Raw genomic sequence first — 226,329 nt, forward strand, 5'->3', positions numbered from 1 at the left:
TGTTCGGCATCGGCGCCGACCGCAGCGAACAGGAATGGCGCGCCATCCTGCGCCAGGTCATCGCTCTGGGCCTGGTCACCGTCGACCACGAGCAATTCAGTTCGCTCAAGCTGACCGACGCCGCGCGCCCGGTGTTGAAAGGCGGCCAGAAAGTGCAGCTGCGCCAGTACCAGAAGCCGGTCAAGCAGAAACGCAGCTCGGCCCCCAAGGGCTACGAGGAAACCAGCCTCGATGGCGACGAGCAGCGCCTCTTCGACCGCCTGCGTTCGTGGCGCATGGGCGCGGCACGCGAACATGGCGTGCCGGCTTATGTGATCTTCAACGACGCCACCCTGCGCGAGATCGCCAAGGTCCGTCCTGCCACGCTGGGCGAGATGCGCGGCATCTCCGGCGTGGGCGAGAAGAAGCTGGTTTCCTACGGCGACGAGATCGTCAGGCTGCTCGCCGACCTGGCTTGAGGCGCAGGCTTCCCAGCAGCGCCAGCCCTGCCAGCAGCAACGCCCCTTGCGTCGGTTCCGGCACCGGCGACAGCAGGAACGTCCCTCGCGTATCCCACTCATTGACGCCCCTGGCAAGGATCTGGCCGCTGGCATTGATGTCCCAAGCGCCTTGCAGGAACCATCCCGCGTACTCTGTCTCGTTCCAAAGATGGTCCAGCACGTAGGGCCGGTCCCGGTACCAAAGCATGGCGCGCCTGTAATCGGTTTCGCCTACCACGCTGCCCGCGTCGTTGATGTCGTACGCATAATCGGACCACAGTTCCTGATAATCCCATTTGCTGCCATGTTCGAGCATGGTGAATGCGCTGGCGTTTTCCTGGTAGCCGGCGACCCGTCCTTCGCTGTTGACGGCAAGGAGGTAAAAGTCATAAGCCAGGTGATGATCGCCGAAGTTGCCGTTGTACCAGCTCCTGGCGCCAAACTCGCCGGTGTGGCCTCCAATAACGTAGCCGAGATCGTTGATCAAATAGGGGGCGTAGTCGTCAAACACTTGCGGTGCGCTGCCATCGCCCCATTGGATAAAGCCGATCGGTCCGGAAGTTCCCGGCAGGCGGTAGCCGACAACATCGCCGCGGTTGTTGATGCCGGCCGCATAACCGCCCATTCCCGCGAATTGCAGCAGTTCCATTTCGCCGCCATTGCGCCACCTGACCGGCTGCGACTGCGTGAAGCCCGGGATTGTAATGTTCCCGATAACCGTTCCCTGGTTATTGAAGCCGGTGAGTGTCAATTCTCCGGCGACACTAGGCAAATGCACCAGCGAACCGTCGCGGTTCCAGATCAGCGGTTTGCCGTCCGGGCCGAGGCCCGCGACCTGCCCGGCATCGTTCAGGAACTTCGGCGCAAACTGGCCGTCAAACCTGAATGCCCGATAGGCCGGCGCTTCCTGCGCATACGCGCTGCATGCAAGCAGCGCCAGCAAGGAAGAAGACGCCAGGCGCGCCGCCAGCTTTCTTTGCGCCAGCCAGCGCCGTGCCAGCAGCGCGAGCCCGGCCAGCAGCAGCGTAGCGATTTGCGGCTCCGGCACCGGCGACAGCAGGAATGTGGCGGTGCCACCCTGGGGGCCGAGGGCACTGGCAAGTATCGCCCCGTCGTTGTTGATGTCCCACGCGTTGAGCAAGGTCCAGCCCGAATACGCGGCTTCGTTCCACAAATGATCCAGGTTATACGCCCGGTCTTCAAACCACAGCATGGCATGCAAGCTGAGCTCGGTTTCGCCGACGACGCTGCCGGTATCGTTGAGGGCATGGGCAAAACCGGACCACAGGTCACGGATGTCGCGCTGCCCCTCCCTGTCGATCAGCGAGAAGGCGTGGTAATTGTCGTGCATGCCCGCCAGGCGCCCTTCGTTGTTGAGCGCACGGACAAACAGGCCGCTATAGGGCTCTTGCGCGAACACCCCATCTTGCCAGCCCCGAAGCCCCCAATCGCCGCCAAGCTGGCCAATAACCAGGCCGTGGTCGTTGATCATCTGCGGCAGGTAGTTGTCGAACAGTTGAGGCATACTGCCGTCGCCCCACTGGACGAAGCCGACCTGCCCCGAGCCCGTACCGGATGCGCCGGCCATGTAGCCGATAATGTCGCCGCGATTATTGACGCCCGCCGTGAAACCGCCCAAACCCTGGAATGGCAGGCGCTCCACTGCCCCGCCGTCGCGCCATGCGACCGGTTGCGGCAGGCTGTAGCCCGGAATGACCGCATTGCCGACAACCGTGCCCCGGTTATTGAAGCCGGTGATGGTGAGCTGGCTGACACTGCCAGCCAGTTGCTGCACCGAGCCATCGGGATTCCAGATGACCGGCCTGCCGTCCTGGCCGACGCCGGCGACCTGGCCCAGGTCGTTCAGTATCTGCGGCGTGAACTGGCCATCGAACTTGAAGGCACTATAGGCGGGTGCACCCTGCACGTGTGCGGACCATGCCAGCAATGCCAGCACGGAAAAGAACAAACGAAGGAACCTTGGCATGGCAATCTCCTGTGGGTAAGCAGGAGCCCATGCTGCGCCAACGCGGCAGGCTGCGCGCGCGCCGGCTCAAATCGTGCGCGACGGCGCGATAGCGTTGCGCGCCATAGCGCGATGCAAGCTGCCAAGCAGCAGCAGGCCGGCCAGCAGCATCAGGACCGGCGCCAACTCCGGCACCGGCGACAGCAGCGCCGCTTGCTGCGCGAAGGTTGCCGCATTGCTGGCAATCGCCACGATCTCGCCCGCATCGTTGATATCTTCCGTATAACGAAAGCTCCAGCCGTCCCAGCCGCTTCTGTCCCACAGCGTGTTCAGGTCGTATGTCTGCCCACCGGAAAACAGCATGCCGTGCTGCGTGCCTTCCCAATAGCCGACGGCCACGCCTGCGTTGTTGATGGCGGTGGCGTAGCCGGGGCCGTAGGTCTCCAGCACTTCGCCTTTCCAGATTGTGCCATGGGCCTCGGTAATATCGCTACCGCTGCCGCCGGCCGCCCAGCCCTTGTCGTTGATGTCGCGCGCCCACGAATAGCCCGCATCGGGCAGATCGTGATAAGCGCCGTCCTGCCAGACTCCGGCATGATCCCCTGCGCGCGAGAGGCCGACAACCTGCTCCTGGTCACCATTTTCACCATCCACTGCACGTGCCATCGCGACAATCGTGCCCTTGTTATTGATGGAAACCGCCGTTCCGCCATGAACGCCCGCGTCGAATGTGATGGGCTGCCGTCCCGATTGCCAGATCATCGGTTGGGCGCCGGATGATCCCACCAGCTGGCCAGCGTCATTCATATCGGTGAGGATCGCTTCTTCGCTGCTGTCCGTCAGGCATTCCAGTCCGCTGCCGCGGCGCCTGGGCAGCAGCGAGTAATGGCTAGGCAAGGACAAGACCGCACAATCGGGCAACCGGTTTCATGGCATCCTCCAGCCAAGGCACAGGAGCCAATGGTGGACTTGCCCCGTCAGCGGCGCGCGCTGAGCTTCTAATCGTGCGCGGCACAGCGATAGGGTCAGGACTTGAGTCCGCTCACAAGCTGGCGGTAGCGGCCGGGCGGCGCCCCGACGGCTTCGCTGAAACGGTGGCTGAAATGGCTAAGGTCGGCGTAGCCGCACGCTTCGGCGACTTGCTGCAGCGGCAGGCGCCCTGCGCGCAACAGGCCGCGCGCACGCTCGATGCGGCGTGCTGCAATCCAGGCCGACGGCGGCATGCCGAAGCTGATGCGGAACATGCGGGCCAGATGGAATTCCGACATGCACGCCAGTTGCGCCAGCATGCCGAGGGTGATGTTCTGGTCGAAGTGGGTTTCGATGTATTCGTGCAAGCGGCGGCGCACCAGCGGCGCCAGCCCTCCGCGCAAGCGCAGGCCAGGCCTGGTCATCGATTGCGATTGCAGCAGCTCGCTCAAGGCCTCGTGCGTGATTTCATTGGCGCGCAGCAGCTGGTCGGCGTCGTCCCACGGCTGCTGCAGCAACTCGCCGCATAGTTGCACCAGGCGCTGGTTCTCGAAATAGGTCTTGTCCTGCAAGGTGAGTTCGCGCGGCTCGCGATCCAGCTCCGCCACGGCGCGCTGCGTGAAATGCTCCGGCATGAAGTACACGTGCAGCATGCGCAACTGGCCGCGCACCACCCACTCCGATTCGTGCCAGTCCGGCAGGGAGCACAGGCGCTGTGGCGCGCCATACTGCCCCGGCAAGCCTTCGCGCTCGACTTCGTAGCCGCCGCCCAGGTAGCAGGACAAGGTGTGGTGGCCCGGCTGGCGATACTCGGTGAACGCCTCCGGCGTGCTGCGATGCCAGACCGCAGCCGCCAGCCCGTCGCCCAGCCACGCAAAACGCTCCAGCGTGGCATCGGTGCCGGACATGGTGCGGAACACGGCGTGCGACATCGCATCGCCCGGCTTGCCCGCCAGCGCCGCGCGCGCCGCCGCCCCCACGCGCTTGCGCGGAGCGGCATCCTCAAGTTGTCCAGTCAGTGGCTTCACGCCGAAAAGTCTAGCACGGCCATTCCCATCCGGCCGGCCGCCCCTCCGATTTGCGCAAGATCAGACAAGGGGACCTGGGCTCGCCGCCGCTAGTGTCGGGAAAATTTACAGCGTCGACCAGCCGTGAAACCACTTATCGATAAGAATCAGTTATTTGCTGGCGCAGGGTATAAAAATTGCTTATTGCATTTGAAGCAATGCTGTCAACTTTCCTACTGTTTTGAAAGGAATTATCGATGAAGAAGTTCGCTTGCCTGGCAGCCCTGTCACTCGCTATCTCCGCAGCACAAGCAGCGCCGATCCAGCTTGACCTGACCAGCGGCGCCTTCGCCAACAACAATGGCTCGGCTGTTGTCGACACTTATACGGAAGACGGCTTTCGCCTCCGCACGGTGCGTGCCGGCGACCATTTCGATCCCTTGTTTATCGGCGATATCGGCATCCACAACGGCTTCCAGAACGCCGACGACGTGAGTTGGGTCATCGACTTCTTCGGGGCCAGCTTCAACCTGGTCAACATCAATATCGCCGCCTATGCCGATGGCGCCTCGTCGATCACGGTGAGCGGTTCCAACGGCGCGACGCAAACCTTGTCCGGCACCGGCACCCTGGCCATCGCCGGCATGGGCAACGTGACCTCGGTCGTTTTCAATATCGACCAGGACGGCGGGACGCAAGGCTTTGGCTTTTCCGAGATCAACGTCGACACCACGCCTGTGCAACAAGTGCCCGTGCCGGGCACGCTGATGCTGCTTGGCCTCGGCTTGTCCGCACTGGGCGTTTCGCGCCGCCGCACTTCGAAGTAGGCAGGAACAAGCAGCCAGCGTGCGGCATTCCGCGCGCTGGTTCATAATACCTGGCACCAGAACTGTTACCGCCTAGTGAAAGTGCCGGCCCATGAATACACCTCCAGACGACCTGCCAATTTACCGAGTCCTGACTGGCCCCGACGATTCGAAGTTTTGCCGGCGAGTCAGCGAAGCGCTCGCACTGGGCTATCAACTTTACGGTTCGCCTTCCTTGACCTTTAACGGCGAGACGGTCATCGTGGCCCAGGCCGTCCTTTGGCCCACGGCCAAGTCTTAGACGGAACAAACAGCAAGTTCAGACAACTGCCGGTGCGCGGCAAGCGGCACACTGGCAGGACGATGAATACTGCCCTCTACCTCACCACGGTGCTCATCTGGGGCACCACCTGGATCGCGATCAAATTCCAGCTCGGCGTCGTCGCAGCGCCGGTGTCGATCGCCTATCGTTTCTGGATCGCGGCGCTGGTGCTGATGCTGATCCTGCTCGCGCGCAGGCAGCAAGTCCTGCCGCCGCGTTCCGCCTGGCGCTACCTGCTCGCGCAGGGGCTTGCGCTGTTCTGCTGTAACTTCCTGTGCTTTTACTACGCCACGATGTGGGTGCCGAGCGGCCTGGTGGCGGTGGTGTTTTCGACCGCGCCGATCTGGAATGCGATCAATGGCCGTCTCTTCATGAAGCGGCCGATCCGGCCGCAAGTCATGGGCGGCGCGGTGCTGGGACTGGCAGGCATCGTGCTGCTGTTCCTGCCTTCCATGCAGGGGCACTGGAACGATGCCGGCATGCTGGCCGGCCTGGGACTGGCCCTGCTTGGCACGCTGTGCTTCTCGACCGGCAACCTGCTCTCGAGCCGCATGCAGGCGCTGGGCATGCAGCCCTGGCTGACCAATACCTGGGCCATGCTGTGCGGCGCCGCCATCCTGACGCTTGGCGCGCTGGCGCTCGGCATGCCGTTCAACTTCGACCCAAGCCCGCGCTATGTCGGCGCATTGCTCTACCTGGCCGTGCCGGGATCGGTGATTGCCTTCACGGCTTACCTGCTGCTGGTGGGGAGAATCGGTCCGGACCGCGCGGCTTACTGCACGGTGCTGTTCCCCGTGGTGGCGCTGACGGTGTCCACCGTCTTCGAGGGATACCAGTGGAGCAGCATGGCCCTGGCCGGGCTGCTGCTGGTCATCGGGGGGAATTTGCTGGCCTTTATGCCGGCGCGTGCCAAAGCACAGGCGCCGGCGGCAGCCTAGATCATTTCTTGGTGAATACCAGGTCCCAGACGCCGTGGCCCAGTTTCAGGCCGCGGTTTTCGAACTTGGTCAGCGGGCGGTAGGCCGGCTGCGGCGCGTAGCCTTCAGCGGTGTTCTGCAGCGCCGGCTCGGCGCTCAGCACTTCCAGCATCTGCACCGCGTAATCTTCCCAGTCGGTCGCCAGGTGGATATAGCCGCCCGGCGCCAGGTGCTCGCACAGGGTTTTCACGAATGGGGCCTGGATCAGGCGGCGCTTGTTGTGGCGCGCCTTGTGCCATGGGTCAGGGAAGTAGATATGCACGCCCGCCAGCGAACCGGCCGGGATCATGTCGCGCAATACTTCCACCGCATCGTGCTGGATCACGCGCAGGTTGGTCAGGCCTTCCTCGCCGATCAGCTTGAGCAGGCTGCCCACGCCCGGGGTGTGCACTTCCACGCCGATGAAATCCTTCTCCGGCATCAGCTTGGCGATGTGGGCGGTGGTGCCGCCCATGCCGAAGCCGATCTCCAGGATCAGCGGCGCCTTGCGGCCGAAAGTCTTCTCGAAGTCCAGCGCTTCTTTCTTGTGCTCGACCATGAATTGCGGACCGAGATCGCTCAGCGCACGCTCTTGTGCCGTAGACAGGCGTCCCGCGCGCGTGACGAAGCTGCGGATGCGGTGTTCGGTCGGGTCGTAGAGCATTTTGCCCTTTGGCGTGGATTCGGAAGACATGGCTAAACGTGCAAGGAAAAGGGGCGATTATACCATTCCGGTTTTGCCGCCCGGCCTGCGATAATAGCGGGTCTTGTCCCTAAGGAAGCCCAAGTAATGGCCCTCGCACTGAACATCCTGATCATCGTCCTGGCACTGGTAACGCTGTACTTCCTGCTGAAAGGCGGCCCGAAAGCCGCGCCTGCGCCAACGGGCAAGCCGGCCGGCGGTTCCTACACACCGCTGCCGCAGGGCGAACCGGTGCACCACTGGAGCGACGAAGGCCGCTTCCAGCTTGAAGTGCTGGGCGAATCGCGCTATTCCGACGCCATCCGCGCCCTGGCCGGCGAGCATGGCGAGGCCGCGGCCGACGCCCGCCACAAGGCGCTGCTGCTGGCGGACGACAACAACCCCTACGAAGACAAGGCGGTCGCCGTCTTCCTCAACAGCGAGATGGTCGGCTACCTGGCGCCGAAAGACGCGGTGGCCTTCCGCGCCATGCTGGCGCGCCAGGAGATCGGCGGCCAGCTCACCTCGACCGACGCCGTGATCCGCGGCGGCCAGATGTACGAAGGCAAGCGCCTGGCCTATACCGTGCTGCTCGACGTGAATGTTGCGTAAATATCACTTAGTAACTTACTAAACCCCGCGCACGATTGAATGCAGCGCGGGTTTGTGACATCATCGGCGGCTTGCTGTTTTGATAATCAATAGGGGAGCCGTCATGAAGACAAAATACGCCTTGCTGTTACCCGCCCTGCTGCTCGCAGCCTGCGCCAAGAAGGCGCCTGCGCCGGCACCGACCTCTGAAGCGACCCCAGCGCCCGCCGCTGCACCAGCCGCGCCGGCTCCAGCCCCTGCGGCGCCTGCCGCCCCTGCCGCCAGCACCGCGGCCACCGGCAATGCCCCCCTGGCAACTCCGCAGATGGACATGGAGAACATGAGCACCGAGCAGAAGGAAATGGCCAAGCGCCAGGCCAAGCTCGATTACTCCAATATGGAAGACGGCTACATCAACGACACCAACGCGCAGTGGGCCAGCACCGCCAGCGCGACGTCCGAATACGGCGGCAGCAGCTACGAGCCGGCCAACGCAACCGGCAAGGTCGACGGCAAGAATTTTGCAACCAAGGGCAGCGATGTTGGTTTCGATTCGCTCGAAGTCGGCTTCCAGAATCCGGTCAATGCCACCCAACTGCGCGTAGCGATCAGCGATGGCTACGGCCTGGAAGGCATCACCAAGGTTGAGCTGCAGGACACCGACGGCAAATGGAATACTGTTTGGAGCGGCATCAACACCGTGAAGGTCGACCGGCGCGGCACCCGCACCTGGTTTGTGCAGCCGATCGAAAAGACGCCCTACAAGGCCAAGGCGGCGCGCATCACCAAATCCAATAACCTGAGTACCGACCGCCTGTATGTGGATGCGGTACAACTGGTAGGTTCCTGACCGGGCGCCCCGCCTTGCCCGACAGGCGTATCATGGCTGCAGCAGCTTGCAGGAGGCAGCCATGGAACGCGAACGGGCAAAGGCGGGAGATGCGGTGAGGCCGATCGGCTGGCACCATAAGATGCTGGTGATTCGCACCACGCCGGGCCGCACGGGCCGGAACGATGACGAGGATGTGCTGTGCCGCTGGCACGATGCCGACGGCGAGCACCAGCAAACCTTCAAGTCAGGACAGCTTGAAATCCTGAACTCAGCCGCGCAAGCGCGCAACCCGCGCGGCCGGACGCTTATTTGAGCAGGCCGAAGACTTTGGAAATCGCCTTGCTGCCGTAGGAGATCGGGTTCTCGCGGATCTTCTTCTCTTCTTCCCCGATCATCAGGAACAGGCCATCGAGCGCGCGCTGGGTGACGTAGCTTTCCACCGTCGCCTGCTCTTCAGTGGCCAGGCCGAACTTGGTCGCCTGCGCCATCGCGCTGTTGAACTGGCCGGACAGCTTGGACCGGTCAGTCACGCCCTTCACGATCGGCTTGAATTTCACCGCCAGCGGCGCTGCGGTTTTCTCCTTGAAGAAATCGGTGACCGAGGTGTCGCCGCCGGTCAGGATCGCCTTGGCGTCGCTCAGCGTCATCGACTTGACCGCATTCACCAGCAGCGGCTTGGCCAGCGGCACGGCTTGCTCGGCAGCGCGGTTCATCGCGGTTTCCAGCTCATCGAGCTGTTCGCCGCGGCCGGTCATTTCCAGGATAGGACGGGCTTTTTCCAGCACGCGCGGCAGCTTGATGCGCACCGCATCGTTGTTCATGAACCCGCCCTCGACGCCAAGCTTGCCCACGGCGGCCACCGAACCGGCTTCCAGCGCGGCTTTCAGGCCGCCGCCAGCCTCCTTCTCGGTCAAGGCGTCCAAGGGATTGGCCAGTGCGCCGGCGGCCAGCACCAGGCCGGCCAGCGTGGCGGCGATACGATTCATCGTTGTCATGGTTATTTCTCCAGAAGTTACAGACTGACCGTAGTGTACGCCTTCAGGTTGACACTGTTGGGTACTTCCGCCATCGACAGCACCCGCAGGTGCGGCAGCACGCGCTCGCTCAGGGCGCGCACATGGCGCCGCAAGTCCGGCGCGCACAGCAGCACCGGCAGCATATTCGCCTTCATCATGCGGTCGGCCTGGCTGGCCAGGCGGGCCAGCAGCTGGTCGGCGAACTTGGGCTCGACCACGATGCCGCCGCCGTCGGCCTGGCGCACGCTTTGCATCAGCACCTGTTCGATGGCCGGGTCCAGGGTCAGCACGTGCAGGGCGCTGTGATCGCCCAGCAGGTCCTGGCAGATGGCCGTGCCCAGCTTCTGGCGCACCACTTCGGTCAGGTAGCCCAGGTCCTTGCTGTTGCGGCCGGCGTCGGCCAGGGTTTCCAGGATCGCTTCCAGGTGGCGCACCGAGACTTTTTCGCGCAGCAGGTTCTGCAGGATCTTCTGGATGTCGCTGACCGACACCACGGTCGGCACCAGTTCTTCCACCAGCCCGGGCTGGCTGTCGCGGATGCGCTGCAGCAGCTTGTCGGTCTCGCCGCGCGTCAGCAGCATGGCCGACTGCTGCTTCAGCACTTCCGACAGGTGGGTGATGAACACCGTGCCCGGGTCGACCAGGGTGTAGCGCGCCGAGCGCGCCAGTTCCTTTTCGCTGTCGGCGATCCAGATCGCCGGCAAGCCGTAGGTCGGCTCGCGCGTCTCGATCCCTTTCAGCGCCCGCTGCTCGCCGCCGCTGTGGATGGCCAGCGTGTGGTCGAGCATGATGTCGCCCTTGCCGGCCAGCGCGCCGAACACGCGCAGCTCGTAGGCGGTGGCGGCCAGCTGCGGCGCGTCGCGGAAGCGCACGCGCGGCAGCACCATGCCGGATTCCAGCGCGAACTGCTTGCGCAGCGCGGCAATCCGTTCGGTCAGCAGGCTTTGCTCGCCGTTCACCAGCGGCAGCAGGGTCGCCCCCATCAGCACTTCGATCGGTTCCACTTTCAGCAGGTCGTAGGTGTCTTCCTCGCCATCCTTGGCGTCGGCGTCCTGGTCGTCTTCCGGCTTGCCGCCGACCTTGCGGCGCAGCAGCAGGCCGACGCCGAACAGCGTGCCGCCCACCACCAGTACCGGCAGCGGCGGAATGCCCGGCAGGAAGAACAGCGCCGCCATGGCGCCGGCCACGATGAACAGGGTCTTGGGGAAGGAGGTCAGCTGGCGCAGCACCTGGCTGCTCAGGTTGCCGTCCGAGGCGGAGCGCGTCACGATGATGCCGGTGCCCACCGAAATCACCAGCGCCGGCACCTGGGTCACGATGCCGTCGCCCACGGTCAGCAGGGTAAAGGTGTGCAGCGCCTGGTCCCAGCGCATGCCCATCTGCATGATGCCGATCACCAGGCCGCCGACGATGTTGATCAGCATGATCAGGATGCCGGCAATGGCATCGCCCTTGACGAATTTGCTGGCGCCGTCCATCGCGCCGTAGAAACCCGATTCCTTTTCCAGCAGCTTGCGGCGGCGCTTGGCTTCTTCCTGGTCGATGAAGCCCATGTTCAGGTCGGCGTCAATGCTCATCTGCTGGCCCGGCATGCTGTCCAGCGTGAAGCGGGCCGCCACTTCGGACACGCGCTGCGCGCCGCTGGTCACCACCACGTACTGCACCACCACCAGGATCAGGAACACGATCATGCCGATCACGTAGTTGCCGCCCACCACATAGGAGCCGATGGCGCCGATCACGCGGCCGGCGTCGGCATCGCTCAGGATCAGGCGGGTGGCCGCCACGTTGAGCGACAGCCGGAACAGGGTGGCGATCAGCAGCAGCGAGGGAAAGGTGGAAAACTCCACCGGCCGCGGGATATAGAAGGTCAGCAGCAGGATGGTCAGGGCGAAGCTGATATTGCACAGGATCAGGAAATCCAGCATGGCCGACGGGATCGGCACGAACAGCACGCACAGGATGCCGACCACCAGCAGCACCATGACCAGGTCGGCGTTCTCGCCAAAATAACGACGTAACATCAATTCTTCCTTCCAGACTGACGGCGGGCCTCGCGCATGGCGTAGACCCAGACCATGATTTTTGCAAGCTGCGGATACAGCTTTTCCGGCACGTAGCCGTCGTAATCGACTTCGCGGAACAAGGTGCGCGCCAGCGGCTTGTTCTGCACGATCGGGATATTCTTGCGCCCGGCCAGTGCGCGCATGCGCGCCGCCAGGTCGCCGGCGCCCTTGGCCACCACCTTGGGCGCGGCCGCGCTGCCATGCTCGTAGCGCAGCGCCACGGCCAGGCGGGTCGGGTTGGTGACCAGCACGTCGGCGCTGGCCATGCGCCGCATCGACTGGCTGCGCTTGAGCATGTCCTTGCGCAGTTCGCGGATGCGGGCGCGGATGCGCGGATCGCCTTCGCGGTTCTTGTGCTCGTCCTTGATGTCGCGCTTGCTCATGCGCATGCGCTTGGCGTAATCCCAGCGCACAAAGCCCATGTCGGCCAGCGCAATCAACAGCAGCGCCAACGCCAGCTTGCCCAGCAGGCCGCCCACCAGCTCGAGCAGGATGCGCGGATAGGCGGCCGGCGCCGCCGTCGGCAAGGCCATCAGGCCCGGCAGCGCCGCGCTCACGGCGGCCCACGCCACCCCGGCCAGCACCACCAGCTTGACGATGCTCTTGCCGGCCTCGAACAGGGTGCGCATCGAAAAGATGCGCTTGAAGCCATCGACCGGGTTGAGGCGCTTGAAGTCCGGCTTGACCGGGTGCACGCTGAATATCGGGCCGGTCTGCGCCAGGTTGGCCAGCAGCGCGGCAATCACCAGCGCCATCAGCAGGGGCGCCAGCAACAGCAGCACCGCCAGCAGCAGCTGGCCGCACCAGGCCGCCAGGTTGGCCACGCTCCACTCCAGCCCCGGCGCCCGCGCCAGGGTGCGCTGCGCCATGCTGAGCAGCTTGCCCAGGCCGTCCCAGCCGCTGGCCTGCACCACCACCGTCAGCACGGCAATGGCCGCGCACGACAGGAAGTCCACGCTCTTCGCCACCTGGCCCTTTTTACGCGCATCCTCCAGCCGGTGCGGCGTGGCCTGTTCCGAACGGTCGCTATCCTGTTCCGCCATCAGCGCAGCACGCTTTCCCAGTAAGTGAAGATGGAGCGGTAGACGCGCTGCATGGCCGGCCCCAGCGTCGGTGCGCTGACGGCAAAGATGGTCAGCGCCGCCACCAGCTTGAGCGGGATGCTGACCACGAACACGTTCATCTGCGGCAGCGTGCGCGAGGCCACGGCCAGCGCCAGCTCCAGCAACAGCAGGCACAGGATGACCGGAATCACCAGCGCGATGCCGTAGGAGAACACCAGCCCGAACTGCGCCACGGCCGCATCGGCCGACAGTTCCAGCCCGGCGCCCGGCGCCGCCCGCTGCAGCGAGAAGGCCAGGCCGCGCAGCAGCGCGTGGTGGCCGTCCAGGGCGAAGAACAGCGCCACCCCGGTCATGTTGAGGATGGTGGCAAACATCGGCGCGCCCGAGCGCGTCACCGGGTCATACACCACGCCCAGGCCGAAACCGCTCTGCACGTCGAGGATCTTGCCGGCCATGGCAAACGCGCCGAAGGCGGCAAACACGCCGAAGGCCAGCGTGATGCCGACCACCACTTCGCCGATCGCTCCCAACAGCACCTGGCCCGGGCCGAAGCTGGCCAGCGCCGGCCGCACGCCGCCGCCGGACACCAGCAGCGCCGCCAGCGCCAGCGTAAACAGCACGCGCACCACCACCGGCGTGCCCTGCACCATGGGTACCGGCGCCAGCAGGAACACGCAGCCCAGGCGCAGCCACACGTAAAACACTGCCAGGGCCCATGCCGCATCGACGTTGATCTGCATCGCTCGCCTTAGAATTGCTGCGGTATCGACGCGATCAGGCCGGCGCCGAAGGCCACCAGGCGCTTCAGCATCCACGGCCCGCACACCACCAGCACCACCACGGCCGCCACCAGCTTGGGCACGAAACTGAGCGAGGCTTCCTGGATCTGCGTCACCACCTGCAGCACGCTGACCAGCAAGCCCACCAGCAAGGTCACGGCCAGCAGCGGCGCCGCGATCAGCAAGCCGGTCCACAGCAGCTCGGACAGCATGCGCAGGGCCATGTCACTGCCCATCCTGACCTCCCGTCGCCAGCAGCTGCGCCATCGCCTGTTCCAGCAGGGGCTGGCAGGAGTCATCCTGCTCCAGCGCTTCCTGCACCTCGTCGACCATGCGGAAAAACCGCGGATCGGCCAGCAGGTGCTGGCCCAGCTCGTCCAGCAGCACCGCTTCCAGGAACACGCGCAAGGCCTTGCGCCCGCGCTGCGGGTCGTCGCGGCCGATGGCGCGCACCCGCTGTTCCACCAGGCGCGCCAGCGTGCCGTCCGGCGTTGCCGCCGCGCGCCCGTCCGCACTGGGGGCGCGCCGGCCGGCGGCCGCGCCATGCGGCGCCAGCTGGCTGCGGATCATCCGCACCAGGGCCGTCACGCCGCTTACCGATGTCACCATTCCATGCTCTCCCTACAGGCTGACGTCCAGCCCGCGTCCGCGCAATTGACGGCGCAGCGCCGTCATTGCCTCTTTGTGTAATTGGGTCACCCGCCCGGCCGACAGCTCGCAGGCCTGCGCAATCTCGCCGAACGGCTGCTGCTGCAGATAGTGCGCATGCACGATGCGGCGCTGCAGCGGCGGCAGCTGCTCCAGCGCCGCCATCAGGGTATTGCGCAGCTGGCGCAGCTCGACGCCATGATAACTGTTGTCGGCATACTCCCTTTCGCCGGCGGCATACAGGCCGGTTTCCTCCAGCAGGAAGCCGACCGCGAGCCCGATGGCCAGTTCGGCCAGCTGGCCGAAGACATCGGCGTCCTGCCGGTCCGCCAGCGCGCCCACCCGCTGCGACACGATGCGCTTGCGCGCGGCCACCTGCTCGCGCAGGTCGCTGGCCGAATCGATGCCGTTCAGGATGGCGCCGCTGACCCGCGACGAGGCGAACGTCTCGAACTTGGCGCCGCGGCTGTCCTGGTAGCGGTCGATCGCTTCCAGCAGGCCGACCCGGGCGTACTGCAGGTAATCGTCGAACTCCAGGTCGTCCTGCACGCGGCGCGCGTACATGCGCGCCGCGTGCATGCGTGCATACGCATCGTAGGCTTGCGCCAGCGCGGCGCGCGCCTCGGCCTCGCCCCCGTGAAAGCGCTGCCATACCGTTTCCAGGACGTCCTCCGACACCGGCATTGCCCTCAGACGAAAGTACCCAGCAGGGCGCGCACCACCAGGTTCCAGCCGTCCATCAGCACGAACAGCAGGATCTTCACCGGCAGCGAGATCGAGGCCGGCGGCACCATCATCATGCCCAGCGCCATCAGCGCCGACGACACCACCAGGTCCACCAGCAGGAACGGCAGGAAGATCACGAAGCCGATCTGGAAGGCAGCGCGCAGCTCGGACAGCATGAAGGCAGGAATCAGCTGCAGCATGCTGATGTCTTCCATGCTGGCCGGGCGTTCGGCGTGCGCCAATTCCACCATCAGCGCCAGGTCCGCTTCGCGCGTCTGGCGCACCATGAACTCGCGCAGCGGCGCCAGCGCCTTGGGGATGGCCTTTTCAGCAGTGAGCTTGCCCGCCACATAGGGCTGCAGGGCCTGGGTATTGGCCTGCTGCAGCGCCGGCGCCATGGTGAACATGGTCAGGAACAGCGACAGGCTGATGATGACGGCATTGGGCGGCGTCTCCTGCATGCCCAGCGCATGGCGCAGCATCGACAGCACGATCACGATGCGGATGAAGGAAGTCATCGACATCAGGATGGCCGGCGCCAGCGACAGCACGGTCAGGCCGAGCAGGATGCGCACCGCCGCCGAAGTGTCGGCGCGGCTGGCCCCGCCCAGGTTGAGCTGGATGGCCGGTGCGCTGTCCGGCGCGGCCCAGGCCACGCCCACACACAGCAGCAGCGCCAGTACGGCGCCGGCCTGGCACAGGCGGCGCATCATGGCGCCTCCGGCGCTACGGCTGCCGGCGCGGCAGCCGCTGCCACCTGCGCCACGCCGTGTTCGGTATGCGCCAGCAGCAGGCGCTGGCCCTCGAATTCCACCACCACCAGCTGGGCGCGCGGGCCCAGCGGCTGGCGTTCCAGCACGCGCAGCAGGCGGCCGCCGCTGCCGCCGCCCGCCTGCGGCAGGCGGCGCCGCAGGAACAGCACGGCAACGATCACCAGCAGCGACAGCAGCAGCACCGCCACGGCGCCGCCGCCGAGCGGCGCGGCGCCCAGCGGCGTGTCCTGCTTGAAGGGGATGGCCGGCGCGCTGACGACGGCGCTGGCCGTTGCGGCAACTGCTTCAGCCATGGCTGCGCGGCGCCACTTCCGTTACCCGCACGCCGAACTGGTCGCCCACCACCACCAGTTCGCCGCGCCCCACCACCTGGCCGTTGACCACCAGGTCGAGCGGCGCATCGACCGCGCGGTCCAGCGTGAACACGGCGCCGGCCTGCAGCTCCATCAGCTGCGCCAGGCTGGCCTGGGCCTGCCCGACCTGCACTGTCAGGCCGACCTGCACCCCTTGCAGCAAAGCGCCCTGGCCCAGGGCCAGCGGGGCGCCGCCGCCATGGCCGCGCAGTTCGGCCAGCTCGACGCGCTCGGCCAGTTCAACGGATGCGGCCTGGCCGCTTGCATGACTGCTCATTACGATCTTCCTTACAAAATTAAACAGGGGCCGGCGCGGCTTGCACCGCGAGGGCCTGGCCCACCTTGCCGAGGTGGGCGTGGAACAGGGTGCTGGCGCCATCCGGGGCCAGCACGGGCAGCGGCTGCTCGGCGCTGCGGCCAAGGCGGATCACGTCGCCCACGCGCACCGCCATCAGGTCGGCCAGGTCGAGCTCAATGCTGCCCAGCTGCACCGGCAGCGCCAGCGTGGCCGCGCCGGCTGCCGCCTGCAGCTCGCAGGGCGCCAGCGGCGCCAGGGCTGCCGGAGCGGCCGGGGCCAGGGCAGCCACGGCGGCATGGTCGAGCAGGATGGCCAGCGTCTGGCGGCCGAAGTGCAGCTGCACCAGGGCCGCGCCGGAGCCGGCCGCATACAGTTCGCGCGCGGGCGCCAGCGCGCCGACGCGCTGGCCTGTGGGCAGCGCCGTCCCCAGCGCCTGCAGCAGCGCTTCCTGTGCGCGCCCGGCCAGCGCCTGCGCCAGGCCGGTGCCCGGCGCCGCGCCGCACAGCGCGCGCTCCAGCGCGCCGCCCAGTTCATCCGGCCAGGCCAGCCAGGCCCTGGCGCCGCCAGCGCCTTCGAAGGCGGCGCGCGGCGTCCACAGCGCGGCAGCGCCGGCCCGCAACGCCACGCACTCGATGCGCTCGGGCGCCAGGCCCCAGGCCTGCTGCCATGGACGCAGCGCCGCTTCCAGCGCTGCGCGCAACGCCGCCAGGCGGCTGTCGCTCAATAAGATGTAAGGCCTGGTGTGCATCAGCGCTTCATTTCAAACAGTTGCTGGATCATTTCGTTGGCCGTGCTGACCACGTGCGAGGCGGCCTGGTAGCCGCGCTGCATCAGGATCAGGTTGGAAAATTCCTCGGCCAGGTCGACGTTGGAACCTTCGCGGTGGCCGGCCTGCAGCTTGCCGAAGGTGGCGCTGCCGGCATAGCCATAGCTGGCCACCACGTCGGCGTTGCGGCGGAAGGCGCTGCCGCCCGCTTCGCTCAGGTCGCGCACGCTGTCGAAGTCGGCCAGCGCCAGGCGCGGCCCGGTGCTGGTCTGGCCATTGCTGTACTTGATGGTCACCAGCCCGTCGCTGCCGATGGTCTGGTCCGACTTGGAACCGGCCGCGTAGCCGTCCTGGCTGGCGAAGGCGATGGTGGAAGCGCCGGGCTGCGCCATCACGTCGCTGGCGAAGTCGAACTTCAGGCTGGTGGCCGTCAGGCCGGCCGGGGTCCAGTCCACCGTCACCGCATTAAAGCCCGGCACCGGGTAGGCGCCGGCAAACTTCAGCGTGCCGGTGCCCACCGTGGTGGCGCCTTCGCTGATGGTCAGCGCATACTCGCTGTTGCCGTTGTGGTGGATTTTCATGCTCAGGCTATGGCTGGTGCCGTTGGCGTCCACCGCGGTGATGCTGGGCACGGTGACATCGGCCAGCGCCGCCGTGCTGCCGGCTGCCGGCGACGGGATCGCGCCGGCGAACTTGAGGGTGGTGGTGGCCTTGGCCGGGCTGCGCAGCTGCTTGTCCAGCACCAGGTCGGACAGCGTCCCGCCCTCGCCCATGGCCTGCACCGCGTCGCCGGCCGAGTTGACCAGCGCGCCTTTGTCGTTGAACGAGAAGTCGCCGGCGCGGGTGTACAGGTATTCGTTGTCGCGCTTGATGACGAAGAAGCCGTTGCCGTTGATGCGCAGGTCGGTCGGGTTGCCGGTCGACTGGTCCTGGCCGGCCTGGAAATTGACCACCGTGCCGCCGACCGCCATGCCGCTGCCGCTGCCGCCGCTGCCGGCGTTGCTGCCGGCAGCGCCCTGGCCGCCGCCGGCCTGCTGGTCGAACAGGGCCGTGAAGCCCAGCTGCGAGGACTTGAAGCCGGCCGTGTTGACGTTGGCCAGGTTGTTGCCGACCGTGCGCAAGCCTTTTTCGTGGCCCAGCAAGGCGGAAGTGCCGATAGTGATCGATTCGAACATGCTGCCCCCTTAGCGGATATTGATGATCTGCGACAGGTTGATATTGGACTGCGAGCGGGCGCCGGCAGTGACGGTCATCAGCGGCTGGCCGCTGGCCAGCGACAGCGCCGACACGGTGCCGGTAAATGGCGCGCCGTTGACGTTGATGTCGACCGTCTTGCCCAGCAGGCCCAGGGCCTGGGTCGAAGCCTGGTTGGACAGCATGCCGTCCAGCTTTTCGTTGAGCTGGCGGGTCTGTTCCAGGTTGGCGAACTGGGCGATCTGCGCCACGAATTCCTGGTTGTCGACCGGCTTCAGCGGGTCCTGGTTGTTCAGCTGGGCGGTCAGGATCTTCAGGAAGTCCTCGATGCTGACGTTGGCCGAATTGGAGGTGCCGCGCGCGCTGCTGCTGACGGCCGATGCGCTACTGATGGTCATGTCCTATCCTTTCCCGTTGTGGACCGGCGGCAGCTGCGCCGCGGCGGTATATGCGTTGAATGCGTTGCGGCGCGCGTGGTCGCTGGCGGCGCGCAGGGCGCCGTCCGGCAGGCGCTTGCCGTTGATGCTGAGGGCGGCCAGGGGCTGGCCCTGGGCTGCCAGTTCGCCGGCCAGGGCTGCCGCCACGGCCGCTACCTGGCCCGGCTGCAGGCTGGCATCGCGCAGCCAGGCTTGCATGCCCTGGCCCTGCGCCGCCAGGCGCAGCAGGCGCGGCGCGTAATCTTCCTGCGGCGCGGCGGCCGGCTGTCCCGGCTCCGGCTGCGCTTCGGCCGCGCCCTGCGGCTGTTCCGCTGCGCCGTTGCCGTCCTGCGCCAGCGCGCCGGCTGCGAAGCCGAACCCGGCGCGCGCGGCGGCCAGGCCCGGCAGCGCTGCGGCAGCCACGCCAGCCGCCGGGGCCGCAGCGCCCGCGCTGCCTGGCCTGGCGCCCACTGCCGCCATGCCGGCAACGGCTGCATGCCCGACGGGCGCGGCGCCGGCTGGCCCGCCGTCCATCGGCACGCCAGCCGCCGGCGCCGCGCTGCCGCCCGCCTGGCGCATAGCGGCCTGCCCTGCCTTGCGGCCGGATGCCGGATTTTCAGCTTGCTCTGCCGGTTCGCCGCGCTGTGCCTGGTGCTGGCCCTGCGTGCTCTCTTGCGGCGCATTGCCGCCATGCTGGCCCGGCGCATGCGCGCCGCCGCCTGCAAACAGCGCATCCTGCAATTGCGCCAGCCAGCGTTCCTGGCGCGCCTGCGCGTTTTGCCGGTTCATGCGCTGCGGCACGCCGCCAGCCGCCGCCGTTTCCAGCTCAATTGCCATCGCCGTCCCTCCCCGCCTGCAATACGCCCCACAAATCGTCGGTCTCGCGCGCCTGCGCCTGCAGCCGTGCGCGCACGAATTCGCGCCGCAGTTCGCTGCGGTGCTTTTCCAGGCCGTCCAGCGCGCGCCGCGCGCCCGCCAGCTGCGCCACCTGTTCGGCATGCGCATCCTGCCGCTCGGCCAGCGCACGGCTGGCCGCTTGCGCCGACTGCGCCAGCGACGCCAGGTAGCGCCCGTGTTGCAGGCATTGCTGCGCCGCCAGCAACTGGCCCGAGCCGCTGATGGCCGCCCATTGCGCACAGCCGTCGGCCAGGCGCGCCTGGGCGCCGCCGGCCACCGCCTCGGCTTCGGCCAGCAGCGCATTCTGTTCCGCCAGCGCCTGGCGCGCCTCGTCCAGCGCCCATTCGTGCAGCAGGCGCGCCGGCTCCAGCGGATAACGGAAGCGTCCGCGCCCGCTCATGGCGCCGCTCCGATGGCGCGCCGCAGCCGCGCCAGCGCATCGGCGCGCGGGCTCGATTCGTGCACGCTCTGGCACAGCACCGTGCGCAGCGCCGGGTAGGCGTGCAGCGCGCGGTCGATGGCGGCATTGCTGCCGGCGCGGTAGGCACCCATGTCCACCATCTGGCGGTTGCGCTGGTAGGTGGCCAGCTGTTCGACCACGCTGCCCATCAGGGCCAGCTCCTCGCGCGTGGCCAGGTCGCCGGCCAGGCGGCTGGTGCTCTGCAGCACGTCGATGGCCGGGAAATGGCCTTCGTGCGCCAGCTCGCGCGACAGCATCACGTGGCCGTCCAGCGTGGCGCGCACGATGTCGGAGATCGGCTCGTTGAAATCGTCGCCCTCCACCAGCACGGTGTACAGCGCGGTGATCGAACCGCCGCTGGCAGCGGTGCCGCAGCGCTCGCACAGCGCCGGGATGTCGGCAAACACCGACGGCGTGTAGCCGCGCGCGGTGGGCGGCTCGCCCGCCGCCAGGCCGATCTCGCGCCGCGCCATGGCAAAGCGCGTGATCGAATCCATCATCAGGAGCACCTGCTTGCCCTGGTCGCGGAAGTACTCGGCCACCACCGTTGCGGCCTGGGCGGCACGGGTGCGCGCCAGCGCCGGCTGGTCGGAGGTAGCCACCAGCACCACGCTCTTTTTCAGGCCTTCGGGGCCAAGGTGCTTTTCCACGAATTCGCGCACTTCGCGCCCGCGTTCGCCGATCAGGGCAATCACGTTGATGTCGGCCTGCACGTCGCGCGCCAGCATGCCCAGCAAGGTGCTCTTGCCGACGCCGCTGCCGGCAAAGATGCCGATGCGCTGGCCGCGTCCCAGCGGCAGCAGGCCGTCGATGGCGCGCACCCCGGTTTCCAGCACCTTGTCGATGCGCGGCCGGCTCAGGGGATTCATGGGCGGGGCCTGCAGCGGACGCTGCTCCGTGGCCTGCGGCACGGCGCCGCCGTCCAGCGGCTGGCCGAAGGCATCGATCACGCGCCCCAAGAGCGCCGGGCCGACCGGCATGCCGGCCTGCACGCCGGTGGCGCGCACGGTGTCGCCGATGCCCACGCCGCGCAGCGCGCCGTAGGGCATCAGCACCACGCGGCCGCGCTGCAGGCCGACCGCTTCGGCCGCCAGCGGCGGCGCATCCTGCGGCGTGATCTCGCACACTTCGCCGATGGTGACGTCGGGGCCGAGCGCTTCCAGGCTGTAGCCGGCAATGGCAGCCACCGTGCCGAGACGCGCTGTCAGCGGCACATTGCGGGCGGCGTCCAGGTACTGGCGCATCAGGCTTCTCCTGCGCGTGCCGCTGCCAGCGCCTGGCGCAACTGGCCAAGCTGGTATTCAAGGCGCGCGTCGAGCGTGCCGGCCGGGCTGTCGATCAGGCAGCCGCCCAGCTCGATGCCGGCGTCCGGCACGTAGCGCAGCGCGGCGCCGCCGTCCACTTCAGCGGCCGCCATCAGGGCGCAGTCGGCCGGATGCAGGCGCACCGTCAGGTCGCGCCGTTCGCGCAGCGCGGCCAGTTGCACCTGCAGCATGGCGTGGATGCCGGCGCGCGTGGCAGCCTGCTCGCCCAGCAAGCGGCAGACGATGGTGAAGGCCAGTTCCACGGCGTCTTCCTGCAGCGAAGGCGCCAGCGTGCCCTGGGCTTGCAGCAGTGCGCCGGCGGCGGCCTGCAGGCGCGCCACCTGGGCTTGCACCAGGTCTTCGGCCACGCGCTGCGCCTGGGCGGCGCCGTCTTCCAGGCCGCGCCGTTCGGCTTCGCCATAGGCGGCGCGCAATTCCTGTTCGGCCTGTTCGCGCCAGGCGCTGCGCTGGGCTTCGGCCTGCGCCAGCCAGTCGCGCTGGGCCTGTTCGGCGGCGGCGATCCAGGCTTGCTGCTCGGCCTGCAATGCGGCGCGCAGGCGTGCGCTTTCCGCGGCGATGGCTTGCGCCAGCACGGCGTCCGGCTGCACGGCAGCAGCCGGGCTGGCCGCTGGCGCCGGCGAGCTGGCGGGACGCTGTTCTTGCGGCGCGGCGGCTGCCGGCGATGCGGCCGGGCTGCGCTCTTGCGCGACGGGCGCAGCGTGGCCGCCGGCTGCGGCGCCGTGCGGGTCGGCGCCGTGCGGGTCGGCGGCAGGCGCCACCAGGTGCGGCGCGCCGGGCGCGCGCAGGCGGCGCGGGCGGGCGGCAACGGCGGCGGCGCGGATTATCGGGTCCATCGGAATACCTTTGCCAGGGCCGCGCGCCAGCCCGGCGCCGCCGCGGCGGCCGGCAGGCGGCCGGCCACCAGCTCCACCAGGGTACGGGCAACGGCAGGCGCCACCGGCCCCTGCGCCGCCTGCGCGGCAGAGATGCGCTCGCGCTGCGGCCCCGGGAACAGCGCCAGCAGGGCTGCGCCGGCGGGCCAGGCTTCCAGCGCCAGGAATTGCGCCACCAGGCCGGCCGGCTCCTGCGCCAGCACGGCAAACAGCGCTTCGGCGCTGGCGTTGCGCAGCACGCTGGCGGCCGGCCGCGCGGCAGCGGCAACAGCCGGGGCGCGCGCGAAACCGAGCGCGCTCAATTCGGCCAGGTAGCCGCGCAGGATGTCCTGGTCGGCTGGCGGCAGTTCAGCCAGCACCTTGTCCTGGTCGGCCGTGCTCAGGCCATGCAGCGCGGCGGCGGCCTGCTTGTGACCGTTCATGGCTGCTCCGTCGGCAAGCGCTCGCCGGCGGCAGGCGCCGCGATCCAGCTGCGGATATCCAGCACCAGGCGCTCGCGCGCGGCATCATCCAGCGGCGCGGCATCGGCATCGCGGCGGCGGGCCAGCAGCAGGACGGAGGCCGGCACGGCCGCGCCCAGCAGCAGGGCTGCCAGCATCCACACCAGGTTGCGGCCGGCCGGCGCCGCTGCCTTGCCGGCGGCTGCTGCCGGCGTAGCGTCGGCCGGGCTGGCATCGGCATGGCCGGCGATCGGGGTCGGCAAGCTGTCCGGCAGGCTGCCGAACTGCTGCATCGAATACAGCACCAGGGCATCGCCCCGTTCCTGGTTCAGGCCGACGGCCGATGCCACCACTTCCTTGAGTTTTTCGATCTGGTCTTCGTTCAGCGACTGGCGCACCAGTACCGCCACCGTCATGCGCTTGACCGCGCCGCTGGCCACGTTCAGCTGCTCGGTGCGGCGGCCCACCTGGTAGTCGGCTTCGGTGGTGCTGCTGCCCGGATTGCGCGCCACGGCGTCGTTCTGGCCGCCGCTGGCGTCGCTGACCACCTTGCGCTCGCGCACCACGGCCTGCGCCGGCAGCACCTGCTCCAGCGTGACGCGGCTCTGGTCCATGTTCAGCGAGAGGTCGATGCTCGCGACAGCCGTGCCGGCGCCAAAGGTCTGGTCCAGCACGCGGTTGACCTTCTTCAGCAGGTAGTCTTCGCCGCCGCGCTTGGCGTCCAGCTGGCCGCTGGCCGCCGCTTCCGCCGCGTCGCTGCCGCCGGCGCGCGTCAGCGCCACGCCATGCTGGTCCAGCACCGTCACGTCGGCCGCGGTCAGTTCCGGCACCGAGGCTGCCACCAGGCGCTGGATGCCCAGCACCTGCTCGGCGCCCAGGGTATGGCCCTGCTTCATGGTGACCGTGACCGAAGCCTTGGCCTTGGCCGCCTGGCGCTTGAACAGGCCCTGCTCCGGCACCGCCAGGTGCACGCGCGCCGTCTGCACCTCGTCGATGGCCAGGATGGTGCGCTGCAGTTCGCCTTGGATGGCGCGCTGGTAGTTCACCTTCTGCACGAAGTCGGTCATGCCGAAATCGGCATTGTTGAACACTTCGAAGCCGACCGCGCCGTGCAGCGGCACTTCCTTGCCCATCAGCTTGAGGCGGGTCTTGTACACCATGTCCTGCGGCACCAGGATGGTGCGGCCCTCCCCGCCCAGCTGGTACGGGGTTTTCGACTTGTCCAGTTCCGCCGTCATTGCCGCCGCATCGGCCGGCGACAGGTCGGCAAACAGCACCTGGTAATCGGCGCGGTAGATCCACCACGCCAGGCCGCCCATGACCGCCACGATCAGCAGCAGGCCCACCGCGATGCCGTTACGCGCGCCGCGGCCCAGGCCGCGCCAGCTTTCCATCATTCCATTCACTTACGACTCCTAGACTTGCATCCGCATCACTTCCTGGTATGCATCCAGCAAGCGGTTACGTACTTGTGCCAGCAACTGGAAGGACAGCTTGGCTTCTTCCATGTGGATCATCACTTCGTGCAGGTTCTGCACCTGGCCGGTGGCCAGCCGGCGCAGGTCGTTTTCCGACGTCGCCAGCGTGGCGTCGACCTGGCCCACTTCACGCGCAATCCAGTCGGCGAAACCGGGCGCCGCCACCGGCGCGGCAGGCACGCCCAGGGCCGCAGGTTCGACCGCATCCACGGCGCCGATCGCGCCGATCGCTTCGATGCTCATTGGTTGCCCCCGATTTCCAGCGTGCGCGCGGCCATGGTGCGGGCGGCGGTGAAGGCCGCCAGGTTGGCTTCGTAGCTGCGCAGCGCCAGGTTGACGTTCAACATTTCCGCCGTATGGTCGACGCCCGGATAGGCCACCATGCCCTTGGCATCGGCATAGGGATGGCCCGGTTCGTACACCAGGCGCGGCGCCACGGCCTGCGGCACCACGGCCTTGACTTCGGCGCCGCCGCCGGCCAGGGCGAACTGCTGGGCAAAGGCCAGCGGGCGCGCCTGGCTCACCAGGCGCAGCGGCTGGTAGGCTGCCGCCGCCGACGGCGCGGCCTGGTTCATGTTGGCCAGGTTGGCCGCGGTCAGGTCCAGCCGCAGCTTTTCCACTGCCATGCCGGTGGCGCTGATTTGAAATGCCGCCTGGTAGCTCATTAGCGTTTCCCTTCGTTGATGGCCGTGCCCAGCACGGACAGGTGTTTGTTCAAGGCCTTCAGCAAGGCCTGGTGCTGCAGCGTGGTCTGCGACAGCTGCGCCAGTTCCATGTCCAGCGCCACTTCCTGGTTGGCATTGCTGGGCGCCAGCGTTTCCAAGCGCGGACGGTAGGCGGCCAGTTCGGACAGCGACGGCGCGCGCACCTGGCCGGCAGCGTCCATCAGGCCGGCCACGCGGCTTTCGAAGCTGACGCCGATGCGCTGGTAGCCCGGCGTGTTGGCGTTGGCGATGTTCTGCGCGATCGCCTGCTGGCGCATCACGGCCGCGTCCAGGGCCATGCCGAGCAGGCGGGTGGTGCTTTCTTCAATCATCGGTACCATGGGCTTCCTCGGGTTTATTGCACGACCAGGTCGGCGTGCAGCGCGCCGGCGGCCTTCACCGCGCGCAGGATGGAAATGATGTCGCGGGTATTGGTGTGCATGCGCGCCAGCGCGTCCACCAGCTCGGCCACCGTGGTGGCGCGCGGCGCCAGGTAGCCGGTGCCGCCCTGCTCCTTCACGTCGACGCGGCTGTTGCTGACGGCCACCGTCTGCACGTCCGGCCCGGTGCGGCTCACCAGCAGCGGCTGCGACACCGTGTTGTCGGTCACGATCGACACCTTCAGCTCGCCCTGCGAGACGGCCACCTTGTCGATGCGCACGTCGCCGCCGGCCACCAGGGTGCCGGTGCGTTCGTTGATCACCACGCGCGCGCGGCGGTCCGGTTCCACCGTCACGTTTTCCAGCGCCGCCAGGAAATCGGCCAGGCGCGTACGGCGGCTGGGCGGCACGTTGACTTCGACGCCGGCGGCATCCTGGGCCTGCGCCAGGCCGGCGCCCAGGCGCGCATTGATGGCGTCGGCCACGCGGGTGGCGGTGGTGTAGTCCGATTCGGCCAGCACGAAGGTCACCGTATTGCGCTCGCTCAGCATGGTGCTGCGCACGCCGGCCTCGATGGTGGCGCCGCCGGGAATGGAAGCGACCGTCGGATGGTTCTTCTGGATCACATTGCCGTTCATGTCGTACTTGTAGCCGCCCACCGACAGCGCGCCCTGCGCCAGCGCATACAGCTGGCCGTCGGCGCCTTTCAGCGGCGCCAGCATCAGGGTGCCGCCCACCAGGCTGCGCGCATCGCCCAGCGAGGTGACGGTGACGTCCAGCGCGTCGCCGGGACGGCCGAACGGCGACAGCGAGGCCGTCACCATCACGGCCGCCACGTTGCGGCTCTGCACGTCGTCGGCCGCCACTTGCAGGTCGAAGCGCGCCAGCATATTGGCGATCGACTGGCGGGTGGCCTTGTTGCGCGGCGAGTCGCCGGTGCCGGCCAGGCCGGTCACCAGGCCGTAGCCGGACAGCGGGTTCTCGCGCCAGCCTTCCATCTTGCCCAGGTCCTTGATACGCACCTGTTGCGCGCCGGCCGGCAGGCTCAGCGCCAGTGCTGCCAGCGGCAGCAGGATCCAGCTCCACTTCTTCACGTCACACTCCGAACAGGGTCAACAGGCGCTGCCACCAGGCCGGGCGCTGGCGCTCGGAGATATCGCCCTGGCCGGCGTAGCTGATGCGCGCTTCCGCCACGCGGGTCGACAGCACCACATTGGTGTCGGACACGTCCTGCTGGCGCACCCGGCCCTCCAGCGTGATGGTCTGGCGCTCGTTATTGATGTCGACCTGCTGCGTGCCCTGCACCAGCAAGTCGCCGTTGGCGGCGATCTCGCGGATGCCGACCGTGATCTGGGCCAGCACGCGCCCGGCGCGCTGGGTGGTGCCATGGCCGTCGCTGTCGTTCTGGCTGCGGATGGCGGCGCCGTGCGTCAGGCCGTTCGGCGTGCGCACGTCCAGCCCGACCTGGGCGCTGCGGCCGGCATTGGTGCCGGCGCTGCTGGTGGCGCTGGAATTTTCATAGACCATGACCGTGATCAGGTCGCCCACCTTGCGCGGACGCAGGTCCGAGGTCAAGGGCTGGTAGTTTTGCGGGCGATACAGGCTGTCGGCCATGGCCGGCAGGCTGGCGGCCATGGCCAGCCAGATCAACCCTTTTAAGACTGCACGCAACATGTTCTCCTTCACTGCAGGTCCGCCTGGACCGTTCCATCCTGTTGCAGGCGGCCGGCCAACACGGCCCCGCCCGACATCCTCAATTGCACCGGCTCGCCCGGCGCCGCATCGCCCAGGGCGATGCCTTCGCGCTCCAGCTGCAGCGCGCCGCTCTGCCAGCGCAGCACGGCCCGTTCGCCGCGGCGCATGAAACCGGCCGGCGCCAGCTGGCTCGCCGCCAGCGCCTGCCCCGCGCGCAGCGGCTGGCGCAGACGGGCGCCGTTGGGCAAGCTGTCCGCCGCCAGGCCGCCCGCCAGTGCCGCGTTGCCGGGGCGGGCTTCAAAATCGGCGGCCACTAGCACCTCGCCGGCAGCCAGGTCGCGCCGCGCGACATACAGCTGGCGCGGCAGCTCCAGGGCCAGTTCCACCCGCAGCGAGCGGTACACCGCGTCCTGCCACAGCACGTCCAGCCACACTTCAAAGCGCGGCGCCAGCGTGCGTCCCGCCAGCGGCCGCACGGCCAGGCGCGCGTCCTGCGGTGCTTCCACTTCAGCCGGCACGCGCAGCGGCGTCGCCTGCAAGCTGCCGTTGGCGCCGAACGCGGCCTGCACCGCCTGCGTCGCCAGCGCCAGCTGTTCGGCCGAAGCCACCAGCCGCGACGCCATGCGCACCTGCACCTGCTGCGCTCCTGTCACTTCCACGCTGCGCCCGGTCCGGCGCAGCACCAGTTCCTGCAATTGCGCGCGCGTCCAGCGCGCCACATAGCCGATGCGCGGTGCGCTGCCCAGGTCCAGGCTAGCCAGCGCCGCGGCGCCTTCGCCGCTGACTTCGGCCACATCGGCCAGGTGCAGGCGCGGCTGCATGGCCATCACCGTTTCCCGCAGCGCCAATTCGGCGCCTTGCGCCGCCGGCAGCCACGCGAGGGCGGCCGCACACAGCAGCGCACGCATGGCTTATTTGCGCAGGTTGTTGCTCATGGCCAGCATCTCGTCCGACGCCTGGATCACCTTGACGCTGCTTTCGTAGGCGCGCTGCGCCACCATCAGGCTGACCATTTCATCCACCAGGTTGACGTTGGAGCCTTCCAGCCAGCCCTGCGCCACCGTGCCCATGCCGCCTTCCCCGGCCGCGCCGTAGATGGCGTCGCCGGAAGCCGCGCTGGGCCGGTACATATTGCCGCCCATGGCCTGCAGGCCGCTGGTGTCGGCAAAGCGCGCCAGTTCAATGCGGCCCAGTTCGCTGGGCGAACTCTGGCCGGCCAGCTTGGCCGTCACCACGCCGGCGGCCGACACCGACAGCTCGCTGGCGTCGTTGCCGACCTGGATGGCCGGGCGCAGCTGGTAACCGTCGCTGGTGGCCAGGTAGCCTTCCTTGTCGACCACCAGGCTGCCGCCGCGGGTAAAGGCCGGCGTGCCGTCGGCTGCCGTCACTTCGAAGAAGCCGTCGCCGCGCACGGCGAAATCGAGGGCCTGGCCGGTCTGTTTCAGCTCGCCGCCGGCAAAGGCCTTGACGATGCCGGCCATGCCGACCCCGCTGCCCTGCCACAGCGAAGGCGCAGCGCCCTGGGTGGCCTGGCTGGCGGCGGCGCGGGCACCGCCCATGTCGCGGTAGACCAGGTCCTGGAAGCTCACGCGCGAGCGCTTGAAGCCGGGCGTGCCGACGTTGGCCAGGTTGTTGGCAATGGTGTCCACGCTGGCCTGCTGCATCTGCATGCCGGTGGCGGCGATGTACATCGAATCGTTCATGGCTTAAAAATCTCCCAGCTTGCGGATGGTCTTTTCCAGGTTGTCGTCATAGCCCTGCACTACGCGCGCCAGGGCTTCGAAATGGCGCACCGTCATGCTCATGCGCACCATCTCGGTGGTGGTGTCGACGTTGGACGCTTCCTGGAAGCCCTGCTTGACCGGCGCGCTGCTGTTCGGGTCGGCCACCGTGGCGCCGCCCAGCGCATACATGCCGCCGCCCAGCGGCTGCAGGCGGCCAGCCTGCTCGAAGCGCACCCGCTTCAGGCGGCCGACCACGCGGCCGTCCTGTTGCACGTCGCCGTTGCCGTCGATGGTGAAGGGGGCGTTGCTGAGGGTGAGCGGACCGGCGCTGCTGACCACCGGGTGGCCCTGGTCGCCGACCAGGCGGCCATCGACGTCGACGCGCAGCTTGCCCTGGCGGGTGTAGGCCGCGCCGTCCGGCGTGGCCAGCTCCAGGAAATCGGTGCCCTCGACCGCGACGTCATGGGCGTCGCCGGTGGCGCGCAGGCGCCCGGCGCCGGCATCAATGACACTGCTTTGCAGGGACGGCAGGGTCAGCGGCAATGGCTGCGCCAGTGCTGCCTGGCTCAGTTGAGCCTGGAAGGTGGTGCCCAGCGCCAGCTGCTTCTTGTAACCAGGCGTCACGGCGTTGGCCAGGTTCTGGCTGATGCTCTCCATTTGCCGGACATCGTTCTGCAGGCCCAGGCCGGCAATTGCATTTACGTCCACTGTTACCTCGGCAACTAACAATATAACAATTGAAAGTCGGCAATACTATCATGATGCAAATGCTAATTGCAGAAAATGGTAGAGTTTTTATTTATGGAAACTTATAAAGTGTCACTAATTTGAGGGGTTTTGTAGCAGTGCCGAGAGACGATCGGCCAGCGCCGGCGCTGCCATCGCTGTGTGGCTGCCACGCCACGCTTTGGCCGCCGCGCGCATGCCGGCATCGGCCAGGGCGTCCTCTACCTGGGCCAGCGGCGCCGCATCGTCCTGGTAGACGCGGGCCACGCCCAGTTCAGCCACGCGGCGCGCCAGCATGGCTTGCTCCGGCTGCTGCGGCAGCAGCAGCATCGGCACCCCGGCCGCCAGGCAGGCGCAGATCGTGGCATGGCTGGCATACAGGATGGCCAGGTCGCACTGCCCGGCCAGGCTGCGCAACTGCGTCAGCTCTTGCGTGAAGCGCATATTGCTGTTGGCAAAGCGCGCCGCCTGCTGCGCTGTCAGCCCCGGCGCGTAGATCAGCGCCTCGCAAGGCGCCATGCGCAACTGGCTGAGCAGGCGGTCCACGCCGCGCTGCCCCGGGCGCAGGTAGGCGAACACGCGCGGCCGCCCGGTGTCGGGCCAGCTGGCCGGCACCCCGGCCTCATCGAGATAGAAGCCGCCGCAGTATTCCTCTTCCGGCCGGGCGCCGAAATGGTCCAGCTCGGGATAAGTATCGAGCAAGCGCAAGTCGGCGTCGAACAGTTCAGGAAGCGTCGCCAGCGGCGCCATGCCGATGCGCTCCTGTGCCGCCTGGATCGCCGCCAGTGCCGCCGTGTCGCACGCCAGCAAATTTTCCTGCGCCACCGCCTGCGGCAGGATGGGCGGGAACGGCGTCTGCCGCGGCGGCAGGAAAAAGCCGGGCGACAGCAGCACGCGCCGCATGGCGCGCCCGCGGCTGGCCAGCAGCGCCGTCGGGCTGTGGTCGAACACCGTCAGCGCCGGCTGCACCAATTCGAAGATCTGTTGCCAGGCGCGCAGCATGCCCGCCAGGCGCACCGGGCTGGCGTAGCCGCAGCGCAGCAGGATGTCGGCATAGTTCAGGGCCGGCCCGGCGGCGGCGCCCTGGCCGATTGCCACCGGCGCCTGCAGCCAAGGCATGCCGTGCGGCCCCAGCACCACTTCAGCCGAATGGGTGTCGCGCACCGCAAACACGGGACGGTAACCGCGTTCGCGCAAGGCCAGCGCCAGCGGCAGGAATTTCGAGACATGGCCCAGGTGTTCGCCCAATTCCCACGCGAACAGGATGTTTGCATTCATCTTTGAAAGAAATATTGCGTTGTTTACACGTTCATCATATTGTAGGATGATCTTGCATTGCTAAATTTGCCAAGCTTTACCATGTCGACCGCAACAGACCTCACCGCCAAGATCCAGCGCTTCACCACGTTCCTGCAAGCCGATCCGGACAACACCAGCCTGCTGCTCGACCTGGGCGACCTGCAGCACCAGGCAGGCCAGTTCGATGCCGCCCTGGCCAGCTATGGCCGTGCCGCCGCCCTGCTGCCGGATGCCTCGGCCGCCACCGCGCGCACCGCCGCCGTCTACCTGTCGCAGCACCGCTTCAGCGAAGCGGGCGTCCTGTTCGAAGGCTTGCTGGCAGAGGGCGAACAAGCGCCGGCGCTGCAGCACAACCTGGGTATCGCCCTGTTCTACCAGGATCGCTTCGAGGAAGCGGCGCAGCAGTTCAGCGCCGCCGCAGCGGGCGGCCTGGATGTGCCGGCCAATGCGCGCTACCTCGCCAATTGCCTGCACCACACCGGCCAGATGGATGAAGCGCTGCAAGCGGCCCGGCAATGGCATGCCCAGACCGAATCGCCCGACAGCCAGGCCTATCTTTCCCTGCTCTATTTCGACCAGGGCGACCGCGAACAGGCGCGCGCCGCCGCCGAGGCGGCCCTGGCCGTCCAGCCCGACAGCGTGGAAGCCAACGCCGTGCGCGGTTCGCTGGCGCTGGAAGACCAGGACATCGCCACCGCGCGCACCAGCTTCGACACCGTGCTGGCGCAGCGCCCGGACAACGGGCGCGCCTGGCTGGGCAAGGGCCTGAGCCAGCTCTACACCGAAGAGCAGGACGATGCGCTGGCCTCGCTGGCCAGGGCCGAAGCCTGCATGCCCGAGCATTCCGGCACCATCGTCGCGCTGGGCTGGGCCCAGCTGACCACCGGCCGCCACGCCGAAGCGGAACAGAGTTTCCGCCGCGCCGTGGAAGCCGACCGTGGTTTCGCCGAAGCCCACGGCGGCCTGGCTGCCGCGCTGGTGCACCTGAACCGCCTGGATGAGGCGCGCCAGGCCGTGACCGTGGCCAACCGCCTGGACCCGGCCAACTTCGGCGCCGTCTACGCCAAGGCCGCCCTGCTCAAGCTGGACGGCCACGGCCAGCTGGCCGACCGCCTGATCTCGCGCGCACTGCAACAGCGCCCGACGGCGGATGCCCCGAGCCTGCAGGAATACCTGACCACTTTTGTGGCGCAACGCGCGCCGAAACACTGAGAACGGATTACGAAAATGAGCAACCCCACCCTCGCCATGCTTGACCAGGCCGAGCTGCTCCAGCTGTCGCTGGAAGCCGACCGTAACGGCGATTCCGCCACCTCGCTGGCTTACCTGAAAGAAGCGGGCAGCCGCCCCGATGCCAGCGCCGAAGCGCTGCTGATGCTGGGCGCCAGCTACGCCTCGCTGCGCATGTATGACCGCGCCGCAACCGCGATGGAAGCGGCCATTGCCGCCAATCCGGAACTGGCCATCGCGCGCTTCCAGCTGGGCCTGCTGTACCTGTCGTCAGGCGACGGCCCGCGCGCCAACGACGTGCTGGTGGCGCTGGACGACCTGGACGAAGGCAAATGCCTGTTCCACTTTGGCCGCGGCCTGCGCCACCTGCTGGCGGATGAATTTGCCGATGCGCTGCGCTACCTGCAACGCGGCATTGAACTGAACCTGGACAACCCGGCCCTGAACGCCGACATGCAGCGCATCATCGACGACGTCAACAAGCTGCCGGAAGAACAGCGCCAGCAAAGCGCCGGCACCGACAGCAGCCAGCACGTGATGCTGTCGGCCTATACCGGCCGCAGCACGCACTGATCAGGAACGCCGGCGGCGTGCCAGGGCCAGCAGGCCGAGACCGCCGGCCATCAGCGGCAACGTCGCCGGCTCCGGCACATCGCCAGGCGGGTCGACCTGGTCGACGCTCCACTGGATCTGGTCAAGCACCAGTTGCGGGCCGGCGCCGTCCTGCGAGCCGGCATCGATACCACCGGTGCCCAGGAAGCTCACCGCGTCCACGCCCTTGAAGCCGAAATCGAAGTAGTAAGGTCCGTTGAAGGAGGTCTGCAGGGTCTTGGTGTACAGCAGCTGGCCATTGCGCCAGCCTTGCACCAGGACATCCTCATCCATGCTCCAGGCGGCCGTGATGGCAGCGCGGTCGAAATTGAACTTGGTCGCACGCGAGAACGAAATAATGCCGTCCCAGCCGATCAAGCCAACATTGCCCACCGTGCCCAATTGGTAGCCGCGGGACTGGATGTAGTCCTTGAAAACAACGGCGGGGTCATTGCCCCATTCAAAGCCGCCATAGCCCGCCTCCAGCGGCGCCACCCAGTCGCCAGGGTCCTGGTCTTCGAACGTCAACAAGCCCGCTTGCGCAGACGCCGACATCAATAAAGCCACGGCCAGCAAGCCGCAGCGCTTCCAGCTGCTGAACATACTTTTTCCTTTTTAGAAATAGATGCTGCAATACATTAAACATTGTATGGTAGCATGTTGACATTCAAATTACTTAACTTTTCTTTCGCCACTATGACGTCCAGCAACAATTTGTCCGTATTTGCGCCCGATGAACTGGTCGCCCTGGCCCGCCATCACATCGACAGCAACCGGCTCGACCTCGCACTGGAAAAGTTGAAGCTGGTCCTGGCCGGCAACGCCCCCGAACCGGAAGCGATTGCCATGACGGCCCGCCTATACGCCCAGCTGGGCCTGCCGCGCCGCGCCCAGGAGCTGTTCCAGCACTACCTGGCACTGCACCCGGACGCGCCGACCGAGCAGTTCCAGCTGGCGATGGCCTACTTCAACGACGGCCAGGCCGAACAGGCGCAAGTGCTGTGGGATGCCATCCTGGAACGCGACCCGGTGCACCCGCCGGCCCTGTACTTCAGCGCCTTGCACCAGGCGCGCCAGGGCAAGGCGCAAGACGCGCGCCGCCACCTGGACGTGTTGCTGCAGTCGGCCGCCTCCAGCAACCTGTACGCCGAGCGCGGCAGGGAATTGCTGCAATCGCTGGACGCCACGGCCCAGCAATGATGGATGTGCAAGTCGAAGTCAGCACACGCTGCAACTTCGACTGCTTTTACTGCGCAGGACGCGACATGGCGCAAGGCGACATGCCGCTGGAACGTTTCCGCGCCATCGTCGACAGGCACGTCGCGCGCTACGGCGTGCCACGCCGCCTGTCGCTGCAGGGCGAAGGCGAACCAACGCTGAACCGCGACTTCTTCGCCATGGCCGCCTACGCGCGCACCATCGGCGCCGAGCCGTTCACCATCACCAACGGCACGTACAAATATCCCGAACACTTCCTGGCCGACTTCCGCCAGATCGGCGTCAGCATAGACACGCTGGATGCCTGCGAAGCGGCCAGCATCGGCCGCCACAACCTGGAACGCGTCATCGAGTTTGTCGAGAACCTGCGCGGCAGACTCGACATCACGATCTTCTCCGTCGCCGTTTCCGCCTCGGTTCAGCCAGTGCGCGAATGGTGCCGCAAGCGCGGCTTGCGCCACATGATTCAGCCGCTGCAGGGCAAGGACGACTACAGCCGCCGTTACCCACAGCGCATCCAGCTGCACCGCCAACCGACCGAGTACCGTTGCCACCTTCTGGAGAATGACGGCATGCGCTACTACGACCTGAGCGGCGGCGAGATGCCATGCTGCTTCATCAAGGACGCCAGCCGCTTCGAGTCAATCGCCGCGCTGCGCAGCATCCTCGAAGAGCGCAAGGTGCCGCTCCCCTGCGCTGGCTGTGCTCACTTGCGCTAACGCCTATGCGGTGGCCTTCACGCCATACTGCTCCACCAGGATCCTCAGGTAGCTCAGGGCACTCTTTTGCGCATAATCGGGCGCATCATTGCCGCTCAGGTTCAATTTCTTGAGGTCTTCCACCAAAGCGAAATAGCGCGCCGTCAAATACTGCGGCAAATCCGCCCGGTTCAACCGAATATTGCTTAAGCCGTCTTCCTCGTTCACCACTTGCATGTAGTAGCACTGGATGGCGCAGAAAACGCCCAGCGCATCACTTGCGGCGACGCGCAAGGCCAAGTCAAGTTCGCGCTCTGCAAACTTGACGTTGTACTTCTCGGCGATCGGATAAATCGCCTTGACCAGCAACTCGTTGTGATCGGTCGGCAGCAAGTCGGCATTAATGTAGGACGGCGTGCGAAACACGCCTTCCTCGCCACGGATTACCTTGAACAGATGATGAGATTTGATCTGCTGGTAAATTTCGTCGACTGTTGGAGTCATTTCTGGATTCACAATTCGTCCGATGTCAGGCTTGCATAATTCGTTCAAGCCTTCGGACATAATCTGCAGCACCGTTTCACGGTCGCCGCCCAGAAGAGGTGTTTGACCATAAAAGAAGCGGAACCTGAAGCGCCCGTTCCACAGGACTGTCAAGCGTACGCCCGTCCATTTCTCGCCATGCTGGACAGCCTCTTGATATAGGGCCTTGACCGTATCGTATGTCTGAATCGTGTTGCCGAGGTCGTAGCTATCCAGGTGGATATCGAAATTTTCGCCGCCCAACGCCCTCGCAGTGCACTTATTTCTCAGCCCGAGTTGCTCATCCTCTAAGAACTCAAAATAGAAAGTAATCACTCTCCAATCCGGCGGCGCGCTATCGGCGAGCGCCTGCACCGTCTGGTTCAACAGTTCCGGGTCAGCCTGAAATGCCACAATTTTCCTCCTGTACTCTCAATCGTCACGAGCTTCCAAGTACCATTTTTGTCCACTACTAATAGCCAACGCCATATTGTTCGTGCGGCAAGGACAGCCATGCCTCGACCATTGCGTGAAAATTGTCGACTTCCGAGTGGTGCGCCAATTTCGTCAATGCGGCCCGAGCAGCGGCAAAGTTCCAGCCGCTTGAATTTAACGTGAACCACGCCGATGTCAGGTCTCCCGCACTCAAATAGGTCTGGAATAAGTGCTGTTTGTCCGTAGTCTTCAACCATGGGGGACAATCAGGACTGGCCAGAAACGCACGCGCGGTGGTTTCATTTAACTCAAAAGAGGACGCCTGTTTATTAGCAGAACCATTGGCGTTGCTAACGGTTGGAAAACCACCGTCATAACCTTTCGACCCAGAACAGCTTTCCAGTGGCGTGCGTACTGCAAATTCTGGCAGCAAATATAACTGTGTTGGGTCGTCGCCATGAGTTTCGGCAAATTGTTCAATCTGGCCTAAATCAACCCCTAGTTTGGCTGCAAAGTCGGCAACTTCCGGGGTGGATTCATCCGCGAATACAAGCTCATTCAAGACTTCGTATGCTTTGAACTGTTCGCAGGTCCGCGCTATTTCAGATACCACGTAGCCCAACTTGACGTACATCTTGACAAAGCTGGCGTCACGATCAGCGAACCAGTGACTCCAGTAGCCCGTGTAAATCATCGCATCTGGCGCACTCCAAAACGGAATGAGTGCCGGCGGAAAGCCGTAGCACCGTGCAGGCTGTTCGTTTATTCCATTAGGCAGTTGGAGCCTGCCCGTTGCTAGCGCAATCAATTCCTCCGGCATGCCAAGCCCGCCCAATACCTTTTCATACTGTTTCATCTTCCATTCCTTCATCTGCTCGCTGCTAGAATTTTCGGAAGTTCAATGGTCGCAGTCAGGCGCAGGGGATAAAAGCTCGGCATGTGCACACGTTCTGAACCAAGCGGATTTTGCTCAAGCTATCCTCCTGCATGTAATAGCACTTGATGGCACAGAAACATCGTGCGCATCGCTGGCCGCAAGGCGAAGGGCCGCTCGCCCTCGGCAAACCTGGAGTTGTACGACTGGGCAGTGGGATAGATACCGTTGACCAGCAGATGATTATGAGGTCGACAGCAGGCCCGCGCTGATAGGCAGAGGTGCGGAAGACGGCTGACTCGCCGCCATCACATTGAACAGATTGAGCCTCAATATCCGCAAATGGTGCAGCAAGCACGACTTGCGCCGCATGAGCAACCGCTATTGTGAAGTCGCCGTTGAAAGTTGAGCTTGCTGCGCCGATTGCTCCCTGGCGCAGACGCAGGTACTTGTCTGCGATCGTGGACAGCAGACAGCACAACTCAGCGTCCGCAGACCCGGTGTTCGGAACAAAGGACTTCGCGCTTTACACTTCTTCCAACTGTCAAATCCGTTTGCATCCTATTCGAGATTCTCAACTCTCCTTAGCTTAGTCCGTCATCAATTGTACGCCTGCAAACTGTTTGATAATGTCAATATGAACTCCAAGCTTCAACTTCTGCAAGTTCGCAACATTTGCTTCGCCGCCCAGAGGAAGTACCGGCACAAAGCCGTATACCTCGTCTGGTCCCAGTACTCCAAGCGCGCCCCGAGCAGCTTCAAACATTGGATTATCGTCGTCGTCATCGAAATCAAAGTCTTCCAGACGCATCCCACCGAAAAACATGTCAATTGCATCCTCCATGTTGCCTGAGGCAAGTGCCGAGCTACGGGCCATCACGGCGGCAATTGGGCAACATATCGTGATTACTCGCGGACCATTCTCCCGCGCGCAAAAGAACTCGCCGAAAGCCGAACGCGCAATTATGAAATAGCGGTCCTCAGGCAGCTCGTTCAGCGGCTTTATCCAGCCATCGACTAACCACCCATATTCTTCTGGATTGACAGTCCAGAACATACCTCCGCCATACGAGCACCAGCCTTGGCTTTGCCAAATTTCAAGCAACGAATCTGGCAATATCCCACGGTACTTCTCCAATATCTGGTCAGGAACAGTCGCATATTGCGCTCCGCGGCCGGAGGCCGCCAAGAAAGCGGAATATTCTCTTTTCATTTGCATCCTTTAAATTCGGCCATTATTAATCAGCCCTGTTTCTAGGAACAGGCGTACGTTCATTTGGTGACCGCCATAGCCGGCCTCTTTTGCCTTGGCAGCCCAAGAATCCAAAGCTTCAACGCGGCTGTTCCAAGAAGGACCGATCGACGAGTTGACATTAGCATTTCCCATACGAGTTGGGTCGGCCGAAGTATAACCTCCTGCGACGTTATCCGGCTCATGTAATGCTGCGAGGCCTTTACGAGCTGCCGTTGCCTGTTGCGCCGCCATTTTGTCTATCGCATCATCGCTGAGTTGCGGATTTTCGCGCCTCATACGCTCAGCAATACTTTGCTTAACCTCCCGCTCAAAATCTTTCGTGAACTGTTTCTGCGCCCGTTTCGCATTCGGATTGCGTCCCAGCTTATCGAAGGAATCTCGTGCTTTCATGAATTGATCAACTGTCAAGCTATTCAAAGCATCTTCCTGACCTCGGATCTGCCGTGCGTACTCTGTCAAGAACTCTCGACGTTCCGCGGCAGTCTGCAATGCGCGGAATTTGTCGCCGCCCATTGGATCGAAGACTACTCGCGCTGCATCCCCAGGCACAACCGGACGTGTCGGACCTTCCGCGGCTACACGGCGTCGTGTGTTCTGCACAATTTCCACTTCACCGCAGTCGGCATTGTGAACGAAGATGCGCAACTCACCAACGAAGTAGGTGTGGAACTCGTCAACTTCAATGTTGTGGACGGTTTCCAGCCCTTCTTCTTCCACCAGCGACACCACCACGCGATGTTCGCCGGACGGCGTCAGCAATGGATCGCCTTCACGCAGATCGGCTGCACGTACCCAGCCATGGCCTGCGATCCAGAACGGGTGTTCATCGGTGGTGCGGATCGTTTCGCGGTTGCCTGCCTCGTCCGCTACGACCAGACGATAAATCTGCTTGTCCTCGATGACGATCGTACGGACCACGGTACGATAGGCAATCTCACCCGTCTCCTCGTGACGCGACAGAACTTGGTCGCCAATGGCCAGGCGGTCGATCGCGCGCAACCCGTCGCGGGTTTCCACAGGCGTACCGGCCACGAAGCAGGCACGGCGCAGGTTACGCACGTCCACGCCATTGACCATCACCGGCCGGCCGGTTTTCGAGACTCCCAAGTTCGGCGGCGGAAGCTTCACCGTTCATGACAGCTCGGCGTTCTGCCCGATTCAGGCCGGCATCCTGCAGTGCGCGGTTGTGCTCCTTCATGGACAGCTCGAACTTCTGCGGCGCATTGCCTGCCGTCGGAGTTGAACGTGGAGCCTGCGGCGCTTGTGGCGCATGCACCTCAGCACCGCGCGGTGCCGGCGTGCTTGGCGCAGATGCCGGCGTCGGCTCCTGCACTGGCGGACGATACGGCTCTGGTGCGCGTGGAGCGGGGCCTTGCTCGGCGCGCGGCACCTCACGCTCTACCTTTGCCGCATTGGAGCCTGCACGAACTTCACCCAGGGCATTGCGCACTACAGCAGGCGCATCCGCCGCCACGCCACTGCCATTGGCTACCTTTGGCATCTCCGACGCGGCGCGTCCCGGTACAGCCTCGGCGACCTTCCCTCCTGTCACCTCAGTCTGCTCCCACGGATTGCGTGGTGCTGCGCGGTCCGCAATGTTTGCGCGGCTTGCGGCGCTGGCATCGCCAGTGATCGCGGTTGCCGGATTCGGCTCGCCGTTGAGGCGCCCACGGGTTGTGGCGGCCTCACCTACGGCGCCCGACCTGGCTTCCGATGCAGCTGTGCGTACAGCCCCGGTCTCACCTGCGACTTCGCCCGCAGCGGCGCGCGCACCGTTGGCATTGCCAACCGCGCCACGTCCTGCAACAACAGCATCAGCCGCGCCAGCCTCCCCAACCGCCGAGCGCAGGGCGTTTGCCGCTGCGGCGGCTTCCGCACCTTCGCCGGCAATCAAGCCCATCCGGCCGGCCAACGATACCGCCGTTTTTCTGCCCAAGAGCGTGCTATACCGCGTGCTCCTGCAGCGCAACCTGTTCACGCGCTCGCAGCTGGCGCCCACCACCTTTTACCGCATGCTGCGCAAAAACCAGCTGCTCGATGAACCAACCATGCACAAGCAGCGCCTCTCCTTCGCCATGCAGTTCGCCAATGAGTTGTGGCAAGCCGACACGCTGCACGGCCCCAGCATCAAACAGGCCGACGGCCAGTGGAAAAAAACCTTCCTGATCGCCTTCCTCGACGACGCCTCGCGCGTCATTACGCACGCCGAGTTCTTTTACCGCGACAATACGGAGAATATGGTGCAGGCCTTCCGTTCTGCCTTGTACAAGCGCGGCAAGCCGCAGCGCCTCTACTTCGATTACGGCAGCAACTACAGCGCCCGCGAAATCGCCCAAGCCTGCCTGCGGCTCGACATCCACCTGTCGCACGCGCCCATCCGCGACGGCGCCGCCAAGGGCAAGATCGAACGTTTCTTCCGGGGTTTTCGCGACCGCTTCCTGACTTTGCATACCCACTTCGCTTCGCTGGAAGAACTTAACCGCCTGACTCACCAGTGGGTGGAGCAGGAATACAACGCGCAATTCCACAGCGGCATCCAGATGGCGCCCGTCGACCGTTTCAACCTGGACCGCAACCGCATCACCTTCCTGGCCGACGACGCCTTTTCGGCCGAGGTGTTTTATGTCGAAGAGGAACGCAAGGTCAGCAAGACCAATGTCTTCTCGATCAATTCGCAACGCTACGAATGCCCGGTCGACCTGCGTGGCAAGGCGGTGCAAGTGCGTTATGACCGCCAGCGGCGCGACAGCTTCATCGTCTACTTCGCCGGCCAGCGCATGGGCCAAGCCAATGCGCTCGACCTGCACGCCAATGCACGCCTTCGCATGCCGGCGGCAACGGGAGAGCGCACATGATCAAGTCCACATTCGGCCTGACGCAGGAACCCTTCTACCGCAAGGATCCGCCCCTGCTGCCGCAACAAAGCGAAGCGCTGGAGATGGTGCAGATCCATGCCCAGCATGGCGGCTTCTGCGTCGTAGTCGGCGATCCCGGCGTCGGCAAATCCGTTATCCGCCAGCACCTGGAACAACTAGGCAAGGCACGTGATTGCGTGGTGGCCAGCTTCACCCAAACCATGCATACCTATCTTCCGATCCTCAAGCAGTTGGGTGAATCGCTGCAGATCAAAGCCGCGCCCAAGGACATTGAAAAGGAGCTGGTGCAGGCGGCCTGGCGCCATGTACAATCGCAGAAGAACCTGTACCTCGTGATCGACGATGCGCACTTGCTCGATGTGCTTATTTTGCGCAAGCTGCGCCTGTTGTTCGAGCGATTCCCGAGCAAGCATAACCTGGTGTTGCTTGGCCAGCCGGAGCTGCTGCATCGTCTCTCGCTGATGTGCAACGAAGACATCAAGAGCCGCATCAGTTATTCAAAGCAGCTGCTGCCGCTCAATGACGAACAGCTGGCCGCGTTCATCGTGGCCGAACTGGCGGCGGTCGGACTGGGCGCCAACACCTTCGACGAGGCGGCGCTGAACGTCGTATTGCGCGCAGTACAAGGCAACCTGAGGTTGGCACGCAATCTGTGCTACGCCAGCCTGGTGGCCGCTTGCATGGATCGACAGCGTATTTGCACAGTCACCCACGTCAACGCAGCGCTGCAGCAACCGCACTGGCGCTCGCACGAAGCGTTACTCAAGCAGCAGCAAGCGCGCAGCGGGGAGAAAGTGTAGCGCATCCTGCCGGCGCCATCACGCAGCGGGAATCCATTGAAGATGATGGGGGCCAGCCGCGCATATCGTAGCGCGGGGAACTTCGGGTCCCCTTTTTTTTCAGCGCAGCTACGACACCAAAACGGCAGACGATACGATCTAAGCGTGGCCAGGCAGGGAAAATTCTACGACGTCAAAGTGGAAAAACGCCGCCAATCTCGCCGAAATCGCTCGACGATAATTTGGCTCGCGATACGATGAAAGCGCGGCGCGCAACACTGGCCGCGATGCAGGCGGCGCACGCACATCCACACGCCATTGCCGTCCCAGCACACGACCTTCAGGCGAGTGTGGCGCCGGTTGCTGAACACGTAGGCTGTGCCATCGCATGGTGGGCGGCCCAGCGCTTGCTGCACATGCAGTGACAGGCGATCGCCCCCAGCGCGAATGTCTACTGGCTGGGTTGCAAGCCAAACTGTCGTTGCCTGCAGCTGCATTACAGACCGCGCAGCAGATCGGCCACCCAAGCTGCCGAGGCGCCTGCTGGAACTCGACGGACCAGCTATGCGGTCCGCGCAAGATCAATGCCGGTGCGCTAACTTCCGCCTTAATCACAACAGGCACCAAGGCCGCTACCGCTGGCTCGCTACGACTCAAACGCCGAACCCAGTAGCCGACTTGGCGGATAGGGTAGCCATGCTTCTGCGCAAAGGCCCGCTGCGACATGCCGCTCTCACGCCATAACGCGATACGCTCCAACCACCGCTGCTCTCGTTCTTGATTTGCCATCCGGTTCTCCAAAGTGAAAACCGAAGTTTGACCAGGCCTTGCCAACTTTCATATGTGGTCGCGTTGAGCGCTTACAGGCAATCTGCGATTGGCGCGCAACCTGTGTTATGCCAGTCTGGTGGAGGCTTGCCGGAATAGTCAGCGTATCTGCACCGTCACCCATGTCAACATGGCGCTGCAGCAACCGCATTGGCGTTCGCACGAAGCACTGCTCAAGCAGCAGCAAGCGCGCGGCGGGGGCAAGGCGTAGGGCATCTTCCCGACTTCATCACGCAGCGGGAACACATCGAAGATGAGGGCGGCCAGCCGCGTACGTCGTAGCGCCAGAGGGACTTCGCGTCCCCATACTTTTTCACTGACGCTACGACGCCAAAGCGGCAGGCGATACGATCCAAGCGTGGCCGGCCAGGGAAAATGCTACGACGTCAACGTGGTAAAACGCCGCCAATCTTGCCAAAATCGCTCGACGATAATTTGGTTCACGATACGATGAAAGCGCGGCGCGCAACAACTGGTCAATTCATATCAGCGCCTTTCGATTACACATATCGCTGACCAAGCATCAACGTAGTTCTCGCACCACTTTGACCGCTCCGCTATTTATCTCTAGCTCAAGCAGGAACTGCTGATCAGCCGTCTCAAACACAACTCCGAATCGATGTTCCGGATCCGTATCAGAGGGTTCAAACCAAAGGAAGCTGCCGTACCTCATAACGCCAGCGATTTCCTGAGCGCTTCCCAAAACATAACATTCCCGTCCTTGCGCATCCATGACAGTCAGTTTTGGAGAACCAGCGGCACCACCAATCTGTGGAATTACCGCGACATGCCCCCTGCCTGGCAAAACTTTGGCCAATACGCCATCTGGGTAATCCAGCGCTAACTGCCTTTGGCCAGCCAGCCAAGACACCCTAACAATTTTGCTCGGTGCCCAGCCGAGTTGGCTGAGCGTCTGGAAGGTCATTCCTGGAACGATCTCTTTGCCGTCCTGGCGGAGTTCGATAAATGCGTCAATCAGATCCACGCTCACACTACCTCACTTGGAAACGCCGGCTGCAATGGGAGCCGGCAAAATCTCAATCGCTTGATTGTGTTCATTGGCGACATCCATGATCTGGTTGCCTTCAATAAAAACCATGAAGCCAGCAGGAAGTGCCAGCACCTCCAACAAAGCCGGACGAAGTTGAATTAGCTGGAACGCGTAAATCGCCTCCAATTCAAATTCAGCATTGCTATTACGAATGCCTATAAACCATCCAGAATCATGCTTTTCCGGATTCGGAGCACTTCTTTCCAAATAAATGGATGGCGCCTGAAGCGCTCCGCGAGCCAGCACGATCTTGTCCTGGAACGAAATCTCTGCCGAAGCACAATTGGCGCGCCGTATAAATCCGGTTTGCTGAGACAACAATGCCAAAGTCACGTCCACACCTTCACGCAAATCCACGAAAGGGTTGCGCTCAAAATCAGGTTCCCATAACGTTAGCGTGCCGTCCGGAGACTGGCCAACCGTAAGCATGGAGAATCCCAACTGAATGCGTTGACCCGCCACTATCGGTCGACCTTGCGCGTGCATGTCTTGAAACAACGAGATTAACCAGGCGACCTGCCCCTTTAACGAAGGCGCCGCCTTCACAGCAAAGGGCTGCTGGCCGATGTAAGCCTGCGTGATTTCTGCTGCTGTTCGCGATTCAAATTGCTGGCGTGCGCCGGCATCAGTAGTTTCAATTGATTCAACACCACCCAGCCTTACGATTCGCACGCCCAGGCCCTTCAGTCGTGTCAACACCGCTGCGGCGAGTTGCGCATCATTAATCTGCAGATCGAAATCACGTCCGTTTGCGTCTCGATAACAAAGCATTTCAGACACGGGGGTCTGTTCAATGTAATAGTCCGCGAGCGTAAGTCCACGTCCGAAAAGATAATCATCGACGTTAGGTAACGGCGTCTGATGTTCCATAGTTAGCCTCCTTTGCCAGAATGCGGATCTTTGCCGTAACCTGGGTAGAAAATCGTGTTGTCCGTATCGCCCGGTCCCCAGAAAATGCGCGACGGTGTTGGTCGCGCAGTAGGTTCGACCTCAACTTCCCTGAAATAACGAGCATTAACAGTATTCATGTCTTGCGTTGACGGCCATTGCTGGGTCGGTGTTTCATTCGGGTGGACATGGCCAATTAAACGCGAATCACGCGGCACGGCGCTAGTCCAAGCATCACCGCTATACAGTTTCTTAACTAGCTTTCCGTCTACGCGCTCCGTCGTCAGGGAGAATTCTACCTTGCGGCCACCTAACGTGCCCAGTTCATAAATATCGCCAAAGCGAACCGTGCGATCGGTAACAATTACGCCTTCTGTTCCCGGCAGGGCACCAGAGGCGCGCAGATCTGCGATCGAAGCATGGCTCCCGAGGCCTTCCGTGCGTTCAAAGTGCGTACCAGGCCGGCCTCCAGCTTGTGCTGTCAGATCGGGGCCGACAGTTCCCCGGTATGCCGCAAGGCGAGACGAGATAGCGTCGTCAATTGCTGTGCTAGCCGCGGCTTCCCGCGCCAACATCGCACTTCGGACGTCGTCAGGAACCGGCCCCAGCCTCGAATGCCCTGGCCACTCACCCCAAGTCTTATCCTGCTTCGACGTATTGGTCGACGCTCCAAGTCCCATCAAGTTCTCTTTAAGGTTAATAACCTCAAGAACCTGTGCAGGCGGCAGTTCTGACAATCCCGGCCTACGAATAATACTGTCGAATGCAATGATATGGTCGGCCTGGAAGCGAGTTACTGGGTAACCATAAACCGGATCAACTTTCGGCCCGGTTCCTGTATTTACATAATCGCGTCCCGCATCGTTGGGTGACTTTTTGCGGTAATACGCTATCTCGTCCTCCGTAAATGCAGTCTTGCGAGGACCAACGAAAGTATCGTCGCCATGTCCTTGCGCCAATAGATCCATTTCCCTGTTGCCAGCACCGGACCGCGGAGGTTCCACTGGCGAGTGCACTGGCAACTCACGCGAACTAAGTACTTTGAAATTCTTCTCTCCCAAGAACTGAACCTGTCCAGCACCACCAGGCGCTCTTTCGAGTGGCCCCACTACACCGTCGCGGACGTGATGGGGCTGTGTCGACTCGTAGGTCATTTCAATAGACACATCGTCCTTGAACTGTTTAAGAATAGCCAAGTCGTTACGCGCAAATTCTTGACTTGGAATTGGATCGCGGGTGGCCCACTTGCCCGCAGCCGGCACGCCACGTTGCAATGCATCGGCTTGACCCTGGCTTACAACCTGGCGGTACTGGGTACCGGCCGGATCGATTCGCTCGACTACTTCTGTGCCCTTCATCCACGCCGGCTGCATGCCCGCCGCTTCCATCTCGGCATTCACCGTTTCGGCGGTCGTGCGGCGTACAATTTCTGCTTCGTGCTTAGCCATGTTGTTCACTGAAGCACCATGCTCCGCTACACGTGGCAACGACTCACTGCTCGAACCAGACAATTTCACCGACTCCTGAACAGCGACTGCCTCACGACGTCCTGCGATACCGGCCTGACGTTCGATCAATTGACGCTGAGGCAACGCCGACAACAAATCGTCGGACGAAACGCGGGATGGCATCGTCGGCTCTATACGTGGCGCAGAGCCGACAGGAATATCTGCCTCCGCCGATTGCGAACGTCCTACATAGACATCCGGCGCAGCATCCGCATGCGCGGTCCGTGGTGCAGGACCTTCCGGTACATGCAGCCCGCGGCGACCAGCCAAGATGGTTCCCAGGGCATTGAAGCCCGCACTGGCCGCCACGTCGTTTGCCGTCAGTTCATCCTTCGCTCCCATAGCGGCTACATCCACCCCCAGTCCTGCCAGGGCCTGGACTTTATCCCCGGAGAGAGCATTCAGCGAGCTGGCAAGTCGGCCTTCGCCCTCCATCAGGCGGCCAATGGCCTGTTCTGCGCGGCCAATGGCGCCGCCGAGCGGAGCACCTTGCCGCGCCATCCTGCCGGCAGCCGTGGCGTTCAAGCCACCACCAATAGCGATGGCAGCCAGATCGATACCGACGCTAGCCAGGGCGCTTTCAGTCGACGCGCCATGCTCGATCTTGGTGCTGGCGGAATTGACTGACTGCAGGGCACCAAAGCCGATGCCTCCAATACCTGTCGGAATCGTCGCCACGGTGACCGCAATACTGCCGGCCATATGAACTCCTTTTGCGTAACTATCCTGGCGGATCGGCTGGAACCGCTCGTCATTGCGCAAATCGGTGGCTGCGCCGAAGATGTTGTCGGCCATCTCCGTATTGCCGGTTGCGGCAACGACGCCGCCGGCCAGGACCATCGCGCCGCTGGCTGCATTGTTCACCGCAGTACGCACGCCCTGAACAAACAGGTGCGTCGTGGACTGCACCGCTTCCAGCTTCTCGAACTGCTCCACTTTCTCATGGCGGTAATCGCCATCGACGGCCAGGCGTGCACTGCCGATCGTGGCGTCGCTTGCCACGTCAGTCACCTTGGCTAACGTGTAGATCGCAGTACCCAGCAAAGGCGACTTGTCGCCCGCCTGATCAGCCCATGTGTACAACTGTTTGACGCCTGCATCCCTCGCATCGCTGAGGTTTTGCATCAGGTCGGCCACTGGGCTCTTCGATTTTTCCGCATAATCAGCCACCTGCTTCATGCTGCTCGAGAGGTCGCTGCCGGTCACCGCATCGATCGCCCGCGTGACATCCAGAGCGGCGCGGGTGCTGCTCTTGATCGAGTAGTCCAGGCCTTCCTGCACCTTGGTCAAGCCGGCCTCAAGTATTTGCGGTGCGGCATTCGTCAACAGGACGCTACGATCGTTGCCAGATTTCACCAGCAACGTATCGACAAACTGGTCCAGCATGGCGCTGCCGCGACGTTCGGCTTTCTCGCCGTTCCATGCTGCGACTGCGGTTTCACCTGCATGTACCACTTTGGAAGCGACGTCGACATAGTTGGCGGCGGCCAGCGTGGCCGTATCGCCGACATATCGTTTCGCCACCTCCACTTTCTGCGCGCCGTCGGCATACGCCGTCTGCGCGGTGCCTTTGACGGTGTAGGCCGCATCGACTACCTTCGCTTTCAGGCCGTAATACAGGTAGGAGCCGAAGTTAGTGGCATTGTCCTGCTCGCGCAGCGCGCCGTTCACGGCCGCGTTATGCTCGACAGCCGTGGCATCGGCAGCGCTGTAGTCTGCCCGGATTTCGGCGCGCGGCTGTGCGACCGGAGCCTGAGACTGCGCTTGCTGAGCAGGGGCTGCCTGCTGCACTTGCTGGGTTTTCGTTGCGTTCAGGTCACGCTGTCGCTTCTCCTCGGCCAGGATCTGGGCTTGAATGCGAATTGCACTTTCGCCGGCGATCATCTGGCCGGCATAGCGGCTAAATTGCTTGCGAGTGTCTTCATCGCTAAACAGCGATTTCGCAACATCACGCGCCATCATCAGCGTGTCCTTGCCTTCCTTCAGCTCCCAGGCCTGCTTGCCGCGGGCACCGTTCAGCACGGTATCGAGGGCGTAACCGGCACGGGTATTTTCCTTGCCATAAGCTTCGCCAGCCAAGCCGAGCGCCGTGTCGCCGCGCTCAACCTTGTGCACCGTGAACAGGTCGTCTTCTCGTTTGAGGACCTCCCTGCCCCATGCATTTGCTGCTTCGGCAACTTGTGCAGGTGTCCAGTTCGGATGCTCTTTTCGAAGCGAGAGCGCTTTTTTCAAAGCATCATCGCCCATCTTGCTCTTGTCGACTTCTTGCGCTGCCGCTTGTGGCGTGCCTTCCGCGTCTGGGCCCTGTGGCGCCTGCTGATCCACGCCAGGTGTTACCACGTCCGCAGCCGGGACGCCATTGAGACCGGCGCCGGGCTTCATATAGCCAGGCAGCCCAGCCAAGCCCAACTGACCGAGCTCCAACTCTTCCTGGGTAGGACCGTACAGGGCCGCCTGATTGTTATAGACCGTCGGTTTGGCAGGTTTCGCCGCTTGCGTCGCCGCATCTTTCTTCGCTTTGTCAGCCGCGACTAGCTTATCAAACGCAGCTGCAGTCCCCTCCTTGATGTCCGTCTGGTAGGCGCGCGATGCCGCACCACCACCTGCGGAGGCTGCTGCGCGGGTATCGCGACCCGCCCATTGCGCGAACGCGCTGCCCAGGCCGGAACCGACTGCTGTAACAATGTTCTCCAGGATGTTGCTGCTGCTGAAGCCCTGGCCGGTGAAAATGCTGTTGTGGAGGTTGTTGCTGTCCAGGCGTTGGCCGTCTGGGCCGGCGACCTCCCAAGGCAACTTGATGTCGGTGCCTGCGATCTTGCCGTCTGCATTGACCACGCCGCGCGAGCTGGCGAATTGTCCCTCGGCCGTAACCTCTTCGGCGTTGATGCCCACCGCAGCAAATGCGCTGCGCGACATCTGGCCGACGATGCTGCCCACCGCGCCGCCGATGGCGCCAGCCAGCGGATCCTGATGGCGCAGCCTTGCCAGGCCGGCGCCCACTACGGACTCGGCCAGCACATTCGACAGGCCGGTACGCCATTTCTCGTTGACCTTCGAATTGATGTAGTTGCCCACCTCGGTGATTGCCACCGAACGCCAGTCAACCTTGCCGGTTTCGACCAGTTGGGTGGTCACGCTGGATGTCACAGACTTGGCAGTCTTACGCAGGAACTCGTTGGCGGCATCGCTGCCGGCGATATCAACGTTCTTCAGCAGGTCGCCGACCGCCGAGCTGGCGGCCGCTGCGACGCCGGATGCAGCCACCGAGCGCCAGTTGAAGTTCTTCTGCTGGCCGAAGGCGATGCTGATGCCCTGCGTTGCCACGTTCGATGCCATTGCCGTCAGGCCGGTATTGATCGCGGTGGACGGGGTCAGGTTGAACACGCCTGTGCCGCCGATGCCGGCTGCCACGCCGGAGCCGATAGCGCTCATGGCCACGCTCTTCCAGCTGAAGTGTTCCTGAATGCCGACCGCCATGCCAACGCCCTGGCTGACGATAGAGCCGATGGCGCCACCGATCATGGCCGCGCCCAGGCCGGCCATGCCGCCAGCACCGCCCAGCACGGCCAGGCCGGCGCTGAAGGTGGTTGCGCTGGCAGTCGCCGACAGCGACGCGCCCATCAGGCCAGCTGCCGCACCCGCGGTGTAGATCGTCACCACGATGGCAACGATGATCACCAGGATCTGCAGGAAGCCGCCGCACTTCTTGCCTTTCGGCGGTGGCGACTTCAGGTTCGGCAGCTTGCTGCCGACGATCTCGTTCTCGTTGTAGGTCTTGTGGGTCTGCGAGGTGATCGGCTCGGACTTGCCGTTGGACGGCACCACCAGCACTTGGCCAGCCTTCAGCTCCTCGGTGCCGGACAGGCCGTTGGCCTCGGCCAGCACGTACCACTGGCCTGGGTTGCCCCACAAGGTGTTGGCAATGCCCTGCAGCGTTTCGCCGCCCTTGACGGTGTAGCTGGAGGTCGCGCCGCCCGGGAAGTCCTTGCCGTAGTTCTCGAACAGGGCGTAGTTCTTGGTATCGATCGCGGTGTACGCGCCGCCCTGGATCGCGGTGCCGGTTTCGGCCACCGGATTGCCCTGGGCGTAGACATAGTCGATGCGGTCGCGCGCGCCGTCCTTGCCGTTGTCGTGCCACTTGGCGACGATGTGGTCGTCGTTGTCGTAGACGTAACGGGAGATCTCGTCACGGTCCTGGCCATCGCCGCGGCCCTGGTTCATCATCACCAGCTTGTCGTTGGCGTTGTAGGTGAAGGTCGCGTTGCCGCTGGCATCGCCGAAGGCGCGGATCGACCGCTCGCGGCCATCGCCGTAGTAGTCGTAGGTGTACTGGTAAGTCTTGGTCGACTTCGGCGTCACCGTGCGCATGGTGGTCTTGCTGACCTTTCCCGCCGCGTTGTACTGCTGCGAGAGTTCCTGGCTTTCGCTCTCGGTCTTGACCCATCCGGCCGGGCTGTAGCCCTTGTGGATGGCTTCCGCTGCGCTCATGCGGCGCAGGTCGAACAGGTGGCCGGTGATCGGCAGCGCGTTCGGATCAAAGTCGAGCTTCTTGAGCGTGTTGGTGTTGCTGGTCAGGTTGCCGTTCGACTGGTCGTAGGTCTTGGTCGCAGTGGACCAGGTCACGCCATCGCGCTTCTCGATGAACAGCGTGTTGTTGCCTGCAACGTCGTATTGCCAGATCAGCTCTTCGTCGCGCGACAGCTGCAGGGTACGGCCGCTCAGGGTCGCAAAGGCATCGGCATCGAAATCGACAATGCCGTTGTCCTGCGCGATCTTGGCCCAGCGGTTCGCATCGCGGTACTGGACGATGGCAATCGCCTGCAGCGCCTCGCGTACCGTCACGCTGGTGTAGACCGGATTGCCCATGTCGTCTTCGTGATCGGTGAAGCGCAGGTCGCTTTCGCTCACGGCGTAGGCATCGGGCTGCTTGACGCTGAGCGCCGTGGCAGGACGGTTATGGTCGTCGTAGGTGTAGGTGGTCACCACACCGCCGGCCGTGTAGGTGCTGCGGCGGCCTGCGGCGTCGTAGGTGTAATGGCCCACCACGGCATTGCTGTTGCGCAGCGCGATGACGCGGCCTGCACCATCGAAGTCGGTGCCATGGTCGACGCTGGTGCCGCCGCCATTGCCTTGCACCCGCACCTGGTTGCCCACTTCGTCGTAGCTGATGGTTTCTTCCAGGCCGGTGACGCTGTCCTTCCAGTACGTCATGCGGCCCAGTTCATCGAAGCGGTAGGCCAGCATGCGGTTATGGGTGGCGCTTTCGAAGTCGACCACGCCGGTGGTCTCCTCTTTCACGCGCTGGCCCATGATGTCGTAGCCGTAAGTGGTGCGCACGCCGGTGGCCAGGTCGAGGATCTCGACCAGGTGGCCGGCCTCGTCGTAGGCGCGGCGGATATTCTTGCCGCTGACGCTGGTCTGCGAAGTTTCGCGGCCGAAGTCGTCGTAGGTGTAGCTGGTGACGCGGCCGTCTTCGTCGATCGCGCGGCGCAGCTGGGCAAAGCCGCCGAACTGGCTTTGCTTGGTCTTGCCGTTGCCGTCGGTTTCCGCGATCAGGTTGCCGAATACGTCGTAGCTGCGGTAGCTGGTGGTGGCGATGTCCACCGAGCTGCCGTTGACACGGCGCCATTGGGTCACGGACTGCACGCGGCCCAGGCCGTCGTAACGCATCTCGATGCGGTGGCCGGACGGGTTGTTCAAGTCGTACGAGGCGGTGCGGTTGCCGCGGCCGTCGTAGCCGAACTGGTTGAAGCCCTGGCGCACCACGCGGCCCTGCGCGTCGTAGACGATAGGCGTGGTCTGGCCCACGCCGTCGGTCAGGGACGTGATGCGGCCCAGTGCATCGTAGCCGTACCTGGTCACCACGCCGCCGCCGTCGGTCTGCTCGACACGGTTGCCATGGCTGTCATAGCGCGACGTGCTGGTGAAGCCGCGTTCATCGGTGACCGCAATTTCGCGGCCCAGGTTGTCGTAGCTGAAGGACTTGCTGTGGCCCAGCGCGTCGGTCTGGCGCAGCAGGGTGCCCTGCACGTCGTATTCGCGGGTGCTGGTATTGCCTGCAGCATCGGTGCGCGACACCAGGTTGTTCAGGAAATCGTAGCTGGAACGGGTGACCGGACGGCGTGCGCTGCCCTCGCCGGATACCACGAAGGCGACATCCCACTTGGTCAGCTCGTTGCCGCGCAGGTCGTACTGCGAGTACGACACGGTCCCGTTGACGTTGCCCTTCTTGCCCAGGGTATGGGTGGCAACCGCATGGCCGGCGGCATCGACGTCGTACTCGCGCCAGATGCCATCGTTCTCGGTCGAGGCGATCTTGGCATTGAGCGCGTTGTAGCGCGTTTCGCTGAAGTAGCCGCTGTCGCTGGCCACCGCATCGAGCGCGCCGCCGGCCAGGCCGGTTTCCTCGCTGGCCAGCTGCATGCCCTGCAGGAAGTCGGCATTGCTCAATGGGCCGACGTAGGTGCCGGCGCTCATGGTGGCGCCGCTGATGCTGCCGCCGTCTTCGCCCGCCAGGACGATGTAGGACTCGCCGCTATGCAGGGTGTTGGCGTCGTCCGCCGCACGGTTCCAGTCGACGATCACTTCGCGGCCTTGCGCGTCCAGGTACCAGACCTTGTAGTCCAGCGACTTGGCCGGCAGCGGAATCTTCGCCACGGTGTGGTTGTACTGGCCGTTGCCCAGGTCCTGCATCAACTCGTCGTTGTCGAAGGCCACGCCGTTGCCGCTGCCGGTGCTGCGCCACGACAGGTGCAGGCCGCCCGTCACCAGCGCTGCTTCGCTCGGATGCAGCGTGGTGTTGAAGGCCAGGTTGTAGCCGCGTTGTTCCCAATGGCTGGTGTCCTTGCCTTGCGCGTCGGCCGAGACCACCCATTCCTTCCATTCGCTGGAAGTGGTGGAGGTGGTGTGGCTGGCCAGCACGCGGTTGGCGTAGTAGACCGCGGTGGCGCCGCTTGGGCTGCCGCTGGTGTGCACCAGCATGCGGCCTGCGTAGCGCTCCGCCACGACCGGCTGGCCCTGCACGATGACCAGCTGGTCGGTGCCGGCCGCCGGCGCCTCCCAGGTGGAGGCGTTGTACTGGCTGGACTTGCCCGCTTCGCCGGTCGGGGTGTAGACCAGGTGCTCGAGCACGACCTCGCGGCCGTCGGCGGTAATGCCGGTGATCTCGATCTCGTAAGCCTGGCCCACGGCCAGCGGCGCATCGGCGCCAATGGCCATCGCGCCGTTGGTGGAACCGTTCTGCGAGAACGGACGGTCGCTGCCCTGCACGCGCCACTTGGCCACGTACAGGTTGAACGCCAGGCCGCCGCCGTTGACTGACAGGCCCATGTTCAGCATCACGCCGCCCGGCTGCACGGATTCGTTCAGCGAAGTGCTGGTGCCCACGCGCTGGCCCGGCGCCTGGAAGGATTTCTCGCCGGTGCTGAACTGCACGCCGGCGGCATCCTGCCATTGCAGGCGGAAGCCCAGCTGGCCAGGGTCGCCGTTGACCGGCAGGGTGGTTTCGTAATAGCCGTCGCCAGCCAGCACCATCGGGCTGGCCGTGTTGGCGCCGCCATGCGGGCCGTAGAACAGGGTCGGCGACTGGCTGCCGGCGCCGAACTTGACGCGCACGCGCATGGTATTGGCATCAGGACGGCTGACCTGCACGTCGTCCACGGCAGGCGGCATCACCACCTTGCTCTCGCCGGTGTACACGCAGTTGCCCGCCACGTCCTGCGTGACGACGCGGTAGTACAGCGTGGTGCCCGCTGCCGGGCGTGGCAGCGCGGCGTGGCCGGAGCCCGCTTGCAGGTTGGTGCTGGTCTCGGTGCGGTTGGCGTAGCTGGCCGCATCGGCGTGCGAGACGGTGTCCCACACCACGTAGGACGCCATGCCGCTGGCGCCGGTGTTGTAGTCCAGCGCCAGGTCGTTGCCATCGACGCTGAGCTTGATGTCGCTGGCCGGAATCGCCTGGTTCTTCATTTCGCCGGTGTAGCGGAACACCACATTGCCGGCGGCATCGTAGAACTGGCGGCTGCCGCTGCCGTCCGGCTGCTGCACCTGCACGGTGCGGCCCATGCCGTCGAAGGCGCTCTTGACGGCGAAGCCGTCCTGGTCCTGCACCCAGCTGCGGTTGCCCACTGCATCGTACTGGTAGCTGCGGCGGGTATAGCCGTTGTAGCCCACGTTCAGCGTGTCGCCGGTGGCGCTGACCGAGACGCCGCCCAGGGCGTCGTCCTGGGTCGCCAGGCGGCCGCGCGCATCGTAGGAATACAGCGAAGCCTGGTCGGCCGGGTCGCTGGAGACCACGCCCAGCAGGGCGCCGTAGTTGTTGGCCAGGGCGCTGGCGTTGACGCCGTCCGCCACAGGGCGCGCGAAGTGCACGCTGCGCGTCATGCGGCCCTGGGCGTCGTAGTTGAACAGCGACAGGCCGCGATGGCTGTCGATGCTGCCGATCATGCGGTTGCGGCTGTCGTAGTAGTAGTACTCGACCGCTTGCTGCGCCGTGCCGGCTGCCATGGTCTTGGCCAGCACATTGCCGGCCTTGTCATAGGTGTAGCTGGTCACGCGCGCCTGCAGCGACACGGTGTTGGTGGCCGGGTCGGTCACTTCCACGGCCGGATCGCGCTGTTCGAGCAGGCGGTTGGCCAGGTCGTATTTGTAGCTGGTCACGGCCACCTTGCCGGCCGGCGCCGCCGGGACGCTGGCGGCGCTCAGGCCCGCCGTCGCCAGCGGGGTGGCGTAGACGCGCTTCTGCAGCACGTTGCCGCTCTTGTCGTAGTCGAACTGGGTCAGGTAGCCCATGGAGTCGACTTGCGCCGTCAGGCGGCCCAGCGCGTCGCGGTAGCTGAAGGTGTGGCCGCCGTCGATGCCGTCGTTCTGCACCAGGTTGCCCCAGGCGTCATAGGCGTTATGTTCTTCCGGCGTCACCATGGCCGTATTCACGGTCGGGTCGTTGCCGGCCGTGTTGGACAGGCTGCCCAGGCTGACCTGCGGGTAGACGGTGCGCAGTACGCGGCCGTTGATGTCGTGCTCGTACTTGTAGAGGCGCACTTCGCCTGCCGGCGCGGCCGGACGCTGCGCCGGGTTGTGGGCGGCGGCCAGGCGCGTCATGTACAGGCGCTCGGCAACCTGGTTGCCGAAGCCGTCGTACTCGAATTCATGCAGCACGTTGTCGCCGTCGATCTGGGCCACCATGCGGCCCTTGGCGTCGTAATAGCTGGTGGTCGGCAGGCCGTTGGCATCCGTCACCTGTACCACGTTGCCCAGCGAGTCGTAGCGCACGGTGGACTGTGCGGTGCCGAAGCTGCTGCCGTTGGCGATGGAGAACTGCTGGGTCGCCGCCACGGTTGCAGTGATGCGGCGGTTGTTGCGGTCATAGGTGTAGGTCTTGAGGCCTTCCTTGCCCGATTCGGTGGCCACGTTGCCGGCCGCGTCGTAGGTATAGGACTGCACGACTCCGCCCATGCCGTCGCGCACGAAGGCCAGGCGGCCATTGCCGTTGTACTCGTAGCTGCTGCGGCGGCCTTCGCCGTCGGTGGTTTCGATCACGTTGCCCAGGTCGTCGTACTTGCTGGACTGGGCCACGCGCAGGCCGTTCGGGTCGAACACGGTGCTGGTGCGGCGGTTGTCCAGGTCGTAGCCGTAATTGGTCACGCGCACCGGCTCGCCGGCATAGGCCAGCGACTGCTGCACCTGGTTGCCCACGATGTCGTAGGCATAGGTGGTCACGCCGCCGTCGAAGCCGGCCTGGCGCAGCAGGCGGTTGCCCTTGTCGTAGGCGTAGTCGGTGGTGCGCGCCGAAGCAGTGCCGGCATGCTCCACCTGCTGCAGGCGGTTGCCCGCGGCATCCAGCACGTAGCTGGTGCGGAAACCGTCCGGCGTGGCCAGCAGGGTCTGGCGGTTCGCCAGGTCGTACTCGGCCAGCTGCACGCGGTCCATGGCGCTGGCCGCCACGGCCGGCGGCTGGGCCGGATCGAGGGCGCCGTGCCAGGCGTTGGCGAACTGGGTCACCGCCAGGCGGTTGCCCGCGAGGTCGTAGGTGATCTTGCTCAGGTAGCCCATGGCGTCGACCGTGGCCACCAGGCGGTTGCCCTGGTCGTACCAGTTGGTGGTGACGTTGCCCAGGCCATCCTTGGCGCTGATGCGGTTGCCCACCTTGTCATAGGTGTACTCGGTGCGGTTGCCTTCGCCGTCAATGAGGGCCGTTTCGCGGCCGTCCAGGTCGAACTCATGGCGCACGCCGGCGCCGCCGGCGCTGGTGGCGGCTTCGTTGCCCGCTGCATCGTAGGTATGGCTGGTGGTGACGCCGCCTTCCGTTTCGCTGATGACGCGGCCGTTGCCGTCGTAGGCATACAGCTTGGTGGTCGCGGCGCCGAAGCGGTTTTCGTGGGTTTCCTGGGTTGGCTTGTCCAGCTGGGCGCTGCCATACTCGTAGGTCACCACGGCGCCTTCCGGCGATTCGGTGCGGCGCAGGCGGCCTTCGGAATCGTAGCTGTAAAGCGTGGTGCGCGCGGCAGCAGTGCCGGCGCCCGCCGTGACAGCGCGGCGGTTGCCGAAATGGTCGTAGGCCGTGGTGGTCACCATGCCCATGGCATCGGTCGCCGCCACCACGCGGTTCAGCGCGTCGTAGGCCAGCTTGACTTCGGCCGGACGGGCATGTGCCGCCAGCGCTGCGTCGTAGCCGGCATCGCCAGGCTGCAGCAGGTATTGGCCGCTGACGGCGGCAATGCGGTTGCCGAACAGGTCGTAGCTGGCCGTGGCGGTATAGCCCAACTGGTCGGTGCTGGACACCAGGCGGCCCATGATGTCGTACTGGCTGCGGGTGCTGCGCGCGTCGCTGCCATCGGCACGCGACAGCGTGCTGGAGGTCAGCTTGCCGTCGATGTTCCAGGCCTGGGTGGTCAGCGCGCCGGCCGCGTCGAGCGCGGTCAGCAGGCGATCCTTGACGTCGAAGGTCTGCACGGTGCTGCGGCCTTCGGCGTCGGTGATGCGCACGCGGTTGCCGTAGCCGTCCAGCTGGTAGCTGGTGGTGAAGCCCATCGGGTCGGTGACGCTGGTCAGGCGGCCGTCCAGGTCGTAGGCGTAGCGGGTATGGCGTTCGCTGCCGGCGACACCGGCCGCTTCCACCGTCTCCACCAGGTTGCCGGCGCCGTCGTAGCGGAACTGCGTGACGTTGCCGCTGCCGTCGGTGCTGCTGTCGACGCGCTTGTCCGCATCGTAGTGGTACTGCGTGCTGTGCGACTGGCCGGCGTTGCTGGTAGTGATCCTGTTACGGTTGCCGAAGGCATCGTACTCCATGGTCGTCGACTCATCGCGGAAGCCGTCGTTGGAGGTCCTGATCAGCTGGCGGTTGCCGTCGTACTGGAAGTGCCTGGTCCGCGCCTGCGTCAGGTCGTCCGACACGGTGCTTTCCACCACCAGGTTGCCGACCGCATCATAGCCGCGCTGCGTGCGCTGGCCCAAAGGATTGACCTCCAGCGCCAGGCGGTGCATGAAGTCGTACTCGTAGCGCGTGACGCGCACCTCCGGCGTGCCGGCGCCTTCGCTGGCGCTCAGCAGGTTGCCCATGCTGTCGTAGGTGAACTCGGTGCGCTTGCCGATCGCGTCGGTTTCGGAGGTCTTGCGGCCCAGCAGGTCGTAGCTGTAGCTGGTGGCGCGCTCGTTCGCCGTTCCGGCGAATTCCGCCACCTGGACGCGGTGGCCCAGCAGGTCATAGGCGAAACTGGTCACGCTGCCATCGACGCCAGTGCTGGACAGCATGCGGCCCATGATGTCGAACGAAGCGGACGTGGTGCGGCCCGCGTCGCCCGCCGCCGCTTGCGGCAGCGCGCCGTTGGCCGGCAGCGCTACGGCCTGGCTGTAGCGCGTCGAGGACACCACGTTGCCGGCCGCGTCGTAACGCTGCGTGCTCAGTTGGCCGGCAGCGCTGCGCTCGGCCACTTGCCGGTTCAGCGCATCGTAGTAATAGCTGGTCTTGGCCGTGGTGCCGGCCAGGTCGATCTGCTGGTGCTGCTCCAGCACGTTGCCGACCGCGTCGTTGACGAAATCGGTGCGCCAGCCGTTGCCGTCCACCGTCGACACCACGCGGTTGGCCGCGTCGTAGGCGCTGGTGGTGGTGAAGCCGCCGCGCGCCACGCTGATCTGGTTGCCGACCGCGTCGTAGCCGTAGCTGGTGGCAAAGCCGTTGGCGTCGGTGTGTTCCACCAGGCGGCCGTCGGCATCGTAGCGGTACTGGTTGTGCTTGCCGAGTTCATCCGACTTGTCGGTCAGGTTGCCCGCGGCGTCATAAGTGTAATTGACGGACTGGGTCCAGATCACGTACTCGCGCTTCAGGCGGTTGGCGTAATCGTATTCGTAGTTGCGTTCCAGGCCGAGCGCATCGGTCTTCTTGCTGACATTGCCGACCTCGTCGAACTCATAGCGCGTGGTGCCGCCGAGCGCGTCGGTCTCGCTGGTACGGCGGTTGTTTTCGTCGTAGGTCCAGCTGGTCTTCACAGCCAGCGCGGTGCCGGCGCCGAGCACGCGCTCGGTCTCGTTGCCCACCGCATCGTAGGCATGGGTGGTGCGCACGCCGTCGGCGTCCTTCTGCAGCACCAGGCGGCGGTTGCCGTCGTATTCGAAGACGGTGGTGGCGCCGGCGGTGCTGGTGGCGGTCAGGCGGTTGCCCACTGCATCGTAGCTGAAGCTGGTCTTTTGGCCCAGCGCGTCGGTCTGCTGCAGCAGGTCGCCGCGCGCATTGTAGGCGTAGCCGGTACGGCGGCCCAGCGCGTCGACCGTGGCGGTGCGGCGGCCCAGCACGTCGTACTCGTAGCTGGTGGCCTGGCCCAGGGCGTTGGTGCTGGACAGCTGGCGGCGCAGGCCGTCAAAGGTGGCGGTGCTGGTATGGCCGTTGGCGTCGGTGACCGAAGTCTGGTTGCCGACTGCGTCGTAGCCGTAGCTGGTGACGTTGGACAGCGGATCGGTGCTGGTGGCCAGGCGGTTCAGCGCGTCGTAGCTGTAGTTCCAGGTACCGATGCCGTCCGCGTGCGTCAGCGTGTTGCCGACCTTGTCGTAGGTCCAGCGCTGGGAGTAGCCGCTGCTGTCCTGCTGGGTGAGACGGCCGAGGCCGTCGTAGTAGTAATAGGTGGTGAAGCCGCGCGCATTCCTCATGGAAGCACGGTTGCCCAGCTTGTCGTACGTGAACCAGGTGGTGTGGCCCAGGGCATCGGTGACGCTGGCCACGCGGTTGTCGGCGTCGTAGGCGTAGCTGGTGGTGTGGCCGTTGGCATCGGTCACGCCGACGCGGTTGCCCACGCCGTCGTAGCTGAAGCGGGTTACATTGCCCAAGGCGTCGGTGCTGCTGTCCTGGCGGTTCAGCGCATCGTAGCTGGCCAGCGTTGCGAAGCCGGCCGCGTCGACCGTGCGCAGGCGGTTGCCGTTCTGGTCGTACTCGTAGCGGGTCACGCCGCCCATCACGTCGGTCGTGCTCAGCAGGCGGTTGTCGGCGTCATAGGTATGGCTGGTGGCGTTGCCGGCAGCATCGGTTTCCTTGACCAGGTTGCCCAGCGCATCGTATGCGTAGCTGCGCTTGCCGCCCAGTGCATCGGTCTCGCCCACGACACGGCCCAGGCCGTCGTAGCTGTAGCGCGTGACGTTGCCGTTGGCGTCGGTCTGGCTGGTCACGTGGCCCAGGGCATCGTACGCGAAGCGGGTCACGCCGCCCAGCGCGTCGGTGACGCTGGTCTGGCGGCGCAGCGCGTCGTAGCTGTAGCTGGTCGTGTTGCCGTTGGCGTCGGTGCGGCTGAGGCGGTTGCCCACCGCGTCCACCGTATAGCTTTCCTCGTTGCCGAGAACGTCCTTGGTGCGCACCAGCGCGCCGGCCTGGTTGTAGTAGTAGCTCGTGTACTTCTGGTTGGCATCGCGGACCTGGCTCAGGTTGCCCACACCGTCGTAACTCGTTTCGGTGTAGTTGCCCAGCGCGTCGATGACACTGACGCGGCGGTTCAACTTGTCGTAGCCATACTTCGTCGTGTTGCCGCGGGCATCCTGGACGCTGGTGCAACTGCCGTTGGCGTCGTAGCCGTACCTGGTCACATTGCCCAGGGCGTCGGTCTTGGTGCTGACGCGGTTGTCGGCATCGTAGGCCAGCGTCGTCACGTTGCCGCGGGCATCGGTGATGGCGACACGGTTGCCGGCCACATCGTACGCGTACGACACAGCAGCGCCCATGGCGTCGGTCTGCTTGACCAGGCGGTTGTCGCCGTCGTAGGCGAACAAGGTGCGGCCGCCGGCGGCATCCTGCGCCGCCAGGCGGTTGCCGACCGCATCGTACTCGTAGCTGGTCTCGCCGCCCAGGGCATTGGTTTCCTTCAGCAGGCGGCCCAGCAGGTCGTAGCTCCAGCGCGTGCTGAAGCCCAGCGCGTCGGTGCTGCTGGTTTCGTGGCCGGCGGCATCGTAGACGTGGGTGGTCACGCCGCCCATGGCGTCGGTCTCCTTCAGCAGGCGGCCGGCGGCATCGTAGCTGTACTCGGTGCGCGCGCCGTTGGCGTCGACCATGGCGGTGCGGTTGCCCAGGATGTCGTACTCGTAAGTGGTGACATTGCCCAGCGCGTCGGTCTTGCTGATGACGCGATTGCCTTTGTCGTAGGCATAGGTGCAAGGGTTGCCATTGCCGTCGCGGACGACGATCCGGTTGCCGAAGGCATCGAGCTCATAGGACTGCTGGCGCTCGTTGCCTTCGCGGAAGTCGGTCTCGACCAGGCGGCGGTCGGCGTCGACGCTCTGGCCGAAGTAGGAGCCGGTGCCGTCATAGGTATAGCGGCGGTCGCCATTCTTGTCGTAGGCGTGCTGGATCTTGTTGCCCAGCGCGTCGGTGACCATCAGCAGGCGGTGTTCGCCGTCGTACTGGTAGGTCGTGGCATTGCCCAGGGCATCGGTGACCTTGACCAGGTTGCCGACCGCGTCGTATTCGCTGCGCTGGACATTGCCTTCCGCGCTGCGGCTGAGCACCTGGCGGTTGTTGGCATCATACTCATAGCTGGTGGTATGGCCGTTGGCGTCGGTAACGCTCAGGCGGTTGCCCACTGCGTCGTAGGTGTTGCCGCTGATGCCGCCCAGGGCATCGGTGGTGGACGTCACACGACCCAGGGCGTCGTAGGCGCTCCTGGTGACGCCGCCCAGCACGTCGGTCACGGCAACGCGCTGACCCAGCACGTCATAGCTGTAGCTGCTGGTCTGGCCCAGCACGTCGGTTGAGGACAGCAGCAGGTGGCCTTCGTCGTAGGTGTAGCTGACGGCATTGCCCTGTGCATTGACTTCGCGCACCAGGTTGCCGACCGCGTCGTACTCGCGGGTCGAAATGCCGCCCAGGCTGTCGACGCTGCGCACCAGGCGGTTCAGCGCGTCGTATTCGTAGGCCGTGACCTGGTCGTGCGCATCGTCGGCCAGCGGCAGGTCGATGCGGAAGCTGTCGCGGTCGCCCCACCATGGGTCCGGCAGCTGGCCGTCGACCTTGTTGGCATAGCGGGTCTGGCGCACCATGTTGCCGTTTTCGTCGTATTCGTAGTGGGTCAGGTAGCCCAGCGCCGACACGCTGTCCGTCAGGCGGTTGTTGTCGTCGTAGAAGTAGCGCGTGGCGTTCTGCAGCGCGTCCGTGCGCATCAGCACGTTGCCGTTACTGTCGCGCGTGAGATTGTCGCTCAGGCCATCGGTGCTGTCGTGCCCGCTCACCCGGCCGACCTGGTCATACCAGGTGCTCTTCCAGTTGCCGAGGGCATCCGTGACGCGCGACACCTGGTGGTGTTCGCGCACGTCGAACCTGGTGACATTGCCCAGCGCGTCGGTATGGCTGATGCGGTCATCGGCCGCATCGTAAGCATTGGTCGAGGTATGGCCGTTGGCGTCGGTCGTGCTGGTCAGGTTGCCGACCTTGTCGTAGCCGTAGGTGGTGGCGGCGCCCAGGGCATCGGTGGTCTTGACCAGGCGGTCCAGTACATCGTAGGCATAGGCGGTGCTGTTGCCGGCGCCGTCGGTGGTGCTGGTACGGTTGCCGTTGACGTCGTAGGCGTAGCGGGTCACCGTGCCGCGTGCATCGGTTTGCTCCACCAGGCGGTTGTCGGCGTCGTACACGCTGGCCGTGGTGCGGCCCAGCGCATCGGTGGTGCCGATGCGGTTGCCCTTGGCGTCATAGCGGTACTGTGTCACGCCGCCCAGGGCGTCGGTGCTGCTGACCAGGCGGTTCAACAGGTCGTAGGTGTAGCGCGTGGTATTGCCGCGCGCGTCGGTCGAGGCGACCATGTTGCCGTTTGCATCGTATTCGCTGCTGGTGGCAAAGCCCATCGGGTCGGTGCTGCCGATGCGGCGGTTCTCCTTGTCGTAGCTGTACGACGTCATGCGGCCGCGCGCATCCGTGACCATGGTGCGGTTGCCGGCGTCGTCGTAACGGTATTCGACCCGCCTCCAGTCTTCGTTGCGGTAGCCGACCAGGCGGCCTGCCGCGTCATGGGCGTAGCCGCCGTCCTTGTTCTCGGCTTCGTCGTAGTTGCGATAGAGATTGGCCTGGTGGATTGCGTTATAGGTATAACGCTCGCGTTCCTCCCAGTAGTCCCAGTTGCCGTTGTCGCGCAGCAGCGTCGAGCGGGTCATGCGGTGCAGCGGATCGTATTCGTACTCGCGGACATGGCCGTTCGCATCTTCGACCCGGGTGCGGTTGCCGCCGGCGTCGTACTCGTAGCGCGTCTCGCCGCCCAGGGCATCGGTGGCCAGCAGCAGCTGGTTGATCGCATCGTAGGCATAGGTGGTCACCGCGCCGTTCGGTCGCGTGCGGCTCAGCTGGTTGCCGACGGCGTCATAGGTGAAGGTGGTGGCGGCACCCAGCGCGTCGGTGCTCGCTACCATGCGATACAGCTTGTCGTAGGCGTACTGGGTGATGCCGCCGGCTGCGTCGGTCTGGCTCAGCACATTGCCAACCGCGTCATAGGTGGACGAGGTGACACCGCCCAGGGCGTCGGTGGTGCCGACCAGGCGGTTCAGTGCGTCCCAGCGCTGCAGCGTGGTCGCGCCGCGCGGATCGGTGGTGCTGACCAGGTTGGCATTGGCGTCGTAGGCATAGGTCGTGACATTGCCCAGCGCCGAAGTCTGGCTGATGCGGCGGTTCGCAGCATCATAGGCGAAGCTGGTCTCATTGCCGTTCGGGTCGATGGAAGCGGTCATGTTGCCGTTCGCATCGTATTCGTATTCGGTCGGCGCCAGGCCGCCATGCGATTCGCTCGCCAGGCGGTCGCACTCGTCGAACGTGCGGTTGATGGTGAAGTGCAGCTCCATGTCGTCGACGCCGCCACCCTCTTCGCCGCCCCAGATCTGCTCGTAGTAGCGGTCTTCGAAGATGATGTTGCCCACGCCGTCGTAGCCGTAGTCGGTCACATGGCGCGGCCCGTAGTGCGGCTCTTCCCAATCACCGCCGTAGGACAGTGCGCCAGGAACCAGCATCGCCTCGCCGCCGGCCCTGGTCAGCGTCAGGGATTCGCCCCAGCCGGGGGTATGCATCATGTGCTCTTCGCGTACCAGGCGGTCGTTGGCGTCGTAGTGATAGAACGTCTCGTAGCCGAGCGGATCGTCCTTCTCGATGCGGTTGCCGACTGCGTCGTAATAGTAGTAAGTCGTATTACGGTTGGCATCGTATTCCCGGATCATCCGGTGCAGCGCATCGTAATGGAACTCCGATACGTTGCCGTTCTTGTCCTCCACGCTAATGCGGTTGCCCACTTCGTCGTAGGCGTAGCTCTCCTTGTTGCCCAGCGCGTCGACCAGCGTTGCGACGCGGTTCAGCGCATCGAAGTGGTATTCGGTGGCGTTGCCGTTCTTGTCGGTGATGCTGGTGCGGTTGCCGTTGGCGTCGTAGGTGTAGCTCTCGGTATGGCCCATGGCGTCGGTGGTCGACAGCAGCTGGCTCAGGGCGTCGTAGCTGAACCTGGTCACATTGCCGTTGCGGTCCACCGTTTGCAGCATGTTGCCGGCAGCATCGTAGCTGCTGGACACCGTGTGGCCCAGCGGGTCGGTGGACAGCAGCAGGCGGTCGCTGGCATCGTATTCGAAGGTGGTGACGCCCCCGTTGCGGTCGGTGTAGCGCGTGCGGTTGCCGGCGGCGTCGTACTCCACCTTGTCCGCATAGCCTTTCGGATCGGTGGTTTTCACCACGCGGTTGACGGCGTCGTACTCGTAGGTCGTGGTGTGGCCGTTGCCGTCGGTGCGCGCAATGCGGTTGCCTTCGGCGTCGAACTCGAGTTTGGTGGAGTAGCCCATCGGGTCTACCTTCTCCACCTGGCGGTTGACGGCGTCGTACAGGAACTGGGTGCGGTGGCCGTTGGCGTCGATGCGCGCGGTCAGGTTGTAGACCGCGTCGTATTCCTGGCGGGTGTGACCGTCCAGCGCGTCGATCGTGTCGACCAGGTTGTACACCGCATCGTAGACGTACCTGGTGGTGAACCCGAGCGCATCGGTGGTGCTGACGCGGTTGCCCACGGTGTCGTAGGCGTGGGTGGTCGCGTTGCCCAGCGCATCGACCTGCTTGACCATGCGGTTCAGCACATCGTAGTCGAAGCTGGTCTTGTTGCCGTTGCGGTCCGTGGTGCTGGTGCGGTTGCCCAGCACGTCGTAGGTGTAGCTCTCCTTGTTGCCCAGCGCATCGGTCTGCTCAACCAGGCGGTTGTTCAGGTCATAGGCGAAGCGGGTCACGCTGCCAAGCTGGTTGGTGGCCGACGTCTTGTTGCCGACGGCATCCCAGGTGAAGGACTGGGTGGCGCCCATCGGATCGGTCTGGAGCAGCAGCTGGCCCAGTGCATCGTACTCGTACTTGGTCACATGGCCGTTGCGGTCCGTGTTGCTCAGGCGGTTGCCGACCGCGTCATAGCTGCTGCTCGACACATTGCCCAGCGCATCGATGGTGCGCAGCTGGCGGCCGGCATCGTCGAACTCGTAGCGCGTGGTGTGGCCGTTGCGGTCGGTGTAGGCGATGCGGTTGCCGGCGGCGTCGTAGGTCGTGCTGTCGGCATTGCCATTGCCGTCCACGGTGCCAACCAGCTGGTTGACGGCGTCGTAGCTGAAGCGGGTTTCGTTGCCGTTGCCGTCGACCAGCGAGGTGCGGTTGCCCACTGCGTCATACTGGTAGCTGGTGCTGTTGCCCAGCGCATCGGTGACCGTGGTCAGTCGGTACACCTTGTCGTACTCGTAGTTGGTGCTGTTCTGTTCCGCATCGACCATGGTGATGCGGTTGCCGACGCCGTCATACACGTAGCGGGTCGATACCACGCGCTGGTAGGTCTGCTCGTAGCCCTGGTTCCAGTAGTGCTCGTCGAAACGGTCGAAGATGGTCTTGACCAGGCGGTTCAGCTGGTCGAATTCGTATTCGGTGGCATGGCCCTTGGCATTGGTGCTGCGCACCAGGTTGCCGTTGGCGTCGTACGCGTTGGCGGTGACGTTGCCCAGCGCGTCGGTGACGGTCACGACGCGGTTTTCCTCGTCGTAGGCGTAGGCGGTAACGCCGCCATTGCGGTCGGTCACGGACAGGCGGTTGCCCACAGCGTCGTAGGCATAGCTTTCGGTCTTGCCCAGTGCATTGGTGACGGCGACCAACTGGTCGTTGGCGTCGTAGGCGTAGGTGGTGGCCTTGCCGTTGCGGTCGACCAGGGCAATGCGGTTGCCGACGGCGTCGTACTGGTATTGCTCCATGTCGCCCAGCGCATTGGTGACGGACAGCAGGCGGCCGTCCGCATCGTAAGCGAAACTGGTGGTGTGGCCGTTGCGGTCGGTCACGGAGGTGCGGTTGCCGGCGTCGTCGTAGGCGTACTGCTCCGCCTTGCCCAGCGCGTCGGTCGCTGCAATCATGCGGCCGGCCGCGTCGTAGCTGTAGCTGGTCTGGTTGCCGTTGGCGTCGGTGACCGAAGTGCGGTTCACGCCGTCGTAGGCGTTGACGGTCTCCCCGCCCAGCGCGTCCTTGGTGACGGTCAGGCGGTTGATCTGGTCGTAGCTGTATTCCGTGCGGTTTTCGTTCCGGTCGATCATTGCGACGCGGTTGCCCACGCCGTCATATTCAAAGCGGGTCACCAGTTCTACCGTGTAAGGGTCCTGGTAGCCGGTGAAATGGCCGCTGCCGTAACCGTAGCCATAGCCGTAGCCATAGCCGGAATCGTCGCCGCTGGAGACAGCGAGGCTGTTCATGCGGAGCATTGGAGGCCAGCCGCCAGGAGGCGGCTCTTCCGGTTCGCCCGGTTCTTCCGGGAACTCCGGCTCTTCCGGTTCGGTCGGCGGTTCGATATCGGGATCGACCACCCACTTGATGTCGCCGGCGGCGCTGGTCACGCTGTTGCGGATCGCGATCAGGCGGTCGTCGGCGTCGTATTCGAAGTAAGTGCTGTTGCCGCGGCGGTCGGTCAGCTGGATGCGGTTGCCCACGCCGTCGTAGGAATACACTTCGAGATGGCCCAGTGCATCGCGGCTGCCGATCAGGCGGTTGCCGGCGTCATAGCTGAACTGGCGGGTGTGGCCGTTGCGGTCGGTGGCCGAGAGGCGGTTGCCGACTGCGTCGTAGGCGTAGCTTTCCTGCTTGCCCAGCGCGTCGGTACGGCTGGCCACGCGGTTCAGCTTGTCGTAGGCCTGCTGCGTGGTGTGCCCGTTGCGGTCGACCGTGCTCAGCAAGTTGCCCATCGCATCGTAGGCATAGCTTTCCTGCTTGCCCAGCGCATCGGCCATCGTGACCTTGCGGTTGGCGGCGTCGTAGCCGAAGGTGGTGCGGGCGCCGTTCTTGTCGCTCCGGGCCAGCATATTGCCAACCGCGTCGTACTCGAACTGCTCGCGGTGGCCCAGCGCGTCTTTTGCTTCCAGCAGGCGGTCGGCAGCGTCGTAGCTGAAGGTGCTACGGGCGCCGTTCTTGTCGGTAAAGGCCAGGCGGTTGCCGGCGCCATCGTACTCGAACAGTTCGGTGTAGCCGAGGGCATCCTTGCTTTGCACCAAGCGGTCGGCGGCGTCGTAGCTGTAGCTGGTGGCGTGGCCGTTCTTGTCGGTGAAGCCGGTGCGGTTGCCGACGCCGTCGTAGACGTAGGCTTCGGTGTAGCCCAGCGGATCGGTCAGCCCGGTCAGGCGGTTGTCCTTGTCGTAGACGTAGCTGGTGGTGTGGCCGTTGGCATCGGTGGAGGAAACGCGGTTGTCCACCTTGTCGTATTGCCAGCTGTTGCTGAAGCCCAGCGCATTCAGGCTGGACGTCATGCGGTTCTTGGCGTCGAAACTGTAACGGGTCGTGTTGCCGTTGGCGTCCTCGAGCGCGATGCGGTTGCCGACCTTGTCGTATTCGTATGCGGTCACGCCGTCCAGGGCGTCGATCACTTGCAGCAGGCGGTTGTTGGCGTCGTAGGCGCGGCGCGTGACGTTGCCGTTGGCGTCGGTCTGCGCCAGCAGGTTGCCCACTGCGTCATAGGCGTAATCAAAGCCGTTGTCCAGCGCATCCTGCTGGCGCACCAGGCGATGTTCGGCATCGTACTTGCTGCGCTTGGTGTGGCCATTGGCGTCGGTCACGGCAACCTGGTTGCCGACCGCGTCGTAGCTCATGGTGGTGGTGTTGCCCAGCGCGTCGGTGCTGCTCACCATGCGGCCAGCCAGGTCATAGGCGTAGCGGCGGGTATGGTCGTTGCCGTCGGTCTGTTCCAGCAGGCGGCCCACGGCGTCGTAGGCGTAGCGGCTGGCATTGCCCATGGCGTCGGTCTTGACGACCAGGCGGTTGCCGGCGTCGTACTGCGACAGGGTGGCATGGCCATTGGCGTCGGTCAGGTTCACCACGTTGCCCACGGCGTCGTAGAAGCGGCGGGTTTCGTAGCCCAGCGGGTCGGTCACCAGGGAGACGCGGTTCAGCGCGTCGTATGCGAAGGCGGTTACGCCGCCGTTGGCGTCGACCACCGAGGTGCGATTGCCGACCTGGTCGTAGCCGTAGGCGGTGACGCCGTCCAGCGGATCGGTCACCGAGACCAGCTGGTTCAGCGCGTTGAACGCGCGCCTGGTGGCGTTGCCGTTGCGGTCGCGCTCGAGCAACTGGTTGCCGACATTGTCGTACTCGAAGATGTTGGCGTTGCCCAAGGCGTCGGCATGCGCCACCAGGCGATTCAGCTCGTCGTATTCGAAGGTGTTGTCGTTGCCGTTGCGGTCCACGACCGACAGGCGGTTGCCGACGGCATCGTAGGTGTAGCTCTCGATCGCGCCCAGCGCGTCGGTGTGCTCCTGCAGGCGGTTGTTGGCGTCATAGGCGAACTTGTTCTCGGCGCCGATGGCGTCGATGACCGAGACGCGGTTGCCCACGGCATCGTAGGCGAAGCGCGTTTCCGCGCCCAGCGCGTCGACCTGCACTACCAGGCGGTTGGCGGCATCGTACTGCGCCGAGGTGCTGGCGCCGTTGGCGTCGATGCTGCCGACCAGGTTGCCGGCTCCGTCGTAGCTGTGGCGGGTCACGCCACCCAACGCGTCGGTCGCGCGCACCACGCGGTTGGCTGCGTCATACTCGCTGGCGGTGACGTTGCCGCGCGCATCGGTCACGCTCAGGCGATTGCCGGCGCGGTCGTAGGCATGGCGGGTCTTGCCGCCCAGGGCGTCGGTCACCTGCACCAGGCGGCCGTTGGCGTCATACTCGAAGGCGGTGGTGTTTCCGCGTGCGTCGGTGACGCCGGTGCGGTTGCCCACATGGTCGTAGGCGAACCCGGTCTGGTTGCCCAGCGCATCGGTGGTGACGGCCAGGCGGTTCAGCGCATCGTAGGCGAAGCTGGTGGTGTTGCCGTTGGCGTCGGTTGCGCTCAGGCGGTTGCCGACGGCGTCGTAGCTGACACTGCTGTCGTGGCCCAGGGCATCGGTCTGCTTGACCATGCGGCTCAATGCGTCGTAATGGAAGCTCGTGACGCGGCCCAGCGCGTCGACCACCGAGGTGCGGTTGCCCAGCACGTCGTAGGCGAAGGATGTGGCATTGCCCAGCGCGTCGGTCTGTTTCAACAGGCGGCGATTGGCGTCGTAGCTGAAGGCATTGGCATTGCCGTTGGCGTCGACCACGCGCACCTGGTTGCCGACGGCATCGTATTCGTGCTGCGTCGCGTTGCCAAGCGCGTCGGCCTGGCGCACCAGGCGATTGTTGGCGTCGTAAGCGGCGGTGCTGGTGTGGCCGTTGCCGTCCGTGACGGCGACGCGGTTGCCGACCTTGTCGTAGCCGTAACTGTTCATCTCGCCCAGCGCATTCTTCACCTGGACCAGGCGGTTGGCGGCGTCGAAGATGGACTCGACCATGTGGCCATTGCCATCGGTGACGCTCACCTGGTTGCCGGCCGCATCGTAGGCATAGGCGGTTTCCACGCCCAGCGCGTCCTGCAGCGACACCAGGCGGTTGGCCTGGTCGTAGGTAAAGCGGGTGGTATTGCCGTTGGCGTCGGTGCGCGCGATGCGGTTGCCGGCAGCGTCGAAGGCGACCGCCGTCACGCCGCCCAGCGCATCGGTGATGCCGACCTGGCGCTGCAGCTTGTCATAGGCGAAGCGGGTCACGCGGCCCAGGGCGTCGGTAGTGCTGGTGCGGTTGCCGACCGCGTCGTACGTGGCGCGCGTCATGCCGCCCAGGGCGTCGATGGCCGCTACCTGGCGGTGCAGGGCGTCGTATTCGAAGCGGGTCGGGTTGCCGGCGGCGTCGACGGTCTCCAGCAGGTTGCCGACCGCGTCGTAGCGCAGCTTGTCGGTCCCGCCCAGGGCGTCGATCGTCTCGATCACGCGGTGCAGCGCGTCGTATGCCGCGCGCACAGTGAAGCCGTTGGCGTCGGTGGTGGCGACGCGGTTGCCCACGGCGTCGTAGGCATAGCCGGTACGGTTGCCCAGCGGGTCGGTCTGGCCCACCATGCGATCGGCCGCGTCGAATTCGTAGCGGGTGGCGTGGCCGTTGGCATCGATGCTGGCGATGCGGTTGCCCACCTTGTCGTACTCGAAGCTGCTGGTATTGTTCAGCGCGTCGGTCACGCTTGCCACGCGGTTCAGCGCATCGTAACCGAAGCGGGTGTCGTGGCCATTGCCGTCGATCATGACGATGCGGTTGCCGGCGCCATCGTACATGAAGCGCACGGTATGTCCCAGGGCGTCACGCTGCTCATTGAGGCGGTTGGCGGCATCATAGGCAAAGCTGGTGCTGTTGCCATTCTCGTCGACGACCTGGATGCGGTTGCCGGCGGCGTCGTAGGCGAACGCTTTCTTGCCGCCCATGGCATCGGTCTGCGCTACCAGGCGGCCTGCTGCATCGTAGCTGAAGGACGTGGTGCTGCCGGCGGCATCGGTGGTCGATACACGCTGGCCGGCGGCATCATAGCTGTGGCGGGTGACGCCGCCCAGGGCGTCGGTGATGCTTTGCAGGCGGTCGGCCGCGTCGTAATCGAAGGCCGTGGCATTGCCCAGCGCGTCGGTGCTGTGGATACGGTTGCCGACTGCATCGTAGCTGTGCGTGGTGACCGCACCCAGCGCGTCGGTCTCGCTGACCAGGCGGTAAGCGGCGTCATACGCGGCGCGGCTGGTGGCGCCGTTGGCATCGGTGGTGGCCAGGCGGTTGCCGACCTTGTCGTACTCGTAGCTGGTGGCGTTCCCCAGCGCGTCGATCTGTTTCACCAGGCGGTTTGCGAGGTCGTACACGTAGCTGGTGGCATGGTCGTTGGCGTCGATGCTGGCGATGCGGTTGCCCACCGCATCGTAGGCGAAGCGAGTCATGCCGCCCAGCGCATCGGTACGTACGGACAGGCGGCCGTTGGCGTCGTAGCTGAAGCGGGTGGCATTGCCGTTGCCGTCCGTGCTTTCCACCATGGAGCCGACGGCATCATAGGCGAAGCTGGTCGAGCGTCCGGTGCCGTCCGTCTGGCGCACCAGGCGGTTGTTGGCGTCGAACTCGAAGCCGGTCGCATGGCCGTTGGCATCGATTGCCCCCACGCGGTTGCCGGCGTTGTCGTAATGGTACTCGGCCCGGTTGCCCAGCGCATCGGTCTCGGAAACCAGGCGATCGGCCGCGTCGTAGCCATAGCTGGTGACATGGCCGTTGGCGTTGACGGTGGCAACACGATTGCCGGCCTGGTCGTAACGGTGCTCCACACGGTTGCCCAAGGCGTCCGCGGTGGCGGCCAGGCGGCCGACGGCGTCGTAGCTGAAGGAGACAGTATGGCCGTTGGCATCGGTGGTGGACAGGCGCTGGCCGACGGCGTCGTAGGCGTGCGTGGTCCGGTGGCCCAGGGCATCGGTGCTGGACACCAGGCGGTTGACGGCGTCGTATGCAAACACTGTCTGGTTGCCGTTGGCGTCGGTCGTTGCCGTGCGGTTGCCAGCCGCATCGTAGCTGAAGACGGTCACCTCGTTGCCGGGGGCGGTGACGGAAAGCAGGCGACTGTTGGCGTCATAGGCGAACAGGGTGCCGCGGCCCAGCGCGTCGGTGGTGGCCACCCGGTTGCCCAGGCGGTCGTAATCGTGGCGGGTGATGTTGCCGAGCGCGTCAGTCTGGTTGACCAGTCGGCCGTTGGCGTCGTAGGCAAAGCGCGTTGCGTTGCCCAGCGCGTCGGTGACGACGGTGCGGTTGCCCACGGCGTCGTAATCGAAGCGGGTAATGGCGCCCAGCGCATCGCCTGCTGCAGTCAGGCGGTTCAGTGCATCGTAATGGTTGAAGCGCTGGTGGCCGTTGCCATCGCGGGTCATGATCAGGTTGCCCACGGCGTCATAGACATGCTGGACCGAGTCGCCCGCGGCGTTGGTCTCTTCGACCTTGCGGTTCAACGCGTCATAGCGGTAGCTGGTGGCATGGCCATTGGCATCGACGCTGGCCAGGCTGTTGCCCACCGCGTCGTAGCTGTAGCGCGTGCTCTGGCCCATCGCGTTGGTGTGCACCACCAGGCGATTGCTGCTGTCGTACTCAAAGCGGGTAGCGTTGCCCAGCGCATCGAAAGCTGCCGTGCGATTGCCCACAGCGTCGTATTCGTAGGAGGTACGGGCGCCCAAGGCGTCGATGGTCGCGGTCAGGCGGCCGTTTGCGTCGTATTCGAACTTGCTGTCGTGGCCGGCCGGATCGATGCTGCGTACCCGGCGGTTCAGTTGGTCGTACTCGTGGCTGGTGACCAGGCCGAGCGCGTCCACGCTGCGGGTCAGGCGGTTGCCGGCGTCGTATTCGAAGCGGCTGGTGTTGCCAGCGGCATCGGTCAGCGCGGTGCGGTTGCCGACCGCGTCGTACTGGTAGGCGGTGACAAAGCCCATGGCATCGGTGCGGCTTACCACGCGGTCCAATGCGTCGAGCACGTAGGTGGTGGCATTGCCGGCGGCGTCGGTGCTGCGCAGCAGGTTGCCCACTGCGTCGTATTCTTTGCGGGTGACTTGTCCCAGAGCGTCGGTGGTCTGCACCAGGCGGTTGGCCGCGTCGTAGCTGAAGCGCGTGGCGTGGCCGTTGGCGTCTACCACGGACGTGCGGTTGCCCGCCGCGTCGTAGGCGTAGACGGTAGTACCGCCTTGCGCGTCGGTCACGCGCACCAGGCGGTCCGCGCCGTCGTAGGCGAAGGTGGTGGTGTTGCCATTGGCATCGGTCAGGCCGGTGCGGTTGCCGCGCGCATCATAGCTGAAGCGCGTGGTGCCGGCCGCGTCGACCTGCTGGTCCATGCGGTTGGCGCCATCGTAGTGGAAGACTACGATGTGGCCGTTGGCATCCGTGGTGGCGATGCGGTTGCCGTTGGCATCGTACGCATAGCTGGTGCGGTTGCCCAGCGCATCGATGCTGGCGGCAAGGCGGCCAGCCGCGTCGTATTCGGCGCGGCTCACGCCGCCCTTGGCATCGGTCACGCTGAGGCGCTGGCCGTTCGCGTCGTAGGCGTAGGTGGTTTGCTGGCCCAGCGCGTCGATCTGGCTGGCCAGGCGGTTCAGCTTGTCGTATTCGAAGCGGCTGGTGCGGCCCAGTGCATCGGTGCTGGAAAGGCGGTTGCCGTTGGCGTCGTACGTGTAGGCAGTCACGCCGCCCATGGCGTCGGTCTGCGACAGCAGGCGGTTGCCGGCGTCGTAGACGAAGCTGGTGGCATGGCCGTTGGCGTCGACGGTGCGGGTACGGTTGCCGTCAGCGTCATACTCGAATTTCTGCACATGGCCCAGCGCATCCACCGATTCCAGCAGGCGGTCGTCGGCGTCGTAATGGAACTGGGTGACGTGGCCGTCCGGGTCGGTCATGCTGACACGGTTGCCTTCAGCGTCGTAGGCAAAGCGGGTGGTGACGGCCAGGCCGGCCGGGTCGACCACTTCGGCCACGCGGCGGCCCAGCTTGTCGTAGTCGTAGCGTACGCTGGCGCTGTCGACGCCGTTGGCGCCGCGGCTGACGGTCAGGGTGTGGCCCTGCGCGTCGTAGGTATAGCTGGTGTGCAGGTTCAGGCCGGCCGGATCGACCACCACGCGGGTAGCCTGGCCTTTCTGGTCGTAGCTGGTGACGGTCAGCACGCCGTTCGGGTCGCGCTGCGACACCACTTCGCCCTTGGCGTCGTAGGTCCAGGTGGTGGTCAGCGCCAGGCCGCCCGCATCGACCACCTGGCTCAGGCGGCGGTCGGCGGCATCGTAGGTGTAGCGCGTGGCGACGCCGTTGCGGTCGACGGTGGCGACCAGATGGCCGGCGGCGTCGTATTCATTATGCTCGGCCTTGCCGTTGGCATCGGTGGTGGCCAGCAGGCGGCCGTCGGCGTCGTAGCTGTAGCTGGTGGTGTTGCCATTGCCGTCGGCAAGGGCGATCACTTGCCCTTGCGCGTTGCGCGTGATGGTGGTCACGATGCCAAGCGGCGAAGTGACGGTGGTCTTGTGCAGCGCCGTGTCGTAGGCATAGCGGGTCACATTGCCGCGCGCATCGGTCTGGGTCAGCACGCGGTCGAAAGCGTCGTAGCTTGTGGAACGCACCTGGCCCATGGCGTCATAGCTGGCCACCACGCGGCCGTTGCGGTCAAACGTGCTGCGGGTGACCTGGCCGTTGGCGTCGGTCTGCGCCACGGCGCGGCCAAAGGCGTCGTATTCAGTGCTGCGCAGGGCGGCAATGCCGTCGGCGTCGCGCAGGATGGACGTCTGCAGGCCGCGCTTGTCGTAGGTATAGCGCACCAGTTCCTGCACAGCCGCGCTGATCGGGCGCATTTCCTTGCTCAACTGGCCGAAGGCGTCGTAGCTGCGCACGGTGGCATTGCCCAGCGCGTCGACCAGGCGGGTGGCCTGGCCGCGCACATCGTAATCGGTGTGCAGCAGGCTGTCGCGCAGCGGGTCGGCCGCCACCGCCAGCGCGGCCAGGACCGGGGCGTTGCTGCCGCCGGCCAGGCCGGCGGTATCGATGCGGTTGGCGTAGCTGATGGTGTCGGTGGCCTGGCCGAAGGCGTCGTAGCGGATGCCGCTTACCTCGCCCAGCGCGTTGACGCTATGGGTGCGGCGGCCGGCGCCGTCGTAGAAGTACAGCGTGGACGCACCAAGGGCGTCGGTGCTGCTGACCATGCGGCCGACGGCGTCATAGCCGTAGCGCTTGGCGTAGCCGGCCCAGATGCCGGTGTCGTGCACGGCGTCGCCGTTGAGCAGGCTGGCGCCCTGGCCGGACAGTTCGGCCACCAGGCGGCCCTGCACGTCGTAGCGCACCAGGGCCGTGCGCTGGTCGGCACTGCCGGCCGCCTGCACGGTCGATACCAGCTTGCCCACCTTGTCGTAGGCGAAATCGCTGCGCACGCCGGCGGCGTCGGTGCTCGATACGAGCTGGTTCAGCTTGTTGTAGCTGAAAGTCGCCTGCTGGTCGGCCGCGCTGGCTTGCGGCAGCATCTGCGCCAAGCGCGCGCCCGGCATGTAGTTGACCGGGTTGGCGAAGCGCTTGACGGCGCTGCGGTTGCCGGCAGCGTCATAGCTGAAGGTGCTCAGGTAGCCTTCGCCGTCGATGGCGCCGGTCTGCTGGCCGCGCGCATTGAAGAACTGGTGCACGCTGATGTCGGCGGCGGAAGCCTGTGGACGCAATTGTTCCAGCGAGCCGTTGCTGCGCAGGGCGGCATCGGTCAGGGTGGCATAGCGCACGGTCTCCACCAGCTGGCCGATGGCGTCGTATTTCTGCTCGGTCAGGATGCCCTGGGCATCGAGCTGGCCCACCAGGCGGCTGTCGGCATCGAAGAAGTTGCGGCTGTGGCGGTCCTCGGTGGACGACACCACCTGGATATCGGCCAGCTGCGGATTGGCCGGCAGCGCGGCGCGGCTGATGGCGTTGTTGTAGCGCACCAGGTCGGTGACGCGGTTGGCGGCGTCGAAGAACTGCTGGGTGACGAAGCCCGCTTCATCCACCGTGTAGACCAGGCGGTTGTCCTTGTCGTAGACCTGGTCGACGCGGCGGTCGGCGGCGCTGGCCAGCGGACGCAGCGCCGCCAGGGTCGCGGCTTGCGGCGCGCCGGCGGCATCCACCAGCTTGCTGCTGTCCACCAGGTTGGCGTAGCGGATGGTGCGCACCAGGTTGCCGGCGCCGTCGTACACGCTTTCGGTCAAGGCGCCGAAGCCGTCGATCATGCCGTTGCGGCGGCCCATCTCGTCGTACAGGAACGTGGTGCGCACGCCGGTCGCGTCCTGGGTGCAGAACAGGCGGCCGTCGGCATCGTAGAAGTTGCGCACGGTGCCCAGCTCGGCGCCGTTGGCGCTGTCGCTCTGGATCACGCTCACCAGTTCACCGGCGGCGTCGTAGGTGGAGGTGGTGGCCAGGCCGTTGGCCAGGGTCGACACGGTGCGGTTGTGCGCGTCGTCGTACTGCACCAGCGATTGCTGGCCCAGCGCGTCGGTGCTGGCCAGCAGGCGGTTCAGGCCATCGTAGGCGTAGCTGGTGGTGGCGCCGGCATTGATGGTCTTGAGCAGCAGGCCGGAGGCATCGTATACATAGTTGATGGTGTTGGCGCCATCGGCCACGCCGTTGCCGGCGCCATCCACTTCGGCATAGGTGGTGCTGGCGCTCACCAGGCCGCGGAAGTCGTAGGCGAAATCGCTGCGCGCACTGAGGGTCTTGTCCTGCGCCGCAGCCCAGGCAGTCATCTGGGCTTCGCCTGGCGCCGCCCCTTCCGCCAGGGCGGAGGTGTTGTAGGTGCCGCCGTTGTAGGCGATCTGCGCCACGCGCTGGCCCTTGGCGTCGTAGCGGTATTCCACCACGTCGCCGGCCGGGTTGATGCGGAAGCGCAGGTGGTTCTTGCTGTCGTAGACGTAGCGGGTGACCAGGGCGCCGCCATTGCCCATGCGCACCGACTCGCTCACCACGTGGTTGGCGCTGTTGTAGCTGCGTGCCACCACGTTGCCCAGCGCATCCTGCTGGGTGAGCTGGTTGCCGTTGCCATCGTAGGTCATGGTCACGGCATTGCCGTTGCCGTCGGTGACGCTGGTGACGTTGCCGCTGGCGTCATAGGCGTAGCTGGTGCGCACGCGAATGCCGTTGACCGCAGGGCTGAGCACCTGGGTCAGCTGGTTCTTGGCGTCGTAGAAGAAGCTGGTGACAAAGCCCAGCGGATCGGTCATGTCGGTGCGGCCGTTGGCAACGTCGTAGCTCAGGCGGGTGACGCGGCCCAGGCCGTCGGTCATGCTGGCGACGCGGAAGTCCGTGCCCACCTGCACGTAGGTGAACGATTGCACCGTGCCGTCGCTCTGGGTCAGGGTGGCAATGCGGCGGCTGGTGCCGTCGTAGGTGTAACGGGTGGTGTAGGTGTTGCCGTCGGTCTTGCTGTTATCGTCCGGCGACAGGTCCACCTCCACGCTGGTCAGGCGCTTGCTGCTGTCATAGGTGTAACGGGTACGGCTGCGGGTGACGCCGCCGCTGACGGTGCGCAGGCCGACCAGGTTGTTGTCGCTGTAATCGAGGTAGAGCACATCGCCCGAAGCCATGGTCACGCTCTGCATCAGGCGGCCGGCATAGGTGAAGGTGGTGGTGTTGCCGTCCACGTCGGTGGCCGAGGTGATCAGCCCCGAGGTGTTGTAGGTCTCGCTGGCCTGGCTATCGCCGTCGCGCCAGGTCCAGCTCGACGGCACGCTGCCGTTGGCCGGGGTATAGGTCAGCGTGTCGTGGGCGCCGGCGCCGTCGGTGGTGACATAGCAGCCGCGCGCCGCGTCATAGGTATAGGTGGCGGTGCTGCCGTCTTCCTCGGTGCGGCTGGCGATACTGCCGGCCGTGTTCACCTTGCCGCTGACGAAGGCGACGCGCTTGTAGACGCCCAGGCGGAAGTTGTCGCCGTTATCGCCGTCGCCGAAGACGCCCAGGCGGTCGGTATAGATGCCCTGGCTGTTATATGTGCGCAGGAGCGCGGTGTCGATGCCATTGGCGGCCAGGAACTCGTCGCGCGACTGGATGACCAGGTTGCCGTTGGCGGCGTTCAGATAGGCCTGGTCGCCATTACGCCCCAAGGCCGCATTACCGACCGTTCCCCGGTCTCCACCCAACACGAAACGGGAACCGCTTTGCAGGCCCAGTGCACCACCGCTGACAATCGCTACCATGAATTTCTCGTCCGAATAAATTGTTTGTTGGTAAAAGCGGGCATGGAGTCCTCCTCAACATGCCCTTCAAACAATATATCCAGCGTTTCCGGCAAGAATTTAGCGTTTTCTGCAATATTTTTTTTCTAATACACATTTATGCAGATGAATGTTGCTATTACGGCAATAAAAATGGCGCCTCGAGGGCGCCATTGCGTATTCTGGAGCGGGTGAAGGGAATCGAACCCTCGTATGAAGCTTGGGAAGCTGCCGTTCTACCATTGAACTACACCCGCGTGCCCCGCATTCTATGTGGCTTTGGCTGCGGTTGGCAAGACTGTAACGGTGGCCCTACTGGATGAACGGCCAGCCGTCGGCGGTAAAGCCAAGCGTATTGATGCCCAGCGTCGCCCGCCCGCCATTGTTGCCGTCGTAGTAATGGTAAACGTAGGTGGGCTTGTTATTGTTGCCAGGATCGGTGAACACGCTGCCGCCGCCCGGGCCGATGATATTGCCGTGGGTGCTGAGCAGGATGGTGCCGCCGCCTGCGGTCAGCGCCACGCCGCCGCGGTCCACATAGGGCCCGGTCACGCTGGTGGAGCGGCCGACGATGGTGCGGTAGGTGCTGGTCGAGCCTTTGCAGCATTCGTTGATCGGCGCGAAGTAATAGTAATAGCCGTTGTAGTAGTAGATGAACGGGCCTTCTTCGCCGGCCGACGGGTTGCCGCGCCTGGCCACTGTGTACACCGGGGCGTTGGCCTTGATCAAGCCGTTGGCCGGGTCGAGCTGCACCAGGTGCGTGCCGTCGGTCCAGGAGCCCCAGGCCATCCACCAGTTGCCGCTGGCGTCGCGGAACGGCGCCGGATCGATCGCATTGTCGGTGGTCGCCCAGAAGCCTGGCGGCGGCGAGGTGGTAGTGCTGTTCCAGGACTTGGTGACGAAACCCTTGTCGGTCCATGGCCCCTGCGGCGACGAGCTGGTGGCGACGCCGATCACCGCTTCCGCGCCGGTACTTGGCAGGTAGGGGATCGAGTAGTACTGGTAATAGGTGCCGTTCGCCACCATCAGGCTAGGCGCCCAGACGTCGGTATTGGCGCCATTGTTCCATCCCGTCGGCGTCTGCAGGCCGCTCCAGGAACTGAAGTCCGGCCCGATGGCAGGGCAGTTCGGCGCATAGCCGCCCATCTGGGCCGTCGTGCAGCTGGTGTAATTGGTGAAGTTCACGCCGTCGGTCGATGTGGCCAGCGTCTGGTGCGAACCATACAGCCAGTACTTTCCGCTGCCGTCGCGCAGCATGTAGGGGTCGTGCACGAAGATGCCGTTGCCGGTGACGGCGCGCGGCGCAGGGTACGGGCTGGCCCCGGTGTTCACCAGCTGCCATTCCTGGCAGGTGCAGCCGGTCAGGCCCCACTGGTCGATGGTGGCGGTGTTGGCGGTACTCGCCATATACACCTCCAGGTACTTGCCGCTGTTGACGTTCTGGATCAGGAAGTTGCCGCTGGCCGCTTGCGTGACCACCCACAAGTGGTCCGAAGTGCCGTTGTCGGCCCACTGGACGACCTGCGCGCCGTCGGCGGTCGAAGCGTTGGTGACGCCCAGCACCTGGTGCGTCAACATGTTCTCGATGTTGTAGCGCCCATTCCCCATCGGCATGAAGTGCCACAGGTGGTCGGCGGTGCCGTTGTCGGACCACTGGATCGCCTTGGAGCCGGCGGCCTGGCTGGCGCCGTCAATGCCCAATACCAGGCCGCTGTTGACGTTCTTGATCTTGTACTGCACGCTGGTATTGATCGTGATCGGCGTGGCTGCGTGCGCGGAAAGCACCATGCCGATCAGCATGGCGAAACATGACAGAATTCTCTTCATAGATGGTCTCCTTGGAGTTTTTTTAACTGCCAGACCATCGTAGTCATTGGTTCGCGCGACCACCAATCGTATCTTTTGCATCCGCAATACCCCTTTCGGTATCACGGTTATGGCTTCGCGCCATGAGACTCCTGCCCGGAAGAAGGGCTCTGTGTCCGAATGTAACGTTGTATATCCCATTGAAAATTCACGCAGCGGCCGGCGCGGACGGTGCAAAATGCCTGGACCACATCACCGGATAGCTCCCAATGAAAGCAACCGTCGCCCTCAGCATCGCACTGGCCTTCGCGGCAAATGCCGCCCATGCACAAACGGCCGCCGCAGCCGATCCGATCTCCACGCTGGTGAACCAGCTCGAACTCGAAAAGTACAAGGCCACCATCAAAAGCCTGACCAGGTTCGGCGACCGGCGCCAGGGCACGGAACGCAACCGACAGGCGCTGGACTGGATCGAGGTGCAGTTGAAAGCGTATGGCTGCTCCAACGTGGAGCGCCTGCAGTACCAGTTCACCGAACCGGCCGCGCGCGGCAAGCCGGCGGTGGCGGCGGGTGGCGGCGCGGGCGGACCTCCCGGCCAGGGCGGCAGCACGCTGTTCGGCAACCGCGCGCCCACCGGCGTGAACACCGATCCGATGAAGCAGCCCGATGAACGGCTGCGCGCACTCAACGCCGAACAGACGCCGCAAGGCACCTCGCTGCGCGAGAACGTCTACTGCACCAAGATCGGCAAGACCCGCCCCGACGAAATGATGATCGTCAGCGCGCACATGGACGGCATCGGCTTTGGCGAGGCTGCCAACGACGATGGTTCCGGCACAGCGCTGGTGATGGAGCTGGCGCGCATCTTCAATGCGCCGGGCGTGGAAACCGAGCGCTCGATCCGCTTCGCCCTGTGGAACAACGAGGAAACCGGCTTGAACGGCGCAGCCGCCTACGTCGAGCAGCGCAAGAACCTGCAAGGCATCGAGTCGCCGAAAGGCTCGGGCAAATACCCTGAACCGCGCTGGCTGGGCATGATCCAGCACGACATGATGCTGTTCGACCACGGCATGCCGGTCCCCAAGCTCGATGACGCCGGCAGGCCGGTGCTGGACGCGAAAGGCCATCCGATCTACGTGCTGCCGAAAGAGCAGCGCGCGGAGGCGGACGTGAATATCGAGTTCCAGTCCAACTCGAAACAGGCCGAAGCTTCGGCCAGGCTGGCATGGGACTTCCGCGCGGCGAACGACAAGTACGCGACCAACTATCCGGCTGCGGTCGGCTTCCACATGACCAACACCGACTCCACGCCCTTCATGGACCTGGTGCCCTCTATCTCGCTGCGCGAGAACGAGCGCGGGCAGCAGATCGGCGCCGGCTGGAACCCGCACTGGCACCAAGCGACCGACCTGTATTCGAACTATTCGGACAAGGACTTCCTGCTTGGCCTGAACGCTGCGCAGACCACGCTGGCCGGCGTCGCGAAGCTGGTTGGCGCCAGGGTCGCCAAGCCTTAGCGCCACAAAGGGTCGCTCGCCATCAAGGCGGTGGCCCAGTCGGTAAAGGCGCGCACGCGCGATGACAGCCTGCGTGCATACGGGTAGACAAGACTGATCGGCATGCTGCCCAGGTGCCAGTCCGCCAGCACTTCCATCAGCGCGCCGCTGCGCAAATGCAGCGCCGCTTCCGCACGCGGGATATTGAGGATGCCGAGACCCGCCACGCCCGCCGCGACGTATGCAGCGGCGCTATTGAAGCGCATGGCAGGCAGCTGCTCGATCACGTAGCGCTGGTCGCCGCGCTGCAGCGACTGGACGTGCTGGCGGCCTGTCGCTGCAAACACGAAGCCAAGGTAGCGGTGCGCTGGCAGGTCCTCCACTGCCGCCAGCCTCGGGGCCGACGCCAGGTAGGACGGCGCAGCGCACAGGCAGAAGCGCATATTCCCCACCGGCCTTGCCACCAGGTCCTGGTCCGCCACCGGCCCGCCGCGCAAGGCGCAATCGATTCCCTCCTGCACCAGGTCCACCACGCGCTCGCCGCAGCCGATATCGAGCCGCACATCCGGATAGCGCGCCGCGAAGTCCGGCAAGGCGGGAATGATCAGGCCAGTGCCGACCGGCGACGGCATCTCAACCCGCACCCGGCCGCGCGCATCGTTGCGCGAGGACTCCAGTTCATCCAGGTCGTCGAGCAGCGCGCGGGCGCCTTCGTAATAGGCCGCGCCGTCGGTGGTGGGCGACACGCGGCGGGTGGTCCGGTGCAGCAGCTTCATGCCCAGGTGCGCCTCCAGGCCCTGGATCTGGCCGGAGATGGTGGTCTTCGGCACGCCCAGTGCTTCGGCCGCGCCGACGAAACTCCCTACCTCGACGATGCGGCAGAAGGCGCGCATGGCCTCAAGACGGTCAAAAGCCATGATTGTTCGACTTTCCGTATATTCAAAACGATAAAGACCAGTTTATCCGCAATCTCGTCCGGACTAAAGTGGATTCATCGCAACCACTTGGAGGAATTCACCATGAAACGCATCAACTACACCGCCGCCGCCCCGACCGCCATGAAGGCCATGATGGGCCTCGAGCGCGCCATCGCCGAATCGCTGCTGCCGCTCTCGCTGCGCGAGCTGGTCAAGATCCGCGCCTCGCAGATCAATGGCTGCGCTTATTGCATCGACATGCACAGCAAGGACGCGCTCAAGCACGGCGAAGACGTGCGCCGCCTGCTGGCGCTGCCGGCCTGGCGCGAAACGCCGTTCTTCGACGAGCGCGAACGCGCCGCGCTGCTGTGGACCGAAACGCTGACCGAACTCTCCAAAAACGGCGCGCCGGACGAGGTGTACAGCGAGGTCGCTGCCCAGTTCAGCGAACAGGAGCTGTCGGAACTGACCTTCGTCATCGGCGCCATCAACGCCTGGAACCGCTTTGGCGTCGGCTTTGCGATGGAATTGCCAGCTTAACTGCGCGACAACTATTTTGGCGGAAAAACCACGAAATGGCCACGCTTTCGGCGCGGCCATTCGTCGATCTGCTAGTATGCTCTGCGATCTTTCCCAACTGAAACAAAGTGTCAAAAATGCGCAGCACACTCACCGCAGCCGAACACGAAACCCTGCTTGAAGACGGCAAGCCCATCGTCATCACCACCGACCTGCAGGGCCGCCTGACCTACACCAATTCGACGTTCATCGCTGTCGGCGACTACGCCGGCGAGGACCTGATCGGACGCCCGCAAAAGGCCTTCTATCACCCGGACATGCCGGCGCAAATCGACGAGGATATGCTGCGCACCACCATGTCGGGCGAACCATGGCGCGGCCTGGTCAAATACCGCTGCAGGAATGGCGGCTACTTCTGGTGCATCGCCAACGTTACCCCCGTGATCGAGAAGAACCGCACGACCGGCTTCATGTCGGTCTGCACCAAGCCGAAGCCGCAGCAGGTCAAGGATGCCGAGGCTTTGTACCGCACCGTCAAGAGCCCGAATCCGGATGGCGTGCGCATCGCGCGCGGCGCCGCTGCACCGCGCGGCCGCAGGAAGATCGCCAATGCGCTGCGCGACATCTCCCTGTCGCAGCGCATGGCGCTGTGCTTCGGCAGCATGGCGCTGCTGGCGCTGGCGATGGCGCTGCATGCCGTGCTGCCCTACTCCGACTCCGCGCTGCACGTGCAGGCGTTGCTGCTGGCGGCGCTGGCGCTGTACGGCTGGTACAACCTGCACCGCGCCATCGTGGCGCCGGTCCAGGCCTGCATCAACGCCACCCGCATCCTGGCCGGCGGCGACCTGACCACGCGCATGGCGGTCGACCGCCACGATGAACTGGGCCAACTGCAGGCCTTCGTGCGCCAGCTGAACCTGAACCTGGCGTCGATACTGGGCGACATCCGCGGCAATTTCGCACTGACCCGCAGCACCACGACGCAGGTGCGCAGCGCCAACGTCGACCTGGCAGCGCGCACCGAAGCGCAGGCGGCCAACCTGGAACAGACCACGGCGCATATTGGGCTGATTACCGGCACCGTGAGCCAGACAGCCGACAACGTGAATACCGCCAATGGCGTGGCGACCGAAGCGACTGCGCTGGCCGAACGCACCGGCGTCGCCGTGGCGCAGGTGGTGACGGCAATGGACGAGATCCGCCAGTCCTCGCACAAGATCGTCGACATCATCGGCCTGATCGACGGCATCGCTTTCCAGACCAATATCCTGGCCCTCAATGCAGCGGTGGAAGCGGCGCGCGCCGGCGAAAGCGGCCGCGGTTTCGCGGTGGTAGCAAGCGAAGTGCGCAACCTGGCGCAGCGCAGCGCGGCGGCGGCCAAGGACATCAAAGTCCTGATCGATGCCTCTGCCGGCAAGATCGAAGGCGGCGCCAACGTGGCCACCGCGGCCGGCAAGGACATGGATGCGGTGATTTCCGCGATCGGCCGCGTGGCCTCCATCATGGGCGATATCCGCGGCGCGACGCGCGAACAGAGCGACGGCGTCAACCAGGTGAAAGACGCCATCGTGCAGCTTGACGAAGTGACGCGCCAGAACAGCCAGATGGTGGAGGAAGCTTCCGCCGCCACCGGCGTGCTGGACCTGCAGGCGCAGGCCGTCGCCAAGGCGCTGGAAGTGTTCAAGCTGCCGCAGCAAGCCGGCGCCGGCGCAATGCGCGCCAGGCCTGCGTGATGCGGGGGCGCTTACTCGGGCGCCTCCACCTTGTAGCCCTTGGCCTGCAGCTCGGCCAAGGGGCCTTTCGGATCGAGCAGGCGCACCAGCGGCAGCACGGCGAAGGTCGAATCATTGGCCGCCAGTGCGCGCTCGGCGTTGGCCAGCCAGTTCTTCTGCATCGTTTCCTTCACCTGCTTCAGCTTCTCGTTCGACTTGAACGCGTCGTTGTTCAGCACTGCGTCGGTGCATGCGGCTTCGCGGTCGGCAAAGCTCAGGGAAGAGATCTTCGACATGTCGCCGACCGCCCATGCATTGGCGCGCGCGCGCATCGCATCGAGATCGGACTCGAGGCGCTCCACGGTCCTGGCAAAGCAAAGCACGTCCGTTCCCGGTGAATTCTTGAATGCGCGCAGGGCCTCGGTCGGGCTTTCGAGTTCGGTCTGGACGTTACTGGACGTGACCTTCACCTTGTACTGCTTCACCAGCTTGTCGAGCTTCGAATAGACGTCGGTGCGCATGGTCAGGCCGTTCTTTTCCAGCCCTTGCTGGTACAGCGTGTCGGCAACGAACATCGGGCGTTCCCGCTCGATGCTGTCGTTCTTGCCGATGTATTTTGTCTTGAGCGCTTGCCAGCGGTCGTAAGTATCGGCTGGCAGCACGTCGATCAGCTTGCCGCCGTCCGGGTTATTCTTGATTCCGATGGCAAATGGCAGCATCTTGATGCCGCCCCACCAGCCGACGGAAATGCCAAACGACGGCTTGGGCAGGTATTCCTGGGACTTGGCGATGATGGCTTCCACTTCGTGGGAGCGCCAGTCCATCTTGATCGGCAGCGGTGCATAATCGCCGAAAACGTACATCACGTGTTCGCCTTTACTGACCTTCCACAGGCCCGGGCCGGGGCGCTGGCCCGTGATCACAATCGTATCGCCTTCTGGCGCCGGGGCCTCTTCCTGCGCCCAGGCGCTTGCCGCCAGCAGGCTCAATGCCACAGCGGTGAGTACTTTCCTTGTCATCCTCTTACGCTTTCTAAAATGGTTAAGAGAACGGCAATATTACCTCAGCGATGTCAGTAGCGATCGTCGAAAGCGAAGATCGGCTTGCGCTTGCTCCACTGGCCTCGTGTGAAGTCAGGGAAGTCCAGCGTCTGGAAGTTCTGCGCAATCGATTGCTCGGACAGTGGCGTGATGGCGCTCCACGTCACCGCGTCGTAGATATCGATCGGCATCGGCGCACGCGCCTTCAGCGCTGCCACGAAAGCGTGGATCACGAAGTAGTCCATGCCGCCGTGCCCCGCGCCCGCTGCGTCGCCTGCGTATTTGCGCCACAACGGGTGGTCGTACTGGTCCTGGTAGGCCTGGAAGTCGTCCCACTGGTGCGGCTTGCTCTTGCCTTCGATGTGGATGGAATGGTTCACGTCCATCCACAAGCCATTGGTGCCCTGCACGCGGAAGCCCAGCGAGTAAGGACGCGGCAGCGAAGTGTCGTGCTGCAGGATGATGGTCTCGCCGTTCTCGCAGGACAGCGTGGTGGTCACCACGTCGCCCAGGCTGAACTTCACCTTGCCGCTCGGATGATCGGCGCCGCCCTGCTTGACGATGTAGTCGTGCAGGCCGCGCGCCTTGGTGGCGAAGGTGTTGATGCGGGTGAAGCGGTTGCCGCGGTTGATATTGGTGTACATCGCGCACGGCCCGATGCCATGGCTTGGATACAGCTCGCCATTGCGCTGCACGGAGTGCTCGGTGCGCCACTTCGCTTCCGACCAGCCCTTGGCGCCGAACTCGATGCCGCTGCCGTATGGCTTGGCCGGGTCGCCGTTGTTGAACTTCACGGCGCGCAGGTCGTGCTGGTAGCCGCCCTGCAGGTGCACCAGTTCGCCGAACAGGCCGGAGCGCACCATCTGCAGCACCGCCATCACGTCGCGGCGGTAGCACACGTTTTCCAGCAGCATATACGGCGTGCCGGTCTTGAGCTGGGTGTCCAGCACGTCCCAGTGATCCTTCAGCGTCACGCCTGCTACTACCTCGCAGCCGACAGGCACTCTGGCTTGCATGGCGTCGATCGCCATTTGCGCATGCCATTCCCAAGGCGTGGCAATGATGACGCCATCGAGCTGTTTCGCGTCCAGCATGCGGCGGTAGGCGTGCTTGTCGCCATCCTCGCCGAAGGTGCGCGGCTTGGCCTTGCCGGCCTTCTCGAACTTCGCCATGGCCTTGCCCAGCATGATCGGCTCGATATCGCACAGCGCAGCGACTTCCACGTCGTCGCGGCGTATCAGTTCGCGCAGCAGCACCTGGCCGCGCATGCCGGTGCCGATCATGCCGAGCCGGAGCTTTTCGCGGCTGCCCGCCGCAAAGGCGGAAGGCAGCAGCAGGCTGCCCGCCAGCGCGGCGCCAGCGGTGAGGAAGTGTCGTCGATTGAATTGCTTGTCCATCTAGTCGTTACCTCTTTGGTTGGGTCGCAGGTTACCAGAACTTGTAGTTGGCCGAGAGCGAGAAGACGCGGCCGAACAGGTTTTGCTGGTGGTTGTATCCTTCCCATCCGTTCGGGTCGTAGTACGGCCTCTTGTTGGTGACGTTCTTGATGTTCAGGCCCAGGTCCAGGTTCTTGACCGGCTTCCAGTTGAAGCCAAGGTTGACGGTGTAGTACGAAGGCTGGCCGCCGCACAGGTCATCCGGCAATGCGACGCCGCCGGCGGTGCAATTCTCCGGTGCGTTGTCGGTGTCGTATGCGCCAAATGCCCATTTGGCCTTGCCGGTGTAGTTCACGAACAGGCTGGTGACCAGGTTCTGGTAGGTCCAGTCGGCGTTGAAGGTGGCGCGCAGGCGCGGCGAATCGTAGTAACCGACGTAGTTGCCGGAGAAGCCGCTGCCGTCTTCGTAGTTGTAGGTTTCGCGCTTGCGGATGGTGAATGCGGCGCCGGTACCCAGCTTGCCGTATTCGCCCAGCGAGAAGCGGGCACGCGCATCGATGTCTAAGCCGTCCAGCAGGGTGCGGCCGCGGTTCGAGTAGGAATTGATCAGGCCACCCAGGTTGCCCACCGAGTACTTCGGCAGCGGGCCGGTGCAGGCAGCGGCATTGGCGGGATTGGCGCACATGGCGGCCACGGCTGCCATATTGGCGCGGTCGGCATCGGAAAGCTCGTTGCGGATTGCCTTGTCGGTGCCGGCCAGGCTTGGGCCGTACTGGTCGACCAGCGCGGTGAACAGCTGGTTGAAGTCCTGGCGCACGATTTCGTTGCGGCGGTAGACGAACCAGTAGTCCAGCGAAATGCTGACGTCCTTGGCCGGCTGGAGCACCAGGCCAAGGGTCGAGATCTTGGCTTTCTCCGGCGTCAGGTTCGGGTTCGGCGGGGTCAGGCCGCCCACGGTGGTCGAGCAGTTGGAATTGAGCAGGGTCTTGCCCAGGTCGCGGTCGGTCGCGGTGACAGACATCTGCAGCAGCTTGGCGATGGCGTTGGTTTCGTCGCAGCGCACGGTGTCGCGGATGCCGCCCACCTGCGCGAACACGCCGCCGCTGCCCGATTCTGCCAGGTTGGGGGCACGGAAGCCTTCCGAGTAGGTGCCGCGCACCATGATTTCAGGACGCGCGCGCCATTGCACGCCGACCTTCGGCGCAAGGTTGGCGGAGAAGTGCGGGTATTTGTCCAGGCGCGCCGCGGCGTTGACTTCCAGCGTGTCGGTGACCGGAACCACCACTTCGCCGAACAGCGCGCTGACGGTGCGCTTGCCGTCGAACCAGGAACCGCCCTGCTGCGTGATCAGGCCATTGGCGGCATCCGGATTGCCGGGAGTATCGAAGCTTTCGCGCATCAGGTTGGTGCCGAAGGCAGCGCGCACTTCGCGTTCGCCCAGCTTGAACAGCGTGCCTTCCACCTTGGCGTCGAAGGTAATCAGCTTCGTCCAGGACTGGATGTCGAAGGTCGGATACGCTTCGCGGATCAGGGCCGCATTGGCTTCGCTGATTTCGCCGAACTTGTAGGCCGGGTTGTCAGCGATATAGGTGCGGCCGGTGACCGGGTCCTTGGTGAAGGGACCGAAGGCTTTCTCGAAGCCTTTGGTATTCACGTTGATGGTCTGGTACAGGGTGGAATGGCTGCCTGCGACACCCAGTGCGGTTTCGAAGTCCCAGCTGCCGGCCAGGTGCCCCTTCAGGCCGGCCAGCACGCGGTAGTTGTCGTCCAGGTTCTTCTGGCCGAAGTGGCCAGCCGCATCCTGCAGGACGTAGTTCAGGCCCGCCGCGCCGCCCATCTTGGCGGCCATGTCGGCATCGAGCTTGCCTTTCAGGTAGACGTTGTTGGGGCCAAGGTAAGGGTAGCTGAAGGTGTTCAAGGTGGTGCCGGTATTGCGGGAGAACCAGTTGTTGGTGGTGCCGCTGTTGAAGCTGCGCGGGCCGTTCTCGCCGCGCAGCTTGATGTGGGTAAAGGCTGCTTCGGCAAAGAATTCCAGGTCTTCGCCAAGCTTCTTGCGGCCGGACAGGAAGCCGGTTGCGCGGTCGGAAGTCGGGCCGGTATCGATGGAGTACGGCAGGTTGTTCCACACGCAGCGTGTACCGGATGCTTCGGTGATCATGGTGGAACAGCCGGTCACCGCACGCTGGGTGCGGGCATTGTTCCTGGCCGGATCGAATACGAAGAAGGTGCCCGGGTTAGGCTGGCCCGGTTCACTGCCGACGCCGACGCGGAAGTTCGAAATGAAGTTCGGGTTGTTGACGTAGTAGTAGTCCGGGCGCTTGTCGTAGGTATCGGCCAGCGCGATGCGGTCGCGCTTGTACACGTTCAGGGACGCCATGAAGTTGTAGCCGTCGCTGCCGAAGTCGCCCTTCCCGTACACCAGGCTGGCCTGGTGCTCGCCGTAGGCCGACACCTCCTGCGAATGGTCGGTGCTGACCTTCGCTTCCAGTCCCTGGTAGTTCTTCTTGGTGATGACGTTGATCACGCCGGCCACCGCGTCCGAGCCGTACACCGCAGACGCACCATCAGTCAGGATTTCCATGCGCTCGATCGCCGCAGCGGGAATCGAGTCGATATTGACGAACATGGTCTGGAAGCCGGCCGGTGCGCCGTAGAAGGACAGGCGGCGGCCGTTCAGCAGCACCAGGGTTCCTTGCGCGCCGAGGCCACGCAGGTTCGCTTGCGAGGCGCCGTCGGAGCCGGTGAACATGGAACGGAAGTCTTGCTGGGCCGGGCGCGCGGCTGGCAGGTTGTCCAGCACCTGCATCAGGGTGCGGGCGCCCATGTTTTCGATCTGCTTGGCGTCGATGACCTGCACCGGCGATGCGGTTTCGGCATTGATGCGCTTCAGGCTCGAGCCGGTCACTTCGACGCGGTGGATCTTCTCGCCTTTCTCGTCCTTCTTGTCATCCGCCCCGTCTGCCAAGGCCCCGCCAGCACATCCAATGGCTGCCAGCGCAGCGATCAATTTCTTCAGTTCCACTTGCATCTCCTTTTTTTAGTTTGCAAAACGCCCTCCCCGGTCCGAAGAGGGGTTCGTTCTTGGTGACGAAAAATGTGCGGTCAGCGCGTCTTGGCGGTGGCGCCTTCTGTGCCCAGCAGTACGGCATTGGCCCAGTTGCCGCAAACCTGGGCTGGCTGGGCGCCGCGCGCACCCAGGGTCCGCAGGCTGAGTTGCCGCAACCCGCGTACATCGATTTCCGGCTTGACGACGGCAGGCGCCGTCACCAGGCCGCTGTCGTACAGCAGGCGCTCGCTGCTCCAGACCTGGAATTGCAGGCCGCCTGCGCTACGGCAGCTGTCGTCCACGCCCAGGTCGGCGCGCAGGAGGTTCCAGCTGCCTTCCAGCTGCAGGTCGATGCGGCTGGCGGGGCCGACGCCCAGTCCCTTGCGGAACCACAGGCCGTTCATGCGCATGTCCTTTCCCTTGCCGGCAGGACGATCGCGTCCGACGCCTTTCGGCAATGGCAGGTCCGACAGGAAGCTTTGCTGCTCCGTGCCTTCCTTCGCACGATGTTCGAGGATGCGGAAGCTGGACAACGCGATCGGCCCCACTTCGGCCGGCTGCATGGCGTTGATTGCCTTGGCCGGCGCCTGGACGGCGGCCGTCACCATCGGGTCGGTGGAAGCCGCGCCTTCCCCTTCCGGGTTCTGCGTGCTGAGCACGCGGAAGCGCAGCAGGCGGCCAGCTGTGGCCGGGAAGTTGATGGTCTGCGTCTCCTTCTGCAGCTTCAGGCGGCCGATGAAGTTCGGTTTGCCCCATTCACCGTTCGTGTCGGCGATGTAGATTTCATAGTCCCGCACCTGGCCGTGCTTCCAGTGCTCGTCGTTGCGCGGCGCGATCTCGATGCCGTCAACCAGGCGGCGCTCGGTGAAACCGATGGTCCATTCGTGGGCGCCGGTGCGGATCGACTGGTTGCGGGTGGTGCGGAACCAGGTGGCGTCTTGGTCGTCGAAGGCGTTTTCAAGCGCGTGTCCTGGCTCCTCTGCGGGGCGGTTCACCACCAGCAAGGCGTCCGGCGGCAAGGCGCGGCCCAGTTCAGGAGCTTGCGGGAAGCTTCCGTCCTGTGCGGCCAGTGCTTGCGCGCCCTGGACGCTGATTTGCAGCGGCTGGCGGATGTCCTGCTTCGCGGTCTTTACGTGCAGCGTGCCGGTGCGCTCCTGCGGGTCGTAATACCAGCCTTCCGCGGCAGCGTCATAGGCAGCGCGGTCCGCGCATGCGGGCAGGGTGCGGCTTGCAGAGGCGACCGCCGCCGGGCGCTGTCGCGTCAGCATGCGCAGGACGTAGCTTCGGCGTGCCTCCTGGCCTGCGTAGCTGCCTTCCACCGGGGCGATGTCGACACTCACGGCGCCGCCGGATTCACGCATGCGCAGGACCTGCCGGCTGAATGCACCCTTCTGGTACTGGCGCGTGTTGCCGTCGTCCTCGTACAGCGTGAACGACGATTCGCCGTGCGGATACAGGTCCAGCGTCAGCACGTCCTTCGGTTTTTCGCCGTCGTACAGGACTTCCGGATACATCGGCAGGATGGCGCCGGCGCGAACGAAGAGCGGCAGCTTGTCGAGGGTGACCTGCAAGTCGATGTCGCGCCCCGCGGCGCCGGCCGTTGCCTGGCGGCCGTCCCAGTACTCGAACCATGTTCCCTGCGGCAGATGGATCGCCTTGCGCCAGCCTTGCGACACCGCCTGGCTGCGATACACGGGCGCTACCAGCACCTCGCGGCCCAGCAGGAACTGGTACTTGTACGCTTCGGTGAAGGCGGCAGGGTCGGATGGGTAGTCCCACATCAAGCCGCGCACCAGCGGCGCGCCGGTCTGTTCCGCTTCGTGCGCCAGCGTGTACATGTAAGGCGTCAGGCGCAGCTTGAGTTTCAGGTAGCGGCGGTTGATGCTGCGGTAAGGCTCGTCGAACCACCATGGATGCTTGCGCGCATTGGCAGACCAGCCCGACATCCCCATCAGCACCGGCGTGAATGCCTTCCACTGCAGGTCGCGGGAATAGGTTTCGGGGCTGCCGCCAAAGATCGCATCCACGTCGCCGGTCGCATACGCCTGGCCGGACAGGCCGGAGCCCACCAGCGTCGGCACGTGCCAGCGAATGTAGTCCCAGCTTGCACTCTGGTCGCCAGTCCATGCCACCGCATAGCGCTGCGTACCGGCCCATCCCATCACGGTCCAGATGAAAGGGCGGCTGTCGGAATTGTCCAGGATGCCGTCGTAGGCCGACTTGTTGGCATCCAGCGAGAACTGGTAGCCCTTGCCGGTCCAGGCCACGTCCAGCTTCTGCACCCGGCTGCCGGCGGCGCCTACTTCCCACTTGATCTTGTCGACGCCGTTCTCGGTCCACAGGCCGGTGCGAAAGCCGTATTTCGCCAGGCCCTGCACGGTTTCCGGCAGGCTGGTGTAGCCGCAGCCGTAGCCGTCGTTGGGCAGGATCCAGCCGCCCGGCATATCGTTCTCACGGTATCTCCGCGCCACCGAATCGACAACGTCCGGCGTCTTGCCGCTTGGGCCATCGCTCCAGCCTTTCGGCACAGTGCCCGGCTTCTTCACGTTGTCGCCGTCGTTGTAGCAATCGGCATCGCCGTATTCCAGCGCCCAGCGCGGCAGCATGCGCGCGCGGCCGGTCCACTCGGTGTAGCGCGCCAGCACGTCGCGCACATCCTTGCCGACGAAGTAGTAGGCATCGAAGCGCGGTTCTGCGTGCTGCAAGGCGACGACGTCCTGCTGGCGCAAATCATAGCTGCCGTCGGACCAGGTGTTGCGCAGCATGCCCCAGCCGCGCGAACTCATGAGAAATGGCGCCGGGCTTGGGCGGTCGCCCTCTTCCCATCCGCCCGAATAGGATACGGCAAGCTGGCGCCCCTTGAACTCGAAGCGGCCATTCTGCTGGCCGCCGCCAAAGAAGCGTTCCGCCTTGTCGCTGGACAGGGTCTGCACGCTGGTCCTGTCCCCCAGCTCCAGCGGCTGTACTTCGCGCCACAGCGGCTGCGTTTCACCAGCGCGGAACAGGCTGAAACGCAAGGGGTTGCGGTCGATGCGCAAGGCCAGTTTCGCAGTGCGCAGCAAAATGTGGTCGGGCTGTTCGCTTACGCTATGCTCAATATGCGCGGCCGGCTTGCCGATCACGATGGCGGCCGCCTTGTCCCCGGCATCGGTCAGTTTGCCTTTGGGGCCAGCCCAGATGCGCAGCACGTCGTCCTGCAGCAGGCTGACGCGCACGATGGCGCCGGATTCGGTCGCGAGGTCCCAGGACAGGCCTTCCGCGGCAGCGGCCGGCGCGGCAGCAATGCTGCGCAGTTTTCCGAGCGGGGCAGCCAGGGCGGCGCCAGTGGCCAGCGCCATCGCGGCAGCGGCAATTGCAGTGCGGGTGAGTCTCTTCATAAGCCTGCCTAAGGTGCAATATTTTTCGTTTTGACGGTCCTACTTTAGGAATAAAAGCAAAAAAGGTCAACAAAAAGAAAGGAAACTGCGCTATCGCACCCATTTTTCACGCAATTTACTTTCGTTTGACCAGCAAATCAGCGCAATATCTTTCGAATAGTAGCTATCACGCAACGTAGCATGCTGAATTATGAACGCTTCACCACCGTTCCGGCACACTGTTCATCCGGCCAGATCTTTCGTTTGTCTTTCGCATTTGACTTTTCGAAATATACTATTTATGCTTTCAGCCAACGAATAACTTTTCTTTTTTCGATGACTACCCTCCTCCAGCGTGACCCGCAATCCTGGCGCGATATCCGCGGCCTCGATACCGCCGAAGAGATTACGCAGCAGCCGGCTCTGTGGCGCGAACTGCGCAGCAGCCTGCAAAGCCGCGCGGCCGACGTTGCCGCTTTCGTCGGCGGCTGCCTGCACGATCCGCAGCAGCGCGTGATCCTGACTGGCGCCGGCAGCTCCTCTTATGTCGGCGAGATCGTTGCCGATGAACTGAACGCGGCCTGGCCAGCGCAGGTGCGCGCCGTGGCCACCACCAGCCTGCTGACCCACCCGGAGCTCTACCTCGACCCGGACGCGCCAACCCTGCTGGTGTCCTTCGCCCGCAGCGGCAGCAGCCCGGAAAGCCTGGCCGCGGTCGACCTGGTGCGCGAGCTGGTAGCCGACGCACGCTTCCTGAACATCACCTGCAATGCGCAAGGCCAGCTGGCACGCAAGGGCGATACCGACGCGCGCGCCTTCAACCTGCTGATGCCTGCCGCCAGCTGCGACCGTGGTTTCGCCATGACCAGCAGCTTCACCTGCATGCTGCTGGCCGCCCTGTGCGTGCTGGGCAAGGGCGAATGGCAGGAGCACCTGGCAGCGCTGGCGCAGGCCGGCGACACCGCATTGCGCGACTGGGCAGCGCCGGTGGCCACGCTGGCCGCGCAGCCGGTACAGCGCGTGGTCTACCTGGGCAGCGGTCCGCTGGAAGCACTTGCCAAGGAATCCGCGCTGAAAATACTGGAACTGACGGGCGGCCGCGTGCTGGCCATGTCGAACACCGCGCTCGGTTTCCGCCACGGCCCGAAGTCGGCGCTGAACAAGCAATCATTGGTTGTGCTGTTCCGCAGCGGCAAAGCGCTGGCGCGCCGGTATGAGGAAGACCTGCTGCAAGAGCTGCGCCGCGAAGGCGTGGCAGGTTCGGTGATCACCGTCGGCAGCGAATCCGACGTCACGGTCGCAGCGCCCGCCTTGCCGGACGCCTGGCTGGCGCCACTGTGGCTGCTGATGGCGCAGCAATACGCCCTGCACCAGTCGGCCACGCTGGGCCTGGCACCCGACAATCCCTTCGCCGACGGCACCGTCAACCGCGTGGTGCAAGGCGTCACCATCTACCGCCATGACCAGTTCTGAGCAAACCGGCTATCACGGCATCGATATCGGCGGCACCAAGATCGAACTGGTGTCGTGGATCGATGCCGGCGGCGAACTGCGGGAAGTGTTCCGCGAGCGCGTCGCGACGCCGGGCACCGACTTCAATGAATTCGTCGCCGCGATCGGCGGCCTGGCGGCGCGCGGCGACGCAGCGCTTGGCCCGCAGGCTCCGGCTGCCGCGGTCGGCATCGGCCTGCCCGGCGTGATCGACAGCGCCACCGGCCGCCAGCTCAGCTCCAACGTGCCGGCCCTGAACGGGCGCCTGGTCGCCGCCGCGCTGCAGGAAGCGCTGGCGCGTCCCGTCGTCATCGGCAACGACTGCCAATGCTTCGCCCTGTCGGAAGCGCAAGGCGGCGCTGCAGCAGGCCTGCCCACCATGTTTGGCGCCATCATCGGCACCGGCGCCGGCGGCGGCTACTGCGTCGACGGCCGCCTGCAACGCGGCTTCAACGCCATTGCCGGCGAGTGGGGCCACTGGACGATTCCCGCGCCGCTGCTGGCCCTCTACAAGCTGCCGGTGCTGGACTGCCCCTGCGGCAAGCAGGGCTGCCTCGAGCGCTACGTCTCCGGTCCCGGCCTGTCGCAGCTGCACGCCCACCTCGGCGGCGACGGCGCACAGCCGCTGGCGATCGTGGGCCGCGCCAACAACGGCGACGCCCTGGCCGCGCAAGCGCTGGCGATCCACCTCGACCTGCTGGGCCACGCCATGGCCGGCCTGGTGCTGGCCTACGACCCGCACGCCATCGTGCTGGGCGGCGGACTATCCAAGCTGTCGCACCTGTACCAGCAACTGCCGGCCGCCATGCGCCGCCACCTGTTCCGCGGCGTGCAAACTCCGCCAGTGCTGGCGCCGCGCTTCGGCGATGCCGGCGGTGCACGCGGCGCCGCCCTGCTGGCGCGCCAACAAACGAACTAAGACGACGATGAAACAGCCTGCCCAGCTTTCCCCAGTCCTGCAAATCGTCGAGGCGCACCGCGCCGGCAACGCCGTCGGCCTGTACAGCGTCTGCTGCAGCCACCCCGCCGTGCTGCGCGCCGCCATGCAGGTGGCCGCGCAATACGGCACGCTGCTGCTGGTGGAAGCCACCTCCAACCAGGTGGACCAGTTCGGCGGCTACACCGGCATGCAGCCGGCGCAATTCCGCGACTATGTGCATCGCCTGGCGCAGGAGCAGGGCTTCCCGGCCGACCGCCTGGTACTGGGCGGCGACCACCTCGGCCCCAACGCCTGGCAGTCGCAGGACGCGGCCAGCGCCATGGCGCATGCCGACGTGCTGATCGACGCCTACGTGTCGGCCGGCTTCCACAAGATCCACCTCGATTGCAGCATGCGCTGCGCCGACGACGAGCCGGTGCTGAGCGACGAAACCGTGGCCGCCCGCGCGGTCCGCCTGGCCGTCATCGCCGAGCAGTCGGCGGCCCGCGCCGGCCTGCCGCCGCCGGTGTATGTGATCGGCACTGAAGTGCCTGTGCCGGGCGGCGAGGCATCGCTGGAACAGGCGCTTGCCGTCACCGCGCCGCAGGCGGCGCAGCGCACGCTCGAGGTGCACCGCCGCGCCTTCGCCAAAGCCGGCCTGCACGCTGCATGGCAGCGCGTGATCGCCATGGTGGTGCAGCCGGGCGTCGATTTCGACCAGGCCAATGTGCAGCACTACGACGCGGTTGCGGCGGCCGGATTGTCCGCCTTCGCCGCCAGCCAGCCCGGCCTGGTGTTCGAGGCGCATTCCACCGACTACCAGCGCGAAGCGGGCCTGCACGAGATGGTGCGCGACCACTACGCCATCCTCAAGGTCGGCCCGGCCGCCACCTTCGCCCTGCGCGAAGGCTTCCTGGCGCTGTGCCTGATCGAGGAAGCCCTGCTGGGCAGGGAGCAGGCCTCGCGCCTGATGGACGTGCTGGACGAGGCCATGCTGGCCAAGCCGCAGCACTGGCAAAAGCATTACCTGGGCAGCGCCGAGGAACAGCGCCTGATGCGCCGCTACGGCCTGTCCGACCGCTGCCGCTATTACTGGGGCGAACCGGCAGTGGCCGCCGCCGTCAGCCAGCTCCTGGCCAACCTGGCCGGCCGCAGCATCCCGCTGCCTTTGCTGAGCCAGTACCTGCCGGAGCAAGTGCCCGCCGTGCTGCAGGGAGAACTGGCGGCCGCGCCGCAATCCCTGCTGGAACACAAGGTCGGCCGCGTGCTGGCGCAATATGCGCGCGCCTGCAGCGCCAACGCCGCTGCCGGGCACAGGGCTGCCGCCATCTGTTAAGCTCGACGTTTTGACAGCCAGCGACAGAAGACATGCGAAATACCAGCCAACGCCGCGAAACCATCCTGCAGGCGATCGTACAACATGGTTCGGTCCAGGTCACCGACCTGGTGGACAAGCTAGGCGTCTCCGCCGTCACCATCCGCAGCGACCTCAGTGTGCTGGAATCCCAGGGCCTGGTGCAGCGCAGCCACGGCGGCGCCCTGCTGGCGCGCACGCCGCCGACCGAGCACACCATCCGCCAGAAGGATTCGCTGAACCAGGCGCAGAAAGAGCAAATCGGCCTGCTGGCCGCACGCATGGTGCAGCCGGGTGACAACGTGATCATCGACTCCGGCACCACCACCATCTCGCTGGCGCGCCAGCTGCGCGACGCCAGCGACGTGACGGTGCTGACCAACGGCCTGAACATCGCGTGGGAGCTGGCCGACGCGCCGGGCGTGGACCTGATCCTGACCGGCGGCCGCCTGCGCAAGCAATCGCTGTCGCTGCAGGGCGCCCAGGCCGAAGCCTGCCTGTCGGCCTACAACTTCGACAAGCTGTTCCTCGGCGTCGACGGCTTCGACCTGCAGTTCGGCATCACCACCCACCACGAAGCGGAAGCAAACCTGAACCACAAGATGGTGGAGCGCGCCAAGAAAGTCATCGTGCTGACCGACGCTTCCAAGTTCGGCCGCGTCTCGCTGCACCGCATCGTGCAACTGGACCGCGTGCACACCGTCGTCACCGACGCCAGCATCAGCGCCGAATACCGCGATGGGCTGGAGAAGCGCGGCATCGAAGTGATCGTCGCGGAGTAAAGATGCTGCAAGGTCGCATCCTCACTCCCGACGGCTGGATCAACGGCAGCATCGCCTTCGATCAGCGCATCACCAGCATCACCGAAGGCCCCCCCGGCGCAGGCCTGACCATCCTCCCCGGCTTTGTTGACCTGCACGTGCACGGCGCCGCCGGCGTCGACATCATGGAAGGCGGCGCAGCCGGCAGCGTGGTAGCGCGCAGCCACGCGCGGCACGGCACCACCGCGCTGCTCGGCACCACCCTGACCGCCAGGGAGGATTCGATCCGCCACGCACTGCAAGGCCTGGCCGGCGTCATCGCGCAACGCCCGCAGCACGGCGCGCGCATGCTGGGCGTGCACCTGGAAGGCCCGTTCCTGAACCGCCGCCGCCTCGGCGCCCAGCCGCCCGACGTGGTGACCGGCAGCCGCGCACTGGTGGAGAGCTACCACGCCATCGCGCCGATCCGCGTGCTGACCATGGCGCCCGAAGTGACGGGCCACCTGGAACTGATACCGCACCTGAAGAACATGGGCATCCGCGTCCAGATCGGCCACAGCGCCGGCAGCTACGACGACGGCGTGGCTGCCATGCGCGCCGGCGCCGCCGGCTTCACCCACCTGTTCAACGGCATGACCGGCATGAGCCACAAGGAGCCGGGCATGGTGGACGTGGCCATGGCGCATGCGGAATATGCCGAGATCATTCCCGACCTGCTGCACGTGCATCCGGGCGCCATGCGCGCCGCGCTGCGCGCCATTCCGCGCCTGTACGGCGTGACCGACGCCACCTCCGCCACCGGCATGCCGGACGGCGAGTACGCGCTCGGCACCCAGCGCGTGTTCAAGTGCATGGGCTGCGTGCGCCTTGCCACCGGTTCGCTGGCCGGCTCCGTGCTGACCATGGACCAGGCCTTGCGCAACTTCGTCAGCCTGGGCATGGACGTGGCGGAAGCTTCGCAGCGCCTGTCGCTCTTCCCTGCCGATTACCTGGGCGAGTCGCAGCGCGGCCGCCTGGCGCCGGGGGCCTGGGCCGACATCGTCGTGCTGGACCAGTCCCTACACCCCGTGGCCGTCTTCGTTGAAGGCGAGGCCATCCCGCTCTCATAACCATACAGGAGATCCAATGCAGGCCTTATCCATGCGCTATTTACTGTTTATCGCCGGGATGGGCGGCCTGCTTTACGGGATCGATGTCGGCATCATTGCCGGCGCCCTGCCTTACCTTGAGTCGACCGCCTCCGTCGCGTGGAAGCTGAGCGCCCAGCAACTGAGCTTCATCGTTGCTGCGGTGCTGCTCGGTTCCGTGCTGTCTTCGCTGTTTGCCGGCGCCATTGCCGACGCCATCGGACGCCGCTGGGCGATGGTGCTGGCCGGCGCCCTGTTCACCATCAGCATTCCCCTGATCGCGCTGTCGGACGGCTATACCCCACTGTTGCTGGGGCGCCTGCTGCAAGGGATCAGCGGCGGCTTGATCGGCGTAGTCGTGCCTTTGTACCTGGCCGAATGCCTGCGCGCCGAGCAGCGCGGCCGCGGCGCCGCCCTGTTCCAGCTCCTGCTCACCATCGGCCTGGTGGCGGCAGCCGTGATCGGCCTGGTGCAGGCGCAATATGTCGAAGGCGCGACGCAAGCCGCGCAAGCCTTGGCGGAAACCGCGCGTGCCGCCGCAGTCTTCGACGCCAAGGACCACGCCTGGCGCAGCATCTTCTGGATGTGCCTTGCGCCAGGCCTGGTATTCACTTTCGGCAGCGCCTTGCTGGCTGAATCGCCGCGCTGGCTGGTGCAGCGCGGCCGCAGCGAACAAGCCCGCACCGCCCTGCTGCGCACCCGTGCCGCGGCCGAAGCCGATGCCGAACTGCGCGATATGCAAGCTGCCGCCGGCCTGGCCAGGCGTGGCGCTGCCGCTGCCGGTTCCGGCGAGCCCACCGCGGGCGACATCGCCGCCGCGCGCGGCGTGGTTGCCGGCCGTGGCGGCGCCGCTGCCACGGCCGCCGACGATCCCCTGCTGAGCCGCCGCTACGCCCTGCCTTTCCTGCTGGCCTGCCTGGTGCTGGCCTGCACGCAGGCGACCGGCATCAATTCCGTGCTGGCCTATGTCGTCAACATCCTGAACCAGGCCGGCCTGCCCGGCGCCACCGCCAACATGGCCGACGTCGGCCTCAAGCTGCTGAACGCCGTCATGACCGTGGTGGCCGTGCTGCTGGTCGACCGCAAGGGCCGCAAATTCCTGCTGATGCTGGGCAGCGGCGGCATCGTGGTCGCCTTGCTGGCCGCTGGCCTGCTGTTCCGCAGTGCGGAGAACGAGCGGCGCGACGTGAGCGCCATCGTGGCAGCGCAGGCCAGGGGCGATACGCTGTCGCTGCGCCTCGACGCAAGGACACTGAAGGCGCTTGGCGCCGATGCCGCGCCGCAGTTGCTTACCGTGTCCTACTCCTACGGCCCGTTCACCAACGTGCAGACGCGGCGCAGCGACGACCCGGCACTGGCGCCAATGGTGCTGTCGCGCGACGACACCGTGCAGGCGGACAGCGTGATCGGCGCCTTCTTCCGCCGCCTGCACCTGAATCCTTTTGCCGACCCGGCTGAAGGGCGCAGCGAGCCGCTGAAAATAGAGCAGGCACAGGTCGGCGCCCTGCCTTCGGCGACGCACGGCTGGCAAGTGACGCTGGCAATCTGCCTGTTCGTGGCCAGCTTTGCCGTCGGCCCCGGCGTCTGCGTCTGGCTCGCGCTATCGGAGCTGATGCCAACCCGCATCCGCTCCAACGGCATGAGCATCGCGCTGCTGGTCAACCAGTTCGTCTCCACGACTATTGCGGCCGTGTTCCTGCCGACCGTTGGCCGGCATGGCTACGCGGCGATGTTCTTCTTCTGGGCTGGATGCACGGTGGTGTACTTCCTGGCCGCCGCCTTCCTGCTGCCGGAGACGAAAGGCAAGACGCTGGAAGAGATCGAAGCGCATTTCGCGCGTTGAAAGGCGTTGCACGCCTGGGGCAATTGCGTCACCATGGCGCTGCAATTGAGCCCCCGGCGCTGTCGCTGTCCGGGTCACGCCGCTGTTGCGGTCGCGCGGCGGCAAACTTGATATCCTGGAATCACATTGATGAATATTTCCGCCCTGCTGCTAGCAACTGCGATTGCCGCTTCGCCCAATGATGGCATGTTCGAGCCAGGCCTGGTGTCGGACAACGGCGTATTCGGCTTCACGCTGTCGCCCGATGGCCAGCACGCGCTGTGGGTGCAGTCAGGCGGCGCCCGAACCAGGCTGGTGATCGTGGAATCGCACAAGGCCGATGGCAAGTGGCAGAAGCCGGCACCGGTGCCGTTCTCCGCCACCGATGGCTCGCGCGACATCGATCCGGCCTTTGCTCCCGACGGCAAGTCGATCATCTTCCAGTCCAACCGCCCGGTGCCGGACAAGCCTGCCCGCAAAGGCTTCGACATCTACTCGGTGGCGCTGCAGGATGGCCGCTGGGGGCCGCTGGTCCATCTCGGCCACGACATCAACAGCGATGAATCCGAGTCCTCAGGCTCGATTGCCGCCGACGGCACCATCTACTTCATGAAGAATGGCGCCGAAGGCAAATCGGACCTGTGGCGCTCGCGCCGCGTCGAAGGCAGGTACGTCGCGCCGGAGCGCATGCCCGAACCGGTCAATACCGGCCCATGGCGCGAATCGAATCCGTACATTGCCGCCGACCAGAGCTACCTGCTGTACTTCTCCGACGTCCCCGGCGGCGCGGGCGACATGGACCTCTACATCAGCTTCAACGGCAAGGACGGCTGGAGCACGCCGAAAAATATCGGCGCCCCATACAATACGGCGCAGGCCGAATTTACGCCCTTCGCGCACGGCAAGCGCCTGTACCTGGCGCGCCAGGCCAAGGAAGGCGAACGCTTCATCGAAAACATTTACAGCTACCCGTTCGATCCTTCCCGCTATCGCTGACCGGGCCGGCAATGAAATAATTTGTGCACCGCACAAAACCTGTGTTATACTGCGCTCCGCGGTGAAGCACTCGAGAGCTTCACCCTGTAGCACCAAACATTGGTCACAGGCCGGCACCTTGCAGATAGCATTGGCTGACCGCTTCGCACCGTGCAGATAGCACGGGCTGTAGCAGCGATTGAAATATTGGCATTACATTGAAACGAAGCCCGCAACTACGCGGGCTTTTTTTTCGCACCTCGCTCCCCAATCGCAAAGGAAAGCAGCATGGCAAAAGAAGAACTCATCGAAATGAATGGCGTGGTCACCGAGATCCTGCCGGAGCAACGCTTCCGCGTGGACCTGGACAACGGCCACAAGCTGATTGCCTACACCGGCGGCCGCATGAAGAAGAACTTCATCCGTATCATCGCTGGCGACAGGGTAACGCTGGAGTTGTCTCCATATGACCTGAACAAAGGCCGCATCGTCTTCCGTCACATCGAGCAGCGCGGCACGTCCGGCCCGCGTCCGCCCCAGCGTCGCCGCTAATTACCCTGAAAGGGTTTGGGGAGCGGCGTGCAACGCGCTTAGCTGGTGTGGTGCGAGGCGGGCGGCGGCGCTGGCGAGGTGGCGCGCGGCGGCGGGCTGGCCGTTGCGTTCGGCCAGCGACAGCCAGCGCCAGGCTTGCTCGGCGTCGGTTGGCGTGCCCTGGCCGGCCAGGAACATCAGGCCGGCATTGAGCTGGGCGCGGCCGTGGCCCTGGCGTGCGGCAGCCAGGTACCAGGACAGCGCTTGCGTGAAGTCGCGCGGCAGGCCCTGGCCGTTGTCGTAGCGCAGGCCGAGCGTGAAGCAGGCCAGCGTGTGACCTTGCCCGGCGGCCTTGCGGTACCAGGCATTCGCCTGCGCCAGATCGGGCGCCGGGCCGTCGTCGCGGTCGTGGACCTGGCCCAGCATGAATTGCGCCGCCACGTAATCCTGTTCGGCGGCGCGGCGGAACCAGGCCAGCGCCTGGCGCGCGTCTTGCGGCACGCCCTGCCCCGTTTCATGGCGCAGGCCGAGGTCGAACTGCGCGCGCAGGTGGCCCTGGCCGGCGGCCTTGCGGTACCAGAAGATGGCTTCCTGCTGGTCGCGCGGCACGCCCTGGCCTTGTTCGTACAGCTGGGCAAGATGGTATTGCGCGGCAGGATGGCCGGCTTCGGCTGCCTTGCGGTACCAGTGCGCGGCTGCGCGGTGGTCCTGCGCCACGCCCTGGCCTTGCTCGTAGCGCTGGCCCAGGTTGTTCTGCGCGCCGGCGTGGCCCAGTTCCGCGGCGCGGCGGTACCACTTCAGCGCCAGCGCTTCGTCGCGCGGCACGCCGTTGCCGTTGTCGTAGATCAGGCCCAGGTTGAACTGCGAACTGACGTGGTCCTGCTGCGCCGCCAGGGTGTACCACTTGATGGCGCGCGCGGCGTCGGCCGCCACGTCCTGTCCCTTGTCGTAGCGCAGCGCGAGGTTGAACTGGGCGGCGGCGTAGCCTTGCTCGGCGGCCTTGCGGAACCAGCCCAGCGCCTGCTTGCCGTCCTGCGCCACGCCCTGCCCGTTGTCGTAGCGCAGGCCGAGGTTGAACTGGGCGCGGGCGTAGCCCTGGTCGGCGGCCTTGCGGTACCACATGATCGCTTGCGCGAAGTCCTGCGGCACGCCGCGGCCGCTGTCGTACATCATGCCGAGGTTGTTCTGCGCGCCGGGATCGCCCTGGTCGGCGGCCTTGGCGAACCAATAGCGCGCCTTCTCGGTATCGTGCGGCACGCCCTGACCCTTGGCGTACAGCCAGCCCAGGTTGTACTGCGCGGCGGCGTAGCCCTGCTCGGCGGCCAGCTGGTACCAGTGCGCTGCCTCGGCGAAATCGGCGTCCACGCCCTGCCCCTTCTGGAACATCACGCCCAGGTTGTATTGCGCGTGCTCCAGACCTGCGTTGGCGGCCTGGCGGTACCAGGCCAGCGCCAGCTCGTGGCTTTGCGCCACGCCCTGGCCGTTGAAGTACATGAAGCCCAGGCTATGCTGGGCATTGGCCACGCCGCGTTCGGCCAGCTGGCGCACGCGCAGGAATTCGGCGACGTAATGCGCTTCGCTTGCCGCCGCGCCGGCGCCTCCTGCTTCAATCGTTGCGGGCCGCTGCATGGATGCCTAGGCCTGGCTCGCCAGGCGCAAGCCGGCCGGCAGGGCGATGGCGGGAGCGTCGGCCTGGTTCTGCGCCGCCAGCACTTCCATGAAGGCCGTCAGCGCGATCGGGCGGTAATACAGGTAGCCCTGCATGGTGGCGCAGCCGTTGGCGGCCAGGTAGCGCGCCTGCACTTCGGTCTCCACGCCTTCGGCCACCAGGTGCAGGCCCAGGCCGCGCGCAATCGAGATGATGGCCAGGATCACCGGGTAGTGCCCGTGCTCGTCGTGGATCTCCTTGACGAAGCTCTGATCGATCTTGATGGTATGGATCGGGAAGCGGTGCAGGTAGGACAGCGAGGAGTAGCCGGTGCCGAAATCGTCGATGGCCACCGATACGCCGAGCTGGCACAGCTTGTTCAGCTGCTCGATCGCGTATTGCGGATTGCGGATGCAGATGTTCTCGGTGATCTCCACTTCGATCTGCGAGGGCGAGATCTGGTAGCGCAGCAGCGCATTGCGCATCTTCTCGAAGAAGTCGCCGCGATCGAGGTATTGCGGCGACAGGTTCAGCGACAGGCGGATATTGTCGGCGCCGGCCGCGTTCCACAGCAGCAGGTCGCGGCACAGGGCACCGATCATCCAGTCCGAGATCGGCAGCATCAGGCCGTTTTCTTCGGCAAACGGCAGGAACTCGCCGGCCGACAGCAGGCCGCGCGTCGGGTGGTTCCAGCGCATCAGGCCTTCGGCGCCGATGATGCGGCCGCTGGCCATGTCGACCTGCGGCTGGTAGTACATTTCCAGCTCGTTGTTCTCGAGCGCCTTGCGCAGCGACTGCTCCAGCGCGATCTTTTGGTGCGACATGTCCTGCATCGAGGCGTGGTAGAAGCTGTGGCCGTTCTTGCCCTGCGCCTTGACCTGGTACATGGCGATGTCGGCGTGGCGCAGCAGCTCTTCGATCGAATCGCCGTCGTTCGGGTAGACCGCGATGCCGATCGAGGCCGAGATGTGCACCACGTGGCCGTCCAGGTCGAACGGCGCCTGCAGCACTTCCTGGAACTTGTCGGCAATGGCCCTGGCGTCGGCGCGGTCGCGCAGCTCGGGCAGCACGATGGTGAATTCGTCGCCGGAATGGCGCGCCAGCGTGTCGCCCTTGCGCAGGCATTCCTTCAGGCGCCGCGCGGCCTGCTGCAGCAGCTCGTCGCCTTTCACGTGGCCCAGCGTGTCGTTGACCAGCTTGAAGCGGTCAAGGTCGATGAACATCACGGCCAGCTCGGTGAGCTTGCGCTTGGCCTGGATCACGGCCAGCCCGAGGCGGTCCTTGAACAGGATGCGGTTGGGCAGGTCGGTCAGGATGTCGTGGTAGGCTTGGTAGGAGATCATCTCCTCGGCCCGCTTGCGGTCGGTGATGTCGCGCGCCACGCCGTAGGTGCCGAAGAACTCGTGCCGCGCCACTTCCTCGCCCGGCACGTGCATGCCGATCGCGTTCAGCGAAATCGTCATCAGGGTGTTGCTGAAGGTGCGGTCGCCGGCGGCGCTGTTGTTGCACTTGAGGCGCAGCTCGACGTTGCGCGAGGCGCGTTCGTCGACGCGGCGCTCGTTGAACACGTAGCGGGCGCGCTCCTGGTCCTCCTCGTGCACCAGCACCGAGTAGTGGCTGCCGATCAGCTCTTCGCGCGAGTAGCCCAGCAACTGGTAGGCGCGGTCGTTGACGAAGGTGAAGCAGCCCTCGTGGTTCAGGGTGTAGATGATGTCGGGCGAGCTGTCCACCAGGTAGCGGTACATCTTTTCCGAGTTTTCCAGGCGCTGGCCGATGCGCGTGTTCTCCACCGCCAGGCGGCGCTTTTGCAGCGCGTTCTCCACCGTCTTGAGCAGCTCGGGCGGGTTGTACGGCTTGCGCAGGTAGTCGTAGGCGCCGCGCTTCAAGGCGCCGATGGCGGCCTCGATGCCGGCCTCGCCGCTCATGACGATCACGTCGCAGTCGATCTCGCGCGCGTTCACGAAGTCCATGATGTCGTGGCCGCTCATGTCGGGCAGGCGCAGGTCCAGCAGCAGCAGGTCGAATTGCTGGCGGCTCAGGTGGGCCAGCGCTTCGGCGCCGGTGCTGGCGGTCACCAGCTGGTAGCTGTCCTGCACGCGCAGCAGCTCGTACAGGGAAGACAGCAGGCGCGGTTCGTCGTCGACCAGCAGCAGGCGTGGCTGGAATTCCAGCGGCGGGGGCGTCGGGATCATCGTGTTCATGCGGGCCTTATACGGAATCCACCGCGCCGCGCGCCTGCACCGGGGCGAGCTGGCTGGTGCTGCCGCGGGCCGGCAGCAGGAGTTCAAACGAGGTGCCGTTGGCGCCGCTGCGGCAACTGATCATGCCGTTCATCTTCTTGACCAGGTTGTGCACGATCGACAGGCCCAGGCCGTGATGCTTGCCTTCCTTGCTGCTCTTCACTGCGGTAAACAGATTGGCCAGCACGTCCTGCGCCAGGCCCGGGCCGGCGTCGGCCACCACCAGCTCGACGTAGAGCCGGCGTTCGCGGTTGACCAGGCCGCGGTTGGCCAGCTCGATGCGGCCGCCGTTGGGCTGGGCCTCGATCGCGTTCTTGACCAGGTTGACCAGGATCTGCTTGAGCAGGTCGGCGTCGCCGTCGACTTCCTGCGGGCCGTCCTGCATGCGCGTGATCAACTGCACCGAGGCGGGCAGGAAGTCGGTGGCGCGGAACAGGCGCAGCACGTCCTCCACCACGCGCGCCACATTGGCGACGCAGCCGCCATCGGAGGGCTGCAGGTCGGCCAGGCCGTTGATCAGGTGGCCGACGCGGTCGATCTCCTCGTTCAGGATCGACATCTCGGACACCACCGGCTCGCGCCGCGCCAGCTTGGCGTCCAGCACCGACAGGTAGTTCTTGATGATCGACAGCGGGTTGTTCACCTCGTGCACCACGCGCCGCGACGCTTCGCGGTATTCCTCGGCCACGTGCGCCACCTGGCGGCGGACGTGGCCGCGTTCGGACAGGGCCGTTTCCAGCGCATTGGCCGCCTGGCTGCCGAAGGCTTGCAGGAAGCGCTCCTTCTTTTGCAGCAGCGGCAACTGCCAGGCCGGCAGGCCGCCGACGATCATGCCCAGGCAGCGCTGGCCGGCCACCAGCGGCAGGCACACCAGCGCTTCGCTGCCGATGATGCGGAACAGCTGTTCTTCCGCGATGCCCAGGCCGGCGCCGGCGCCGCTGCCAATACGGGCGGCAAACGCCAGCTGGCGGCCGTTGGCGGCATCGGACAGCAAGCCAGGCATGTTGAGCGGCACGGCAAACTCGGCCAGGCGCTGCTGCGCTTCGCCGCTGCCGGCGCCCTGCAGCGCGTGGCCGGTCGGGCTTTCCAGCAGAATCACCGTGGTCTCCAGGTCAAACAGGATGCGCGCCGAGCGCGTCATCGCATCCAGCATGCCGGCCTCGCCCTGCTGGCGCGCGAAGCTCTGGCCCATTTCCTGCACCAGCACCATGTTGCGCACTTCTTCCGACAGGCGCACCTGCACCGGGTCGACCGGCGCGGGCGGCGCGGCGGGCGGCGCCGGCACGTCGTCGGCGCAGGCCAGGTCGATGCCCAGCGCTTCGGCGGCGCGCGCCACTTGCCGCGCGGCCGACTTGACGAAGGCGTCCAGCTTGTCTTCCTCGATGCCGCACAGGGCGGCCGCGTCGGCGGCGCCCTGCGGCGCGTCGGCGTGGTAGCACAGCTGGTGCGCCAGGCGCACGATGCGGATCAGGGGATGCGCCGCTTCCAGGCGCAGCACCGGCTCGTGGTGGTACAGCACGGAATCGGCCAGGAAGGAGTCGAGGTTCCAGCGCTCGATCAGCCAGGCGCCGGCTTCGGCGTGGGTGATTTCCAGCGTGCGCAGTTCCACCGCGCACAAGTCCTCGTCATCGCGCGCGGTGAAGTTGTAGGCGTACTCCTTGGGCGCGGTGGCCAGCAGTGCCAGGCGGCCGACATTGTGCAGCAGGCCGGCCAGGTAGGCTTCCTCCACGTGCGGGTAGTCGAGCGCGCGCGCAATATCGCGCGCGATGACGGCCGTGGTCAGCGAGCCTTTCCAGAAGGCGCGCAAGTCGGTGCTGCCGCTGTGCGGGAAACTGTTGAAGGTCTGGAACACCGATTCGGAAATCACCAGCGTCTTGATGGTGTCGGTGCCCAGCGAGACCAGGGCCTGCTCCAGGCCCACCGTGCGCTGGTGGCGCTGGTAGGCCGAGCTGTTGGCCACCGCCAGGATCTTGCTGGCCATCCCGGCATCCTTGGCGATCAGCGCGGCCAGCTCCGGCATGCCGGCATCATCGGCTTGCAGGAGTTCAATCAGCTTGATCAGGATCTGCGGCATGGCGGGCAGCCGCGCGATCAGCAAGCGATTGCGGATGTCTTGGTCGGGATGTTGCATGGGGGTCTTAGCGGCTGTATTCCGGCTTGCAATCCACTACGCAAATTGGCATAAATATACTATAACTTAACGGCAATACAAATTTCTGACGGCAATAAAATGCATTTGTGTAGCAAGAACTACACTATTGGTAGTAATTTACTTTGTACCAACAATATTTTCAAATAGGCACTATCTTGCGCCGTAGTGAGCGCGCCGTCAACCACAGACCGAGTGCCGTCAGCGTCAGCGCCAGCTGGCCGCCGGCCAGCCACAGGAAGGAATGCGAGGCCAGCGGCGCCAGAACGCCGGCCACCAGCGCCCCCAGCAGGGTGGTGGCGAACGATTGCACCGAGGCCACCGTGCCGCGGATGTGGGGGAACAGGTCGAGCGCCAGCAGGGTGGCTGCCGGCGCCGCCATCGACATGCCAAAGGTGTAGAAGAACAGCGGCAGCACGCTCCACGGCAGCGCCGGCCCGGCCAGCAGGTGGTAGCCGATGTTGACGGTGGCGGCCGTGATCAGGAAGCAGAAGCCCATGCCGATCTGGCGCGCGAAGCTGGTCTTGCCGGCGATACGGTTGGCCGCCAGCGCGCCGAGGAAGATGCCGGATACGGCTGGCACGAACAGCCAGGCAAACTGCTCCGGGCCCAGGTGCAGGTGGGCCGGCAGCGCCACCGGTGCGGCCGTGATGTACAGGAACAGGCCGGCGAAGTTGAACGCCACCACGCCGGTCTTCAAATGGAACAGCGGCGAAGCCAGGATGGACTTGTAGTTGCGCCACAGGTAGCGCGGGTTGAACGGCTGCCGCTTGTCGCGCGGCAGGGTGTCGGGCAGGCGCCGGTAGCAGACGATGAACAGCAGCACCGTGTAGCCGGCCAGCGCCAGGAAGATGGTGCGCCAGTCCGAATACTTGACGATGAAGCCGCCCAGCACCGGCGCCACGGCCGGCGCGATCGAGAAGATCATGGTCACCAGGGACAGCAGGCGCGCAGCGGCGGCATCGGCGTACAGGTCGCGGATGATGGCGCGGCCGACCACCACCCCGGCGCCGGCCGACACGCCCTGCAGCACGCGGAAGAACCACAGGTACTGCACCGAGTGGGCGGCGGCGCAGCCCACGGTGCCGAGCAGGAAGGCCACCAGCGACACCAGGATCACGTTGCGGCGCCCGAACGCGTCCGACAGCGCGCCATGCCACAGCACCATGCCGGCAAAGGCCAGCATGTAAGCCGTCAGCGATTGCTGGACTTCGATCGGCGTCGCATGCAGCGTGGCCTGGATGTTGGGGAAGGCGGGAAGATAGGCGTCAATCGAGAACGGGCCCAGCATCGACAGGCTGGCCAGCACCGCTGCCAGCGCGCCCGGTCCCAGCGGCTTACGCTGCGGCGCCTCCGGCTCGGGAATAAAAGACGTTTCGTCGGTCGGCGGCGTATGCAAGGGGTCAGGTCTGTCAAACGGACATATTGCGGCCCGGGGCTCGGGCTGCCAAGCCCCACACTGTACCCGCAAAATGTTCGTTTGTCAGACCTGACCCCGACTTAAGCAGCCGAGCCCGTGTCCGATTGCCAGACCTGACCCCGACTTTTTACTCGCTAGCGGGCTTGCGGTTGAAGCCGGCCACCATGTCGAAGCGGAACAGGCGGCATTCCAGCGCGCCGTTGAAGAACGGCGTCTTGCGCGATTCTTTCAGGCGCAGCATCTTCGGCAGGCCCAGGTCGGCGGTGAACAGGTAGGCGGTCCAGCCGGAGAAGCGCTGCTTGAGGGTGGTGGAAAACGCGCTGTAGAAGCTTTTCGCCAGCTCGTCTTCTTCCAGGCTGGCGTCGCCGCGCACGCCGATCCGCTCGCCGTACGGCGGGTTGGTCAAGAGGATGCCGGGCTCCTTGGTCGGTGCCTGCACCTGCTGCGCTTCGATCTGCTTGAGCGGCACGTCGAACAGGATGCCGGCGCTCTTCAGGTTGTGGCGCGCCATCGCCACCATGTCGCCGGAAATGTCGGAGCCGAAAATGGTCGGTTCGGCCGGCAGCGGGTTGGGCTTGAAGTCGGTCTTCATCTTCTGCCACGGCTCGGGGTCGAAGTCGTGGAATTTTTCGAAGGCGAAGCGGCGGCGGGCGCCGGGCGGGATCCCTTGCACCATCTGGGCGGCTTCGCACAGGATGGTGCCGGAGCCGCACATCGGGTCGAACAGCGGCACGCCCGGCTTCCAGCCGGACACGCGCAGCAGGCCGGCGGCCAGGTTTTCGCGCAGCGGGGCGTCGCCGGTCTCGGTGCGCCAGCCGCGCTTGAACAGCGCTTCGCCGGAGGTGTCGAGGTAGACCATGAACTGGCGCTGGTCGAGGAAGCCGAAGATGCGCATGTCGGGCTCGCGCGTGTTGACCGAGGGGCGCTTGCCGTACATGTCGCGGAAGCGGTCGCACACGGCGTCCTTGATCTTCAGCGTGGTGAATTCCAGCGACTTCAGGGGCGACTTGATGGCGGTGACGTCGACGCGGATGGTGTGGTGGATGCCGAACCATTCTTCCCACGGCTGGCCCAGCACCAGGTCGTAGATGTCGTTTTCGTTCTGGTAGTGGCACACGCCCATGCGCATCAGGACGCGCGAGGCGATGCGCGAGTGCAGGTTGATGCGGTAGGCGTCGTACAGGTCGCCGGAGGCGTGTACGCCGCCGGGGACCTGGTTGTGGACCTTCATGGTCGGGCTCATGGCCGCGATTTCGGTCAGTTCTTCCGCCAAGGCGGCTTCCAGGCCGCGCGGGCATGGGCAGAAATAGGATGGCATGTTGGGGGACCCTTTATCCGTTGTAAAAATCAAAACCGGTACATCGGTGTCTGACCCGCAGGGTCAGACACCGTTACGCGGCTGTCCCGGGCCTGGTGTCTGACCCTGCGGGTCAGACACCGGTTTGCCGGTTTTAGAAAGGCTTGACGACCACCAGGATGACAATCGCCAAGAGCATCAGCACCGGCACTTCATTGAACCACCGGTAAAACACATGGCCGCGCACATTGGCGCCGCGTTCAAACTTCTTCAGCAGCGCGCCGCAGGCGTGGTGGTAGCCCAGCAGCAGGAACACGAAGAACAACTTGGCGTGCAGCCAGCCCGGCATCTTCGCGCCGTACTGCAGCACCACCAGCCAGATGCCGAACACCACCGCCGGCAGCGCCAGCATGGTGGTGAAGCGGTACAGCTTGCGCGCCATCGTCAGCAGGCGTTCGGATGCCGGGCCCGGCGTTTCCATCGCCAGGTTGACGAAAATGCGCGGCAGGTAGAACAGCCCGGACATCCAGGACACGATGAAGACGATATGCAGCGCTTTGATCCAGAGCATATTTATTTTCTAGTTTCGCCGTGGCCGAACACCACGTATTTGAGGGAAGTCAGGCCTTCCAGGCCGACCGGGCCGCGCGCGTGCAGCTTGTCGTTGGAAATGCCGATCTCGGCGCCCAGGCCGTATTCGAAGCCGTCGGCAAAACGGGTCGAGGCGTTGATCATCACCGACGAGGAATCGACTTCGCGCAGGAAGCGCATCGCGGCCGAGTAATCCTCGGTGACGATGGCTTCGGTGTGCTTGGACGACCAGGTGTTGCAGTGCTCGATGGCGGCGTCCAGCCCGTCCACCACGCGCACCGCCAGGATCGGCGCCAGGTATTCGGTGGCCCAGTCTTCTTCGCTGGCGTGCGCCAGGTGCGGGTAGCCGGCAGCGGCCAGGATGGCGTGGCTTTCCGCGTCGGCGCGCAGCTCGACCTGCTCGGTGGCGTAGCGCGCGGCCAGCTGCGGCAGCACCTCGGCGGCGATGGGGCGCGCCACCAGCAGCGTTTCCATCGTGTTGCAGGTGCCGTAGCGGTGGCATTTCGCGTTGAAGCCGATGTCGAGCGCCTTGGCCATGTCGGCCCTGGCGTCGATGTAGACGTGGCAGATGCCGTCCAGGTGCTTGATCATCGGCACCGTGGCTTCTTCCATCAGGCGCGCGATCAGGCCCTTGCCGCCGCGCGGCACGATGACGTCGACGTACTGCGGCATGGTGATCAGGGCGCCGACGGCGGCGCGGTCGGTGGTGTCGACCACCTGCACTCCGTCAGCGGGCAGGCCGGCGCCTTGCAGGCCTTCGGCGACCAGCTTGGCCAGGGCGCGGTTGCAGTGGATCGCTTCCGAGCCGCCGCGCAGGATGGTGGCGTTGCCGCTCTTGATGCACAGGCCGGCCGCGTCCACCGTCACGTTGGGACGCGCTTCGTAGATGATGCCGATCACGCCCAGCGGCACGCGCATCTGGCCCACCTGGATGCCGGACGGGCGGATTTTCACGTTCGAGATTTCGCCCACCGGGTCGGGCAGCGAGACGATCTGGCGCAGGCCTTCCACCATGGTGGCAATGGCCTTGTCGCTCAGCGCCAGGCGGTCCAGCATGGCCGGCGCCAGGCCAGCGGCGCGCGCGGCGGCCAGGTCCTGCTCGTTGGCGGCGCGCAGGGCCGGCGCCTCGCGCTCGATGGCCTCGGCGATCAGTTGCAACGCGCGGTTGCGCGTGGCGCTGTCGGCGCGCGCCATGCCGCGCGAGGCGGCGCGGGCGCGGCGCCCGATATCTTGCATGTACTGCTTGATGTCCATCGCATTCATCCTAATTCGTTATCCTCTTGCGACGCGCAAAGCCAATTGCAGCATGGCGTCCCACTGGTCGCCGGCGAACGCCTTGGCGCGCAGGCCCTTGACCATGCGGTCGACCTGGGCGGCCTGCTGCATCGCCGCCTCCAGCGTGGGCAGCGAGATGCGGCGCAGCGCCGGCTCCATCAGCCGTTCGCGCGGGCCCCAGATGCGGTATTCCTTCAGGAGCGCCGGCAGCGGACGGCCCTGGGCCATGCCTGCCTTTAATTTTAGCAGCGTGCGGATTTCTTCGGAGACGGCCCACAACACCAGCGGCAGCGCTTCGCCTTCGCCTTTCAGGCCTTCCAGCATGCGGATCAGGCGCGCGGTGTCGCCGGAGAGCATGGCTTCGGACAGCTTGAACACGTCGTAGCGCGCCACATTGAGCACGGCGTCCTGCACCTGCTCGTGGGCCAGCTTGCCCGGCTCGTGCAGCAAACCGAGTTTCCGGATTTCCTGGTGTGCCGCCAGCAGGTTGCCTTCAACGCGGTCGGCGATGAAGTCCAGGCTGGCGCGCTCCGCGCTCTGCCCTTGTGCGGCAAGGCGGTTCGCAATCCATCCCGGCAGCGCATTGCGCTCGATGTTCGGGATGTCGATGTACACGGCGGCCTGCTGCAAGGCCGCCACCCACGCCGCCTTCTGCGTCTGCCAGTCCAGCTTGGGCAGGGTGATCAGCGTGAGGTTGTCGGGCGACAGGTCTTTCGCGTAAGCCTGCAGGGCGGCGCCGCCGTCCTTGCCCGGCTTGCCGGTCGGGATGCGCAGTTCGATCAGCTTCTTGTCGCCAAACAGGCTCATGGCCTGGTTGGCGGCCAACAGCTCGCCCCACTTGAAATTGCGCTCGACGGTCAGCACGTCGCGCTCGGAATACCCTTGCGCGCGCGCGGCGCGGCGGATCTTGTCGGCCGCTTCCAGCGCCAGCAAGTGCTCGTCGCTGGTGATCACGTACAGCGGGGCCAGCGTCCTGGCGACGTGCTGGTCGAGGGCGTCGGCGCGCAACTGCATGGCGCGCCTTTAGCGGACCGGCGGCGCGGCCGGCGCGGTAGGGGCGGTGACGTCGGGCGCCGACAGCACGCCCGGCAGCACGCCGGACGGGGTGGGCGCCGGCGCCGGGCTGCCGAGCTTGATGGCGGCCATGCGTCGCATCATCTGCTGCACCAGGTCGGCCTGCATGTCCTTGTACAGCAAGGCTTCTTCCTGCTCTTTCGCCAGCAGCTGGGTTTCGCTGAAGGTGATCGGGCGGCCCAGCACGATATTGGTCGGCGCCAGCAGTTCGTTGCCGGCCTTGTCGGTCACGCGGAACAGGATGTTATAGCTGAGCAGGTATTCGCGCACACGGCCATTGCTGTTCAAGGACAGGATCGACTTGGTGCGGGTTTTTTCCGGATTGGTCAGCACTTCGATCACGCCGTCCGCCTCGGCCTTGCTCGACACCACAGTGGTGTGGCCGTTGACGCGGATATTGCGCTTGAGCTCAATCGCCAGCGGCGACGACTCCGGCAAGCCCACATACATGGCGTTGAACGGCAGCGTGTACGTGCCGCCGGCGCCGCGCAGGTGGAAGCCGCAGCCGGTGGCCACGGCAGCCATGCCCAGCGCGGCCAGCGCCAGCATGGAGCGGCGCAGGGCGCCGCGGGAGTTCAGAGTCGTCGTCATCTTTGCCTTACACCACGATATTGACCAATTTGCCCGGTACCACGATGACCTTCTTCGGCGCGCCTTCCAGGAACTTCTGCACGCTTTCCTCGGCCAGCGCGGCGGCTTCGATGGCGGCCTTGTCGGCGGCCTTCGGCACTTTCACGCTGCCGCGCAGCTTGCCGTTCACCTGGATCATCAGCTCGATTTCGGACTGCTCCAGCGCGGCCGGGTCGACCTGCGGCCATTGCGCGTCCAGGATGTCGCCATGGTTTTTACCATAGCCCATTTCCTGCCACAGCACGTGGGTGATGTGCGGCGCCACGGGATTCAGCAGGCGCAGGAAGATGGCGTAGCCTTCGGCCAGCACGGCCGGCTCGACGCCCTTGGCCGATTCCAGGGTATTCAGCATCTTCATGCAGGCCGACACCACGGTGTTGTACTGGATGCGCTTGATGTCGTAGTCGGCCTGCTGCAGCACCTTGTGCACTTCGCGGCGCAGCGCCTTGCCGTCGTCGGTGGCGGCAGCGGCAGCCAGCGGCGAACCGGCGGCGCGGATCGCGTCGCGCTGGGCGAAGCCGAAGTTCCACACGCGCTTCAGGTAGCGGTTGGCGCCTTCCACGCCGGAACCGGACCATTCCAGGGTCTGCTCAGGCGGCGAAGCGAACATGGTGAACAGGCGCGCGGTGTCGGCGCCGTACTGTTCGATCTGTACCTGCGGGTCGATGCCGTTGTTCTTGGACTTGGACATCTTCTCGATGCCGCCCAGGCTGACCGGCTGGCCGTCGGCCTTCAGCACGGCCGATACAGGACGGCCGCGGTCGTCGGTGGTCAGCGTCACGTCATCCGGGTTGAACCAGTGCTTCTTGCCGGAGGCTTCTTCGCGGTAGTAGGTCTCGTTCAGCACCATGCCTTGCGTCAGCAGGTTGGTGAACGGCTCGTCGAACTTGACCAGGCCGAAGTCGCGCATCACCTTGGTCCAGAAGCGCGCGTACAGCAGGTGCAGCACGGCGTGCTCGATGCCGCCGATGTACTGGTCCATCGGCATCCAGTAGTCGTTGCGCGCGTCGATCATGGCCTTGTCGGAACCCGGCGAGGTATAGCGCATGTAGTACCAGCACGAGTCGACGAAGGTGTCCATGGTGTCGGTCTCGCGGCGCGCAGGCTTGCCGCATTTCGGGCAGTCGCACTTGAGGAAGGCTTCATGCTTGTTCAGCGGGTTGCCGGTGCCGTCCGGCACGCAGTCTTCCGGCAGCACCACCGGCAGGTCCTTCTCAGGCACCGGCACCGAGCCGCAGGACTCGCAGTGGATCATCGGGATCGGGGTGCCCCAGTAGCGCTGGCGCGAAATGCCCCAGTCGCGCAGGCGGAAGGTGGTCTTCTTCTCGCCCAGGCCCTTGGCGGCCAGGTCGGCGGCGATGGCTTCCAGCGCTTCGCTGTAGCGCAGGCCGTCGTACTTGCCGGAGTTGGTGACCACGGAGACGGCCTTGTCGCCGTACCATTCCTGCCAGGCGTCGTCGGAATACGACTGGCCTTCAGCGGCGATCACCTGCTTGATTGGCAGATTGTATTTTTTGGCGAAGGCGAAATCGCGCTCGTCGTGCGCCGGCACGCCCATCACGGCGCCGTCGCCGTAGGTCATCAGGACGTAGTTGCCGATCCAGACTTCCACCTGCTCGCCGGTGATCGGGTGGGTCACGAACAGGCCGGTCGGCATGCCCTTCTTCTCCATCGTTGCCATGTCGGCTTCGATCACGGAGCCCATCTTGCATTCGGCGATGAAGGCTTGCAGTTCCGGCTTGTTTTGCGCGGCGTGGGCGGCCAACGGGTGCTCGGCGGCCACGGCGCAGAAGGTCACGCCCATGATGGTGTCAGGGCGGGTGGTGAACACGAACAGCTTGCCGTCGTTGATCAACTGGCCGTCGCCGCCGGCGATGTTGTGCGGGAAGGCGAAGCGCACGCCGGTCGACTTGCCGATCCAGTTCGACTGCATGATGCGCACGCGCTCAGGCCAGCCTGGCAGCTTGTTGTCGACGTAGTCCAGCAGCTCGTCGGCATAGTCGGTGATGCGCACGTAGTACATCGGGATTTCGCGCTTTTCGATCAGCGCGCCCGAACGCCAGCCCTTGCCGTCGACCACCTGCTCGTTGGCCAGCACGGTCTGGTCGACCGGGTCCCAGTTCACGGTGCCGGTCTTCTGGTAGATGATGCCTTTTTCCAGCATCTTCAGGAACATCCACTGGTTCCACTTGTAGTACTCGGGCTTGCAGGCAGCCATCTCGCGCGACCAGTCGATCGCCAGGCCCATCGACTGCATCTGCTCTTTCATGTGGTCGATATTGGAATAGGTCCACTTGGCTGGCGGCACATTGTTGGCCATGGCCGCATTTTCGGCCGGCATGCCGAAGGCGTCCCAGCCCATCGGCATCAGCACGTTGTAGCCGTTCATCCGCAAGTAGCGGTACATCACGTCATTGATCGTATAGTTGCGCACGTGGCCCATGTGCAGCTTGCCCGATGGGTAAGGCAGCATCGAGCAAGCGTAATACTTGCCTTTTGGGAAACGCGGGTCGTTTTCGACGGCTTTGTAGGCGTCGATCGCCTTCCAGTGCGATTGGGCGGCTTTTTCGACTTCTGCTGGACTATATTTTTCTTGCATGATGGAGCGCACTAAAATTGGTGGATATGAACCCTTCATTATAACAATGCATTGGTGCGGCGCGTCAGAATGAGATATCAGGAATTTCCGCCCCCGCCGGGGCTGGCCGGGCTGGTCGACTGCCTGTGGCTGTCCGAAGCCCCTGCCGCGCCTGCCGACCCGGCGCTTTTGCCCGTCGCGCACCGCGTTTTGCCGGACAATTGCACCGATATCCTGTGGCAGGACAGCGGCAATGCCTTCTTCGTCGGCATGATGAGCACGTGGTTCGATGTGCCGGCGGCGCGCCGCGTGCGCACGGTAGCGGTGCGCTTCCGCCCGGGCGCAGCCAGCCTGTTCGTGGGGCCGGTGCCGCTGGCGAGCCTCATCGACCAGCGCGCCGGCCTGGACCAGCTTTGGGGCCGCTCGGCGGCGGACCGGTTCGGCGACAAGCTTTGGTCGGTCGCGCGCAGCGATGCGGAACGCTTGGCGCTGCTGACGGAAGCGCTTTACGCCCGCCTTTCGCTTGCCCCGGCCGGCGCGCGCGCCGCCAGCGCCCTTGCCTCGCGCGTGGCAGCTGCCGCGCCAGCCGGCCAGTCGCTCGCCCTGCATGCCGTGGCGCAGCTTGAAGCCAGCGGCGGCGCCTTGCGCGTCGAATCGCTGGCAGCGGCGCTGGGCGTTTCGCGCCAGTACCTCGCCAACCAGTTCCGCGACCATGTCGGCCTGTCGCCCAAACTCTTCGCCCGCATCTGCCGCTTCCGGGCCGCCCGCACTGCCGCCCTTGCAGCCGAGCCTGGACGGCATGGCCACGACTGGGCCACCCTGGCCCTCGACAGCGGCTATTTCGACCAATCCCACCTGATCCGCGATTTCCAGGACTTCACCGGCGCCTCGCCAGACGCCCATTTAGGTAATCCGTAGGCCTTCGCGCCCTGTCGCGAGAACCTTAGATTTTCGGGCCAAATTGGTCTGACCAAAGTGAGATTTCGGTAGATTTTTCCGGAACTTTCGGCGTTTCGCTTGTCTAAAGTTTCGCGCTCTCAAAAATCTACCAAAATCTAACTTTGGTCAGACCAATTGAGGGCAAAAATCTAAGGTTCTCGCGAAGGAGACGAACGTGTTACCGACCCTCTGTATAGCGCTTTCCGCGCCCACGCTGCGCGCCTTCCTGGAATACCAGGGCGAACACAGCGAAGTTGCCCCCGCCATCGTCGCCGATCTCGCCATTCGGGACTGGCTGGAACGCCAGCGCGAGTTGGCCAAGCCTGCCTCACAGCGAGGCTATCGCTGGAAATCACTGTTCCTGCCAGAAGGCACGCGGCTAAGGACCTCCAATTACGCTGTGACCCGCTATGCCGTCATCGTCGGTGACGACCTGGTCCACCAAGGCAGGACCATGTCACCCAACCAATTCGTACAAGTGTCGCTGGGCTCAACGCGTAGCGCATGGGATGCCATTTACATCCAGATGCCCGGCTCGCGCGAATGGACGCTGGCCCTGCGCCTGCGCTACGCACAGGAAGCCGAAGCGCGCCGCGCTGCCTATCGTGCGGCAAATGCGCAGAAAGAACAGGCCAACAAGCGCGACTAGTTTCCATTTTTCCAATCGCGGCGGCGGCCGGCATGGCAAGATGCGGCCATCAACCACCCACTGGAGGAGAACACCATGATCAAAGGCCTGCGCACCGCGATTTACCCCACCCCCGACCTGGCAGCCGGCAAAGCCTGGTACAGCAAGGTATTCCAGATGGAGCCCTACTTCGACCAGCCCTTCTACGTCGGCTTTGAAATTGGCGGCTTCGAGCTGGGCCTGCTGCCGGACGGCGAACCCGGCAAGGCCGGCAGCCAGGTCTACTGGGGCGTGGAAGACATTGCCAAAGAAGTCCAGCGCATCCTCGCACTGGGAGCAAGCACTCACTCAGAAATCCAGGAAGTGGGCGAAGGCATCAAGGTGGCCGAGCTGGCCGACCCGTTCGGCAATGTCCTCGGCCTGATTGAGAACCCGCATTTCGACAGGGCCAAGGTCGCGTGATACCATGCACCCCCTATGCGCAAACGCAATAACAAATCCATCCTGATCAAGACGCCCGACCAGGTCGAGCTGGCCCGCGTGGCCGGCCAACTGGCGGCCGACGTGCTGACCTTCATCGCACCGCACGTCAAGCCGGGCGTCTCGACCGCCCAGCTGGACCAGCTGTGCAACGACTACATCGTCAACACCCAGAAAGTCATCCCGGCCAACGTCGGCTACGGCGGCTTCACCGGCACCGTCTGCACCTCGGTCAACGAGGTGGTATGCCACGGCATCCCGACCCCGAAGAAGGTGCTGAAGGATGGCGACATCATCAACATCGACGTGGCCGTCATCAAGGACGAATGGTTCGGCGACACCAGCCGCATGTACTACGTCGGCACGCCGTCAAAAGCGGCGCAGAAGCTGTGCGAAGTGACGTATGACGCGATGTGGGCCGGCATTCGCGCGGTCAAGCCGGGCAACCGCCTGGGCGACGTCGGGCACGCGATCCAGAAGCTGGCCGAAGCGGCCGGCTACAGCGTGGTGCGCGACTATTGCGGCCACGGCATCGGCATGGTGTATCACGAAGACCCGCAGGTGCTGCATTACGGCCGCCCGGGCACCGGCCTGCTGCTGGAGCCGGGCATGGTGTTTACCATCGAGCCGATGATCAATGCAGGCAAGCACGCCACGCGCGCACTGCCGGACGGCTGGACCGTGGTCACGGCCGACAGGTCGCTGTCGGCGCAGTGGGAGCATATGGTGGCGGTGACCGAGACCGGCTTCGACGTGTTGACGCTGGCGCCCGGCGAGCAAAACCGGTAATTCGATGTCTGACCCGCAGGGTCAGACACCTGGCCTGCGGCGGCCGCGTACCGGGTGTCTGACCCTGCGGGTCAGACACCGGTTTACCGGTTCTAGCGCAAAGTCAGTTTCAACGCCGGCTTCTCACCATAATCCTCATAGCGCTCATTGATCCCGCCGACGCAATAGCTGATCTCTTCCAGCAAATCCGCCGGCATCTTCCTCGCATCGGTAATAACAATCTCCAGCACCTCATTGGGCTTGAGCCGGAAGCGCGTCATATTGTCCTCATCGCGCAGATAGGACAGGCAATCGACCCAGGCATCGATCGTCGCGCCATACCCCGACGGGAACCCGAGTTCCGCCTGGCAGGCAGCATGAAAAGCCGCCTCATCGCCGATTACGGCCCCGTTTAACGTAGCAACAGCCATTATTTCTTTTCCTTCGGATCGGTGACGAAACCAAGACGGGTCAGGCCATGCGACTGCGCCGCCGCCATCACCTGCGCCACCACTTCATAGCGGGTATCCTTGTCCGCCCGCAGCTGCAACTCCGGCTGCTGCGGCAAGCCCGCCGCCTCGGCCAGGCGCTCCTCAAGCTCGCCCGGCTGCAAGGCATCGTTATTCCAGTAAACCGTGCCGGCGGCATCGATGGCCAGGGTCACGGTATCGGCCTCCTGCTGCAGCGCCTTGGCCTGCGCCTTGGGCAGTTCCAGCTGAACTGCACTGGTAAACATCGGCGCGCTGATGATGAAGATCACCAGCAGCACCAGCATCACGTCCACCATCGGCGTGACGTTGATGTCCGCCATGGATTCCTTCTGCCGGTGATGGTTGAAGGAGCCGAATGCCATCAGTTCAATCCCTGGCCAGGTAAGCGTGCAAGTCGTGCGCGAAGGCGTCGAGCTCGGACAGCGTGATGCGGTTGATGCGGTTAAAGCCGTTATACGCCAGCACCGCCGGAATCGCCACGGTCAGGCCGACGCCGGTCATGATCAGCGCCTCGCCCACCGGACCGGCCACCTTGTCGATCTGCACCGTGCCCTGCGCCGACACCGCCGCCAGCGCGTGGTAGATGCCCCACACGGTGCCCAGCAAGCCGACAAACGGCGCGGTCGACGCGATCGACGCCAGCAAGGTCAGGCCCGATTCCAGCCGCGTGGTCGAGACATGGATCGCATCGCGCAGTACGCGCGTGACCTGCTCCGAGCGCCCCATTTCGGCGGCGATGCTGCCGCCCTTGGCGTGCGCCAGCTGGTGCGCCCCGGCCTGCGCCACAGCCGCAAAGATTCGCTCCTGGTCGCGCGCCGCCATCAGCGCCACGCCATCGGCCACTGAGGGCGCGTCCCAGAACGCCTGCACCACCGGCGCCGCGCGCCGGATGCGCCACGAAGCCCAGCCCTTCCACAGGATGAAGAACCAGGAGGCCAGGGACATCGCCAGCAGCAGGTAGGCCACGGCATGGCTGATTGCGTCGCCGCGCTGCCAGTAGCTGGCGAAGGTAAAGTGCTCCATCAGCCGATCAGCCGTTCAGGCCCAGCACGTCGTACATATCGTACAAGCCGGTCTTCTTGTCGGCCAGCCATTGTGCCGCGCGCAGCGAGCCGTTGGCGTAGTGCTGGCGCGAAGAAGACTTGTGGCTGATTTCGATGCGCTCGCCCTCGGTGGCAAACATCACGGTATGGTCGCCGATGATGTCGCCGCCGCGCACGGTGGCAAAGCCGATCGAGGACGGATCGCGCGGGCCGGTCACGCCTTCGCGCGCGAACACGCCGCACTCCTTCAGGTCTCGCCCCAGCGCATCGGCAATCACCTCGCCCATTTTCAGCGCGGTGCCGGACGGCGCATCGACCTTGTGGCGGTGGTGCGCCTCGATGATCTCGATGTCGTAGCCCAGGTCGAACTGCTTGGCGGCGAACTCCAGCAGCTTCAGCGTCACATTGACGCCCACGCTCATGTTCGGCGCGAACACGATCGCGGTCTTTTGCGCCGCCGCCGCGATGGCCGCCTTGCCCGCTTCATCGAAGCCGGTGGTGCCGATCACCATCTTCACGCCATGCTCGGCGCAGTAGGCCAGGTGGGCCAGGGTCCCTTCCGGGCGGGTGAAGTCGATCAGCACGTCGGCGCCGGCCAGGCCGGCGGCCAGGTCGGCGGTGATGGCCACGCCGGCCGGCTGGCCGGTAAAGGCAGCGGCGTCGCTGCCCAGGGCCGGCGCGCCTTCGCGGTCCAGCGCGCCGGACAGGCGTGCCTCGGGCGCCTTCTGCACCGCCTCGATCAACATATGGCCCATGCGGCCGCTGGCGCCGGCGATGGCGATATTCAGTTGCGTCATCTCGCTGTTTCCTCGGTTATTGCTTGGTGCCCGATTCCTGGCCGCCCGGTAGCGGCGCCTTGCCCGGCGCCAGGTTGCCCTTGGCATCCTCGGACTTCTTGAATTCCTTGATCGGGCCGGCGATGCGTGCGATGTATTCCTGTTCGGTCGGCAGGTCGCCGCCCTCGAAGCTGGCCACCTTGTCATCCTGGTCGAAGAACACCACCACCGTGCTGGTGGTCAGCTCGCCATTGCCCTTGGCCAGGCGGAACGGGTAGTCCCAGCGCTTGCCGTGGAAGGCATCGGCCATCAGCGGCGTGCCGAGCAGGAACTTGACCTGGTCCTTCGTCATGCCGTTCTTGAGCTGGGCCAGCATCTCCTTCGACACGAAATTGCCCTGCTGGATATCGGGGCGGTAGGGCGAGAAGAACCACAGGAATTTCTGCGTCTTGGTGATCTGGGTGGTCTGGGCCCCCTGCGAGGCTTCCACCGGGGCCACGGTGGCTGGCTTGCTGGCGCAGGCAGCCAACAGGGCGGCAGCCAGCAGCGGAGTGCTACGTTGCAACAAAGACAGCGGGGTCAAACGCATATTATGCATACCTCAATTCCGTGAGCAGAAGTGCCTAAAACGCTATATCATAAAGCACTTCCCGCAACTGACGTTAGCAAACATGAGTAACAGCCCTACCGACCTGAAGGCCTCCGGCCTGAAGGCTACCCTGCCGCGCCTGAAGATCCTCGATATTTTCCAGAGCAGCCCCGTGCGCCACCTGACGGCGGAAGACGTGTACAAGCTGCTGCTGGCCGAAAACATGGACGTCGGCCTGGCCACGGTGTACCGCGTGCTGACCCAGTTCGAACAGGCCGGCTTGCTCAACCGCAACCATTTCGAAAGCGGCAAGGCGATTTTCGAGCTCAACGAAGGCTCGCACCACGACCACCTGGTCTGCCTCGATTGCGGCCGGGTGGAAGAATTCGTCGACGAAGAGATTGAAAAGCGCCAGCAAAGCATCGCCGCCGAGCGCGGCTTCAAGATCGCCGAACACGCGCTGGCCATCTACGGCAGCTGCACCAAGGTCAACTGCCCGCACAAGCATTGATTTTTCAGTGGTTGCTCAGCGCGTTCGACAGCAGCCGCGACGTGATATCGACAATCGGGATCACCCGCTCGTACGCCATGCGGGTCGGCCCGATCACCCCCAGCGTCCCCACGATCTTGCCGTTGGCCTCATAGGGCGCGGTGACCACGCTCATTTCATCCATCGGCACCAGCTGCGATTCGCCGCCGATGAAGATCTGCACGCCGGAGGCCTTGGACGACACGTCCAATAGCTGCATCAGCCCGGTCTTTTGCTCGAACAGGTCGAACATCGCGCGCAGCGAGCTCATGTTCGAGGACAGGTCGGCCACCGACAGCAGGTTGCGCTCGCCGGCGATCACCATGTCTTCCGATTCGGCCATGGCCTCGCTGCCCGCCTCCACCGCCGCCTGCATCAGGCGCCCCATATCGTCGCGCAACTGGCGCAGCTCATGCTGCAGGCGCCCGCGCACGTCCTCGAACGACAGCCCGGAATAGTGCTGGTTGATGAAATTGGCCGACTGCTGCAACTGGGCCGGCGTGTAATCGACGTCGGTCAGCAGGATGCGGTTTTGCACGTCGCCGCCGGGTGAAACAATCACCAGCAGCACCCGCTTTTCGCCCAGGCGCAGGAATTCGATCTGCTGGAACACCGACTCGTGGCGCGGCGCCAGCACCACGCCGGCAAACTGGGTCAGCGACGACAGCATCTGGGCCGCATTGGCAATCAGCTTTTGCGGCTGCGGCGAGGCCGCGCGCAGGCTGGCCTGCACCGCGCTTTCATCGATGTGCTGCACCGTCAGCAGGGTGTCGACAAAGATGCGGTAGCCGCGCGGGGTCGGCACCCGTCCCGCCGAAGTATGCGGGCTGGCCACATAGCCCTGCTCTTCCAGGTCGGCCATGATGTTGCGGATGGTGGCCGGCGACAGCTCCAGCCCGGAGATCTTGGACAGGGCGCGCGAGCCCACCGGCTGGCCGTCGGCGATGTAACGCTCAACCAGGGCTTTGAGCAGGGTTTGGGCACGGATATCGAGATGCATAGGCCTATTCTGCCAACTGTTGTTCCAGCCACGCAAGCAATTCATCGAGCGTGGCGCAAATCGCGTCCGGCTGCGGCGCACCGTCCGGCAGGCCGGCGCCGTGTCGGTTCATCCACACCGCGCGCAAGCCGGCCGCCTGCGCCCCCGCCACGTCCAGCGCCAGGTCGTCGCCCACGTACACCGCATCGTGCGGCGCCACGCCCAGCGCCTGGCAGGCCGCGCGGAAGATGTCCGGCGCCGGCTTGGCCGCGCCGAAACGGGCCGCCGCCAGCGATACCTCGAAATGGTGGGCCAGGCCGATCACTTCCAGGTCGGCATTGCCATTGGAAATCGTGCCCAGCTGCACATGCTGGCGCAGCTTGAGCAAGCCCGGCAGCACATCGTCGTACGGCGTGACTGCATTGCGCGCGGCAAAGAAGTGCGCCATCGCGCCCTCGACATGAGCGGCGTCCTCGCCGGCCGCGGCAAAGGCCGCGTGCAAGCTGGCGCGGCGCAGCTGGCCCAGGTCGATCAGCAGTTCCGGCTGGGCCGCCGCCAGTTCGGCGCGGTGCGCGCGCAAGGCATCGATCGACCATTGCGCCGCCACCCTGGGCGCATGGGCCGCCAGCCAGGCGTGCAGCGTCAGCTCCGCTTCAGCGATGACAGGCGCGATCGGCCACAGGGTGTCGTCCAGGTCGAACAGGATGGCTTTCGGCTTCATGGGCGCATTGTACCGCGCCGCGGTTGCAAGCTGTTACAAGGGAAAAGCTGGCCAAATCGGCTATGGATGGTGCAAATGCACTAAAATAGGCGCCGATTTGACCGCGCGACGCGCGCAACCGACTGGAGAAAGTGGAATGAAGAGTAAGTATCTGTCTGCCGCCGCCGCGCTGCTGTGCGTCGCCGGACTGGCCGCCTGCGGCGGCAAGGGCAATGGCAGCATCGCCCTGGTAGTCCAGGTCCTCGGACTGGACCGCGGCGACCTGGTGCTGCAGAACAATGGCGGCGACGACCTGACCATCACCACCGCTGGCAACGGCAGTTATTCCTTCAAGACGCTGATGGCTCCGGACTCCCAGTTCAATGTGAGCATCAAGAGCGTGCCGGCCAACGTCAGCTGCAAGCTGGCCAACAACACCGGCAAGATCAACTACTACACCTACAACCAGACCGTCGTGACCTGCACCCCCGACCCGTACCCGCTGGGCGGCACGGTCAGCGGCCTGGCCGGCAGCGGCCTGGTGCTGGCCAACGGGGCCCAGACCGTGAACGTGGCCGCCAACGGCAGCTGGCAGTTCGCCACCCCGATCGGCAACGGCAGCGTGTATGGGGTCACCGTGCTGAACCAACCGACCAACCCCAGCCAGAAATGCACGGTCGCCGGTGGCACCAACGGCAACGGTACCGGCAAAATCGAGCCAAGTAAGGATATCAATTTCAACTTGATCGTGACTGTTACCTGCAACTAAGAAAGAGTCCAGATGAAAGCAAAATTCCTTGTCGCGGCCCTGCTGGCCGTCGCCCTGGCAGCCTGCGGCGGCAAAGCCAGTTTCACCATTGGCGGCACCATTTCCGGCCTGAACAACAGTGGCCTGAAGCTGAAAACCGCTGCCGGCGACACCGTCGAAGTGCCAGCTGGCGCCACCACCTTCAGCTTCCCCAACAGCATCAGCTACGGCACCGAATACAAGGTCGAGATCGTGCAGCAGCCGGCGCACATGACCTGTGACTTCCTGGGCGGCACCAATGTCGGTTCGGCTGGCCACACCACCTCGATCAACATCCAGATCAGTTGCGTCCAGAACGCCTACGCCGTCACCGGCACCGTGGAACGCTTGACCACTGGCGACTTGACGCTGGTGAACGGTAGTTCGAGCATTGTGGTCGCCAAGGGCGCCACCACCTTCGCCCTGCCCAACCTGCTCCCGGTCGGCACCGCCTACGGCATCAGCGTCCTGACCCAGCCGCCCGGCCTGAAGTGCGAAGTCCTCAACGGTAGCGGCGTAATGGGCGACGAGCCCCGCAACAACGTGCAAGTGGTCTGCAACCCGGCGTGATATAAGCAAGTGGAATGACTGGAATTCCAAAAATAAATTGGAACAATATGCCGCGACGCAGCATAATTACACCTGTCTCCTCCACTTCTTAACAGAAATGGATTCAGCCCGCTCCCTGAGCGGGCTTTTTTTTGTTCCGGCGCCGACCACCTTGCCCTCGCCGGGTCAGCCTTGCTGGCTGCGCCGCTGGTAAGCTATAGTCGGCTACTTTTCGAGAGCGTCCCCAAGTAGAAGGCAAGCACCGCTTGAAACAAGAAAAACTACACCTGCTGTTCATTTGCCCCACCGTTGCCGGCTATATTGGCGGCACCGAAACGGTGGTCAGCCAGTTCTGCCAGCGCCTCAAGCACAAGGCGCAGATCACCCTGCTCAGCGGCGAGCCCGGCGCAGGCCGCAAGCGCCTGGTCGACCTGGAAGGCGTCAAGCTGCTTACCCTGCCGTTCATCGCCCGCGACAGCAAGCTGAACCGAGTGCTCAGCAAGCTGCTCATGACCAGTCCGTTCAAGATCGAGAGCTACAGCTTTTTCCGCTCGCTCGGGCAAAGCGGCATGGACCTGTCGCGCTACGACTACATCGTGACCTTCTACGAAGCCGATGCCTACCTCTTGTCGAAGCGCTACCCGGCGCTGCGCCAGCGTTGCCGCCATTTCCTGCCGGGCGTATCGCTGCGCGGCTTCTTCAAGCGCGTGCCGGCCAAGGACGTGTTTTACCTCGGATACCGCGCAGCGGAAAAGACCCGACGGAAATGGGGCCTGGAGATCCAGTCGCTGCCGCTGGGCGTGGACGGCGCCTTCTTCCCGCCCAGCCCACCGGCCTACCCGGCCGGCAAGCGCCTGCTGTACATCGGCCGCCTGGATGGCAGCAAGAACGTGGACTGGCTGGCGGACTTTTTCATGCAAAGCGGCCTGGCCCGGCAAGGCTACCACCTCGACATCGTCGGCGACGGCCCGCTGCTGGACAGCCTGCTGGCCAAGTACGGCAACGAGCCAAGCATGACTTTCCACGGCAGAAAGCGCCAGGAAGAAGTGATCGGCATCCTGCGCCAGGCCTTCCTGCTGCTGCACCCGACCGACCACGAAAGCTTTGGCCTGACCATCCTGGAAGCGATGGCAGCCGGGATTCCCGTCCTGACCCACGGGCTCGACAGCATCAAGGCCTGGGCCGGGGAACACCCGCGCTACGCCGCCCACCTCGATGCCGCCGCCTGGACCCGGGAAATCCAGAAATTCGAGCAGCCCGCCTACTGGCTCAGCGCCAGCGCCGGCAGCCTCGAGTACGCCAAATCGTTCACCTGGGAGCGCGTGGCAGACCAGGTGCTGGAACTGATCGCCACATGAAAGTCGGGGTCAGGTCTGGCAATCCGCCACAAATTTCGCTATGCGAAATTTGTGGCGGATTGCCAGACCTGACCCCGACTTTCAATCAGACAGGCAGGTTGGCCAGCGCGACGTAGGCTTCCACCGGCACCATTTCCGGGCGGTCTTGCGGGTTGATGCCGGCCGCTTCCAGCTGCTCCGGCGTGAACATGCCAGCCACGCAGTTGCGGATTACTTTCCGGCGCTGCGAGAAGGCTTTCTGCACCACCGCTTCCAGCCGTGCCGGGTCGCAGGCCAGCGGCTGCTCGATCGGGATCATGCGCACGATGGCCGAATCGACTTTCGGCGGCGGGTCGAAGGCGTCCGGCGGCACGATGAACAGCAGGGCCATGCGGTAGCGCCATTGCAGCATCACCGACAGCCGGCTGTAGGCCTTGGTGCCGGGTTCGGCCACCATGCGCTCCACCACTTCCTTTTGCAGCATGAAATGCTGGTCCTGCACGATGGGGGCGAATTCGGCCAGGTGGAACAGCAGCGGCGAAGAGATGTTGTACGGCAGGTTGCCCACCACGCGCAGCTTTTTCCCTTCCGGCACCGGGATGTAGCCAAAGTCGAACTTCAGCGCGTCGCCGGCGTGGATGGTCAGTTTTTCGCGTGGGTAACGCTTTTCCAGGCGCGCCACCAGGTCGCGGTCCAGTTCCACCACGTGCATGTGCGGCAGGGACTTGAGCAGCAGGTCGGTCATGGCGGCCAGTCCGGGGCCGATTTCCACCATGGTGTCGCCGGCGGCCGGCGCAATGGAATCGATGATGTCGCCGAGGACGCGGTCGTCCTGCAGGAAGTTCTGGCCGAAGCGTTTGCGGGCAATGTGTTTCATGGTTGTTCTTTCTGCTTATTGGCTGGCCTGCGCCATCTGCAGCGCCGCCTCCAGTGCGGCCTGCATGCTGGAGCAGTCGGCGCGGCCCAGGCCTTGCGCGGCCAGGTCGAGCGCAGTGCCGTGGTCGACCGAGGTGCGGATCAGCGGCAGGCCGAGCGTGATGTTGATGCCGTGGCCGAAGGTGGCGTACTTCAGCACCGGCAAGCCCTGGTCGTGGTACATGGCCAGCACGCAGTCGGCGTCTTTCAGATACTTGGGCTGGAACAGGGTGTCGGCCGGGTACGGGCCGCGCGCATCGATGCCGCGCGCGCGCGCAGCTTCCAGCGCCGGGGTGATGGTATCGATCTCCTCGCGCCCCAGGTAGCCGTTTTCGCCGGCATGCGGGTTCAGGCCCGCCACCAGGATGCGCGGCGCGGCGATGCCGAACTTGCCGCGCAGGTCGGCCTGGATGATGTCCAGCGTTTGCGCCAGGCTCTCTTGCGTGAGCGCGGCGCTGACCTCCTTCAGCGGCAAGTGGGTGGTTGCCAGCGCCACGCGCAAGGGCGGCGCATCTTCTGCGCGGGCGGCTGCACGCGGCTGGCCGGCCAGCATCATCACCACGCGCGCGGTGCCGGTCTGCTCGGCAAAGTATTCGGTGTGGCCGGAAAAGGGCACGCCGGCGTCGTTGATGGTGGATTTCTGCACCGGGGCGGTGGCCACGGCTTCGAACCAGCCGGCGCGGATGCCTTCGATGGCGGCGTCCAGCGTGGCCAGCACGTAGCGGCCGTTTTCCTTGTCCAAGACGCCCGGCTGCACATGGGCGCCGAGCGGGATGTCCAGCGCGCACAGGCGGTCCGCGCCGAAGTGCGGCAGGCCGGCATTGCGCGCCGCCATGGTGGTGACGGCGCTGATGCGGATCTCGGGATCGATGGCCGAGGCGGTCATGGCCAGGAAGGCGGCGTCGCCCACCAGCACCGCATTGACCTGGTGCCGCATGGCCCAGGCGGCGCGGATGGCGATTTCCGGCCCGATGCCGGCCGGCTCGCCGGTGGTGATGGCAATCACCGGACGAACCCCGGGGCGCACACCTGGGCGACGTGCTTGCAGGTTGGCGCTCATGGTGTCCCCCGCCTGCTTATTTCAACGATTCGTCGCGGAACTCGACGTAGGCGCGGTCGCGCACCTGGCGCTGCCAGTCTTCCACCGCTTCCACCAGCTTGCGCTCGCGCAGGGCGTTGCGGGCCGCGGCGCGCTGCTTCTCTTTCGAGACGTCGTCGGTCTTGCGCTCCAGCACCTCGATCAGGTGGTAGCCGAAGGACGATTCGACCGGTTCGGACACCTGGCCCAGTTTCAGGCCGTTCATGGCCTGCTCGAATTCGGGCACGGTGTCGCCAGGGTACAGCCAACCGAGGTCGCCGCCCTTGCTGGCGGTGCTGTCGTTGGAGAACAGGCGCGCCAGCTCCTCGAACTTGGCCGCCTTGTTGTCCAGGCGCTCCTTCAGTTCCAGCAGCTTGCGCTTGGCGTCGGCCGCGCTCATGGTCGGCGTGACTTTCAGCAGGATGTGGCGGGCATGGGTCTGCTGCACGGTTTCCTGGGCAGCCGCTTCGGCCATGCTGCGCTTGTCGACCAGCTTCAGGATGTGGAAGCCGGCCGCGCTCTTGATGATCGGGGTGTTCTGGCCCGGCTTCAGCTTGTTCAGCGCCTCGGCGAAGATCGGCGGCAGCGCGCTGCCCGGGCGCCAGCCCACGGCGCCGCCCTGCAGCGCGTCGGACGCGTCGGAATAGGTGGCGGCCATCTTGGCGAAGTCGGCGCCGGTGCGCAGCTGGCGCAGCACTTCTTCGGCGCGCTTCTGGCGCTGGCCCAGCACTTCGGGCGAAGCATTTTCCGGGATGCGCACCATGATCTGCGAGATGTTCAGCTCGAACTGCTCGGACGCCGCCGCTTTCTCGGCAGCGATGAAGCTGTCCACTTCCGCTTCGCCGATGGTGATCTTGTTGTCGACCTCATACTCGCGCAGGCGCTGCATGATGATCTCTTCGCGGATCTCTTCGCGGAAGGAGGCGAAGGTGGTGCCCTCCTTCTCCATCTGGTTGCGCAGCTGCTGCACCGTCATCTTTTGCTGCTCGGCGATGCGGGCAATGGCGCGGTCGAGCATATTGTCGTCCACCCGCACCCCCATTTCCTTGGCCAGCTGCAGCTGGGCGCGCTCCACGATCATGCGCTCGAGCACCTGCTTGCGCAGTTCGGCCTGGTCAGGCACGGCCAGCTTCTGCTGCTGCATGCGCGCCACGATGGTGGCCGCGCGTTCGTTCAGTTCACGCTGGGTGATCACTTCATCGTTGACGATGACGGCGATGGCGTCGATCGGCGCGTTGGCCGACTGGCCCGGCGGCGTGAAGCCCTTCGATGGCGCCGCCTTGGCAGCAGCGGCTGCCGGCACTGCCGGCTTGGCAGGCTTGGCGTCCTGCGCCAGGGCCGGGACGGCAAGGGAAGCACACAGCAGGGCAACAGCTAATTTGATCGGGTGCATATCTGAAACGCTCATGTATCAGTGTGGATGAAATCGAAAGCTTAACGGCCTTCATTGACGCGGCGATAGCCAGGAATGCTGTTCTTCAGCACCTCCAGCGGGTTGCCGAAACCGAGCTTGGACAAGCCGTTCAACTCCAGTTGGAAGAAGAACTGGGTCGAGGTCTTCTTGGCCGTGGTGACGAAGCGCTGCGCGCCCATGCGGAATACCCAGCAATCGCAGTTGTATTCCAGCCCCACCACGCTTTCCAGCATCTTGTGCTCGCGCAGCGAGTATGACACGCGGCCGACGCCGAACCACTTGTCCGAGATCGGCCACTGGGTCGACAGGTCGGCATTCTTGAAGCTGTCGCGCACATAGCGGTAGCCGGCGTTGAGCACCTTGTAGGTGCCCGGCTGGTACTGCAGCGACATATTCGAGGTGGTGACCTTGCTGGTGCTCGGGTTGTACTGCACCAGGCTGTCGATGCCCCAGGAATTGGAGATGCGGCCGGTGGCCGCCAGCAGCATGTCGGAACGGGTGCTGTTGACCGGCGTTGAATTGTCGATCTGCACGCGCTGGTCGGCGAAGTAGAAGCGCTGGCCGAACGCCAGGCGCAGGCGCTCGGCGCCGGACGACTCCAGGAAGCGCGACACGACTGCCGCCGTCACCTGGTTGGCGTCGCCGATGCGGTCGGAACCGACAAAGCGGTTCTCGCTGAAGATCTGCGAGAAGTTGAAGGTGGCCGGCGCGGTGTCGAAGTTCGGGTACTGGTCCTGCTTGCGGTACGGCGTGTAGACGTAGAACAGGCGCGGCTCCAGGGTCTGCGTCAGCTTCTTGCCGGCAAACTTGGTATCGCGCTCGAAGATCAGGCCCGAGTCGAGCGAGAAGGTCGGCACCGCGCGCTGCAGCGAGCGCGACGGGTCGCTGCCGAAGGCGTCAAGCTGGTAGGCGCTGGCGTTCAGCATCACTTTCGGCGTCACGAAATAGGAAGCGCCGATGATCGGGTAGCTGAGCTGCGGCACCGCCACCAGGCGGTTGCCCTTGATCATGTCCGGGTGCCAGAAGCGGGTCAGCTCGGAATCGAGCTGCCAGTCGAAGCCGCCGACGTCGTAACGGGCCGCGTGCAGGTTGATGGCCGGCAGGCGGTCGTAGGGACGCGAGACGAACAGCGATGGGTCCGCGGGATAGCCCGGATCCTGCAGCACATGGTATTTCTGCGCGCGCGCTGTCAGGCTCCAGTATTCGCCGCCGTAATCGGTGCGCAGCTCCTTGAGCAGCTGGCGCTCGGACGACGAGGCCACGGTCTTGGAAAAGTCGCTCGGGTAGTTATTGTCCGACGCGGCACGCAGGTTCCAGCCATAGGTCCAGTCCTCGGTCAGGTGCTGCGTGTGCACCGTATGCAGCTGCCAGCGGTCGCGATTGGCTTCCTTGTCGTTCGGCAGGTACTCGAGCAGGGTCCTGCCCTCGTAGTAGTTGCCGGCGTCGGTCTCGCCCATGTAGCGGGCGACGCCGCCCAGTTGCAGGCCGCGGCGCGCGATGTAGCGCGGGTACAGCGTCAGGTCGCGGTTGGGCGCGATATTGAAGTAATACGGCAGCACCAGCTCGGCCCCGCCGCGCGAGGAGTACGACGGCGTCGGCGGCAGCCAGCCGGAGCGGCGCGCGCCCGACAGCGAGAACGACATGGCCGGCGTGCCCAGGATCGGCACGTCCTTGAAGTAGATCAGGGTGGCGCCGGCCGTGCCGACGTCGCGCCCCTGGTCCAGGTTCAGCGAACGCGCCTTCACATACCAGTCCGGGTTCGGGCCCTGGCAGGTGCTGTAGGTGCCATCGACCACCTGGGCTTCGTCGTCGTTCAGGAAGTTGATGCGCTGCGCCTTGCCCTGGGCGTTATTGGCTTCCAGCTGGTAGGTCGGCTGCAGCGCATAGCCGCGCGCCGTTTCCAGGTTCAGTTTCAGTTCATCGGCCGTGTAATAGTCGCCGAAGCGCCACAGGCGCACATTGCCCTTGGCCTCAAGCTCCTGCTCCACCTGCTGGAAGCTGGCCGAGTCGGCGGTCACGCGCGTCTTGTCGTGCACGACTTCCACGTCGCGCATCAGGCGCAAGTCGCGCTCGGGGCGGCCGGCCATGTCTTCGGCGCGTATGGTGGTCGGTGCATTCTTGTCTTCCACATGCGGCGGGCGCTTGGCCGCTGGATGCGACTGCGCATGGGCGGACATCGCCGCGGTGGCGGCGGCAATGGCGGTCAAGGCGAACGCCCAGCGCTTTGGGTTGGGGGGTGCCAGGAACCGGGTCATGGGTGGGACGCGTGAAACACCATAAAGGCGATTTTTTAATGTGAATCCCTTATTATATGGGAATCTTTACCACTCACTGGATTTCGCAGGCTGCTTTAATGTCTTTATTGTCTAATTCACCATCCCCAGCCGCCGATCCACGCCTTGCCGAGCTTACCGAATGGCTGCAAGGCACCGGCCTGGTGGACGCCGCTTCGGCGCGCCCTGCCTCCGAGGATGCCAGCTTCCGCCGCTATTTCCGCGTTGACGTGCTGCCGGCGCACCGCGCCGCGCACGGCGCCACCCTGGTCGCCATGGACGCCCCGCCGCAGCGCGAAAACGTGCCGGCTTACGTGAAGGTCCAGGGATTGCTGGAAGCTGCGGGCGTGTCGGTGCCGAAAATCGCCGCCGAAAACGTCGCGCAGGGCTTCCTGCTGCTGTCCGACCTGGGCACCACCACCTACCTGCAGGCGCTGAACCACGATTCGGCCGCCACCCTGTATGCCGAAGCGCTGTCGTCGCTGGTCAAGATCCAGCAGGCGAGCCAGCCCGGCGTGCTGCCGGAATTCGACCGCGCCTTCATGCTGCGCGAGCTGAATATCTTCCCCGAGTGGTATATCGGCAAGCACCTGGCTGCCACCCTGAGCGAGAAGCAGCAGCAGGAACTGGACAAGGTGTTCGAGGCGATCCTGGCCAACTGCCTGGCCCAGCCCCAGGTCTATATGCACCGCGACTACCATTCGCGTAACCTGATGTGGATGGACGAGGGCAACCCCGGCATCCTCGACTTCCAGGACGCGGTATGGGGCCCGGTCACCTACGATGCCGCCTCGCTGCTGCGCGACGCTTACGTATCGTGGGACGAGGAACTGGTGCTGGACTGGCTGATCCGCTACTGGCAGCACGCGCGCAGCGCCGGCCTGCCGCTGAAGAAGGACTTTGACGAGTTCTACAAGGACTTCGAATACATGGCCTTGCAGCGCCACCTGAAGATCCTCGGCATCTTCTGCCGCCTGAACTACCGCGACGGCAAGCCGCACTACCTGGGCGACCTGCCGACCGTGATGGAATACGTGCGCAAGACCGCCAACCGCTACCGCGAGCTGAAGCCGCTGATCAAGCTGCTCGACTCGCTGGAAGGCACCGCGCCGCAAGTCGGCTACACCTTCTGAGGGGCGACGCATGAAAGCCATGATCCTCGCCGCCGGCCGCGGCGAACGCATGCGGCCCCTGACCGACACCTGCCCCAAGCCGCTGCTGAAAGTGCGCGGCCGGCCGCTGATCATCTGGCACATCCTGAACCTGGTGCGCGCCGGGATCACGGAGATCGTCATCAACCATGCCCACCTCGGCCACATGATCGAGCAGGCGCTGGGCGACGGCTCGCAGTTCGGCGCCCAGATCCAGTACTCGCCGGAAGCGGAAGCGCTGGAAACGGCAGGCGGCATCGCCAATGCCCTGCACCTGCTGGGCGAAGCCCCCTTCCTGGTGCTGTCGGGCGATATCTACTGCCCGCACTTCGATTTTTCCGAAGCGCTGGACGTGCTGAAGGACAAGGACCACCGCGGCGACCCGTACCCCGCCCACGTGCGCGACATCGCCTGGATCTGGCTGACGCCCAACCCGTGGCACAACCCGGAAGGCGACTTCGCCCTGAACCTGTACACCGTTTCCGGCCAGGGCTCGCCGAAGTGGAACTTCGCCAATATCGGCGTGTACCGTCCCGAGATGTTCGCCGGTATCACGCCGGGCCAGAAGGCCGGCCTGGGCAAGCTGCTGTTCGAATACGCCGACCAGGGCCGCATCGGCGGCGAGATCTACCAGGATGAATGGGTCAACGTCGGCACCGTGCGCCAACTGGAAGAACTGAACGCATGAAACCCTACTCCGACCGCCGCGCGCGCCTGCTGGCCCAGATGGAAGCGGGCAGCGTGGCGGTCATCGGCACCGCGCCCGAAGCGACGCGCAATGCCGACACCGAATACCCCTACCGCCACGACAGCTCCTTCTACTACCTGACCGGCTTCACCGAGCCGGAAGCTGTGCTGGTGCTGGTGGCGCCGCGCGGCAACGCCGCCGCGCAATCGATATTGTTCTGCCGCGAAAAGCACCTCGAATCCGAAATCTGGGACGGCTACCGCTACGGCCCCGAGGCCGCACGCGAGGCGTTCGGCTTCGACGCCGCCCACCCGGTCGGCGCGCTGGACGAGCACATGGTGCGACACCTGTCCAACGCCAGCGCCCTGTACGCCTCGCTGGCACGCGGCGGCGAAGAGCAGCAGCGACGCTGGTTCGACGGCGTGCGCAGGCTGTCGCGCAGCGGCACCACCGCGCCGCCCGCGCTGCGCGACCTGCCTTCCCTGGTCGATGAAATGCGGCTGTTCAAGGACGAACACGAGCGTGCCATCATGCTGCGCGCCGGCGAGATCTCGGCAGGCGCCCACGCCCGAGCCATGCGCTTTGCCGGCGCCCATGGCGCTGGCGCCTTCGAATACGAACTGGAAGCCGAACTGCTGCACGAGTTCCGCCGCCATGGCGCCCAGTTCCCCGCTTACACGCCGATCGTGGCCTCCGGTCCCAACGCCTGCGTCCTGCACTACAACGCCAACAACCGCCGCACCCAGGACGGCGACCTGGTGCTGATCGACGCCGGCTGCGAACTCGATGGCTACGCCTCCGACATTACCCGCACCTTTCCGGTCAACGGCCGCTTTAGCCCCGCCCAGCGCGAGCTGTACGAGCTGGTGCTGGCCGCGCAACAAGCCGCCTTCGCCGCCATTAGGCCCGGCCGCAAATACCACGACGCCCACGACGCCGCCGTGCAAGTGCTGGCGCAGGGCATGCTGGACTGCGGCCTGCTGCAAGGCACGCTGGACGAAGTGCTGGCCGAGAAAAAATACACGCAGTTCTACATGCACGGCACCGGCCACTGGATCGGCATGGACGTGCATGACGTCGGCCTGTACCGCGACGTAAGTCGCGAAGACAAGCCTTCGCGCCTGCTGCAAGCCGGCATGGCGATGACGGTGGAACCTGGCATCTACGTGCGCCCGGCCGAAGACGTGCCGGAAAAGTACTGGAACATCGGCATCCGCATCGAAGACGACGTGATCGTCACCGATGGCGGCTTCCAGCTGTTGACGGGCGGCGCGCCCAAGACAGTGGCCGAGATTGAAGCTTTGATGAAATGACTGATTACGATATCGCCATTTGCGGCGCCGGCCCGGCCGGCATGGCCCTGGCAGCAATGCTGGTAAAACGCGGCGTCGACGCCGCCCGCATCGTGCTGGTGGACGCCAAGCCGCTCGAACAAGCCATGCAGGACCCGCGCACCCTGGCCCTGTCCTACGGCAGCCGCCAGATCCTCGAGCAGGTCGGCGCCTGGCCGATCCACGCCACCGCGATTCACGAGATTCACGTTTCGCGGCGCGGCCAGTTCGGCCGCAGCATGATCACGCGCGACGAACACAGGCTGCCCGCGCTGGGCTACGTCACGCGCTATGGCGCCATCGTCGAAGCACTGGGCAACGTCTGCCAGCGCCTCGGCATCGCCGCCTTGCGCCCGGTGCGCGTCAGCGGCAGCGACGAAGCCGCCGACAGCGCCACGCTGCACCTTGAAAGCGAAGGCCAAAGCCCGCGCGTGCTGCGCGCCGCCGTGGTAGTGCAAGCCGAGGGCGGATTGTTCGGCGAGCAGGCCGACAAGGCCGAAACGCGCGACTACCGGCAGACCGCCATCATCGCCCAGGTCAACACCAGCGCCCCGCTGGCGCACCGCGCTTACGAACGCTTTACCAGCGAAGGCCCGCTAGCCCTGCTGCCCCAGGACGACGGCTACTCGCTGGTCTGGTGCGCGCGCCCCGCCAGCGCGCAAGCCATCCTCGCACTGGACGATGGCGCCTTCCTTGCCAAGCTGGGAGAGACCTTCGGCGAGCGCCTGGGCAAGTTCACGCACGCCACGCGCCGCCTGGCCTTCCCGCTCGGCCTGAACGCAGGCGTCACCGGCAGCGCGCGCAGCGTCGCCATCGGCAATGCCGCGCAGACCCTGCACCCGGTAGCCGGCCAGGGCCTCAACCTCGGCCTGCGCGACGCCACCGAACTGGCACGCGCACTGGCACGCGGCGCCACCCCACAGGCATTGGAAGAATACGCCGCCCAGCGCCGCCGCGACCGCAAACTGACTGTGCGCCTGACTGACACGATGGCCCGCGTCTTCGCCAACGAATCGCTGCTGCAGCCCCTGCTCGGCCTCGGCCTGGCCGCCATCGACCTCGCAGCCCCAGCGCGCGCCGTGCTGGCCGAATTGATGATGTACGGCCGCCGCTAAGGGAAACACCATGCGCCGCCCTGCCTTCGCGCTGCTCGCCGCCCTGCTGGTGCCAGGCGTGCAGGCACGCGACAGGATGTCCTGGCTGATGCCCGACGTGCCGCCTGCCTCGATGCCGGTGGACGGCAAGCCCACCACCGGCATCGCCGACCAGATCGCGCTATACATCAGCGCCCGCTGGCCCGAAGCCGAGCACCGCTTCATCTACGCCAATCCCAAACGCACCTGGCTGATGATCGAGCGCGGCGAGCAAGCCTGCGTGGTGGCCGCCTTGCGCAATGCCGAAAGGGACAAGCTGGCCTACTTCGTCAACACCAACCTGGTGCCGCCGCTGCAGCTGGTGGCGCAGGCCAGCACCCTGCCGCGCCTGCCGCTGAACGCCCATGGCGAAGCCGACCTGCAGAAATTATTGTCCGATCCCGTCTTGCGCGGCATCGTGGTGGAACGCCGCAGCTACGGCGCAGCAGTGGACGAATTGCTGGCCGGGCGCCCCGCCAATTCAAGGCTGGAGACCACCTCGGTCGGCGATTACGGCCGCAATGTGCTGAAGCTGGTGGTGCACGGCCGCGCCGACTACACCCTCGACTACGACTACGCGCTGCAATACGCCAGCAAAGCCGAGCCTGAGATCGGCGCGCTGAAAACGGTACCGATCGCGCAAAACAACAAACCCATGCTGGGCGGCATCGCCTGCCCGCGCAACGCCTGGGGCATGGCGGCAGCGAAACGCATCGACCAGATCGTCGGCACCCCCGAAGGCGCCGCCGCCATGATCAAAGCGCAGAACAGCTGGCACACCCCGGCCTCCCAGCAACGCTACGCCGCCCAGATCAGCGAATTCCAGCGCCAGCGCGCCAAACCCACCCACTAAAACAGAAGAGCCCGTGTCACACCTTGGGGTCACACCCCAACTGTGCCACGAGCTCATCCTTGGTAACACTTGGGCCCGTGTCACACTAGGGGTGTGACCCCAGGGTGTGACACGGACTCGGCTGTGAGTGCAGGCCTTATTCGACGGCCTTCACCATGTCTTCCAGCACTTTCTTGGCGTCGCCAAATACCATCATGGTCTTGTCCATGTAGAACAGCTCGTTGTCCAGGCCTGCATAGCCGGACGCCATCGAGCGCTTGTTAACGATGATGGTCTTGGCCTTGTAGGCCTCGAGAATGGGCATGCCGGCAATCGGGGACTTGGGGTCTTTCGCCGCCGGGTTCACCACGTCGTTCGCGCCCAGCACCAGTACCACGTCTGCCTGCGCGAACTCGCTGTTGATGTCTTCCATCTCGAATACCTGGTCATAAGGCACTTCGGCTTCCGCCAGCAGCACGTTCATATGGCCCGGCATGCGGCCGGCGACCGGGTGGATCGCATACTTCACCGTCACGCCGTGGTGGCCAAGTTTTTCGACCAGTTCCTTCAGCGCGTGCTGGGCGCGTGCCACCGCCAGGCCATATCCAGGAACGATGATCACGGTTTCGGCGTTCTGCATCAGGAACACGGCGTCATCCGACGAACCCGACTTCACATTGCGCTGCGCTTGCGCGCCGCCTGCCGCCGCAGCGGAGGTGTCGCCGCCGAAGCCGCCCAGGATCACGTTGAAGAACGAACGATTCATGGCCTTGCACATGATGTAGGACAGGATCGCGCCAGAGGAACCCACCAGCGAACCGGCGATGATCAGCATCGAGTTGTTGAGCGAGAAGCCAATGCCTGCCGCCGCCCAGCCCGAGTAGGAGTTCAGCATCGACACCACCACCGGCATGTCGGCGCCGCCGATCGGGATGATGATCAGCACGCCCAGCACGAAAGCAATCGCCGTCATGACCAGGAATGGGCCCCAGGCCGGCTCGCTGCCGCCGCTGAACACGAATACCAGGCCCAGGCCAATCATCACCAGCGCCAGCACCAGGTTCAGCATGTGCTGGCCGCTGAATACGACAGGTGCGCCCTGGAACAGGCGGAACTTGTACTTGCCGGCCAGCTTGCCGAAAGCGATCACCGAGCCGCTGAAGGTAATCGCCCCGACAAAGGTGCCGATGAACAGCTCGATGCGGTTACCGACCGGCAGTGCCTGGCCGCGTGCTGCGATGCCGAAGGCATGCGGCTCGGCCACGGCAGCAATGGCGATGCAGACCGCCGCCATGCCGATCAGCGAGTGCATTGCCGCCACTAGCTCGGGCATCTTGGTCATTTCGACGCGCTTGGCCAGGACCGCGCCAATGCCGCCCCCGACTAGCACGCCCAGCGCCACCAGGCCGAGGCCCAGGCTGCCCGACCCGCTACGGGCATGCACGTCCAGACCCATCGAGCGCGCCAGGGCCGCAACCGCCTCCGCGCTTTCCGCTGCCGCAGCAGCGTCGTGCTTGAGGCGCAGGATCAGCGCGATGGTGGTCACGGCGGCAATCGCCATGCCGGCCATGCCGAAGGCATTGCCCTTGCGTGCCGACGCCGGCGACGACAACCCTTTCAGCGCCTGGATGAAGCAGACAGACGCGATCAGGTACATCATCGTGACAAGGTTCATGGTGATGAAGCTCATGCCTTGGCCTCCTTCTCGGCCGCCGCTGCAGCACCGGCCGCAGGCACCGCTTTCTTCTCCTTCTTCTTGAACATCTCCAGCATGCGCTGGGTGACCAGGAATCCGCCGAACACATTGACCGCGGCCAGCGCCACGGCGATGGTGCCCATGATTTGCCCAACCAGGCCCTCGGTCAGCGCAGCCGCCAGCATGGCGCCCACGATGATGATGGCCGATACTGCATTCGTTACCGCCATCAGCGGCGTATGCAGCGCCGGCGTGACGTTCCAGACCACGTGATAGCCCACGTACACGGCCAGCACGAAGATGATCAGGTTGATGATGGTGTGACTGACTTCCATTCGTCTCTCCTATTTCCGCAACTGCTCGCCGCCATGGCAGACCAGCGTTGCTTTGATGATTTCATCCTCGCGGTCGATGACCAGCTTGTCCTCTTTATCGAAGACCAGCTTGAGGAAGTCCAGCACATTGCGCGCATACAGGGCGGAGGCGTCCGCCGCCACGTGGCAGGCCAGGTTCGGCTCACCCACGATGTACACGCCATGCTTGACCACCGTCTTGCCCAGTTCGGACAAGGGGCAATTGCCGCCCTGCTCCACCGCCAGGTCGACGATGACGGAGCCGGGCTTCATGGCCTTCACGGTTTCTTCGGAGATCAGCACCGGCGCCGGGCGGCCCGGAATCAGTGCCGTGGTAATGACGATGTCAGCCTGCTTGGCGCGTTCATGCACCAGCTCCGCCTGGCGTTTCATCCATTCAGGCGGCATCGGGCGCGCATAGCCGCCTACGCCCTGCGCGATCTCGCGCTCTTCGTCGGTCAGGTAAGGCACGTCGATGAATTTTGCGCCGAGCGACTCCACCTGTTCTTTCACTGGCGGACGCACGTCGGACGCCTCGATCACGGCGCCCAGGCGCTTGGCGGTCGCAATCGCTTGCAGGCCGGCCACGCCGACGCCCATGATCAGCACACGGGCAGCTTTCACGGTACCCGCTGCGGTCATCAGCATGGGCATGAAACGCTGGTAGGTATTCGCGCCAACCATCACGGCCTTGTAGCCCGCGATATTGGCCTGGGAGGACAGCACGTCCATCGACTGCGCGCGCGTGATACGCGGCACAGCTTCCAATGCAAACGCGGACAGGCCGGAAGCCGCCATGGCCGCAATGTTTTCCCCGTCAAAAGGATTCAGCATGCCGACCAGCACGGCGCCCGGTTTCATCAGGCTGCGCTCCTCGGCGTTCGGGGCGCGTACCTTCAGTACCATTTCCGCACCCAGTGCCTCTGCCGCGGTGCCAATGGTGGCGCCGGCAGCGGCATATGCTTCATCCGTCACCGAGGCTGGAATGCCGGCTCCCGCCTGCACGATCACCTGGTGCTTGACTGCTAGTTTCTTGACCGTCTCGGGCGTTGCCGCCACCCTGGTCTCCCCCGGCCTTGACTCGGCCGGTACGCCAATCTTCATAATGCCTCCAAATAGTGGGAAAAACTGACTAAAATCTAACATGAAATGTTCTACGGCCAACATTACCTATGCCGAATTGTTGCAATGCACAAGCATTTCACGCCGTGGTCACAACGAAGAGGCAAGATCAGGCTACAATGTCGGGTCTTCTGAGGATGGACTAACATGCCGCGCACCTGGAAACCGAATGTCACAGTCGCCGCCGTCATCGAGCGCGACGGGAAGTTTCTCCTGATCGAGGAAGAAACCAGTGACGGCATTCGCCTGAACCAGCCCGCCGGCCACCTCGATCCCCTGGAGTCGCTGGAACAGGCTGTCATCCGCGAAACGCTGGAAGAAACCGCTTACGATTTCACCCCGACCGCCCTGGTAGGCATGTATATGTCGCGCTACCGCTCGGCGCGTACCGGCCAGCTGGTGACTTTCCTGCGCTTTGCCTTCTGCGGCGAGGTTGGCGCCTACTATCCGGATCGCCCACTCGATGAGGGCATCCTGCGCACGCATTGGATGACGCGCGATGAAATCGCGGCCTGCCGCGAACGCCACCGCAGCCCCCTGCTGCTGACTTGCGTGGACGAATACCTGGCGGGCAAGCGCGCTCCGCTGGAGATCCTGCACACCCACGTGTCGGTATTCGAAGAAGTCTGAAGGTTTCTTCTAGTTTGGATAATTTGCAACACCCTGCCTGGGGCGCGCCGCTCCCATGGCTCAATTGGACCGCATCATGAGCAAGAAAAAAGTAGTCATCGGCATGTCCGGTGGCGTTGATTCCTCCGTTTCCGCTTGGTTACTGAAAGAACAAGGCTATGAAGTTGTCGGCCTGTTCATGAAGAACTGGGAAGACGACGACGATTCCGAATACTGTTCCTCGCGCCAGGACTGGATCGACGCGGCCAGCGTGGCCGATGTGGTGGGCGTGGACATCGAAGCCGTCAACTTTGCCGCAGAATACAAAGACCGCGTGTTTGCCGAGTTCCTGCGCGAATACCAGGCCGGCCGCACCCCGAACCCGGACGTTTTGTGCAATGCGGAGATCAAGTTCAAGGCCTTCCTCGACCACGCCATGCACCTGGGCGCGGACCTGATCGCCACCGGCCACTATGCGCGCGTGCGCCACAACACCGCCACCGGCCGCCATGAACTGCTGAAAGCCGTCGACCACACCAAGGACCAGAGCTACTTCCTGCACCGCCTGAACCAGGCGCAGTTGTCGAAGACCCTGTTCCCGCTGGGCGAAATCCCGAAAACCGAAGTGCGCAAGATCGCAGAGAAGCTGCAGCTGCCGAACGCAGCCAAGAAGGATTCCACCGGCATCTGCTTCATCGGCGAGCGTCCGTTCCGCGAATTCCTGAACCGCTACCTGTCCTACAAGGCTGGTCCGATCAAGACGCCGGACGGCAAGGTGGTGGGCGAGCACGTCGGCCTGTCCTTCTACACCCTGGGCCAGCGCAAGGGCATCGGCATCGGCGGCGTGAAGACTTACCAGAACGCGGACGGTTCCTCCGACGCCTGGTATGTGGCGCGCAAGGACGTTGAAAACAATACGCTGTGGGTAGTGCAGGGCCATGACCACCCGTGGCTGCTGTCGGAAGCGCTGCATGCCGGCCAGGCAAGCTGGGTTGCCGGCGTGGCGCCGGAGGCAGGCCGCATCAGCGCCAAGACCCGCTACCGCCAGGCCGACGTGCCGTGCGACGTTGCCGCCAACGGCGACAGCGAATTCGCGCTGAAATTCATGGATGCCCAGTGGGCAGTCACCCCGGGCCAGTCGGCCGTGCTGTACGACGGCGACGTCTGCCTGGGCGGCGGCATCATCGACGGCTCAAACTTCGTCTGATCCCCCGGCCGGGTCGGCGCCCTGCGCGTCGGCCTGCGCCTTCTGCTGCCGCTTCACCGTTGCGATGATGGTGTTGCGGATGGTCTTCAATACCGTACCGCCATTGAACGGCTTCACGATATAGCCGTTGATGCCCATTGCATGGGCCTTCTGGATCGTCGCCTGGTCGAATTCCGACGACACCATGAAGATCATGGCTTTCGGCCAATCCTTGCGCATGGCCAGCATGGACGGCTCGTCGGCCTCGATGCAGTCGCGCGAGATGCAGATGATCTGGGGCTGGTGCTTGATCAGCAGCACATTGCCCGCCACGCAGGTGTGCGCCTGGCCGACCACGTCGTAGCCGCCGTCGATCAGCACCGTGTTGAGCAGGCCGCGGGCAATGGCACTGCTGTCGATAAGAACCGCTTTTAACATCAGGAGGTTTAACGGTGGTCCCAGGCCAGCATATTCCAGCTCACGCCGATCCGGACGTCCGTTTTCAGTTGTACCAATTGACGAGAAAGATACAACATCTCGCGCTCTTTTCGTAGGCTTTCGCCGACTTTGTCCTTCAGGATGCCTGCGCCGGCCATGATTGCGTCCAGAGTGCCGTAAGTTCGCAACAGTTTGGCGGCGGTCTTCACGCCCACATTGGAGACGCCGGGGATGGAGTCGGTCTCGTCGCCCATCAGCGCCAGCAGGTCGGGCAGCATGCCGGGCGTGACGCCCCACTTCTGCTCGACCCAGGTGCGGTCGTGCCATTCGGATTTGAAATGGTCCCAGATGCGGGCGCCTTCGGCGATCAGGCAATGCAGGTCCTTATCGGTGGTGGCCACCACCGCCTCGCCGCGGTTCTCGCTGAGCCAGCGCGTGACCACGGTGCCGATCACGTCGTCGGCCTCCACTTCGGGGATGGCGATCGGGCACATGCCGATCCTGGTCAGCTGCATATAGAACTCGGGCAGCGCCTCGCGCAGTACTTCCGGCATCGGCTGGCGGCCTTCTCGGTAGCCCTTGTACAGGCTATGGCGCCAGGTGGGACCGCCGTAATCGAAGGCTGGAAGGATATGGGTCGGTTCGTGGCCGTTGACCAGGCGCTGGAAAGCGTTGAACGCATGGCGCATGGCGATCTCGGCTTTGAGGTCCGAGTCCGGCTCCGGACTTGCCTCATACACACGCCGCACAATATTCAAACCGTCAATGGCCAGCAATCTTCCTGTCATAGCCGGCATTTTACCGCACAGCTACTTGCTGTTCCGTATCGCCGCGTGCAAAGTCAGCACAGCTACAGATCCCTTCAAGCAGACTGATCGACAATGGCGCAACACAGCTCTGACCCTGTTCTGCGTTCCCTCAAATTGCCTCCACCTGCATCAGGATTAAGATGATGAATCAAGATTGCGAATGGAGGCTGAGATGGAGCCAACTGTTTCAATGGAAGAGTTCGCACGTGACCCGATCAAATGGTTGGAACAGGCTCGGGCGAAGGAGGAAAATTTCCTGATTTCAGATCAGGGGGAATTGATTGCGCAGGTCACCCCGTTCCCAGTTTCCGATCCGACCGCAATTGATCGATTGCGTGAAATGACAATGAGTTACGGAGACGTGTTATCGCCCGCCTGGGAAGCTGAGCCAGAGACGAGCAAATGATATTGCTCGATACGCACACGCTAATCTGGTGGTATGAGAGAGATTCGCGTCTTTCGAACCACGCCGCGACGGCAATTGAACTTGGACAGGCGCAAAGCAGAGTGCTGGTTTCTACTATCACTAGCTGGGAAGTTGCACTCTTGCTTTGGAAAGGACGTTTAGCGCTGCATTGCGGAATCACCAATGGATTGCTGGCGTAGCACGCTTGCCAGTTTTTCGCTTTATCCCGTTGACAGCGCGATCGCCATTGACGCAGTTCATTTACCCAACTATTCTCCGCGTGACCCTGCCGATCGCATCATCATTGCAACTGCCCTACGATACGATGCCTCCATCGTGACGGCAGATCGAGAAATGCAAGGTTATCCGAACATCGCCACAATCTGGTAAGAACGCTCCCCTTTAATCAGTTTCACCAGCCGTTTCACTCGCTGAGACGCGATCGCACTTCCATCAAGGCAAACCCGAGCAGATTCATTCCCGTCCATTCGGATGGGTTCTCTGCATACGGCGAATCTGCAGCAAAGCCTGTACCCCAGACGAAATCAACGGGACTTGCTTCCACCAGGACTTGTTCGCCAGTGGCGAGCAGGAAGCCGCGCAACGGGGCGTTCTGCGCGAACTTTGCATAGTTGGCCTGGACCACGATATCCCAACGGTTCGCGGCCCAGATTTCTTCATCGAACCCTTGTACTTCGCGGCCGGCGGCTTTGGCGACTGCCGGGTTGCGAGCCTGCAGGATACGATCCAGCGCAACTGCGTCACTGAACAAGCGGGCCTTTTCCGCCATCATGAAATGTTCGGCTGTCGGGTACCGTGTGCCATCGATAACAAACTCCGCTTCGAACCATTGGCTGAAGCAAGTCTTCGTGATCGAACCATTCTGTGATGGTTGATGCCCCCAGAACAGAACCATCCTGGGTTGCCCATGATTGCGAACATGCTCGCACAGCTCGACGACATTCCTCATTTAATTTCTTCTCCAGTGAACTCCGCTTCAAAGGCGGCAACCGCTGCCCCCTTCCGGTCAAGCACCGCAAAGACCACGTGCTCGACCGCATCCCTTTATTGTTATTGGTTTTTTTTTGATCAAGCAGGAACATCATAAGCCACTTAGTGCAATTTCACAACTAAGTTAGACTATTTTTACACTAAGCCTTAGCGCAACAGTTCGTACGGGCCGCCGCGCTCCAGGGCACGCTGGTAGGCCGGGCGGGCGTGGATGCGCTGCAGGAAGGCTTGCAGGCGCGGGTAGTTGGCGCCAAGGCCGGCGCGCGAGGCGGCCGCTTCAAGGGGGAAGCTCATCTGGATATCGGCAGCGCTGAACTCGTTGCCAGCGAACCAGTCGCGGTTGGCGAGTTCGGACTCCAGGAAGGCCAGGTGGCGGTCGATATTGGGCTGCACGAAGCTCGACATCACCTTCTGCGCGATGGCGCGCTTGATCGGCTTGACGAAGAATGGCGCCGGCGAGGATTCAACCTTGTCGAACACGAGCTTCATCAGCAGCGGCGACATCAGCGAGCCTTCGGCGTAATGCATGAAGTAGCGCCAGCGCAGCTTGTCCGGCGTGCCGGCCGGCGGCACCAGCCGGTCATTGCCGTGCTTCTCCACCAGGTACTCGAGAATGGCGCCCGACTCCGCGACGATATTGCCTTCATGTTCGATGACGGGCGACTTGCCCAGCGGGTGCACCCTGGTCAGCTCCGGCGGTGCCAGCATGGTCTTCGGGTCACGCTGGTAATGCTTGATCTCATAGGCCAGCCCCAGCTCTTCCAGCAACCACAACACGCGCTGGGAACGAGAGTTATTGAGGTGGTGAACGATGATCATGGGCGCTCCGCAAGGTTAAAATGGAGCCATGACTTTACCACTGACCCAGGAATCCATCGCGACACTGGTCCACGAGTTCTACGACGGCGTGCGCGCCGATCCGGAACTGGGCCCTGTGTTCAATGCTGCCATCGACGACTGGGAGCCGCACCTGGCGCGCATGGTGGAGTTCTGGAGCACTACCATGCTGGGCACCAAGAGCTTCCAGGGCAATGTCTACGGCAAGCACATGGCGCTGCCGGGCGTACAGCCGCAGCACTTCCAGCGCTGGCTTGCGCTGTTCCAGTCGACGGTGGACCGCCTGTTCGAGCCAGCCGTGGCGGAAGAATTCCGCATCGTCGCCAGCCGTATTGCGCAAAGCCTGCAATACGGCTTCTTCGGCCAGGTGCATTTCAGCTGAAGGCGTCGGCGGCGCTCATCACCGAGTAACTGGCTTGCCAGCGGCGCAGTGCAGCCGGCAATACCTGCATCGGCTGCGGCGCCGCAATGAAGTCGCCGGAAGCCTGCGTGCACCCTTCTTCCCGCACTTGCAGCCAGTCCAGCAGGTTGGACACCTCACAGCAGCCTGCATGACCTTCATCGCGCAGTTCGAGCCGGTGTTGCGCAATGCCTGCCTGCAGCATCAGCCCCTGGATATCGGCCGCAAGCGCGATGGCGTCCGGCGTATCCTTGCTGAATGCCAGCGGCGGCAGGCACAACACCATGTCCAGCTTGAAGCCTTCCGCCTCCCACATCCTTAACGCAGCCAGCGCATCGCACACCATGTGCAGCAGGAAGACCCGTTCCAGTCCCGAAGCCGACAACTCGCCGGCAAAATCGCAGTAGTGCAGGACGCCGCTGCCGGGGCGGCGCCAATGGACGGCCGCCAGCACGCTGCCGATGCTGCCGTCACGCGCGGCAACCTGGGGCTGGCACCACAGTTCAAACTGGCCCAGCTCGAGCGCATTACCAATCAAATTTCACCTCCGCAGAGTAAGAGCGTTGTGGGTAAGGGTGGAAGTTCCAGTACTTGTAGTTGTTGGCGTTGTCGATGCCGAAGGCGGCGCTCCAGTGCTTGTCGATGCGGTAGCGCAGGCGCGCGTCGACCGTGAAGTATTTGCTGGCGCCCTGGTAGGCAAAGCCGTTGATGTCGGTGTTGTCCAGCGTCGAGTATTGCTTGCCGCTGTAGCGGGCTGCCAGCGTGGCGCTCAGCTTGTCGTTCACGCGGTAGGTTGCCACTGCACTGGCACGCCATTCGGGAATGCGCGGCTGCCATTTGCCGACGCTGGCCGGGAACTTCTCGTTGCGCTTGATCTTCGAATCGGTCCAGGTCAGGCTGGCCTGCATGTCGAGTCCTTCGACCAGCACGTTTTCGTTGGACCAGGCAGTCTCCAGGCCATGGGTGCGGATCAGGTCGACGTTCTGCACATTGGTCACGTTCGGCGTCACCAGCACATTGGTTTGCGAATACAGCGCGTCGCGGTTGCGCTCGAAGAAGGCCGTGATGCGCAAGGCGGAATTGCCGACCAGGCGCTCGGCGCTCAGCTCCGTAGTCCAGGAGCGCTCAGCCTTCAGGTCCGGATCGTTGTTGATCAGGGTGCCAGTGTTGTTGATGCCGCCCTGGTACAGCTCGGACACGGTCGGCATGCGGATCGCGCGTCCGGTGGAAGCTTTCAACGTCCAGTCCTCGTTGGCCTGGAAGGCCAACGCCGCCTTGGGCGAGACAAAGTTGTCGCTGCGTTTGGCGTGGCGCACCACGGTGGTCGCGTTGGCGGTTTCTCCATTACGGCCCTCCCAATGCTCGAAGCGCGCACCGAGCACGGTCTTCCAGTCTGGCGACAACTTCCAGGTGTCCTGCAAGTACAGGCTGTCGATGCTGGTGCGGCCGGAGAAAGCCTGATTGCGCGCGCCCGGCTCGCCGTTCAACCAGTCGCTGGTGGCGCGCTCGATTGTCGACAGCTTGTAGGCGGCGCGCTGGAAGCCAAAATCGAAGATGTGGCTGCCGCGCATGCCGTCCGGGCGATACACGCCTTTCAGAGACAAGGTATTCCAACCGGTGCCGCCCTGGTCGACGATGCGGCCGGCGCCGCCGCTTGCGGCAGCCGGGCGCGCCATGGTCGGTGCGCGCAGGATGTCGCGGTTGTAGTCATACAGGCTGGCCGCCACTTCCCAGTCGAACACGCCTTTGGTATTGCTCTTCACCGTCAATCCATGCATCAGGTGGCGCAACTCTTCCTTCGTCGAATTGAAGTCGGAAGCAGCCAGCGTGAAGCTGCGGCCGTTGATCGAGACCGGCCCGCTGAACACCGGCTTGCCTGTCGTATCCCGCAGGTAAGTATCGGGCGAGCCGCTCGAGTCGTTCTGCCACCAGCCCAGGGAGTAGCTGGCGCGCACGGTCGGCGAAAAATCGTATGCCACTTTGAACTTGGCGTGATCCTGCACCGTGCTGTACTGGGTCGCGGTGCCGAGGATGTAGATATCGCGGTTGCCACGGTCCTTGTCCACCACGGCGCCGGTGACTGGAACGCCCTTGCCACCCGCCGTGCCGCTCGCGATCGCACGCGTGGTGTAGGTCTGCGGCTGGCCATCGCTGTCGGTGCGGTTCACGCTGACAAACCAGGACCAGGCGCCGTGGCGGTCGCCAAGCGACATGCTGGACTGGCGTGCAGTCGAAGTCATGTTCGTGTTGTACAGCTCAAACGGCTGGCGCACATAGGCGACGCGCGCATGGGCTTCGAACTGCTTCGGCATGCGCGTCACGTAATCCACCACGGCGCCGACCGAGTTGCCGCCATAGGCCGCCGAGAACGGGCCATACAGTACGTCGACACGTTCGATTTCTTCCGGCGCCACCATGCCCCAGCGCGGCGCGAAGGTGGCGCCGTTGCCCAGGTAGTTCGACAGCAGCACGCCATCCGCATACACCGCCGAGCGCGCGCTGTTGCCGGTGCCGGAAGCGCGGGTGGACAGCACGGCATGGTTGTAGTCGCCGATATAGCGCTTGCGCACCAGCAGGCTTGGCAGGTATTTCAGCGCGTCTTCCGCATCGCTGGCGTTGACCTGCTCTTCGATCTGCGCACGGGTGACGCCTTCGATGGTGGTCGGGATCTGGGTCGGCAGCGAAGTCGGATGGCTGCCGGCAATGACGACAGTGCCAACCAGCTTGAGCGGCGATTCCCCTTCATGATCGGCAAATGCCGGGGCCGAAAAGACGGCCAGTAGCGCGGCGGCCAGGGGAATGAGGCGGGTGTTCATGATGCTTCCTTTCTTGTTCTTGCGAGCGAAGGCCTTGCGACCGCGCCGCCAATGGGCGCGTGCAATGCAAAGCCGGGGAGTACTGCTGCAAAGATTCAAGCGGAAGGCGGGGCGCGCGGCGGCGGCGCAAGGGAGACTTGCTGCGGCAACGCGGCCGCAGCCGGCAACGCCGGTTCAATGCGTGATGCCGCCACCAGCGCCAAGGCAGGGCCGGCAGGCGGCGGTACGGCGGGCAGGTCGGCCTGCACCATGCAGTACCCGCATTTCTGGACGACGTGGTGGGCTTTTGGCTGGGCGTGGCAATGCGCGACGCTGTTATCGCCGCAGGCCGCCGCCAGAAAAGTGGACAGCGTTGGCGCGGAGACGGCCATCAGCATCGCAAACAGCGCGATCCTGACAATCCCGGCAATCTGTCTCCTGCTCCAGCCCACGATGGCTCCCACAATGCAACCTCAATAAGTCGCATTGTAGGTACACGTTTGAGGCGGCGATATGCCCTAGATCAAGTTTTCACTTGCCCGCAGCGCGAGGGAACTGCTATCGTAAATCTTTCAGTCCTGACAACATGCTATGGATCATCTAGTAGCTCTCGAGTTGGTAGCTCTGTTCGTCGGCCTGTCATGCCTGCCCAACTGGCTCATCGCCCAATGGTATGCCGCTCATGGCTGCCGGCCGGCACTCAAGCGCTCCGCCGCCATCAGCGCCGTGCTGGCGCTCATTGGCATCAGCCTCGTCCTCGGTTCAGTTGCGCTGGAATTGCGCCACGCCAAACCCATGCTCACTTACGCATTCGGCTTGCTGGGCATTGCGGGCTTGCTGGTCTCTGCCGCGCTGCACACTTTCGACGAGGATTAAGCCGGCCCTGCGCCCCGGAACGGATCGCAGGACAGATAGTTATTCAGCGCTGGACGTGCAACTTGATCACGCGATGCACCGGCCCGCCGTCGGCAGGAGGGGCTGAAGACGCGGGCGAATCGCCACAACCGCCGCAGGAGCCGCAGCCGCTGCCGCAGCTCGATTCGGTATTGAAGAAGCGCGCCAGCTTTTCCTGCGGCAAGCCACGGCGCGACAGGGCATGGACGATCTGCTGGCGCCAGGCGGACGGCAGGTATTTCCGCGCCGCGTGCAGCGCGGCAGCTGCCACGATGATGCCGACGACGATTTCCTGCCACATGGTTCAGCCTCCCAGCGCCAGGGCGACGCGGTAAGTGATGAATGTGGCGGTGTACGCCAGCACGAACATGTAACCCGCCATCATCAGCGGATACTTCATCGAATTGGTTTCGCGGCGCACCACGGTCAGCGTGGACAGGCATTGCGGCGCAAAGACGTACCAGGCCAACAGCGCCAGTGCGGTCGGCAGGCCCCAGCTGGCCTGGATCACCGGCGCCAGGGAATTGGCCAGCTCGTCGCCAGTCTGCGACAGCGCATAAACGGTGCCCAGCGCGCCGACCGCCACTTCACGCGCCGCCATGCCCGGCACCAGCGCAATGCAGATCTGCCAGTTGAAGCCGATCGGCGCGAAGATGAATTCCAGTGCGCGGCCCAGCATGCCGGCCACGCTGTAGTAGATCGGCGGATGGGTCGCGCCTTCCGGTGCGCCCGGGAAGCTGGACAAGGCCCACAACAGCACCATCAAGGTCAGGATGGTGGTACCGACGCGCATCAGGAAGATCTTGGCGCGCTCGTACAGGCCGATGGCCAGGTTGCGCATGTGCGGCCAGTGGTAGGCCGGCAGCTCCAGCATGAGCGGCTGGTTGCGCTTGGCTTTCATGGAGCGCTTCATGACCCAGGCCACTGCCATGGCGGAGATGATGCCGGCAAAGTAGAGGCAGAACAGCACCAGGCCTTGCAGGTTGAACATGCCCCACACTTCGCGGTCCGGGATGAAAGCGGCGATCACCAGTGCATACACCGGCAGGCGCGCCGAGCAGGTCATCAGTGGCGCAATCATGATGGTCACGATGCGGTCGCGCGGGTTCTGGATGGTACGCGCTGCCATGATGCCGGGAATGGCGCAGGCAAACGACGACAGCAGCGGGATGAAGGCGCGGCCGGAGAGACCGACGCCACCCATCAGGCGGTCCAGCAGGAAGGCGGCGCGCGGCAGGTAGCCGCAGTCTTCCAGCACCAGGATGAAGAAGAACAGGATCAGGATCTGCGGCAGGAAGACCAGCACGGCGCCAACGCCGCCCAGCACACCGTCCACCAGCAGGGAGCGCAGCACGCCGTCGGCCATATGCGCTTTGACCAGCACGCCGAGGTGCTCGACGCCGCCGCTGATCATGTCCATCGGAACTTCAGCCCAGCTGAACACGGCCTGGAATACGCAGAACATCAGGACCGCCAGGATGATCGGCCCCATGAACGGGTGCAGCACGAAGTGGTCGATCTTTTCGGAGCGGTTGCCGCGGTCGTCGGCATCCTTGACGGCGACCGACAGGATGCGGCGCACTTCGCGCTGGGTTTCCTCAACGCTCACGGCATCGATGGCGGACAGCGGGTTGGCGACGCTTTCATAGAACGGCCACAGGCCGTCCAGTGCATCGACCAGGGCTTTCTCGCCGCCGCTCTTCACGGCCACGGTTTCCACCACCGGCATGCCCAGTTCCTGCGACAGCTTGCCCGCATCGACCACGATGCCGCGTTTCTTCGCGACGTCGACCATGTTCAGGCACAGCACCATCGGCAGGCCGAGGCGCTTGATTTCGAGGACCAGGCGCAGGTTCAGGCGCAGGTTCGTGGCATCGACCACGCACACCACGACGTCGGGCGAACGCTCGCCTTCGCGCAGGCCGGCCACCACGTCGCGCGTGATCATTTCATCAGGAGTATGGGCCGACAGGCTGTAGGCGCCCGGCAGGTCGAGCAGGCGGTACTGGTTGCCGGCACTGGAAGTGAACTGGCCTTCCTTGCGCTCGATGGTCACGCCGGCATAGTTGGCGACCTTCTGGCGCGCGCCGGTCAAACGGTTGAACAGCGCGGTCTTGCCGCAATTCGGGTTGCCCAGCAGGGCGACCATTGGCTGCTGCGCGATGGCTTGCGCGGCCTTTTCTACTGCACCCATTGATTTATTCCGGTTGGATCGAGATCAGCGCGGCCTCGAAGCGGCGCAGGGCAAACGTGGCATTGCCGACTTTGATGGCGAGGGGTTCGCCGCCTGGCAGGCCACGCTTGAGCATGCGGATGCGCTCACCGGGCACGAAGCCCAGCTCCATCAGGCGGCGCGCCAGGTCAGCGCCGTCCTCGGTATCTTCAGGATTGCCCGGAGCGATATGGATCACCGTTCCGCTCTGCCCCACCGGCAGGGAATCAAGCTTGATCAGGGTAGGAGCAAGGGTCATGGTGAACTTTCCAGGGCGAAATACAACCTCGCCATTATAAATGAGAATGGTTTTCAATTTCGCTTGCATTGTAGCCCTGTTCGGGTAGAATGGGAACCGTAATGATAATGATTCTCAATAACGGAATCGCAATCTTAGCCAGAAGGTAATCTCTGAAATGATCGTTTGTGTCTGCAACAACATCTCTGATCGAGAAATCCGTCAAGCCATAGATATGGGTATCAGCTCCATGGACGAGTTGCGCGAAGCGCTCGGCGTGGCCACCTGCTGCGGCAACTGCCTCAGCTATGCGGTGGAAGTGCTGGACGAACATCTGGGCAGCGGAATACAGGAGACTGTGCTCAAGCGCCCATCACTGACCGTGTAAGGAGCGCTTCATGCAATCGATGACTTTCCCGGCCGGCGGCGATTTCGGCGCCGGCGTTGGCGGCGCCAAGCTGACCAAGATCGCAGCGGTCGTCGCCTTGCATGCAGTCCTCGGTTATGCCTTTATTAACGGCACCATGCATCGCCTGGTGGACCGTATCCCGGAAGTGGTGAATGTCACGTTTGTGGCGCCGCCGCCACCTCCCCCGCCAGCTTCGCAGCCCAAGACCGTAGAAATCGCGCAGAAAGCGCCTTCGATCACCCCACCGCCGCTGCCGATGCTGCCGATCGTGATTGAAAATACCATCACCCCGCCGCCTTCGCAGGCGCGAGTGACCGAGCCTGCACCGGCAACGCCGGTCGTGGTGGCGCCGGTTGCTGCGGCGCCGGCGGCACCTGCCGCACCGGCTGGCCCGCGTGTGATCTCCGCTGTTGAGTATATCCGTGCGCCGCAGCCGGTGTACCCGTCGGTGTCGCGCCGCATGGGCGAACAGGGCGTGGTGACCTTGCGCGTGCTGGTCAATGAGAAGGGTTATGCCGAGCAGGCCTCGGTACAGAAATCGTCCGGCTTCAACAACCTGGACGAGGCTGGCCGCGCTGCTGTCATGCGTGCGCTGTTCAAGCCTTATGTGGAAGATGGCAAGGCGCAGCCGGTGTATGTGGTTGTGCCGATCAATTTCCAGATGTCCTGAAAACCGGTAAACCGATGTCAGACCCGCAGGGTCTGACACCTATGTGCAAACGCCGCGGCTTCTCTCGAAGTCGGCGGCGTTTGCGTTTCAGTGTCTGACCCTGCGGGTCAGACACTGGTTTACCGGTTTAAAGGTCAGCCCACATCCGCAACAGGTTGTGATAATGCCCCGCCAGGCCGACAGTGGCCTCGTCATCGCCATGCGAAGCGCGCAGCTTCTGGATATTCTGGTCCAGCTCGAACAGCATGGTGCGCTTCCAGTCGTCGCGCACCATCGACTGCGTCCACAGGAAAGACGCCACACGCTCGCCGGCAGTCACCGGATTCACGCGATGCACGCTGCTGGCCGGATAGATGATCGCATCGCCCGCCGGCAGCTTGACCTCGTGTGCACCGTAGCTGTCCATCACTGTCAGCTCGCCGCCTTCATACTCTTCGGGATCGGACAGGAACACGGTGGTGGAAACGTCCGAACGCATCACGTCCGCCGAACCCGCCATATGTCGGATCGCGCCATCGATATGCAGGCCATATGTCTCACCGCCTGTGTAGCTGTTGAAATACGGCGGCAGAATCTTCAGCGGCAGCGCCGCCGAATAGAACAGCGGGTTTTTCGCCAGCGCCTTGATGATGATATCCCCGAGTTCCAGCGCCAGCGGCGTCCCTTCCGCGATCTGGCGGTTGCGCTTGACTTGCGCCCCCTGCGATCCCACGCTGGCGCGGCCGTCGATCCATTCGGCGGCCGCCAGGCGTTGGCGGAAGAGTTTGACTTGCTCCGGCGTCAGCACGCCGGGGATATGCAGCATCATGATCAGTAGCGGAAGTTCGCAGTCAGGATTGCGGTACGGCCCACGCCAACACCGGCATAATGGTTGGAGCCGACCTTGTCGTAATACAGCTTGTCCGTCAGGTTCTGGATGTTCAACTGCAGGCTGATATTCTTGTTCACATCATAGCTCGCCATCGCGTCGTAGCGGGTGTAGCCCGGCACGAACTTGGTGTTGTTGACGTTGCTCCATACCTTCGACACTGCATTCACGCCGCCGCCAATGACCAGGCCTTGCATGATCGTGTACGAAGTCCACAGCGAAGCGCTCTGCTTTGGCGTTGCCGGGAAGGCGTTGCCGTTGAACGGGGATGCAGCATACACCGGCTTGGCGGTGGTGCCGACGTTAACAAAGCCGTTGTCCTCAACTTCGGAATCGAGCCAGGTGTAGCCGCCGAAGACCTGCCAGTTGCTGGTCAGTGCGCCGCTCACGCCCAGCTCAAAGCCCTTGACGGATTTCTTGCCGACGTTCTGGGTGGTGCCATCCACGTTGGTCACGCGGGCGTTGTTCATCTTGCTGGAGAAGATGGCGCCGCTGACGGACAGCTTGCGTGCCAGAATTTCCCACTTGGTGCCCAGTTCGAAGTTCTTGCTGTCCTGCGGCTTCAGGTTCTGTACCGAGGTGGACAGCGCGTCCACGCCATCGCCGCCGTCGTTGCCCGGAGGAGTGGACGAGGTGCCGTACGACACGTAGATGCTGCTGTTGGCTGCTGGCTTGTACACCAGGCCCGCCTGGTAGTTGGCGAAGCTGGACTTGTTTTCCGCGTCAATCGCAGCCACAACCGGGGTGGCGGCGGTGTTGGCGTTGGTGTGCAGGCCGGTGCGGAACTCGTCCCAGCGCACACCTACGTTCAGCAACCACTGCGGGTTGAACTCGATGGTGTCGAAGCCGTAGACCGAGCGGGTGTTGGTGTGCACCTTGGTGTCGTTCGGCGCCACGCTGCGTACCTGGCCGACGGTCCATGGATCGTACGGGTTCGGGTTGGACAAGGTTGTGCAGTTGTACAAGGTTTCCGCGCCTGCGGTAGGGCAGGTGGTGGTCTTGGTCAGCGGGTTGTTGGTGCCCGGGGTGAAGTTATAGGTCGCGCGCTCGGTCACTTCGCGGCTCACTTCCACGCCGGCGGTGAAGCTGTGCTTGACGCCTGCTGCAATCAGGGAGCCGGTCAGGCTGGACGCATTGGCCAGCGACTCGGTTTCCGCATTGCGGCTGTTGTGGCGGCGCCATACGGTGCCATACAGCACCACGTTGCCCTTGGAGTCGTCCGGCAGGGTGTAGACGTATTCATTGCCGGTCTTGCCGTAACGGGTCACGTTGCGGAAGGCCAGGCCGCTGCTGAATTCGTGCTTGATGTCGATGGTGCCGATGTCGGACTTGGTGTCGCGGAAGTCGCGGTCGACCAGGCCGTAAAAGGTCTCGCTTGGCACGTTGACTGGCTTGCCGACGCCGTTCTTGGCCACGTTCGCGCCGGTGGTGAACGGATTGTCGAATGGCACGCCGGCGTCCGGCAGCTCACTCGACTTGTAATGGTAGTAGCTCAGGTTGACTTTGGTCGGACCGGTCAGGCCGAAGGCCACGCTTGGCGCAAAGCCCCAGCGGTCGCTGTAAATCTCATCGTGATGGCCAGCAACGTGGTTTTCATGGCCCATCAGGTTCAGGCGCACGGCGGCGTTATCGCCGATCATGCGGTTCACGTCGGCGGTCACACGGCGATATTTCGCGGTACCCAGGCCAACGCTGGCGTTACTGAAGGTTTCCGCCTTGGCGGTCTTGGAAACCATATTGATGCCGCCGCCAGCGGACGAGCGGCCGCCGTATGCGGAATTCGGGCCTTTCACGACTTCGATCTGCTCCAGCGCGAAGATTTCGCGCGACTGGGAGCCGCTGTCGCGGATGCCGTCGATATAGGTGTCGGTCTGTGCGTTGTAGCCGCGGATGAACAGGTTGTCGCCCACTGGCTGGCCGCCTTCGGCAGCGCCGACGGTGATGCCCGGCACGGTGCGCAGCGCATCGGTCAGGGAGGTGGCGCCGGTCTGGGAAATCACCTCGGTCGGGATCACGGTCACCGATTTCGGGGTATCCAGCAGCGGGGCGGTGAATTTGTCGGATGCCGATTTCTTAACCTGGAAATCGCTGCCATTCTGGCCGGTAACGACCACTTCCTGCATTTTCTGCTCTGGTGCAGCGGTGTTGGTCTCGGCTTGCGCTACAGGCATCACCAGGGTGGCGGCGATGGCGGCGAGCGTAGCTGGCGCGTGCTTGCGGCTCTTAATGTAAGACATGGACAACTCTGAATTGTTGGGATAAAACGCAAATGATAATTGTTTTCATTTACATTAGCAATGTCGTTAGCAATCCTATGTTGCCCTCATGATTAGGTGGGAGCCCTGCTTCGTGGCAAAATGCCATTATTCCCAACCAAACAAGAAGGAAACCCCATGAAGGGCGACAAAGACGTTATCCGTCTGCTCAATGCGCAGCTGACCAACGAGCTGACAGCGATTAACCAGTACTTCCTGCATGCGCGCATGTACCGTCACTGGGGCTTCGACAAGCTGGGCAAGAAAGAGTACGACGAGTCGATCGGCGAGATGAAGCATGCCGACCGCCTGATCGACCGCATCCTGATGCTGGACGGCCTGCCGAACCTGCAAGCGCTGCACAAGCTGCTGATCGGCGAGAACACCGAAGAAATGCTGGCTGCCGACCTGAAGCTGGAAAAAGGTGCGCATGTGACCATCAAGGAAGGCATTGCGCAATCCGAGAAAGTCGGCGACTACGTGTCGCGCGACCTGCTGCTGGATATCCTCAAGGATACCGAGGAGCACATCGAATGGCTGGAAACCCAGATCGACCTGATCGGCAAGATCGGCATCCAGAACTATCTGCAATCGCAGATGTCGGAAGCCGAGTAATGCCCGGACAAAGTCCGGAACTCTTGCGGCGCCTGCTGCGCGCCAAAGACAAGATGGACGCCGCCTCGCAAGAGGAATGGCCGGTAAGCCGCCTGGCGGAAGTGAGCTGCGTTTCTGCAACTCACTTCGCCCGCTCTTTCAAGGAGGCTTTCGGCCTCCCACCCCACCGCTACCTGCTCACGCGCCGCATCGAGCGCGCCGTGACGCTGCTGCGCGAAACCGACCTGCCCATCACCGATATCGCCTACTCGACCGGCTGGAACAGCATCGGCACGTTCGGGCGCACCTTCCGCGACATCACCGGCAAGAACCCGGGCGACATCCGGGAACAGGTCCGCGCCGAGGCTGCGCAAGCCGGACGGGTGCCGGCCTGCGTGCTCAGCGCCGCGCACCGGCCCGACCTCACAATGGCAGTTTCGGAGAAGCGACGCCAGGAGAGCGTCCCTACAATGGAGTCTCACTTAAAGGAGACCACCCCATGACTCAAGGTATTCAAACCGTCGGCCTGTATGTTCGTGACCAGGATGAAGCGCTGGCTTTCTATGTCGACAAGCTCGGCTTCAAGGTCCATACCGACGTGCGCAACGGCGACTACCGCTGGCTGACCGTGCAGCATCCTGACCAGCCATCGTTCCAGCTCGGCCTCTACGTGCCAGGTCCACCTGTCCATGATGCGGCAACCGCGCAGGCGCTGAACGCATTGGTGGCCAAGGGCGCGATGCCGCCGATGGTGCTGGAAGTGGACGATTGTTTCGCCGCCTACGACAAGCTGCACCAGAAAGGCGTGGAATTCAACCAGGAGCCGGTAGAGCGCTACGGCACGGTGGATGCGGGCTTCCGCGACCCGTCCGGCAACGGCTGGAAGATGATCCAGACCCGCCGCAAGGCGGCAGCGGCTTAAGCCAGGCCCCAGGCTGTGCGCCAAGGCGCGTAGAACGCCGGATCCGGCGACACCGCGCCCGCGATGCCGCACACTGCGCCGGCGAACGCGTTGGCGCGCTCCAGGATCTGCGGCGTCTCCCAGCCGCGTGCCCGTCCCGTCAGGAATACGGCGGAAAACGCATCGCCCGCCCCCACCGAATCGACGAACCGGGATGGCATGACCGCCTGGTGGTCGACCACGCGCGAACCCTCGGCGCCAAAGTACATGGCGCCGCGCTCGCCCAGCGTGACCAGCAAGCCCTGGATGGAAAAGTTGTGCATGATGGCACGTGCTTCCGCTTCGACGGCGGCGCAGTCCATGTCTACCGTGTCAGGACAGGTGTGACAGTACCAGGAGAACAATGCCTGCAATTCATCCTCATTGACCTTGACGGTGTCGGCCCGCTGCAGCGCGGAAAACACCACTGCTTCATCCACCCCGTCGCGCAAGTTCAGGTCAAGGAAATGTTCAGCCTCGCTGGCGCAGTCCAGCACCGCGTTGAGCGCAGCGCGCGAAGTCGGGTCGCGTTGGGCCAGTGTCCCGAAATACACGGTGTCGGGGGAGAAGGCGCGCATCACGTCTACCGCGGCTGCCGCTTCGATATGGTCATAAGCCTGTTCAGCCAGGATGTGGAAGCGGTGGCCGCCTTTGCCATCGCGCTCCACGAGCACGCGGCCGGTCGGCTGCGGGCCGTGCTGCAAGCCCTCCGTGCTCATGCCAAAGCCTGCAAACGCCTCGCGCACCTGGTCGCCGTAACGGTCATTGCCGACGCGCGTCACCATCAGCGCCGGCAAGCCCAGCGCAGCCAGGTTGCGCGCCACGTTGAAGGGGGCGCCGCCGACGATCTGCTGTTCGCCAAAGTCGTCCAGCAGGGCTTCGCCAAATACCAGTATTCGCTCTGACATCGCTGCCCTCCCCCACGTTGATCGGCTCGGGCTATTTTAGCAAAACCGCTTCCTGGCGCGGAGCAGTGTCGGACAGCGGTCGCACAGCGCGCAGCTTGACGAACAGCACGGCCACAGCGGCGCACAGCAGCAGCGCACCGGCCAGGCGCACCACGTTCGCTGGCTCGCCGTGCAGCAAACTGCGGTAATACAGTGGCAAGGTGAAAATCTGGATGATCATCGGAATCACGATAAACATATTGAAGATGCCCATGTACACCCCGGTGCGTTCGGGCGGAATGCTGCCTGCCAGCATCACGTAGGGATTGCCCATGATGCTGGCCCAGGCCAGGCCGATGCCCAGCATGGGCCACAGCAATTGCAGCGGTTCTCGGATCAACGGAATGCTGAGCATGCCGATGCCGGCAGCCGCCAGGCAGAGGCTGTGCGTGATTTTCGGGCCGAAGCGGCGCGTGAACGGCACCAGCGCAAAGGCGGCAAGGAAGGCGACGAAGTTGTAGAAAGCGCCCACCTGCCCGTTCAGCAGGCCCGCCTCGCGGAACCCGGCCGATGCCGGATCGGAAGTCTTGTAGATCGAAGACGCCAGCGCCAGCATGATGTATTGCCAGTAGCAGAACATGGCGTACCACTGGAACAGCTTGACCACGGCCAGTTGCTTCATGGTGGGCGGCATGTCGCGCAGCGCTTCGGCGATTTCCTGCAGGGTGTGGCGCCAGCCGGTGGGTTTCGCGCGCAGTTCCGCTTCTTCCTGCGCCGACAGGGGCAATTCCGGCGTGCTCCAGCAGCTCCACAGCACCGAGGCGATCGAGAAGACGGCCCCCAGCAGGAAGGCGCCGATCACGGTGTAGGGAATGTGGTGGCTGTTGACGGCGTCGCGGCTGGTGCCGAGGTAAACCAGGATCGAGGGCGTGAGGTAGGCCAGCGTCTGCCCCAGTCCCGTGAATGCGCTCTGGGTCAGGAAGCCAAGCGAATGCTGGCGCACTGCCAGGCGGTCGCTGACGAAGGCGCGGTACGGTTCCATCGTCACGTTGTTGGCCGCATCGAGTATCCACAGCAGGCCGGCGGCCATCCACAGCACAGGGCTGAAAGGCATGGCCAGCAGGCCCAGGCTGCAAATCAGGGCGCCGATCAGGAAGTACGGCGTGCGGCGTCCCCAGCGCGAGACGGTGCGGTCGCTCAGGGCGCCAATGACGGGTTGCACCAGCAGGCCGGTGACGGGCCCGGCCAGCCACAGGTAAGGCAGGCTGGCTTCATCGGCGCCCAGGTATTTGTAGATCGGGCTCATGCTGCTCTGCTGCAGTCCGAAGCTGAACTGGATGCCGAAGAAGCCGATGTTCATGTTGACGATCTGCCGGAACGACAGATGCGGTTTGTGCTGCATCATCGCGTGGCTCCTTCCGCTGCGGCCTGCCAGCGCTGGGTCCATGGTTCGTAAAATGCCAGGTCCTGCGGTACTGCGCCGGACAGGCTGCATACGGCGCCGGCAAAGGCGTTGGCGCGCGCCATGGTCAGCGCCAGGTCCCAGCCTTGCACATGGCCGTGCAGGAAGACGGCGGAGAAAGCATCGCCGGCGCCCACCGTGTCGACCAGCTTGTACGGCTCTTCGTTGCCATGCTCGCGAATTACCCGGCCGTCTGCGCCAATATACATCGCGCCGCGCGGGCCGAGCGTGACGACCATTGCCTGCAGGCCGAATTTTTCGATCAGCAGGGAGCACGCCGGTGGCAACTCCGGATCATGTGCCTTTACCAGGCGCGGACCATCCGGCGCATACCAGGCCAGCAAGGCCGCCAGTTCGTCTTCGTTGACTTTCAGGATGTCGGCGTGGCGCAGCGATTCATAGACGCTGCGCTCGGTGTACTGGCCTTCGCGCAGGTTCAGGTCGAGGTAGCGGGTCGCCTGGCTGGCTTCCAGCAGTTCGATCAGCGCAGTGCGCGAAGTCAGGTGGCGCTGGGCCAGGGTGCCGAAGTACAGCACCTGCGGCCTGGCCGGCTCGAACGCGGCGCGTGCGCAGGCGGCATCGATATGGTCATAGGCCTGGCCTGGGAGGATGTGGAAGGCATGGCCTTGCAGTCCGCGTTCCACGACAACACGGCCGGTCGGCCAGGCGGGATCGGTCTGCAAGCCCCATTGCGGCATGCCGTAGCGCTCGAACTCTGCGCGCACGGCGGCGCCGTTGGCGTCCTGGCCGATGCGGGTGATCATCAGGGCCGGCGTGCCCAGGGCGGCCAGGTTGCGCGCCGCGTTGAAAGGCGCGCCGCCGACCACCTGCTCGCTGCCGAAATCATCGACGAGGGCTTCGCCGAACATTGCCACACACATGGCTGTCTCCATCTTGTTTTTCAGTGATCGCGCTCGAGCCAATACATGGCCCATGGCGCCAATGTGATCTCCCCGGACAGCGTGCCGCGCTCGATGGCGTCGGTCCATTGGCCTTGCAGCGCGAACTGCTGCGGCTTGCCCGAGAAATTGTATAGCGCGAGGAAGGCCGGGCCGCGCTGCAGCGCCAGCACTGACGGTGCCGACGAAAGCAGCGAGCGCGGCTCGCCTGCCGCCAACGCCGGCAAGCGCTGGCGAGCTGCCACCAGCGAGCGCAGTGCGGCGTAGACGCGGCCGGCCTGCGTATTGGCCTCGTGACGTTGCGCCAGTCGCTCCTCATCGAATGCTGGGCGCTGCAGCCAGCGGCTGTCCATTGCGCGATCCGGCCGCTGGCGGAAGCTGTAGTCATTGACCTGTCCGAGTTCGTCCCCCATGAACAGCACCGGCAGCGCGCCAAAGCTCAGCGCCAGTCCGTGCAGCAGCATCAGGCGCCGCAAGGCCAGCCCCTCACTTTCGTCATCGGCCGCTCCTTCGAGGCCGACGAGGCTCGCCGCCATGCCGTTGCTGCCATGCGCGGCGCGTGGATCGCTGCTCTGGAAGGCTTCGCCCCGTGCGTAGCTGCCGCCGTCACCCGCGAAGAAGCGCGAGATCGCGGCAAGGCGCGCTTGCGGGTCGCCCGTCTCCGAGGCTTCCGCGCGCAGGACGTTCCAGCCGATATCGTCATGGCAGCGCACGTAACTGAGCCAGCTTGCGTGCGGCGGCAGCGGCGGCGTGCCTTCGACCACCTTGCGCACCAGTGCTGCGTCCTGCTCCGCCAGCGAGCCCCAGGCTGCCGCCATCAGGCTGCTGTGGTAAGCGATATGGCATTCCGGTTGCGCAGCCTGGCCGAAGTAGGCCGGCAGCTCGCGCATCGGCACGATCGCCTCCGCTTTCAACAGCACACCCGGCGCGGCGATGGAGGCCAGGGCACGCAGGGCCTGCAGGATCAGGTGCGCCTCCGGCTGGTTCATGCAGTTGGTGCCTTCCCGCTTCCACAGGAACGCCGTGGAATCGAGACGGAATACTTCGATCCCGCGGTTTGCCAGGCGCAGCAGCGTCGAGGCCATCTCGGCGAATACTTCCGGGTTGGACCAGTTCAAGTCCCACTGGTAGGGATAGAAGGTGGTCCATGCCCAGCCGCCTGCTGCCGGCACTTCGGTGAAATTGCCGGGCGCCGCCTGAGGGAAGACCTGGCCCAGCGTCTTTTCGTAACGGTCCGGCAGCACGCGGTCCGGGAACAGGTGGAAATAGCCGCGCAGGCGCTGGTCGCCAGCGCGGGCGCCCAGCGCCCACGGATGGTCGTCCGCCACATGGTTCAGGATGAAATCCGAGCACAGGCTGATGCCTGCCGCGCGCAGGCTTTCCGTCAGCGCCTCGAGGTCGGCATTGTTGCCGAAGCGCGGCTCCACTTCTTCGAAACTGGCTACCGCAAAGCCGCCGTCATTCTCGCCTTTGCGCATCTTCAGGAAAGGCAGCAGGTGCAGGTAGCGCACGCCCAGTTCCTGCAGGTGCGGAATGCGCCTTGCGACGCCGCGCAGGTCGCCGCCAAGGCGGTCGACGTAGGCGCAATAGCCCAGCATCTGCTGCCCGAGGAACCAGGCTGGCTGTGCAGCGCGTTCGGCGTCAAGCGCCGCCAGCGCCGGGCTGCGTGCGGCGAGCAGCTCCGCTACGGTAGACAGCAGGCGGCCATACCACAGCTCGAAGCCCGGAGTGCGTCCATACAGCGCATGCAGGCAACCGTGCAGCGCCGGCGCATGCTCCGCATAGCGGCGCTCGGCTTGCGCACGGCGCCCCTCCGGCAAGACTTCGAACAGATGGTGGAAGGATGAAGACATCGGCATTGCGGTTTCCAGGTCAGAAGGAGTAGTTCAGGCCCATCTTCACGGCGCGGCCGCCGATCGAACGCGCGGCATGGCCATCGCCCTCAACCTCGGTGTAGCCGATCTTGTTGAACAGGTTGTTGACGCTCAGCGACAGGCTCAGTTGCGAGTTGAACTGGTAGCGTGCGAACAGGTTCACGGTACGGAAGGCCGGCATGTCGATGGTGTTGGCATCGTCCGCCCACGAGCGGCCAGTGCCCACCAGGCTGCCGCCCACGGTCAACGGGCCGGCATTGTAGCTAGGCGCGATCTGGTAGGTGATGCGGGCCTGGCGGCGCGGCGTATGGCCGATGGTGGATTCCTGGCCCGCGGCCGCCCCAACGATCTCGGCATCGGTCCAGGTCAAGCCGCCGTTGATGCGGAAGTCGCCCAGGCTCCATGCCGCTTCCAGCTCCGCGCCCTTGGCGTCGTAACGGTTGGCGGTGCTGATCTGCGTCGTCGCTTCGAAGTTCGATTCGTCGGTCTTGGCCCGGAACAGCGTCAGGAACGCACTGGCGCTGCCGGAACGCCATTTCACCCCGCCTTCCACCTGGCGCACGGTATTGATGTTGATCGGCGCGCTGCCATCGAGCGGCGTGCCGAACAGGATGCGGTCCGCATTGAAAGCCACGCCGTCGCTGACGCGGGCAAACAGCGCCAGGTCGCGATTAAGCTGGTAGTTGCCGCCCACCGAGTACGATGTGTGGTGGATCTTGTAGTCGACCAGTTGCTCGTTGGCCGGTTCGTAGGCCAGGCCATTGGTGGCGATATTGGCCGTACCGTTGGCGCGCTGGCGATCCTGGCGCACGCTGGCGTCAAAGTTCAGCGGGCCTTTTTCCCAGCCCACGTTCAGGTAAGGCGAGAGCAGCTTGTATTCCATGTCGACCGCGCGCATGCAGCAGCCGCCAAAGGCCGGGCCGACATAGCCGGGCGTGGCCGACGCGGTCTGCAGCAAGGCGGGCTTGTCGCCGGTGAGCTGCATCAGGTATTCGTTGAAGTTCCACGTCAGGCCCAGTTTCTGCAGCGAGGTGTACAGGCCGCCGGTGGTGGTCAGCTTGCCGCCGTTGATGGCCAAGGTCTTGGCCAGTTTCAGGTCGTTCAGGGTATTGTCGGCGTTGTCGATCGAGGTGTTGAACACCACGGCGGAGAAGGCCATGCCGTTGTAGGCCTTGCCCTTGTCCGGGCCGGTGGCGATCACGTAATTGCCGGCCACGCCGTTATTGGCTGGGAAAACGCCGAGGAAGCGGCCGCTATTGTTCGATTTGCGGAAGCTGTCGCTCAAGGTAATGCCGTTGCCAAGGTCGAACGAAGCAGCGATGCCAAAGCTGTCGCTCTTGACGCGCAGGCCGTCGTTGACATTGCTCGATGCCTTGCCGTTTTCCTTGGTCAGCGAGATATCGCGCGTCCAGTAGGGCGAGTAGAACGTGGTGTCGCGCGGATCGATGCCGGGGATTTCGCTGATGCGGCCATTGGTGACGCGCACCGGCACCGGCAGCGCAGTCGGCGCCTTGTCGTCCAGGTGCTTGAAGGATAGCCTGATCCAGCCGTTCGACAGTTCCTGCGTAATGTTGCCGCGGATCTGCCCACCTTCTTCCGTGTTCATGCCGGTGTTGCGCTGGCCTTCGCCGCTGCGGTAATGGCCGCCGATGAAGAAGCGGGTCTTTTCCGCCAGGCGGCCGCCGTAGTCGAAGTCGTAGCGCGTTTCGTCGTAACCCAGGCCGCGCTGGATGCCGATATTGCCGCCCTGCTGTTCGCCGGTCTTGCTGATGAAGTTGATGATGCCGCCCGGCGAGTTGGTGGCCAGGGTCGAGGCCGAGCCGCCGCGCACCACTTCCAGGTGGTCCAGCGAACCGTCGATCTTCACAAAGCTGTCCGGCGTGATGAAGTTGAAGTCGCCCGACTGCAGCACGGGCAGGCCGTCTTCCTGCATCTGCACATAGCGCGCACCGCCGGCAGAAATCGGCACGCCGCGCACGGTGATGTTGGCATTGCCCTCGCCGCCTGAGGACTCGGCGCGTACGCCGGGCACGGAGCGCAGCACTTCAGCGGCGCTGGTCGGGGCGGACAGGGAAATCGCTTCCGACTCCATGGTACTGACCGAGATACTGGAGCGCATCTTGGAACTGCGGCTGGCGGTGCCGGTGACCACCACGCGCTCCAGCTTCAAGCCATCGGCTGGCGCCGCGGCAGCAGACACTGGCGCTGGCGCCTGGTCGTCGGCGTGGGCTGGCTGCGGCGCAGCTTCCTGGGAATAGGCGGGGTGGGCGAATGCAGCAGCGATGGCAGCAGCCATGCAGCCACGCTGGGCTGTACGTAAAACCATTGTCTCCTCCGTTGATCGGGCTTATTCATCGGCCATCTGGCCGCGTCTGTTTATCTGCAGATGCCTCATTATTCATCAGCTTTTTGCAAATTGCAATCGATTGCAAAGATTATTTGCAGAACGCTCGTGCGCCAGTGCTGTGCGCAATGCAAACGGTTGCAATCAGCGCGAGCTGGCGCGCTGGATCAAGGAGGTGGGAAGTTCAATCGAGCGGGCCGCCTGGCCCTCGGTCTGTGCCAGCAGGGCTGCCACCATGGCGCGCCCCGCGTCGCGCACGGGCTGGCGCACCGAGGTCAGGGGAGGATGGAAGTAGGAAGAGAGCTCGATATCGTCATAGCCGACGACAGCCACATCGCCCGGCACCGAGCGGCCCTGCTCGCGCAAGGCGTTAATGGTCATCATGCCCAGCAAGTCGGAACAGGCAAACACCGCGTCGTACTGCACGCCGCGCCGCGCCAGTTCCGCCACCGCCTCGCGCCCGCCTTCCGGCAGGAAGGAAGCCGCCACGCACAGCTCGGGATCGAGCGCGATGCCGGCCGCCTGCAAGGCCGCGCAATAGCCGCGGTAGCGCTGCTCGACTTCCGGCAGGCGCGTATCGCCGAAGAAGGCAATGCGGCGCCGGCCCTCGGCCAGCAAATGCTCGGCAGCCAGGCGGCCGCCGCTCAGGTTATCGCCGCCGACGGTGCAATACAGCTGCTGCGGCATCTGCGCCCCCCACACCACCAGCGGCACATGGCGCGCCGCCATTTCGTTCAACTGGTCGTGGTGGCCCCACTGGCCGATCAGGATGATGCCGATCACGCGGCCCGTATCGAACGGCGTGGCGGCGGAGTCGAGCTGCTCCGCATCCACGCGCGACAGCAGCATGTCGAAACCCTGCTCCGTCAGCGCATCGGCCAGGGAGCCGATCATCGACAGGAAGAAGGGATCGGAAAGGCTCTGGTGCACCTTGGCATCGGATGGCACCACCACGGCCACTGAGCGGTTCTGTTTCAGGCGCAGGTTCTGTGCGCCGACGTTGATGGTGTACTTGAGCGAACGCGCCAGCTCCATGATGCGGGTGCGCGTCTCCTCGTTAACCAGCTTGCTGCCGGCCAGAGCACGCGACACGGTGGAGGTGGACACCCCCGCCAGGCGGGCGATGTCCGCCATCTGCAGGCGTTCCTGGGACGGTGGCTTGGCTGCCATGCGGGGCGGCGCTTACGCCTGCGGGACGGTGTCTTTGAAGGATTGGCGCTCGGACAGCTTGTCGTACAGGCGGCCCAGGTTAGGATGCTTGCCGCGCCAGTCGATATCCGGGAAACGGAAGCTCAGCCAGCCCAGGCAGCAGCCCACGGCAACGTCGGCCAGCGAATAATGGTTGCCGGCACACCAAGGATCGTCATCCAGGCGCTCGGACATCGACGCCAGGCCCAGTTCCACCTTTTGCATCTGGCGCGCAATCCAGGTTTCGCTCTGCTGTTCGGGCGGGCGCTGGTTGCGCTCGAGGCGCATCAGCACCGCGGCATCCAGCACCCCGTCTGCCAGCGCTTCCCAGCACTTGATGTTGGCGCGCTCGCGGCCATTCGGTGGCAGCAGCTTCGACACCGGCGACACGGAATCCAGGTACTCGACGATCACGCGCGAATCCTGCATCGCGTAGCCGTCTTCCATGATCAGGCAAGGCACTTTGCCGAGAGGATTCAGTTTCTGGATGGTGGTGTCGGGCGCCCAGACGTTTTCCAGTTCCAGTTGATAGTCGAGTTTTTTTTCCGCCAGGACGACACGAACCTTGCGTACATAAGGGCTGGCGAGAGAACCGATTAGTTTCATAGGTGCTGAAAGTGGAGAATTAGACAACAGTATAGCATCGCGCCCCGATAGCAGGCGCAGCGTAGTGGCGGGAGGACGACGACCGGCCAATGGTAAAATCCTGTTTTTTCCCGCCTCCCTTCCCTGCATTATCATGACAACTCCTTACTCCACCCTGTCGGCCCTGTCCCCGCTGGACGGCCGTTATGCTTCGAAAACCGACAAGCTGCGCCCGATCCTGTCCGAATCCGGCTTCATGCACCACCGTGTGAAGGTCGAAATCGCGTGGCTGCAAGCGCTGTCGCTGGCCGGTTTCGCCGAAATCAAGCCGTTTTCCGCGGCCGGCACCGCCCTGCTGGACAAGCTGGCTGCCGAGTTCACCGAAGCCGATGCCGCCCGCATCAAGGAAATCGAAGCCGTCACCAACCATGACGTGAAGGCGGTGGAGTACTGGCTGAAGGAAAAAGTAAAGGACGTGCCTGAGCTGGTGGCCGCCTCCGAGTTCATTCACTTTGCCTGCACCTCGGAAGACATCAACAACACCTCGCACGGCATGATGCTGAAAGCCGCCCGCGACGGCGTGATGGTGCCGGCCCTGAACGGCCTGGTGGCCCGCCTGAAGGAAATCGCCCACGCCAACGCCGAGCTGCCGATGCTGAGCCGCACCCACGGCCAGACCGCCAGCCCGACCACCCTGGGCAAGGAATTCGCCAACGTGATCGCCCGCCTGCAGCGCGCCATCGAGCGCATCGCCAAGGTGGAAATCCTGGGCAAGATGAACGGCGCCGTCGGCAACTACAACGCCCACCTGTCTGCCTACCCATCGTTCGACTGGCCGGCGTTCTCCAGGAACGTGATCGAGCAGCGCCTGGGCCTGGTGTTCAACCCGTACACCATCCAGATCGAGCCGCACGACTACATGGCCGAGCTGTTCGACGCCTTCGCCCGCGCCAACACCATCCTGCTGGACCTGAACCGTGATATCTGGACGTATGTGTCGCTGGGCTACTTCAAGCAGAAGCTGAAGGCCGGTGAAATCGGTTCCTCCACCATGCCGCACAAGGTCAACCCGATCGACTTCGAAAACTCGGAAGGCAACCTGGGCCTGGCTAACGCTGTTCTGAAGCACCTGTCTGAGAAGCTGCCGGTGTCGCGCATGCAGCGTGACCTGACCGATTCGACCGTGCTGCGTAATATCGGTGTCGGTTTCGGCTACACCCTGCTGGCTTATGACTCGTGCCTGCGCGGCCTGAACAAGCTGGAAGTGAATCCTGCCCGCCTGGAAGCCGACCTGGATGCGTCGTGGGAAGTGCTGGCGGAGCCGGTGCAGACTGTGATGCGCCGTTATGGCATCGAGAATCCGTATGAGCAGCTGAAGGAACTGACTCGCGGCAAGGGCATTACCAGGGAAGCGCTGCGTGAGTTCATTGGCGGCCTGGCGATTCCCCAGGATGCCAAGGATCATCTGCTGGCGATGACGCCGGCGAATTACACCGGTATTGCTGCTTCCTTGGCTAAGGCCATTTAAAACCGGTAAACCCGGGTCTGACCCACAGGGTCAGACCCAGAATGACCTCACGGCCAACGGGGTTGGTTCCAGGCTCTTGACCTTCTCAAAAAGTCAAAGGCCCAGAACCAATCCCGCGGCCGTTGCGCAGTCTGGGTCTGACCCTGCGGGTCAGACCCAGACTTTCCGGTTTTAAGGAAGCTGTAAGCAAGTTAAGTTACCCTCTGGTATATTAGTCCTAACACGTACTATCTACCAAGGGTCACAATGGAACGCTACACACGAACTGCTATCGCGCTGCACTGGCTGATCGCCCTGCTGATCGTAGCCGCGTTCATTCTCGGCCTGGTGATGACCGACATCCCCGGCCTGACCCCGACCAAGCTCAAATACTATTCCTGGCACAAATGGATGGGCATTACCGTGCTCGCCCTGGCTGCCGGCCGCCTGCTGTGGCGCCTGAAGCAGCAACCACCCGCCTTCCCCCGCTCCATGAGCCAGAGCCAGGTGAAGGCCGCCGAAGCCGGCCACTGGTTCCTCTACTTCCTGATGTTCGCCGTGCCGATTTCCGGCTACCTGTACACCACGGCCGCCGGCGTGCCGGTGGTCTACCTCGGCCTGTTCAAGATCCCATCGCTGTTTGAAGCCAGCCCGGCCCTCAAGGCAATCCTGAAACCGGTACATTACTGGCTGAACATGCTGCTTGCCGCCGTCGTCATCGGCCATATCGGCGCAGCGCTGAAACACCAATTCATCGACAAGGACGGCCTGCTCAAGCGCATGCTGCCATAACCTGGAGCCACACCCATGAAGAAAAGCGTATTACTGGCCGCCCTGCTGGCCGTGGCGGCTGCAGCCAGCGCCGCAGTCCTGAAAGCCGATCCTGCCAAGAGCAGCGTATCGGCCGTGTTCAAGCAAATGAACGTGCCGATCGAATCGAAGTTCAAGAAGCACAATATTGTCATCGACTACAACGCTGCCGCGCCGGACACTTCCAAGGCCACGGTCGAAATCGAAACCGCCAGCCTGGACCTGGGCGAAGCCGAGATGAACGCCGAAGTGGCCAAGAAAGACTGGTTCAACGCGGCCCAGTTCCCTAAAGCCACCTTTGTCTCGACCGCAATCAAAAGCGCCGGCCCGGGCAAGCTGAATGTCAGCGGCAAGCTGACCATCAAGGGCAAGGCCGCCGACGTCACCTTCCCGATCACTGTCAAAGCCGACGGCGGCAAGCAAGTGTTCGACGGCGCGCTGCCGATCAAGCGCCTGGCCTTCAACGTTGGTGAAGGCGAATGGAAAGACACCGGCATGGTTGCTGACGAAGTGACCATCAAGTTCCACGTAGTTGCTCAATAACCCCCTGGAGACACCATGAAACTGAAGTTCCTGACCGCCGCCCTGCTGGCCGTATCCGCTGTTGCCGCCAACGCCGCGACCTACAACATCGACCCGACCCATACCTTCCCAAGCTTTGAAGCCGACCACATGGGCCTGTCGGTATGGCGCGGCAAGTTCGACAAGACCAGCGGCACCATCCAGATGGACCTCGCCGCCAAGACCGGCAGCATGGACATCACCATTGACGCGGCCTCGATCGATTTCGGCATGGACAAGATGAACACCCACGCCAAGTCGCCTGACATGTTCAACGTCGAGAAATTCCCGACCGTGACCTACAAGGGCAAGAACTTCAAATTCGAAGGCGACCAGCTGGTAGCCGTGGAAGGCGAACTGACCATGCTGGGCGTGACCAAGCCGGTGACCCTGAAGGTCAACAAGTTCAAGTGCATCATGCACCCGCGCTACAAGCGCGAAGTCTGCGGCGCCGACGCCTCGGCTGAATTCAAGCGCACCGACTTCGGCCTGAACTACGCCACCCCAGCCTTCGCTCCCGAAGTGAAGCTGGCAATCCAGGTCGAAGCCATCAAGGCCGACTAATACTCCAGCCCGTGTCACACCCGAGAGCCTGACCCCATGGTGTGACACGAACGCGGCCGTTACGGGAGTTCCCGCTCGTAGGCCGCGCGCACCGCATCCCTGGCGTGTTCCCATGCCATGCGCGATTTGCCCTTCACCGTTTCCCAGTCACGTTCCAGCTGGTCTTTCAGCTCCTCCCACGTGCCGCGATAGCGTTGGCGTGCGGTGTAGCCGAGCATGTAGGCTGGCTCGTAATCGTCGTAGTCGAAGGTCGGGTTGAAGTAGGCTTCGTTGCGGTAGTGGTCCTGCCAGTAGACCCGTTCTTCGCTCGGGTTGAGCAGGGTGCCGATGCCCTGGCCTGCCATGCCGCCTGCCAGCGCGCCGATGGCGCCGCCCGCAGCCATGCCGACCGGCCCGGCCGCCGCACCGGCTGCAATGCCGGCTGCCGCTCCGCCGCCCGCACCGACGCCGGTGGCGAGGTTGTGGTCATCCTCATCGTCCTCCGCTTTCGGGTTGACGATTTCCGCCGTCCCCTTGCCGACAAAGGCGCCCGCTACGCCGCCGATCACGGCGCCGGCCACCATGCCCGGCAGGCCCGCAGGTGAGCCGGCAGCAGCGCCAGCCAGCGCGCCGCCGGTGGTGCCGACGCCGACGCCCACCACGTGCTCGCCTTCACTCTCTTTCCACGCGCTTTCAATATCGGCCGCGTCGACCGAATCGCGCGTATGCACGCCCATCAGGATGCCGCCGGAGCGGATGCCTTCTTCATAGTGCTTGATGCGTTCTTCAGGGATGCCGGCGCCGATCAGGGCGCCCACCAGGCCGCCGGCCACGCCGCCAGCGCCGGCGCCTGCCAGCGCGGCTGCCAGCGGACCAGCCACCACGACGCCAAGGCCGGGCAGCACCAGGGTGGTGCCCATGGCCGCCACGGCAGCGAGGGCGGCGCCGATCGCACCGCCAACGCTGGCGCCAATGCCGGCGCCTTCCCCTGCTTTCGAACCCAGCTCCGTACCCGGCTCGCCGCTGAAATAGCGCTGGCGGGTATCGTCGCTCATGACGACGTTGATGTCGTCCTTGCCGTAACCGCGGGAGGTGGCGTGCTGCCAGGCACGCTCGGCGCTGTTGCGGTCACGAAACAGGCCGGTCACCATGCGGGATTGCTTGTCTGCAGTGTTCATGGGAATTCCCCCTTTTTTGCATGAGTCCCGGACACGATAGGCCGCAGCGCCCTGCATATCTGTACGTTCGCGCACGGAATATCCGTCCGCGCATGTCCTACACTGGAATCATCAACAATAAGGGGGGCGGATATGAACTTCATTATCTGGATTGTGATTGGCGGCATCCTGGGCTGGCTGGCCAGCCTGGTCATGAAAACGGACGCGCAACAGGGCATGTTCCTCAACGTGGTGGTCGGTATCGTCGGCGCGCTCCTGGGCGGCTGGCTGTTGTCGCCGCTATTCGGAACAGGCACCATCAATACGGACGATTTCAGCGTACTGTCGCTGGCGGTCTCGTTCCTCGGGGCGGTGATCCTGCTGGCGATCGTGAACCTGGTCTTCCGCGGACGGGTCAGATAGGGCGTAAAGATTCCTCACAGGCCAGCGCTGCGGCGCTGGCTTTTTTTTCGCCTTCGCGGAACTTCCCGTGGTATCAGGCGTCCAACGCAGCACCAATAACAAGGGAGGCTGCGATGGCACAGGGACCGACGGAGCATGACCGTATCAGCAATGTCGAAAAAGCGCTTGATGGACAGAACTTACTCGGGAGCAATTTCGAGACATCCTGAAGCGGATGGATGCTGCGCAAGTGCAGGCCGACGCGAAATACGAGCGCCAGTTAGCCCGGATGGATGCCGAGCACGCGCAGGGCGAAGCGAAATTTGAACATCAGCTAGCACGCAGCGATGCCCTGAATGCGGAAGGGCGGCGGCGCCACGATGAGCTGATTGCGCGAATGGATCGCAAATTCGACCGCCTGACGATCCTGATCCTTACCTCCTGGCTCTCGACGCTAGCCACCGAACTCTACCTCCACTTGCGCTGATACAACCAATGCCGCAGCGCAACAATTCAACATCCCGGCAAATTTTCTTCAGTTTTGGGCCGCTTTTTTGGTGTTGACGCCAGGCGCTGCCGTGCCGATACTCTAGGGCGCCTGCAACAAAGGCCGCTACAACAACCAATTCAAGATCCATGAAAAAATCACTCCTCGCGCTCGCCGTCCTGAGCACCACCTCCGCAGCTTTCGCAGACGAAGGCATGTGGATGCCGCAGCAACTACCACAAGTAGCCAAGCAACTGAAAGCCGCCGGCCTGAAGCTGGACCCAGCCTCGCTGACCAAGCTGACCGAGTTCCCGATGAACGCCATTGTCAGCCTGGGCGGCTGCTCCGCGTCCTTCGTGTCGCCGCAGGGCCTGGTCGTGACCAACCACCACTGCGTGTACAACAGCGTGGCGGTCAACTCGACCAAGGAACGCGACCTGCTGGCCAACGGCTTCGTGGCGCACAGCCTCGACCAGGAACTGCCGGCCGCGCCGGGCAGCCGCGTGTTCGTGACCAAGGAAGTGCTGAACGTCACCGACAAGATCATCACCCCGGAAGTGGCCAAGCTGCAGGGCAAGGCGCGCGTGGACGCGATCGAGAAGAACCAGAAGGCCCTGGTAGCGGAATGCGAAAAGGATGAAGGCCACCGCTGCACAGTGTCGTCCTTCTACGGCGGCCTGGAGTTCTACCAGATCAAGCAGTTGGAAATCCGCGACGTGCGCCTGGTGCACGCGCCGGCAGCCGGCGTCGGCAAATTCGGCGGCGACACCGACAACTGGATGTGGCCGCGCCACACCGGCGACTACGGCTTCTACCGCGCCTACGTGAGCAAGGACGGCAAGGCCGCCGACTACTCCAAGGACAACGTGCCTTACCAGCCCAAGTCGTTCCTGAAGCTGGCGAAGGAAGGCGTGAAGGAAGGCGACTTCGTGATGGTGCTGGGCTACCCTGGCCGCACCAACCGCCACCGCCTGCCGTCCGAAGTGTCGAACACCTTCGGCTTCGAATACCCGGCCTTCATCCAGAACTCGAACGAGACCCTGGCCATCATCGACCGCGAAACCAAGGGCGACCGCGATGCGGCCCTGAAGGTAGCCGGCCGCGTCGCCAACATCAACAACTACTACAAGAACCGCAAGGGCATGTTGAACAGCTACGAAGGCAGCGATGTCCTCGAGCGCAAGACCGCCGAACACGCAGCACTGAAGGCATGGGTAAACGCCGACGCCAAGCGCAAGGCAAGCTTCGGCGCCGACCTGGAAGCCGTGGAAAAGCTGATCGCCCAGCGCGACGCCGAGAACAAGCGCGACTTCTTCTACGACCGCTCCTCGCCAGCCATGCTGACCGTGGCGCGTGCGATGTACCGCCTGGCCAACGAAAGCACCAAGCCTAACGCCGACCGCAAAGCCGGCTACCAGGAACGCGACGTCAAGCGCATCGAGCAATCCGTCAAAGGCGTCAACAAGACGTATGTGGCCAAGGTCGACAAGGCGATCGTGCTGAACAACCTGAAGCAATACAACGCACAGCCGGCGGCGGAGCACAACGCTGTATTCGACTCCGTGCTGGGCATCAAGGCCGGCATGAGCGAAGCCGAACTGTCGGCGGCGCTGGACAAGCTGTACGCCGGCTCCAAGCTGGAAGACGGCGAGTTCCGCGCCTCCTGGCTGGGCAAGAAGCCGGAAGACTTCAAGGCCAGCGACGATGCCTTCATCAAGGCAGCCGTGGCACTGTACGACGAAGGCATGAAGCAGGAAGCCGCCAGCGAAGAACTGGCCGGCAAGATCCAGCAGTCCTACGCGAACTACATGAAGGCCAAGATCGCCTTCATGAATTCGAAAGGCCAGGCGGTATATCCTGACGCGAACAGCACCCTGCGGGTGACGTTCGGCAAGATCGCCAGCCGCGCGGAAGGCGCTGACGGCACCACCGGCTGGTCCGCCTTCACCACCGTGGCAGGCGTGAAAGCCAAGGCCACCGGCGAAGGCGAGTTCAACGCCCCGCAAGCGCAGCTCGACGCGATCAACAAGAAGCAGTTCGGCAAATACGTCGATCCCAAGCTGAAGTCGGTGCCGGTGAACTTCCTGGCCACGCTGGACATCACCGGCGGCAACTCCGGTTCCGCCGCGCTGAACTCGAAAGCCGAGCTGGTAGGCCTGGCGTTCGACGGCACGCTCGACTCGATCATCTCGGACTGGGACTTCAACAAAGCCAAGACCCGCGACATCCAGGTCGACCTGCGCTACATGCTGTGGAACATGAAGTACATCGACAAGGCCGACAACCTGCTCAAGGAAATGAACGCCGAGTAATCCACGGCCCAGCTCGTGTCACACCTTGGGGTCACACCCCAAGTGTGACACGAACACAAGCATTACACGGCTGAGCCCGTGTCACTCTCGGGGTGTGACCCCATGGTGTGACACGGGCTCAGCCGTTTGTGAGCTTGAGGCCGGCGATGCTGGCGATGATGGCGGCGATTAGCAACAGCCGCAACGGTGTGGCACTTTCGCCGTAGGCGACGATTCCTACCAGGGCGGCGCCTGCCGCTCCAATTCCCGTAAAGACCGCAAACGCTGTGCCGACCGGCAGTTGGCGCAGGGCCATCGCCAGCAGCACGATCGCGCCGTTGGCGAATGCCAGGCCGAAGAGGCTGGGCCAGAGCCGGGTCCAGCCTTCGGCGTGCTTGAGCGCTACGGCCATGGCGATGTCCACTAGCGCCGCTGCCAGCAACAGGCCCCATGCGGCAATCATGGCTTTGCTGCGGCCAGGCCGCGCTGCACGGCCGGCCGCGCGCCTATGCGCTCGACCCAATCCGCCACCGCCGGGAAATCAGCCAGCGTGACGCCCAGTTCGTGGTGCGAGCGTATCCACGGGAAGCTGGCAATATCGGCAATCGTATATTCGTCGCCCGCCAGGAAGGCCTTGTCGTGCAGGCGTTCTTCGAACACACCCAGCAAGCGCAAGGTCTCGCGGCCGTAGCGTTCCAGCGCCTGCTCGTTGCGCGGACTTCCCTTGGCAACGCCATGGCGGAAGAACCACAACTGCCCTAGCATCGGCCCGATATGTCCCACCTGCAGGAACAGCCATTGCAGCGCCACGCTGCGCTCCACGCCGGAGGCCGGCAGCAGCTTGCCGGCCTTGTCGGCCAGGTGGATCAGGATCGCGCCCGATTCGAAGACCGGCGTGGTGTCGTCCACCAGCAGCGGAATCTTGTGGTTCGGGCTCATGGCGCTGAACGGCGGCTGGTGCTGCTCGCCCGCGGACAGGTTCACATGGTGAACCTTGTGCGGCAGGCCCAGTTCTTCCAGGGCGATGGTGATCTTTTGCCCGTTGGGCGTGTCGGCGGTGTACAGGGTCAGCATGGTCGGCTCCTTTCGTGTTTTGATGGAGTCCAGTGTAGGCCCCGCAAAAACGCATTAAAATTCCCTAAAACAGCAGAACGGTTAAGCAAATATGCAGAAACTTGACTGGGAGGACTTGCGCTACTTCGCTGCCGTCGCGCGCGGCGGTTCCATCTCGGCCGCAGCCCGTGAGCTGGGCGTCAACCATTCCACCGTGCTGCGCCGGATCGATAGCCTTGAGCAGTCGCTCGGCGTGCGCCTTTTCGAACGCTTGCAGTCCGGCTATGTGATGACCGGCGCCGGCGAGACCCTGCGCGGCCGCCTTGGCCCCATCGAGGAGGAAATCGGCAGCGCCCAGCGCGAAGTGGGCGGCCTGGATGAAGAACTGCGCGGCGCCATCCGCCTGACCACCACCGACACGCTGGCGCATGGCCTGCTGATGCCTTACCTGCACCGCTTCCAGGAAGCCCACCCTGCGGTGCAGCTGCAACTGGTTGTCAACAACAGCTTCCTTAACCTCACCCAGCGCGAAGCCGACATGGCGCTGCGTCCGTCGAACACGCCGCCGGCCAACCTGGTCGGACGCAAGGTGGGTGCCCTGGCGACGGCGCTGTATGCCTCCCACGCCTACCTGCGCCGCGCCGATCGCGAGGGCATCGCACGCGATGACTGGGCGGCGCACCGTTGGGTGGCGCCGGACGACAGCCTGTCCCACCTGGCGGCTGCCCAATGGCTGGCCGAGCGCGTGCCGCCGTCGCAAGTGGCGGTGCGCACCGACAGCCTGGTGACCATGGTCGACGCCGCGCGCAACGGCATGGGCGTGGCGCCCCTGCTGTGCATGCTGGCCGACCGCGAGCGCGCGCTGGAGCAGTTGGCGCCGCCGGACCCGCGCTTCCACACCCAGCTCTGGGTCCTGAGCCACCGCGACTTGCGCAACGTGGCACGGATCAAGGCCCTCAGCCAGTTCCTGTACGACACCCTGCGACAGGACGCGCATGTTTTCCCCGCTTGATGTACATTGTCTGTTTTACAAGGAGCCACACCCATGACCAAGAAAATCGCCCTCATCGTCGGCAGCCTGCGCAAGGATTCGCTGAACCGCAAATTCGCCAACGCGCTGGTGGAAGTGGCGCCAGCCGAGCTGCAATTCGAGTTCGTCGACATCGGCGACCTGCCGCTGTACAACCAGGACCTGGACGACGCCAACACTCCGCCTGCCGCCTGGACTGCCTTCCGCGACAAACTGCGCAATGTGGACGGCGTGGTCTTCGCTACGCCGGAATACAACCGCGGCACGCCCGGCGCCCTGAAGAACGCCATCGACGTCGGCTCGCGTCCATGGGGCAAGAGCATCTGGGCTGCCAAGCCGGTAGGCGTGATTTCCGCCTCCATCGGAGCGGTGGGTGGTTTTGCGGCCAATATGCAGGTGCGCCAGTCCATGGTGACGCTGAACGCGCCCGTCATGGCCGGCCCGGAGGTCTACATTGGCACCGGCCAAAACCTGCTCGGCGAAGACGGCAAGGTCAATAACGACAAGACCAGGGAAGTGCTGGCCGGCTGGGCCGCCGCTTTCGCGAAATGGGTGGAGGCTAATGGCCGCAAGGGCTAAACCCGGGGCCAAATGGTAAAATCGCTGATCCCCCCACATGCAGAAACCTGAGATCCAGACCATGCAAGAAATGCTCACGCCTTACGAAAAAGGCAATAAGAACCAGACTACCCTCTGGACCGAGTGCATCGCCTTCTACGAAGAACTGGCACGCCGCTTCCCGAATATCCTGAAATTTGAACAGGCAGCCGTGTCGGACGGCGGCATCCCCCTGCATGTGGGCGTGGTCAGCGCCGACGGCGTTTTCGACCGCGAAACGATCAAGCGTGAAGGCCGTACGGTCTTCTTCAACAACAACGGCATCCATCCTGGCGAGCCGGAAGGCATCGACTCCTGCATGGCGACCGTGCGCGACCTGTGCTTCAAGCCGGAGCTGCTGGCAAGCCTGGGCAAGACCGTGCTGCTGTTCGTCCCGGTCTATAACGTGGACGGCTGCCTGAATCGCCAGAACACCTCGCGCGCCAACCAGGACGGCCCGGAGATGTTCGGCTTCCGCGGCAACAGCCGCCACCTGGACCTGAACCGCGACTTCGTCAAATGCGACACGCTGAACGCGAAGTTCTTCAACCAGCTGATCACCGCCTGGGATCCGGACGTGATGGTCGACACCCACACTTCCAACGGCGCCGACTACAGCTACACCATGACCCTGATCCACACCCAGTGCGACAAGCTGGGTGGTGAACTGGGTGCCTTCCTGCGCGACACCATGCTGCCGCAGATCTATGAGGACATGGCCGCCGCCGGCTGGCCGACCTGCCCTTACGTGAACCCTGTGGTGGAAACCCCGGATGACGGCATCGCCGACTTCCTGGAAACCGCACGCTTCTCGACCGGCTTCACCGCCCTGCATAACATCATCGGCTTCATGCCGGAGACGCATATGCTGAAGCCTTACGCCGACCGCTACGAGTCGATGCGCGCCCTGGTCGACACCGTGCGCAACTTCACCGTCAAGCACGGCGAACAGATCAAGGCCTTGCGCGCGGCCACCAAGGCCGCGCAGCGCAAGCAAAAGGAATGGGCCGTCACCTGGCGCATGGACGAAGAGAATCCAGGCACCTTCCACTTCAAGGGCTACGAGGCGCAGCGCAGCCCGTCCAGGCTGGGCGACTACATCCGCCTGTCCTACGACCGCAGCAGGCCATGGGCGCGCGACATCAAGTGGTTCAACCGCTTCCCCGCCGATGCAGTGATCAGGGCGCCGAAGGCCTACGTCGTGCCGCAGCAATGGCGCGAAGCGGTCGAGCGCCTGCAGTGGAACGGCGTGCAGATGACACGCATCGAAGCGCCGACCACGGTGCAGGCCCAGTACTACCACATCAACAGCGTGACATCGCGCCCGACCGCCTACGAAGGCCACATGTTCCACGACGAAGTGGAAGTCGAAAAGCGCGAGGGCACGTTCGAGCTGAGGGCCGGCGACTGGTACATCTCGCTGGACCAGGACAACGCGCGCTACGCCGTCGAGACCCTGGAACCGCAAGGCCACGATTCCTTCTTCCGCTGGGGCTTATTCAACTCCGTCCTGGAGCGCAAGGAGAACATCTCCGACTACGTGTTTGAAGACCTGGCCGCCGACATCCTGGCTGCCGAACCGGAAACCAAAGCCAAGTTCGAGAACTGGAAAGCCGCCAACCCGGCGCTGGTGAAGGACAAGGACGCAGTGCTGCACTTCATCTTCCACAACTGCCAGCGACAGCGCGAGCCGGAATGGCGCCGCTACCCTGTCCTGTCGATTGTGTAAGACGGGGACCATGCACTACGCACTAGACCCCCGCACCTTCTTCTACAGTCACTACTTCCACCTGGGCCTGCGCTTCGGCGCCGGCCTGGTGGGCGTTATTGCGCTGGCCATGTGGCTGACCGACACGCATACCGCGATGTCGATCGGCATTGGCGCGCTGTGCACTGCGTTGATGGACATGCCAAGCCCGCTGCGCCACAAATTCAACGAGATGATGGCATCGGTGCTGCTATGCACCGCCGTCACCCTGCTGATCAGCCTGTGCGGGCCTTATTACTGGCTGCTGATGCCGATGCTGGTGGCGGTGAGCTTCTTCGCCAGCATGATGGTCGTGTATGGCAAGAAGTCGATGCCGCTGCAACTGGCGACGCTGTTCATCATGACCATGTCGACCGAGCATGTGCTGACGCCGGCCCAGTCGTTCGCGCACGCCGGCCTGTTCATGCTTGGCGCACTGGCTTACCTGGCCTATGCCATGGGCATTGCCTGGGTGCTGCGCCACCGCATCAAGCAGCAGGTGCTGGCGGAGGCGCTGTTTGAGCTGGCGGCCTATATCGACATCAAGGCCGACTTCTACGACACGCGCTACAACCTCACCGAGCAGTTCAACAAGCTGGTGCGCCACCAGGCCCTGCTGGCGGACCGCCAGCAGGCCTCGCGCGACCTGATCCTGCGCGCGCACAACAACCGCAAGGATGCGGTGGTGGTGCAGATCCACGTCTGCATGCTGGACCTGTACGAGCAGGTGCTCGCCACGCACACCGATTATGCGTCGCTGCGTACCCACCTGCTCGACTCCCCCGCGCTGCGCACCCTGCACGACTTGGCGTACAAGGCGGCGCGCGATATCGAATCCGTCGCGTATGCCGTGACCCGCAAGCGCGCTTCCTACCCGGAAGTCGACTACACGCCCGAACTGGCGGCGCTCGAGCAGCAGATCGCCGGCCTGCAGGACGACCTGGATGCCGGCAAGCCGCGGCGTGAAGCGGTCACCGTGCTACGCGCGCAGCGCAACAAGATCACCGCCATCATCCGCATGATCGGCGAGCTGCACGTGTCGAGCCAGAAGGTCTACGAAGACACGCCGTTCTGGCGCGACATGGACATGCAGCCCTTCCTGTCGCAGCAGAAGTACGAACTGCAGCTCATGCTGTCGCACTTCCGCATGGATTCGCCGATCTTCCGTTTCGCCTTGCGGGTATCGATGGCGATTGCCGCCGGGCTGGCGATCGGCGCGATGCTGCCGTACAAGGCACACAGCTACTGGATCGTGCTGACCATTGTGATCATCCTGAAGCCCAGCTTCAGCATGACCAAGCAGCGCCGCTCGGACCGCATCGTCGGCACCATCATCGGCTGCATCATCACGGCCGTGGTGCTGAAGTTCATGGACCACCCTGCGGCAATCCTGACGGTGCTGGTGCTGTCCTGCATCGCCACCCCGACCTTCATCTACCTGCGCTACCGCTACGCGGCGATTGCAGTGTCGGTGATGATCCTGCTGTGGATGTACCTGGTCGCGCCAAGCAGCAACCTGATCTCCGAGCGCCTGGTGGACACCTTCGTCGGCGCCGCGATCGCGACTGCCTTCAGCTTCGTGCTCGCGAACTGGGAATACCAATCGCTGCCGCACCTGATCAGGCAAGTGCTGTCGGTGAACCTGAGCTATATGGAAGCCAGCTTCGACCTGCTGCAAGGGAAGTACCGCAACGACTTCATTTACCGCATCCAGCGCAAGCGGCTGATGGATTCGCTGGCCGCCCTGAGCGCCGCCCTGGTGCGCATGCTGGACGAGCCGGAAAGCAAGCAGCGCGCGGCGGAGGACATCAACCTGTTCATCGTGCAGAACTACTTGTTGGTGGCGCACGTTGCCGCCCTGCGCGCGATCCTGCGCCGCCACGTGCGCGACATCCCGAGCGATGCGGTGAATGCCATGCTGGACGCCAGCCATGCCTCCGTATGCCGCACGCTGACGGTGGCACTGTCGCGCCATACCGGCGCCACGCCTCCGGCAGCACCGCTGCGCCGCGAGCCCCTAGCCGAGCCGGAAGTCGCCTGGTCCGGCTGGCCGCTGGTGCAGCGACGCATCCGCCTGCTTCAGGCAGATGCGGATAAAATCATCGTTCATAGCGAAGCGATTGTTCGCAACGTTGCAAACGGTGATTGAGGAGTGGGATGTCGCACTGCCAAAGCTGCGGCGCATGCTGCGCCAGTTTCAGGGTTTCGTTCTACTGGGGCGAAGCTGTTCCCGCACACCTGACGGTACCCATCACGCCTCACCGTGCCGCCATGCGCGGCACGGAATCCAGGCCGGTGCGCTGCATCGCGCTTGAGGGGGAGGTGGGCAAGGCGGTCGGCTGCAGCATCTACGGCGAACGCTCCTCCACCTGCCGCGACTTCGCCGAGTACACCCAGGAGTGCAACAAGGCCCGCGCCATGCACGGGCTTCCGCCGATATGAGGACATCATGAAAAGCCAGCTTGAGAAATCGAAGGAGTTCGAAGCACTGCATGGGAGCGGCGCCTGTTTTGTCATTCCCAACCCGTGGGATTGCGGCTCGGCGCGATTGCTGCAGCATCTTGGCTTCAGGGCGCTGGCCTCCACCGGCGCCGGCTACGCTTTTTCCCAAGGGCGCAGCGACCTGAGTGTCGACGCGCAGGCCATGATGCCGCACCTGGCCGAGCTGGCCGCCGCCACCGACCTTCCAGTCTCTGCGGACCTGCAGAACGGCTTCGGAGACGCACCGGAAGCGGCAGCCCAGGCCATCATCGAAGCTGCCAGGGCCGGTGTGGTCGGCGGCTCCATCGAGGACGCCAGCGGCAATGCCGGCCAGCCGCTCTACGATATCGGCCTGGCTGCCGAAAGGATTCGCGCAGCGGCACAGGCAGCCCGCTCGCTCGGCTTCAAATTCATGCTGACGGCACGCGCGGAAAACTACCTATACGGGCGCCCGGACCTCAGGGACACGATCCAGCGCCTGCAGGCCTACCAGGAAGCGGGCGCGGATGTCCTGTTCGCGCCTGGCATCCAGTCGAAAGACGATATCCGTGCCATCGTGTCCTCAGTTGACCGGCCGCTGAACGTAATCATGGGATTCCAGGGTGTCCAGCTCACTGTTGACGAACTGCGCGAGCTTGGCGTGGCCCGCGTGAGCCTGGGCGGTTCGCTGGCCCGCGCAGCTTATGGCGCCTTGCTGCGCGCGGCAACCGAAGTGCAGTCTTCCGGCACTTTCAGCTATGCAGAAGAGGCCATTCCGGCCAAAGAGATGAACCGCATCTTTTCTGCCGGCGACTTATTTGCCCGCTAGCCGTTCGCGAATCTTGCCGTCGACATACAGGGTCCGCTTCTCACCGGACACGACGTTTTTGATCTCGCAGTCGCGGGGAACAGTGCCGAACGAGCGCCCGTTGACGTAGACGATACGGTCCTTCAGCTCCACCGTTTCGCCGTTCATGACTGCGATTCCGGTCTCGCCGCGGATGACCGCCACGTTGTCGCCATGCTCCTGGCGAATCGATGCCGAGTTTGCCGCCGGCTCCGCCGCATGTGACGGCAACAAGGCGAGCGCCAGGATCAACGCCGCAGGATGGACAATTTTCATTCGGTTTCCAATCAAGCCTTGTTCGGTGCGACGTACAACTTCCCGCCTTTCACATCAAACACAACGCGATGACCGCGGAAAAAGGGCGCGCCCAGGATTCCGTCAAACGGTGCGCCATCGAGGTTGGTGTGATAGACCTTCATATCCAGCATCAGCGATCCGCTGATGTCGCGCAACTCGCAAGCCTGAGCCGTGTTGCAAGCCAGGCCGCGCTTGACAAGGTTGACCTGCGCGCCGGTATCCAGCACGAACTTGAGCTGCTTGCCGCCCGCGACCAAGGTTACCACCGGACCTTCTCCGCCGTATCGCAGATCAAGCGAGCGCCACTCCGGCGTCCCGAGCAGGGCCGCCTGTTCGGCATCGAGGATCGACATGGTCCGCCTCTTGTAATCGAACAGCAGCGGGAAGTTGGCGAATGCCTCAAGGCCGATCGAACCGCCTTCACGCGCCCGTGTCAGTTCAGCTTCGGGTCCTTCCGGAGCGCCTCCCCATGTCGTGTGGACCTGGCCGGCCACCGGCGCGAGCAGGGTCGAACCAACAATGACTTTTTCAGCCAGGAGGCGCGGCACCTCATAAACGTTACCGTGAATGTCCTTGAACTTCTTCTTTTCGTCGAGGACCTTGACCGTGCCCGCCTTCTCGATGACCGCGGCAGGCAGCGATATGCCAAGCTTGCCGCCGGAATCGAACATGGCACGGGTCGATGCAGCCCCGACCGCGACGTTGATGAATGGAAGTCCGTTAATCAGTTCGACCGGAACGACATCAGGCGCTGCGAAAGCATGCTGGCTGATTGCTGCGGCGAGAACAAAGCTTGAGACGATACGCACTGGTTCGTGTCCTATGCATTGATGAAAGGGCAAGGATACCACCTGGCTTCAAGCGTGGCAGACCCGGTTGCGGCCCGATTCCTTTGCGCGGTAAAGCAGCGCATCAGCCTTTTGCAGCATGGTCTCGGCGCTGCCGGCCGCGATGTCGGCGTAGACGCCCATGCTCATGGTCACCTTCAGGTCCGGATGTACTTCATGCCATGGGAAGCCCTCAATCAGCGCACGCAGCTTGTCGCATAAGGCAACAGCTTGCGGTCCTCCGGTTTCGGGGAAGGCCATGACGAACTCCTCGCCGCCGTAGCGCGCAACCAGGTCCGACAGGCGCATATGCTTGCGCAAGATGCTGCCGACGTGGCGCAGCACAGTGTCGCCGGTGGCATGCGAATAAGTGTCGTTGATCTTCTTGAAGTGGTCGATATCGCAGATGACCAGCGCCAGCGGGCGCTTGTGCCGCACCGCCTGGTTGAACAGGGTGTTGGCCTGCTCGTCGAAGTGACGGCGGTTATAGAGTTGCGTCAGGGCGTCGCGGATACTGAGTTCGCGCAGCTGCTCCGCCTGTTCGAGGATAGTGGCGTGCGAGGTATTGAGCTCTTCGTGGCTGTGCGCCAGTTGCGCGCTCATGGCGTTGAAGGCAGTTGCCAGTGCGGCTACTTCGTCCTTGCCCTGCACCGGCACCTCCTGCCGCAGCTCGCCTTTCTGCATGCGCTTGGCGGCCCTGGTAAGGCCGCTCAGGCTGCGCGACAGGCCGCGGCTCAGCAGCACGCCGAGCAGCGTTGCCAGGCCTGCCGCGGCGGCAATGCCCCACAACAGCGAGTTGTACAGGGCATCCAGGTATTTCTGTTCCTGCGGCGTCGGTGCCAGCGTGCCCTCCGAGGACATGTAGGCGACGGTCTGGTTCTTTACCACGATGGCACGCGCCGAAGAACGCAGGTTTTCGGGCAGTGCTTCGCCATAGTGGAGCTGCCCGCCGCCAAGCAGCACACGGTAGCCAGCATCGGTCAGGATGAAGCGGAACGGAGGCGGTCCGTCGCGGCGCGGCGGCGGACCGGGAATCTCGCCCGGCGGGTGCTGCTCTCGCGCTTCCGGCATAGGACCAAAGCCATCGCGCGGCGGGCGCCGGACAGCGGGCAAGGTGGGATCTGGCGGCGCACCGCGATAATCAGGCGGCGGGAAGCCTCCATCCGGTGCGGGGGTGCCGCTGCTGCGGCGCGCGGCAGGCAAGTTCGGATCCGGCGGTGGTCCGCCGCCTTCGCGCGGCACATAGATGCCGGCCTGCGGCGGCGGCGCATATCGCGCCTGGTTGTTGATGCGCGGCGGCATGCGCTCCAGCATTTCGCTGGGCAGCTCGGCGCCGCCACGCCGCTCGCCTTCCTGGCGCCGCACGAAGCGGTCGAAGGATTCCGTTGCGATGGCGGTCTGCCAGTCGCCATACTCGGCCAGGTAGGCCGTCATGTAGGTATGGAAATGCTCTGCCGCCTGCTGCCGGCGCAGCGAGTCGACCTTGTAGTTTACGCTGACGTAGGCGACCGCGCCCACCAGGGCCACAGAACCAAGCCCTGTCGCCAGCAGGGCCGTCATCATCTTGTACCGCAATCGCATCGCTCGCTTACTCGCCCAGGTAACGTCCAAACCATTCGATGGTGCGCTTGCGCAGGTCCTGCTGGTGCTCCGGCTCGCGGATGCTGTGGCCTTCGCCCTCGTAGATCACCAGCGAGGTCGGCACGCCCATCGCCTTCAGGCCGTGCCAGAACTCCATCGACTGCACGGGCGGACATTCGACATCGCGTTCTCCGACGTACACCAGCGTTGGGGTGCGCGCCACCTTGATCGACTCGATCGGCGACAATTGGCGGTAGATCGCCGGGTCGTCGTAAGCGGAAGCTCCGAAGAATGGAATCATCCACTGGTCGATGCCGTTCTGGCCGTAGTAGGAGATCCAGTTCGCGATGCCGGCGCCGGCAACGGCGGCCTTGAAACGCTGCGAATGCGTCACTCCCCACATGGTCATGAAGCCGCCGTAGGAGTGGCCCATGAGCCCCAAGCGATTGGCATCGACCGGTGCCGCATCCGCCGCGGCGTCGATGCCGGCCAGGATGTCGCGCAGGTCGCCGCCGCCAAAGTCGCGGCGATTGGCGCGGGCGAAGTCCTGGCTCTGCCCGAAGCTGCCGCGCGGATTGGGCAGGAAGACGAAATAGCCCTTTTCCACCAGTTCGCGCAGCAGCGGGTTGCCCTGCTCGCCCGGCGATATGTAGCGCGGCGATGCCGCGGCAGCAGGACCGCCGTGCACCTGCACGATCATTGGATATTTCTTTCCCGGCACCAGGGTGCGGGGACCGATCAGCCAGCCCTGTACGTTAAAGCCTTCGCTCTTCCAACTGATATTCTGTACCGCGACTTGCGGTGCCAGGTGGGCATTGTCGTCGGTGATCGCGCGCATGGCGCCAACCGGGCCGGCCACGATGGCGGGTGCGTGCTCGAAGTCTTCCTGCAGTGCGGCGGCCTTGCTGCCGTCGTCGCTGAACGACATGCGTCCGTCGCCTGCGCCGGTCGACGCGGCGACGGAGCGCAGGATCGTGCTATGGCCCTGCGGATCCAGGGACAGCACGGTCGACTTCTCGCCCATCAGGGCATTGGCCAGCAAGTCCTTGCCGCGCCATGCGAGCGTATTGAAGGTGCCTTTGAAGCCAGGCGTCAGGTTGACCGGCTCGCCGCCCGCCAGCGGCACCGTGTAGACGTCGCCGCCCACAGAGCCGAAGTCGCTCATCAAGCCGCCAATGAAGGCCACGGTGCGGCCATCGGGCGAGACCCGCGGCATGTTCAGTTGCGTGGCAGGGCTGGCCACGATGCGCAGTGCGCCGCTGGCGGCATCAATTTGGGAAAGCTTGGCCATCCACCAGTTGTTGTCTCCATTGCCTTTGGCGCTGCTGGCAATGAAACCCTTGCCGTCCGGCGTCCAGTCGTATTCGTAGATGAAGGTATCGGCAGGCGACACCAGCTTGAGCGTGCCGCCAGCGGCCGGAATGGTGGCGATGCGCTGCGCATCTTCCTCTGCGCCGATCTCTCCTACCAGGCGCGCGCCGGCAGCCGTCGCGCCGGTTTCCTTTTTCGCGCCGATGGTGGCCAGCAGCGATAGCGTACGTCCGTCCGGAGACCAGCGCGCGGTACTGGCGACACCTTGCACGGTGGCCAGTGCTCGCGCCTTGCCGCCGGTTGCGATGTACAGCCACGCCGAAGAAGCGCGCTTGTCGCTGGCGACAAAGGCCAGCGCCTTGCCGTCCGGCGACCAGGACGGCTTGTCATAACTGCATGTGGAGCAAGGATCGAATTCGGCGGCGATGGCGCCGGTCGCGGCATTGCGAACGACCACGGTGGGGTGCGGGCGCTTGCCATTGCCGGTGTCGATGGATTCCAGCGACACGACGCGGTCGCCGGCTGGGGAAATCGCAACCGAGCGGTAGTCGCGGATGGCGGAGCCCGGAGACCCCGCCTGGGCAACCGCCCCAGAGATTATGGCCGTAGCCAGGAATGCTGTGTGGGCGATTGCTTTGACCTGCATTGTTTATACCTTGTTAAGCCTGGAGTTCCGGATTCCGTAGATGAAGTAGGTTAGCACCGCAACGACCATCCAGATAGTGAAAATCATCTTGGTGGCGTGCGACAGGTTGATCATCAGGTAGCCGCAGGCGACGATGCTCAGGCCCGGCACGAAATACGGGCCGAAAGGAACGCGGAAACCGCCCTTCTTGTATGTGCCAGCTGCGCGCTCCTGCGAACGCAGCACCGGCACCGCAATCGATACCACGATAAAGGCAGTCAGGGTGCCCATCGATACCATGTCCCACAGGAAGGTGGAATCGACGAGGCCGGCGACAATGCCAACCACCACGCTGACGATCAGCGTATTGGCAACAGGCGAATGGGACTTTGGATTCACGCTTTGGAATGCCTTTGGCACCAGGCCATCCTTGGCGATCGCATACAGGATACGGGTCTGGCCGTAGATCGTTACCAGGGTCACGGAGAAGACCGAGATCACGGCGCCGGCCGACAGGATCAGCGCAGGCCAGGCCTTGCCGGTCACGTTCTGCAGGATCACGGACAGGCCGGCGGCCTGGCCTTCGAACATATGGGCCGGCTGCGCGCCCATGGCGGCCATGGCGACCAGCATGTAGAACACGGTCACCAGCAGCAGCGCGGCAATGATGCCGATCGGGACGTTGCGCTTCGGGTTGCGCACTTCCTCGCCGGCGGTTGCGATGGTATCCAGGCCGATAAAGGAGAAGAACACGGTTCCTGCTGCGGCGGCAATGCCGCTGGCGCCCGGCAGCCATTCGCCTGGCGTCGGCTTCAGGAATGGCGTGAAGTTATTGGTGTCGAAGCCGGTAAAGGCGACGGCACAGAAGAAGATCAGGATCGCCAGCTTGATCATCACCATGATGGCGTTGGCGGTAGCCGATTCCTTGGCGCCGCGCACCAGCAGGAAGCAGCACAGCGCCACCAGGATCACTGGCGGCAGGTTGAAGTGATCCATATGCCACACCGTTCCGTTCGGGGTCGAGACGATCATCGGCGAGCGCAGGTTTTCCGGGATCTGCCAATGGAAGGCGTTGACCAGGAAATTGTTCAGGTAGTCGGACCAGCCAATCGCCGTTGCACTGGCGGCAAGCCCGTATTCGAGCAATAGGCAAAAGGCGACGATGAAGGCCATGAACTCGCCCAGCGTGCGGTAGGCGAATGAGTAGGCGGAACCGGCTGCAGGCACGCGGAAGGACAGCTCGGCGTAGCACAGGGCGGTCAGGCCTGCGGTCAGCGCGGCCAGCAGGAAGGACAGCACGACGGAGGGGCCAGCTTTCGGCACCGCTTCGACCATGGTGAAGAAAATACCGGTGCCGATCGTGGCGCCGACGCCAATCATCGTCAGCGAAAACAGCCCGATGGAGCGGCTAAGGCCCTCCCCGTGCAGGCTCGTGCCGGCATCCGACTCCGCCGGGGCCGGCTTGGTACGGGTCAGCTTCTGGACCAGCGATTGATTCACAGGCATATCCTTCAGGACAAAAAAACCCCACGATTATAAGACCTCGCAGTTGCTGTACCTAAAGGATTTTGATGCCGGAATGGCAACCGTGGCGGGCGCCCCACGGAGCCACGTGTTTTAACGCTGCCCGAGGCGCGTTTCGCCGAACAGGTTTGTCAATTCCCGGGGCTGGGAGCGCCAGTACTGCGGCGGTGCAGCAACCTGGGCGCCCAGGGCCGCCGCCGCATGCCATGGCCAGCGCGGGTTGTACAGCATGGCGCGCGCCAAGCCCACCATGTCGGCCTGGTTGTTGGCGATGATCGCTTCAGCGTGCAACGGCTCGGTGATCAGGCCCACGCCAATGGTTGGCATGCCCGTTTCAGCCTTGATGCGCAGCGCAAAATGAACCTGGTAGCCGGGACCGAGGGGGATCTGCTGCAACGGCGAAACGCCGCCGCTGGAGACGTGGATAAAGTCGGCGCCGCGCCGTTTCAATTGATGCGCCAGCGCTACGCACTGTTCGATGTCCCAACCGCCTTCGACCCAGTCCGAGGCCGAAACGCGCATGCCGATCGCCACTTCGCGCGGCAGGGCGTCGCGCACGGCGTCGAACACCTCCAGCGGGAAGCGCATGCGGTTTTCCAGCGAACCGCCGAACTGGTCGCTGCGCTGGTTGGCCAGCGGCGACAGGAACTGGTGCAGCAGGTAGCCGTGGGCGCCGTGCAGCTCGATCGCTTCGATGCCGAGGGCATGCACGCGCAGCGCGGAACTCACGAAATCGGCCTTGACCTTGGCCAGGCCCGCTTCATCGAGTGCCAGCGGCGCAGGATCAGCAGCCGCATGCGGCAGCGCGGAAGGCGCAACCGTCTGCCAGCCGCCGCCCTGCCCCGGCGCCAGGGCCTGCCCGCCTTCGAACGGCGGCGCACTGGAGGCCTTGCGGCCCGCATGCGCAAGCTGCACGGCCAGTTTGATCGGCGAATGGCGGCGAATCGCCTGCACGATGGGCGCAAGCGCGCGCTGGTGCTCGTCCGACCAGAGCCCCAGGTCGGCCGGCGAGATGCGGCCTTCCGGCGAGATGGCTGTCGCTTCCAGGATCAGCAGGCCGGCGCCGGACAGCGCCAGGTGGCCGTAGTGGATCATGTGCCAATCGGTCGCAAGGCCGTCGTTGGCGGAGTATTGGCACATGGGCGCGATGGCGATGCGATTCGCCAGGTCCAGCGGGCCCAGGGCATAAGGGGAAAACAGATGGCTCATAAAGTTACAAGTGCTTACTATTGATACAGGCTTGCGCCTAGCTCGGCGCGGCATGCATTGATAAGCTGCGAAGCATGCAAAACCGCTACTGAGAAGGAGCCTGCCATGTACCGAAAAATCCCGACCGTTTCGACCCGCTTCAATCCGATGAAGGCGATTTCAGTGAGCGTGCTCCTGCTGACCATGGCTGCAACCTACGCCCTGCACGTCAGCATCTAACCTTCGTAAGGCCCCAGGTAATCGATCTTGCCGATCTTGACGCCCTGGTTCCGCAAGATGTCGTGCAGCGTCACGACATGGAAGTAGAAATTCGGCAGCGCGAAAGTCAGCAGATAGCTCTCGCCAGTAAAGGTTGGCCTGAAGCTGCCGAAACTCAGTGCCACCTCGCGCGTTTCGCTGTTTGCGAAATGCTCCTCCCCCACGCTTTCAATGTAAGCGATCGTGTTCGCGATGCGCTGCTGCAGCTGCTCAAAGCTGGCTTCGTTGTCGGGGAATTTCGGTGCGGCGATGCCGCTCAGGCGTTCGATGGAGAGTTTGCTGGTATCGCTGGCGCGCTGCACCTGGGCGGCCAGCGGCAGCATGTCGTCGGCCAGCCGGGCCGACAATAGCGTTTCCGGGACTTTGCCGGTTTCCTCCGCGTGGGCTTGCGCCTTGCGCAGCAGGCTTGCCATCACGTTCAGGCCGCGCACGAAAACGGGCGCGGAAACTTTATACATGGACAGCGACATGCGCTACTCCTTTCCGTTGAGTGTCCGGAAAGTGTAGCGCAATCCATCAATTCACGCGCGTGACCATCATTCCGGCCCGCAGGCCGACGCGGACGTCGGGGTTGGGGAATACCACCAGCTCTTCGTCGTGCTGCACGGTGTAGACGGTATCGCCGTCGCGGGCAATTTCATCGCCCTTCTTCAGCGCGGTGAAATTCTGCGTCTCCTTGCCGAAGGCCATCTTGAAGTTGTCGCTCAGCTTGATGATGTTCTGGGCCACCTTGAAGACGTGCGGTTCGCTGGCGGCTTGCAGCGGCGCCTTGCCGCGCAGCAGGCGGTCCAGGGCCAGCTTGGCGTCTTCGAACTGCGTGAGGTCGTTCTGGCCCAAGGTGCCAATGCGGCCCAGCTCAATCGTGGTGCCGGCGGCGGCGTGGTGCTCGGCGCTGTAGTAGCTGTAGGTGCCTGCCGACGACGGGTTCATGATGATGGCGCCGATGGCAGCTTCGCCCAGCCAGCCGACCAGCTGCTGCTTGGCGTCGTCCGCAATCAGGTCGGGGACGATGGCGAAGGTTGGGTAGACGCTCGGGCGGATGGCCGTGTGCAGGTCGAGGTGCCAGCGCTGTTTGCCGGCGCTTTCGAAGAATTCGGTGGTGGCGGCGATCATGACGTCGGCACGTGCGGCTTCGGCAGTGCCGGCCAGGGTGCCGCGTTCGGCGCGGAACATGCGGTTCAGGTCAGCGTCGATGAAGCGCTTGGCCTGGCGGATGGCGCCGATGTTGCCGACGCAGAGCATCAGGTCGACTTGCAGCGCTTGGGGTTCTTGCGCGAGGGCGTCGAGCAGGTAGGCTACCAGTTCGATCGGGCCGGTTTCGTCGCCATGCACGCCGACCGAGACCAGGATCGCTGGACGGCCTTGCTGCTTGCTGCGGATGGTGAGGATGCCGTCGGCGGGTTGGGCGACCGCGAAGCCGGCCTGTTCGAAACTGCGTGCAACCGCGCTGAAGTCTGCTTCAGCGAGGGCGCGGACTGCGGGGGGTAAGGTTTGGTTATCTGCCATTCTTTTGTTGCTGTTTACTTTCTGCTCCGCTAAAACCGGTAAACCAGTGTCAGACCCGCAGGGTCTGACACTTATACGCGGCGGCCGCATACTTGCATTGAGGGACGGGGGCTGGACCCAGGGCCAGTCCCCGCCGGTTTACCGGTTTCAGGCCGCCATGCCGACCGCGTTGACCGCTTCCGACAACGCCCACACGTCCAGCATTGCCTGTTCCAGGTCCGCCGACGCCGCGTAGCCCGAAAGGCCCAAGGTGCAGGTCACCAGCTCGACCGCTTCGACCGCGTCATGCCCGTTGGTCGCACGAGCCAGCACCTGCGACAGCAATTTCTGCTGCGTACGGCGCAAGGCCTGCTGCGCGTAGCTGCGCAGGTGTTCCTGCGACTTCGACACAGCCGGCAGTTTCAGCCCGCGCTCCAGCGTATCGATACCGGCCTGCGAACGCAGCGCCATGCCAACCGCCAGGAAGCCCGGCAGGTCCATGCCCGCCGGACGCTTGACCGACAGCGCGGCGAACACGAACGCCGCCACGCCTTCCAGCGCATCGACCGCATTCCACGCCTGCACGAATTCAGCGCGCAGGCCGCCGTGGGTTGCCGCTTCAGACTGCACGTCGGCCGCCATCTTGCGCACGGTGGCAGGATCGGCGAACAGCTTGGTCAGTTCGGCGATGCCGGCGCCGCGCAACTGGTCTTTCGGTACGCCCAGCACGCCTTCCATCACCGCCTTCAGCATGGCGCGGGTGCGCGCATCGACGCGCATCGCCACATTGCGCGGCACATTCAGCGCATCGGCATCCAGCGTATCGAAGACGGGCGCCAGGTCCAGCGCTGACCATGCCTGGCCCCACGCCAGGATCACGTCCTGCTCGCTGCAGTTGTTGGCAGCGGCCAGATCGCGGATCATCAATGGGCCGCAACGGTTCACCACTTCATTCGCCAGCACGGTCGCCAGGATGGCGTTGGACAGCGGATGGTTCAGCGGTGGACGGGTCGCCACCAGTTGCTCAGGGAAGTAAGGACGCAGCACCTTCTCCGCCCAGCTCTCATCCGTCAGCGGCATGGCCGACAGCAGGCGCTTGTAGCGGTTCTTCACGTTGGCGATGACTACCGCCAGTTCCGGCGTGGTCAGGCCGCGGCCATCGGCCTTGCGGCGCGCCAGTTCGGCCACGCTTGGCAGGTGCTCCAGTTCGCGCGACAGCGCGCCCTCTTCTTCCAGGTCGGCGATCAGGTCGGCGTAGCCGTCCTGCACATGGGCTTCCGACTGTGCCTGGAATTCGCGCACCAGCAAGCGGGTTTGCTGGGTGTTGTCGCGCAGGACCAGGCGTTCCACTTCCATGGTCATGTCGTTCAGCAGCTGGTTGCGGGCTGCCTCGGTGGTCTGGCCGGCGTTGACTTCCACGTCCAGCCACATCTTGCAGTTCACTTCGTGGTCGGAGCAATCCACGCCAGCCGAGTTGTCGATCGCATCGGTGAAGATGCGGCCGCCGGCCAGGGCGAATTCGATACGGCCGGCCTGGGTCGCACCCAGGTTGCCGCCTTCCGCCACGACCTTGCAACGTAGCTCATTGCCGCTGACGCGGATATTGTCGTTGGCGCGGTCTTTCACTTGCGCGTGGGTTTCGGTCGACGACTTGATATAGGTGCCGATGCCGCCGTTGTAGAACAGGTCCACGGGGGCCAGCAGGATGCGGTGCATCAGTTCTTCCGGCGTCAGCGAGCTTTCCTGGATGTCCAGCGCGGCGCGCACTTCAGGCGACAGCTCGATGGTACGGGCCGTACGCGGGAACACGCCGCCGCCCTTCGAGATCAGGTCCTTGTTGTAGTCCTCCCACGAGGATCGCGGCAGCGCGAACATGCGCTGGCGTTCGGCGAAGGATTTCGCGGTGTCCGGGTTCGGGTCGAGGAAGATGTGGCGGTGGTCGAAGGCCGCCAGCAGCTTGATCTGGTTCGACAGCAGCACGCCGTTGCCGAACACGTCGCCCGACATGTCGCCCACGCCCACCACGGTGAACGGGGTGGTGTTCATGTCGTGGCCCATTTCGTAGAAGTGACGCTTGACCGCCTCGAACGCGCCCTTGGCGGTGATGCCCATCTTCTTGTGGTCGTAGCCGTTGGAGCCGCCCGACGCGAACGCGTCGCCCAGCCAGAAGCCGCGCTTCACCGCGATGCTGTTGGCGATGTCGGAGAAGGTCGCGGTGCCCTTGTCGGCAGCCACCACCAGGTATGGGTCGTCGTTGTCGTAGCGGACCGTGTCTTCAGGTGGAACGATCTTGCCCAGCACGCGGTTGTCGGTCATTTCCAGCAGGCTGGCGATGAACAGGCGGTAGACTGCTTCGCCTTCCGCTGCCACCACGTCGCGCGGCGCGTCTTTCGGCATCTGCTTGCAGACGAAGCCGCCCTTGGCGCCGGCAGGAACGATCACGGCGTTCTTCACCATCTGCGCCTTCACCAGGCCCAGCACCTCGGTGCGGTAATCTTCCATGCGGTCAGACCAGCGCAGGCCGCCGCGCGCCACCGGGCCGCCGCGCAGGTGCACGCCTTCGAAGCGGCGCGAGAACACATAGATCTCGCGGAACGGACGCGGTTCCGGCACCAGGTGCAGGCTGCTGGTGTCGAACTTGAAGATGATCTTGTCGCCCTGTCCAGCATTCTGGAAATAGTTGGTGCGCAGGGTTGCCAGCATCAGGTCGATCATGGCCGCGAAAATCACTTCGGAGTCGGCGTGGTTGATCGAGGACAAGCGGCCCTTGATGGCCAGCAGCTTGTCCTTGGCTGCGGTGCGGGTCGCTTCCGGCAGGGCCGGATCGAAGCGCTCTTTCCATGCGTCGACCAGCTCCTTCACCAGCGCTGGATGGCGGCGCAGGATCTCCGCCATGTAGCGCACGGTGAACTGGGTGCCGGCCTGGCGCCAGTAGCTCATGTAAGCGCGCACCAGCTGCACTTCGCGCAGGCGCAGACCGCCTTCGACAACCAGGCCATTCAGGCGGCCGTCTTCGGCTTCGTTGTTGAACAGGGCGTTGAACAGGTCTTCCGCCACCTGCACCACGCCAGGGCGGGACAGTTCGAGCGCGCTTTGCGCATCGACAGCCAGGCTGGTCACGTAGTGCTTCTTGCCGTCCGCGGTGCGGATGGTATGCGCCGATTCACGCTCGATCGCCACGCCGGCGTTGTGCAGCGCTGGCAGGATCGAGGACAGGGCCGGTACGCCGTCCACCGAGTACAGGCGGATAGTGGTGGCGGCGTTGCTTTCGGATGGCAGTTCGACGCGCACGGCGACGCGCTCGTCCACGCCATTGCGCAGGATCTTGTCCAGGTCGTGGAAGGCAACGGCCGGCGGGGTTGCAGCCACGTAGTCGACCGGCAGGGTGGAGCACAGCTTGCGCAGGCTGTTGCGCAGCGGTTCTTCGCCGACCTTGTCGGCCAGTTCGGAGAACTGGTCATGCCAGCCGTCCAGCACCGTCAGCAGCGGACGCTGGATATCGCTTTCCAGGTCCAGCGGATAGCGCGCAGCGTGGGCGATCAGGTAGAGGCGGGCCAGCGGACCGTCCGACACCAGGGTTTGCGAGCTGACGTGGGTGGCGCCGGAGCTTTCCTGCAGGGCGCGCGCCAGCGCATGCGCCACGGAAGCGGAGTAGCGTTCGCGCGGCAGGTAGACCAGCACGTTCAGGTGGCGGGCGTACACGTCGCGGCGGGCGAATACCTTGGCGCGCGGCTGCTTGTACAGCGACACCACGGCGCCGCAGACTTCGGCCAGCCATTCCGGTTCCGCTTCCAGCGCTTCGGTGCGCGGCAGCGATTCCAGGATCTCGATGAATTTCTCGGCGCGGAAACCGGTTTCGCGCACGCCGGCGATCTTCAGCACTTGCGCGATGCGGCCGCGCGCGAATGGCAGGCGGGCCAGCGGGGTCAGGTTGGCGGCGCGGGTGAACAGGCCGACGAAGCAATGCTCGCCCAGGATGGCGCCCTTGCCGTCGGTGTGGCGCACGCCGATGAAGTCCAGCGACTGGTCGCGGTGCAGCGTGCCGCCCACGTCGGCCTTCACGATCGACAGGGTGTGGGCGCGCTTGGACAGTGTGTCGAAGTCGCCGGGGATATTGGCCAGGCAGGTGCCGTAGATCGGGTGCGCGGTGTCCTGCAGAACGCCGATGCGGCTAGGGATGTCGCGTTCCAGTTCGCGTGCGCCCGGCTTGACCTGGTAGTAGGCATAGCCGTGCACTTCGAAGCCTTCGTCGCGCGCCCACTGCAGGAAAGCTGCGACCTCCTGGCCTTCTTCGCCGTGGCCGGCCGAGTCGGTAGAGACGGCGGTGAGGCGGTCCTTCATTGCAGCCAGGTCGCGCTTCACGACGGCGGCGTCGCGCGCCACCATCTCGATGCGGTCGGTCAGTTCTTTCAGTGCGCCGTCTTCCAGCTTTTCGGACAGCAGGCACAGGACCATCGATTCGAGCTTGTCGCCTTTCTGGCCGACGGCTTCCACGCTGCCGTCGGCGCTGCGGCGCACCGGCAGCACGGCGTTCAGCACGCCGTTGGAGCCGACGCGCAGCTTGCGCATGGCGATCACGATGGAGTCGACCAGGTATGGCATGTCGTCGTTGACGATCAGGAGCGCGGTGGCGTGGCCGCCGCGCGCTTCTTCGTATTGGAGCTTGGCGATCTGGCAGCCGGAAGCGGTGCGCTTGGCAAGCTGGGTGAAACCTTCCACAAGGACCGGGGCCAGGCTGCCGGGGGACAGGTCGGCCAGGTCTTCATCGTCCAGGGAGCCGAGCCAGGCTTCGATCAGTTGGGCGATCGGGCCGCTGGCCTTGACCAGTTCGAGCGTTTGCTTGCGCAACTCTTGTGGCATTTGTTTCATCTGCTTCTCCAAATACGTTGTGGGTATCTTCTTTCTTAAAACCGGTAGCTCGCAAGCCGTTGGCGCTGTTTGCACGACGGCCTTTGCGCAGAAAGTGCCTGACCCTGCGGGTCAGGCACTGGTTTACCGGTTTTTACAGATCGTACAGGCCGGGTAAGCCCAGGATCTGTTCCAGCTCTTTCAATGCGGTGTGCACTTCTACAGCCAATTGCGGATCTGCCAAATCTTTCGGTTCCAGATGGTCGCGGTAGTGCTTCTCTACCCACGCGACCAGGCTATGGTACAGCGTTTCGGTCATCACCACACCCTGGTGCATGGCCGCTGCCTCTGCCTCGGTCAACGCCACGCGCAGGCGCAGGCAAGCCGGCCCACCGCCGTTGCGCATCGACTGGCGCAGGTCGAAGTGGATCAGCTCATCGACCGGGCCGCCGGAAGCGACCAGCTTTTCCAGGAAGGCCGCCACGGCCGGGATTTCCTGGCACTCATGCGGCGTGACCAAGGCCATCTTGCCGTCAGGCTTGGACAGCAGCTGCGTGTTGAACAGATAGGAAGAAACCGCGTCGGCCACCGACACCTCGGCCGTCGGTACGCGGATCGCCACCAGCTCGGCGCCCACGCCCTGCATGGCGGCGCGGATCGAAGCCAGCGCGCCCTGCTCGTCTGCGAAAGCCTGCTCATGGTAGAACAGCACATTGCCATTACCCACGGCGATCACGTCGTTGTGGAACACACCCTGGTCGATCACGTCAGGATTCTGCTGCACGAACACGCAGCGCGCCGGATCGAGGCCGTGCAGGCGGGCCACGGCCTTCGATGCTTCCAGCGTATGGCGGGCCGGGAACTTCTTCGGCGCCGGCGCGCTCGGGTCGAACTCCACGCGGCCATATACGAACAGTTCGACGGCCGGATTGCCATGCTGGTCGCACAGGCGGGTATGGTTGGCCGCGCCTTCATCACCGAAGGCCGGAGTACCAGGCAGTGCGTCGTGCACGGCGAAGAAGCGCTCGTCCTTGAAGATGGCGCGCAGGGCGCGAGCCGACTGCACGTGCTCGAACGCGCGGTGCAGCTTGTTGTTCAGGTTTGCAGCGGTGAAGTGCACACGGCCATCGCGCGTGTCGGCCGACGGGCTGACGGTGGCGGCATTGGCAGTCCACATCGGCGAAGCCGAGTAGGCGCACGCCAGCACCACCGGCGAGTCGTTGTACGCCTGTGCGATCACTTCGGCATCGGTGCCGGCGTAGCCCAGGCTGCGCAGCAGGCGGAAATTCGGACGGTCCTGCGGCGGCAGCAGCGCCTGCGCGAAACCGCGCCTGGCCAGCTCGCGCATTTTGGCCAGGCCCTGCAGGGCAGCCTGCTTCGGATTGGACGCGCTCTTGACGTTGTTGAACGAGGCGACGTTACCGAACGACAGGCCGGCGTAGTTGTGCGACGGGCCAACCAGGCCGTCGAAGTTGTATTCGCGTGCAGTAGGCATGGCCATCCTCAGAAGTTCATGCCAGGCGACAGCTTGGCAGGCATTTCAAGGGCGCCGTTCTCGATCGAAGCGACCGGGTAGGCGCAGTAGTCCGCCGCATAGTATGCGCTAGGACGATGGTTGCCGGACTTGCCGACGCCGCCGAACGGCGCCGAGCTGGCCGCGCCGGTGGTCGGGCGGTTCCAGTTCACGATGCCGGCGCGGGCGCGGACCTGGAACTTCTGCCACAGCGACTCGTCGGTCGACAGCAGGGCCGCGGCCAGGCCGTAGCCGGTGTTGTTGGCGGCGCGGATCGCGGCGTCGAAATCGTCGACGCGGATGATCTGCGCCAGTGGACCGAACCATTCTTCGTCAGGAATGCCTTGCGCGTCGGTGGTGTCCACGATGCCGGCGGAAACGAAGCCGGTGCCCGGTTCCAGCTGGCGCATTTCCAGCAGCATCTTGCCGCCCTTGGCCACCATGTCGGCCTGTGCCTGCACCAGTTTTTCTGCCACGGCAGCGGAAACCACAGGACCCATGAACGGCGCCGGTTCGGCAGCCGGAGCGCCTACGCCCAGCTTGGACGCCACTTCGACGAAACGCTTGACGAAGGCATCGCCCTGCTCGCCCTTCTGCACGATCACGCGGCGCGCGCAGGTGCAGCGCTGGCCGGCGGAGATGAAGGAAGACGAAATCGCCATGAATACGGCAGCATCGATGTCCGTCGGGTTCCAAACGATCAGAGGATTGTTGCCGCCCATCTCCAGCGCCAGCAGCTTGCCCGGCTGGCCGCCGAACTGCTTGTGCAGCGCCGCGCCGGTCTGGCTGGAGCCGGTGAACAGCACGCCGTCGATCTCCGCATTCTGGCCCAGCGCGATGCCGGTTTCACGGCCGCCGTTGACCAGGTTGATCACGCCCGCAGGCACGCCGGCCTTTTCCCACAGCGCGACGGTCTTGATGGCGGTGCGCGGTGCGTACTCGCTCGGCTTGAACACCACGGTGTTACCGGCGATCAGCGCAGGCACGATGTGGCCGTTCGGCAGGTGGCCCGGGAAGTTGTAAGGACCGAACACGCCGAACACGCCGTGCGGACGGTGGCGCAGCACAGCTTCGCCATCGGCAACCTTGTTGCGCGATTCGCCGGTGCGGTTGCCGTAGGAAGTGATCGAGATGTCCACCTTGTTGGCCATGGTGGTCACTTCGGTGCGCGCTTCCCACAGCGGCTTGCCGACTTCTTCGGAAATGGTCTGCGCCAGGTCTTCCGCGTTTTCCTTCAGCAGGTCGCGGAATTTGGTGACGATGGCGATGCGCTCTTCCAGCGGGCGGTAGGCCCAGGCTTCAAAGGCGGCGCGCGCAGCATGCGCAGCTTCCGCCACGTCATCGGCAGTCGACTCTTTCGACGAGTAGATATGCTTGCCGGTGGCCGGGTTGGTGGTCACGATGGTCTCGCCGTGGCCAGCTTTCCATTGGCCGTTGATGAAATTGCTCAGTTCAGACATTCTGGTTCTTCCTCACGTTGAGAGACAGGGTGCGCACGGTGTCGCCGGCATGGCAATGCAGCAGCGCTTGTTCTTCGGACGACAGGTCAATGCCGCCGTCGGATGGATTGGCGTCGGTCAGGATCATGCGGAAGTCCTGCATGACGGTGTTCGACACCAGGTATGGTTCGGTGGTGTGCAGCGCGCAGGCATGCGCGGTATCGGTATCGCGCGTGACGGATGCCAGTTCGCTGTCGCGCATCGCGCGCAGTTCGGAGACGCGGGCTTGCAGCACCGGGCCGGCGTCGAAGATGTCGACATAGCCTTCGTAGTGCAGGCCTTCCTGCTCCAGCAGGCGGCGCGCCGGCGCGGTAGCCTGGTGAACCTTGCCGATCGCTTCCTGCGCATCTTTCGGCAGGTAGTCGACGTACAGCGGCTGGCGCGGCATCAGCTCGGCGATGAAGGACTTCTTGCCCAGCGCGGTCAGGTCGTCCACATGGTGGAAGTCCATCTTGAAGAAGTAGCGGCCCAGGCCTTCGTAGAAAGGCGAGCTGCCGTCTTCCGCCTGGTAGCCGCGCATCTCGGCGATGATCTTCTGCTCGAACAGGTGCGGGAACTGGGCGATGAACAGGAAGCGGCTCTTGGACAGCAGCTTGCCGTTATTGCCCTGGCGGTAGTCCGGGTGCAGGAACAGGGAGCACAGCTCGGAGCAGCCGGTCAGGTCGTTGGACAGGTACAGCGTGTCCATGCGGGTGAACACGTTCAGCTCGCGGCTGGAGTGCACCAGGGTGCCGATGCGGTAGTTGTAGAAAGGCTCGGTCAGGCCGACCGCGCCCTTGATGGCGCACACGCCGGCCAGGCGGCCGGTATCGGTGTCTTCCATCACGAACATGTAGTCGCGTTCTTCCGGCGGGATGGTTTCGGCGAAGGACGCCACCGCCACGGCGACGCGGTCGCCCATCATCTTCATGTCCGGCTTGAGGGTGGTCATGCCGGTGCCCACCTGGCTGGCCAGGTTGAACAATCCGTCCAGGTCACTCGCTTTAATGGCGCGTACAACTAGCATAGGTTTTCTCGTTATTAAATGCGGACGCAGGTCACGGTGTCGCCCTCTTCCACGCGCAAGATGTCCTGGGCGTTCTTCGACAGGCAGACGGTATCGGTATTCTCCAGCGGTGCGCAGTTGATGGTCACCGCGCGGAAGCGCTGGTCAGGGCCGGTGGACACGGCGTAAGTCGCCACCGCGTCGCTGGCTTGCGTGCCTTCGGCGCTGGCCACGCGGCGCGGCAGCGAGGTGGTGAAGGTACGCAGCGCATGCTTGTGCGCCTGCAGGATCGGACCACCGTCAAAGATGTCGATATACTCGTCGGCTTCGAAACCTTCGGAAGTCAGCAAATTGAACGCCAGTTCGCCGCTCGGATGGATCTGGCCCATCACGGCTTGCGCATCGCCCGGCAGCAGCGGCACGTAGACCGGGTAGTGCGGCATCAGCTCCACGATCAGGGTGCGGTTGCGGGCGCCACCGATCACGCGTTCGGCATCCAGGAAGTCCATTTTGAAGAACTTGCGGCCCAGCGCATCCCAGAATGGCGAGCCGCCGTTTTCATCGGTCAGGCCGGCCAGCGGCACGAAAAAGCGGTCGCCGAAACGGTGCGGCGCCTGCACTGCGTACAGCAGGCGGGAACGCGACAGCAGGGCCGCTTCCGGACGCTGCGCCACGCTGGCGTCGACGTAAAAGCCGGACAGCTGCGAGTAGGCGGTCAGCTCGGAGCACAGCGTCAAGGCGTGCACGCTGTGGCTGATGTTCAGGTCGCGCGAGACTTGCTGGATAACGTCGTTGCGGAAGGAGAAGTAGGTGCCGTTCGAGCCTGCGGAGGCGTGGATGGCGGCGGTGCCGACGATCTTCCTGTCGGCCAGCGACTCCATCACGAACATGTAGGACTCTTCGCTCGGGATGTCGACGTGGGCGGAGAAGGAAGCGATGGAACGCTCGACTGCCTGCTCGATCTTTTCACGCGTCTTCGGCAGGGTATGGACACCCGGCATGCTGACCGCGGCCAGTGATTCGAGGGCGGCGATGTCGGCGGTTTCTACCGGACGGACTACGTACATGGGTGCTCCTCTTTTATTCTTCTCTAAAACAGCAAAACCGGTAAACCTGTGTCAGACCCACGGGGTCTGACACTATGGGTGTCTGACCCTGCGGGTCAGACACCGGGTTACCGGTTTCAGTCCTTGGTCAGCTCAGCAACCGCCAGGCGAATAATGCGATCTGCCTCATCGATCTGCGCATCCGACACCACCAGCGCCGGCGCCAGGCGCACCACGTCGGTACCAGCGATCAGGATCATCAGGCCTTGTGCTTCAGCAGCGCGCTGGATATCCTTGGAACGACCCTTGAACGGCTCAGCCACAACCAGGCCCAGCAGCAGGCCAGCGCCGCGTACGGCCGAGAACACTTGAGGGAAATCGCGCACCAGGCCTTCCAGCTTGCCGATCAGCTTCTCGGAAGCCTCTTTCACGCGGGCCAGGAAGGCTGGCTGGTTGATGGTTTCCAGCACGGTCAGCGCCACGGTGGCAGCCAGCGGGTTGCCGCCGTAGGTGGTGCCGTGGGTGCCTACCGCCAGGTGCTTGGCCAGTTCGTCGGTGGTCAGCATGGCGCCGATCGGATAGCCGTTGCCCAGCGCCTTGGCCGAGGTCAGGATGTCCGGGGTAACGCCGTAGCCCTGGTAAGCGAACAGGGAACCGGTACGGCCCATGCCGCACTGCACTTCGTCGAAGATCAGCACGGCGTTGTGCTTGTCGCACAGCTCGCGCAGGGTCTTCAGGTATTCTGGATTGCCCGGCATCACGCCGCCCTCGCCCTGCACCGGCTCAACGATCACGGCGCACACGTCGTCGCCGATGGCAGCCTTGGCCGCTTCGATATCGTTGTAAGGGATGTGGTCGATCGATGGCGGCAGCGGCTCGAAACCTTCGGTGTACTTGGCCTGGCCGCCGACGGACACGGTAAACAGGGTACGGCCGTGGAAGGAGTTCAGGCAGGACACGATGCGCGGCTTCTTGTCGCCGAACTTGGCGTGGGCGACTTTACGGGCCAGCTTCAGGGCCGCTTCGTTGGCTTCGGCGCCGGAGTTGCAGAAGAAGGCGCGGTCGGCGAAGGTGGCTTCGGTCAGGGCCAGGGCCAGGCGCAGGACCGGCTCATTGGTGTAGCCATTGCCCAGGTGCCACAGGGTGTTGGCTTGGCGGGTCAGGGCTTCCACCACGACCGGGTTGCAGTGGCCCAGGGAGGCGACGGCGATGCCGGAGGTGAAGTCCAGGTAATGCTTGCCGTTCTGGTCCCACAGGTCCAGGCCCGCTGCTCGCACTGGCACCATCTGGGCAGGTGCGTAAGTCGGGACGATTACCTCGTCAAAAGTGGCGCGGGTTACAGGGCGGGTGGTAACAGTCGAGTCAAGCTTGGCGTTCATGGCAAATCCCCATCAATGGTAAGGTGTACTGCATTGTAAAAGCGGGGATGCTAAAACTCTTTTGAATCTGCGACAAGGATTTTCAAAATTGTCCAAGCAGCTTGAAAGTCGGGGTCAGGTCTGGCAATCCGCCACTTTTTCCGCAATGCGGAAAAAGTGGCGGATTGCCAGACCTGACCCCGACTTTAACCTTGCAATTTGCGCTGTCGCTCTTCGCGTGGCGTGTTGCCAAATAAGGTGCCAAAAGCGGTCGAAAAGTGCGACCCCGACGAGAATCCGCACATCAGGCCGACCTGCACTATGGAATGATTTGTTTCTAAAAGTAATTGCCGTGCCCGTTGCAGGCGCAGCTCCAAGTAGTAGCGCGAGGGCAGCGAGCCCAGGTACTGCTTGAACAAACGCTCAAGCTGGCGCCGCGACAAGCCCACCAGACCGGCGATATCGTCTGTCGACAGCGGCTCTTCGATATTCGCCTCCATCAGGGTCACCGCCTCCGACAGCTTGGGCTGCAGGGCCCCGAAACGCGCCTGCAGGGCCACCCGCTGCCGCTCTTCCGACGAACGCACGCGGTCGATGCATAAGGCTTCCTTGATCTCGGCCTGCACATTGGCGCCGAACAGCGCCTCGATCAGGGTCAGGGAAAAGTCGAGCGAAGCCGCCCCGCCGCAGCAGGAAATCAGCCGCCCATCGATCTCGAACAAGTTCGGTGTAAGTATGGCGCGCTCGGTGACATCCTCGGTTTCCGCATATAGCGCCCATGGCAGGGCGATGCGTGCGCCGCCCGCCGCTCCAGTCTGGGCCAGCCACAACACGCCGGCGCCGACCCCGCCCCAATACTCCGCCTCGCGGCAACACTCGATCACCGCGCGCAGTTCGGCATCGGCCGGGCGAGCCGCCCCCTCGTCCGCGACCAGCAGGGCCAGTTGCCAGTCGCCGGCCAGGCCGGATGCAGCGGCCAGCTGGGACGGCGTCATCACGTCGAGCTGGAAGCCGCCCTTCAGAAGGCGCTGGGCCAGCCGCAAGGGCTGCGCCAATCCGGACCAGGCCAGGCTGTCCGGTTCGCCTGCATTCACCAGCAGCATGCGCAGCGGCTGCTCCCGGGTCAGGCGACTAAGTTGGGCAAATGACATCTTCTATTCAGGGACAAGCGCCGACGCCGGGCGCTCAGGGGTATTCCATTGGCTGACAATCATACCGGAGATCAACAGTACCGCCCCCAGCAGCTGCATCACGCCCATCGTCTCGCCCAGCCAGAAGTAGCCGAAGATGGCAGCGCTGGCGGGTTCGAAGGCATAGATCACTGCTGCCTCGTTGGCGGTGGCGTGGCTCTGCCCCCACGTTTGCAGGGAAATGATGGCCGCCGTGGCGATCACGCCAAGATAGGCCAGGTTCCATTTATAGGTCGCCAGGCCTTGCCAGATGTAGGTGTAGTAGTCCTGCGCATCATGCGGCACGTCGATCACCCCGCGCGGCACTTCACGCAGCAGTATCCACAGCCCGGCAAACAGGGCCACGGTCCAGATCTGGGCCACGGTGAGCGTCATCAGGCGGTCCACCTTGCGCGAGAACTGCTCCATGACCTTGATGTAGAGGCCGAACAGGAAGGCCGCCGCCAGTGCCAGCGAGTCGCCGCGGCTCCAGCTGAAGCTGCCCTCCCAGCAGAGGGCGAACAGGCCGCCCACCGCCAGGACCAGGGCCAGCACGATGCGCTTGTCCGGCCACTTGCCCATGGCAATACCCAGCAGCGGCACCACCAGCACGTTCAGGCCGCAAATGAAGGCGTTGCGGTTGGAAGAAGTCAGGCTCAGGCCTTCGACCTGGGTCAGGTAACAGAAGAACAGCAGCACGCCGGCCAGGAAGCCATAGTGCAGGTCACGCCATTTGGCGCGCAGCAGGAAGGGGGACAACAGCACACCGGCAATCGCGAAGCGCGACAACACGATCCAGTTGGCCGACAGGTTGTCGGTCATATCCTTCATGGCCGGGAAGGTGGTGCCCCAGACAATGGTCACCACCAGCAGGGCAAGGATACCGCGTGCGTGCAGGGGCATGGCGTTTAGTACATCTTGTTATGAGTTTGCATATAGTAACCGATGGAGGCCGAGGCTGGCGGGCGCTATAATCCGGTGTCATGGGCGAACGATATTTGAAAAGCATCCGGCTGCTGGCCGAATGCATGCAAGGGTTTGAGAGGTGGTCCGGCGAACACGTTCGCCAACTTGGCCTCACCCACGCGCAATTCGATATCATTGCCACACTGGGCAACACCCCAGGCATGAGCTACAAGGAGCTGGGCGAACGCACCCTGATCACCAAGGGCACCCTGACCGGCGTCATCGAACGCCTGGAACAGAAGGGCCTGGTCGAACGGGAACGCAATGCCGACGACAAGCGCTCCTTTTTCGTGCGCCTGACCCCGGCGGGCGAGCAGCTCTTTGCCGAAGTGTTTCCTGTTATCGTCGCTAAAGGCGTACAGTTGTTTTCGGACTATAGCGACGCCGATTATGACGCCCTGGAACGCACCCTGGCCGGGCTGAAGGCCACAATCAGTGCCGGTACACCACTATAAAGAACGAGAAGAATGTTAAAGACCACCCTGCTGGACGGCATCAAGCCAGCCAAATTCGACAAGCAAATCACCGGCAACCTGCTGCTGGAAAACACCAGTGCCGACCTGGTGCGCAAGGAAAAACTACTGATTGGCATCCGCAATGAAGACGGCGAGATCTACCGCCTGATCGGCGCCACCAAGCACAACAGCTTTACCAATGCAGTGGAAGAACTCGAAGACCTGGAACTGGTCGACGAACTGGGGGATGTCGAAGGCACCGTGGAAGGGTGCGACGCCATCTTCGGCGAAGGCTAAGCTGGGCGTATAGCCGGTTTTTTCATCAAAATAACCACCCTGTCCTAGTTCCAAAGGGCAATTTCTGCATATAATTTTCGCATGGACAGACTGGAAGCCTTCAAAGCAATTGCAGCCCAAGCCGGCCGCGGTGAGCTTACATTCCCCACCAATATCGACGCGTCGATCAAGCTTCAGCGCGCGCTGAACGATGACAATTGCCATATCGACCTGGCAGCCAAGCTGGTGCAGGCCGACCCGCTGCTGGCGGCCCGCACGGTGGCCATTGCCAACTCGGTGGCCTACAACCGCTCCGGCATGGAGATTTCCAGCGTGAAGACGGCTGTGCAGCGCCTTGGGGTGCGCACCCTGCAGTCGCTGGTAACCTCGGTGATCGTGCGCCAGCTCGGCACCAAGATCCGCAATCCCCTGCTCAAGGCCAAGGCCAACCAGCTGTGGGAGCACACCGCCCACGTGGCGGCGCTGGCGCAGGTGATTGCGCGGCGCGTGTCCCACGTCGATCCCGATACCGCCATGTTTGCCGGCATCGTGCACGAGGTGGGCGGCTTCTACATGCTGTCGCAAGCCGAAGCCTATCCGGAAGCGATGGAAGGCGATCCGGAAGAATGGACCACCTACGGCGAAGTGCCGATCGGCCGCGGCGTCCTGCAAAAGCTGATGATTCCCGAGAACGTGATGAAGGCCGTGGAAGCCATGTGGGAAGGCATGCGCGCCCTGCCGCCCGAAAACCTGGGCGACACGCTGCTGTTGGCCAACGACTTGTCCCCGATCGCCTCGCCGCTGCACGCCCGCCCGGGTGCAACCTCGGTGGCAGCCGCCAGCACCATCGACTTCGCCGTCGGCGACGGCACGCTGGCCAGCATCATGGAAGAGTCGGCGGAAGAAGTGAAATCCCTTACCTCCGCCCTGCTTCACTGAGACGTACCCCTTAAAAGGGGTACGTCCCCATTTATTTTATAAAGTAACCGGAGACGCGCCAGTTGCCGTCCGGCCCTTTCATCGGGGTCACGGTTTCCACGGCGCTGGCCTTGTTCTCGAATTGGGTGGCGAACTGCAGGACGAAGTAGTCGCCTGCCGGGGCGCCCGGCAAGCTGTGCGTGAACTGGGCACTGGCCAGGCGGCGCGACTTTACTGTTCCCAAGGGCATGCGCACATTGCGCAGCGCCTGCTCCCAGCCCGGCTTGCTGATCGCGCCTTTGAATGCCGGGGCTGCCTTGTCCCAGCTCGCACCGTAGCTGCCGGCATCGGTCAGCGCCAGCCATTCGCTGGCGGCGGTTTTGGCGGAATCGCCTGACGGTGCATCTTGCGCAAACACGGCGCCAGACAGCAATAAACCAGCAATCAGCAAAACCGCGCGCATCGTCGTTCTCCAACACTGTTGAGGATTGCCAATTTTACATGCAGGCGCGGGCGATCGTGGCGGCGAATTGACGCAGTTCAGGCACCGCAGTCGCCTCCCAGTAGCCGGCCCGCAGCCAGGGGCCGATGTAATACAGGCCTGGCGTCGGTTTGCCGTCTGCGCCAAGCACGGTGCAGCCGGCGCCGGTTTCCACGCCGAGTCCCAGCGCGTCGGCCTGCATCAGGCCATCGGCCAGGAGCTGTCGCACCAGAGGCATCGATGCGCGGCGCGGGCTGGCGCAGCTGCCGGTACAGTTGATGATGCGGGCGGCGCGCAGTTCGACGACTGCTTCGCTGCCGCGCGGCTGCACCGCCAGGACCGCCAGTTCCGCCTCGTCGCGGATGCCCATGACGCGTCCTGCCGACACGCGCAGCGCGCCGCGCTCCAGCGCCGCCGCCAACTCCTGCTGCACCATTGGCGGCAACTGGTGCCGGTGCACGTCCCAATACGGCCGCACATGGCGCAGGAAGCGGCGCCGCTCGACCGCGGGCCAGGCTTGCCAGATGCCCGCGGACTGGTGGCGCAAGGCTGCCAGCGCATCGTGCCAGTCCAGGCCCGCCGCTTCAAGGCGTTCCACCTGCCGCATGAAAGCATGCAAGGCCGCGCGAACGGTTGGCGCTTCGTCGCGCAGCAGAGGGCTGCCTGCCAGGTGGCCGCAAGGCGGCTTGCTGGGCTGCGGCAGCAGGCCATGGCGCGACAGCGCATGCACGCACTGCGAGGGATTGCGGCGCAGGAGCTGCAGCGCGATATCGACCGCCGTCAGGCCGCTGCCCAGCAGCAGCACCGGGTCGTGAACGCCAACGGTGGACAACAGGTCTGCGCGCCATGGATCCGGCACGTAATGCGCACTGTCGGCCAGCGTGCCGTGCGCCATTTCCGGCGGTGGCGCGGGAAGGTGTCCGAAGGCCAGCACCACCCGGTCCGCCTCGATCCGGCGGCCGTCTTCCAGCATCGCTTCCAGCCTGCCGCCAGTTTCGGTTTGCAAGCGGCATACGCTGCCGCTGATGCAATCGAGGCTGGCGTGGCGTGGCGCCTGGTCTTGCGCCTGGCGCAGTGCCCATTCCAGATAGTCGCCGTACACGCTGCGGGCGACGTAGGAACTCCCGGTCACGCGGCTGTCGCGCAGCGCCGCATAGCGCAGGAAGTGTTCCGGATCATCGGGCAGCACGCTCATTTTTGCCGCCACCACGTTGAGCAAATGCTGCTGGCTTTGCGTCCCGTATGCCATGCCGCGCGCCAGCCGTCCGCTGCGGTTCAACAACAGCAGGCGCAAAGGCTGGCGTCCCGCGAGGCGCAGCATCTGTATCGCGCACGCTACACCGGAAAAGCCTGCACCTACGATCAGCACGGTGCGCATGCTGCCCTCCTGCATCGCGTATATAGTCGCATCATGGACTCCTTGATCATATCGCGCCGCGAGCGCGAAGAAATGCATGGCCATCGCGGCGCGGTAGTCTGGTTCACCGGCCTGTCCGGCGCCGGCAAGACAACACTGGCCCGCGCCGTCGAACAGCGCCTGTTCCATGCCGGCTGCCAGGTCGTGCTGCTGGATGGCGACAGCCTGCGCCAGGGCTTGTGCGCCGACCTTGGCTTTTCTCCCGAAGACCGCAGCGAGAACCTGCGCCGAGCCGGCGAAACCGCCCGCCTGTTCGCCGAATCCGGCATCATCGTGCTGGCGGCCTTCATTTCGCCGCTGCGCGCCGACCGCGCCCGCGTGCGCGCCATGCAGGCCGGAGACGACTTCATCGAAGCATGGTGCAAATGCCCGCTGGAAGTCTGCGAACAGCGCGATGTCAAAGGACTGTACCGCCGCGCACGAGCCGGAGAGGTGAAACAGTTCACCGGCGTGTCCGCCCCTTACGAAGCGCCGCTGGCGCCCGAACTGTCGCTCGATACCGCGCGCGCGCCCCTGGCCGATTGCGTCGAGCTGGTACTGGCCGGGTTGCGCTCGCGCGGCGTGCTGCGCGCGCCGGGCAGCAGCTCGTCCAGCAGCTCCAGGCAGATGCGGGCAGCCTGGTCGCCCGCGTCCAGTTCCGCGTGCCAGGCCGATACCGACACGGCCACCAAGGGGTAGTCGCGCAGGCTGCGGAACAGCTCCGCCATCTCTTCCACGCGCGGTCCCGCCGGTACATGGTATTTGAGCGCTGGCATGCGCTGGGCTTCGTCCAGCACGTCGGTATCGAAATGCACGTAGAGGGTCTCGTGCGTCGACAGCTTGCCCAGCACCTGGTCCAGGGTGCAACGCACGATCGTCGATCGCTCCAATGCCACGTCTTCGCCAGGGTCAAGGTCGCGCGCATCGGACAGCAGCACCAGCTCTTCCGGGTAGGGACGCATGCCCACCGCTTCGCGCAACGCGGTGATGCTGTCGCGACGGTTCTGGCGCCGGTCCTGGCGGCCGACCAGCATGGCCAGCGGCATGCCGCCCAGGTATTGGGTGTGCGTGGTGGCCCAGGTGTGGAAGTCGCCGTGCGCGTCCAGCCACAGCATGCGTTGCGGTTCGCGGCCGGCACGCTGCAAGCCTGCCATCACGCCCATGGTCGAGACGCAGTCGCCGGAAATGCTGACCGGCAGGTCGCCGGCCGCGGCCGCCGCGGCGACCTGTTCGGCCAGCACGGCATACACGCGGCCCATGCTGCGCATCTGTTCATCCTTGTCCACCAGTTCGGTGGCCGTCGATTGCGGCGACTGCAGCACAGCCCAGGGCTGCGAGTCGAGCAACTGCACGCGCTGCAGGCCGTCGCGCCGCTTGCCCATCAAGTAAGGCACCAGCAGGCGGCGGATCATTGCCACTGCTCCGGCGCCGCGCCGTAGCCCAGCGCGTGCATCATGTCGGCCACTTCCGCGCGCCGCGCCAAAGGCAGCAACTGGCTGCTGCGCTTGCGCCAGCGGCCGGGCGCGGGGGCTTCGGTCGCCATCGTCACCGGCAGCTCGGGCGGCTGCGGCATCGGAGGCAGGCCAAGCCATTCGCAAGTCCGCTCCAGCACGCCCGCAGGGTCGGACAGGAAGGATTCGAAGCGCACCGGCAGCGCCGCCACGCCGCTATCGACAATATGGCGGTGGCAGGACAGCCACTGGTTCAGGCACACCTCCTCCAGCGGCGCATTGATAAAACTGCGCCAGTTCGGCGGCAGGTCGAATTTCCACCAGCGCTGGCCGCCCTCGCACTGTTCGGAATAGCCGTGGATGGCCAGCGTCACGCCGTGCTTTTGCATGTCGTGCGCATGGAAGCCGAGCGGCGACAGCCAGCCGTCGATCAAGCCGTTGACGCAGGCGGCAACGCTGCGGACCAGGTGCACATAGCGCACCTGCGCATGCGGGAACAGTTGTTCATAGAAGCCGTGGCGATAAGCGTCGGAAGGGGTCTTGAACAGCAATACCTTGCTGGCGGCATCATCTTCGGTGAAATGCCGGGCACGCATGGCGGGCGAAACAAAGGGCGGCTCTTCGATCTTGGCGGCCTCGTTGAATGGCCGCCGTTCGCCCGGTCCGCGACCGCCGTCGTAGTAATCGCGCCGCCACGGTTCGCGCCAGAACACGGCGCCCAGCACGGCATGCTGCAATTCGTGCTCGCCGGGCGCGTCGGTGCCCTGGCTGGGCAGCAGCGCCTCGTCGAGGGCACGCTCCATCTGGGCAAAGGCCAGCGGTTGCGCGAACAGCGCAGGGAACTGCAGCAGCAGGCGCTTGCGCCAGCGCGCTTTCAACTCCGGCAACGGCGCCATGCCGCCTTCGGGCACGGTCAGGCTGTCGAAGATCTCGTCGGCCAGCGCATCGGGATTGCGCAGGCGTGCGATGGCATCGCTGGTGCATGCTGGATCGTAGCCGAAGCCGTCGCCGCTCAAGGCAAGGAAGGGCTCCGCTTCGCCGTCAAGGCTGGCGATGCCGGGATGGCGCGCCAGCACCGCCTTGAACAGCGTCGACCCGGAACGCGAACTGGTGAGGATGACGGCGACACGCCTTACCTGCGCACGCCAAGGCGCATGCGGCACTGCCCGCAACTGGCGGATGGTGTCAATCAGCCCGTCCATGCCCTGCCACCGGCTTGATCAGGAAAGCAAAGAACTGGCGCTCCTGGTCGCGTTCGGCCGCGCTGCGCGCCATCAGCCGGATGCTGAAGCCGGCCTGTTTCGCCAGCCGCCGCACCTCGTCCACCGCGCCGAAATTCGAGTGCGCGAAGTAGATGCGCCCGCCCGGCTTCAGGTAGCGCGCCGCCTGCTCGAAGAACTGGGTATTGGTGCGGAAATCGGTATCCCACTGCGAGCGCGCCACCACGTCGGGCGCCGGCTTGTCGCGGAACGGCAGGTTGGCGGTGATGACGTCGAACTGTTCATCGCCCACATTCTCGAACAGGTCGGAACGGCGCACCTCCATCACCCCCTCGAATCCGTGCGCCTTCAGGTTGTGGCGCGCGCTTCGGATGGCAGCCGGATTGACGTCCAGCGCCAGCACGCGCGACGCGCCCTGGTAGCAGGCGAAGATCGCAATCACGCCCGAGCCGGTGCCCACATCGAGTACGCTCTCCCCCGGCTTGATGCGGAAATTGCGCACCAGCGGCTGGCTATCGAGGAAGGGCCAGAAAGTATTCGGATAGACGTGGAATTTCTTGCCAAGATAAGTGATGGTGCGCCCGCCCTCCGGTACAGCCTTGAAGGCCTTTTGACGCGTGGCTTGCCAGCGGTCGACTTGTTCTGGCGTGGGAAGTGCAGATGTTCGCATACCTGTCCCCTTGTCTGATGCTTGCCATGCTATCGAGTCTGCCAGGCAAGGGCAAGCACGGATGAACCCGTGCGCGCGAACTGTTGGAACCTTACATTGCTCCCGGTTTGAAAGTCGGGGTCAGGTCTGGCAATCCGCCATTTTGGCGGATTGCCAGACCTGACCCCGACTTTCATCAAGGCAGCCACGCGGCGATGGCGCGGCCGATGGCTTCGGAGTGGTCTTCCTGGATGTTGTGCGTGCCTTCGCCGAGTTCAACCAGCTTGCAGTTTGCAAACTTCTCGGCGTAGCGCTCGGCGACCGGACGTGGCGTCAGCACGCCGTTCGGGCTGAACAGGATCAGCTTCGGATATTGAGCCGTGGCCATGATTGCTTCGTTGCGTTCGATCAGCTGGTACACATCGGCCGGCTCCCCGGCAATCGGCATCATGCGCGGGAAAGCCAGCATCGGCTTGCGCGATGCGGGCGTCGGGAATGGCGCGCGGTAGGCATCCATCTCTTCCGCCGTCAGCGGGCGCAGCGCGCCTTTCGGCAGCATCTGCTCGATGAAGAGGTTCTGCTGCAGCACGAACTCTTCGCCGCTGCCCGGTGCGCGCATCAGCTTGAAGCGCTCGCGCGCCTGTTCGAGCGGGTGGAAGTCTTCCCATGTCGGGCTGGGACGCACGAACTCCATCAGGGCCACGCCGCGTACCTTGGCCGGGTAGCGCGCCGCCAGGTGGATGGCCAGCGCGCCGCCCCAGTCCTGGCCGACCAGCGTGAACTCCTCGATCTCCATCTGCTGCAGGAAGGCCTCGAGGTAGGCCGCGTGTTCGAGGAAGGTGTAGGCGATATCGGGCTTGCCGGAAGCGCCGAAGCCGATCAGGTCGGGCGCCAGGCACCAGGCTTTGACGGCCACGTGCGGCATGATGTCGCGCCAGATGAAGGAGTGCGTCGGGTTGCCGTGCAAGAAGATCACGGCGTGCTGGCTGCGTTTGCCGAGCTCGCGATAAGCGATGGTGGAATTCAGTACGGGGAGGTTCTGCATGAGGTCTCTCTCAGAAAAAAATGCCCACTCCAAAGAGTGGGCCAAGTCCAAAACTAGGGATGTCCTGAAAGAGACGGTTCCATCTTATGTTCGGGACTGGCCGCACTCTGTGCGTCAACTCACACAAGCCTTAAAAAGGCCATGGGGTCTCGGTCTGCTGCCATGCAGGCAGTTGCTGCACCCGTTCGAACCAGGCCAGCAAATGCTGGTATTGCTCGACTGGAATTTTGGCGCGGCTCACATACATCATGGGCGCTGCAACGGCGAAGTCGGCCAGCGTGAGCTTGCCGCCGCTCAGCCACTGGCGTGTGGCCAGGTGCTTGTCGAGCACTGCCGCGTGCTGGTGCACGAAGGTTTCGCCTTTCTTGATCTCGACCGGATCAGGGTCCTGGCCGGTGACGAACTTCTTCCACAGGTACTCCCAGGTCAGGATGCCAATCGCCGGTGCAAAGTGCTGGGCGGCGAAGAACATCCAGCGGTTGACGTCGGCGCGCTCTTTCAGGTCGCGCGGATAGACGTCGTTGGCGCCGGCCTTGTCAGCCAGGTACTGCATGATGGCGCAGGATTCCCACAGCAGGAAGCCATCGTCTTCCAGCACCGGCACTTTGCCGCAGATGTTCACCTCGCTCAGGCGCTTGCGGTCGGCTTCGCTGGCCAGGTCGATGAAGACTTCCTCCAGCTTGATGCCGAGCTGGCTAGCCGCCAGCAATACACGGCGGGCGTTGGAGGACAGTGGGTTGTGATAGAGGCGCATCGCTAATCTCCTTGGTGGTTTGATCGAATGCGCCTATCGTAACCAAGGTCCCCTGACAGTTCCTGTCAGGAGTCGTCCTTAATCGCGTTTTCTTCGCGCCAGACTTTGAGCAATTCGTGGCGCGGTGCAGGGTAGCGTTCTGCAAGTGCTTCGGCGTGCGCGATGCGGTCGATGCGGAAGTGGCGGTTGGCCTTGCGCATCTCGCACCAGGCGGCAAGGATGCGGCGTCCTTCGAAAAAAGCCAGCGCAAATGGCCACACCGTGCGCTCGGACGAAGCACCGTTTTCGTCCTTGTATTGGATGCGCATCTTGTGATGGCGACGGATTGCTTCGCGCGCGGGCTGCACGAATTCATCGTGCTCCGGCGTGTCGCGCATCAGCGGCACCCACAGGCTGGTGTCGGCCATGTCGTCGCGCAGGTCTTTCGGCGTGGCGGTGGCGATCTTGGCCAGCGCGTTGGCTGCGGCTTGCGCCAGCGCCGGGTCGCCCTGGCGGCGCACCCAGCGCGCGCCCAGCACCAGCGCTTCCAGTTCGTCCGTGTCGAACATCAGCGGCGGCAGGAAGAAGCCGCTGCGCAGCAGATAGCCAAGGCCGGCCGAGCCTTCCACCGGCGCGCCGAGTTCGGCCAGGGTTTGCATGTCGCGGTAAATCGTGCGTTCGGATACACCCAGCTTTTCCGCCAGTGCGGCCGCAGTCACCGGACGGCGGCTGCCGCGCATGGCATCCATGAGCTGGAACAGGCGGCCGGTACGGCTCATTGCTGCTCCCCATTTTACGAGGCGTGCAGCTTAACATAGTTATAATCTGGGAATGAGCAAGAACCTCCCTACCAAGAACCCTGCCACCAAAAGCCGCGCACTCGGCAAAGTCACCCTGTCGGATGTCGCCGCCCTCGCCGGCGTCGCCCCCATGACGGCGTCGCGCGCCATCAATCAACCGGAGCTGGTGTCCTCTGTCCTGCGCGAGCGCGTGGAGAAGGCGGTGCAAGATCTCGGCTATGTTCCGAACCGCGCAGCACGCGCCCTGGCCTCGGCGCAGTCGAGGGTCATCGTGGTGCTGGTGCCATCGCTGGCAAACACGGTGTTCACCGCGGTGCTGGCGGGCGTGCAGGATGCGCTTGACCCGTGCAACTATCAGATCCTGATCGGTAACACGCGCTATTCGGATGCGGAAGAAGAGAAGCTGCTGGCGACTTATATGCAGTCGAACCCGGACGGTATCCTGCTGTGCGGACTGACGCACAGCCCGCGCGTGCAGCAGATGCTGGCCACTTCGCGCGTGCCTGTGGTGTCGATGATGGACCTGTCCTCGGAACCGGGCGCAATGTCGGTCGGCTTCTCGCAGGAGGATGCCGGCTACACCATCACGCGCTACCTGATCGAGAAGGGCCGCAAGCGCATCGGCTACATGGCCGCCCAGCTCGACGAACGTACCCTGAAGCGCGGCGATGGCTACCGCAAGGCCATGGAGGAAGCCGGCCTGGCCGACCCGATGCTGGAGCTGATGTGCCCGGACCCGTCCACCATCGCCCTGGGCGCTGAGCTGCTGGGCCGCATGCTGGCCAATATGCCGGGCCTGGACGCGATCTTCTGCTGCAACGACGACCTGGCGCACGGCGCCATCTTCCAGTGCCAGCGGCGCGGCATCAAGGTGCCGGAGCAGCTGGCGATCTGCGGCTTCAACGACCTGCCGGCTTCTGCCTGGATGAAGCCTTCGGTCACCACGGTCGGCACGCCGCGCTACCAGACGGGTTTTGAGGCCGCCAACCTGCTGCTGGCGACCATCCGCGGCAACGACGTGCCGGCGCGCCGCATCGACCTTGGCTTCACGCTGATGGCACGCGAGAGCGCATAACGACATCAGTGCAAATAAAAAAAGCAGCCTCACGGCTGCTTTTTTTTTCGAGCGCGGTTGTTTAAACCACGGCGCCGTCGGTCTCGTCTTTTTCCTTGATCGGCTTGATCAGGTCTTCGCGCTTCACGCCCAGCCACATGGCCACGGCAGCAGCAACGAACACGGAAGAGTAAATACCGAAGCAGATACCGATGGTCAGCGCAATCGCGAAGTAGTGCAGGGTCGGACCGCCCAGGAACAGCATCGACAGCACCATCATCTGGGTGCAACCGTGGGTGATGATGGTACGCGAGATGGTGGAGGTGATCGCGTTGTCGATCACCTCATGCACGGACATCTTGCGCTGCTTGCGGAAGTTCTCGCGAATCCGGTCGAAGATAACCACCGATTCGTTGACGGAGTAACCCAGCACCGCCAGCACGGCGGCCAGCACGGTCAGCGAGAATTCCCATTGGAAGAAGGCGAAGAAGCCCAGGATGATCACCACGTCGTGCAAGTTCGCGACGATGGCGGCCACTGCGAATTTCCATTCGAAGCGGATGGCCAGGTAGATCATCACGCCAACCACCACCATGATCAGGGCGTTCAGGCCGTTCTGCGCCAGCTCATCGCCGACCTGCGGGCCGACGAATTCAACCTTCTGCAGCGACACGCCTTCGGAACCGTCGGCATGGATACAGGCGCTCTTCATTTCATGGGCGCCCTTGTCGGTCACCTTGTCGACCGACTTGACGCTGCCCTGCTCGGCCTTGCACAGCTCGCCGAACACCTTGGCAGCGGTATCGGCAGCGGTGGTGCCTGCAACGTTCGGCAGGCGGATCAAGGCATCGCGCGCCGTGTCGATGCTCGACACCTCAGGATGGTAGCCCAGGCCATTCAGGGTCTCGCGCACCTTTTCCAGGTTGGCTGCCTGCGCGTACTTCACTTCCATCACGGTGCCGCCGGTGAACTCCACCGAGAAGTGCAGGCCCTTGGTGGCCAGGAAGAACACTGCTGCCACGAAGGTCAGCGCCGAAATCACGTTGAAGACCAACGCGTGGCGCATGAACGGGATGTCTTTACGGATGCGGAAAAATTCCATCTCTATTCCTTAGTTCGCAGGTTTCCAGACGGTGCCGATCGACAGCGACTGCAGTTTCTTCTTACGGCCGTACCACAGGTTCACCACGCCGCGCGAAACGAAGACTGCGGAGAACATCGAGGTCAGGATGCCCAGGCTGTGCACCACGGCGAAGCCGCGCACCGCACCGGAACCGAACACCAGCAGCGCGATACCAACGATCAGGGTGGTCACGTTGGAGTCCAGGATGGTGTGCCAGGCGTGCTCGAAGCCGGCGGCAATCGCCGACTGCGGGTTGGCGCCATTGCGCAGCTCTTCGCGGATACGCTCGTTGATCAGCACGTTGGCGTCAATTGCCATGCCCAGCGCCAGCGCGATTGCCGCGATACCCGGCAGGGTCAGCGTGGCTTGCAGGCGGGACAGCACAGCGATCAGCAGCAGCAGGTTCACTGCCAGCGCCAGCACGCTGAAGGCGCCGAACATCATGTAGTAGATGATCATGAAGACCGCGATGGCGGCAAAGCCGTACATCGTGGAGTGGAAGCCCTTGGCGATGTTTTCAGCGCCCAGTGCAGGACCCACGGTACGCTGCTCGATCACTTCCATCGGAGCGTACAGGGCGCCGGCGCGCAGCAGCAGCGCCAGTTCGGCGGAGTTCTCCGCGCTGCCCATGCCGGTGATCTGGAAGCGGCTACCCAGTTCGCTCTGGATGGTCGCCACGGACAGCACTTCGGCCTTCTTCTTCTCGAACAGCACGATGGCCATCTTCTTGCCGACGCGGTCGCGGGTTGCGTCGCGCATCTTGCGGCCACCGTCGCCGTTCAGGTCGATGCTGACGGCAGGCTGCTGGTTCTGGTCGAAAGTGGCGGTTGCGCTGGAGATGTAATCGCCGGTCAGCACCACGTCCTTGGACAGCACGACAGGCACACCTTTGCCGACGGTGTACAGCTCCGAGTTGTACGGAATGGCAGCGTTCAGCTCAGTGCCAGGGGTGACGGTTTCGTCGACCATGCGCACTTCCAGAGTGGCGGTACGGCCGATGATGTCTTTCGCGTGTGCGGCATCCTGCACGCCCGGCAGCTGCACCACGATGCGGTCAGGGCCTTGCTGCTGGATCACCGGCTCGGAGACGCCCAGTTCATTCACGCGCTTGCCCAGGGTGGCAATATTCTGCTGCACGCCGTTGTCCAGGGTGGCTTTCAGGGCAGCCGGCTTCAGGGTCACGACCAGGCGCAGTTCGTCGCCTTCGGTGGCGTCAACCACGTCCATATCCGGCTGCTGGTCCTTGATGATGCCCTTGGCCTGCTGGCGCAGTGCGTCGTCGCGGAACTTGACGATGATGGTGTCGTTCACGCGATCGATGCCGGCGTGGCGCACGTTCTTCTCGCGCAGCTGGTTCTTGATGGCAGCCTGGGTACCCTGGATACGCTTGGTGACCGCAGCCTTGGTGTCAACCTGCATCAGGAAGTGCACGCCGCCGCGCAGGTCCAGCCCCAGGTACATTGGCAGTGCGCCTACAGCGCGCATCCAGTCCGGGGTATTCGACACCAGGTTGACGGTGACGATATAGGTCGGGTCGTTCGGGTCCGGGTTGAGGCCTTTTTCAAGCGCCAGCCGGCCTTTGAACTGGGCGTCGGTGTCGGAGAAGCGCGCGCGCACGTAGGTGTGCATGCCGGCGCCGTCCAGCGCTACGCCGTCATTCTTGACGTTGGCTTGTTTCAGGAGCGTGTCCACCTGGGTCGCCAGGGCATTGGTGACCTTGACGGTGGCCTTGGCGCTGGTGATCTGCAGTGCAGGTGTCTGGCCGAAGTAGTTAGGCGCCGTGTACAGGGCGCCAAGCAGCACCACCACGACGATAAGGATGTATTTCCAGATTGGATAACGATTCATAGTCTTCAGCATTGCTATAACAAAACGGGCGGCACTGGCCGCCCGCGCCGGTTATCACAGGCTCTTCAGGGTGCCTTTCGGCAGCTGGGAGGAGATGGCGTGCTTCTGCACCCAGACTTCGGTGCCCTGCGACACTTCGATAGCCACGTTCTGGTCGTTCACCTTGGTCACTTTGCCCATGATGCCGCCGATGGTCACCACTTCGTCGCCCTTGGCGAGGGCTTCCATCATGGCTTTCTGCTCTTTCGCGCGCTTCTGTTGCGGACGAATCATCAGGAAGTACATCACCACAAACATCAGGATCAGTGGTGCGAAGGTGGTCAGGCTGCCCATGGCGCCGGCATCGGCTGCGGTTTGGGCGTATGCGTTGGAAATGAACACGGGGACTCCAGATTCTAGTTAGGTAAAACTTATTGGGTAAAAATCAAGCGGTGTATTCTAGCACCCGCCACGCTGCCGACCTACATAAGGGCGGCTTGCCGTTTTTTAAATACCACGCGCGCGATCTGCGTGGAATTGCTGCACCCAGTCCGGGAAACGGTCGGCGTCGAGCGCGTCGCGCATCTGCTGCATGATGTCCAGGTAATAATGCAGGTTGTGGATGGTGTTCAGGCGCGCGCCCAGGATCTCCTGCGCACGGTGCAGGTGGTGCAAGTAGGCCCGGCTGAAGTTGCGGCAGGTGTAGCAGGAGCAGGTCGGGTCGAGCGGTTCCTTGTCATCCTTATAACGAGCATTCTTGATCTTGACGTCGCCGAAGCGGGTGAAGATCCAGCCGTTGCGGGCATTCCGGGTCGGCATCACGCAGTCGAACATGTCGACGCCGTTGGCCACGCCGTTCACCAGGTCTTCCGGGGTGCCGACGCCCATCAGGTAGTGCGGCTTGTTCTCAGGCAGGCGCGGGCCGACGTGCTGCAGGATGCGCATCATGTCTTCTTTTGGCTCGCCGACGGACAAGCCGCCGATGGCCAGGCCCGGGAAGTCGATTTCCTGGAGGCCTGCCAGCGATTCGTCGCGCAGGTTTTCGTACATGCCGCCCTGGACGATGCCAAACAGTGCGTTCGGGTTCTCGCCAGCCTTGAACTCATTCATCGAGCGTTGGGCCCAGCGCAGGGACATGCGCATCGACTTCGCCGCTTCTTCCAGCGTGGCAGGACGGCCATCGATTTCGTACGGGGTGCATTCGTCGAACTGCATCACGATGTCGGAATTCAGCACGCGCTGGATCTGCATCGAGATTTCCGGCGACAGGAACAGCTTGTCGCCGTTGATCGGCGAATTGAAGGTCACGCCTTCCTCGGTGATCTTGCGCATTTCGCCCAGGGAGAACACCTGGAAGCCGCCGGAGTCGGTCAGGATCGGCTTGTCCCAGCCCATGAAGCCGTGCAGGCCGCCGAACTTGGACATCACGTCGTTACCGGGGCGCAGCCACAGGTGAAAGGTGTTGCCGAGGATGATCTGGGCGCCGATTTCCTTCAGCTCCAGCGGCGACATGGCCTTGACGGAGCCGTAGGTACCGACCGGCATGAAGATCGGGGTCTGCACCTCGCCGTGATTGAGCTTGACCGTGCCGCGGCGGGCGTGGGTCTTGCCGGTGGTGTCTTTTTTGATGAGTTTAAATTCCAGCATCGGTATTCCTTATGCTCTGTTGTGCGTCGTCAGCAGCATGGCGTCGCCATAGCTGAAGAAGCGGTATTCGTTCGCGATCGCGTGCTGGTAGGCATGGCGGATCTCGGTAAAGCCTGCGAAAGCGCTGACCAGCATCAGCAGGGTCGATTTCGGCAGGTGGAAGTTGGTGATCAGCCGCGTCACCGTCTTGAATTGGTAGCCCGGGGTGATGAACAGGCTGGTGTCGCCGCTGCCCGCTTCCAGGCTGCCGCCTTGGGAGGCCGACTCCAGCGCGCGCAGCGAGGTCGTGCCCACCGCCACCACGTCGCGGCCGGCGGCGCGCGCTTCACGCACGGCGTCCACGGTTTCCTGCGGCATGGTGTACCACTCGGTATGCATCTTGTGCTCGGCCAGGTTTTCGGTGCGTACCGGCTGGAAGGTCCCGGCGCCCACGTGCAGGGTGACGTAGGCGAATTTCATGCCCTTGGCACGCAGCTTGTCGAGCAGCGCTTCATCGAAATGCAGGCCGGCGGTCGGCGCCGCCACGGCACCCGGCACCTTGTTGAACACCGTCTGGTAGCGCGTTTCATCCACTTCGCCCGGCGCGTGTTCAATGTAGGGCGGCAGCGGCAGGCGGCCATATTGCTCGATCAGGTCGAACACATCTGCTTCGAAATGCAGGGTATAGAACTCGCCGGCGCGCTCGCCGACGGTGACATCGAAGGCATCGGCCAGGCGGATCTTCACGCCGGGACCGGGCGACTTCGAGGCGCGCACCTGGGCCAGCACGGTGCGGGTGTCCAGCACGCGCTCAACCAGCGCCTCCACCTTGCCGCCGCTGTCCTTGACGCCGAAGAAACGGGCCTTCAGCACGCGGGTGTTGTTCATCACCAGCAGGTCGCCAGCCTGGAGCTGGTCGACGATGTCGGTGAACTGGCGGTCGTGCAGGATCTTGCCGTCCACGTGCAGGAGGCGCGACGCGCTGCGGTCCGGCAGAGGAAATTGCGCAATTCGCTCTGGCGGCAAGTTAAAATCGAAGTCGGATAACGAGTACATTGACGGACTACTAAAACTGTTGGGCAACCCTCTATTTTACGACACCTGCCCAAAATTCACGCAAAAATGCCGGAAACGAAGCCGCCTGCCAAAAAAAAACCTGCCGCCACCGCCGAGAGCAAGCTTGCCAAGCTTGGCCTGCGCACGGACATGGACCTGGTGCTGCACCTCCCCATGCGCTATGAGGACGAGACGGAAGTCCTGACGATCCGCGAAGCCTGCATGCGCGGCGGCGAGGTAGCGCAGGTGGAAGGCGTTGTCACGTCGAACGAAATCGCCTACAAGCCGCGCCGCCAGCTGCTGGTCCATATCGCGGACGAGACGGGCGACATCCAGCTGCGCTTCATGAACTTCTACGGCAGCCAGGTCAAGCAATTGGCGGAAGGCACCCGCGTGCGGGCGCGCGGTGAAGTGCGGCATGGCTTCTTCGGCGCCGAGATGGTGCACCCTACCTACAAGATCGTGAACGAGGGCGCGCCGCTGCCGACTTCCCTGACACCGGTCTACCCTTCCGGCGAAGGCCTGTCGCAACTGGTGCTGCGCCGCGCGATTGCAGACGCCATGAAGCGCGTGGACTGGACCGACACCCTGCCGCCGGAAATCCTCAAGGCCATGCGCCTGCATCCGCTCGAGTCGGCCGTGCGCACCTTGCATTACCCGCCGGCCGAGATCGATGAGAATGCCCTGATCGATCGCAGCCACCCGGCCTGGACGCGCGTGAAGTTCGACGAACTGCTGGCACAACAGCTCTCGCTGAAACGCGCGCAGCGCGCACGCCGCGCCAAGGGCGCCGCGGTACTGGGCAAGGCCGGCTCGCTGTCGTCGGCCTTTGAAGCCTCGCTGCCGTTCAAGCTGACGAAAGCCCAGCAGCGCGTGCTGAAGGAAATCCGCGCCGACATCAAGCAGCCCTACCCGATGCAGCGCCTGTTGCAGGGCGACGTCGGCAGCGGCAAGACCATCGTGGCCGCGCTGTCGGCGGCGCAGGCGATCGACAGCGGCTACCAGGCCGCCCTGATGGCGCCGACCGAGATCCTGGCCGACCAGCATTTCCGCAAGATCGCCGCGTGGCTGGAACCGCTGGGCGTGAAGGTCGCTTGGCTGACCGGCAGCCTGAAAAAGAAAGAGAAGGAAGCCGCTTACGCGCTGGTGGAATCGGGCGAGGCGCAACTGGTGATCGGCACGCATGCCATCATCCAGGACACGGTGCAGTTCGCAAAACTCGGCCTGGTGATCGTGGACGAGCAGCACCGCTTTGGCGTCGGCCAGCGCCTGACCCTGCGCAACAAGGGCAATGGCGACAACGTGCCGCACCAGTTGATGATGTCCGCTACGCCGATCCCGCGCACGCTGGCCATGACCTACTATGCCGATCTCGAGGTATCGGTAATCGATGAGCTGCCGCCCGGCCGCACTCCGATCGTCACCGCCGTGGTCGACCAGAACCGGCGCGATGAGGTGATCGCCCGCGTGCATGCCGCCGCGCTGGAAGGCCGCCAGGCTTACTGGGTCTGCCCGCTGATCGAAGAATCGGAAGCGCTGCAGCTCCAGACGGCAACCGAAACCTACGAGACCCTCGCAGCCGCCCTGCCCGACCTGCGCGTCGGCCTGGTGCACGGCCGCTTGAAGCCAGCTGAAAAGGCGGAGGTGATGGACGCATTCGCCGCCGGCGACATCCATGTCCTGGTCGCGACGACCGTGATCGAGGTCGGCGTCGACGTGCCGAATTCCTCCTTGATGGTGATCGAGCACGCCGAACGCTTCGGCCTCTCGCAACTGCACCAGCTGCGCGGCCGCGTGGGCCGCGGTTCAGCGGCATCGGTCTGCCTGCTGCTTTACCAAAGCCCGCTCGGCCCGATCGCCAAGCAGCGCCTGATGACGATGCGCGAAACCACTGATGGCTTTGAGATCGCGCGCCGCGACCTGGAAATCCGCGGCCCCGGCGAATTCCTGGGCTCGCGCCAATCCGGCCAGGCCATGCTGCGCTTCGCCGACCTGGAGACCGACGGCTGGCTGGTCGACCAGGCGCGCGACGTGGCGCACGCCCTGCTGCATGAGGCGACGCCCGCCAACAAGGCCACGGTGGAAGCCCACCTGGAACGCTGGCTGGGCGGCAGGGAAGAATTCCTGAAAGTCTGACGAAACGTGCGCCCGGCACCTGGGCCTGCTGATAAATTCTCCACGCGCTTCAAGCGAGGAGTGAATATGCTGATGAAATCGATCTGCGGCATCCTGCTGGCCGCATCAACGACATTAGTGCAGGCCGAGCCGGCCCGCTGGGACTTTACCTGGGGCGGATTTTACGACTATATGCAAAACCGCTTCATCGACACTTTGGTCCACGGTTCATTCGAGGGTATCGATGCAAACGGCAATGCAATCCTGGAGGCATCCGAGCTGACGACCTTCAGGGTAGACGGCCGCGAACTGCTTGGCTGCACTACCCTGGCACCTTCCCCGTGCGGCGTCAGCGCATTCTCCTATGCTTTCAACGGCGACCTGTCATTCCGCGCCAACCATATTTCGTACACGGACTACGGCGGCTCGGACTGGTACTGGTCAGAAGTGCGATACGACACCGGCAGCGGCGTGGCCTTCATCACCCGTGCGCAGCAGCACTATGAGGAGAGCGGCTGGATGACCACACCGCAAACCTTGCTGACAATGTCGCCGGTACCGGAACCACACACCTACATCATGCTTGGAGCGGGCTTGCTGCTGTTGCCGCTGCTTGCCGGGCGCCGCAACTGGCCGGGTCAGCGTTCGAAGATGCAGCCGACGTAGTCCTGCACGACAACCTGCATGCGATCGGTATTTCCGATCTGCCCTGGGAATCGCGCTGCCGTCTGGTTCGCGCAAAGGTCGCCGCGCTTGCGGATCCGGTCGATGCATTCGGCTTCGGACAGGCCGTACTTATTCCGCGCGCAGGACCTTTCCAGTTTGCTGCCCATGTCCTTCAACATGCTGACGTCGGCGCCAGATACCTGCAGCACTGTATTCGCGACCGCTTCGCCGGAGCCCGCTTGTTGTTCGTCCTCGACGACTTGTACTTCTTCCGTCTCGGCAGCTTGCTGGCGATGCTTGACCGCTGTGTTCAAGCCCCATCCCAGCACAACCAGGACGGCCACTTTGGCTACCAGGCCAAGGTTCCAGCTGTGCTTGACCGGGACGGGTTCCGGCGCTGCCCGCATGCGCTCGCGCAGGCGCGGATCCGGCATCGCTTGCGCCGGACTGACTGCCTTGGAATAGCAAACCCCGCAAGCAGGGCACTGCCACTCCGGATTGGTCGCGTCCTGGGGACGCACATGATCACACTTCGGGCAAATGACTTGCTTATCCATGGGCTTCCAATCAGTTGCTGCCGGTCGGCGTGGCGACCAGGGATTCAACTTCCGCGGTCAGGGAGATAATGCGGGGCACGCCATCAACCAGCGCGATCTCGGCCTTCTGCTTGCTGAGCGACTCCATGCGCTCTCCCGGCAGCAGCACGACTTCTTTCGCGACGTCGCGCGCGGTGGCGCTGTGGCCATTGGCGGCCAACGATACCTCGCGCTTGCTGACCTCATAAGTCGACTGCAGCTGAACTTTCCACAAGCCTTCCAGCATGGCCTTGTACTCGTCCACGCTCATGCGCGAAAGGCCGCCGCCCCGGCCCGGCATGGAGACCATGATCATCGCGTTGGGCGCGAAATTGGCCATCAGGCGGTCGGAATCGTGGCGCTGGACCGAAGTTTCCACGTTTCCCATCACCGAGAGCACTTCGGCCTCGGTCAGCCGTTTGCCACTGCAGGCAGCAGTGGCGGCAAGCACCGTGATAATTGTTGCAATCTTTTTCATATACGCAATGATACATTATGTGACACGTGTCGCATAAACTCCTTGCCTTCGCGCGACACATGTCGCAGAATGCCGTCATACGTCACAAGGAGCTCCCATGGCCATTCCATCCATTACCGAATTAACGCTGCTCAAGGCACTTTGGAAACAGCATCCGCTCAGCGCCCGTGAAATCCATGACCGCGTGGAGGAAGAACTGGCCTGGTCCTTCTCTTCCACCCGCAAGACCCTGGAACGCATGCTGGAGAAAGGCATGATCAGCCAGCATTCCGCCCATGGCATGAACGTATACGCGCCAGTGGCCGAAAAGGTTGAAACGCTGGCGGAATTTGCCCACGATTTCAGCCATCGTGTGATGGAAATGAACGCGCCCCTGCCGGTGAACATGTTTACCGGCTCCAGGTTGGTCAACCAGCATGAGTTGAAAGAGCTGGAGCAACTGCTCAGCGAATGGCCGGAAGACAAGGAGTAAATAATGTTCGCCCTGGTATTCCTGCAGGCGAGCATCGCCAGCCTGCTGACTGGCGCCGGCGCCTGGCTGTTGCTGCATGCCGCCGCGCGCGCCTGGCCCGGACTTGAGGCGAGGCGGACACCGTGGCTGCTGGCCGCCGCCGCCATCGCCGGCACCCTGGCGCTCGGCCTGCTTCCCTCGGCCGTCCGGCCGAGCATCGTTCCCGCCATCGAGCTGCCCGGAGTGCGCGCCGCCGCCAATGCCGGTCCCGGCCACGCCCCTGCCGGCGTGCTGGCCACCGACCAGGGCGCAGCCGGCAACGATGCCGGCTTCGACGACGGCGATGCCGCATTGATCGCGCCATCCCCCGCCCTGCTCTGGCTTGGCTATTCCTGGCTGGCCCTGTACACCGCCGGACTTGCAGCAACAGCAGCAAAA

The 226,329-nt window shown here is 64.3% G+C and carries 195 protein-coding genes, 1 tRNA gene and 2 pseudogenes (2 of these 198 only partly in view); 71 read left to right on the forward strand and 127 right to left on the reverse strand.

Annotation, left to right across the window (positions count from 1 at the left end; all coding sequences use genetic code 11):
• Positions 1-458 carry the 3' portion of a DNA helicase RecQ gene (gene recQ / locus ACN9M3_RS29475; RefSeq protein ID WP_426165586.1) on the forward strand. Its footprint begins 1,363 nt before the window's first position, so only the last 458 of its 1,821 coding nucleotides appear in the window; the start codon falls outside the window, past its left edge; it ends in the stop codon at positions 456-458.
• On the opposite strand, the gene ACN9M3_RS29480 is transcribed toward recQ, so the two are convergent.
• The 3 genes from ACN9M3_RS29480 to ACN9M3_RS29490 all read right to left on the reverse strand — a co-directional run bounded on the left by ACN9M3_RS29480 (position 433) and on the right by ACN9M3_RS29490 (position 4,346).
• On the reverse strand, positions 433-2,466 hold the full coding sequence (locus ACN9M3_RS29480) for a PEP-CTERM sorting domain-containing protein (RefSeq protein WP_426319485.1): 2,034 nt from the start codon (positions 2,464-2,466) through the stop codon (positions 433-435). The genes recQ and ACN9M3_RS29480 overlap by 26 nt on opposite strands.
• 66 nt (positions 2,467-2,532) lie before the next feature.
• Positions 2,533-3,348 (reverse strand): hypothetical protein, encoded by an 816-nt coding sequence (locus ACN9M3_RS29485; protein WP_426165590.1) that lies wholly within the window; start codon positions 3,346-3,348, stop codon positions 2,533-2,535.
• A 122-nt stretch (positions 3,349-3,470) separates the two neighbouring features.
• Positions 3,471-4,346: a helix-turn-helix domain-containing protein gene (locus ACN9M3_RS29490; protein WP_426323877.1), complete on the reverse strand. Its 876-nt coding sequence runs from the start codon at positions 4,344-4,346 to the stop codon at positions 3,471-3,473.
• 332 nt (positions 4,347-4,678) lie between these two features.
• On the opposite strand from ACN9M3_RS29490, the gene ACN9M3_RS29495 reads away from it, so the two are divergent.
• The 3 genes from ACN9M3_RS29495 (at position 4,679) to ACN9M3_RS29505 (ending at position 6,487) form a co-directional block, all read left to right on the forward strand.
• Positions 4,679-5,248: a PEP-CTERM sorting domain-containing protein gene (locus ACN9M3_RS29495; protein WP_426165592.1), complete on the forward strand. Its 570-nt coding sequence runs from the start codon at positions 4,679-4,681 to the stop codon at positions 5,246-5,248.
• Positions 5,249-5,339: 91 nt separating this feature from the next.
• On the forward strand, positions 5,340-5,528 hold the full coding sequence (locus ACN9M3_RS29500) for a DUF1737 domain-containing protein (RefSeq protein WP_426165594.1): 189 nt from the start codon (positions 5,340-5,342) through the stop codon (positions 5,526-5,528).
• A 62-nt stretch (positions 5,529-5,590) separates the two neighbouring features.
• Entirely contained in the window at positions 5,591-6,487 is an 897-nt protein-coding gene (locus ACN9M3_RS29505; RefSeq protein WP_426165596.1) for a DMT family transporter, read from the forward strand.
• A gap of 1 nt (position 6,488) precedes the next feature.
• Here the strand turns inward: ACN9M3_RS29505 and trmB are convergent, their stop codons facing one another.
• A complete protein-coding gene (gene trmB, locus ACN9M3_RS29510) occupies positions 6,489-7,169 on the reverse strand; it encodes a tRNA (guanosine(46)-N7)-methyltransferase TrmB (RefSeq protein WP_426323879.1) in 681 nt (226 codons plus the stop codon).
• Positions 7,170-7,295: 126 nt separating this feature from the next.
• Between trmB and ACN9M3_RS29515 the strand changes: the two genes are divergently transcribed.
• The 3 genes from ACN9M3_RS29515 (at position 7,296) to ACN9M3_RS29525 (ending at position 8,923) form a co-directional block, all read left to right on the forward strand.
• Positions 7,296-7,799, forward strand: coding sequence for a hypothetical protein (locus ACN9M3_RS29515; protein ID WP_426319486.1), 504 nt, complete (start codon positions 7,296-7,298; stop codon positions 7,797-7,799).
• 103 nt (positions 7,800-7,902) lie between these two features.
• Positions 7,903-8,628: a hypothetical protein gene (locus ACN9M3_RS29520; RefSeq protein ID WP_426165600.1), complete on the forward strand. Its 726-nt coding sequence runs from the start codon at positions 7,903-7,905 to the stop codon at positions 8,626-8,628.
• Between the two features lie 61 nt (positions 8,629-8,689).
• On the forward strand, positions 8,690-8,923 hold the full coding sequence (locus tag ACN9M3_RS29525) for a hypothetical protein (protein WP_426165602.1): 234 nt from the start codon (positions 8,690-8,692) through the stop codon (positions 8,921-8,923).
• On the opposite strand, the gene ACN9M3_RS29530 is transcribed toward ACN9M3_RS29525, so the two are convergent.
• The 28 genes from ACN9M3_RS29530 to ACN9M3_RS29665 all read right to left on the reverse strand — a co-directional run bounded on the left by ACN9M3_RS29530 (position 8,916) and on the right by ACN9M3_RS29665 (position 30,688).
• Positions 8,916-9,605, reverse strand: coding sequence for a DUF4197 domain-containing protein (locus ACN9M3_RS29530; protein ID WP_426319487.1), 690 nt, complete (start codon positions 9,603-9,605; stop codon positions 8,916-8,918). The genes ACN9M3_RS29525 and ACN9M3_RS29530 overlap by 8 nt on opposite strands.
• 17 nt (positions 9,606-9,622) lie before the next feature.
• On the reverse strand, positions 9,623-11,650 hold the full coding sequence (gene flhA, locus ACN9M3_RS29535) for a flagellar biosynthesis protein FlhA (protein WP_426319488.1): 2,028 nt from the start codon (positions 11,648-11,650) through the stop codon (positions 9,623-9,625).
• A complete protein-coding gene (locus tag ACN9M3_RS29540; RefSeq protein ID WP_426319489.1) occupies positions 11,650-12,735 on the reverse strand; it encodes an EscU/YscU/HrcU family type III secretion system export apparatus switch protein in 1,086 nt (361 codons plus the stop codon). The genes flhA and ACN9M3_RS29540 overlap by 1 nt, the downstream gene beginning before the upstream one ends.
• Positions 12,735-13,496 carry a flagellar biosynthetic protein FliR gene (locus tag ACN9M3_RS29545; RefSeq protein ID WP_426165610.1) on the reverse strand — a complete coding sequence of 254 codons (762 nt, stop codon included), beginning with the start codon at positions 13,494-13,496 and terminating at the stop codon, positions 12,735-12,737. The genes ACN9M3_RS29540 and ACN9M3_RS29545 overlap by 1 nt, the downstream gene beginning before the upstream one ends.
• Before the next feature lie 8 nt (positions 13,497-13,504).
• Positions 13,505-13,771: a flagellar biosynthetic protein FliQ gene (locus ACN9M3_RS29550; protein ID WP_426165612.1), complete on the reverse strand. Its 267-nt coding sequence runs from the start codon at positions 13,769-13,771 to the stop codon at positions 13,505-13,507.
• Entirely contained in the window at positions 13,761-14,144 is a 384-nt protein-coding gene (locus ACN9M3_RS29555; RefSeq protein ID WP_426165614.1) for a hypothetical protein, read from the reverse strand. Before ACN9M3_RS29555 ends, ACN9M3_RS29550 begins: the two co-directional genes overlap by 11 nt.
• A 12-nt stretch (positions 14,145-14,156) precedes the next feature.
• Positions 14,157-14,861, reverse strand: a complete 705-nt coding sequence (locus ACN9M3_RS29560) for a sigma-70 family RNA polymerase sigma factor (protein ID WP_426319490.1) — start codon at positions 14,859-14,861, stop codon at positions 14,157-14,159.
• An 11-nt stretch (positions 14,862-14,872) separates the two neighbouring features.
• Complete coding sequence (fliP, locus tag ACN9M3_RS29565; protein WP_426319491.1) at positions 14,873-15,622, reverse strand: flagellar type III secretion system pore protein FliP; 750 nt, start codon at positions 15,620-15,622, stop codon at positions 14,873-14,875.
• Positions 15,619-15,975 (reverse strand): flagellar biosynthetic protein FliO, encoded by a 357-nt coding sequence (locus ACN9M3_RS29570; protein ID WP_426319492.1) that lies wholly within the window; start codon positions 15,973-15,975, stop codon positions 15,619-15,621. The genes fliP and ACN9M3_RS29570 overlap by 4 nt, the downstream gene beginning before the upstream one ends.
• A complete protein-coding gene (locus ACN9M3_RS29575) occupies positions 15,968-16,312 on the reverse strand; it encodes a FliM/FliN family flagellar motor switch protein (protein WP_426165622.1) in 345 nt (114 codons plus the stop codon). The genes ACN9M3_RS29570 and ACN9M3_RS29575 overlap by 8 nt, the downstream gene beginning before the upstream one ends.
• A gap of 19 nt (positions 16,313-16,331) precedes the next feature.
• Positions 16,332-17,081: a FliM/FliN family flagellar motor C-terminal domain-containing protein gene (locus ACN9M3_RS29580; protein WP_426319493.1), complete on the reverse strand. Its 750-nt coding sequence runs from the start codon at positions 17,079-17,081 to the stop codon at positions 16,332-16,334.
• The gene (locus tag ACN9M3_RS29585; protein ID WP_426319494.1) at positions 17,081-18,274 is read right to left on the reverse strand and encodes a flagellar hook-basal body complex protein; all 1,194 of its coding nucleotides are present in this window, start codon (positions 18,272-18,274) and stop codon (positions 17,081-17,083) included. The genes ACN9M3_RS29580 and ACN9M3_RS29585 overlap by 1 nt, the downstream gene beginning before the upstream one ends.
• A 9-nt stretch (positions 18,275-18,283) precedes the next feature.
• On the reverse strand, positions 18,284-18,691 hold the full coding sequence (locus tag ACN9M3_RS29590) for a flagellar hook assembly protein FlgD (protein WP_426165628.1): 408 nt from the start codon (positions 18,689-18,691) through the stop codon (positions 18,284-18,286).
• 3 nt (positions 18,692-18,694) lie between these two features.
• Positions 18,695-19,546, reverse strand: a complete 852-nt coding sequence (locus ACN9M3_RS29595; RefSeq protein ID WP_426319495.1) for a hypothetical protein — start codon at positions 19,544-19,546, stop codon at positions 18,695-18,697.
• On the reverse strand, positions 19,536-20,006 hold the full coding sequence (locus tag ACN9M3_RS29600; RefSeq protein ID WP_426319496.1) for a hypothetical protein: 471 nt from the start codon (positions 20,004-20,006) through the stop codon (positions 19,536-19,538). Before ACN9M3_RS29600 ends, ACN9M3_RS29595 begins: the two co-directional genes overlap by 11 nt.
• Positions 20,003-21,310, reverse strand: coding sequence for a FliI/YscN family ATPase (locus ACN9M3_RS29605; RefSeq protein ID WP_426319497.1), 1,308 nt, complete (start codon positions 21,308-21,310; stop codon positions 20,003-20,005). The genes ACN9M3_RS29600 and ACN9M3_RS29605 overlap by 4 nt, the downstream gene beginning before the upstream one ends.
• Positions 21,310-22,224 carry a FliH/SctL family protein gene (locus ACN9M3_RS29610; protein ID WP_426319498.1) on the reverse strand — a complete coding sequence of 305 codons (915 nt, stop codon included), beginning with the start codon at positions 22,222-22,224 and terminating at the stop codon, positions 21,310-21,312. Before ACN9M3_RS29610 ends, ACN9M3_RS29605 begins: the two co-directional genes overlap by 1 nt.
• Entirely contained in the window at positions 22,212-22,685 is a 474-nt protein-coding gene (locus ACN9M3_RS29615) for a hypothetical protein (RefSeq protein ID WP_426319499.1), read from the reverse strand. The genes ACN9M3_RS29610 and ACN9M3_RS29615 overlap by 13 nt, the downstream gene beginning before the upstream one ends.
• The gene (gene fliF, locus ACN9M3_RS29620) at positions 22,682-24,100 is read right to left on the reverse strand and encodes a flagellar basal-body MS-ring/collar protein FliF (protein ID WP_426172334.1); all 1,419 of its coding nucleotides are present in this window, start codon (positions 24,098-24,100) and stop codon (positions 22,682-22,684) included. The genes ACN9M3_RS29615 and fliF overlap by 4 nt, the downstream gene beginning before the upstream one ends.
• Positions 24,101-24,118: 18 nt before the next feature.
• Positions 24,119-24,424: a flagellar hook-basal body complex protein FliE gene (fliE, locus tag ACN9M3_RS29625; protein ID WP_426165640.1), complete on the reverse strand. Its 306-nt coding sequence runs from the start codon at positions 24,422-24,424 to the stop codon at positions 24,119-24,121.
• Entirely contained in the window at positions 24,421-24,846 is a 426-nt protein-coding gene (flgC, locus tag ACN9M3_RS29630) for a flagellar basal body rod protein FlgC (RefSeq protein WP_426165642.1), read from the reverse strand. The genes fliE and flgC overlap by 4 nt, the downstream gene beginning before the upstream one ends.
• Positions 24,846-25,226 (reverse strand): flagellar basal body rod protein FlgB, encoded by a 381-nt coding sequence (locus ACN9M3_RS29635; protein WP_426165644.1) that lies wholly within the window; start codon positions 25,224-25,226, stop codon positions 24,846-24,848. The genes flgC and ACN9M3_RS29635 overlap by 1 nt, the downstream gene beginning before the upstream one ends.
• Positions 25,227-25,240: 14 nt before the next feature.
• The gene (locus ACN9M3_RS29640) at positions 25,241-26,359 is read right to left on the reverse strand and encodes a flagellar basal body P-ring protein FlgI (protein WP_426165646.1); all 1,119 of its coding nucleotides are present in this window, start codon (positions 26,357-26,359) and stop codon (positions 25,241-25,243) included.
• A gap of 1 nt (position 26,360) precedes the next feature.
• Complete coding sequence (locus ACN9M3_RS29645) at positions 26,361-26,939, reverse strand: flagellar basal body L-ring protein FlgH (protein ID WP_426165648.1); 579 nt, start codon at positions 26,937-26,939, stop codon at positions 26,361-26,363.
• A gap of 8 nt (positions 26,940-26,947) precedes the next feature.
• Complete coding sequence (gene flgA / locus ACN9M3_RS29650) at positions 26,948-27,868, reverse strand: flagellar basal body P-ring formation chaperone FlgA (protein ID WP_426319500.1); 921 nt, start codon at positions 27,866-27,868, stop codon at positions 26,948-26,950.
• Between the two features lie 3 nt (positions 27,869-27,871).
• Positions 27,872-28,663, reverse strand: coding sequence for a flagellar basal-body rod protein FlgG (gene flgG / locus ACN9M3_RS29655; RefSeq protein WP_426165652.1), 792 nt, complete (start codon positions 28,661-28,663; stop codon positions 27,872-27,874).
• Positions 28,664-28,666: 3 nt separating this feature from the next.
• On the reverse strand, positions 28,667-29,392 hold the full coding sequence (locus tag ACN9M3_RS29660; protein ID WP_426319501.1) for a flagellar hook-basal body protein: 726 nt from the start codon (positions 29,390-29,392) through the stop codon (positions 28,667-28,669).
• A gap of 114 nt (positions 29,393-29,506) precedes the next feature.
• A complete protein-coding gene (locus ACN9M3_RS29665) occupies positions 29,507-30,688 on the reverse strand; it encodes a glycosyltransferase (RefSeq protein WP_426319502.1) in 1,182 nt (393 codons plus the stop codon).
• Positions 30,689-30,769: 81 nt separating this feature from the next.
• On the opposite strand from ACN9M3_RS29665, the gene ACN9M3_RS29670 reads away from it, so the two are divergent.
• Complete coding sequence (locus ACN9M3_RS29670) at positions 30,770-31,921, forward strand: tetratricopeptide repeat protein (protein WP_426319503.1); 1,152 nt, start codon at positions 30,770-30,772, stop codon at positions 31,919-31,921.
• A gap of 15 nt (positions 31,922-31,936) precedes the next feature.
• Positions 31,937-32,512 (forward strand): tetratricopeptide repeat protein, encoded by a 576-nt coding sequence (locus ACN9M3_RS29675; RefSeq protein WP_426165660.1) that lies wholly within the window; start codon positions 31,937-31,939, stop codon positions 32,510-32,512.
• Here ACN9M3_RS29675 and ACN9M3_RS29680 read toward each other — a convergent pair whose 3' ends face one another.
• Positions 32,513-33,133: a PEP-CTERM sorting domain-containing protein gene (locus ACN9M3_RS29680; protein ID WP_426165662.1), complete on the reverse strand. Its 621-nt coding sequence runs from the start codon at positions 33,131-33,133 to the stop codon at positions 32,513-32,515. It abuts the gene before it with no gap.
• Between the two features lie 111 nt (positions 33,134-33,244).
• Here ACN9M3_RS29680 and ACN9M3_RS29685 point away from each other — a divergent pair, with 111 nt between their 5' ends.
• Together ACN9M3_RS29685 and ACN9M3_RS29690 are read left to right on the forward strand one after the other, a co-directional pair.
• Entirely contained in the window at positions 33,245-33,730 is a 486-nt protein-coding gene (locus ACN9M3_RS29685) for a tetratricopeptide repeat protein (RefSeq protein WP_426319504.1), read from the forward strand.
• Complete coding sequence (locus ACN9M3_RS29690) at positions 33,727-34,467, forward strand: radical SAM protein (protein ID WP_426319505.1); 741 nt, start codon at positions 33,727-33,729, stop codon at positions 34,465-34,467. Before ACN9M3_RS29685 ends, ACN9M3_RS29690 begins: the two co-directional genes overlap by 4 nt.
• Before the next feature lie 3 nt (positions 34,468-34,470).
• On the opposite strand, the gene ACN9M3_RS29695 is transcribed toward ACN9M3_RS29690, so the two are convergent.
• The 5 genes from ACN9M3_RS29695 to ACN9M3_RS29715 form a co-directional block, all read right to left on the reverse strand.
• Positions 34,471-35,382, reverse strand: coding sequence for a hypothetical protein (locus ACN9M3_RS29695; RefSeq protein WP_426319506.1), 912 nt, complete (start codon positions 35,380-35,382; stop codon positions 34,471-34,473).
• 58 nt (positions 35,383-35,440) lie between these two features.
• The gene (locus ACN9M3_RS29700; RefSeq protein WP_426319507.1) at positions 35,441-36,259 is read right to left on the reverse strand and encodes a hypothetical protein; all 819 of its coding nucleotides are present in this window, start codon (positions 36,257-36,259) and stop codon (positions 35,441-35,443) included.
• Positions 36,260-36,866: 607 nt separating this feature from the next.
• Positions 36,867-37,490 (reverse strand): GAD-like domain-containing protein, encoded by a 624-nt coding sequence (locus ACN9M3_RS29705; RefSeq protein WP_426319508.1) that lies wholly within the window; start codon positions 37,488-37,490, stop codon positions 36,867-36,869.
• A gap of 9 nt (positions 37,491-37,499) precedes the next feature.
• Positions 37,500-38,591, reverse strand: coding sequence for a polymorphic toxin type 15 domain-containing protein (locus tag ACN9M3_RS29710; RefSeq protein WP_426319509.1), 1,092 nt, complete (start codon positions 38,589-38,591; stop codon positions 37,500-37,502).
• Positions 38,584-39,432, reverse strand: a complete 849-nt coding sequence (locus ACN9M3_RS29715) for a hypothetical protein (RefSeq protein ID WP_426319510.1) — start codon at positions 39,430-39,432, stop codon at positions 38,584-38,586. The genes ACN9M3_RS29710 and ACN9M3_RS29715 overlap by 8 nt, the downstream gene beginning before the upstream one ends.
• 52 nt (positions 39,433-39,484) lie before the next feature.
• On the opposite strand from ACN9M3_RS29715, the gene ACN9M3_RS29720 reads away from it, so the two are divergent.
• The gene (locus ACN9M3_RS29720) at positions 39,485-40,387 is read left to right on the forward strand and encodes a DDE-type integrase/transposase/recombinase (protein ID WP_426319511.1); all 903 of its coding nucleotides are present in this window, start codon (positions 39,485-39,487) and stop codon (positions 40,385-40,387) included.
• The gene (locus tag ACN9M3_RS29725) at positions 40,384-41,208 is read left to right on the forward strand and encodes an ExeA family protein (protein ID WP_426319512.1); all 825 of its coding nucleotides are present in this window, start codon (positions 40,384-40,386) and stop codon (positions 41,206-41,208) included. The genes ACN9M3_RS29720 and ACN9M3_RS29725 overlap by 4 nt, the downstream gene beginning before the upstream one ends.
• Positions 41,209-41,372: 164 nt before the next feature.
• Here the strand turns inward: ACN9M3_RS29725 and tnpB are convergent, their stop codons facing one another.
• From tnpB to ACN9M3_RS29760, 7 genes and pseudogenes are all read right to left on the reverse strand, one after another.
• Complete coding sequence (gene tnpB / locus ACN9M3_RS29730; RefSeq protein WP_426165680.1) at positions 41,373-41,684, reverse strand: IS66 family insertion sequence element accessory protein TnpB; 312 nt, start codon at positions 41,682-41,684, stop codon at positions 41,373-41,375.
• A 64-nt stretch (positions 41,685-41,748) separates the two neighbouring features.
• A pseudogene (tnpA, locus tag ACN9M3_RS29735) lies at positions 41,749-41,976 on the reverse strand (IS66 family insertion sequence element accessory protein TnpA); the annotation flags it as partial.
• A gap of 562 nt (positions 41,977-42,538) precedes the next feature.
• Positions 42,539-43,000: a hypothetical protein gene (locus tag ACN9M3_RS29740; protein WP_426165682.1), complete on the reverse strand. Its 462-nt coding sequence runs from the start codon at positions 42,998-43,000 to the stop codon at positions 42,539-42,541.
• A 12-nt stretch (positions 43,001-43,012) separates the two neighbouring features.
• Entirely contained in the window at positions 43,013-43,936 is a 924-nt protein-coding gene (locus ACN9M3_RS29745) for an immunity protein Imm33 domain-containing protein (protein WP_426319513.1), read from the reverse strand.
• 2 nt (positions 43,937-43,938) lie between these two features.
• A complete protein-coding gene (locus tag ACN9M3_RS29750) occupies positions 43,939-76,944 on the reverse strand; it encodes a LysM peptidoglycan-binding domain-containing protein (protein ID WP_426319514.1) in 33,006 nt (11,001 codons plus the stop codon).
• 201 nt (positions 76,945-77,145) lie between these two features.
• Positions 77,146-77,219, reverse strand: a tRNA-Gly gene (locus ACN9M3_RS29755).
• Positions 77,220-77,274: 55 nt separating this feature from the next.
• Positions 77,275-78,789 carry a family 43 glycosylhydrolase gene (locus ACN9M3_RS29760; protein WP_426319515.1) on the reverse strand — a complete coding sequence of 505 codons (1,515 nt, stop codon included), beginning with the start codon at positions 78,787-78,789 and terminating at the stop codon, positions 77,275-77,277.
• A gap of 248 nt (positions 78,790-79,037) precedes the next feature.
• On the opposite strand from ACN9M3_RS29760, the gene ACN9M3_RS29765 reads away from it, so the two are divergent.
• Positions 79,038-80,285, forward strand: coding sequence for a M28 family metallopeptidase (locus ACN9M3_RS29765; protein ID WP_426319516.1), 1,248 nt, complete (start codon positions 79,038-79,040; stop codon positions 80,283-80,285).
• Here the strand turns inward: ACN9M3_RS29765 and ACN9M3_RS29770 are convergent.
• Positions 80,282-81,181, reverse strand: coding sequence for a LysR substrate-binding domain-containing protein (locus tag ACN9M3_RS29770; RefSeq protein ID WP_426319517.1), 900 nt, complete (start codon positions 81,179-81,181; stop codon positions 80,282-80,284). The genes ACN9M3_RS29765 and ACN9M3_RS29770 overlap by 4 nt on opposite strands.
• A gap of 102 nt (positions 81,182-81,283) precedes the next feature.
• On the opposite strand from ACN9M3_RS29770, the gene ACN9M3_RS29775 reads away from it, so the two are divergent.
• Together ACN9M3_RS29775 and ACN9M3_RS29780 are read left to right on the forward strand one after the other, a co-directional pair.
• A complete protein-coding gene (locus tag ACN9M3_RS29775) occupies positions 81,284-81,721 on the forward strand; it encodes a carboxymuconolactone decarboxylase family protein (protein ID WP_426319518.1) in 438 nt (145 codons plus the stop codon).
• A gap of 116 nt (positions 81,722-81,837) precedes the next feature.
• Positions 81,838-83,433 (forward strand): methyl-accepting chemotaxis protein, encoded by a 1,596-nt coding sequence (locus ACN9M3_RS29780; RefSeq protein WP_426319519.1) that lies wholly within the window; start codon positions 81,838-81,840, stop codon positions 83,431-83,433.
• An 11-nt stretch (positions 83,434-83,444) separates the two neighbouring features.
• On the opposite strand, the gene ACN9M3_RS29785 is transcribed toward ACN9M3_RS29780, so the two are convergent.
• The 4 genes from ACN9M3_RS29785 to ACN9M3_RS29800 all read right to left on the reverse strand — a co-directional run bounded on the left by ACN9M3_RS29785 (position 83,445) and on the right by ACN9M3_RS29800 (position 92,251).
• Positions 83,445-84,431 carry a TraB/GumN family protein gene (locus ACN9M3_RS29785; protein ID WP_426165708.1) on the reverse strand — a complete coding sequence of 329 codons (987 nt, stop codon included), beginning with the start codon at positions 84,429-84,431 and terminating at the stop codon, positions 83,445-83,447.
• A gap of 53 nt (positions 84,432-84,484) precedes the next feature.
• Positions 84,485-85,849 carry a Gfo/Idh/MocA family protein gene (locus ACN9M3_RS29790; RefSeq protein WP_426165710.1) on the reverse strand — a complete coding sequence of 455 codons (1,365 nt, stop codon included), beginning with the start codon at positions 85,847-85,849 and terminating at the stop codon, positions 84,485-84,487.
• A gap of 31 nt (positions 85,850-85,880) precedes the next feature.
• Positions 85,881-88,856 (reverse strand): TonB-dependent receptor plug domain-containing protein, encoded by a 2,976-nt coding sequence (locus ACN9M3_RS29795; RefSeq protein ID WP_426319520.1) that lies wholly within the window; start codon positions 88,854-88,856, stop codon positions 85,881-85,883.
• Between the two features lie 74 nt (positions 88,857-88,930).
• Complete coding sequence (locus tag ACN9M3_RS29800) at positions 88,931-92,251, reverse strand: TIM-barrel domain-containing protein (RefSeq protein WP_426319521.1); 3,321 nt, start codon at positions 92,249-92,251, stop codon at positions 88,931-88,933.
• A 315-nt stretch (positions 92,252-92,566) separates the two neighbouring features.
• Between ACN9M3_RS29800 and ACN9M3_RS29805 the strand changes: the two genes are divergently transcribed.
• The 8 genes from ACN9M3_RS29805 to infA all read left to right on the forward strand — a co-directional run bounded on the left by ACN9M3_RS29805 (position 92,567) and on the right by infA (position 101,231).
• Complete coding sequence (locus ACN9M3_RS29805; protein WP_426319522.1) at positions 92,567-93,703, forward strand: SIS domain-containing protein; 1,137 nt, start codon at positions 92,567-92,569, stop codon at positions 93,701-93,703.
• Positions 93,690-94,640 carry an ROK family protein gene (locus tag ACN9M3_RS29810; RefSeq protein WP_426319523.1) on the forward strand — a complete coding sequence of 317 codons (951 nt, stop codon included), beginning with the start codon at positions 93,690-93,692 and terminating at the stop codon, positions 94,638-94,640. Before ACN9M3_RS29805 ends, ACN9M3_RS29810 begins: the two co-directional genes overlap by 14 nt.
• A gap of 7 nt (positions 94,641-94,647) precedes the next feature.
• Positions 94,648-95,976 (forward strand): D-tagatose-bisphosphate aldolase, class II, non-catalytic subunit, encoded by a 1,329-nt coding sequence (locus tag ACN9M3_RS29815; protein ID WP_426319524.1) that lies wholly within the window; start codon positions 94,648-94,650, stop codon positions 95,974-95,976.
• Between the two features lie 32 nt (positions 95,977-96,008).
• Positions 96,009-96,776: a DeoR family transcriptional regulator gene (locus tag ACN9M3_RS29820; protein ID WP_426165722.1), complete on the forward strand. Its 768-nt coding sequence runs from the start codon at positions 96,009-96,011 to the stop codon at positions 96,774-96,776.
• Positions 96,777-96,778: 2 nt separating this feature from the next.
• Entirely contained in the window at positions 96,779-97,864 is a 1,086-nt protein-coding gene (locus tag ACN9M3_RS29825) for an N-acetylglucosamine-6-phosphate deacetylase (RefSeq protein ID WP_426165724.1), read from the forward strand.
• Positions 97,865-97,880: 16 nt separating this feature from the next.
• A complete protein-coding gene (locus tag ACN9M3_RS29830) occupies positions 97,881-99,725 on the forward strand; it encodes an MFS transporter (protein ID WP_426319525.1) in 1,845 nt (614 codons plus the stop codon).
• 129 nt (positions 99,726-99,854) lie between these two features.
• Positions 99,855-100,700, forward strand: a complete 846-nt coding sequence (locus ACN9M3_RS29835) for a TolB family protein (RefSeq protein ID WP_426319526.1) — start codon at positions 99,855-99,857, stop codon at positions 100,698-100,700.
• 267 nt (positions 100,701-100,967) lie between these two features.
• Positions 100,968-101,231 carry a translation initiation factor IF-1 gene (gene infA, locus ACN9M3_RS29840; RefSeq protein WP_426165730.1) on the forward strand — a complete coding sequence of 88 codons (264 nt, stop codon included), beginning with the start codon at positions 100,968-100,970 and terminating at the stop codon, positions 101,229-101,231.
• Here infA and ACN9M3_RS29845 read toward each other — a convergent pair whose 3' ends face one another.
• From ACN9M3_RS29845 to leuS, 10 genes are all read right to left on the reverse strand, one after another.
• Positions 101,232-102,839 (reverse strand): SEL1-like repeat protein, encoded by a 1,608-nt coding sequence (locus ACN9M3_RS29845; RefSeq protein WP_426319527.1) that lies wholly within the window; start codon positions 102,837-102,839, stop codon positions 101,232-101,234. It lies immediately after the preceding gene.
• 6 nt (positions 102,840-102,845) lie between these two features.
• On the reverse strand, positions 102,846-105,059 hold the full coding sequence (locus ACN9M3_RS29850) for a putative bifunctional diguanylate cyclase/phosphodiesterase (RefSeq protein ID WP_426319528.1): 2,214 nt from the start codon (positions 105,057-105,059) through the stop codon (positions 102,846-102,848).
• A gap of 7 nt (positions 105,060-105,066) precedes the next feature.
• On the reverse strand, positions 105,067-107,229 hold the full coding sequence (locus ACN9M3_RS29855) for an HDOD domain-containing protein (protein ID WP_426319529.1): 2,163 nt from the start codon (positions 107,227-107,229) through the stop codon (positions 105,067-105,069).
• Positions 107,230-107,389: 160 nt separating this feature from the next.
• Positions 107,390-108,613: a multidrug effflux MFS transporter gene (locus ACN9M3_RS29860; RefSeq protein ID WP_426323881.1), complete on the reverse strand. Its 1,224-nt coding sequence runs from the start codon at positions 108,611-108,613 to the stop codon at positions 107,390-107,392.
• Positions 108,614-108,794: 181 nt separating this feature from the next.
• Positions 108,795-109,985, reverse strand: a complete 1,191-nt coding sequence (locus ACN9M3_RS29865; protein ID WP_426165738.1) for a THUMP domain-containing class I SAM-dependent RNA methyltransferase — start codon at positions 109,983-109,985, stop codon at positions 108,795-108,797.
• A gap of 133 nt (positions 109,986-110,118) precedes the next feature.
• Positions 110,119-110,535 carry a CopD family protein gene (locus ACN9M3_RS29870; RefSeq protein ID WP_426165740.1) on the reverse strand — a complete coding sequence of 139 codons (417 nt, stop codon included), beginning with the start codon at positions 110,533-110,535 and terminating at the stop codon, positions 110,119-110,121.
• A gap of 2 nt (positions 110,536-110,537) precedes the next feature.
• Positions 110,538-111,809 carry a glutamate-5-semialdehyde dehydrogenase gene (locus tag ACN9M3_RS29875; RefSeq protein WP_426165742.1) on the reverse strand — a complete coding sequence of 424 codons (1,272 nt, stop codon included), beginning with the start codon at positions 111,807-111,809 and terminating at the stop codon, positions 110,538-110,540.
• A gap of 18 nt (positions 111,810-111,827) precedes the next feature.
• The gene (holA, locus tag ACN9M3_RS29880; protein WP_426319530.1) at positions 111,828-112,844 is read right to left on the reverse strand and encodes a DNA polymerase III subunit delta; all 1,017 of its coding nucleotides are present in this window, start codon (positions 112,842-112,844) and stop codon (positions 111,828-111,830) included.
• Positions 112,845-112,853: 9 nt separating this feature from the next.
• Entirely contained in the window at positions 112,854-113,495 is a 642-nt protein-coding gene (gene lptE, locus ACN9M3_RS29885) for an LPS assembly lipoprotein LptE (protein ID WP_426165746.1), read from the reverse strand.
• Positions 113,496-113,502: 7 nt separating this feature from the next.
• On the reverse strand, positions 113,503-116,133 hold the full coding sequence (gene leuS / locus ACN9M3_RS29890) for a leucine--tRNA ligase (RefSeq protein WP_426165748.1): 2,631 nt from the start codon (positions 116,131-116,133) through the stop codon (positions 113,503-113,505).
• 69 nt (positions 116,134-116,202) lie between these two features.
• On the opposite strand from leuS, the gene ACN9M3_RS29895 reads away from it, so the two are divergent.
• The 4 genes from ACN9M3_RS29895 (at position 116,203) to map (ending at position 118,948) form a co-directional block, all read left to right on the forward strand.
• Positions 116,203-117,030 (forward strand): AraC family transcriptional regulator, encoded by an 828-nt coding sequence (locus ACN9M3_RS29895; protein WP_426319531.1) that lies wholly within the window; start codon positions 116,203-116,205, stop codon positions 117,028-117,030.
• A 196-nt stretch (positions 117,031-117,226) separates the two neighbouring features.
• Positions 117,227-117,700: a hypothetical protein gene (locus tag ACN9M3_RS29900; protein WP_426319532.1), complete on the forward strand. Its 474-nt coding sequence runs from the start codon at positions 117,227-117,229 to the stop codon at positions 117,698-117,700.
• A gap of 75 nt (positions 117,701-117,775) precedes the next feature.
• Positions 117,776-118,141, forward strand: a complete 366-nt coding sequence (locus tag ACN9M3_RS29905; protein ID WP_426319533.1) for a VOC family protein — start codon at positions 117,776-117,778, stop codon at positions 118,139-118,141.
• A gap of 15 nt (positions 118,142-118,156) precedes the next feature.
• The gene (gene map, locus ACN9M3_RS29910) at positions 118,157-118,948 is read left to right on the forward strand and encodes a type I methionyl aminopeptidase (RefSeq protein ID WP_426319534.1); all 792 of its coding nucleotides are present in this window, start codon (positions 118,157-118,159) and stop codon (positions 118,946-118,948) included.
• A 92-nt stretch (positions 118,949-119,040) separates the two neighbouring features.
• On the opposite strand, the gene ACN9M3_RS29915 is transcribed toward map, so the two are convergent.
• Genes ACN9M3_RS29915 through ACN9M3_RS29935 form a run of 5 tightly spaced genes read right to left on the reverse strand, consistent with a single transcriptional unit; the run spans position 119,041 to position 121,802 of the window.
• On the reverse strand, positions 119,041-119,358 hold the full coding sequence (locus ACN9M3_RS29915) for a barstar family protein (RefSeq protein WP_426319535.1): 318 nt from the start codon (positions 119,356-119,358) through the stop codon (positions 119,041-119,043).
• Complete coding sequence (locus tag ACN9M3_RS29920; RefSeq protein WP_426319536.1) at positions 119,358-119,780, reverse strand: ExbD/TolR family protein; 423 nt, start codon at positions 119,778-119,780, stop codon at positions 119,358-119,360. Before ACN9M3_RS29920 ends, ACN9M3_RS29915 begins: the two co-directional genes overlap by 1 nt.
• A 4-nt stretch (positions 119,781-119,784) precedes the next feature.
• Positions 119,785-120,441, reverse strand: coding sequence for a MotA/TolQ/ExbB proton channel family protein (locus ACN9M3_RS29925; RefSeq protein ID WP_426319537.1), 657 nt, complete (start codon positions 120,439-120,441; stop codon positions 119,785-119,787).
• A gap of 7 nt (positions 120,442-120,448) precedes the next feature.
• Positions 120,449-121,258, reverse strand: a complete 810-nt coding sequence (gene dapB / locus ACN9M3_RS29930; protein WP_426165764.1) for a 4-hydroxy-tetrahydrodipicolinate reductase — start codon at positions 121,256-121,258, stop codon at positions 120,449-120,451.
• 16 nt (positions 121,259-121,274) lie between these two features.
• Positions 121,275-121,802 (reverse strand): outer membrane protein assembly factor BamE, encoded by a 528-nt coding sequence (locus ACN9M3_RS29935; protein WP_426165766.1) that lies wholly within the window; start codon positions 121,800-121,802, stop codon positions 121,275-121,277.
• Positions 121,803-121,908: 106 nt separating this feature from the next.
• Between ACN9M3_RS29935 and fur the strand changes: the two genes are divergently transcribed.
• The gene (gene fur, locus ACN9M3_RS29940) at positions 121,909-122,337 is read left to right on the forward strand and encodes a ferric iron uptake transcriptional regulator (RefSeq protein ID WP_090439976.1); all 429 of its coding nucleotides are present in this window, start codon (positions 121,909-121,911) and stop codon (positions 122,335-122,337) included.
• Positions 122,338-122,341: 4 nt separating this feature from the next.
• On the opposite strand, the gene hrcA is transcribed toward fur, so the two are convergent.
• Positions 122,342-123,355, reverse strand: a complete 1,014-nt coding sequence (hrcA, locus tag ACN9M3_RS29945) for a heat-inducible transcriptional repressor HrcA (RefSeq protein ID WP_426165769.1) — start codon at positions 123,353-123,355, stop codon at positions 122,342-122,344.
• A gap of 4 nt (positions 123,356-123,359) precedes the next feature.
• Complete coding sequence (locus tag ACN9M3_RS29950; protein ID WP_426165771.1) at positions 123,360-124,055, reverse strand: HAD family hydrolase; 696 nt, start codon at positions 124,053-124,055, stop codon at positions 123,360-123,362.
• 136 nt (positions 124,056-124,191) lie between these two features.
• On the opposite strand from ACN9M3_RS29950, the gene ACN9M3_RS29955 reads away from it, so the two are divergent.
• The 3 genes from ACN9M3_RS29955 (at position 124,192) to ACN9M3_RS29965 (ending at position 126,728) form a co-directional block, all read left to right on the forward strand.
• The gene (locus tag ACN9M3_RS29955; protein ID WP_426165773.1) at positions 124,192-124,803 is read left to right on the forward strand and encodes a hypothetical protein; all 612 of its coding nucleotides are present in this window, start codon (positions 124,192-124,194) and stop codon (positions 124,801-124,803) included.
• A gap of 12 nt (positions 124,804-124,815) precedes the next feature.
• Positions 124,816-125,391 carry a hypothetical protein gene (locus ACN9M3_RS29960; RefSeq protein ID WP_426165775.1) on the forward strand — a complete coding sequence of 192 codons (576 nt, stop codon included), beginning with the start codon at positions 124,816-124,818 and terminating at the stop codon, positions 125,389-125,391.
• A 245-nt stretch (positions 125,392-125,636) separates the two neighbouring features.
• Positions 125,637-126,728 carry a glycosyltransferase family 4 protein gene (locus ACN9M3_RS29965; RefSeq protein ID WP_426165777.1) on the forward strand — a complete coding sequence of 364 codons (1,092 nt, stop codon included), beginning with the start codon at positions 125,637-125,639 and terminating at the stop codon, positions 126,726-126,728.
• A gap of 85 nt (positions 126,729-126,813) precedes the next feature.
• Here the strand turns inward: ACN9M3_RS29965 and rsmA are convergent, their stop codons facing one another.
• The 4 genes from rsmA to ACN9M3_RS29985 are packed head-to-tail and all read right to left on the reverse strand — an operon-like array spanning position 126,814 to position 132,369.
• Positions 126,814-127,584 (reverse strand): 16S rRNA (adenine(1518)-N(6)/adenine(1519)-N(6))-dimethyltransferase RsmA, encoded by a 771-nt coding sequence (rsmA, locus tag ACN9M3_RS29970; RefSeq protein ID WP_426165779.1) that lies wholly within the window; start codon positions 127,582-127,584, stop codon positions 126,814-126,816.
• Between the two features lie 15 nt (positions 127,585-127,599).
• Complete coding sequence (gene pdxA / locus ACN9M3_RS29975) at positions 127,600-128,682, reverse strand: 4-hydroxythreonine-4-phosphate dehydrogenase PdxA (protein ID WP_426319538.1); 1,083 nt, start codon at positions 128,680-128,682, stop codon at positions 127,600-127,602.
• A gap of 16 nt (positions 128,683-128,698) precedes the next feature.
• A complete protein-coding gene (locus tag ACN9M3_RS29980; RefSeq protein WP_426319539.1) occupies positions 128,699-130,108 on the reverse strand; it encodes a peptidylprolyl isomerase in 1,410 nt (469 codons plus the stop codon).
• A gap of 26 nt (positions 130,109-130,134) precedes the next feature.
• The gene (locus ACN9M3_RS29985) at positions 130,135-132,369 is read right to left on the reverse strand and encodes an LPS-assembly protein LptD (protein WP_426319540.1); all 2,235 of its coding nucleotides are present in this window, start codon (positions 132,367-132,369) and stop codon (positions 130,135-130,137) included.
• Between the two features lie 98 nt (positions 132,370-132,467).
• Between ACN9M3_RS29985 and ACN9M3_RS29990 the strand changes: the two genes are divergently transcribed.
• The 5 genes from ACN9M3_RS29990 to ACN9M3_RS30010 are packed head-to-tail and all read left to right on the forward strand — an operon-like array spanning position 132,468 to position 137,543.
• Positions 132,468-133,520, forward strand: a complete 1,053-nt coding sequence (locus ACN9M3_RS29990; protein WP_426319541.1) for an aminoglycoside phosphotransferase family protein — start codon at positions 132,468-132,470, stop codon at positions 133,518-133,520.
• 10 nt (positions 133,521-133,530) lie between these two features.
• Entirely contained in the window at positions 133,531-134,226 is a 696-nt protein-coding gene (gene murU / locus ACN9M3_RS29995) for an N-acetylmuramate alpha-1-phosphate uridylyltransferase MurU (RefSeq protein ID WP_426319542.1), read from the forward strand.
• Positions 134,223-135,539, forward strand: coding sequence for a Xaa-Pro aminopeptidase (gene pepP / locus ACN9M3_RS30000; RefSeq protein WP_426319543.1), 1,317 nt, complete (start codon positions 134,223-134,225; stop codon positions 135,537-135,539). Before murU ends, pepP begins: the two co-directional genes overlap by 4 nt.
• Entirely contained in the window at positions 135,536-136,672 is a 1,137-nt protein-coding gene (locus tag ACN9M3_RS30005) for a UbiH/UbiF/VisC/COQ6 family ubiquinone biosynthesis hydroxylase (RefSeq protein ID WP_426319544.1), read from the forward strand. The genes pepP and ACN9M3_RS30005 overlap by 4 nt, the downstream gene beginning before the upstream one ends.
• Before the next feature lie 10 nt (positions 136,673-136,682).
• Positions 136,683-137,543, forward strand: a complete 861-nt coding sequence (locus ACN9M3_RS30010) for a TIGR02285 family protein (RefSeq protein ID WP_426319545.1) — start codon at positions 136,683-136,685, stop codon at positions 137,541-137,543.
• Positions 137,544-137,679: 136 nt separating this feature from the next.
• Here ACN9M3_RS30010 and ACN9M3_RS30015 read toward each other — a convergent pair whose 3' ends face one another.
• From ACN9M3_RS30015 to ACN9M3_RS30025, 3 genes are read right to left on the reverse strand one after another with little or no spacing between them, the layout of a single operon-like run.
• Complete coding sequence (locus ACN9M3_RS30015) at positions 137,680-139,212, reverse strand: NAD(P)(+) transhydrogenase (Re/Si-specific) subunit beta (protein WP_426319546.1); 1,533 nt, start codon at positions 139,210-139,212, stop codon at positions 137,680-137,682.
• Complete coding sequence (locus ACN9M3_RS30020) at positions 139,209-139,553, reverse strand: NAD(P) transhydrogenase subunit alpha (protein ID WP_426319547.1); 345 nt, start codon at positions 139,551-139,553, stop codon at positions 139,209-139,211. The genes ACN9M3_RS30015 and ACN9M3_RS30020 overlap by 4 nt, the downstream gene beginning before the upstream one ends.
• Positions 139,554-139,562: 9 nt before the next feature.
• Positions 139,563-140,675 carry a Re/Si-specific NAD(P)(+) transhydrogenase subunit alpha gene (locus ACN9M3_RS30025; RefSeq protein WP_426319548.1) on the reverse strand — a complete coding sequence of 371 codons (1,113 nt, stop codon included), beginning with the start codon at positions 140,673-140,675 and terminating at the stop codon, positions 139,563-139,565.
• Positions 140,676-140,840: 165 nt separating this feature from the next.
• Here ACN9M3_RS30025 and ACN9M3_RS30030 point away from each other — a divergent pair, with 165 nt between their 5' ends.
• Positions 140,841-141,323 (forward strand): NUDIX hydrolase, encoded by a 483-nt coding sequence (locus ACN9M3_RS30030; RefSeq protein ID WP_426165803.1) that lies wholly within the window; start codon positions 140,841-140,843, stop codon positions 141,321-141,323.
• Between the two features lie 76 nt (positions 141,324-141,399).
• Entirely contained in the window at positions 141,400-142,509 is a 1,110-nt protein-coding gene (mnmA, locus tag ACN9M3_RS30035; RefSeq protein WP_426165805.1) for a tRNA 2-thiouridine(34) synthase MnmA, read from the forward strand.
• Here the strand turns inward: mnmA and ACN9M3_RS30040 are convergent.
• Positions 142,495-142,926, reverse strand: a complete 432-nt coding sequence (locus ACN9M3_RS30040; RefSeq protein ID WP_426319549.1) for a response regulator — start codon at positions 142,924-142,926, stop codon at positions 142,495-142,497. The genes mnmA and ACN9M3_RS30040 overlap by 15 nt on opposite strands.
• An 8-nt stretch (positions 142,927-142,934) precedes the next feature.
• The gene (locus ACN9M3_RS30045; protein ID WP_426165809.1) at positions 142,935-143,714 is read right to left on the reverse strand and encodes a 5'-3' exonuclease; all 780 of its coding nucleotides are present in this window, start codon (positions 143,712-143,714) and stop codon (positions 142,935-142,937) included.
• A 193-nt stretch (positions 143,715-143,907) separates the two neighbouring features.
• On the opposite strand from ACN9M3_RS30045, the gene ACN9M3_RS30050 reads away from it, so the two are divergent.
• From ACN9M3_RS30050 to ACN9M3_RS30060, 3 genes are read left to right on the forward strand one after another with little or no spacing between them, the layout of a single operon-like run.
• Positions 143,908-144,141: a hypothetical protein gene (locus ACN9M3_RS30050; RefSeq protein ID WP_426319550.1), complete on the forward strand. Its 234-nt coding sequence runs from the start codon at positions 143,908-143,910 to the stop codon at positions 144,139-144,141.
• Positions 144,138-144,341 carry a PIN domain-containing protein gene (locus ACN9M3_RS30055; protein ID WP_426319551.1) on the forward strand — a complete coding sequence of 68 codons (204 nt, stop codon included), beginning with the start codon at positions 144,138-144,140 and terminating at the stop codon, positions 144,339-144,341. The genes ACN9M3_RS30050 and ACN9M3_RS30055 overlap by 4 nt, the downstream gene beginning before the upstream one ends.
• A complete protein-coding gene (locus tag ACN9M3_RS30060) occupies positions 144,325-144,531 on the forward strand; it encodes a PIN domain-containing protein (RefSeq protein ID WP_426319552.1) in 207 nt (68 codons plus the stop codon). The genes ACN9M3_RS30055 and ACN9M3_RS30060 overlap by 17 nt, the downstream gene beginning before the upstream one ends.
• A 34-nt stretch (positions 144,532-144,565) precedes the next feature.
• On the opposite strand, the gene ACN9M3_RS30065 is transcribed toward ACN9M3_RS30060, so the two are convergent.
• Positions 144,566-145,111, reverse strand: a complete 546-nt coding sequence (locus ACN9M3_RS30065) for an NADAR family protein (protein WP_426319553.1) — start codon at positions 145,109-145,111, stop codon at positions 144,566-144,568.
• Between the two features lie 188 nt (positions 145,112-145,299).
• On the reverse strand, positions 145,300-145,971 hold the full coding sequence (locus ACN9M3_RS30070; protein WP_426319554.1) for a glutathione S-transferase family protein: 672 nt from the start codon (positions 145,969-145,971) through the stop codon (positions 145,300-145,302).
• 28 nt (positions 145,972-145,999) lie between these two features.
• On the opposite strand from ACN9M3_RS30070, the gene ACN9M3_RS30075 reads away from it, so the two are divergent.
• Positions 146,000-146,371: a group III truncated hemoglobin gene (locus ACN9M3_RS30075; RefSeq protein ID WP_426165819.1), complete on the forward strand. Its 372-nt coding sequence runs from the start codon at positions 146,000-146,002 to the stop codon at positions 146,369-146,371.
• On the opposite strand, the gene ACN9M3_RS30080 is transcribed toward ACN9M3_RS30075, so the two are convergent.
• The 3 genes from ACN9M3_RS30080 to ACN9M3_RS30090 form a co-directional block, all read right to left on the reverse strand.
• Positions 146,364-146,927, reverse strand: a complete 564-nt coding sequence (locus ACN9M3_RS30080) for a hypothetical protein (RefSeq protein WP_426319555.1) — start codon at positions 146,925-146,927, stop codon at positions 146,364-146,366. The genes ACN9M3_RS30075 and ACN9M3_RS30080 overlap by 8 nt on opposite strands.
• On the reverse strand, positions 146,917-149,205 hold the full coding sequence (locus tag ACN9M3_RS30085; RefSeq protein WP_426319556.1) for a TonB-dependent receptor: 2,289 nt from the start codon (positions 149,203-149,205) through the stop codon (positions 146,917-146,919). The genes ACN9M3_RS30080 and ACN9M3_RS30085 overlap by 11 nt, the downstream gene beginning before the upstream one ends.
• Before the next feature lie 95 nt (positions 149,206-149,300).
• Positions 149,301-149,636: a DUF2946 family protein gene (locus tag ACN9M3_RS30090; protein ID WP_426319557.1), complete on the reverse strand. Its 336-nt coding sequence runs from the start codon at positions 149,634-149,636 to the stop codon at positions 149,301-149,303.
• Between the two features lie 139 nt (positions 149,637-149,775).
• On the opposite strand from ACN9M3_RS30090, the gene ACN9M3_RS30095 reads away from it, so the two are divergent.
• Entirely contained in the window at positions 149,776-150,060 is a 285-nt protein-coding gene (locus ACN9M3_RS30095; protein WP_426319558.1) for a hypothetical protein, read from the forward strand.
• A 43-nt stretch (positions 150,061-150,103) separates the two neighbouring features.
• Here ACN9M3_RS30095 and ACN9M3_RS30100 read toward each other — a convergent pair whose 3' ends face one another.
• The 3 genes from ACN9M3_RS30100 to ACN9M3_RS30110 are packed head-to-tail and all read right to left on the reverse strand — an operon-like array spanning position 150,104 to position 152,549.
• Complete coding sequence (locus ACN9M3_RS30100) at positions 150,104-150,379, reverse strand: DUF6587 family protein (RefSeq protein ID WP_426319559.1); 276 nt, start codon at positions 150,377-150,379, stop codon at positions 150,104-150,106.
• 3 nt (positions 150,380-150,382) lie between these two features.
• On the reverse strand, positions 150,383-152,272 hold the full coding sequence (feoB, locus tag ACN9M3_RS30105) for a ferrous iron transporter B (RefSeq protein ID WP_426165831.1): 1,890 nt from the start codon (positions 152,270-152,272) through the stop codon (positions 150,383-150,385).
• Positions 152,273-152,276: 4 nt separating this feature from the next.
• Positions 152,277-152,549 (reverse strand): FeoA family protein, encoded by a 273-nt coding sequence (locus ACN9M3_RS30110; protein ID WP_057261371.1) that lies wholly within the window; start codon positions 152,547-152,549, stop codon positions 152,277-152,279.
• Positions 152,550-152,706: 157 nt separating this feature from the next.
• On the opposite strand from ACN9M3_RS30110, the gene ACN9M3_RS30115 reads away from it, so the two are divergent.
• Positions 152,707-152,916: a (2Fe-2S)-binding protein gene (locus ACN9M3_RS30115; RefSeq protein WP_057261372.1), complete on the forward strand. Its 210-nt coding sequence runs from the start codon at positions 152,707-152,709 to the stop codon at positions 152,914-152,916.
• 10 nt (positions 152,917-152,926) lie between these two features.
• A complete protein-coding gene (locus ACN9M3_RS30120; protein WP_426319560.1) occupies positions 152,927-153,607 on the forward strand; it encodes an energy transducer TonB in 681 nt (226 codons plus the stop codon).
• Positions 153,608-153,734: 127 nt separating this feature from the next.
• On the opposite strand, the gene ACN9M3_RS30125 is transcribed toward ACN9M3_RS30120, so the two are convergent.
• Both ACN9M3_RS30125 and ACN9M3_RS30130 read right to left on the reverse strand, forming a co-directional pair.
• Positions 153,735-154,415, reverse strand: coding sequence for a Fe2+-dependent dioxygenase (locus ACN9M3_RS30125; RefSeq protein WP_426319561.1), 681 nt, complete (start codon positions 154,413-154,415; stop codon positions 153,735-153,737).
• A 2-nt stretch (positions 154,416-154,417) separates the two neighbouring features.
• The gene (locus tag ACN9M3_RS30130; protein ID WP_426319562.1) at positions 154,418-156,712 is read right to left on the reverse strand and encodes a TonB-dependent receptor; all 2,295 of its coding nucleotides are present in this window, start codon (positions 156,710-156,712) and stop codon (positions 154,418-154,420) included.
• Positions 156,713-156,868: 156 nt separating this feature from the next.
• Here ACN9M3_RS30130 and bfr point away from each other — a divergent pair, with 156 nt between their 5' ends.
• From bfr to ACN9M3_RS30145, 3 genes are read left to right on the forward strand one after another with little or no spacing between them, the layout of a single operon-like run.
• Positions 156,869-157,345, forward strand: a complete 477-nt coding sequence (gene bfr, locus ACN9M3_RS30135; protein WP_057261376.1) for a bacterioferritin — start codon at positions 156,869-156,871, stop codon at positions 157,343-157,345.
• Complete coding sequence (locus tag ACN9M3_RS30140; RefSeq protein ID WP_426319563.1) at positions 157,345-157,827, forward strand: helix-turn-helix domain-containing protein; 483 nt, start codon at positions 157,345-157,347, stop codon at positions 157,825-157,827. The genes bfr and ACN9M3_RS30140 overlap by 1 nt, the downstream gene beginning before the upstream one ends.
• A complete protein-coding gene (locus tag ACN9M3_RS30145) occupies positions 157,824-158,246 on the forward strand; it encodes a VOC family protein (RefSeq protein ID WP_426319564.1) in 423 nt (140 codons plus the stop codon). Before ACN9M3_RS30140 ends, ACN9M3_RS30145 begins: the two co-directional genes overlap by 4 nt.
• Here ACN9M3_RS30145 and ACN9M3_RS30150 read toward each other — a convergent pair.
• From ACN9M3_RS30150 to ACN9M3_RS30180, 7 genes are all read right to left on the reverse strand, one after another.
• Positions 158,243-159,172 carry a PfkB family carbohydrate kinase gene (locus tag ACN9M3_RS30150; RefSeq protein ID WP_426319565.1) on the reverse strand — a complete coding sequence of 310 codons (930 nt, stop codon included), beginning with the start codon at positions 159,170-159,172 and terminating at the stop codon, positions 158,243-158,245. The two genes, ACN9M3_RS30145 and ACN9M3_RS30150, sit on opposite strands and share 4 nt — an antisense overlap.
• Positions 159,173-159,203: 31 nt before the next feature.
• Positions 159,204-160,556: an MFS transporter gene (locus ACN9M3_RS30155; RefSeq protein WP_426319566.1), complete on the reverse strand. Its 1,353-nt coding sequence runs from the start codon at positions 160,554-160,556 to the stop codon at positions 159,204-159,206.
• Positions 160,553-161,494, reverse strand: a complete 942-nt coding sequence (locus tag ACN9M3_RS30160) for a PfkB family carbohydrate kinase (protein ID WP_426319567.1) — start codon at positions 161,492-161,494, stop codon at positions 160,553-160,555. Before ACN9M3_RS30160 ends, ACN9M3_RS30155 begins: the two co-directional genes overlap by 4 nt.
• Before the next feature lie 20 nt (positions 161,495-161,514).
• A complete protein-coding gene (locus ACN9M3_RS30165; protein WP_426319568.1) occupies positions 161,515-163,371 on the reverse strand; it encodes an alpha-amylase family protein in 1,857 nt (618 codons plus the stop codon).
• A gap of 13 nt (positions 163,372-163,384) precedes the next feature.
• Positions 163,385-165,712 (reverse strand): TonB-dependent receptor, encoded by a 2,328-nt coding sequence (locus ACN9M3_RS30170; protein WP_426319569.1) that lies wholly within the window; start codon positions 165,710-165,712, stop codon positions 163,385-163,387.
• 162 nt (positions 165,713-165,874) lie between these two features.
• Complete coding sequence (locus ACN9M3_RS30175) at positions 165,875-166,900, reverse strand: LacI family DNA-binding transcriptional regulator (protein WP_426319570.1); 1,026 nt, start codon at positions 166,898-166,900, stop codon at positions 165,875-165,877.
• Positions 166,901-166,912: 12 nt separating this feature from the next.
• A complete protein-coding gene (locus tag ACN9M3_RS30180) occupies positions 166,913-167,524 on the reverse strand; it encodes a glutathione S-transferase family protein (protein ID WP_426165858.1) in 612 nt (203 codons plus the stop codon).
• 133 nt (positions 167,525-167,657) lie between these two features.
• Here ACN9M3_RS30180 and purB point away from each other — a divergent pair, with 133 nt between their 5' ends.
• The 4 genes from purB to ACN9M3_RS30200 all read left to right on the forward strand — a co-directional run bounded on the left by purB (position 167,658) and on the right by ACN9M3_RS30200 (position 170,945).
• The gene (purB, locus tag ACN9M3_RS30185) at positions 167,658-169,031 is read left to right on the forward strand and encodes an adenylosuccinate lyase (protein ID WP_426165860.1); all 1,374 of its coding nucleotides are present in this window, start codon (positions 167,658-167,660) and stop codon (positions 169,029-169,031) included.
• Positions 169,032-169,277: 246 nt separating this feature from the next.
• Positions 169,278-169,802 (forward strand): cytochrome b, encoded by a 525-nt coding sequence (locus tag ACN9M3_RS30190; RefSeq protein WP_426319571.1) that lies wholly within the window; start codon positions 169,278-169,280, stop codon positions 169,800-169,802.
• A 15-nt stretch (positions 169,803-169,817) separates the two neighbouring features.
• On the forward strand, positions 169,818-170,363 hold the full coding sequence (locus ACN9M3_RS30195; protein ID WP_426319572.1) for a YceI family protein: 546 nt from the start codon (positions 169,818-169,820) through the stop codon (positions 170,361-170,363).
• A gap of 15 nt (positions 170,364-170,378) precedes the next feature.
• Positions 170,379-170,945, forward strand: a complete 567-nt coding sequence (locus tag ACN9M3_RS30200) for a YceI family protein (protein WP_426165864.1) — start codon at positions 170,379-170,381, stop codon at positions 170,943-170,945.
• Between the two features lie 59 nt (positions 170,946-171,004).
• Here the strand turns inward: ACN9M3_RS30200 and ACN9M3_RS30205 are convergent, their stop codons facing one another.
• Positions 171,005-172,102, reverse strand: a complete 1,098-nt coding sequence (locus tag ACN9M3_RS30205; protein WP_426165866.1) for a hypothetical protein — start codon at positions 172,100-172,102, stop codon at positions 171,005-171,007.
• Between the two features lie 132 nt (positions 172,103-172,234).
• On the opposite strand from ACN9M3_RS30205, the gene ACN9M3_RS30210 reads away from it, so the two are divergent.
• From ACN9M3_RS30210 to ACN9M3_RS30220, 3 genes are all read left to right on the forward strand, one after another.
• Positions 172,235-172,504 carry a GlsB/YeaQ/YmgE family stress response membrane protein gene (locus ACN9M3_RS30210; protein ID WP_130309989.1) on the forward strand — a complete coding sequence of 90 codons (270 nt, stop codon included), beginning with the start codon at positions 172,235-172,237 and terminating at the stop codon, positions 172,502-172,504.
• 214 nt (positions 172,505-172,718) lie between these two features.
• Positions 172,719-172,970, forward strand: coding sequence for a hypothetical protein (locus ACN9M3_RS30215; protein ID WP_426165868.1), 252 nt, complete (start codon positions 172,719-172,721; stop codon positions 172,968-172,970).
• A gap of 149 nt (positions 172,971-173,119) precedes the next feature.
• A complete protein-coding gene (locus ACN9M3_RS30220) occupies positions 173,120-175,282 on the forward strand; it encodes a S46 family peptidase (RefSeq protein WP_426165870.1) in 2,163 nt (720 codons plus the stop codon).
• Positions 175,283-175,400: 118 nt separating this feature from the next.
• On the opposite strand, the gene ACN9M3_RS30225 is transcribed toward ACN9M3_RS30220, so the two are convergent.
• Both ACN9M3_RS30225 and ACN9M3_RS30230 read right to left on the reverse strand, forming a co-directional pair.
• Complete coding sequence (locus ACN9M3_RS30225; protein WP_426165872.1) at positions 175,401-175,724, reverse strand: DMT family transporter; 324 nt, start codon at positions 175,722-175,724, stop codon at positions 175,401-175,403.
• Positions 175,721-176,335, reverse strand: a complete 615-nt coding sequence (locus ACN9M3_RS30230) for a glutathione S-transferase family protein (RefSeq protein ID WP_426165874.1) — start codon at positions 176,333-176,335, stop codon at positions 175,721-175,723. The genes ACN9M3_RS30225 and ACN9M3_RS30230 overlap by 4 nt, the downstream gene beginning before the upstream one ends.
• 91 nt (positions 176,336-176,426) lie before the next feature.
• Here ACN9M3_RS30230 and ACN9M3_RS30235 point away from each other — a divergent pair, with 91 nt between their 5' ends.
• From ACN9M3_RS30235 to ACN9M3_RS30260, 6 genes are read left to right on the forward strand one after another with little or no spacing between them, the layout of a single operon-like run.
• A complete protein-coding gene (locus tag ACN9M3_RS30235; protein ID WP_426165876.1) occupies positions 176,427-177,326 on the forward strand; it encodes a LysR family transcriptional regulator in 900 nt (299 codons plus the stop codon).
• Between the two features lie 33 nt (positions 177,327-177,359).
• On the forward strand, positions 177,360-177,923 hold the full coding sequence (locus tag ACN9M3_RS30240; protein WP_426165878.1) for an NADPH-dependent FMN reductase: 564 nt from the start codon (positions 177,360-177,362) through the stop codon (positions 177,921-177,923).
• A 37-nt stretch (positions 177,924-177,960) separates the two neighbouring features.
• Positions 177,961-179,670, forward strand: a complete 1,710-nt coding sequence (locus tag ACN9M3_RS30245) for a M14 family zinc carboxypeptidase (protein WP_426165880.1) — start codon at positions 177,961-177,963, stop codon at positions 179,668-179,670.
• 10 nt (positions 179,671-179,680) lie between these two features.
• Complete coding sequence (locus ACN9M3_RS30250; protein WP_426165882.1) at positions 179,681-181,837, forward strand: FUSC family membrane protein; 2,157 nt, start codon at positions 179,681-179,683, stop codon at positions 181,835-181,837.
• A gap of 8 nt (positions 181,838-181,845) precedes the next feature.
• Positions 181,846-182,130 carry a YkgJ family cysteine cluster protein gene (locus tag ACN9M3_RS30255; RefSeq protein ID WP_426319573.1) on the forward strand — a complete coding sequence of 95 codons (285 nt, stop codon included), beginning with the start codon at positions 181,846-181,848 and terminating at the stop codon, positions 182,128-182,130.
• A 7-nt stretch (positions 182,131-182,137) separates the two neighbouring features.
• A complete protein-coding gene (locus ACN9M3_RS30260) occupies positions 182,138-182,977 on the forward strand; it encodes an isocitrate lyase/PEP mutase family protein (protein ID WP_426319574.1) in 840 nt (279 codons plus the stop codon).
• On the opposite strand, the gene ACN9M3_RS30265 is transcribed toward ACN9M3_RS30260, so the two are convergent.
• The 16 genes from ACN9M3_RS30265 to ACN9M3_RS30340 all read right to left on the reverse strand — a co-directional run bounded on the left by ACN9M3_RS30265 (position 182,963) and on the right by ACN9M3_RS30340 (position 205,433).
• Positions 182,963-183,271: a hypothetical protein gene (locus ACN9M3_RS30265; RefSeq protein ID WP_426319575.1), complete on the reverse strand. Its 309-nt coding sequence runs from the start codon at positions 183,269-183,271 to the stop codon at positions 182,963-182,965. The two genes, ACN9M3_RS30260 and ACN9M3_RS30265, sit on opposite strands and share 15 nt — an antisense overlap.
• 11 nt (positions 183,272-183,282) lie before the next feature.
• Positions 183,283-184,101, reverse strand: a complete 819-nt coding sequence (locus tag ACN9M3_RS30270) for a hypothetical protein (RefSeq protein WP_426165890.1) — start codon at positions 184,099-184,101, stop codon at positions 183,283-183,285.
• Positions 184,102-184,149: 48 nt separating this feature from the next.
• Positions 184,150-185,700 carry a diguanylate cyclase gene (locus ACN9M3_RS30275; RefSeq protein WP_426165892.1) on the reverse strand — a complete coding sequence of 517 codons (1,551 nt, stop codon included), beginning with the start codon at positions 185,698-185,700 and terminating at the stop codon, positions 184,150-184,152.
• A gap of 7 nt (positions 185,701-185,707) precedes the next feature.
• A complete protein-coding gene (locus ACN9M3_RS30280; RefSeq protein WP_426319576.1) occupies positions 185,708-187,657 on the reverse strand; it encodes a S9 family peptidase in 1,950 nt (649 codons plus the stop codon).
• Between the two features lie 3 nt (positions 187,658-187,660).
• Positions 187,661-189,136, reverse strand: a complete 1,476-nt coding sequence (locus ACN9M3_RS30285) for an APC family permease (protein ID WP_426319577.1) — start codon at positions 189,134-189,136, stop codon at positions 187,661-187,663.
• 117 nt (positions 189,137-189,253) lie between these two features.
• Positions 189,254-190,369 (reverse strand): NADH:flavin oxidoreductase/NADH oxidase, encoded by a 1,116-nt coding sequence (locus ACN9M3_RS30290; RefSeq protein ID WP_426319578.1) that lies wholly within the window; start codon positions 190,367-190,369, stop codon positions 189,254-189,256.
• Positions 190,370-190,584: 215 nt separating this feature from the next.
• Positions 190,585-191,097: a DUF1993 domain-containing protein gene (locus ACN9M3_RS30295; protein ID WP_426319579.1), complete on the reverse strand. Its 513-nt coding sequence runs from the start codon at positions 191,095-191,097 to the stop codon at positions 190,585-190,587.
• A 46-nt stretch (positions 191,098-191,143) separates the two neighbouring features.
• The gene (locus tag ACN9M3_RS30300) at positions 191,144-192,133 is read right to left on the reverse strand and encodes a succinylglutamate desuccinylase (protein WP_426319580.1); all 990 of its coding nucleotides are present in this window, start codon (positions 192,131-192,133) and stop codon (positions 191,144-191,146) included.
• 147 nt (positions 192,134-192,280) lie between these two features.
• Positions 192,281-196,981, reverse strand: coding sequence for an NAD-glutamate dehydrogenase domain-containing protein (locus tag ACN9M3_RS30305; RefSeq protein WP_426319581.1), 4,701 nt, complete (start codon positions 196,979-196,981; stop codon positions 192,281-192,283).
• Positions 196,982-197,114: 133 nt separating this feature from the next.
• Positions 197,115-198,455: an N-succinylarginine dihydrolase gene (gene astB / locus ACN9M3_RS30310; protein WP_426319582.1), complete on the reverse strand. Its 1,341-nt coding sequence runs from the start codon at positions 198,453-198,455 to the stop codon at positions 197,115-197,117.
• Positions 198,456-198,463: 8 nt separating this feature from the next.
• Positions 198,464-199,933 carry a succinylglutamate-semialdehyde dehydrogenase gene (gene astD / locus ACN9M3_RS30315; protein ID WP_426319583.1) on the reverse strand — a complete coding sequence of 490 codons (1,470 nt, stop codon included), beginning with the start codon at positions 199,931-199,933 and terminating at the stop codon, positions 198,464-198,466.
• Complete coding sequence (gene astA / locus ACN9M3_RS30320; protein ID WP_426165910.1) at positions 199,926-200,978, reverse strand: arginine N-succinyltransferase; 1,053 nt, start codon at positions 200,976-200,978, stop codon at positions 199,926-199,928. The genes astD and astA overlap by 8 nt, the downstream gene beginning before the upstream one ends.
• Before the next feature lie 14 nt (positions 200,979-200,992).
• A complete protein-coding gene (locus ACN9M3_RS30325) occupies positions 200,993-202,024 on the reverse strand; it encodes an arginine N-succinyltransferase (RefSeq protein ID WP_426165912.1) in 1,032 nt (343 codons plus the stop codon).
• 116 nt (positions 202,025-202,140) lie between these two features.
• The gene (gene astC / locus ACN9M3_RS30330) at positions 202,141-203,382 is read right to left on the reverse strand and encodes an acetylornithine/succinylornithine family transaminase (RefSeq protein ID WP_426319584.1); all 1,242 of its coding nucleotides are present in this window, start codon (positions 203,380-203,382) and stop codon (positions 202,141-202,143) included.
• A gap of 185 nt (positions 203,383-203,567) precedes the next feature.
• The gene (locus tag ACN9M3_RS30335) at positions 203,568-204,512 is read right to left on the reverse strand and encodes a GlxA family transcriptional regulator (protein WP_426165916.1); all 945 of its coding nucleotides are present in this window, start codon (positions 204,510-204,512) and stop codon (positions 203,568-203,570) included.
• 3 nt (positions 204,513-204,515) lie between these two features.
• The gene (locus ACN9M3_RS30340; RefSeq protein ID WP_426165918.1) at positions 204,516-205,433 is read right to left on the reverse strand and encodes a DMT family transporter; all 918 of its coding nucleotides are present in this window, start codon (positions 205,431-205,433) and stop codon (positions 204,516-204,518) included.
• Between the two features lie 80 nt (positions 205,434-205,513).
• On the opposite strand from ACN9M3_RS30340, the gene ACN9M3_RS30345 reads away from it, so the two are divergent.
• From ACN9M3_RS30345 to ACN9M3_RS30355, 3 genes are all read left to right on the forward strand, one after another.
• On the forward strand, positions 205,514-205,951 hold the full coding sequence (locus ACN9M3_RS30345; RefSeq protein WP_426165921.1) for a MarR family winged helix-turn-helix transcriptional regulator: 438 nt from the start codon (positions 205,514-205,516) through the stop codon (positions 205,949-205,951).
• A gap of 12 nt (positions 205,952-205,963) precedes the next feature.
• Positions 205,964-206,248 (forward strand): hypothetical protein, encoded by a 285-nt coding sequence (locus tag ACN9M3_RS30350; RefSeq protein ID WP_130309964.1) that lies wholly within the window; start codon positions 205,964-205,966, stop codon positions 206,246-206,248.
• Positions 206,249-206,329: 81 nt separating this feature from the next.
• Positions 206,330-207,166 (forward strand): HDOD domain-containing protein, encoded by an 837-nt coding sequence (locus tag ACN9M3_RS30355; protein ID WP_426165925.1) that lies wholly within the window; start codon positions 206,330-206,332, stop codon positions 207,164-207,166.
• Between the two features lie 31 nt (positions 207,167-207,197).
• Here ACN9M3_RS30355 and ACN9M3_RS30360 read toward each other — a convergent pair whose 3' ends face one another.
• Both ACN9M3_RS30360 and ACN9M3_RS30365 read right to left on the reverse strand, forming a co-directional pair.
• Positions 207,198-207,608 (reverse strand): DUF4019 domain-containing protein, encoded by a 411-nt coding sequence (locus tag ACN9M3_RS30360; protein ID WP_426165928.1) that lies wholly within the window; start codon positions 207,606-207,608, stop codon positions 207,198-207,200.
• 34 nt (positions 207,609-207,642) lie between these two features.
• Positions 207,643-209,004 (reverse strand): FAD/NAD(P)-binding protein, encoded by a 1,362-nt coding sequence (locus ACN9M3_RS30365; protein ID WP_426319585.1) that lies wholly within the window; start codon positions 209,002-209,004, stop codon positions 207,643-207,645.
• Positions 209,005-209,076: 72 nt separating this feature from the next.
• On the opposite strand from ACN9M3_RS30365, the pseudogene cysC reads away from it, so the two are divergent.
• Positions 209,077-209,553: pseudogene (gene cysC / locus ACN9M3_RS30370) on the forward strand (adenylyl-sulfate kinase); the annotation flags it as partial.
• Here cysC and ACN9M3_RS30375 read toward each other — a convergent pair.
• The 6 genes from ACN9M3_RS30375 to ACN9M3_RS30400 all read right to left on the reverse strand — a co-directional run bounded on the left by ACN9M3_RS30375 (position 209,505) and on the right by ACN9M3_RS30400 (position 214,899).
• Positions 209,505-210,434 (reverse strand): arginase family protein, encoded by a 930-nt coding sequence (locus tag ACN9M3_RS30375; RefSeq protein WP_426165933.1) that lies wholly within the window; start codon positions 210,432-210,434, stop codon positions 209,505-209,507. The pseudogene cysC and the gene ACN9M3_RS30375 sit on opposite strands and share 49 nt — an antisense overlap.
• The gene (locus ACN9M3_RS30380; RefSeq protein WP_426165936.1) at positions 210,431-211,675 is read right to left on the reverse strand and encodes a hypothetical protein; all 1,245 of its coding nucleotides are present in this window, start codon (positions 211,673-211,675) and stop codon (positions 210,431-210,433) included. Before ACN9M3_RS30380 ends, ACN9M3_RS30375 begins: the two co-directional genes overlap by 4 nt.
• Positions 211,659-212,363, reverse strand: a complete 705-nt coding sequence (locus ACN9M3_RS30385; protein ID WP_426165939.1) for a methyltransferase — start codon at positions 212,361-212,363, stop codon at positions 211,659-211,661. The genes ACN9M3_RS30380 and ACN9M3_RS30385 overlap by 17 nt, the downstream gene beginning before the upstream one ends.
• Positions 212,364-212,538: 175 nt before the next feature.
• A complete protein-coding gene (locus ACN9M3_RS30390; protein WP_426319586.1) occupies positions 212,539-213,387 on the reverse strand; it encodes a haloalkane dehalogenase in 849 nt (282 codons plus the stop codon).
• A 130-nt stretch (positions 213,388-213,517) separates the two neighbouring features.
• A complete protein-coding gene (locus tag ACN9M3_RS30395) occupies positions 213,518-214,141 on the reverse strand; it encodes a glutathione S-transferase family protein (protein ID WP_426165944.1) in 624 nt (207 codons plus the stop codon).
• A gap of 65 nt (positions 214,142-214,206) precedes the next feature.
• Positions 214,207-214,899, reverse strand: coding sequence for a helix-turn-helix transcriptional regulator (locus ACN9M3_RS30400; protein WP_426319587.1), 693 nt, complete (start codon positions 214,897-214,899; stop codon positions 214,207-214,209).
• Between the two features lie 52 nt (positions 214,900-214,951).
• Here ACN9M3_RS30400 and ACN9M3_RS30405 point away from each other — a divergent pair, with 52 nt between their 5' ends.
• Positions 214,952-215,995 carry a LacI family DNA-binding transcriptional regulator gene (locus tag ACN9M3_RS30405; RefSeq protein ID WP_426165949.1) on the forward strand — a complete coding sequence of 348 codons (1,044 nt, stop codon included), beginning with the start codon at positions 214,952-214,954 and terminating at the stop codon, positions 215,993-215,995.
• Positions 215,996-216,056: 61 nt separating this feature from the next.
• Here the strand turns inward: ACN9M3_RS30405 and secF are convergent, their stop codons facing one another.
• The 5 genes from secF to queA all read right to left on the reverse strand — a co-directional run bounded on the left by secF (position 216,057) and on the right by queA (position 221,606).
• Positions 216,057-217,076, reverse strand: coding sequence for a protein translocase subunit SecF (gene secF / locus ACN9M3_RS30410; RefSeq protein ID WP_426165952.1), 1,020 nt, complete (start codon positions 217,074-217,076; stop codon positions 216,057-216,059).
• A 9-nt stretch (positions 217,077-217,085) separates the two neighbouring features.
• On the reverse strand, positions 217,086-218,945 hold the full coding sequence (gene secD / locus ACN9M3_RS30415; RefSeq protein WP_426319588.1) for a protein translocase subunit SecD: 1,860 nt from the start codon (positions 218,943-218,945) through the stop codon (positions 217,086-217,088).
• Positions 218,946-218,999: 54 nt separating this feature from the next.
• Positions 219,000-219,326, reverse strand: coding sequence for a preprotein translocase subunit YajC (gene yajC / locus ACN9M3_RS30420; protein WP_090445410.1), 327 nt, complete (start codon positions 219,324-219,326; stop codon positions 219,000-219,002).
• A 105-nt stretch (positions 219,327-219,431) separates the two neighbouring features.
• Positions 219,432-220,571 (reverse strand): tRNA guanosine(34) transglycosylase Tgt, encoded by a 1,140-nt coding sequence (tgt, locus tag ACN9M3_RS30425; protein WP_057262553.1) that lies wholly within the window; start codon positions 220,569-220,571, stop codon positions 219,432-219,434.
• 9 nt (positions 220,572-220,580) lie between these two features.
• Positions 220,581-221,606 carry a tRNA preQ1(34) S-adenosylmethionine ribosyltransferase-isomerase QueA gene (queA, locus tag ACN9M3_RS30430; RefSeq protein ID WP_426319589.1) on the reverse strand — a complete coding sequence of 342 codons (1,026 nt, stop codon included), beginning with the start codon at positions 221,604-221,606 and terminating at the stop codon, positions 220,581-220,583.
• Positions 221,607-221,672: 66 nt separating this feature from the next.
• Here queA and recG point away from each other — a divergent pair, with 66 nt between their 5' ends.
• Both recG and ACN9M3_RS30440 read left to right on the forward strand, forming a co-directional pair.
• Complete coding sequence (gene recG, locus ACN9M3_RS30435; RefSeq protein ID WP_426319590.1) at positions 221,673-223,742, forward strand: ATP-dependent DNA helicase RecG; 2,070 nt, start codon at positions 221,673-221,675, stop codon at positions 223,740-223,742.
• Positions 223,743-223,808: 66 nt separating this feature from the next.
• Positions 223,809-224,387 (forward strand): PEP-CTERM sorting domain-containing protein, encoded by a 579-nt coding sequence (locus ACN9M3_RS30440; RefSeq protein WP_426319591.1) that lies wholly within the window; start codon positions 223,809-223,811, stop codon positions 224,385-224,387.
• On the opposite strand, the gene ACN9M3_RS30445 is transcribed toward ACN9M3_RS30440, so the two are convergent.
• Positions 224,360-224,944 carry a hypothetical protein gene (locus tag ACN9M3_RS30445; RefSeq protein ID WP_426319592.1) on the reverse strand — a complete coding sequence of 195 codons (585 nt, stop codon included), beginning with the start codon at positions 224,942-224,944 and terminating at the stop codon, positions 224,360-224,362. The genes ACN9M3_RS30440 and ACN9M3_RS30445 overlap by 28 nt on opposite strands.
• A gap of 10 nt (positions 224,945-224,954) precedes the next feature.
• Positions 224,955-225,440 carry a hypothetical protein gene (locus ACN9M3_RS30450; RefSeq protein ID WP_426319593.1) on the reverse strand — a complete coding sequence of 162 codons (486 nt, stop codon included), beginning with the start codon at positions 225,438-225,440 and terminating at the stop codon, positions 224,955-224,957.
• 97 nt (positions 225,441-225,537) lie between these two features.
• On the opposite strand from ACN9M3_RS30450, the gene ACN9M3_RS30455 reads away from it, so the two are divergent.
• Together ACN9M3_RS30455 and ACN9M3_RS30460 are read left to right on the forward strand one after the other, a co-directional pair.
• Positions 225,538-225,912: a BlaI/MecI/CopY family transcriptional regulator gene (locus ACN9M3_RS30455; protein WP_426319594.1), complete on the forward strand. Its 375-nt coding sequence runs from the start codon at positions 225,538-225,540 to the stop codon at positions 225,910-225,912.
• Positions 225,913-225,915: 3 nt separating this feature from the next.
• Positions 225,916-226,329, forward strand: the 5' end (the start) of a protein-coding gene (locus ACN9M3_RS30460; protein ID WP_426319595.1) for a M23/M56 family metallopeptidase. The gene runs 1,149 nt beyond the window's last position; only the first 414 of its 1,563 coding nucleotides appear in the window; its start codon is at positions 225,916-225,918; the stop codon falls past the right edge of the window.

The organism is Pseudoduganella sp. R-43 (genome assembly GCF_049913255.1).
Lineage (GTDB): Bacteria > Pseudomonadota > Gammaproteobacteria > Burkholderiales > Burkholderiaceae_D > Rugamonas.

What these genes read in the sequence shown, in the direction of transcription:
- ACN9M3_RS29480 (WP_426319485.1), bottom strand. Translation starts at nt 2,466, where the DNA reads ATGCCAAGGTTCCTTCGTTTGTTCTTTTCCGTGCTGGCATTGCTGGCA.
- ACN9M3_RS29490 (WP_426323877.1), bottom strand. Translation starts at nt 4,346, where the DNA reads ATGTCGCACGCCGTGTTCCGCACCATGTCCGGCACCGATGCCACGCTG.
- ACN9M3_RS29495 (WP_426165592.1), top strand. Translation starts at nt 4,679, where the DNA reads ATGAAGAAGTTCGCTTGCCTGGCAGCCCTGTCACTCGCTATCTCCGCA.
- ACN9M3_RS29500 (WP_426165594.1), top strand. Translation starts at nt 5,340, where the DNA reads ATGAATACACCTCCAGACGACCTGCCAATTTACCGAGTCCTGACTGGC.
- ACN9M3_RS29505 (WP_426165596.1), top strand. Translation starts at nt 5,591, where the DNA reads ATGAATACTGCCCTCTACCTCACCACGGTGCTCATCTGGGGCACCACC.
- trmB (WP_426323879.1), bottom strand. Translation starts at nt 7,169, where the DNA reads ATGCTCTACGACCCGACCGAACACCGCATCCGCAGCTTCGTCACGCGC.
- ACN9M3_RS29515 (WP_426319486.1), top strand. Translation starts at nt 7,296, where the DNA reads ATGGCCCTCGCACTGAACATCCTGATCATCGTCCTGGCACTGGTAACG.
- ACN9M3_RS29520 (WP_426165600.1), top strand. Translation starts at nt 7,903, where the DNA reads ATGAAGACAAAATACGCCTTGCTGTTACCCGCCCTGCTGCTCGCAGCC.
- ACN9M3_RS29525 (WP_426165602.1), top strand. Translation starts at nt 8,690, where the DNA reads ATGGAACGCGAACGGGCAAAGGCGGGAGATGCGGTGAGGCCGATCGGC.
- ACN9M3_RS29530 (WP_426319487.1), bottom strand. Translation starts at nt 9,605, where the DNA reads ATGACAACGATGAATCGTATCGCCGCCACGCTGGCCGGCCTGGTGCTG.
- flhA (WP_426319488.1), bottom strand. Translation starts at nt 11,650, where the DNA reads ATGTTACGTCGTTATTTTGGCGAGAACGCCGACCTGGTCATGGTGCTG.
- ACN9M3_RS29540 (WP_426319489.1), bottom strand. Translation starts at nt 12,735, where the DNA reads ATGGCGGAACAGGATAGCGACCGTTCGGAACAGGCCACGCCGCACCGG.
- ACN9M3_RS29545 (WP_426165610.1), bottom strand. Translation starts at nt 13,496, where the DNA reads ATGCAGATCAACGTCGATGCGGCATGGGCCCTGGCAGTGTTTTACGTG.
- ACN9M3_RS29550 (WP_426165612.1), bottom strand. Translation starts at nt 13,771, where the DNA reads ATGGGCAGTGACATGGCCCTGCGCATGCTGTCCGAGCTGCTGTGGACC.
- ACN9M3_RS29555 (WP_426165614.1), bottom strand. Translation starts at nt 14,144, where the DNA reads ATGGTGACATCGGTAAGCGGCGTGACGGCCCTGGTGCGGATGATCCGC.
- fliP (WP_426319491.1), bottom strand. Translation starts at nt 15,622, where the DNA reads ATGATGCGCCGCCTGTGCCAGGCCGGCGCCGTACTGGCGCTGCTGCTG.
- ACN9M3_RS29570 (WP_426319492.1), bottom strand. Translation starts at nt 15,975, where the DNA reads ATGGCTGAAGCAGTTGCCGCAACGGCCAGCGCCGTCGTCAGCGCGCCG.
- ACN9M3_RS29575 (WP_426165622.1), bottom strand. Translation starts at nt 16,312, where the DNA reads ATGAGCAGTCATGCAAGCGGCCAGGCCGCATCCGTTGAACTGGCCGAG.
- ACN9M3_RS29580 (WP_426319493.1), bottom strand. Translation starts at nt 17,081, where the DNA reads ATGCACACCAGGCCTTACATCTTATTGAGCGACAGCCGCCTGGCGGCG.
- ACN9M3_RS29585 (WP_426319494.1), bottom strand. Translation starts at nt 18,274, where the DNA reads ATGTTCGAATCGATCACTATCGGCACTTCCGCCTTGCTGGGCCACGAA.
- ACN9M3_RS29590 (WP_426165628.1), bottom strand. Translation starts at nt 18,691, where the DNA reads ATGACCATCAGTAGCGCATCGGCCGTCAGCAGCAGCGCGCGCGGCACC.
- ACN9M3_RS29595 (WP_426319495.1), bottom strand. Translation starts at nt 19,546, where the DNA reads ATGGCAATTGAGCTGGAAACGGCGGCGGCTGGCGGCGTGCCGCAGCGC.
- ACN9M3_RS29600 (WP_426319496.1), bottom strand. Translation starts at nt 20,006, where the DNA reads ATGAGCGGGCGCGGACGCTTCCGTTATCCGCTGGAGCCGGCGCGCCTG.
- ACN9M3_RS29605 (WP_426319497.1), bottom strand. Translation starts at nt 21,310, where the DNA reads ATGCGCCAGTACCTGGACGCCGCCCGCAATGTGCCGCTGACAGCGCGT.
- ACN9M3_RS29610 (WP_426319498.1), bottom strand. Translation starts at nt 22,224, where the DNA reads ATGGACCCGATAATCCGCGCCGCCGCCGTTGCCGCCCGCCCGCGCCGC.
- ACN9M3_RS29615 (WP_426319499.1), bottom strand. Translation starts at nt 22,685, where the DNA reads ATGAACGGTCACAAGCAGGCCGCCGCCGCGCTGCATGGCCTGAGCACG.
- fliF (WP_426172334.1), bottom strand. Translation starts at nt 24,100, where the DNA reads ATGATGGAAAGCTGGCGCGGCCTGGGCCGCGGCGCGCGTAACGGCATC.
- fliE (WP_426165640.1), bottom strand. Translation starts at nt 24,424, where the DNA reads ATGAGCATCGAAGCGATCGGCGCGATCGGCGCCGTGGATGCGGTCGAA.
- flgC (WP_426165642.1), bottom strand. Translation starts at nt 24,846, where the DNA reads ATGAGCTACCAGGCGGCATTTCAAATCAGCGCCACCGGCATGGCAGTG.
- ACN9M3_RS29635 (WP_426165644.1), bottom strand. Translation starts at nt 25,226, where the DNA reads ATGGTACCGATGATTGAAGAAAGCACCACCCGCCTGCTCGGCATGGCC.
- ACN9M3_RS29645 (WP_426165648.1), bottom strand. Translation starts at nt 26,939, where the DNA reads ATGTTGCGTGCAGTCTTAAAAGGGTTGATCTGGCTGGCCATGGCCGCC.
- flgA (WP_426319500.1), bottom strand. Translation starts at nt 27,868, where the DNA reads ATGCGTGCGCTGCTGTGTGCGGCCGCCCTCGCGTGGCTGCCGGCGGCG.
- flgG (WP_426165652.1), bottom strand. Translation starts at nt 28,663, where the DNA reads ATGAACGATTCGATGTACATCGCCGCCACCGGCATGCAGATGCAGCAG.
- ACN9M3_RS29665 (WP_426319502.1), bottom strand. Translation starts at nt 30,688, where the DNA reads ATGAATGCAAACATCCTGTTCGCGTGGGAATTGGGCGAACACCTGGGC.
- ACN9M3_RS29670 (WP_426319503.1), top strand. Translation starts at nt 30,770, where the DNA reads ATGTCGACCGCAACAGACCTCACCGCCAAGATCCAGCGCTTCACCACG.
- ACN9M3_RS29675 (WP_426165660.1), top strand. Translation starts at nt 31,937, where the DNA reads ATGAGCAACCCCACCCTCGCCATGCTTGACCAGGCCGAGCTGCTCCAG.
- ACN9M3_RS29680 (WP_426165662.1), bottom strand. Translation starts at nt 33,133, where the DNA reads ATGTTCAGCAGCTGGAAGCGCTGCGGCTTGCTGGCCGTGGCTTTATTG.
- ACN9M3_RS29690 (WP_426319505.1), top strand. Translation starts at nt 33,727, where the DNA reads ATGATGGATGTGCAAGTCGAAGTCAGCACACGCTGCAACTTCGACTGC.
- ACN9M3_RS29700 (WP_426319507.1), bottom strand. Translation starts at nt 36,259, where the DNA reads ATGAAACAGTATGAAAAGGTATTGGGCGGGCTTGGCATGCCGGAGGAA.
- ACN9M3_RS29705 (WP_426319508.1), bottom strand. Translation starts at nt 37,490, where the DNA reads ATGAAAAGAGAATATTCCGCTTTCTTGGCGGCCTCCGGCCGCGGAGCG.
- ACN9M3_RS29715 (WP_426319510.1), bottom strand. Translation starts at nt 39,432, where the DNA reads ATGGGCTTGATTGCCGGCGAAGGTGCGGAAGCCGCCGCAGCGGCAAAC.
- ACN9M3_RS29725 (WP_426319512.1), top strand. Translation starts at nt 40,384, where the DNA reads ATGATCAAGTCCACATTCGGCCTGACGCAGGAACCCTTCTACCGCAAG.
- tnpB (WP_426165680.1), bottom strand. Translation starts at nt 41,684, where the DNA reads ATGCAGCTGCAGGCAACGACAGTTTGGCTTGCAACCCAGCCAGTAGAC.
- ACN9M3_RS29745 (WP_426319513.1), bottom strand. Translation starts at nt 43,936, where the DNA reads ATGGAACATCAGACGCCGTTACCTAACGTCGATGATTATCTTTTCGGA.
- ACN9M3_RS29750 (WP_426319514.1), bottom strand. Translation starts at nt 76,944, where the DNA reads ATGGTAGCGATTGTCAGCGGTGGTGCACTGGGCCTGCAAAGCGGTTCC.
- ACN9M3_RS29760 (WP_426319515.1), bottom strand. Translation starts at nt 78,789, where the DNA reads ATGAAGAGAATTCTGTCATGTTTCGCCATGCTGATCGGCATGGTGCTT.
- ACN9M3_RS29765 (WP_426319516.1), top strand. Translation starts at nt 79,038, where the DNA reads ATGAAAGCAACCGTCGCCCTCAGCATCGCACTGGCCTTCGCGGCAAAT.
- ACN9M3_RS29770 (WP_426319517.1), bottom strand. Translation starts at nt 81,181, where the DNA reads ATGGCTTTTGACCGTCTTGAGGCCATGCGCGCCTTCTGCCGCATCGTC.
- ACN9M3_RS29775 (WP_426319518.1), top strand. Translation starts at nt 81,284, where the DNA reads ATGAAACGCATCAACTACACCGCCGCCGCCCCGACCGCCATGAAGGCC.
- ACN9M3_RS29780 (WP_426319519.1), top strand. Translation starts at nt 81,838, where the DNA reads ATGCGCAGCACACTCACCGCAGCCGAACACGAAACCCTGCTTGAAGAC.
- ACN9M3_RS29785 (WP_426165708.1), bottom strand. Translation starts at nt 84,431, where the DNA reads ATGACAAGGAAAGTACTCACCGCTGTGGCATTGAGCCTGCTGGCGGCA.
- ACN9M3_RS29790 (WP_426165710.1), bottom strand. Translation starts at nt 85,849, where the DNA reads ATGGACAAGCAATTCAATCGACGACACTTCCTCACCGCTGGCGCCGCG.
- ACN9M3_RS29795 (WP_426319520.1), bottom strand. Translation starts at nt 88,856, where the DNA reads ATGCAAGTGGAACTGAAGAAATTGATCGCTGCGCTGGCAGCCATTGGA.
- ACN9M3_RS29800 (WP_426319521.1), bottom strand. Translation starts at nt 92,251, where the DNA reads ATGAAGAGACTCACCCGCACTGCAATTGCCGCTGCCGCGATGGCGCTG.
- ACN9M3_RS29805 (WP_426319522.1), top strand. Translation starts at nt 92,567, where the DNA reads ATGACTACCCTCCTCCAGCGTGACCCGCAATCCTGGCGCGATATCCGC.
- ACN9M3_RS29810 (WP_426319523.1), top strand. Translation starts at nt 93,690, where the DNA reads ATGACCAGTTCTGAGCAAACCGGCTATCACGGCATCGATATCGGCGGC.
- ACN9M3_RS29815 (WP_426319524.1), top strand. Translation starts at nt 94,648, where the DNA reads ATGAAACAGCCTGCCCAGCTTTCCCCAGTCCTGCAAATCGTCGAGGCG.
- ACN9M3_RS29820 (WP_426165722.1), top strand. Translation starts at nt 96,009, where the DNA reads ATGCGAAATACCAGCCAACGCCGCGAAACCATCCTGCAGGCGATCGTA.
- ACN9M3_RS29825 (WP_426165724.1), top strand. Translation starts at nt 96,779, where the DNA reads ATGCTGCAAGGTCGCATCCTCACTCCCGACGGCTGGATCAACGGCAGC.
- ACN9M3_RS29830 (WP_426319525.1), top strand. Translation starts at nt 97,881, where the DNA reads ATGCAGGCCTTATCCATGCGCTATTTACTGTTTATCGCCGGGATGGGC.
- ACN9M3_RS29835 (WP_426319526.1), top strand. Translation starts at nt 99,855, where the DNA reads ATGAATATTTCCGCCCTGCTGCTAGCAACTGCGATTGCCGCTTCGCCC.
- infA (WP_426165730.1), top strand. Translation starts at nt 100,968, where the DNA reads ATGGCAAAAGAAGAACTCATCGAAATGAATGGCGTGGTCACCGAGATC.
- ACN9M3_RS29845 (WP_426319527.1), bottom strand. Translation starts at nt 102,839, where the DNA reads ATGCAGCGGCCCGCAACGATTGAAGCAGGAGGCGCCGGCGCGGCGGCA.
- ACN9M3_RS29850 (WP_426319528.1), bottom strand. Translation starts at nt 105,059, where the DNA reads ATGAACACGATGATCCCGACGCCCCCGCCGCTGGAATTCCAGCCACGC.
- ACN9M3_RS29855 (WP_426319529.1), bottom strand. Translation starts at nt 107,229, where the DNA reads ATGCAACATCCCGACCAAGACATCCGCAATCGCTTGCTGATCGCGCGG.
- ACN9M3_RS29865 (WP_426165738.1), bottom strand. Translation starts at nt 109,985, where the DNA reads ATGCCATCCTATTTCTGCCCATGCCCGCGCGGCCTGGAAGCCGCCTTG.
- ACN9M3_RS29870 (WP_426165740.1), bottom strand. Translation starts at nt 110,535, where the DNA reads ATGCTCTGGATCAAAGCGCTGCATATCGTCTTCATCGTGTCCTGGATG.
- ACN9M3_RS29875 (WP_426165742.1), bottom strand. Translation starts at nt 111,809, where the DNA reads ATGGACATCAAGCAGTACATGCAAGATATCGGGCGCCGCGCCCGCGCC.
- holA (WP_426319530.1), bottom strand. Translation starts at nt 112,844, where the DNA reads ATGCAGTTGCGCGCCGACGCCCTCGACCAGCACGTCGCCAGGACGCTG.
- lptE (WP_426165746.1), bottom strand. Translation starts at nt 113,495, where the DNA reads ATGACGACGACTCTGAACTCCCGCGGCGCCCTGCGCCGCTCCATGCTG.
- leuS (WP_426165748.1), bottom strand. Translation starts at nt 116,133, where the DNA reads ATGCAAGAAAAATATAGTCCAGCAGAAGTCGAAAAAGCCGCCCAATCG.
- ACN9M3_RS29895 (WP_426319531.1), top strand. Translation starts at nt 116,203, where the DNA reads ATGAGATATCAGGAATTTCCGCCCCCGCCGGGGCTGGCCGGGCTGGTC.
- ACN9M3_RS29905 (WP_426319533.1), top strand. Translation starts at nt 117,776, where the DNA reads ATGATCAAAGGCCTGCGCACCGCGATTTACCCCACCCCCGACCTGGCA.
- map (WP_426319534.1), top strand. Translation starts at nt 118,157, where the DNA reads ATGCGCAAACGCAATAACAAATCCATCCTGATCAAGACGCCCGACCAG.
- ACN9M3_RS29915 (WP_426319535.1), bottom strand. Translation starts at nt 119,358, where the DNA reads ATGGCTGTTGCTACGTTAAACGGGGCCGTAATCGGCGATGAGGCGGCT.
- ACN9M3_RS29920 (WP_426319536.1), bottom strand. Translation starts at nt 119,780, where the DNA reads ATGGCATTCGGCTCCTTCAACCATCACCGGCAGAAGGAATCCATGGCG.
- ACN9M3_RS29925 (WP_426319537.1), bottom strand. Translation starts at nt 120,441, where the DNA reads ATGGAGCACTTTACCTTCGCCAGCTACTGGCAGCGCGGCGACGCAATC.
- dapB (WP_426165764.1), bottom strand. Translation starts at nt 121,258, where the DNA reads ATGACGCAACTGAATATCGCCATCGCCGGCGCCAGCGGCCGCATGGGC.
- fur (WP_090439976.1), top strand. Translation starts at nt 121,909, where the DNA reads ATGAGTAACAGCCCTACCGACCTGAAGGCCTCCGGCCTGAAGGCTACC.
- hrcA (WP_426165769.1), bottom strand. Translation starts at nt 123,355, where the DNA reads ATGCATCTCGATATCCGTGCCCAAACCCTGCTCAAAGCCCTGGTTGAG.
- ACN9M3_RS29950 (WP_426165771.1), bottom strand. Translation starts at nt 124,055, where the DNA reads ATGAAGCCGAAAGCCATCCTGTTCGACCTGGACGACACCCTGTGGCCG.
- ACN9M3_RS29955 (WP_426165773.1), top strand. Translation starts at nt 124,192, where the DNA reads ATGAAGAGTAAGTATCTGTCTGCCGCCGCCGCGCTGCTGTGCGTCGCC.
- ACN9M3_RS29960 (WP_426165775.1), top strand. Translation starts at nt 124,816, where the DNA reads ATGAAAGCAAAATTCCTTGTCGCGGCCCTGCTGGCCGTCGCCCTGGCA.
- rsmA (WP_426165779.1), bottom strand. Translation starts at nt 127,584, where the DNA reads ATGAAACACATTGCCCGCAAACGCTTCGGCCAGAACTTCCTGCAGGAC.
- pdxA (WP_426319538.1), bottom strand. Translation starts at nt 128,682, where the DNA reads ATGAGCGCCAACCTGCAAGCACGTCGCCCAGGTGTGCGCCCCGGGGTT.
- ACN9M3_RS29980 (WP_426319539.1), bottom strand. Translation starts at nt 130,108, where the DNA reads ATGAGCGTTTCAGATATGCACCCGATCAAATTAGCTGTTGCCCTGCTG.
- ACN9M3_RS29985 (WP_426319540.1), bottom strand. Translation starts at nt 132,369, where the DNA reads ATGACCCGGTTCCTGGCACCCCCCAACCCAAAGCGCTGGGCGTTCGCC.
- ACN9M3_RS29990 (WP_426319541.1), top strand. Translation starts at nt 132,468, where the DNA reads ATGTCTTTATTGTCTAATTCACCATCCCCAGCCGCCGATCCACGCCTT.
- murU (WP_426319542.1), top strand. Translation starts at nt 133,531, where the DNA reads ATGAAAGCCATGATCCTCGCCGCCGGCCGCGGCGAACGCATGCGGCCC.
- pepP (WP_426319543.1), top strand. Translation starts at nt 134,223, where the DNA reads ATGAAACCCTACTCCGACCGCCGCGCGCGCCTGCTGGCCCAGATGGAA.
- ACN9M3_RS30005 (WP_426319544.1), top strand. Translation starts at nt 135,536, where the DNA reads ATGACTGATTACGATATCGCCATTTGCGGCGCCGGCCCGGCCGGCATG.
- ACN9M3_RS30010 (WP_426319545.1), top strand. Translation starts at nt 136,683, where the DNA reads ATGCGCCGCCCTGCCTTCGCGCTGCTCGCCGCCCTGCTGGTGCCAGGC.
- ACN9M3_RS30015 (WP_426319546.1), bottom strand. Translation starts at nt 139,212, where the DNA reads ATGAGCTTCATCACCATGAACCTTGTCACGATGATGTACCTGATCGCG.
- ACN9M3_RS30020 (WP_426319547.1), bottom strand. Translation starts at nt 139,553, where the DNA reads ATGGAAGTCAGTCACACCATCATCAACCTGATCATCTTCGTGCTGGCC.
- ACN9M3_RS30025 (WP_426319548.1), bottom strand. Translation starts at nt 140,675, where the DNA reads ATGAAGATTGGCGTACCGGCCGAGTCAAGGCCGGGGGAGACCAGGGTG.
- ACN9M3_RS30030 (WP_426165803.1), top strand. Translation starts at nt 140,841, where the DNA reads ATGCCGCGCACCTGGAAACCGAATGTCACAGTCGCCGCCGTCATCGAG.
- mnmA (WP_426165805.1), top strand. Translation starts at nt 141,400, where the DNA reads ATGAGCAAGAAAAAAGTAGTCATCGGCATGTCCGGTGGCGTTGATTCC.
- ACN9M3_RS30040 (WP_426319549.1), bottom strand. Translation starts at nt 142,926, where the DNA reads ATGTTAAAAGCGGTTCTTATCGACAGCAGTGCCATTGCCCGCGGCCTG.
- ACN9M3_RS30045 (WP_426165809.1), bottom strand. Translation starts at nt 143,714, where the DNA reads ATGACAGGAAGATTGCTGGCCATTGACGGTTTGAATATTGTGCGGCGT.
- ACN9M3_RS30050 (WP_426319550.1), top strand. Translation starts at nt 143,908, where the DNA reads ATGGAGCCAACTGTTTCAATGGAAGAGTTCGCACGTGACCCGATCAAA.
- ACN9M3_RS30055 (WP_426319551.1), top strand. Translation starts at nt 144,138, where the DNA reads ATGATATTGCTCGATACGCACACGCTAATCTGGTGGTATGAGAGAGAT.
- ACN9M3_RS30060 (WP_426319552.1), top strand. Translation starts at nt 144,325, where the DNA reads ATGGATTGCTGGCGTAGCACGCTTGCCAGTTTTTCGCTTTATCCCGTT.
- ACN9M3_RS30065 (WP_426319553.1), bottom strand. Translation starts at nt 145,111, where the DNA reads ATGAGGAATGTCGTCGAGCTGTGCGAGCATGTTCGCAATCATGGGCAA.
- ACN9M3_RS30070 (WP_426319554.1), bottom strand. Translation starts at nt 145,971, where the DNA reads ATGATCATCGTTCACCACCTCAATAACTCTCGTTCCCAGCGCGTGTTG.
- ACN9M3_RS30075 (WP_426165819.1), top strand. Translation starts at nt 146,000, where the DNA reads ATGACTTTACCACTGACCCAGGAATCCATCGCGACACTGGTCCACGAG.
- ACN9M3_RS30085 (WP_426319556.1), bottom strand. Translation starts at nt 149,205, where the DNA reads ATGAACACCCGCCTCATTCCCCTGGCCGCCGCGCTACTGGCCGTCTTT.
- ACN9M3_RS30095 (WP_426319558.1), top strand. Translation starts at nt 149,776, where the DNA reads ATGGATCATCTAGTAGCTCTCGAGTTGGTAGCTCTGTTCGTCGGCCTG.
- ACN9M3_RS30100 (WP_426319559.1), bottom strand. Translation starts at nt 150,379, where the DNA reads ATGTGGCAGGAAATCGTCGTCGGCATCATCGTGGCAGCTGCCGCGCTG.
- feoB (WP_426165831.1), bottom strand. Translation starts at nt 152,272, where the DNA reads ATGGGTGCAGTAGAAAAGGCCGCGCAAGCCATCGCGCAGCAGCCAATG.
- ACN9M3_RS30110 (WP_057261371.1), bottom strand. Translation starts at nt 152,549, where the DNA reads ATGACCCTTGCTCCTACCCTGATCAAGCTTGATTCCCTGCCGGTGGGG.
- ACN9M3_RS30115 (WP_057261372.1), top strand. Translation starts at nt 152,707, where the DNA reads ATGATCGTTTGTGTCTGCAACAACATCTCTGATCGAGAAATCCGTCAA.
- ACN9M3_RS30120 (WP_426319560.1), top strand. Translation starts at nt 152,927, where the DNA reads ATGCAATCGATGACTTTCCCGGCCGGCGGCGATTTCGGCGCCGGCGTT.
- ACN9M3_RS30125 (WP_426319561.1), bottom strand. Translation starts at nt 154,415, where the DNA reads ATGATGCTGCATATCCCCGGCGTGCTGACGCCGGAGCAAGTCAAACTC.
- ACN9M3_RS30130 (WP_426319562.1), bottom strand. Translation starts at nt 156,712, where the DNA reads ATGTCTTACATTAAGAGCCGCAAGCACGCGCCAGCTACGCTCGCCGCC.
- bfr (WP_057261376.1), top strand. Translation starts at nt 156,869, where the DNA reads ATGAAGGGCGACAAAGACGTTATCCGTCTGCTCAATGCGCAGCTGACC.
- ACN9M3_RS30140 (WP_426319563.1), top strand. Translation starts at nt 157,345, where the DNA reads ATGCCCGGACAAAGTCCGGAACTCTTGCGGCGCCTGCTGCGCGCCAAA.
- ACN9M3_RS30145 (WP_426319564.1), top strand. Translation starts at nt 157,824, where the DNA reads ATGACTCAAGGTATTCAAACCGTCGGCCTGTATGTTCGTGACCAGGAT.
- ACN9M3_RS30150 (WP_426319565.1), bottom strand. Translation starts at nt 159,172, where the DNA reads ATGTCAGAGCGAATACTGGTATTTGGCGAAGCCCTGCTGGACGACTTT.
- ACN9M3_RS30155 (WP_426319566.1), bottom strand. Translation starts at nt 160,556, where the DNA reads ATGATGCAGCACAAACCGCATCTGTCGTTCCGGCAGATCGTCAACATG.
- ACN9M3_RS30160 (WP_426319567.1), bottom strand. Translation starts at nt 161,494, where the DNA reads ATGTGTGTGGCAATGTTCGGCGAAGCCCTCGTCGATGATTTCGGCAGC.
- ACN9M3_RS30165 (WP_426319568.1), bottom strand. Translation starts at nt 163,371, where the DNA reads ATGCCGATGTCTTCATCCTTCCACCATCTGTTCGAAGTCTTGCCGGAG.
- ACN9M3_RS30170 (WP_426319569.1), bottom strand. Translation starts at nt 165,712, where the DNA reads ATGGTTTTACGTACAGCCCAGCGTGGCTGCATGGCTGCTGCCATCGCT.
- ACN9M3_RS30175 (WP_426319570.1), bottom strand. Translation starts at nt 166,900, where the DNA reads ATGGCAGCCAAGCCACCGTCCCAGGAACGCCTGCAGATGGCGGACATC.
- ACN9M3_RS30180 (WP_426165858.1), bottom strand. Translation starts at nt 167,524, where the DNA reads ATGAAACTAATCGGTTCTCTCGCCAGCCCTTATGTACGCAAGGTTCGT.
- purB (WP_426165860.1), top strand. Translation starts at nt 167,658, where the DNA reads ATGACAACTCCTTACTCCACCCTGTCGGCCCTGTCCCCGCTGGACGGC.
- ACN9M3_RS30190 (WP_426319571.1), top strand. Translation starts at nt 169,278, where the DNA reads ATGGAACGCTACACACGAACTGCTATCGCGCTGCACTGGCTGATCGCC.
- ACN9M3_RS30195 (WP_426319572.1), top strand. Translation starts at nt 169,818, where the DNA reads ATGAAGAAAAGCGTATTACTGGCCGCCCTGCTGGCCGTGGCGGCTGCA.
- ACN9M3_RS30200 (WP_426165864.1), top strand. Translation starts at nt 170,379, where the DNA reads ATGAAACTGAAGTTCCTGACCGCCGCCCTGCTGGCCGTATCCGCTGTT.
- ACN9M3_RS30205 (WP_426165866.1), bottom strand. Translation starts at nt 172,102, where the DNA reads ATGAACACTGCAGACAAGCAATCCCGCATGGTGACCGGCCTGTTTCGT.
- ACN9M3_RS30210 (WP_130309989.1), top strand. Translation starts at nt 172,235, where the DNA reads ATGAACTTCATTATCTGGATTGTGATTGGCGGCATCCTGGGCTGGCTG.
- ACN9M3_RS30215 (WP_426165868.1), top strand. Translation starts at nt 172,719, where the DNA reads ATGGATGCTGCGCAAGTGCAGGCCGACGCGAAATACGAGCGCCAGTTA.
- ACN9M3_RS30220 (WP_426165870.1), top strand. Translation starts at nt 173,120, where the DNA reads ATGAAAAAATCACTCCTCGCGCTCGCCGTCCTGAGCACCACCTCCGCA.
- ACN9M3_RS30225 (WP_426165872.1), bottom strand. Translation starts at nt 175,724, where the DNA reads ATGATTGCCGCATGGGGCCTGTTGCTGGCAGCGGCGCTAGTGGACATC.
- ACN9M3_RS30230 (WP_426165874.1), bottom strand. Translation starts at nt 176,335, where the DNA reads ATGCTGACCCTGTACACCGCCGACACGCCCAACGGGCAAAAGATCACC.
- ACN9M3_RS30235 (WP_426165876.1), top strand. Translation starts at nt 176,427, where the DNA reads ATGCAGAAACTTGACTGGGAGGACTTGCGCTACTTCGCTGCCGTCGCG.
- ACN9M3_RS30240 (WP_426165878.1), top strand. Translation starts at nt 177,360, where the DNA reads ATGACCAAGAAAATCGCCCTCATCGTCGGCAGCCTGCGCAAGGATTCG.
- ACN9M3_RS30245 (WP_426165880.1), top strand. Translation starts at nt 177,961, where the DNA reads ATGCAGAAACCTGAGATCCAGACCATGCAAGAAATGCTCACGCCTTAC.
- ACN9M3_RS30250 (WP_426165882.1), top strand. Translation starts at nt 179,681, where the DNA reads ATGCACTACGCACTAGACCCCCGCACCTTCTTCTACAGTCACTACTTC.
- ACN9M3_RS30255 (WP_426319573.1), top strand. Translation starts at nt 181,846, where the DNA reads ATGTCGCACTGCCAAAGCTGCGGCGCATGCTGCGCCAGTTTCAGGGTT.
- ACN9M3_RS30260 (WP_426319574.1), top strand. Translation starts at nt 182,138, where the DNA reads ATGAAAAGCCAGCTTGAGAAATCGAAGGAGTTCGAAGCACTGCATGGG.
- ACN9M3_RS30265 (WP_426319575.1), bottom strand. Translation starts at nt 183,271, where the DNA reads ATGAAAATTGTCCATCCTGCGGCGTTGATCCTGGCGCTCGCCTTGTTG.
- ACN9M3_RS30275 (WP_426165892.1), bottom strand. Translation starts at nt 185,700, where the DNA reads ATGCGATTGCGGTACAAGATGATGACGGCCCTGCTGGCGACAGGGCTT.
- ACN9M3_RS30280 (WP_426319576.1), bottom strand. Translation starts at nt 187,657, where the DNA reads ATGCAGGTCAAAGCAATCGCCCACACAGCATTCCTGGCTACGGCCATA.
- ACN9M3_RS30290 (WP_426319578.1), bottom strand. Translation starts at nt 190,369, where the DNA reads ATGAGCCATCTGTTTTCCCCTTATGCCCTGGGCCCGCTGGACCTGGCG.
- ACN9M3_RS30295 (WP_426319579.1), bottom strand. Translation starts at nt 191,097, where the DNA reads ATGTCGCTGTCCATGTATAAAGTTTCCGCGCCCGTTTTCGTGCGCGGC.
- ACN9M3_RS30300 (WP_426319580.1), bottom strand. Translation starts at nt 192,133, where the DNA reads ATGGCAGATAACCAAACCTTACCCCCCGCAGTCCGCGCCCTCGCTGAA.
- ACN9M3_RS30305 (WP_426319581.1), bottom strand. Translation starts at nt 196,981, where the DNA reads ATGAAACAAATGCCACAAGAGTTGCGCAAGCAAACGCTCGAACTGGTC.
- astB (WP_426319582.1), bottom strand. Translation starts at nt 198,455, where the DNA reads ATGCCTACTGCACGCGAATACAACTTCGACGGCCTGGTTGGCCCGTCG.
- astD (WP_426319583.1), bottom strand. Translation starts at nt 199,933, where the DNA reads ATGTCTGAACTGAGCAATTTCATCAACGGCCAATGGAAAGCTGGCCAC.
- astA (WP_426165910.1), bottom strand. Translation starts at nt 200,978, where the DNA reads ATGCTAGTTGTACGCGCCATTAAAGCGAGTGACCTGGACGGATTGTTC.
- ACN9M3_RS30325 (WP_426165912.1), bottom strand. Translation starts at nt 202,024, where the DNA reads ATGTACGTAGTCCGTCCGGTAGAAACCGCCGACATCGCCGCCCTCGAA.
- astC (WP_426319584.1), bottom strand. Translation starts at nt 203,382, where the DNA reads ATGAACGCCAAGCTTGACTCGACTGTTACCACCCGCCCTGTAACCCGC.
- ACN9M3_RS30335 (WP_426165916.1), bottom strand. Translation starts at nt 204,512, where the DNA reads ATGTCATTTGCCCAACTTAGTCGCCTGACCCGGGAGCAGCCGCTGCGC.
- ACN9M3_RS30340 (WP_426165918.1), bottom strand. Translation starts at nt 205,433, where the DNA reads ATGCCCCTGCACGCACGCGGTATCCTTGCCCTGCTGGTGGTGACCATT.
- ACN9M3_RS30345 (WP_426165921.1), top strand. Translation starts at nt 205,514, where the DNA reads ATGGGCGAACGATATTTGAAAAGCATCCGGCTGCTGGCCGAATGCATG.
- ACN9M3_RS30350 (WP_130309964.1), top strand. Translation starts at nt 205,964, where the DNA reads ATGTTAAAGACCACCCTGCTGGACGGCATCAAGCCAGCCAAATTCGAC.
- ACN9M3_RS30355 (WP_426165925.1), top strand. Translation starts at nt 206,330, where the DNA reads ATGGACAGACTGGAAGCCTTCAAAGCAATTGCAGCCCAAGCCGGCCGC.
- ACN9M3_RS30360 (WP_426165928.1), bottom strand. Translation starts at nt 207,608, where the DNA reads ATGCGCGCGGTTTTGCTGATTGCTGGTTTATTGCTGTCTGGCGCCGTG.
- ACN9M3_RS30365 (WP_426319585.1), bottom strand. Translation starts at nt 209,004, where the DNA reads ATGCGCACCGTGCTGATCGTAGGTGCAGGCTTTTCCGGTGTAGCGTGC.
- ACN9M3_RS30375 (WP_426165933.1), bottom strand. Translation starts at nt 210,434, where the DNA reads ATGATCCGCCGCCTGCTGGTGCCTTACTTGATGGGCAAGCGGCGCGAC.
- ACN9M3_RS30380 (WP_426165936.1), bottom strand. Translation starts at nt 211,675, where the DNA reads ATGGACGGGCTGATTGACACCATCCGCCAGTTGCGGGCAGTGCCGCAT.
- ACN9M3_RS30385 (WP_426165939.1), bottom strand. Translation starts at nt 212,363, where the DNA reads ATGCGAACATCTGCACTTCCCACGCCAGAACAAGTCGACCGCTGGCAA.
- ACN9M3_RS30390 (WP_426319586.1), bottom strand. Translation starts at nt 213,387, where the DNA reads ATGCAGAACCTCCCCGTACTGAATTCCACCATCGCTTATCGCGAGCTC.
- ACN9M3_RS30395 (WP_426165944.1), bottom strand. Translation starts at nt 214,141, where the DNA reads ATGCGCCTCTATCACAACCCACTGTCCTCCAACGCCCGCCGTGTATTG.
- ACN9M3_RS30400 (WP_426319587.1), bottom strand. Translation starts at nt 214,899, where the DNA reads ATGAGCCGTACCGGCCGCCTGTTCCAGCTCATGGATGCCATGCGCGGC.
- ACN9M3_RS30405 (WP_426165949.1), top strand. Translation starts at nt 214,952, where the DNA reads ATGAGCAAGAACCTCCCTACCAAGAACCCTGCCACCAAAAGCCGCGCA.
- secF (WP_426165952.1), bottom strand. Translation starts at nt 217,076, where the DNA reads ATGGAATTTTTCCGCATCCGTAAAGACATCCCGTTCATGCGCCACGCG.
- secD (WP_426319588.1), bottom strand. Translation starts at nt 218,945, where the DNA reads ATGAATCGTTATCCAATCTGGAAATACATCCTTATCGTCGTGGTGGTG.
- tgt (WP_057262553.1), bottom strand. Translation starts at nt 220,571, where the DNA reads ATGCTGGAATTTAAACTCATCAAAAAAGACACCACCGGCAAGACCCAC.
- queA (WP_426319589.1), bottom strand. Translation starts at nt 221,606, where the DNA reads ATGTACTCGTTATCCGACTTCGATTTTAACTTGCCGCCAGAGCGAATT.
- recG (WP_426319590.1), top strand. Translation starts at nt 221,673, where the DNA reads ATGCCGGAAACGAAGCCGCCTGCCAAAAAAAAACCTGCCGCCACCGCC.
- ACN9M3_RS30440 (WP_426319591.1), top strand. Translation starts at nt 223,809, where the DNA reads ATGCTGATGAAATCGATCTGCGGCATCCTGCTGGCCGCATCAACGACA.
- ACN9M3_RS30445 (WP_426319592.1), bottom strand. Translation starts at nt 224,944, where the DNA reads ATGGATAAGCAAGTCATTTGCCCGAAGTGTGATCATGTGCGTCCCCAG.
- ACN9M3_RS30450 (WP_426319593.1), bottom strand. Translation starts at nt 225,440, where the DNA reads ATGAAAAAGATTGCAACAATTATCACGGTGCTTGCCGCCACTGCTGCC.
- ACN9M3_RS30455 (WP_426319594.1), top strand. Translation starts at nt 225,538, where the DNA reads ATGGCCATTCCATCCATTACCGAATTAACGCTGCTCAAGGCACTTTGG.